Source organism: Streptomyces sp. NPDC059895 (genome assembly GCF_042731035.1).
Classification (GTDB): domain Bacteria; phylum Actinomycetota; class Actinomycetes; order Streptomycetales; family Streptomycetaceae; genus Streptomyces.
The window spans coordinates 248032-447963 of record NZ_JBHWKO010000002.1 but is presented as its reverse complement, the minus strand read 5'-3'; the positions used below and the strand labels follow the sequence as shown (position 1 = coordinate 447963).

The window sequence follows — 199932 nt, the reverse complement described above, 5'->3', positions numbered from 1 at the left end:
GCCCCTGTAGGGGGGGGGGCGGCCCCCGCTTCGCCGCGGGGCCCAGGCCCGGCCGCCGGGCGCGGCCGCCGCCCGGGGGTGGGGGCCCGCGGGGGCGGCGGGGCGCCCCCACGGCTGGAGGTGACGTCTGGGTGTCGACGGTGCGTACTCCGATCGGATTCGACGGATGCGACGTCTTCGGCGGATTCGACGGATACGACGGATACGACGGATACGACGGATACGACGGATACAACGGATCGGACTCCGCGGGCCCCTGCGTCGCGGGCCCGGGGTCGGCGGCTCAGGCCTCGACGGCGGGCACCAGCTGGGTGACCGGGGCGGCGAGGTCGGTGATCTGGTGCAGCTCGTTCAGCTTGTCGAGCTCCTGCACCTTGTTCAGTTCGCCGAGCTGCCGGGAGAGCGGCGGGAGTTCGGCCCGGTGCTCGGCGGGGATGTCGCTCGCGGCGAGCGAGTCCAGCACGGTCATCGGGTTCAGCCGGCCGGTGTCCGGGGCTTCGGCCGCGTTCGCCAGGGGGGCGGCGAGGCCGGTGATCCCGGCGGCGAGAGCGGCGGCGGCGACGATGCGTCGAGTGGAGATCATGCCTTCAGCAACGCGGCAGGCGCCCCGCGGACACGGGGGCTCGGGCCCGCTCACCCGACAGGCGCACCCGGTCCGCCGCGCTTGCCGCGCCCGGCGGGGCGGAGGAGTCTCGAAGGTGAGGGCCCGGCGGCCCGTCTCCCCGGGGCCGCGGTCCCGCGAGGAGGTCACCATGGGCACTGCGGCAGGCTCCGCCTTCGACACCGAGACGCTGCGCAGGGGCATAGAGGGAGACACGGCGGCGACGCTGCTGTCGCTCTACGCCGACGACGCGCAACTGCGGATCGTCGACCACCAGACCCAGCCGAGCCGTCCCAAGGTCCTGCGCGGGCGGGACGAGATCGCCGAGATGCTCGACGACGTCTACAGCCGTGACATGACGCACCGGCTGGAGGACTGCGTCGTGCAGGGCGATCGCGCCGCCTATAGCGAGTCGTGCCGGTACTCGGACGGGGTGCGCGTACTGGCCGAGTCGATGGTCTCGCTGCGCGACGGCAAGATCGTCGATCAGACGATGATCCAGGCCTGGGACGAGTAGGGAGGAACGTCTCGCCACGGCCCGGCGGAGGCGGCCGGGCGTGGCGTCCCGGCCCGGCGGAGGCGGCCGGGCGTGGCGTCCCGGCCCGGCGGAGGCGGCCGGGCGTGGCGTCCCGGCCCGGCGGAGGCGGTCCGCGGGGTCCGGCCGACGGGCCGGGCCCCCTACCCCAGCTTCTGCGCCGCCCACGCCGACAGTTCCGAGCGGGCGGCGGCCAGCAGGGACGCGGACGGCGCGGTCGCCCCGTTGGTCACCAGGGCGTAGTGCACGGTGCCCGAGTCGGGTGCGGTGAGCAGCAGGCGGCGGCTGCCCGTGCCGCCCGGTTCGGGGGCTACGGCGATCCCGGTGGCGCCCGTGTGGGCAGGCGGGGCGTGGACCGTGCCGAGGTCGGAGACGACGGTGGTGGACGCGGTCGGGAAGGACGCGGGCAGATGCAGTTCGGTGGGGGCCGCGGTGCCGTTGGAACGCCACACCAGCACGCCGTACTGGCCGGAGCCGACGAGCTGGGCCGCGTTCGGCAGCGAGCCGGGGACCGGGTTCCAGGTCAGGGTGGTGGAGCCGTCGCGGGAGCGGTCCTCGTAGGTGAAGGCGAGGGCGGTGCCGGCGGTGGCGCTCGGGTAGAGGCGGTCGAGCAGCCGGGCGTCCTGACGCAGTGTCACCTGGCCGCTGTCGTCCAGGCGTACGGCGGAGAGGTCCTCGTCGTTCCAGGCGTCGGCGTCGGTGAGCACCTTGTCGGGGTTGCCGTTCATCGGCTCGTGGTGACGGCCGTGGTAGATGTCCCACTGCCACTGCTGGCCGGACAGGACGGGCCCGGAGGCGGCCGGTGTCGTCCACCAGTCGGTGCCCTTCACCCGGGAGTCGAGGGACTGGTACATGGCCTTGAGGACGGTCGGGGCCTTGTCCGCGACCGTGCCCGCGAGGGGGTGGCCGAACTCGCTGACCACGGCCGTCGTCCCGGCCGCCGCCGCCCGGTCGCGGACCGTGCCGAAGTCGGTGACGTACTGGCCGTCGGCCGCCTTGCCCCACATCAGGATCGCGGAGATGGCCTTCTGGTCGTAGAAGTGGGTGTTGAGGACGTAGCGGGAACCGAGGGTGCCCGCGTCGAGGAGGCCGCCCTCCTGCCGCTGGGAGGTGATGTTGGCGTTCCAGAAGAGGTTCGGTTCGACGAAGGCGGGCTTGTCCTGCCAGCCCGCCGCGTCCATCCGGGCCCGGAACCGCACGTAGAACGGCCACAGCAGGTCGCGCTCCCAGGCGCGGCTGGTCTGGCCGGAGTCGTAGGTGCCGGCGTACGGCTCGTTGTAGGGGTCGAAGCCGAGGACGCCCGCGAACTGGTCGGCGGTCAGGTGCTGCCGGACGTACGTCATGGTCCGCTCGGCCATGGTGAGGAAGGAGTCCTGGAGGCCGTACGCGTTGTGCCAGAAGTCGTACTGGGCGGCCTTCACCGCGCCGTTCTGGGTGATGTTCTGGCCCCAGAAGAGGCAGATGCCGCAGGATTCGTCGGGGTAGTCGCCGAGGTCCACCGCCCACTGGGGGGCGCCGTCGCCGGTGTACCAGCTGTCCGGGTCGAAGAGGTAGCGGGAGTAGAGGTCCTGGTGGAAGTCCGGGTAGACGCGGATGCCCGCGTCGAGGAAGGCGCCCATCTGGGCCGTGGCGGCGGCCAGGTAGGCGGTGTCGACCTGGCCGCGGACGGGTTCGGCGTAGGCCCAGGAGAGCAGGAAGCGGACGGAGTTGCCGCCGCCGAGGGCGCGCAGGGCGGTCGCCGACTTCCGGGCGTCGGCGACCGAGGCGAAGGGCAGGCCGCCGTTCTCGGCGAGTTTGGTCTCGCCGGAGACGTTGTAGCCGCGCAGGACGACCTCACGGCCGGTGGCGTCGACGAAGCGTCCGCCCGACACGGTCAGGGGGGTGCCGTCGAAGGGGAGGGCGTCGGGGACGGTGGCGAGGGCGGAGCCGGCGGTGGCGGTCGGGGGTCCCGTCACCGTGAGCACTCCGCACAGGACGACCAGAACGGCGAGCAGACGCGCCCGGATAGTCGGCATGTCCACTACAGTCCGGCCTTTCCCCGGCACCGTCAATACCTCCTGACCCACGGGTAAGGCGGTTGTCAGCTCCCCCCGTCCGGGCTGTTGCGGGCCACGAACGCCTCGTGCACACGATCCTGGAGCCGGGCGTGACGGAACTGGAAGACAGGTCCCACGGTCCGCAGGACGTGACGCTCACGGGCGTCCGAGAGGAACCGGACCAGGCGGACCGGGGCCTCGTTGCGCAGGCGCAGCTGAAGGCTCGTGAGGAACGTGCGCCACGTCACCGACCCCACCAGGCTGAGTGCCAGGGCGAGCAGCAGGCCTCCCACCGTCACCAGCGCGATCCCGGAGAGGAATCCGTCGATGAGCCCGAAGATGCGCTGGTCGGCCAGTTCGGCGAGCAGCCCCAGGCACGCTCCTCCGATGAGACTGCCGGCGAGGCCGCCGACGATCCCCGCGGTGAGCGTGTACCGGCGGTCCTGCCTCCAGCAGGAGACGGGACCGATGGGAGTGCGGCTGTCGGCGCTGCGGTTGCTCAGGCCTGTGACGAATCCGCCCACCACACCGGCGAGGACGCCGATCACCGTACCGCCGAGGAGCATGACGACGCGGCCGTACACGAGGAACAGGGCGACGCCCATCGCCACTCCCAGCGCCGCACCGCCGACGATCCCGAACTGGAAGTTCTCACGGACGACGAAATCCCTCCACTGCAGACGGCCCAGCAACTGGGGCGAGTCCCCGGCACGTCCGTACATCAGGGACATCGTCACGGCGAAGCCGACGACGAGAGCGGCTCCCAGGCCGACGGCCGGCCCCGCCCAGAAGAGGCCCACGGTCCCGGCGACAGACCCCAGCAGGAGGCAACTGACCACCGTTCTCGGCCAGGCCGGCCGCCACCGGGGGACCTGCCACCAGGCGAGGTCGCGGCTTCCCTCGCTGCCCATCTGGTGCGCGATGGCGCCCAGCCAGCGCTCGGCCTGGCCGAGGGTGTAACGACCGCGCGGCCGTCCCGGCCGGTCGTCCTCGTAGGCGGAGGGCAGGACCCGGTCGAGGAGATGGTCCTCCACGGCCGCCCGGTCCACGAAGCGCTCGGGGACGAAGCGCTGGTCCGCGCGGTAGGTGTCGCGCATCAGCGTGAGCATCAGCGGGGTGTCCAGCGCCTGGGCGACCGCACCCGAGGGGTTCGCGCGGATGTGCCGCACCAGTGGGCGCCAGGTTTCCGGGAGCGGCTGCACCTGGCAACGCGTCAGGTACTCCGCCGCGTCCTCGGCACTCACCGGGAGCAGTTCGAGCCCGGCGGAGCCGGACAGGGGGCCCGCCCCGTCGACGGCCGACACCAGTTCCCCGACCCGGCTCAGCAGGACCAGCCGGAAGTGCGCCTGCTCGCCGAGCGCCCGCAGGGCCACGGGACGCACGGCTTCGGGCATCTCGTCCAGTCCGTCCAGGAGAACGGCGACCCGGCCCGCACCGATGAGTCGGGAGAGGACACCGCCCGCGTACTCCTCGGACCTCCTGAACATGTAGTCCGCGGCCAGTCGGGCGGCGAGCCAGTCGCGCAGCCGCTGGTTCAGCGGGTCCCATCCGCTCAGGCTCAGCAGTACGGGGACGGGGACCCTCGCACGCACGCCGTCCTCGAGCGCCTCTCGGTGCGCGAGGGCGTCGAGCAGCAGTCGGATGGCGGCGCCGCTCTTGCCCGCGCCGCCGGCCCCGACGATCACCATCCGTCCGGAGTCCAGGGCGCCGTAGAGGCGGAACAGGTCGCCGACGGCGCCCGAAGCCAGGTCCGCCGTCGTGACCGGAGCCAGTCCGGGCAGGGGCCGGAACCGGGGCGAGCCGGTGGGCGTGCCCACCGCGTCGGTCGCCGGGCCCGACACGGGAAGATCCGACCACCTCCAGCGCACCGGGACGGGGCTCGGGTGAATCAGCCGCCGTTCGCCCGCCGCGGCGGTCCACTGCGCCTTCACCCGCTCGGCCAGCTCGTCCGCGAAGCCACGCAGCGCCGGTTCGCCGTGTTCCGTGCGGGGCCTCCGGCTCGTCAACCACAACGCCACGCTGGCGGCCGGAACGACGACCGCCGCGATCCCCTGGACGAGCGTGGCGGCCGAGTCCCGGTCCTGGGACCGGAAGACGAACGCCAGGGCAGCGAGAACGGCCACCACGACGATCAGCAAACCGACGAGAACCATTGCGTGTCCCCCCTCGAACCCCCGTGTTCCGGAGTGTGTCAGAGGGTCAGGGGCCGTGTCCTTCGATCGCCCGCCCGCCGCGTCCCGGGGGGTCGTGGCCGGTGCGCCGCGGCGGTCTCAGCGCGGTGGCAGCCGGTGCAGGACGACGTCCGTCAGACGGCCGTCGTCCACCGCCGCCGTCAGGTAGGTGCAGTGCGGCTGGCGGCGGCGGTCGGTCGGGGACCCCGGGTTGAGCAGCCGCAGTCCGCCGGGGGCGGTGGTGTCCCAGGGGATGTGGCTGTGCCCGAAGACGAGGACGTCCAGGTCGGGGAAGCGGGCGGCGCAGCGCGCCTCGCGGCCCTGGGCGGGACCGGTCTCGTGGACGACGCCGAAGCGCAGCCCGCCCAGGTCGGCGTAGGCCACCTCGGGGAGCCGGGCCCGCAGGTCCGCACCGTCGTTGTTGCCGTGGACGGCGAGGAGCCGGCTGCTGCGGCCCTCCAGGAGGTCGAGGGTGGCCGTGTCCACCCAGTCCCCGGCGTGGATCACCACGTCGGCGCGCGGGATCTCGTCGAGCAGCGGCGCGGGCAGGGCCTTGGCGCGCTTCGGGAGGTGGGTGTCGGACATCAGCAGCAGGCGCACGCCCTCAGCGTACGGCCGCGGCGGGCGGCGGCCGGGAACCTCACGGCCTGCGCGCTCCCCGCTTCAGGGGCTCCCACCGGTCGCGGTGGTCCCGGTTACCGGGCGACGGTGGCGGCGAGGCCTTCCGCGAAGTCGTGGCGGGGCCGGTGGCCGAGCTCGGTGCGGGCCTTGGTCCAGTCGAGGCTGTAGCGCAGGTCGCGGCCCTTGCGGTCCGCGACGTGGCTGACGTGGTCCCAGTCCGCCCCGCACGCCTGGAGGAGGAGGGCGGTCAGCTCCCGGGCGGTCAGTTCCGTACCGCCGCCGAGGTGGTAGATCTCGCCGGGGCGGCCCTTCGCGCGGACCAGGCCGACGCCGTGGCAGTGGTCCTCGACGTGTACCGTGCCCGGCCCGCCGAGGGCGGGCCGTGTCACCTTCTCCGTGTCAGTGTCAGTGTCAGTGTCAGGGTCAGTGTCAGTGTCAGCGGGCACCGGGGCCGCCGCTGCCGAAGGAGCCGCTGGAGCCGGCGTCCCAGCGCGGGCGGCTCTGGTCGTCGCTGTCGCGGCCGCCGGTGGGACGCAGTTCGTGCGGGGTGAGGCGCTCGCCGTCCGCCGAGCGCGGCATCTCGTTGGGTTCGCGGACCCGACGGCTCTCGCGGACCGGGCCGGAGGCCGGCATCCGCGGCTGCTCCTCGGGCCGGGGCGGTGCGGGTTCGCTCCTGCGGACCCGGGAGCCGAGCCGGAAGGCCCAGATCAGGCCGCCCACGAGAGCGACGCCGACCACGATGAACGCGACGGTGGCCAGCACGGACCGGCCGGTGGCCGCCAGGTAGGCGGTGGCAATGGTGTTCATGGACGGCGGGTACCCTGCCCGCGCCCGTGGACACGCGCGCGCCCTCGGCTCACTCCCCCAGCGGAAGGTCGCTCCACACCTGCTTGCCGCCGCTGACCGGCACCGTTCCCCAGGTGTCGGACACGGCCTCCACCAGGAGGATGCCGCGGCCGCCGGTCGCCTCCCAGCCGGGGTCGGTCGGCTGGACGGGGGTGCGCGGCGAGGCGTCGGTGACGGCGACGCGCAGCCGGTGGTCGATCAGGGTGAGGTCGAGGCGGACCCGGCCGTCGGTGTGCACGAGCGCGTTGGTGACGAGTTCGGAGACGACGAGCAGGGCGGCGTCCATGGCGTAGTCGGAGACGCCCCAGGCGCGCAGGGTGCGCCGGGTGAAGCGGCGGGCGTGCCGGGCCGCCTCGGGCACCCGCCACACCGTCCAGCCCTCGCGCAGCGGCAGTACGGCCATGCCGTCGTAGCGCAGCAGGAGCAGGGCCACGTCGTCGCCGCGGTGGGCGTCGCCGAGGAGGGCGTCGGCGACGAGGTCCAGGTGCGCGGGGTCGGACACGGACAGTCCGTGGGCCAGTTGCTCCATGCCCGTGTCGATGTCGGACGCGGCGGACTCCACCAGTCCGTCGGTGGTCAGGGCGAGGACGGTGCCGGGCAGCAGCCGCAGCGGGGTCATCGGGAAGTCCGCCTGGTCGACCACGCCGAGCGGGGGGCCGCCGTCGGTCTCGGCGATGTCGGTGGAGCCGTCCGGGTACCGCAGCACGGGCGGCGGATGCCCGGCACGCACGCACCAGGCGGTGCCGGCCTCCATGTCGAGGTCGACGTAGCAGCAGGTGGCGAAGAGGTCGGTCTCCAGCTCCAGCAGGAGCCGGTTGGCGTGCGAGACCACCACGTCCGGGGGGTGCCCCTCGGCGGCGTAGGCGCGCAGGGCGGTGCGCATCTGGCCCATGAGGTTGGCGGCGCCGGTGCTGTGGCCCTGGACGTCGCCGATGACGAGGGCGACGTGGTTGTCGGACAGCGGGATGACGTCGTACCAGTCGCCGCCGACCTCCAGGCCGGCGGTGGCGGGCAGGTAGCGGGCGACGGCGACCGCGCCGGGGAGTTTCGGCAGGCGGCGCGGGAGCAGCTGGCGCTGGAGCATGCCGACGAGTTCGTGCTCGGCGTCGAAGGCGTGGGCGCGCACCAGGGCCTGTCCGGCGAGGCCGGCGGAGGCGGTGAGCAGGGCGCGTTCGTCGGGGCCGAAGTCGTGCGGGGTGTCCCAGCCGATGAGGCAGGCGCCGGCCATACGGCCCGCGGCGGGCAGCGGCAGGACGGCGAGGCCGCCGGGGCCGACCTCGGCGAGGGCGGGCTCCAGCGGGGTGCCGGCGGGCCAGATCCGGGCGCGGCCCTCACGCAGGGCGGCGCCGAGGGTGGGCATGGCGCGCACCGGCGCGTCGGGCCACTCGGTGCGCCACTCCTGACGCCACAGCTCGGGCCAGGCCTCGGGTTCCGGAGGGTCGAGGACGGTCACGACGAGGCGGTCGTTCTCCAGCTCGGCGAGGGCGATCCGGTCCGCCCGCAGGGGGACGCGCAGGGAGGAGACGACCGCCCGGCCGACGTCGCGGACGGTGCTCGCGGTGGCGAGCGCGGCGGCCAGGCGCTGCACACGGGCCACGTCGGTGACGTCGGAGCGCAGGGTGGAGGCGTCGGCGACGGTGCCGACGAGGCGGGCGGCGTGGCCGTCGCCGCCGGGCACGGACCGGCCGCGCAGCCGCAGCCACCTGGGCGGACCGTCGGGCCGCAGCACGCGGAACTCCAGCTCGCGTTCGCCGACCGACAGATGGTCCGCCTCGACCACGGACATCAGGGAGGGGAGGTCCTCCGGGACGGTCCGGCCGAGCAGCGTCTCCACCCGGCCGTCGAACGCGTCCCGGCCGAGGGCGAACAGCTCCAGGATCTCGTCGCCGACCTCGACGCGTCCGGTGTCGATGGCGAGACTGAAGGCGTCGGCGGGCAGTTCGCCGCCCTCGGCGGGCGCGGTGGGCATCGGCGGGACGACGGCCTCGGCGACGAGCGTCAGGCAGGCCCGGTCGTCGCCGCCGAAGCCGCCGGGCCGCTCGCTCACGGCCAGCAGGCAGCCGCCGGCGCCGTCGTGGACGGGCAGCGCCGCCAGGTGGACGTCCCGGGTGGTGCCGCGGCGCGGCTCGACGCCGCCGGCGGGGTCGTCGGGCCCCCGCCACACCGGCCGTCCGCCCCGGTGGGCGTCGGCGACCGGGGAGTGCCCGTCGGCCGGGTAGCTCTCGCGCAACCCGTACAGGGTCCTCGGGACGCCGGCCGACTCCTCGAGGCACAGCAGTGTGCCGCCGTCGCCGGGTGTGTAGACGGCGGCGAGGGTCGCGCCCGCGAAGACGAGCGCCTGTTCGAGGACGCGCCGCACCCGTTCGGGCGAGGCGGGGTCCGCCGCGATCGTCCTCAGGGCGACCTCGGCACGCGGCGCCGCCGTTCCGCGCTCCGCAGCACCCTGACCGACCACGTCCGTATTACAGCGCTTGTGGGCGGGTCGCGCAGCTCCTGCGACCGTCCGGCGGAGATCGGGGAGGGGCGGCGCGGACCGCGGACGGCATCCCGGGGGACGGGACATCCAGGGGGCATGGCCATCCGCCGACGGGGCCGTCCGCCGACGGGGCCATCCGCCCACGGGGCCATCCGCCGACGGGGCCATCCGCCGACGGGGTGGACGTCGGCGCCGGCCGTGTGCCCGCTCGCCGTGCGCCCGCTTGCCGTGCGCCCGCTCGCCGTGCGCGCCGGGCCGTCCGGGGGCAGATTTGGTTCCTGGTACCGCGCGTCCGGGCGAGGAGGTGGTCGCCGTGTCCGACGGACAGCGGTCCGGGCGTCCGGCGGCGCCCGTCGGGGCCCCCGCCGGCCGGCCCCTGATGTCGTCGGCGCTGACGGCGATGCTGGACGCCGTCGGGGCCCACTCGGGCGCCGTCTACCTCTGCCGCGGTGACGAACCGGTGCTGGAGATGGCGGTGATGGCGGGGCTGGCCCGCTCGTTCGCGGCGCCCTGGGAGCGCGTCGGGCTGAGCGCGCCGATCCCGGTCACCGATGCGGTGCGCGAACGGCGGCTGGTCTGGGTGGGCGGCGAGGAGGAGATGGCCCGCCGCTATCCGCGGATCGCCGTCGTCCTGCCGTACCCGTTCGCGCTGGCCGCGCTGCCGGTGGCGACCGACGCGAAGGTGTACGGCGCGGTCTTCGTCACCTGGCCCGGCTCCCACCCCCCGGAGCTGTCCGACCGGGAGCGGCGGCAGCTGGAGGTGGCCTGCGACCGGCTCGCGCTGCGGCTGGAGCGGGCCGCGGCGCAGAACCGGCCGGTGCGCGCCGAGACCCGGCCGCTGGACACGGGACCGGTCGGCGGCGTCGCCGACTCCCTGGGCTCGGTGGAGGCGGCGCGGATGGTGGCGCGGCTGCCGTACGGGCTGGTCTCGCTGGATCTCCACGGGCGGGTGGGGTTCGCCAACACCGCCGCGGCCGACCTGCTGGGCGTGCCGGTGAGCGACCTGCTGGGCGTGCACCTGTGGGCGTCCGTGCCGTGGCTCAACGATCCCACGTACGAGGAGCGGTACCGGGCGGCGCTGCTCAGTCAGGGCGTCACGTCGTTCGTGGCGCTGCGCCCGCCCTCCGACTGGCTGTCGTTCCGGCTGTACCCGTCGACGACCGGGCTCAGCGTGCGGGTCAGCCGGGCGCGCGGGGTGTCGCAGACGCGCCCGGCCGGACGCGGGCCGGGGAACGCGCCGGCCCGGCTGGTGTCGATGTCGCAGGCGCTGAGCCTGGCCGGGGCGCTCACCGAGACGGTGAGCGTGCAGGACGTGGTGCGCCTGGTGGCGGACGAGATCGCCCCGGCCGTGGGCTGCCGGGCGCTGGCGCTGCTCGGTGTGCGGGCGGGGCGTCTGCAGGTGCTGGGGCACCACGGCTACCGCGATGCGCGGGTGGTGGAGCGGTTCGACGGGATGCCGCTGTCCGCCCCGGTGCCGAGCGCGCACGCCGTGTCGCACGGGCTGCCGGCGTTCTTCGACTCGCGGCAGCAGCTGGAGCGCCTGTATCCGGCGCGGTACGCCACCCCCGACGGCTTCGCCGCCTGGGCCTATCTGCCGTTGATCGCCTCCGGCCGGCCGGTGGGGGCCTGTGTGCTGGCCTACGCCGAGCCGCGCACCTTCCCCACGCACGAGCGCGCGGTGCTGACCAGCATGGCCGGGCTGATCGCGCAGGCCCTGGACCGGGCGCTGCTCTACGACGCCAAGCACCGGCTGGCCCACGGGCTCCAGGCGGCGCTGCTGCCGCACTCGCTGCCCGCGCTGCCCGGTATCGAGGCGGCCGCCCGCTATCTGCCCGCCACGCGCGGCATGGAGATCGGCGGCGACTTCTACGACCTGGTGCCCTCGCGGCCGCTCCCGGCGGCCGTGATCGGGGACGTCCAGGGCCACAACGTGACGGCGGCGGGACTGATGGGCCAGCTACGGACCGCCGTGCGCGCGTACACGACGGTGGGTCAGGCGCCGGCGGAGGTCATGAGCAGCACCAACCGGCTGCTGATCGACCTGGGCGCCGACCTGTTCGCCAGTTGCCTGTACCTGCGGCTGGACCCCGGGCGCGGGCGGGCGGTGATGGCCAGGGCCGGGCATCCGCCTCCGTTGCTGCGGCGGCGGGACGGGCGGGTGCGCGTCCTCGACCTGGCGGGCGGCCCCCTGCTCGGCATCGACGGCGGGGCGACGTACACGACCACGGAGGTCGATTTCTCCCCCGGCTGTGTGCTCGCCCTCTACACGGACGGGCTGATCGAGTCGCCGGGGGTGGACATCGGGGACGCGGTCGCCGGGCTGGGCCGGCGGCTCGGCGACGCCGGCGACCTGCCGCTGGAGGAGCTGGCCGGCAGGCTCGTGGGGCACTACGCGGCGGCGGAGGAGCGGATCGACGACGTGGCACTGCTGTTGCTGCGGGCGAGGGGGACGACTGACGGCGGAGGGGCCTGCCGCCCTGACGAGTGACGGAGGGGGCCTGCCGCCCTGACGAGCGGCGCGAGCGGCGCGAGCGGCGGAGGGGCCTGCCGCCCTTGCGAGCGGCGGAGTGTCAGGCGCCCGGGAACGCGCCGGTCCGGCCCTCCCGCCGGAGGGCCGGACCATGCCACCGATCGGCCGGAACCGCTGGTGAGGCCGATCGGCGGGTCTTCACCGGGAGCCCGGTGCCGTGAGTCTCCGCCGGGAGCCCGGTACCGCGAACCTTCACCGGGAGCCCGGTGCCGCGAACCGTCGCCGGGGGCCCGGTACCGCGGGTCCGCACCGGCGGCCCGGTGCCGAGTCGACAGCCGGTCCCTCCGGTCCGGTCCGGCTGCCGGACCCGCCCGGCCCGCCCGGCCCGCCCGGCCCGCCCGGCCCGCCGCGAACGGTACGGCGTGCAGCGAACCGTGCGGCCGCCGTGACTTCCGGACTCAGCGGTTCCCGCTCGGCTGCCGGAGTCAGTGGGTCTCGGTCAGCCCGGAGTCCTCGGCGCCGGCGCCGGCTTCCTCACCGCCGGCCTCGTGCCCGGTCTCCTGGCCGGCGTCCTGACCGGCCTCCTCGCCCGTCTCCCCGCCGACGTCCTCGCCGCCGGCCTCCTCACCCGCTCCGGCTTCCTCACCGACACCGGCCTCCTCCTCACCGGCGCCCGCGTCGTCGCCGGCGCCGGCCCCTGCGTCGCCGAGGGTGGCGCCGACCGCCGCCAGGGCGGTGGTCACCGGCTGGAAGAAGGTCTCGCCGCCGACCGTGCAGTCACCGCTGCCGCCCGAGGTGAGGCCTATCGCGAGGCCGTCCTGGGTGAAGAGCGAGCCGCCGCTGTCGCCGGGCTCGGCGCAGACGTCGGTCTGGATCAGTCCGGTGACGGTCCCCTCGGGGTAGTTGACGGTGGCGTCGAGTCCGAGCACCTGGCCGTTGGCGAGCCCGGTCGTGCTGCCCATGCGGAAGACCTCGGCACCGACCGTCGCCTCGGCGGCCTCGGTGATCTGCACGGTCTGCTCACCGAGGTCGACCTCGCTGGGGGCGACCGTGGCGGGGTCGTCGTACTTCACGAGGGCGAAGTCGCCGTCACCGGGGAAGACCGCCTGGTCGACGGTGGCGATGGGCTCGCCGGCCTCGTCGTCGGACCACTGCTCGGCGGCCACCCCGCAGTGACCCGCCGTCAGGAAGGCCGGGGTGCCGTCGCCCGCCGTGACGTTGAAGCCGAGGGAGCAGCGCGCTCCGCCGCCGAAGATGGCGTCGCCGCCGGAGGCGTACGTCTTGAAGGTGCCGGCCGACTTCTTGATGGTGGCCGTGTCCGCGCCGAGGGCCCGGACGGTGTTCTCCAACTGGTCCCAGTTGCTGCCGGTGACCGTGGAGTCGGCGGTGACGAGGATCCGGTTCGTCCGCGGATCGACCGCCCACGAGGTGCCCGGGATGGTCGCCTCGGCCTTCAGGGTCTGCGCCGCCGCCTCGAGTTCGGCGGTGCTGTTCTCCACCTCGCGGACCTCGGCGCCGGCCTTCTCGGCCTGGATGATCACGTTGTTGTCGTCGCCGGAGACGTTGACGACGTTGACGACGAGCCGCTGCCGGCCGGAGTCGTAGTACGAGCCGGCGAAGGCGTCGCCGAGCAGGTTCGCCAACTGCGAGGCGAGGTCGGGAGCGTCGGCCGCCTTCAGGGTGGTGGGCGCCGCGGCGGCGCCGGAGTCCCCGTCCTGGGAGGCGTTGGCGTAGGGGATCAGGAGCGCCGCCGCTCCGAGCGCCGCGACACCGCCCACCGCGAACGCGGCCTTGCGCTTCGGAATTCGCTTGTGACTCAAACTACTCGACCTCCTGGGGGACGGGGTCTGGCTGCCGGGGGTCGGCAGCTCCGTACAGCGGCGCCTGGTTGCCGGTTGGTACGCAGGGGGCGCGCGGCGCGTTCAACTCCGTGCGCCGGCTTCCGCTCGGCGACCGTGAATCGGCCACGACCGGCCTCCGGAAGCGAAGTCCTGCGAACAGTCGCCCATATGACGACGACGACCGCCGAAGCCGACAAGATCCTTTCCAGTGGCTTCGCACCCCGGCGGGCCCGCGTCGGACGGACCGTCAGGAACCCCGGCCGGCGACCGGGCGGCTCCGCGTCCGCCCTGGTCACGGTGATCGGCTCAGGAGGGCGGAGGGCCGGCGAGGCCGGCGCGGACGGCGGCCGGGGATCCCGCCGCCGTGACCTCCGGGCCGGCCGCCCGAGCCCCTCCGTGACGATGACGACGGTGGTGACGACGGTGGTGACGACGGTGCGGCGGTCCGCGCCGTTCCGGCGGGCGGTGCCGGCGCGGATGGCTGGATCGGTGCGGTCCTGACGGCACCGGGCCGCCGGACGGCGTGCGCGCGGTCAGGACGTCGGCGGCCGGGTGGCCGGACCGGGCCCACGGCGCGGGCGGGCGCGGTCCGCACGGCGGCGGGCGCTCACCGCCACGCGATCGGCACCGTGAGTGACCGGCCGACCGCGTTCCATGGCGCTCAGTAGCGGAATCCTCGCTTCAGCAAATCTGCACATCGAATGCCCAAGCGGGCCACGCGGCGCGAGGGTTCTGCACAACCGCGCGGTGCCGCGCACGTCAGCGCACGCCATTGGGGCGAGTTGCCCGATTCGCCTCGCCGGCCCCCGCCGCTCGTCCGAGCGGATGCCGCCCGTGGTGTGAAGAAGTCGCCGACAAGGCGTGCCGGAGCCTGCACGCTTTCCCGCGCCTGTGACGCAAGGTGCCTGGTGAGGCGGGTGAGTGACTGGATGCGTCGGCGCCGTACCTGCTTTGATCCATCGCACCGCAGGGCCGCGAAGGACCGCCGGAAACGGCGCCCCGCAACCCGGTACCCGCGGTCGCGGCCGTCATCTGTCCCCAGAGGGGGCCGCTCCCCCCTTGTGAGATATCCATATGAAGGGAAGTTCCACCATGAACTCCACCCCCCAGGTTGAGACCGTCGAGATCTCGGACGCGGACCTCGACAACGTCTCCGGCGGCCTGTCCGTGAACGCCCTGGGCACCGTCACCGGCCTGGTGGACGGCATCGCCCCGGTCACCGGTCTGGTCGACACGGCCGTCGGCACCGTCGAGGGTGTCACCGGCCTGAACACCGCCCCGGTCACCAACCTGGTCGCCGGTCTCTGATCGCGCCCTTGTGATCCCCTTGAGTCCCGGAGCCGTCACCCGGCTCCGGGACTCTCGGACGTTGAGGGAAGTCCCTTGCAGTTCCGCCAACAGGCCCTCGCCAAGCTCCAGTCGCCGGAGGAACTCGACCTGCCGGTGCGTTTCGCCCGCCCCCAGGGCTGGCTGGTGCTGTCCGTGACCGTGGCCGCCCTCACGGCGGCGTCCGTGTGGGCCGTGACCGGCTCGGTGGCGTCCACGGTGAGCGCGCCGGCCGTCCTCACCCACGGCGAGGGCAGCTACATCCTGCAGAGCCCCGCGGCCGGCCAGGTCACCGCGGTCCTCGCCGAGGAGGGCGAGCGGCTGCCCGCCGGCTCCCCCGTGCTGAAGGTCCGCACCGCCGACGGCGACACCGTGGTGCGCACGGTCGCCGCGGGCCGGATCACCGCGCTCGCCGCCACCATCGGGCAGATCATCTCCACCGGCGCGAACGTCGCCGCCGTGGAGAAGGTCGCCCACGCCGACGACCCGCTGTACGCGACGGTGTACGTCCCGGCGCAGAACGCCGCCTCGATCCCGGAGGGCGCGGCCGTCGACCTGACGGTGCAGACCGTGCCGTCGCAGCAGTACGGCGTGTTGCGCGGCCATGTGGAGTCGGTGGACCGCACCGCCCAGTCGGCGCAGCAGATCGCCGCGTTCCTCGGCGACAGCCAGCTCGGCGAGCAGTTCACCGAGGACGGCCGCCCGGTGGCCGTCCTGGTCCGCCTCGACACCTCGGCGGCGACGGAGAGCGGCTACCGCTGGTCCTCGGCGGACGGGCCGCCGTACGCCCTCACCTCCATGACCATGGCCACGGGTTCGATCCGCCTGGCCGATCAGCGTCCCGTCGATTGGCTGCTTCCGTGACCACCGCCCAGGACACCCCGAGCCGCGGCAGGCGCCGGGCCGCGCCGCCCCGGCGTACCGCCCCCGTCCCCAAGGGGCGGGCGAAGACCGTCCGCACGCCCACCGTGCTCCAGATGGAGGCCGTGGAGTGCGGGGCCGCCTCCCTCTCCATGGTCCTCGCCCACTACGGCCGGCACGTCCCGCTGGAGGAGCTGCGGATCGCCTGCGGGGTCTCCCGGGACGGCTCGCGCGCGAGCAACCTGCTGAAGGCGGCGCGCGGTTACGGCCTGACGGCCAAGGGCATGCAGATGGATCTGGCCGCCCTCGCCGGGGTGAGGGCGCCCGCCATCCTGTTCTGGGAGTTCAACCACTACGTCGTCTACGACGGCGTGGGCCGCCGCTTCGGCCGCCGGGGCGTCTTCGTCAACGACCCCGGCAAGGGCCGCCGGTTCGTGTCCGTGGAGGACTTCGACGGCAGCTTCACCGGTGTGGTGCTGGTGCTGGAGCCGGGCGAGGGCTTCGAGCGGGGCGGACGCCGGCCGGGCGTGCTGGGCGCGATGCCGGCCCGGCTGCGCGGCACCGCGGGCACCCTGCCGGCCGCCGTCCTGGCGAGTCTGCTGCTCGTCCTGGTGGGCGCGGCCGTCCCGGCGCTGAGCCGCACCTACATCGACATGTTCCTGATCGGCGGTCAGACCTCGCTGCTGGACGTGCTGTTCGCGTCGATGGGCGCGTGCGTGCTGTTCACGGTCGCCCTGACCTGGCTCCAGCAGGCCAACCTCCACCACGGCCGCATCATCTCCTCGACGCTGTCCAGCGCCCGCTTCCTGCGCCACCTGCTGCGGCTGCCGGTGACCTTCTTCTCCCAGCGCAGCCCGGCCGACCTGGTACAGCGCCTCCAGTCGAACGACGCCGTCGCCGAGACCCTGGCCCGCGACCTGGCGTCGGCGGGCGTGGACGCGGTGGTCGTCGTGCTGTACGCCGTGCTGCTCTACACCTACGACCCGGACCTGACGTTCGTCGGCATCGGCGTGGCGCTGCTCAACATCGTCGCCATGCGGATCGTGATCCGGCTGCGCGCGACCCGTACCGCCAAGCTGCGCGCGGACAACGCGCGGCTGACGAACACGGCGTACACCGGGCTCCAGCTGATCGAGACGATGAAGGCCACCGGCGGTGAGGACGGCTACTTCCGCAAGTGGGCCGGGCAGCACGCGACCACGCTGGAGGAGCAGCAGCGGCTCGGGGTGCCGAGCGCCTGGCTCGGCGTGGTCGCGCCGACGCTCGCCACGCTGAACAGCGCGCTGATCCTGTGGATCGGCGGGGTCCGGGCGATCGAGGGGCACATCTCGGTGGGCCTGCTGGTCGCCTTCCAGGCCCTGGTCACCCGGTTCACCGCTCCGCTGACCCGCCTCAACGGCGTCGCGGGCCGCATCCAGGACTTCGCGGCGGACGTGGCCCGGCTGAAGGACGTGGAGAACTTCCGCACCGACCCGCTCTACGACCGGCGGGCCGGCACCGACTCCACGCGCCGGCTGCACGGCCACATCGAGCTCCAGGGCGTCACCTTCGGCTACAGCCCCCTCGACAAGCCCCTGCTGAACGGCTTCGACCTGACCGTCGGGCCCGGGCGGCAGGTGGCACTGGTCGGCGGCTCGGGCAGCGGCAAGTCGACGGTCTCCCGCCTGATCTCCGGGCTGTACACGCCGTGGGAAGGCGTGATCCGCATCGACGGGCAGCGGCTGGAGGACATTCCCCGCGGGGCCCTGGCGGCCTCCGTCTCCTTCGTCGACCAGGAAGTGTTCCTCTTCGAGGGCAGCGTCCGCGACAACGTGGCGCTGTGGGACCCGTCCGTCCCGGACGACGCCGTCGTCGACGCGCTGCGGGACGCGGCCCTCTACGACGTCGTCATGCGCCGGCCGGGCGGCATCCACAGCAGGGTCGAGCAGGACGGCCGCAACTTCTCCGGAGGGCAGCGCCAGCGCCTGGAGATCGCGCGGGCGCTGGTGCGCCGGCCCAGCATCCTCGTCCTCGACGAGGTCACCAGCGCGCTCGACGCGGAGACCGAGCTGGTGGTCATGGACAACCTGCGCCGGCGCGGCTGCGCCTGCGTGGTGATCGCCCACCGGCTCAGCACGGTGCGCGACAGCGACGAGATCGTCGTCCTGCAGCACGGCACGGTCGTGGAGCGCGGACGGCACCAGGAACTGGTCGCACGGGGCGGCGCGTACGCGGCGCTGGTCAGGGAGCGGTGAGATGACGTCCGTCCACGAAGGCGACCTGGTGGTCGCCGCGCTGGGTCAGCTGGGCACGCGGCTGGACCTGGCCGGCTCCGGCCGCCTGGACCTGGAGGGCCCGCAGGTGCTGTGGCTGGTCGCGGCCGGGGCGCTGGACCTGTTCGCGGTGGACGCCGGGCAGCAGGGCCACTGGCACCACCTCGGCCGGCTGGAGGCGGGCGCGCTGCTGCTCGGCCCGGTGACGGGAGCGCAGCACACGCTGGTGGCGCGCCCGGTCCGGGACTGCGTGGTGCACCGCATCGGGCTGCGCGAGCTGTACCAGCCGGCGCACACCCAGACCTGGTCGTACGACGAGTACGGCACCCCGCAGTACGTGCCGCCGGCCACCAGCCCGCTGGAGTACGCGCTCGCCCTGGGCGTCGGCCGCGGGCTGTCGGTCCTCTTCCAGGCGCCGACGGCCGGCTCCGGCGAGCGGGCCGCGGAGATGACGGACGACGACGTGTTCTGGATGCAGGTGCCGCCCGGCAGCGTCCAGTACGGCTCGCTGTACGGCGCGGAGGCGGCCGCCGACCTGCTGATGGACCCGGCGGTGTGGCAGTCCATGGTCGACCAGCAGTACCGCCTGCTGACCACGCTGGACCGCTGGATCGAGCAGTTGGAGCGCACCCACGAGACCCGGACGGCCGCCGGGATCAAGGCCGGTGAGGCGGTCCGCGCCCAGGCCGACCGGACCCTGCTGGCGTCGATCGGCCGCAAGGGGGGTCCGCGGGCGACGGCCGCGGACGTGGACGCCACCTTCGCCGCGTGCCGCCTGGTCGCCCGGGCCGCCGGGATCGCCCTGGTGGAGCCCACCCGGTCCGGCGCCGGCAACGACCGACTCGACCCGGTCGAGCAGGTCGCCCTCGCCTCCCGGGTGCGCACCCGCGCCGTCCGGCTGGACGGCCGCTGGTGGCGGGACGACGTCGGCCCGCTGGTGGGTCACCGGGCGCTGTCGGGGGCGCCGGTCGCGCTGCTGTGGCGGCGCGGCGGCTATGTCGCCGTCCATCCCGCGACCGGGCGGGAGACGCCCGTCGAGAAGGCCGACGCGGAGGAGTTCGAGCCGCGGGCCGTCATGTTCTACCGGCCGCTGCCCGAGCGGAGCCTCGGGCCGCTCGGGCTGCTGCGGTTCAGCATGCGCGGCACCGGCGGCGACCTGGCGCAGTTGCTGCTCAGCGGGCTCGTCACGGTGGTGATCGGGGCGCTGGTGCCGATCGCCACCGGCAAGGTGCTCGGCGAGTACGTGCCGAAGGCCCAGGAGGGCCCGATCGTGCAGGTCTGTCTGGCCGTCATGGTCAGCGGCGTGGTGGCGGCGGCGTTCCTGCTGTTGCAGAACCTGACCATCCTGCGTCTCGAGGGGCGCATCGAGGCGACGTTGCAGCCGGCCGTGTGGGACCGGCTGCTCAGGCTGCCGACGAAGTTCTTCACCGAGCGCTCCACCGGTGAGCTGGCCGGCGCGGCCATGGGCATCAGCGCGATCCGCCGCCTGCTGGCGGGCCTCGGTCCGTCGGTGGCGCAGTCGGTGACCATCGGGGCCGTGAACCTGGGGCTGCTGCTGTGGTACAGCGTGCCGATGGCGCTGGCGGCGATCGGGATGCTGGTGGTGGTCGCCACGGTGTTCCTGGGGCTGGGGCTGTGGCAGGTGCGCTGGCAGCGGCGGCTGGTGGTGCTCTCCAACAAGCTGAACAACCAGGCGTTCCAGACTCTGCGGGGGCTGCCCAAGCTGCGGGTGGCGGCCGCCGAGAACTACGCCTACGCGGCCTGGGCCGAACGGTTCGCCCGCAGCCGTGAGCTCCAGCAGCGGCTCGGCCGGATCAAGAACCTCAACAGTGTGCTGGGCTCGGTCTACCTGCCGCTGTGCTCGCTGCTGATGTTCATGCTGCTGGCCGGCCCGGCGCGCGGCGCGCTGTCGGCGGCGGAGTTCCTCACCTTCAACACCTCGGTGACGATGCTCCTCACCTCGGTCACCTCGCTGACCGGCGCGTTCGTGTCGGCGGTGGCCGCGCTGCCGTTGTTCGAGGAGATCCGTCCCGTGCTGGAGGCGACGCCCGAGGTGCGCGCGGCGAGCACCCGGCCGGGCCCGCTGTCCGGCGCGGTCGAGGCCCGCCGCCTGTCGTTCCGCTACTCCGACGACGGCCCCCTGGTCCTGGACGACGTGTCCTTCGAGGTGCGCCCGGGCGAGTTCGTGGCGATCGTCGGCCCGAGCGGCTGCGGCAAGTCGACCCTGCTGCGGCTCCTCATCGGCTTCGACCGGCCGGTCTCGGGGAGCGTGCTGTACGACGGGCAGGACCTGGCGGCCCTCGACCAGTCGGCCGTACGCCGCCAGTGCGGGGTCGTCCTCCAGCACGCGCAGCCGTTCACGGGTTCGATCCTGGACGTCATCTGCGGCACGGGGGCGTACACGCCGGAGGAGGCGATGGCGGCGGCCGAGATGGCGGGGCTCGCGGAGGACATCAAGCGGATGCCGATGGGGCTGCACACGATCGTCTCGGGCAGCGGATCGGTCTCGGGCGGCCAGCGCCAGCGGCTGATGATCGCCCAGGCGCTGATCCGCCGGCCGCGCATCCTCTTCTTCGACGAGGCGACCAGCGCCCTGGACAACGAGACCCAGCGCACGGTCATCGAGAGCACCCGCAAGCTGCACGCCACCCGGATCGTGATCGCCCACCGGCTGTCGACGGTCATGGACGCCGACCGGGTCGTCGTCATGGAGAACGGCAAGGTCGCCGAGCAGGGCCCGCCCGCGCAGCTGCTCGCCGACGCGGGCGGCCGGCTGCACGAGCTGGTGCGGCGGCAGCTGACCTGAGGCCGGCTCCGGCGGCATCCGCGCGTTGCGTCGGGGCCGGCTCCGGCGGCCTCCGCGCGCGTCGGACCGGGCCCGTGCGCCCACCGCGGGACCGCTCTCGGGACCACTCCCCCGCGGCGGTGTGCGCCCCCGGCGCGGCGTGCGCCCCCCGCGCGCGTGGGAAGGAAGGCGCCCCCCTGGGTACTCGCCCATCCATGAGAATCAGCGTGCTGGACGTGGGATCCAACACTGTGCGGCTGGTCGTGGCCGACTCCGAGGACGGCGTGCCGTTGCCGGTGCACACGGCCAAGTGGCGGCTGCGCCTGTCCGAGCAGGTCAAGCCGGGCGAGCCGATCCCCGAGGGGGCCGTCGAACAGCTCGTGGGGGCGGTCGCCGCCGCGAGCCGCACCGCGACCCGGTGGGGGGCGACGAGCCCGCTGGCGTTCGCGACCGCCATGGTGCGCAACGCGCCGAACCGGCGGGAGGTGCTGCGCGCCGTCCGCGCGGGCACCGGTGTGCCGCTGTGCACCCTGCCGGGCGAGGTGGAGGCCGAGCTGAGCTTCCTCGGCGCCCGGCGCTGGATGGGCTGGCGTTCGGGGCCGCTCGCGCTCATGGACATCGGGGGCGGCTCGTTCGAGGTGGCGTTCGGCAGGGGCCGGCTGCCGGACTTCGTGGCCTCGCTGCCGCTCGGGGCGGCCCGGCTGACCCACGAGTTCTTCGGGGAGCAGGACCCGCCGGCTCCCGAGCAGGTGCGCGCGCTGCGCCGCAAGGTGCGCCACCAGCTGCGGGACGTGGCCGCCCGGATCCGCTGGGAGGGGCCGCGCACCGCGGTGGTCACCTCGCGTACGTTCCAGCAGCTGGGGCGGCTGTGCGGGGCCCCGCCCGGACGCCACGGCCCGTTCGTCGCCCGCACGCTGGACAGCCGCGACCTGGGCCGGGCGGTCGAACGGCTCGCCGTGCTGCCCGCCGCGGAGCGGGCGGCACTGCCCGGCATCTCCGCTCCGCGCGCCGCGCAGAGCCTGGCGGGCGCGCTGGTCGGGCACACGGCGATGAAGCTGATCGGCCTGCGGACGGTCACCGTCTGCCCGTGGGCGATCCGCGAGGGCGTGATGCTGCGCCACATCGAGGACGGCGCGTCCTGGTGGGCGGAGGTCGCCCGGCTCGCCGAGGAGGTCGCTCCGCCGGATCCGGTGCCCCTGCGCGTCGCCGCGGCCCACTGATCCGCCGCTGCGGCCGTAAGACGCCCCCTCACCCGCACCGGTGTACCGGCCGCCGCCGACCCGTACCGCCGTACCGGCCCCTCACCCGGGCGGCGGGCCGGCGGCCGGACGGCGCGGGAGCGGCGGTACGGCCGGGGATGGCGCCCTCACCTCGGGGTACCCGGCGCGCATGGCACACGAAGGACCACGACTGCCGGCCGCCCGGGGCCCCCTTTCGGGGGCCGTCCGGGCCCACCTGCTGGGCACCGGCCCGCTGCCGCCCGCCGAGGCGGCCACGGACGCGCACCCGTACGGCGACGACCTCCAGCTGGCCCTGTACCTCTGCTACGAGCTGCACTACCGCGGGTTCGCCGGGGTGAGCGCCGACCTGGAGTGGGACCCGGGGCTGCTGGGCGTCCGGGCGGCGCTGGAACGGCGCTTCCTGGCCGCCCTGCGCGCCGACACCCCGGTGCACGACAGCGTCGACGACGCGCTCGCGGAGCTCCTCGTCGAGCCCGTGGAGGCCGACGGCGTATCGCACTTCCTGCGCGACGAGGGCGAGTTGTGGCAGGTGCGCGAGTACGCGGCACAGCGCTCCCTCTACCACCTCAAGGAGGCCGACCCGCACGCGTGGGTGCTGCCCCGGCTGTGGGGCCGGGCGAAGGCCGCCATGGCGGCGGTGGAGTTCGACGAGTACGGCGGCGGCCGCCCCGACCGGGTCCACGCACGCCTGTTCGCGAACCTGATGACGGACCTGGGCCTGGACACCGCCTACGGCCGCTATCTCGACGCCGCGTGCGCCGAGACGCTGGCCACGGTCAACCTCATGTCCCTGCTCGGTCTGCACCGCTCCCTGCGGGGCGCTCTCGTGGGGCACTTCGCGGCGGTCGAGATCACCTCCTCCCCCGGCTCCCGGCGGCTCGCCGAGGCGATGCGCCGCACGGGCGCCGGTCCCGCCGCGGCGTACTTCTACGACGAGCACGTCGAGGCCGACGCGGTGCACGAACAGGTCGTCCGGCACGAGGTGATCGCGGGTCTGCTGGAAGAGGAGCCGCACCTGGCTCCCGACATCGCCTTCGGCATCGACGTCACCGGGCTGCTGGAGGACCGCCTCGCCGCACGTCTGCTCGCGGCCTGGCGCGCGGGACGCTCCTCACTGCGCACCCCCCTCAACGCGGAAATGGCTCATATTTCCTGATTGTCCGGGTACTTGGTCGTCGTGAATCCGCTGGTACTTCCGGGCGTGTACGCCCCTCAGGAGGACACCGACCTGCTGGCCGGGGCGCTGTCCGAAGAACCGCTCGTGTCGGGCGCGGACGTCCTCGACGTGGGGACCGGATCCGGCGCGCTCGCCCTGGAGGCGGCCCGGCGCGGGGGCCGCGTGACCGCCGTCGACGTGTCGTGGCGGGCGGTGTGCGCGACGCGCTGCAACGCGTGGCGGGCCCGGCTGCCGGTGCGCGTGCGGCACGGCAGCCTCTTCGAGCCCGTCCGCGGGCTCTCCTTCGACCTGATCCTGACGAACCCGCCGTACGTGCCGGCTCCGTCCGGCGGCCGTGCGCCGCGGGGCCCGGCCCGGGCCTGGGACGCGGGCGGGGACGGCCGGCTGGTGGTGGACCGGATCTGCCACCAGGCACCCGCGCTGCTGCGGCCCGGCGGGGTGCTGCTGATGGTGCACTCCGCGCTGAGCGACCCCGACCGCACCCTGGCGCATCTGCGCGCGACGGGCCTCAAGGCCGCGGTGACCCGGCGTCGCCGCATCCCCTTCGGGCCGGTCCTGCGCTCACGCGCGGACTGGCTGCGCGAGCGCGGACTGCTGTCCGCCGGCGAGAACGACGAGGAACTGGTGGTGGTCCGTGCAGAACTCCCCTGCTGAGCAGGGCCCGACGGCCCCGCCCGGCTCCCCCGCCGAGCCGCGCCCGACGGCCCCGCCCGGCTCCCCCGCCGAGCCGCGCCCGACGGCCGGGCAGCGCCGGCTCACCGAACCGCACGCCCGGACCGGGCCACACCCGCTCACCGCGCCCCGCCCACCGGCCGGACCGCCTTCCGCGGACGAGCGGCGGCTCCTCGCCGACTCGCGCCCACCGGCTGGGCCACCTTCGGGTGACGCCCCCTCCCCGGCAGCCGGCATGCCGGTTCCGGCGGACGAGCCGCCGTCCGTCGGCGAGCGGCGCTCCCCCGCCGCCCCGCCCCGCCGGATCACCATGCGACGCCGGGGTCCCCTGCTCGTGGAGGGGCCGGTGGAGGTGGAGCTGGAGGACGGTTCCACGGTCACCTCCGACCGGTTCCGGGTGGCGCTGTGCACCTGCCGGCGCAGCCGCCGGTATCCGTGGTGCGACACCAGCCATCGCGACCGGGCCTGACGCCGCGCCCCCGGCGGCACCTGCCCCGCCACCGCGCCCGTGCGGACCCCGCGCCCGCGGCGGTGCGCGGGCGCGGGGCGATGCCAGGGACCGGCGGGCGGCCCCACTCCGCCCGGCCGGCCCCTGGCGCGGGATCGCGGTGGTCCCGTGTCAGTGGCCCGTGCTCCCCATCTCACGGACCTGTCGCGGCGTCCACGGGGGCCACGCGATCCCGGTCTCAGAACGCGAGGAGAACGCTCCCGGAGGAGTTCTTCACGCACTCGTTGGGGAACAGGCGCTCGTAGGAGACGCGCCTGCCGTCCCAGACCCCGTCGACGGTCACGACGACGGGGTCGTAGCGCTTGGTGCACAACGCGTCGCCCGGGACCGTCAGGGTCTCCAGGTCACCGCCGGCGGCGCGCAGTTCGGCGCAGGCCTCGACCGGCGCCGGGTGGCTGCCGGAGGGCGTCGGCGCACAGGTGAGGGTGACGGCACGGGACGGGCTGACGGCGGCGGCTCTCTCTCCGTGTCCCAGCGTGAGCACCAGGGCCGACGGGGCGTAGAGCGAGGCCGGGGCGGCCGGGGCGGCGAGCGCGGGCCCGGTGACGGGTCCGCAGACGGCGGCGGCCGTGAGGCCGAGGGTCGCTGCCCAGCGCGCGGTGTTCCGCATTGTGTGCATCCTTCCGCTCGATTCGGGGTGGGCCGCTCCGGCGCGATCGGAGCCGGACGCGGCGACGGCGAGTCTGCCGACTCCGCGCCCGGAACTCACATCGACCCCACGGGTTTCAGTAACCTTGCGTATTGAATCAGTGGCGCGAAGTCACGGAGTTCGAACGTTCCAACGCCGTAGGCAAGCGCTTCATGATCCGCCGCTCCGCCGGAGTGACCGATTCTCATAGGCTCGGCAATCGTCCGGAAACATTCCGCTTCCGCGTCGCGTCCCACTCCGCGGGCCGGCGCCATTCACCCGACGGCCGCCTCCCGCCGGCGGATGTGTCCCCCGTCCGGGGCACGCAGGCTGCCGAGCCGCCGTTGTCACACCCCCCGGCTACGGTGCGGGCATGACTCATTTCGTGTTGGTGGCGGGGGCCTGGCTCGGTGCGTGGGCGTGGGACGAGGTGGCGGCCGAACTGCGTGCCGCCGGCGACGACGCCCATCCGCTGACGCTGTCCGGGCTCGCCGACCGGCAGGGCACCGCGGCGGGCCTGGAGACGCATGTCGGCGATGTCGTCGACGAGGTCGGCCGGCTGGGCCTGACGGACGTGGTGCTGGTCGGGCACAGCTACTCCGGGATACCGGTCGGACTGGCGGCCGAGCGCATCGGCGAGCGGCTGCGGCGGGTGGTGTTCGTCGACGCGAACGTGCCCGTCGCCGGGGAGTCGTTCCTGTCGGGCTGGCCGAGCGACCCGGTACGGGCGTCGATCGCGGCCCACGCCGGCTTCTGGCCCCCGCTCACCGCCGACGAGTACGCGGGCCAGGGCCTGACGGACGAGCAGATCCGCCGGATCGTCGACGGCTCGACCCCGCACCCGGGCGCCACGCTCACCGAAGCGGCGGCCCCGCGGCGCTCGCCCGCCGAGCTGCCGGCGACGTACGTCAAGTGCCTGCTGGACGGGGAGGAACCCCTGCCCGCCGTCGCGGAGCTGCTCCGGAGCGACCGGTGGGAGCTGGTGGAGCTGGACACCGGCCACTGGCCGATGTTCTCGCGGCCGCGCGACCTGACCCGCGTCCTGCGCGCGTCGGCCGCTCCCCGCTGACCGACCCTACCGGCTGGTACGGGACGGGCCGATCGTCCTGGAGGGCGTCCTGCACCCGGACGACGCCCGGCAGGCCGCGGACGCCGGGATGGACGGCGTGGTGGTGTCCCACCACGGCGGCCGCCAGGTCGCCGGATCGGTCGCGGCCGCCGACGCGCTGCGCCGGTGCCCTTGCGCCCGAACCACCCCGCCGGGAAGGCGGGGTGACCGTCCGTCGGGGCGGGCGGGCCGTCAGGCCGTGCGGTCGGACCGGCCCGCGGGGCGCGCCGGCAGGATCTCCTGGCCGGCGATCTCCCGGGGACCGGTGCCGGACGTGGCGGCGTCGGTCAGCCACCGCTGGCCGGCGGAGCGGTCCCGGACCCTGACGACGACGTCGGCGCCCGGGTCCGCGCCGGCGGAGGCGAGGGCGAGCGTGCCGTCCCAGCGGGGCAGCAACTCACCCTGCACGGTGAGGTCGTAGCGGACGTCGTCGGCACGGGAGCCGGCCGGCGCGGCGCACGGGCCGAGGATGACGATCCCGGCGTCCGCGTGCGAGTCCACGCACAGTCCGGGGGAGGCGACGCTGCGCAGCTGGCCGTCGTCCGCGTACGACCACAGCTGGGCCGGCTCGGCGGAGCACTCCGCCAGCTGGACGGCGGCACCCGGCCGCACCTCGCCCCGGATGTCCAGGCACAGGCCGGCGGCGGCGTTGCGCAGCCGGGTCCGGGACGGCACGGCCGGCAGTCGGGCGGTGTCCGGGGCCGAGGGCGTCGCGGTGGGTCCGGCCTGCGAACCGGTGCGGGAGGCGGCGTCGCCCGCGGCCCCGGTGGAGGCGGCCGGGTCGGCGCCGTCGTCCGACCACACTCCGGCGGCGAGCAGGGTGGTGAGCAGTCCGGCCGAGGCGAGGCCGACGCCCGTCATCAACGACCGCGGCGAGCGCGGCGGGTGGCCGGCCGGGCGGCGGCGCGGGGAGGGGACGAGGTCGAACAGGGTGGTGCGGAGCGTGCCGCCGGAGCCCCTGCCGCGGCGCCGACGCGCCCTCCTGAGCCGTGCGCCCTGCCGGACCGCGCGGCCGGGGCGGGAGTCGACGTAGCGGCGGGCGCCCCAGCCGAGTACCGCCTCGGCCAGCAGCGTCCCCAGATCGCCCTCGAAGTGGCCGAGCTGCTCGGCCGCCGACCGGCAGTAGCGGCAGGCGTCCAGATGCCGGCGGACGTCCGGCAGGAGGTCGCCCCCACGGCGCATGGGCACGTCGAGGAGCCGGTTGTGGAAGCGGCAGTCCTTGCTGGGCGCGAGGTCCCGGTGGGCGCGCACGCAGCCCTCGCGCAGCTTGTCGCGGGCGTGTTCGTGCAGGGCCGTGACCACGTCGGCGTCCATGCCCAGCAGGCCGGCGACGACGTCAACCGGTTCCGCCTCGACCTCGAGGTGCCACAGGACGCAGCGGGCGGCTTCGGGCAGGCCCTGGAAGGCGCGCTCGGTGAGCACCCGGTTCTCGGGGGTCATGGACTGGGCGGCGCGCATCCCGCGGGCGCCCGCGGGCTTGCGCAGCTCCGGCACGCCCCGGGCCAGTGCCGGATCGGCGGCCCACAGCCGGATCGTGTCCCGCACGGTGACCAGCAGACGGGGGCGCAGCGCGGCGCCCGGCTCGCCCAGCTTCAGCCGGTCGAAGACCTGGTGGAACGCGGCCGTGGCGACCATGGACGCGACGTGCGCGGGGGAGGCGAGACAGATGACCGCGTATTCGTGCACCGGCTGCCAGTGCCGCGCGATCAGCAGCGCGGTGGACCGGCCGACCTCGCTGTCCGTGCCACCGCGCACCCCCGCGGCGAGCAGCTCGTCGGATTCCCGGGGTCCCGCGCCGGGCGGGGGGTGGGGAGGGCGAGGAGGGGTGAGCACTGAGCGGCTTCCTTCGGTGCGTACGTGTTCGGCGCGTCGGGGGGCGCGTTCGCCTCCGCCGGCGATCCGCGGGGCACACCGGTCCGGGCCTCGGCCCCCCGCACGAGTGGCTCACCTTCGCACAACCGAGTCGTGCGCAACAAGTTGCCGGGGACATTGGGCCGTTGTTGAGGGAATGTCGATGACGCGGGCCCGGTTCAGCGCGTGATGTCCCGTTCCGCGCAAGCGTGTCGACCATCCGGCGCGTGCTTCCCGCGCCTGGGTGCGCGACCCGCGCCGGCGGCCCGCCAGTCCGCGGCGGGATCCCGGGCCGGTGCCGTCAGATCTGCCAGGACCGCAGGCGGTCCGCGGCACCGTACACGTCGGCCTTGCCGTCGATCAGGTCCCGGGCCAGGTCGACGAGGGCGCCGTAGAGCGGGTCGATGCCGACGCCGCTGACGAACATGTACGCCACCGCCGTGGCGCAGGCGAAGCGCGCGTTGGCCGACGGCAGGGGTTTGAGCAGCGCGAGGGTGTGCAGCAGCGCGGCGGCCCGCCAGGCCGGGTCGGAGTCCACGCCGAGGCGGGGCGGGTCGACCCGGTGCCGGGCGACGGCGGCGACCAGCGCGGAGAAGTCGTTGACGGTCGGCTGGTCGGGCAGGACCTCTTCGTGGCGCTGGAGCAGCCAGGGCACGTCGATGTGGATGACGGGTGTCATCGGTCAGGCGACCCGCCCCTCGCTCCTGAGGGGTGGTTCGTCGTCGGGGAAGGCGGCCGCGAACTCGTCGGCGTGGGACGCGAAGAACTGCCGGAACGCCTCCGCTCCCTCCTGGAGCGCCCGGTGGCGCGCGATGTCGGCCGCGGCGGCCTCCCGGACGAGCGCCTTCATCGACGTACCGCGTTCCTTGGCGATCTGCCGCAGGTCCTCCAGCTCGCGATCGCTGAACTCCACATTGAGGGCTGGCATGCCCTTCACGGTACCGCTAGGGTACTGAGGCGTAAATAGCCGCAGGTCACAGCGTCGGCGTGGCGGTACCGCGAAGGGGCTGGCCCTATCCCTGGTCGGCGGCGAAGGACGCCATCCGCGCCAGTGCCGCGTTCCAGTTGATCGTGGTCTCGTTCGTCGACCAGGACTGGATGTCGTCGATGTAGCAGAACTGTCCGACGCAGCCCTTGAGCACGGACTGGGCGAGGGGGTCCTGGATGCTCGAGTTGGGGCCGCCCGCGAGGGTGCCGGCCGGGGGTGCGGGGAGGGCCGGGTCGAGCTGCTGGGCGTACCAGCGGCTGTGCTGCCGGTGGGCGTGGACGTCGCCGTAGCCGGTGACGTAGGAGATGTTGAGCGCGTTGCGGCCGAGGACGTAGTCCATGCTCTGGAGGGCGCCGTCGCGGTACTTCGGGGCGCCGGTGAGGTCGTGGGCGGTGGCGACGACGACGGCGTTGTTGAGGACCTGGTGGGCGGAGCCCCAGTCGTAGCGGTTGCCGTCGGGGGCGTAGGGCATGCCGTAGGGGTGGGCCCGCAGGGTGGCGAGGTAGGTGTCGGCGCCGGCGACCACGGAGCGGCGGACCGCGTCGCGGCCGGGCAGCCCGCTGGGGACGGTCGCGAGGTCGAGGCGTCCGGCGGCGGCGGTCCTGGACCAGTCGAAGCCGTAGGGGACGAAGATGTCGGCCGTGTGGACGGGCGAGGCGAGGACGTGGTCGGCGAACCGCTTCTCGCCGGTGGTGAGGTAGAGCTCGGCGGCGGCCCAGTAGAACTCGTCGGTGACGTCGTCGTCGTTGTAGGCGCCGCCGCCGGTGCCGTCGGCCGGGTCGGCGTACACGGCGGGGTGGGCGAGGGCCGCCGTCCAGGCCTTGCGGGCGGCCGTGCGGGCCCGGGCGGCGAAGGCCTTGTCGTAGGGCTGGTAGAGGCGGGCCGCCTGGGCGGCGGCCGCCGCCAGGTTGAGGGTCGCCGCGGTGGTCGGCGGGTGCAGTTCGCGCTTCTGCGGGTCGTCGGCGGGCAGCAGCGGCAGGCCGGTCCACTGCTCGTCGTGGATCTTGTGATGGGCCATGCCCGCGAGGGGCTGTCCGTCCGGGACCTGCATCCTCAGCAGGAACTCCAGCTCCCAGCGGGCCTCGTCGAGGACGTCCGGGACGCCGTTGCCGCTCTCGGGCAGGGCGAGCGTGCCGTCGCCGAGCCTCGCCGGCCGGCCGGTGCGGGCGTGCAGGGAGCGTTCGTAGGTGCTGAGGAGTTCCCAGGTGGCGATGCCGCCGTTGACGACGTACTTGCCGTGGTCGCCGGCGTCGTACCAGCCGCCGCTGACGTCGAGGGTGTAGTCGCACACCCCGGGCTGACAGGGGACGGACGTGTCGCCCTGGTTGGGGGCGACGCCGAGGTGGCCGGCGGCCCTCGCGTAGCCGGGCCGCAGGTCGTCGCGGATCGCGGTGCCGCTGCGCTGGGTGTAGTAGTACCTGACCGCGTCCAGCCCGAGGCGCTCGTAGGCGGCGGTACCGATGTCGAAGGGGTGGCTGGTCTCGCCGTCCGCGACGAGCGTGAGGCCGGTGCCTCGGGTGCGGTACGCGCCGAAGTCGATGGAGTGCACGTTCTGGCCGGAGGAGGCGTCGACGCCGCGCGGCACGCTCCGGCCCCGCGCGACGGCGTCCCCCGCGGCGTTCCGCAGCTCCCAGGGCAGCCCGGTGGTGGCGTCGGTGACGAGGGTGGCGTTCTTCGGCCCGGCGGGCAGGTAGCCGACCTGGTTGACGCGGACCCGCGGCCCGGTGTCCGGCTCGTACACCTGCGGTGGCACCCCGCCCAGCAGGGACACGTCGTCGAGGCAGAACCGCCAGGGTTCCGCGGCGCCGCCGACCTGGAAGGCGACCTGGCCCTCGGCGGAGTCGACCGGCGAGGTGAAGGTGTAGGAGTACGAGCCGGCCGACCCGGTGAGCACGGGGCTCGCCTCGTACCAGGTCTCGTACGGCGTGACCGACCGACCCACGATCGCCCGGACCACGTGCCCCTCGGGGACGCCGGACGCCGTGAAGGCGAACCGGTAGGTCTCCCCCTTCACCAGGGTGATGCCGTCCTGGCCTACGGCGGAGTCCCAGCGGTCGGTGGTGCCGCCCGGTACGTCCGCGCACAGCCGGCCGTCGGAGGGGGCGGCGCCCGCGTTGCTGTTCCACCAGCCGTCGAGGGCGGTGTCGAAGGTGCCGTTCCTGACCTGCTCGACCTCCTCGGCCGCGGCGGGACCCGCGGGCAGCGCGGTGAGCGCCGAGCCCAGCAGGACCGCCAGGGTCAGCAGGGTGGTTCTGCGTCGTGTCACGTCCGGTCTCCTGGGCGACTCGGGGAAGCGCCTGCGATGGGAGCGCTCCCAAAGGACGGTCGCGGACATGTTTGTCGGCTTCATGACACCCCGTCAACGGTTCGGACGGAACGGCCTGCGGGGAGCCGCCGACGGGGCTTCGGGCCGTCCGGCGCACGGAGCGCTCACGGAGGGTGGCCGCCGGGTGCGCGCCGGCCGGCGGGCGCCCCGCCGCACGCTTCCGCTCCCGCGCGCTTCAACGCGCCTCCCGCCGCCCGGTTCGCTCCCGTTCGTCATCCGATGGGAGGGCCGGAACGGTTCCGCTCCGCGCCGGGCCCACAAGCACTAAGGTGGAACGCACGTGACGTGTCTGTTCACTGTGAGTGTCCGCGATGGAGTGGAACGATGAGCCCGGACTACCCGTTCGACGACGCCTCGACGGCGCGGGCGGTCATCCACGAGGACGGCACGCTGACCCGGTGGAGCGAGGGAGCGCGCCGCCTGCTGGGCTACGAGCCCGCCGAGGTCGTCGGCCGGCCCGCCGCCGCGCTCCTGGCCGACGACGGCGCCCCGCCGCCCGGCCCCGGTGACCAGCGCTGGAGCGGCACCGTGGCGCTGCGGCACCGCGAGGGGCACACCGTGTCCGTCTGGCTGCTCGCCCGCCGCAGACCCCCGGCGGACGGCGGCCCCGTCACCTGGCTCGCCGTGAGCCCGCTGGCCGCCGAATACCCGGCGCCGGAGGACGACGAGCTGCTGCGGGCGGCCCTCACCCAGTCGCCCTGCGCCACGGTGGTCTTCGACGACCGGCTGCACCTGCGCGCCGTCAACGACGCCATGGCCGAACTGATCGAGCTGCCTGCCGGCCGCATCCGCGGTCTGCGCGCCGGCGACGTCGGTCCCGCCCCGCAGGGCGAGGAGGTCGAGGCGTACATGCGCCGGGTCCTGGCCACCGGCGAGCGCTACGAGATGCAGACCTTCATGAAGGCGACGGGCGAGGAGCGGCCGCACGCCTGGCTCATGCGCATAGCGCCGCTCACCGACGCCTCGGGACAGGTGCGGGGCGTCTGTGTGACCGCGCACGACTTCACCGGGCACTTCCTCGCCCGGGAGCGGCTCCAGCTGGTCAACGAGGCGAGCGTGCGCATCGGCAGCACCCTCGACGTCACCCGGACCGCCCAGGAACTGGCCGAGGTGTGCGTGCCGGCCCTGGCCGACTTCGTCAGCGTCGACCTGCTCGACCCGCCGGAGCCCGGCGAGGAGACGACCGGCCCGCTGACCGCTCCGGTGCACCTGCGGCGGGCGGCGCACCACTCCATCACCCCGGGCTCCCCGGAGGCCGTGGCCAAGCCCGGCCAGATCGACTTCTACCCCGAGGCGTCCCCGCAGGCCACCTCCCTGCTCGCCGGCCGCAGCGTCGTGTCCCCGGTGCCCTCCGGCGACCTCGACGCCTGGCGCGCCTGGGACGATCGGCGGGTGGACCGGGTGACGGAGTACGGCATCCACTCCACGATGTCCGTGCCGATCCAGGCCCGGGGCACCACCCTCGGCGTCGTCGTCTTCACCCGCTACCGGCGCCAGGACCCCTTCTCGCCCGACGACGTCCTGCTGGCCGAGGAGGTCACGGCCCGCGCCGCCGTCTGCATCGACAACGCCCGCCGCTACTCCCGGGAACGCGAGACCGCCCTGGCCCTCCAGCGCAGTCTGCTCCCGCGCTCCCTGCCCCGCACCGCCGCCGTCGACGCCGCCTCCCGTTATCTGCCGGCCGCCCGGGCGGGGGTGGGCGGCGACTGGTTCGACGTGATCCCGCTGTCCGGGCTGCGGGTCGCGATGGTGGTGGGCGACGTCGTGGGGCACGGCATCCAGGCCTCGGCCACCATGGGCCGGCTGCGCACCGCCGTGCGCACCCTCGCCGACATCGACCTCGCCCCCGACGAGCTCCTCACCCACCTCGACGACCTGGTCGTCCGGCTCTCGGAGGAGGCGGGCGGCGACGGCAGCACCGGCGAGGTCGGCGCGACGTGCCTGTACGCGGTGTACGACCCCGTCTCACGGCGCTGCAGCATGGCCCGGGCCGGGCACCCGACGCCCCTGCTGCTGCCGCCGGACGGCGCAGCGCGTCAGGTGGAGCTGCCCGCGGGTCCCCCGCTGGGCCTGGGCGGGCTGCCGTTCGAGTCGGCCGAGCTGGAGCTCGCCGAGGGCTCGGTGCTCGCCTTCTACACCGACGGCCTGATCGAATCCCGGGAGCGGGACGTGGACGCCGGTCACGAGGTGCTGCGCGACGCGCTGGCCGCGTACTCGGCCTCCCTGGACGACACCTGCGACCGCGTCCTGCACTCGCTGCTTCCCCAGGGCGGTGCCTCCGACGACGTGGCCCTGCTGCTCGCCCGCACCCGGGGGCTGCCCAGTTCCCAGGTCGCGACCTGGGACATCCCCCCGGATCCCGCGCTCGTCGCGCCGATCCGCAAGCAGGTCGTCGATCAGCTGGAGCGCTGGCACATGATCGAGGCGTCCTTCACGGCCGAGCTGGTGGTGAGCGAGCTGGTCACCAACGCCATCCGGTACGGCGCCCGCCCCATCCGGCTCCGGCTGATCCACGACGCCTCCACGCTGATCTGCGAGGTCTCCGACACCAACCACACCGCCCCGCACCTGCGCCGCGCGAAGACCTTCGACGAGGGCGGCCGGGGACTGCTGCTGGTCGCCCAGCTCACCCAGCGGTGGGGCAGCCGGCACACCGCCGAGGGGAAGACCATCTGGGCGGAACTCGGGCTGTTCGACGAGGAGTAGAGGGGCGAAGGGGCGAGGAAGGGGCACGGAGGAGCGGCGACGCCTGGCCGTCCCGGGGTCCCTCGGCCCAGGAGCCGTCCTGGGGTCCCCGGGTCCCGTCCTGGGGTCCTGTCCTGGGGTCCCCGGGTCCCGTCCTGGGGTCCTGTCCTGGGGTCCCCGGGCCCCGTCCTGGGGTCCCGTCCTGGGGTCCCGTCCTGGGGTTCCGTCCCGGCATCCGGACGGTCGGATCCGCGTCCGCCGGGACCGAGTCCGTCCGGGACCGAGTCCGTCCGGGACTGAGTCCGTCCGGGATCGCGTCCATCTGGGATCGCGGGGGCCCGGATCGTGGGCGGCCCGGATCGCGTCCTTGGGATCGCGGGCGGCCCGGATCGCGGGCGGCCCAGACCCGGGCGGCCCGGGTCAGCGGCGCCCGCCGCCGGAGCCCGCGCCACCGGCGTCCCCTCGTCCGCCGTCGCCGTCACCCGATCCGCCGGGGGAATCCGGTTCGCCGTCCCGCGCGCAGGGGGACGAGGAGCCGGGCGCGCAGGAGGCCGTGCCGGTGCCGGACGCGGAGCCCGTGGCCGACGGGCTCGGAGCCGCCGTCGGGGTGGCGGACGGCTCGGGGGCGGGCGTGGCGGTGGCCGGCTGCGGGGTCCGGGACACAGGGGCGGGGGTTGACTCCGCGGTGGCGTCGCCGCCCCAGTTGACGAACTGGAGCTGGGGATCGGGCTGCGAGGTGTCGATCACCCAGCGCTGGGCCGCACCCTCGTCACGGTTCTTCAGGACGACGGCGCCCGAGCCGTCGGTGGCGGCGGGGGCGAGCGCCAGGTTCTGGCTCCCGCGCGGGACCAGCGTGCCCTGGAGCGTGAAGTCGTAGCGGACGTACGTGCCGCCCTCCGTGCAGGGCGCGAGCCGCACCGAGTAGCCGAGCCGCGAGTCGACGCAGAGATCGGGCTCCTCGGCGCTGCGCAGCAGCCCGTCCGTCTCGTACGACCACTGCTGCCCGGCGGCGGAGGAGCAGGTGGCGAGCTGGGTCTCGGCGCCCTGGACGGCCTTCCCGCCGGCGATGCCGACGCACAGCCCGGAGGCGACGTTGTGCAGACGGCCGCGCAGGGTGCCCTGGGTCTCCGAGCCCGCGCCCGTCCAGGACGGGCCGGAGGTGTCCGTGGCCGGGCCCGGCGTCAGGCGGGCCTCGTCGCCGCCGGCCGGGTCCGCGCCGTCGCCGGAGCCGAGGACGGACCACAGCACGAGCGGGGCGACGATCAGCCCGCTGACGGTGAGGACGGCGGCGGCCACAGTGCGGCGACGTGCGCGGCGGGCGGCCTTCTGGGCGGCACGGCGCGACACGGGACGGGCGTCGGCGTCGGCGCCCGAGGTGCCGGGGCGCGGTTCCGCGGCGTCGAGGTTCGGCTCCGCCGCGGCGGAGCTCGGTTCCGCCGCGGCGGGGCCGGCGTGCGGTGCGGTGGCGGGGGCGGTGTGCGGTGCGGTGGCGGGGGTGCCGCGCCGTGCGGTGCCGGAGGTCTTGCGCGGGGCGGTCCGGGGGCGGGTGCCCCGGCGGGTGCGAGGTCCGGCGGCGGGGAGGGGGTCCGGGGCTGCGGGAAGGGGGCCGGCCGGTACGGAGGCGTCGGGGACGGGCGTGTCGTCGGTGAACGCCTCGCCCGGTACCGCGCCGCCTCCGTCGGCGGGGGCGTCCGCCGAGGCGTCGGCGGGGGCGTCGGTGCCGGCCGCCCGGACCGCCATGTACGCCGCGGCGTTCCAGCCCAGCACGCCCTCGGCGAGCGCGACGCCGAAGTGGGCGTCGAACTGGTTCAGCTGGTCGGCGGTGTGCGCGCAGTGCCGGCACTGGTCGAGGTGGGCGCGCAGGTCGGGGTCGACGTCCGCGCCGCCCCGGCGGCAGGTGGCGTCGAGGAGCCGGTGGTACCGGTGGCACTCCTCTTCGACGGCGAGCTCGCGGTGGAGCTGGAGGCACTCCTCGCGCAGCCGTTCGCGGGCCCTGCGCAGTTCGATCCGGGCGCCCTCGTCCTCCATGCCGAGCAGGCCGGCGGGGACGGCGAGGGGTTCGGTCTCGACCTCGATGTGCCACAGCAGGCAGCGGGCCGTCTGGGGCAGCCGCTGGAACGCCCGGGACAGCAGGCGCCGGTTCACCGGCGGGAGCAGGCGGGCGGCCAGGCGGTCGGCGTCGCCCCCGGCGGCGCGCAGGTCGGGGTGGATCAGGTCGCGGCGGCCGTCGGAGTCCCACTCCGCGGCGATGCGGCGCACGGTGACCAGCAGCTGGGGGCGCCAGGCGGCGGTCGGGCCGTTCTGCCGCAGGGTCTCCCCGAAGAGCCGGGTGAACGCCGCCGTGGTGAGCATGCCGGCCGCGCGCTCCCCGTGGGCGCACAGGCGCGCGTAGGCGAGGACCGCTTCCCAGTGCCGGTCGAGGAGTTCACCGACGGGATGCAGCGCGGGCGACGCTCCGGTCCAGTTCTTCAGCTCGGTGCCCAGCTGTTCGTCCGTCACCTCGGAGCGGCGCGCCGAAGGGGAATTCGACAGGCCTGCGTCTTTCACGGCTGCATTCCTTCCGGGGACTGCGGCTTGAAGTCCATACCTACCGGTATGCGGACCCCTCGGCGCACGGCCGACGGGATCCCCTCGCACAGTGTTCGACACCTCGAACGTCCGGTGAGCAGCTCTTTTGAAGCGTGGGGGATGTGAACGTGAGGCGCCTCGTGCGCACGGTGGGGGAATTGATGTCCGTGCGCCGACAAGGCCCACCCTCGCACAGGCGTACCAGGCGGAACAAGGGATGCCGCGCTTTCGCGCCTGGCACTGTCCGCGCGAACTATTGACGAGTCGTCGATCGACGTGCTCAGTGGCCGGAGATCGGGTGCGGGGCGTAGGGCTGCCGGAGTTCCTCCAGCTCCTTGTCGCTGAGCCTCAGTTCCACGGCCGCGGCGGCGTCCTCGATGTGGTGCGGCTTCGACGCGCCGATGACGGGCGCCGTCACCGTGTCCTGGTGCAGCAGCCAGGCCAGGGCCACCCGGGCGCGGGGGACGCCCCGGTCGTTCGCGATACGGGTGACGGCCTCGACGATCGAGCGGTCGCCGTCCAGGTAGAGGCGGCTGCCGAAGTCGTCCTGGGTGCTGCGCTCGGTGACGGTGCCCCAGTCGCGGGTGAGGCGGCCCCGGGCCAGCGGGCTCCAGGGCAGGACACCGACGCCCTGGTCGGCGCAGAGCGGGAGCATCTCGCGCTCCTCCTCGCGGTAGAGGAGGTTGTAGTGGTTCTGCATGGACACGAACCTCGTCCAGCCGTGCAGCTCGGCGGTGTACTGCATCTTGGAGAACTGCCAGGCGTACATCGAACTCGCCCCGAGGTAACGCACCTTGCCCGCCTTGACCAGGTCGTGCAGCGCCTCCATCGTCTCCTCGACCGGGGTGTGCGGGTCGAAGCGGTGGATCTGGTAGAGGTCGACGTAGTCGGTGCCGAGGCGGGTGAGGCTGTGGTCGATCTCGGTGAGGATCGCCTTGCGGGACAGGCCGCCGCCGTTGGGGCCGGGACGCATCCGGCCGTGCACCTTCGTGGCGAGCACGATCTCGTCGCGCCGGGCGAAGTCGCGCAGCGCCCTGCCGACGATCTCCTCGCTGGTGCCGTCGGAGTAGACGTTGGCGGTGTCGAAGAAGGTGATGCCGGCGTCCAGCGCCTGCCGGATGAGCGGACGGGACGCCTCCTCGTCGAGGGTCCACTCGTGCGTGCCCCGGTCGGGAAGTCCGTAGGTCATGCACCCCAGACAGATCCGTGACACGTCCAGACCCGTCGAACCGAGCTTCACGTACTGCATCGTCGCCGCTCCTGACGTCGTGTGGGCTACCGACGGGAGCCTACGTCGTGGTCCCCGCGCCCGGGGCCGGACGCCGGCTCCGCCGCGGCCACGGCCGGCGCGGTCCGGCTCACTCGACCAGGTCCAGCGCCCGTTCCCACCCGAACTCCTCCCCCGGCGCGCCCGAGTAGGGGTATCCGAACCGCACGCCCGTCCCGCGCAGCCGGATCAGGCTCTCCTGGTAGGCGGGGTGGGCGGCCAGCGCGTCGGCCACGCAGGGCAGGACGCCGACGGGGACGCCCAGGCCGGACACCTCGCACAGGGTGGCCAGGGCGAGGGTGTCGGCGATGCCGGCCGCCCATTTGTTGATGGTGTTGAAGGTGGCCGGCGCGACCACGACCGCGTCGGGCTCGGGGAAGGGCCGCGGGTCGCCCGGACGCCGCCAGGCGGAGCGGATCGGGCGGCCGGTCTGCGCCTCGACGGCGGCGGTGTCGAAGAAGCCGTTCATGGCGGGAGGAGTGGCGATGACACCGACGTGCCAGTGCCGCTCCTGCGCGGCGGTGATCAGCCGGCCGACGTCGGCGGCGATGCCCGCGGCGCAGACGACGACGTAGAGGAAGGGCGGCTTCTCGTCCTGTTCGGTCACGTGTGAACCCTACTGAACGAGGGCGGGTGGCCCCTCTCGAAGGGGTGGGGCGGTCCGCGTCTCGAAGGGGTGGGCGGTCCGCGCCGGCGGGCGGCCGGTGACGGCACTCGTGTCGAGCGGGGTGAGGAGGGGGGCGGCGGTGAGGATGGTGGTGCGGGCGTCGGTGCCGGGCGCCGTGTGGATGATACCCGCGCACGACGGTGTTGACGCTGCGTGCGGCGGGGACGGCGACGCGCCGACGCCAGGACGGTGACATGACGATGAAGGGGATGGATGCCATGCCTCTCGAGGGCGAGTACGAACCCAGCCCGACCCGGTGGGTGCGCGAGCAGGTGGAGCTCTACGAGAGCTCCGGCGGCACACAGGGGACGACGCTGCGGGACACGGGGCTGCCCGTGGTCCTGCTGACGACCCGGGGAGCGAAGAGCGGGAAGATCCGCAAGACGCCGTTGATGCGGGTCGAGGCCGACGGGCGGTACGCCGTGGTCGCCTCCCAGGGCGGGGCGCCCACGCACCCCGTCTGGTACCACAACCTCAAGGCCGACCCCCGGGTGGAGCTCCAGGACGGGCCGGTGCGGCAGGACATGACGGCCCGTGAGGTCACCGGCGAGGAGAAGGCCGCGTGGTGGAAGCGCGCGGTCGCCGCGTACCCGCCGTACGCGGACTACCAGGAGAAGACCGACCGGGAGATCCCCGTCTTCGTCCTGGAGCCGGTCGACCGCCACTGATCCGCGCGGGCTCCGGGACTGCGAACCTCGTGGGGAACGCGTAGAAAAAACGCGTAGAAAAATCTGCCCGCCCGGTGCATGGCCGCCTCAGGGCCGGGCACGTGAAGGTCAGGCCCCGCCGCGTTCCCCCGTCGCGGCGGGGCTTTCCCGTGCCTCCTGGGCCGGGCGGTCGGTCACGTCGAGGAAGATCCGGTGCGCCTCGGGGACGATGCCGGCGATCGAACGCTTGATCCGGACGGCGACCTCCTCGACCCGCTCGCTGTCCATGCCGGGCATGAGGTCGACCCGGGCCGCCACGAGGACGGAGTCGATGCCCGTCTTCATCGTGAACAGCGCCTCCACGCTGTCGATCTCCGGCTGGGCCGCCAGCAGCGCCTGGATGCGCCGGTCGATCTCGGGGTCGGCGGCCTCCCCGATCAACTGGTCGCGGGCCTCCCGGCCGAGGCGGTAGGCCACGAAGACGAGCAGCGCTCCGATCGCGAGCGAGGCACACGCCTCCCACACCACCTGTCCCGTGACCATGTGCAGGACCATGCCGGCCGCGGCGAGCGTGACGCCGAGCACGGCCGTGCCGTCCTCGGCGACGACCGTGCGCAGGGCGGGGTCGCGCAGGCCGGCCGTGCCGCCCTGGCGGTGCACCTGGTGCAGGGCCCGGGCGAGGGAGGCCCCTTCGGCGAGGAAGGCGACGCCGAGCACGGCCAGGCCGGCCACGTAACCGCCGAACGACTCCTCGCCTCCGGTCCGCAGGGCCTCGACGCCCTGGAAGAAGGAGAAGCAGCCGCCCATGACGAAGATGCCGACGGCCGCGAGGAGCGACCAGAAGAAGCGTTCCTTGCCGTAGCCGAAGGGGTGGCGCCGGTCGGCCGGGCGGCGGCTGCGGCGCAGCGCGGCCAGCAGGAACACCTCGTTGAGGCTGTCGGCCACGGAGTGCGCCGCCTCCGACAGCAGGGCGGGGGAACCCGTCAGCAGGCCCCCCACCGCCTTGGCCACGGCGATGACCAGGTTGGCCGCGAGCGCCACCAACACGGTGACGCGTGTCCTGCGGTCCGCCGCGCTCCTGGCGTGCCCGCCCCCGTCCGTCGCCGCTCGCTCTCCGGTGCTTCGTCGCGTGGTGCGTTCCGAGGATGTCCCAGTCACCCTCCGGCGAATGCCCCGGCCGGTCGCCCTCACACCGTGCCGTCGGCGGAAAACGGGGAACGCGTTGTGTGCGGGACACCCATGCACCACCAGCGGGAGGAACGAACCATGAGCGGCGGGAGCGACGGCAACCGTGACTACGGCCACACGGCGTTCAAACGCTCGAAGAGCCACTTCGCCGACCGGATCACCGCGGACGGCCGGGACGGCTGGCCGGTGGAGGCCGGCCGCTACCGCCTGGTGGTCAGCCGTGCCTGCCCGTGGGCGAGCCGGGCGGTGATCTCCCGGCGGCTGCTCGGTCTGGAGAACGCCCTGTCGATGGCGATCGCCGATCCGGTCCAGGACGACCGCAGCTGGCGCTTCACCCTCGACCCCGGCGGCCGCGACCCGGTCCTCGGCATCCGGTACCTCGCCGAGGCGTACGACGCGCGGGAGACCGGCTACCCGGGCGGGGTGAGCGTGCCGGCCGTCGTGGACGTGCCCAGCGGCAAGCTGGTCACCAACGACTACGGGTGGATCACCCTCGACCTCGCCACCGAGTGGACCGGCCTGCACCGCCCCGGCGCGCCCGACCTGTACCCGAGCCGGCGGCGCGACGAGATCGACGCGGTCATGGCCGAGATGTACGAGGACGTCAACAACGGCGTGTACCGGGCGGGTTTCGCCCATGAGCAGGGCGCGTACGAGGAGGCCTGCGCGGGTGTCTTCCGGCGCCTGGAGCGGTTGTCGTCCCGGCTGGCCGGACGGCGCTACCTCGTCGGCGACACCCTCACCGAGGCGGACATCCGGCTGTTCACCACACTGGTGCGCTTCGACGCCGTGTACCACGGCCACTTCAAGTGCAACCGCTGGAAGCTGACGGAGGACCGGGTCCTGTGGGCGTACGCCCGGGATCTGTTCCAGACGCCCGGCTTCGGTGACACGGTCGACTTCGACCACATCAAGCGGCACTACTACCAGGTGCACACCGGGATCAACCCGACCCGGATCGTCCCCCTCGGGCCCGACCTGTCGGGCTGGCTGAGCCCGCACCACCGGGAGGAACTCGGCGGGCGCCCGTTCGGCGAGGGGACACCGCCGGGCCCGGTGCGCGCCGGTGAGGAGGTCCCCTCCCGGGGCCGGCCCTGACGTCCCGCCGTCCTCCCTCCCGTCTTCCCGTCCTCCCTCCCCTCCGTCCCTTCTCCCCCTCCCCTACGCACAAGGAGGCCCACATGGGCAAGAAACAGAAGCTCCCCCTCGTCTACCAGCCCGTCGGATTCGTGTTCGGCTGGGCGAGCGGAGCGCTGGCCGGAATGGCCTTCCGCAAGGTCTGGAAGGCCGTACGGCACGAGGACGACGCGCCCGACGCGCTGGACAAGGACCGCGGCTGGGGGGAGGTCCTGCTGGCCGCGGCGATCCAGGGCGCGATCTTCGCCGCGGTGCGCAGCGCGGCGGACCGCACGGGGGCGAAGGCGATCGAACGGTCCACGGGGGTGTGGCCGACCAAGGAGAAGGGGGGCCGGGACTGAAAGGGCCCCCGCCCGGGCTCCGGCCCGGGCGGGGCGGCTCCGGCCTGGGCGGGCTCCGTCGGTGAGCGGATCCGGGGTCCCGGTTGCTCACCCCTGCTTCGGTGCCGTGGACGGCAGCCGCCGCAGGGTGAAGGAGTGCCCGGCCGGGTCGGCGTAGCCGCGCTCCTCGTACGGTCCGTCGGCGCCCCTGGTCTCCAGCGGGCGGCCGCCGAGGCTGACGATCAGCCGTTCCACCTCGTCCAGGTCGTCGACGAGGAAGTCCAGGTGGGCCTGGAGGGAGTTCTCGGGGCGGGGCCAGCTGGGCGGGGTCGCGTTGACGTCGCGCCGGAAGGCAAGCCGGGTTCCGCCGGCCCCCTGGATCTCCACCCGGTTGGCGGTGACGTCGGTCTCCCGGCCGTCCAGCAGCCCCTTGTAGAACTCGGCGAGCCTCTCGGGCTCGGCGCAGTCGAGCACCACGACGCCCGCGTTCACCAGTGCCATGTCTCCTCCGCAGATCGGTCCGCCGGGGACGGTCCGGCACCGCCGCCCCCGGACCTTGCGGATACCCCGGTTTCAGTCGCGCACCAGCCACCGCCCGTCGCGCATCAGCTCGCGTCCCTCGATCTCGCCCGCCGCACGCCAGGCCTGGATCCGGCGGGGCAGGATGCGGAAGTACAGATAGGGCGCGGTCAGCCGGCGCGGGTCGAAGCCGGTCTTCCCGGCGAAGATCTCCGCGTCCTCCTCGGGCAGTTCGGCGGGCGGCACGGCCACCGCGGTGCCCTCGACCATGACGACGTCGTCCGTCGGACCGATCCCCAGACGGGTGACGCCGGTGCTGCTCAGGTTGCGGCCGGTGGGGCTGGTGGCCGGGGTCGCGACGAGGAGGGTGGCGCCGTCCCAGACGAAGGAGAGCGGGACCAGCCAGGGGGCGGCGCCGCCCTCGGCGGCCGTGGCGACCCAGGCGTCGACGTCGTGTTCCAACCGGTGCAGGGTGTCCTGCTTGCGCTGCTGCGGGGAGCGTGCGGGTGCTGAGGTCATGTCTCCAGTGTGGGTGTGCGTGCGTCGGGACGCAGGCGGCGGCGTCGTCCCCGGGCCGGCGTCCCCCCGGGCGGGTGCCGCGCCGGGGCCCGGTGGGTGCCGCGCCGGGGCCCGGCGGGTGCCGCGCCGGGGCCCGGCGGGCCTACAGCCTGCGCGGGGTGAGCGGGCGGGGGCCGCGGACGGGCCACTGTTCGGGTGTTCGCGCTGAGCGCCGCCGGGTGACAAGGCGGGTCACATGCAGGCGAAGGTGCTCTTGGCCAGCGGCCAGACCTCCACGCCGTCGGGCGTGCGCACGTACACCGCCGACGGATCGTCCCGCAGCCACAACTCCCTTTCCCGGTGGCGGTATCCGGTGTCGTGGGCGTCCCCGGGCATCCGGGCGTCCCCGTCGTAGGGCGCGCCGAGCAGGCCGGGGTCGAGCACCCCCTCGGGGTCGCGGACGTACTGGCGGCCGTCCTCGCCGCGGCCCAGCACCAGGAAGTGCGCCGACCGCCAGTCGCAGTGGTCCGAGCCGGCATGGCTGCTCAGGGTGGTGACCGGCACCCGCCCGCCGTCCGCGTCGGTCCAGATCTCGTACTCCTTGGAGTCGGTGAACTCCGCCGGGAGTTCTGCCGGGTCGCAGGAGGCGCTGGTCTCCGGTCCCCAGCCGGGCCGGCCCTTGCGGTCCTCGGCGACCACGACGGCGACCTTGGTCCGGCCGGCGACATCGAAGGAGTACAGGACGCGGTCGGTCTCCGTCCGCTCGGCGCGGTAGCCGGAGCGGGGGACGTCCGGCTGCTCGATGGCGAAGTACAGCCGCAGGCCGTCCTCCGGGGTCGCGCCGGCGTCGCTCGCGGTCCAGGTCTCGCCGTGTCCGCCCGAATAGGCCTCGCCGTCGCACTCCAGCGCCCGCCCGGCGGCGCCCGACGCGGCGAGCACGGCCCGCTCGCCGTCCTCGTCCACGTCCTTCACCGGGACGTACAGCGGTCCGCCGTACGGCGTGGCCGGTGCGGTGCCCGCCACGACCACGTCCGCGTCCTCCTCCCCCGCGCCGCAGCCCACGGCGGCCGTCGCCACCGACGCCGTCACCGCCACGAGCACTCCGAGCCCTCTCAGCCCTCCGAGCCGCCTCGATGCCGCGCCCATCCCCGCCCCCTGTTTCCGTCACGACCGTCTCCCCCGCGATTCTGCGACGCGGCAGCGGCCCGGAACGTTCGGCGGGCGGGGCGGGGCGGCGGGGCGGAGAGGTCCGCCCGCGGGTTCAGGAGGCCGCCTGGAAGGTCCTGCGGTACGCCTGGGGCGAGACGCCGATCGCGGCGTACAGATGCTGGCGCAGTGAGGCGCCGGTGGCGAAGCCGACCCGGCCCGCGATCTGGTCCACCGTCAGGTCCGTGGACTCCAGCAGGTGCCGGGCGTGCGCCACGCGCTGCTGGACGATCCAGCGGCCGGGGCTGAGGCCGACCTCGTCGTGGAAGCGGCGGGCGAAGGTGCGCAGGCTCATCCGGGCGTGCGCGGCGAGGTCGGCCAGGGCGAGGGGTTCGTCGAGGCGTTCGAGTGCCCAGGCGCGGGTGGCGGCCGTGCTCGCGGCGCCGGTCTCGGGCACCGGCTGTTCGATGTACTGGGCCTGGCCGCCGTCCCGGAAGGGCGGGACGACGCAGCGGCGGGCCACCTTGTTGGCGAGGTCGCTGCCGTGGTCCTTGCGCAGCAGGTGCAGGCAGGCGTCGACACCGGAGGCGGCTCCGGCCGAGGTCAGCACCCGGCCGTCGTCGACGAACAGCACGTCCGGATCGAGGTCCACGTGCGGGAACATGCGGCGGAAGTACTCGGCGAGCTGCCAGTGCGTGGTGGCCCGGCGGCCGTCGAGGAGGCCGGCGGCGGCCAGGACGAAGGCGCCGGTGCAGATGGAGACGATGCGCGCGTCGGGGCGGATCCGGGCGAGCGCGGCCGCGACGGCGGCGGGGAGCTCGGCGGTGACCCGGGTGGGCGAGACGGGGGCGATGACCACGGTGCCGGCCGTCTCCAAAATCTCGGGGCCGTGCTCGACACCGATCGTGAAGTCGGCATCCGTGGAGACCGGCCGGCCGTCCACCGTGCAGGTCAGGACCTCGTAGCGGCCGTCGGCCGCGCCGAGGATGCGGCTCGGGATGCCCAGTTCGAAGGGGTAGACGCCGTCGAGGGCCAGGACGACGACGCGTTCGGTGCGCTGCTGACCACCATGCATGGCACGATCTTATCGAAGAGTGGCATTCATGCCACTTACCGCGGCTGTCCGCCGCTGGCAGGGTGTGGTGGCATGAGCACTGAGCGCACCATGCGCGTCATCACACAAGACGTCCTCGGCGGTCCCGAGGTCCTGCGAGTGGCCGAGGCGGAACGGCCCCGGCCGCGCCCCAACGAGGTGCTGGTCCGGGTCCGCGCCGCCGGCGTCAACCCGACCGACTGGAAGCACCGCGCGAACGGCGGCTTCCTCGGCCGGCCCCCGTTCGTCCTGGGCTGGGACGTCTCCGGCACGGTCGAGGAGGTGGGCGTCGGGGTCGCCGCCTTCCGGCCCGGGGACGACGTCTTCGGCATGCTGCCCTACCCGTACGGCCACGGCTCGCACGCCGAGTACGTCGTCGCGCCCGTCCGCGCCCTCTGGCACAAGCCGGCCGGGGTCGACCACGTCCAGGCGGCCGCGCTGCCGCTGGTCTCGCTGACCGCGCTCCAGGCGCTGGACGAGGTCGCCGGCCTCCGGGCGGGGCAGCGGGTCCTCGTCCACGCGGCGGCCGGCGGCGTCGGGCACGTGGCCGTGCAGATCGCCAAGGAGCGCGGCGCGTACGTGATCGGCACGGCGAGCGCGGGCAAGCACGGCTTCCTGCGGGAGCTCGGCGCCGACGAGGTGGTCGACTACCGGGAGACGGACTTCACCGAGGCCGTGAAGGACGTCGACGTGGTGCTGGACACCCTCGGGGGGAGTACGTCCACGGACTCCCTGCGCGTCCTGCGGCCGGGCGGTGTCGTGGTGTCGATCCTGCCGGTCGGATCGCGGGAGTTCTTCGACCGGGCCGAGGCGCTCGGCGTCCGCGCGGTGCGCATGCTCGTCGACGCCGACCGGACCGGGATGCGCACGATCGCCGAGATGGTCGAGGCGGGCACGCTGCGCGCCACGATCGCCGGGACGTTCCCGCTGGCCGACGCCGCCGAGGCCCACCGGCTCGGGGACACCGGCCGGACCACCGGGAAGCTGGTCCTGACCGTCGGCTGAGGGCCCGCCGACGCCCCATCGGCCCCCACTGGCATCCCGCCGAGGCCCGCCGCCGCCCCGCCGCCTCCCGGGCGGGGCGGGCTGCCGCGACTGGTCGGGGCGGGCTGCCGCCGCTGGTCGGGGCGAGCCCGCGCCCCCTTCGCTCACGATGCGAAAAAACTCGATCGAGACACGACTTCAATTCAAAGACATATGTCAATCGAACATGCTGGAATTCACTCCATCGGGGGTAACTTGCTGGGGCGGGAACTGGCTTGCGCCGCCCCGCCGTTGAAGGCTCCCGACCGGTGGAGCGGGTTGGAGGCGATGTCGTCGTGCCGCAGGAAGCCGCCGCGGACACCCCGTACCTGCGCGTCCACGAGGAGCGCGGGTACACGGTGCTGGAGTTCCACGGCGAGATCGACATCGTCGCGGCGGCGGAGATCGCCCCGCACCTCGACCACGCCACGGCGGGCCCCTCCCCGCGGATCGTGCTCGACCTCGGCGCCATCGACTTCTTCGACTGCTCCGGACTGCGCCTGCTCTACCGGGCCCGCGGCCGGGTCCTGGCGCACGGCGGCCACCTCCACCTCGTCTGCACCCACCCGCTGGCGCTGCGCGTCCTGCGCGCCACCGGACTGTCCCGCCTGCTGCCGCCCGCCCCGACGCTGGACGCGGCCCTGGCGCAGCCCGAGGCCGCCTCCGGCTCGTTGTGACCGCGCTCCGACAGCCCCCGAGCGCGGCTCCGACAGCCCCCGTGCGCGCGGCGCGGCGGCCGCGTGGGCGGGCAGCACCGGCGCGGAGCGCGCGGCCGGCCCGGCGCGCAGTGTCACAGGTCGTCAACAAGGCGGTCTGTCACCGAGTTCGGCGGGAATCCGGTCAGCAGGAAGGAGGACCGTCGACATGACGACTTCCATCAAGCGCCGCCCCCGGCGCCTGCCCGGGTGGGCCAAGGTGCTCACCGCCGTCGTGCTGGTGCTCGCCGTGCTGTTCGCGGGGATCCGGCTGAGCCTGCTGCCGGGCCTGCGCGACGTCTTCGGCACCGAGACCCGTGACCGTTCGGGCCCGGCGCTGCTCGAGTCCATCCAGGACATGAGCCGCTACGACGCCGCCTCCGGCAACTTCCAGGTCGTCGTGGACCTGGAGAAGGACGCCAAGTACCTTCCCGACGCGCTGCGCGGCACCCGCACCCTGTACGTGGGGGCGGGCACCGTCGACGCCTACGTCGACCTCGGTCAGGTCGACGAGAAGGACGTGACGGTCGACGAGGACCGCACGTCGGCCACCCTCAGGCTGCCGCACGCCCGGCTCGGCACCCCGGCCCTGGATCCCGACCGCTCCTACGCGGTCTCCAAGCAGCGCGGCCTCCTCGACCGCCTCGGCGACATCTTCTCGGACAATCCCAACGGAGAGCAGGCGGTGCAGAAGCTCGCCGTCCGGCACATCGGCGACGCGGCGAAGGACAGCGGACTGACCGCGCGCGCCGAGTCCAACACCACCGACATGCTCCAGGGGCTGCTGCGCTCCCTCGGCTTCGAGGAGGTGCGCGTGACCTACGGCACCTGACCGGGCGCCGCCCGCCCGGCCGCATCCTCCGATCGTTCGCGGGTAACCGGCCTACTACTCGGGGAAGTTGAGAACTGGAGGACAGCATGGCCCGTGCAGACCTGCGTCCGCGTACCGCCGCGCTGCGCGCACGCGTGTTCCGCCCGCGCACGGCCGGACCGGAGGAGCCCGCGTCCGCCGCGCCCCCGGCACCGCCGGAGAAGGACGCCCGCCGGCCGCGGACCGAGCGCCGGCCGCTGCCGTTCCCGCTGCGGGCGCTGGCGATGCTGGTGGCCTTCGCGTTCATGGTGGGATTCGCCGTCGTACTGGCCCGGCTGACCCTGGAGCCGTCCCCCGCCTCCGAGGCGCTGGTCCACTCCAACCTGCGGCCGGGCCGCTCGCTCCAGGCCTACCTGGACCAGCCCGAACTGCGGGACGCCGTCAAGCAGATCGGCGGCAACATCCTGCTGGGCGTGCCGTTCGGCGTCCTGGTGCCGGTGGTGGCGCCGAGGGCCCGCGGGGTGCTGGGCGTCCTGCTGCTGACGGCGTCCGTGATGCTGCTGGTGGAGTTCGCCCAGGGGGCGCTGGTGACCGGGCGCGCCTTCGACATCGACGACGTCATCCTCAACACGGCGGGCGCGCTGATCGGCTACCTGATCGTGGGCCGCCGGATGAGCCGCGCGGTCCACGCACGCACACGGCGGGCGTGACGACGCGGGCGGCCGCGGGCGTGACGACGCGAAGCGGCCGCGGGCGGAACGTCGGTGCGGGCCCTCCCGCGCCTGCGCGGCCGAGCGCGAAGCCGGACCGGCCCGTCACCTCCCAGGCTCTGTCGGCACCTCCAGGCCCTGTCGGCACCTTCAGGCCCTGTCGGCCTAGCGCGGGCGCCAGGTGTACCGGCCACCGCCCACCCAACGCACCACGTCCGGGTCGTCGAGGTCGTGGACCGTGATGCCGAAGGAGGCGGCTGCCTGGAGGACGTCGGTGACGTCCCGCGCCTCGCCGACCACTTCGCCGTCGATTTCCACGATGCGGAAAGGCGACACGCCCGGCTGCACCCCGAGCACCGTGATCCGCGGGTGGGAGATGTAAGGGCTCGCGATTTCGGTCATGTCATAGAGCGTAGAACGCAACCGGTGGTTACGAATCTCCCGGTTCGTACCCTTATCTCATCGTTGCTCGCCGTCGAGCAGCGGATCCCGCGGCCGCAGCGGACGCGGGAGAAGCCGGGCCGGTCGCAGGAGCTCGTCCGCAGCCTTGTCACCGGGCTCAAGGACGGCGCCAGTCGTCGTCGGTGAGGTGCGAGCCGGCCTGCGGGCCCATCCGCAGCATGCCGCCGTCGACGCTCCAGGAGGCGCCGGTGACGTACGAGGCGTCCGGCCCGGCCAGGAAGGCGATCACCGCGGCGACCTCGCGGGCGTCGCCGGGCCGGCCCAGCGGGATGCCGGGGCGGTCGACGGTCCGTACGTCGGTGTCCTCCTGCCCGGTCATCGGCGTGGCGATCTCGCCGGGCGCCACGGCGTTGACGGTGATCCCGTACTCGGCGAGCTCCAGCGCCATGACCTGGGTGAGCAGGCCGAGACCGCCCTTGGCCGCGCAGTACGGCGCGGCGCCGACGCGCGGCTGGTGCTCGTGCACGGAGGTGACGTTGACGATCCGGCCCCCGTCGCCCTGCCGGATCATGTGCCGCGCCGCCTTCTGCCCGCACAGGAACGGGCCGAACAGGTCCACGTCCAGCACCCGGCGCACATCGTCGGGCTCCAGGTCGAGGAACGGCGTCATGGTGCCCGTACCCGCGTTGTTGACCAGCACGTCGAGACGGCCCAGCCGGTCGCACAGCTCGTCGACGACGTCCGCGGCGGCAGGCAGCCGGGTCAGGTCCAGGTGCGCGACGGCGGCCCGCCGGCCGTGCGCGCGGACCTCCTCGGCGGTCTCCTCGGCGCCCTTCTCGTCGGTGTGCCAGGTGATGCCGATGTCCATCCCGGCCTCGGCGAGGCGTACGGCGGTGGCGCGGCCGATGCCGGAGTCGGCACCCGTGACCAGGGCCACCCGGGGGCGGCGGACGGTGGCGGCGGACATCGTGGGGCCTCCTCGTGACCGGCGAGGGTGGTGGGACGTCGCAGTACCCCGGTGTGTGGCCGACAAACCGTCCGACGAGATGGGCCGCAGGGCGGACGCCGGGCGGGATCGTGGGCGGGATCGTGGGGCGGACCGCCGGGAGATCCGCCGGCCGTCGGAGGGCTGGACGGATCGCCGCCCCGCCGTGCGGGTCGCGCCGCGCTGGGGAACCCTGGAGCGAGGCGAGGAGGTGGCGATGGATCCCGTCGAGGCCCTGGAACGGATCGCCTTCCTGCTGGAGCGGTCGCTGGCGCCGACGTACCGGGTGCGCGCCTTCCGTACCGCGGCCCGGGTGCTGCGGCGGCTGCCGGCGGCGGAGGTCCGGGAGCGGGCGGCCGCGGGCACGCTGGAGTCGCTCAAGGGGGTCGGCCCGAAGACGGCCCAGGTGGCGCGCGAGGCGCTCGCCGGGCGCGTCCCGGCCTACCTGGAGAAGCTGGAGGGCGAGGCCCAGCCGCCCGCGGACGGCGGCGGGCGGCTGCGGGCGCTGCTGCGCGGCGACTGCCATGTGCACTCCGACTGGTCGGACGGCGGCAGCCCGATCGAGGAGATGGGCCGCACGGCGGCCGCGCTCGGGCACGAGTGGGCGGCGCTCACCGACCACTCGCCGCGTCTGACGGTGGCCCGGGGGCTGTCCCCGGACCGGCTGCGCCGCCAGCTGGAGGTGGTCGAGGAGCTGAACGCGGCCTGGGCGCCGTTCCGGTTGCTGACCGGCATCGAGTGCGACGTCCTCGACGACGGCTCCCTCGACCAGGAGCCGGAACTGCTGGAGCGGCTCGACGTCGTGGTGGTGTCCGTCCACTCCAAGCTCCGCATGGACGCGCGGGCGATGACCCGCCGCATGGTGCGGGCCGTCCGCGATCCGCACGCCGATGTGCTCGGTCACTGCACCGGGCGGCTGGTTTCCGGGCGGGGGCGGCCGGAGTCGCGGTTCGACGCCGACGAGGTGTTCGCGGCGTGCGCCGAGTCGGGCACGGCCGTGGAGATCAACAGCCGGCCCGAGCGGCTCGACCCGCCCCGGCGGCTGCTGCGCCGGGCCGTCGGGGCCGGAGTCCTCTTCGCCGTCGACACCGACGCGCACGCCCCCGGCCAGCTGGACTGGCAGATCCTCGGCTGTGAACGCGCCGAGGAGTGCGCCGTGCCCGCCGAGCGGGTGGTCACCACCTGGCCGGTGACGGACCTGCTGGCCTGGACGCGGGAGGGCCGGATACCGGCGGGCGTGGCCGGCGCCTGACGTGGTACCCGGGCAACGGCCCCCGTCAGGTGCGGGGAGCATCCGGGCGCACGGGCGTTCCCGGGCGACCGGGGATCCGGGACGTGCCCGGGTGCCGGGCATCCCGGGCGTACCCGGTGACCGGGTACGGGGACGGCAGGCCCCGGACGTACGCCACGGTGCCGGACGCCGCAGCCGCAGCCGCACCCGCTGCCACTGCCGCTGCCGCTGCCGCTGACCGGCGGGTTTCCCGTGTGTCCGGGGCTCCGTACACGTCCGGACCCGGGTGCCCGCGAGAGAAAGGACCACGGATGGAACGCGCCGCCGTCTTCGACGTCGACGGCACCCTCGTCGACACCAACCACCTGCACGTCGTGACCTGGTGGGAGGCGCTGCGCCAAGCGGGCCACCGGGTGCCGATGCACGCCGTGCACCGGGCGATCGGGCTGCGGTCCACCGACCTGATCGCCCATCTGCTGGGCGAGGACCGCGACCGCGACGAGGACGCCGTGCTGAGCGCCGCCCACAAGGCCCTCTACGGCCAGTACTTCGACCGCCTGCCCGCCCTGCGCGACGCCGGACCGCTGCTGGAGCGGCTGCACGGCGACGGCTGGACGGTCGTGCTCGCCACCTCGGCGAGCGGCGCGGAACTCTCGGCGCTGCGGCGCGCCGTCGACGCCGACGAGGCGATCACGGCCACGGCGGGCGCGGACGACGTGGAGCAGGGCAAACCGGCGCCGGAACCCGTCGAACGCGCCCTGGAGCTGGCCGGGGTGCCCGCCGAACGGGCGGTGCTGGTCGGCGACACCGTGTGGGACATGCGGGCCGGCCGCCGGGCCGGCGTGCGCTGCGTGGGCGTCCTGTGCGGTGGCATCGCGCGCGCCGACCTGGAGGAGGCGGGCGCACAGGCGGTCTACGCCGACCCGGCCGACCTGCTGGCGTCCCTGGAGGACAGCCCACTGGCATGAGCGATTCGGCCGAGACGCACAGGACGGAAGGAATCGGGGCCCGCTGGGCCGGAACGCTGCGACGGGAGGCGGGTGCCGTCGGCCGCGCGGCGCGGGCGGCCCGGGACGGCCCCGGACGCGAGCGCGACCTGGTCGTGCAGTCCCTCAAGGCGACGCTGGCCGCGGTGCTCGCCTGGTTCGTGGCGAGCGACTGGCTGAGCGATCCGATGGCCCTGATGGCGCCCTGGGTGGCCCTGGTGCTGGTGCGGACCACGGTGTACGGCTCCCTGCGGCAGGCCGCCCAGCAGTGGACGGCGATCTGCGCGGGCACGCTGCTCGCGTCGGCGGCGCAGGCGCTGACCGGGGACACCCTGGGCGCGCTCGCCCTGTGCGTCCCGCCGCTGACGCTGCTGGCGCACTGGCCCCGCTTCGGCGACCAGGGCGTCTACGCGGCGACCACGGCGGTGTTCACCCTGGCCTCGGGCACGGTCACGATGCCGGCGGTGGGGCACCGGGTGGGACAGGCGGCGCTCGGCGCGGTGATCGGCGTGGCCGTGAACGCGCTCGTGCTGCCGCCGGTGCATCTGCGGGACGTACGGGAGAACCTCGCGGCGCTGGCCCGGGAGGCGGGCGGGACGTTGCACGCGGTCGCCGCCGGGCTGGCGGACGGCGACTGGGACGCGGCGACGGCCGCCGACTGGTCACGCGCCGCCGACCGGCTGGAGCGGCGGCACGAGGGGCTGCGGTCGGCACGGGGCTGGAGCCGGGAGAGCCTGCGGCTGACCACCGGGCCGCTGCGCGCGCTGCACCGGGTGCCGCTCGACGTGCCGCCGGAGTCGGAGGACGCCCGCTGGGGCCGGGTGGCGGGCCATGTCGCGGCCCTGACCCGCACCCTCGCGGTCGCCGCCGACGACGACCGTACGCCCGCCCCGCCGGAGGCGGCGGCCCTGCGGATCTACGCGCGGCTGCTGCACCTGATCGGCGACGCGTCCGAGGCGGAGGCCGGGAGGTTCCTGCGGGTGGACATCGGCGGACGTCCGGCCGACGGCACCCGGGCGGAACCGGAACGGGAGATGGAGGAGCTGCGGGCCCGGCTTCAGGACAGTCTGCGCGACCACGCCGGGCAGGGAGCGGCGCACACGGCCGTCCTCGGGACGCTGCTGCTCCAGGCGGAGAACCTCTGGGTCGAGGTCCTGCCGGGCGCCCGCCGGGGAACCCGGGCGGGGTGACGCGTGCCGCGCGGCGTGGGGCTTGACTTCGAGAGCGCTCCACTTCGTAGCGTTCCGGTCATGAACACCGCACAGCACGCGATCGGTTCGGGATTCGGCGCCCGGAGCACCGCCGACGACGTCCTCGCCGGCCTCGACCTGACCGGACGGCTCGCCCTCGTCACCGGCGGCTACTCGGGCCTCGGCCTGGAGACCACCCGGGCGCTGACGAAGGCCGGCGCCCGGGTCGTGGTCCCCGCCCGCCGCCCGGCCACCGCCGAGGAGAACCTGGCCGGCGTCGACGGCGTCGAGGTGGACGAACTGGACCTGGGCGACCTGGACAGCGTCCGCGCCTTCACCGACCGCTTTCTCGCCTCGGGCCGCGGTCTCGACCTCGTCATCGACAACGCGGGCGTCATGGCCTGCCCGGAGACCCGGGTCGGACCGGGCTGGGAGGCCCAGTTCGCCACGAACCACCTCGGTCACTTCGCCCTCGTCAACCGGCTCTGGCCGGCGATCGAGCCCGGCGGCGCCCGCGTGGTCTCCGTCTCCTCCCGCGGCCACCACTTCTCCGGGATGCGCTGGGACGACGTCCACTGGCGGCAGGGCTACGACAAGTGGCAGGCGTACGGCCAGGCGAAGACGGCGAACGTCCTGTTCGCCGTCCACCTCGACCGGCTGGCCCGGGACCGGGGCGTGCGCGCCTTCGCCCTCCACCCCGGCGGCATCCTCACCCCTCTCCAGCGGCACCTGCCGAAGGAGGAGATGGTGGCGAACGGCTGGATCGACGAGGCCGGCAACCCGCTGAACCCCGAGGGCTTCAAGTCGCCGCAGCAGGGCGCCGCCACCCAGGTGTGGGCGGCGACCTCGCCCCGGCTGGACGGACTGGGCGGGGTCTACCTGGAGGACTGCGACATCGCCGAGCCCGCCCGCCCGGAGGACGGCGCGCGCTCCGGTGTCAAGGACTGGGCGCGGGACCCGGAGCAGGCCGCCCGGCTGTGGGCGCTGTCCGCCGAGCTGACCGGGGTGGACGCCTTCGCCCGGTCCTGAACACCGTCCCGTGTGCGTCCCTCTCCTCCTCGGTCCTCCCTCCCGCGTGCGTCCCCCGGCACCGGGGTACTCGGGGCGCTCGACGCGGACCCGGTGAGAGGAGCGGACGGTGAGCAACGGGCCGGGCAGGAAGGTCGTGGTCACGGGCGCGACCGGCAATGTCGGCACCAGCGTGGTGCGGCTGCTGGCGGAGGATCCCGAGGTCGGGTCGGTCGTGGGGCTGGCCCGGCGGATCCCGGACTGGTCGCCGCCGAAGACGCGGTGGTCGTCGGTCGACCTGGCGTCGGAGGAGGCCGATCCGGTCGGCCTGTTCGAGGGCGCGGACGCGGTGGTGCACCTGGCGTGGGCGTTCCAGCCGACGCACGATCCGGCGGTGACCTGGCGGACGAACGTGCTGGGGAGCATCCGGGTCTTCGAGGCGGTGGCCGCCGCGGGGGTGCCCGCGCTCGTGCACGCCTCGTCCGTGGGCGCGTACTCGCCGGGGCCGAAGGACCACGCGGTGGACGAGTCCTGGCCGACCCACGGGTGGCCGGACGCCGCGTACTGCCGGGAGAAGGCCTACCTGGAACGGACCCTGGACACCTTCGAGCGGGACCATCCGGGCACCCGGGTGGTGCGGATGCGTCCGGGCTTCCTGTTCCAGCGGGCGTCCGCCAGCGAGCAGCGCCGCATCTTCGGCGGCCGGTTCCTGCCCGGGCCGGCGGTCCGCCCCGGGCTGCTGCCCTTCCTGCCGGACGTCAGGGGGCTGCGGGTGCAGGTGCTGCACACCGACGACGCGGCCGAGGCGTACCGGCTCGCCGTGCGCACCGACGTGCGCGGCGCGTTCAACCTGGCCGCCGACCCGCCGGTCGACGCCGGGGTCCTGGGCGAGATGTTCGACGCCCGCCCGGTGCGCCTCCCCCGTACGGCCGCCCGTTCGGCGATCGCCGCCGCCTGGAACCTCCACCTGCTCCCTGCGTCCCCCCACCTCTTCGACGCGGTCCTGCGCCTGCCCCTGATGGACTGCACCCGCGCCCGCGTCGAACTCGGCTGGCGCCCCGAGCGGGCGGCGACGGAGGTCCTGGAGGAGTTCCTGCGCGGGATGCGGGCCGGAGCGGGCGCGCCCACCGAGCCGATGCGCGGGCGGAAGGTGGGCTGACGGACCGGGGCCGGAGCTCGGTGAGCCGCCGACAGGCTCGGGGGGAGCCGCCGACAGCACTGATCCGGCGCCCGGCGTACACCGTGGAGGACGTGTACGCCGGGCGCCGGATCTGCGGCGAGGGGCGAGGGGCGACGGACGGCCCGGCTCAGCCGGACGGCTCGTCCGGGACCGGGTGTTCGGGGTGGACGGTGGCCGCCCGGGGGGCGCCCTGGCGGCCCGTGCCCGCTTCGTCCGTGTCGGGGACGTCGGCGGCGGATTCCTCGTCCGTCCCCTCGTCCCCGCCGGACCGGCCGGGGGCGACCTCCCAGGGATCCTCGGCCTCGGAGGCCTGCTGGTCGGGCAGGTCGCGCGGGACCGGTGGGCCGTTCTCGCCGGGTCCTTCGAGACGGTGGTCGGTCACGGGAGCTCCCTTCGGGTCGTACGGCGGGGCTCACGCGAGTACCTCCGGCCCCGGGGGCGAAACGTCAGTGCGGGGCGCGTTCCGCCAGGGCCGTGCGGCCAGGCGGGCGGCGGGCCGGCGGAAAGCGGCTCGGGCCGGCGGCCGCCCCGCGCGAAGAAGTCGGCGAGCGGCAGGATCGCGGCTCCCACGGTGACCGCGTCGGGGCCGAGCCGGCCCAGCTCGACGGTGACCCTCTCCGCCGGGTGGCGCAGCGCGTACGCGGTGGCGTGGTGGCGTACGGCGGGCAGGAAGCGGGTGCCGAGCTGGAGACCGGCCCAGCCGCCGATGAGGATGCGCTCCGGCTGGAAGAGGTTGATCAGGTCCGAGAGCCCGGCGCCCAGGTACTCGGCGGCCTCCTCCAGGACGGCGAGGGCGACGAGGTCGGGGGCGGCGCCGTCGGCCGGGTGGGCGGCGGCGAGCATCGCGGTCAGCGCGGTCTCCTCGTCGGTGCCCTCGGGCGGCCGGCCGCCCTCCTCGCGCCAGCGTGCCAGCAGTGCCTCGGCGCCCGCGTAGGCCTCCAGGCAGCCGAGCGCCCCGCAACGGCAGCGGCGCCCCCGCACCCGGACGGTCAGGTGCCCCCACTCGACGGCCCGGCCGTGCTCGACGTCGGGGGTGACGAGGCAGGCGCCGACGCCGGAGCCGAAGAGGACGACGCAGGCGTTGCGGGCGCCGCGCCCGCCGCCGAACCACATCTCGGCCTGGCCGAGGGTCCGGGCGCCGTTGTCGATGAGGTACGGCACGGTGGCGGGCAGCGGGGAGCCCTCGCGCAGCAGTTACAACATACCGCCGGGGAGGGTTTGGCGCGCCATTCACCCAGCCTTTAGTTCACGCTGTGAGCTAAGAGATCGATGCCCTCCGCGGCACCTGGAAACCGTTGGCCCCTCTGCAACGAGCCGATTAATGTAGGCATCTGCCTAGCATCCCTAGGTTCGCCCGAGAGACCACACCCCAGGAGGGATCCCGATGAGACCACTCACCGAGAAGGACATCCGCGACTCGTTCGTGAACTGCTCCAAGGGCGAGGCCAAGCGGCTGGCCGTGCCGCGCGACCTCGACGAGCGGCCCTGGGACGACCTGGACTTCCTCGGCTGGCGAGATCCGGGCGCTCCCGACCGCAGTTATCTCGTCACCGAGCGGAACGGCGGACTCGTGGGCGTGACGCTGCGCTTCCCTTCCTCGCGGCGCGGCTTCCTGCACCGCAGCATGTGCTCGCTGTGCCTGACCACGCACCCCGGTGGCGGGGTCTCGCTGATGACGGCGCGCAAGGCGGGCACGGCGGGCCGCGAGGGCAACTCGGTGGGGCTGTACATGTGCACCGACCTGGCCTGTCCGCTGTACGTCCGGGGCAGGAAGAAGCCGGAGGCGGGAGGCCGCTTCGAGGAGAGCCTCACCCTGGCGGAGCAGATCGCCCGGACCACGGGCAACCTGTCCGCCTTCCTCGACAAGCTCGACGCCTGACCCGCCAGACCCGCCTGACCCGCCAGACCCGCCAGGCCCGCCCGACAGTCCCCGCCCGGTACGGCTGGTGCTCCCCGGAGTGGTGCGGCAACCTGGCGAGGGTGGCCGGAAAACGTTCAGGCGGCCGTGCCACTTCCTGCCGATGAGCCCTCACCCGGCGACGAATGAGACGTTCGAGGCACCTGAGGAACGGGAACTGGCCAAAGAATGGCAGATGTACGAGAACGTGCCGCGCCGCTCGTGCGGCTGGTCAAGCGGCACCGGGAACCCGTGGTCGTGCAGGCGCTTCGATCCGCCGCGGCGGCGACGATCGCCTACGTCATCGCGCTGCGTCTGAGTCCCGAGGCCGCCCCGCTCACCGCGCCGCTGACCGCGCTGCTCGTCGTCCAGGTCACCCTGTACGCGACGCTCACCAACAGTGTGCGGCGGGTCAACGCGGTGGTCGCGGGGGTGCTCGTCGCCATCGCGTTCAGCCTGCTGGTGGGCCTGACGTGGTGGAGTCTCGCGCTGGTGATCGTGGCCGCGCTGGCCGTCGGTCATCTGGTGCGCGTCGACGAGTACGTGCAGGAGGTGGCGATCAGCGCCATGCTGGTGCTGGGCGTCACCACGGTCGGGGACACGGCCTGGGCGCGCGTGCTGGAGACGGTGATCGGGGCCGTGGTCGGGCTCGGCATCAACCTGCTGCTGCCGCCCCCGGTGTGGGTGGAGGAGGCCGGCGAGTCCATCGAGGGGCTGGCCCGCCGGGTGCGGCAGATGATGCTGCGGATCGGCGACCAGGCCTCCGGGCACACGCCGTTCGTGGAGGCGGCCGCCCGGCTGCACGAGGCGCGCCGCCTGGACCACGACATCGTCGAGGTGGACGCGGCCCTGCGGCAGGCCGAGGACAGTCTGCGGCTCAATCCCCGGGTGCGCGAGGGTGTGCTGCACCGGGTGGTGCTGCGCACCGGTCTCGACACGCTGGAGATCTGCACCGTGGTGCTGCGGGTGCTCGCCCGCACCCTCACCGACCTCGCCAAGGAACGCGAGCCGAAGGCGCTGTTCCCGGAGGAGACGGGCAACACCCTGGAGCGGCTGCTGTCGGAGATCGCCGACGCCGTGGTCAGCTTCGCGGTGCTGGTCACGACCCACGTCAGCCACGACGCGGACGCCGCTGAGGAGCGGCTCTCCGCGGAGCTGCGGCAGGCCGCCGCCACCCGGGACAAGCTGGCGCAGCTGCTGCTGGAGGGGCTCCAGCACGACGCCCGCCAGTGGCAACTGCACGGCGCGGTGCTCACCGAGGTCAACCGCATGATCGACGAGCTCGACACCGAGCACCGCACCCGCCGTCTCCTGGAGGAACTGGACAACGCGACCCGCGAGCAGCGCGGCCGCCTGCCGTGGCTGGCCCGGCTGCGGGAGCGGATCCACTCGTACCTGCGCGTTCCCGACCGGCTGCGGCGGAAGCGGTCGGGAGCCTCCCGTCGCCCCGGCTGACGACGCGCCCTACTTTGCGCTCGGCGCTCCCGGCACGCCAGGGTGGTGCTCACCGGGCGGGACGACGGTGGCCTACGACGACCTGAGGTGCGGAACATGGGCAGGGGGACGGGAGTGACGCGCGGCGGCCTGGACAGGCGCCGCTTCTTCGGAGCGCTCGCGGCGCTCGGAGCGGCCACCGCGGGCCCGGCCGCCCTGGCCGCCCTGACCGGCTGTGCCCGCGACGCCTCCGACGCCTCCGACATCCCACGGGGCGAGGGGGAGACCCCGGGCGCCGCACCGCCCGGGTCGTCCCCCTCGCCCCGTTCCCCGGAGTCCGCGCTCGCGGACTCCGGGGCCTCGCAGCGGTCCATCGGCCCCCGCCCGCTGTACCTCGGCACCTACACGTCCGCCGAGGGCGGCGGCCGGGGCATCGGGGTCGCCGCGTACGACCCCGCGTCGGGCCGGATCACCGGCCGGGGCACGGTCACGGGCGTCCAGGACCCGTCGTACCTCGCGGTGCACCCCGACGGCCGGACGCTGTACGCGGTCCAGGAGCGCGAGCGCGGCGCCGTGACCGCCGTACGCCTGTCGGACCGGCAGGTGCTGGGCAGCCGGCCGACGGGCGGGGCGCATCCCTGCCATCTGTCCGTGCATCCGGGCGGGCGCTGGCTGCTGAGCGCCGACTACGGCTCGGGCAGCGTCGCCGTGCACCCGATCGACGCCACGGGGGCGCTCGGCGCGCGCACGGACCGGGTCGTCCACAGCCGTCCGGCGCCCGGCCCCGGCCAGGACGGGCCGCACGCGCACCAGATCCTCACCGCGCCGGACGGCGGTCACGTCCTCGCCGTCGACCTCGGCACCGACACGGTCCACACCTACCGTCTCGACGACCGGTCCGGCACGCTGAGCGAGGTCGCGCGGGCGCACACCCGGCCGGGCGCCGGTCCGCGCCACCTCGCCTTCCACCCCGGGGGCCGGTACGCCTACCTGGCCAACGAGACGGACGACACGGTCGCGGTCTGCGCCTACGAGCCGTCCACCGGCCGGCTGACGATCGGCGGGCCGCAGTCCACCGGGGCGGGCGCGGACACCAACTACCCGGCGCAGTTCGCCGTGGCGCCGGACGGCGCGTACGCCTACCTCGCCAACCGGGGCGACAACACGCTGGCGCGGTACGCCGTGGAGGCGGCCGGGGCCCGGCTGCGGCTGCTCGGCACGGTGCCGGTGGCCGGGGACTTCCCCCGGCAGATCGCCCTCTCGCCGGACGGGAGCCAGCTGTTCGCCGCGAACCAGCGCTCCGGCACGGTCAGCGTCTTCCGTGTGGACGCAGCCACCGGGGAGCTCCGGCCGGCGGGCGAGCCGTTCGCCTCACCCGTCGCCGTCTGTGCGCTGCCGCTGTAGGGCGCGCGGGCAGGAGGCCGAGCTCGCCTGGGAGAGCAGCACGTGCATGCGCTCGGTGAGCTGGCCGACGTCGTCGGCGGGCGCGTGGAAGGGCAGGCGTACGTCGCCGTGGGCACGGGCCCGTTCGATGCGCAGCGTGAGGCCGTGCCGGTCGACGGCGAGCGGCTGGACGCGGACGGCACCGTGCAGGCTGTCGGGCCGGACGAGCCGGGTGAGCCGCGCCACGGCGTCGGGGTGGGCGTCCGCGAGGTGCGTGAGCAGGTGTGCCTCGGCGGTGGCCAGCGGGTCGGGTGCGGCGGCGGCGAACTCGTCGAGGCCGACGACGACCGCTCCCGAGGGTTGTTTCAGGACGACCCGGGTGGCGTGGAAGGCGAGGGAGCCGTCCTCCGGGGCGAACCAGCCCGCGAGCCAGAGCCGGGCGCGGATGCGGCTGCGGACCGGGACGGGCGCGACGTCCGCGAACTCCAGTACCGCGGACGGCTCGCCGCGCGGGGCGCAGATCGCCGCCGTGAGCAGGGCGCTGTCCTCGGGCACGTCCAGGTGGACCCGCCCGTCCTCGCCGACGGTGTGCGCGCCGACGAACTCCTCGCGGCCGCCGTCCGCGGTCACCGCGCACGACCACGAGGCGGCGAGCACCGATCGGGCTCGCTCGGCCGCGGCGGGCATGGCGGTCCAGCTGTGGCTGTCACCCATCCCAGAACCTCCTTAGGTAAGCCTTGCCTAACCTATCGAAGATCCGCGGAGACGCCAACCACGAGGGCGACACCCGTCCCGTCCGTACGTCGTCGCCGCCCTCCGCCGGGCCTCATCCGGCCGGCGACACGACCCCCAGCAGCGCCCGCGCGCACAGCTCCCGCACCTGCTCCCGCGACAGCGCCGCGTCCGTCCCCCGGAGCCACTCCAGGCACACCGCCGTGATGAACGCCAGCCAGCCGCGCACCGCCAGTCGTACGTCGGCCCGCTCCCCGAGCAGCGGGCCGAACTCGGGGTCGGCGGCCAGGGCCGCGAGGATCTGGCGCTCCTGGGCCGCGAGGGCGCGCCGGTACACGCGGCGCACCGCCCGGTCGCCGGCCGCGTCGGCCCGGTGGAAGGCCCGGTAGCCGTGGGCGTGCGTGTGGACGTACTCGAGGTAGGCGTCCAGCCCGGCGGTGAGCTGCTCGCGGACGGGGACGCCCGGGACCGCCGCCGTCATGCGCAGCATCCGCTCGCTCTCCCGCTCGACGACCGCCGCGAAGAAGTCCCGCTTGGTCGGGAAGTAGTGGTACAGCAGCCCCCGGGACACCCCGGCGATCTCGGCGACCTGCTCGATCCACACCTCGTCGTACGGGCTGTCCGAGAACAGGCGCGCCCCGACCGAGAGGAGCTGTTCCCTGCGCTCTGCGGTGCTGAGGCGGCGCCGTGCGCGCTCCCCCTGGTTCGCGGCCATGCCCGCACCTTAGTTGACGTCGGTTCGGCGACGGGACGAGACTGGGCCACGTTGTTGAACCCACGTACAACACGCTCAACCTGCCGCTGAAGCAAGGGAGATCGCGTCATGGCGGAGACGACGGCCGGCACCAGGACCGGGACGACGGCCGGGAGGGAGGGGGCCGGGGACGGACTGCCCAGGGGGTTCCGCAGCGCCGAGACCGGGTGGCCCGGACTGCACCGCATCCCGCACCCGCCGTACCGGCTCCCGCTCCTCGGTGACGTGCTGGGCGCGAGCCCGCGGACGCCCTTGCAGGACTCCCTGAGGCACGCCCGGCGGCTGGGGCCGGTCTTCCGGCGCCGCGCCCTCGGGCGGGAGGTCGTGTTCGTGTGGGGTGCGCGGTTCGCCGCCGACCTGGCGGACGAGACACGGTTCGCCAAGCACGTGGGACTGGGCGTGGCCAACCTGCGGCCGGTGGTCGGGGACGCCCTGTTCACGGCGTACAACCACGAACCCAACTGGCAGTTGGCGCACGACGTGCTCGCTCCCGGGTTCAGCCGGGAGGCGATGCGGGCGTACCACCCGATGATGCTGGACGTGGCGGAGCGGCTGACCGCGCACTGGGACGGCGCGGCGCTCGCGGGGCGGGCGGTGGACGTGCCCGGGGACATGACCAAGCTGACCCTGGAGACCATCGCGCGCACCGGTTTCGGGCACGACTTCGGCTCCTTCGAACGCTCCCGGCCGCACCCCTTCGTGACCGCCATGGTGGGCACGCTCGGCTACGCGCAGCGGCTGAACACCGTTCCCTCGCCCGCTCTGTTGTGGCGGGCCGCGCGGCGCAACGAGGCCGACCGGGCCTGCCTCGACCGGACCGTGGACGACCTGGTGCGGGCCCGCCGCGCGGGCGGGCGCGGCGAGGGCGACCTGCTCGACCGGATGCTGGAGACCGCCCACCCCGACACCGGCGAGCGGCTGTCGGCCGAGAACGTGCGGCGCCAGGTCATCACGTTCCTGGTCGCGGGCCACGAGACCACCTCGGGCGCGCTCTCGTTCGCCCTCCACTACCTCTCCCGGCACCCGGACGTCGCCGCCCGCGCCCGCGCCGAGGTGGACCGGGTGTGGGGGGACACGGCGGCACCGGGATACGACCAGGTCGCCCGGTTGCGGTACGTCCGCCGGGTGCTGGACGAGTCGCTGCGGCTGTGGCCGACGGCGCCCGCGTTCGCGCGGGAGGCCCGCGAGGACACTGTGCTGGCCGGGGAGCATCCGATGCTCCGCGGGGCGTGGGCCCTGGTGCTGACGCCGATGCTGCACCGCGATCCCGAGGTGTGGGGCGACGACGCCGAGCGGTTCGACCCGGACCGCTTCGAGGCGGGGGCGGTCCGCGCCCGTCCCCCGCACACCTACAAGCCGTTCGGAACGGGGGCGCGGGCGTGCATCGGGCGCCAGTTCGCGCTGCACGAGGCCACGCTCGTGCTCGGCCTGCTGCTGCGCCGCTACGACCTGCGCCCCGACCCGGACTACCGGCTGCGGGTGACCGAGCGGCTCACTCTGATGCCCGACGGTCTGCGGCTGCGCCCGGAGCGTCGCACGGCTCCCGCCGCTCCGGCCGAGGCGGAGGAGGCGGAGGAGGGGTCAGTGCTGCCCCGCTGTCCAGTGCGCGGGGCGGGTGAGTGACCGCGGCAGCCGGGTCCCTGCGCTTCCCCGGGCCGCGGTGAGCTGCGGCTGGGTCAGGAAGATCGCGCCGGTGAGGTCGGCGTCCGTGAGGTCGGTGTCGCGCAGGTCGGCGCCGATGAGGTCCGCGCCGCGCAGATCGGCGCCGGTGAGGTCGGCGGCGGTCAGCCAGGCCCCCCGCAGGTTCGCCCCGCGCAGGTCGGCGCCCTTCAGGCGGGCGCCCATGAGGTCGGCGTTGCGGCGTTCCTTCCTCCGGCCGGGTAGGCCGGCGCGGGCCAGTTCGCTGGTCCTCAGCAGCAGGGCGTTGACGTCCTGGCGGTGGGCCGGCACGTCCAGGGCGACGAGTTCCGCGGCGGTGCGCCGGGTGAGCCGTTCGGTGTCGTCGAGCGCGCGGCGCAGCCGGGCGTGGAGGGGGCGGGCGGCGGGCAGGGCGAGTGCCTCGGTGAGGTAGTACAGCAGTTCGTGGAGGTGGCGGACCACCGGGAACACCTCGGCCATGAGGCGGGCCTGCTCCCGGTCGGCGGTGCGCCGGTCCCTGCCGCCGAAGGTGACCTGCGAGACCTTCTGCCCCGCGCCGAAGCAGTCGTAGACCGTGCAGCCGGTGAAGCCCTCCTGGCGCAGCCGGGCGTGGATGCCGCAGCGGTGGTCCTGCCCGAGGTGGGGGCACGGTGTGCCCGCGTCCTTGTCGATGGCGAAGTCCGCCGAGCGGGCGAACGGCAGCGCCACGCAGCACAGCCCGAAGCAGTTCCCGCAGTCGCCGCGCAGGTCGCGGAGGTCCCCCGTTGGTTCTCGCATTCGGCACACCCTACTGAGCCGCGACCCGCCGACGCCGCCATGGGGGGGTGAGCCGCCGTCCCGGCGGTGACCGCGCTCAGCGGGTGAACAGCTCGAACGCCACGGCGGGCCTGCCGCCGAAGCTCTCCCCCGCGGCCTGTGCGCCCTCGGTCAGGAAAGTGCGCGCGTACGTCTCCGGCTCCTGGTCGGTCAGCGCCTCGAGGTAGGTGCGGTGTTCGAGCAGGGAGGCCACGGCGCGCTCCAGGCCGGCCGTGGCGTCCACGGCGTGGGTGGGGGTCGCTGATCCGGCGACGGCGACCCAGCGGACGCCGGTCCACGGTTCCAGTCCCTCGGCGGCCAGCTCGGGGAAGATCCACCGGTTGCCGGCGTCCGCGACCGCGTCGAGGGCGGCGCGGCCGACGGCCACGTGGTCGGGGGTGTTCCAGGCGACGCCGTCCCAGGTGTCGCGGTGGTTGAGGGTGATCACCAGTTCCGGGCGGTGCCGGCGGACGGCGGCGGCGATGTCCCGGCGCAGGGCCGGCCCGTACTCGATCACGCCGTCCCGGTGGTCGAGGAACTCCACCGTGGAGACGCCGACGGCGGCCGCGCTCGCCCGCTGCTCCCGCTCCCGCACCGGGCCGCACTCGGCGGGCGGCAGCATGTCTATGCCGGCCTCACCGCGGGTCGCCAGCACGTAGGCGACCTCACGGCCGGCGTCGGTCCAGGCGGCGACCGCCGCCGAGCACCCGTACTCCAGGTCGTCCGGGTGCGCCACCACGGCGAGGGCGCGGGTCCAGTCCTCGGGCAGGGGCTGGAGCTCAGGGGACTTCGGCACGCTCATGTCCGCAGACTAACCAGAGTCGGCGGAACCCACATCCGCACATACCGGGCGCCGGTCAGACCTCGTCGCGGGTGAGGGCCAGCAGCCGGTCCAGGACGCGGGGCCCGCCGGCCCGGACGCCGTCGTGCTCGAACTCGTCGGTGACCCAGGTGCGCAGGCCCCGGATCGCCCGGGCGGTGCGCAGGGAGTGGGCGGTGTCGACGTACAGGTCGTCGTGGTAGACCGCCGCCGCGACCGGGACCTCGTTGGCGGCGAGGCGGGCGGAGTCGTACAGCGGCGTCCAGTCGGTGCGGGCGGCGAGGAGTTCGGCGGTCTCGCGCAGCGGGCGCAGCGCCGGGTCGCAGTCGAACAGCCAGGGGTGGATCGTCTCGCCGGTCAGCGGCAGCGGCCCGTCGCCCGCGAGCGCCTTCGCGGCGTCGAACCGGGGGAACTCCGCGCGCACCCGTTCGGCCGACCAGGCGGTGGGGCGGGCGTCCTGGCCGTAGATCGCCTCGTGGACGAGGGCGTAGAGGGGGTGGCCCGCGTAGGAGAGGAGGGCCCGGATCTCCTCCTGGAAGGCGTCCGACAGTGCGGGGCCGTGCGGGGTGGGGACGAAGGCGTCCTCCAGGAGGAAGTGCAGACGGTGGCTGCCCTCGCTGCCGCCGAGGAGGATGCCGAGGCTCTGGAAGGCCTCGACGGTGAGGCGGTAGCCGCCCGGCAGGGTCACCTCGTGCGTCAGCAGGTGGTCGGCGATCCGGCGGACCCGCTCGACGTCCTGCGGATAGCGGGCGTAGTGCGCGGCGGTCTTGCGCTCCATGCGCGGGTAGGCGGCGCGGTAGACGTCGTCGGCGTGGGCGTCCAGGGAGGGCAGACCGCCGGTGATCACTGCCGCGGTGAGGCCCTCGGGGGCGAGGGAGAGGTAGGTGACGGTGCAGAAGCCGCCGAAGCTCTGGCCGAGGACCGTCCAGGGGGCGCCGCCGGTGACCTCGCGGCGGACGAGCTCGCAGTCGCGGACGATGGAGTCGGCGCGGAAGCGGGTGAGGTAGTCGGCCTGCTCGGCGGGGCCGCCGCGCAGCGGGAGCGTCTGGCGGTTGGCGGGCGTGGAGTGCCCGGTGCCGCGCTGGTCGAGCAGGAGGACGCGGTACTCCTTCAGGGCGCGGCCGAGCCAGGCCGGTTTGCCGACGAACCGGTTGGCGCCGAAGCCGGGGCCGCCCTGGAGGTAGAGCAGCCACGGCAGGTCCTGGCCCGCCTTGTCGCTCGCGACGACCTCCCGGGCGTACAGCTCGATCGTCTCCCCGGCCGGGTCGGCGTGGTCGAGGGGCACGGTGAAGCGGCGGTCGGTGAGGACGACGCCGGGCTGGCGGTAGGTGACGGACAACAGGGGCTCCCGGGACGATCGGTGTACGGGTGTCGGCCCAGTTCAGCACATGCGGGGGGCGGCGGCGGAGGCCGGGGATCACGAACCGCTGCCGAACGGCGGTTCAGCGCGCCGAGAGGCTGGAGCGGCGCACCACCAGTTCGGGCTGGAGCACCACCCGGCGGTGTTCGTGCCGGCCTCCGCCCGGCTCGGTCTCCTCCAGCAGCATCTCGGCGGCCAGCGCGCCCATGGTGACGGCCGGCTGGCGGACCGAGGTGAGCGGGACCGCCGCGGCGGCCGCGAACTCGATGTCGTCGTAGCCGACGATCGCGAGGTCGTCGGGGACGGTGACACCGGCCGCGTACATCGCCTGGAGGACGCCGAGGGCGAGCAGGTCGTTGGCGCAGAACACGGCGGTCGGGCGGTCCGCGAGGCCGAGCAGGCGGGCGCCCGCGTCCCGGCCGGCGCCGACGTCGAGCCGCTCGGTGGGCAGTTCGCGCAGGTGCTCCGGGCCCAGGCCCGCCTCGGCGAGCGCGGTGAGGGCGCCGGTGCGGCGGTCGCGGACCTGGTTGAAACCGGGCGGGCCGCTGACGTAGGCGATCGAGCGGTGGCCGGCGTCGATCAGATGGCGTACGGCGAGGGCGCCGCCGGCCACGTCGTCGACGGAGACCGAGCACTCGGCGGCGCCCTCGGCGACCCGGTCGACCAGCACGAACGGTATTCCGTGCCGGCGGAGGGAGTCGATGTTGCGGCCCGTGGCGTCCGCCGGGGTGAGCAGGACGCCCCGCACCCGCTGTTCGGCGAAGAGCGACAGGTACTCGGCCTCCTCGCCGACGCTCTCGCCGCTGTTGCAGACCATCACGCCGAGCCCGGCCTGACGGGCCGCCCGCTCGGCGCCGCGGGCGACGTCCACGAAGAAGGGGTTGCCCATGTCGAGGACGAGCAGTCCCATGATCCGGCTGCGGCCCGCGCGCAACTGGCGCGCGGACTCGCTGCGGACGTAGCCGAGCCGGTCGATCGCGGACAGGACCCGGGCGCGGGTCTCCGTGGCGACGGTGTCCGGGCGGTTGATGACGTTGGACACCGTACCGACGGAGACTCCGGCGGCACGGGCGACGTCCTTGATACCCACCGACTGGGCCATCAGGCAGGAACCTCCAGGGGGAACGAGGGGCGGCGGGCGGGGGGCCTTCACATTACCGTCAAGCCGCCGCGCTCCAGACCGGTCAGGCGGGCAGCCTGAAGTCGACGACGTGGAGTGCCGAGGGGGTCGTCCCGCTCGACTTCTCCTGGTACATCACGGACAGGACGCCGTCCTGCCCGACGCGGGTCTCGTCGACGACGACCTCGCCGAAGGCGTTGAGGCCGCCGCCGTCGAACAGCAGCTTCCAGTCGGTGTGACCGGAGGCCTTCGACGCGCCGGCGATCCGGCCGAAGGGGAGGATCGCGTAGGCGTTGTCGTAGGTGTCCAGGACCAGCTTGGTGCGCTGGCTGGAGTTGAGCGGGATGGGGATCTCGGTCTTCTGCCAGGCGCCCGAGGAGTTCTTCCGGACGTGGAAGGCGCGGCCGTTGGCCGTGCGGTCGGCGACGTAGTCCGTCGTGCACTGGCCGAAGCGGCCGGGGACGTAGCTGATGATCGCGTGCGGGAGTCCGGCCGAGTCGGTGGACTGGCTCTCCTGGTTCATCAGGGAGTGGTCCGGGTTGAGCGGATCGACCACCAGGCCGCCGTCCGTGACGGACACCTTGTCCGAGCCGCCGGTGGTGCCGACGACGGTCCCCGCGTCGTTGCGCCAGGTGCGGCCGCGGTCGTCGGAGTAGACGTAGCCGGTGTCGTGGTTGGTGATCCCGCCGCCGCTGCACATCACGGCGCCGTTCTGCTCGCGCCAGGTGAAGAAGGCGTGCAGCCGGCCGTCGCGGTCGTAGTCGATGCCGTGCAGGTACATGTTGCGGGCCGTGCTGGAGCCGTGCTCGCTGGTGTAGGTGCCGGTGGAGGCGGTCCACTCGCCGAGACTCCTCCACGCCGTGCCGTCGTACTCGGCGAGCGCGTTGCGGCCGTTGCCGGAGACGGCGACCCGGTAGCTCAGCTGGAGCCTGCCGTCGGGGGTGGAGACGAACTGCGGGTAGGTGAACTGCGAGGTGAGCGCCAGTCCGTCGAGGGTGGACTGCGGTGCGCCGAAGCGGCTCGCGGTCCAGCTCAGGCCGGCGGGGTCGTCCATCAGGCCGGCCACCGACTTGACGTAGGTGAAGCCGTCGCTGTGCGAGTCCATGTTCAGGTGGAGACGGCCGTCGGTCTTGGAGACGCCCATGGAGATGACGTTGTGGGAGTCGTCGTAGCGGAGCGTGTGGCCGACCTTCACGGTGGACCAGGTGCTCGCGTCGAGCGCCCGCCGGCCGACGACGGCGTTGCGGTCGGCGGTGTACCAGACGGCGTACTGGTGGCCCTTGTAGGTGAGCAGGCCGTTCTTCTGGAAGGAGTTGTTGTTGACCAGGCCGTCGTAGGAGACGAAGAAGACGGCCTGGCTGTCGAGCGTGGTGGTGCCGGTCCGGGTGACGGACGGACCGGGGGCGGCGGCGCGGGCGGTACCGGAGGCGAGGGCCGGGGCGGCCACGGCACCGGTGAGGGCCGCGCCCAGCAACGTGCGTCGTTTCATCTCGGGCAGCTCCGTCGTCGGTGGGGGGAGGGCGGGGACGGGGAGGGGGGGGCAGGGGGTCAGGGGGTCAGGCCAGGTGGAACACCTCGGTGAGCGGTTTCATGGCCTCGTCGGGTCTGGCGCCGTCCAGTGACTCGAAGAACGGCGCCATCTCCGCCTGCCAGCGGGCGTTGACGTCGGTGGCTTCCATGCCTGCCTGGGCGGCCGCGAAGTCCTCGGTCTCCAGGTAACCGACCAGCAGACCGTCCTCGCGCAGGAAGAGCGAGTAGTTCTGCCAGCCGGTCGCCGAGAGCGCTTCGAGCATCTCGGGCCAGACCGCGGCGTGCCGCTCGCGGTACTCGTCGAGACGGTCCGCACGGACCTTCAGCAGGAAGCACACGCGCTGCATCAACAGCCCTCCGGGGTATGGGACTTCACGAGACTAGAAGTTGTACTGGTCGATGTTCTCGGCGTTGAAGACGGTCGGCTTGCCGAGGCTGATCACGCCGTCCTTGCCGATGGTGTACTCGGTGCCGCCGGCCGTGAAGGTCTCGCCCTCCTTGCCGGTGATCTGGCCCGAGACCAGCGCCACGGCCGTCTGCGCGGCCAGCTCGCCGAGCTTCGCCGGGTCCCACAGCTCGAACGCCTCGACGGTGCCGTTCTTGACGTACTTGCGCATGTCGTTCGGGGTGCCGAGGCCGGTCAGCTTGACCTTGCCCTTGTACTTGGAGCCCGACAGGTACTGGGCGGCCGCCTTGATGCCGACGGTGGTCGGGGAGATGATCCCCTTCAGGTTCGGGTACTCCTGGAGCAGGCCCTGGGTCTGCTGGAAGGACTTCTGGGCGTCGTCGTCGCCGTAGGCGACCTTGACGAGCTTGATGTCCTTGTACTTGGCGTCCTTGAGTTCGTCCTTCATGAACTCGATCCAGGCGTTCTGGTTGGTCGCGGTCTGCGCGGCGGACAGGATCGCGATCTCGCCCTTGTAGCCGATCTGCTCGGCGAGCAGCTGCACCTCCGTGCGGCCCAGGTCCTCACCGCTGGCCTGCGAGACGAAGGCGTTGCGGCAGTCGGCGTTGGTGTCCGAGTCGTAGGTGACGACCTTGATGTCGTTGCTCATGGCCTGCTTGAGCGCGGTGCACAGGGCGCCCGGGTCCTGCGCGGAGACGGCCATCGCGTCGACCTGCTGCTGGGTCAGCGTGTTGACGTAGGACACCTGGCCGGAGGTGTCGGTGCCGCTGCTGGTGCCGACCTCCTTGTAGGTGGAGCCCAGCTCCTTCAGGGCAGCCTCGCCGCCCTTGTCGGCGGTGGTGAAGTACGGGTTGTTCACCTGCTTGGGCAGGAAGCCGACGGTCAGGCCCTTCTTGGTGGCCGCGTTCGGGTCGGCCTTGCCGCCGGCGGCGGCCGCGCCCGAGCTCTCGTTCTTCACGTCCTCCTTGGTGGTGCCGCCGCAGGCGGTGGCGGCCAGGGCGAGGGAGGTGACGGCGGCGAGGGCCGCACAGGCACGGCGGAGTGACGACTTGCGCATGACGGGTCCTTTACGAGGGTGAGAGCGGGGTGTCAGACCGTCGAGGTCGAGGCGGCGGCTCTGCGGCCCGCTCTCGCGACGGAGATCTGGCGTGCGACCCGGGGGCCGAGCACGGAGACGACGAGCAGGACGCCGGTGACGACGATCTGCGACTGGGCGGAGACGTCCTGGAGGCTCATGACGTTCTGGAGCGCGCCGAGCAGGAAGACTCCCGCGAGGGCGCCGCCGAGCGTGCCCTTGCCGCCGTCGAAGTCGATGCCGCCGAGCAGTACCGCGGCGATGACGGAGAGTTCGAGGCCGGTGGCGTTGTCGTACCGGGCGCTGGCGTAGTGCAGGGCCCAGAAGATCCCGGTGAGGGACGCCATCAGGCCCGTCAGGACGAACAGCAGGAGCTTCTGGCGCTTGACGCGGATGCCGGCGAACCGGGCCGCCTCCTCGCTGGCGCCGATCGCGAACAGCGCCCGCCCGAACGGCGTGGCGTGCAGGGCCACGACGGCGATCGCGAGCAGCACCAGGAACGGCAGGAGGGCCTGCGGGACGAAGGTGTCGCCGATGCGTCCGGCCGCGAAGTCCAGGTACTGGGTGGGGAAGTCGGTCACCGAGTCCGAGCCGAGCACGATCTGCGCGATGCCCCGGTAGGCGGCCATGGTGCCGATGGTGACGGCGAGGGAGGGCAGGCCGAGCCGGGTGACGAGCAGTCCGTTGACCAGCCCGCAGACCACGCCGAGGACGAGGCAGATCGGGATGATCGTCTCGATGGTCAGGCCCTGGTTCCACAGGGCGCCCATCACCGCGCCGGACAGGCCGGCGGTGGAGGCGACCGAGAGGTCGATCTCGCCGGAGACCACCAGCAGCGTCATCGGCAGGGCGATCAGCGCGATGGGCAGGGTGTTGCCGATCAGGAACGACAGGTTGAGCGCGTTGCCGAAGCCGTCCACGAAGGAGAACGAGAACAGCAGCAGGACGATCAGGAGGGCGCCGACGACCGTGTCCCAGCGGATGGCGCGGTTCACCAGGGATCCGGACTCAGGCATGGCGGGCGTTCCTCTTCTTCAGAGCCGACGCCACCCGCAGCGCGACCACGCGGTCCACGGCGATGGCGAGGAGGAGCAGGATGCCGTTGATGGCGAGCACCCAGACGGAGCTGACGCCGAGGGCCGGCAGCACGCTGTTGATGGAGGTGAGCAGCAGCGCGCCGAGCGCGGCGCCGTAGACGCTGCCGGAGCCGCCGGTGAAGACCACGCCGCCGACGACGACGGCGCTGACGACGGTGAGTTCGTAGCCGTTGCCGGTGCCGGAGTCGACGTTGCCGAAGCGGGCCAGGTACATGGCGCCCGCGAGGCCCGCGAGGGCGCCGCAGAAGGTGTAGGCGACGAGGATCCGCTTGCGGACGGGGATGCCGGCGAGGCGGGCGGCCTCCGGGTTGGAGCCGAGGGCGTAGAGCTCGCGGCCGCTGCCGAAGTGCTTGAGGTAGTAGGCGGTGCCGACCAGGACGACCAGCGCGATCAGCGCCAGGTACGGCACGGCGGAGATGCCGCCGGCGCCGAAGTCGACGAAGGAGCCGGGCAGATCGGCCGCGGTGATCTGGCGCGAGCCGACCCAGATGGAGTCGATGCCCCGGATGATGTACAGCGTGCCCAGGGTCACCACCAGGGCGGGCACCTGGCCGAGGCTGACCAGGAGGCCGTTGAGCAGGCCGAAGCCGATGCCGAGCAGGACGGCGAGGACCACGGCGACGACGGGGTTGCCGCCGCCCTGGAGGTAGGTGCCGGCGGCGAAGGCGGTGATGCCGAGGGTGGAGCCGACGGACAGGTCGACGTTCCTCGTGATCACCACCAGCGACTGGCCGGTGGCCACCAGGACCAGGATGGTCGCGTTCAGCAGCAGGTCCTTGATGCCCTGCTCGGACAGGAACTCGCTGTTGCCGGCCTGGGTGACGGCGATCATCACCAGGAAGACCACCAGGATGGCCAGTTCACGCATCTTGAAGACGCGGTCGACCAGCCGGGTGCCGCTGGACTTGGAGATCTCGGCGGCGGGGGCTCGGTCGGGAGTGGTCACCGTCATGCGGCGGCCCTCCCCGTGGCTGCGGCCATCACGGTTTCCTCGGTGGCGTCGGAGCGGGGGATCTCGGCGGTGAGCCGGCCCTCGTGCATCACGAGCACGCGGTCGGCCATGCCGAGGATCTCGGGCAGGTCGGAGGAGATCATCAGGACGGCCACCCCGTCGGCGGCCAGCTGCGACAGCAGCCGGTGCACCTCGGCCTTGGTGCCGACGTCGATGCCGCGGGTGGGCTCGTCGACGATGAGCACCTTGGGGCCGGTGGCCAGCCACTTGGCGAGGACGACCTTCTGCTGGTTGCCGCCGGACAGGGTCGACACGGTGTCGGCGATCCGGGCGTACTTGACCTGGAGCTTGACCGCCCAGTCGAGGGAGCGGCTGCGCTCCGCGCCGCGGTCCACCAGGCCGGCCTTGACCGTGGTGCGCAGGCCCGTGAGGCCGATGTTGCGCTCGATGGACATGTCCATCACCAGGCCCTGGGCGCGCCGGTCCTCCGGGACCAGCGCGAGACCGGCGGACATCGCGGTGGAGGGCGCGCCGTTGACCAGCCCGCGCCCGTCGACCTCTACCTCTCCGGCGTCCCAGCGGTCGATGCCGAAGACGGCTCGGGCCACCTCGGTGCGGCCGGCGCCGACGAGACCGGCGAGGCCGACGATCTCGCCGCGCCGCACCTCGAAGGAGACGTCGGTGAAGACGCCCTCACGGGTCAGCCGGCGCACGCTCAGGGCGACCTCGCCGGGCTCGACGTCCTGCTTGGGGTAGAGCTCCTCGAGGTCGCGGCCGACCATGCGGCGGACCAGGTCGTCCTCGGTCATCCCGGCGAGCGGCTCGCTGGCGATCCAGCCGCCGTCGCGCAGGGTGGTCACCCGCTGGCAGATCTCGAAGATCTCCTCCAGCCGGTGGGAGATGAACAGCACGGCGGCGCCCTGCTCGCGCAGGGTGCGGACGACGTTGAAGAGCCGGGCGACCTCGCTGCCGGTGAGGGCCGCGGTCGGCTCGTCCATGATCAGGACGCGGGCGTCGAAGGAGAGCGCCTTGGCGATCTCCACGATCTGCTGGTCGGCGATGGACAGGCCGCGCGCCGGGCGGTCGGGGTCGAGGTCGACGCCCAGGCGGGCCATCAGGGCGGCGGTCGCCGCGTGGGTCGCCTTGTGGTCGATGCGGCCGAGGGCGCGCCGTGGCCGGCGGCCCATGAAGATGTTCTCCGCGATCGAAAGGTCGGGGAAGAGCGTCGGCTCCTGGTAGATCACGGCGATGCCGGCGTCGCGGGCGTCGCCGGGGCCGTGGAAGACCACGGGGCTGCCGTCGAGCAGCACCTGACCGGTGTCCGGTCGGTGCACTCCGGCGAGCGTCTTGATGAGGGTCGACTTGCCCGCGCCGTTCTCCCCGGCGAGGGCGTGGACCTCACCGGGAAACAGCTCCAGGGAGACGCCCCGCAGGGCGCGGACGGCGCCGAAGGACTTGGCGACGTCCTTGAGCGCCAGCACCGGGGTGGGTCCCGTGTCGGACGGGTCTGTCATGGATGGCTCCTCGACGACGCCGCTGACAGGTCCGTCACAACGTCGTGAAAGGTTTCAACTGGATTGCCGGGACGTTAGGCAGGAGAGGCTTGTCACGTCAATGGGCCCGGTCCGAAAAGTTTTCGATAGCCGAAGGTCACGCGGCGGTCACGGAAAGCGGGCCTGGACGCAGGGCTTGACACGTCCTTCGCGGGCTCATAGCTTCCCCTCTTGAATCGTTTCATCCGGAACAGCCGGAGCCTTCTCCGGAAGTCCTTCCGGACCGATGTGGCAGGGAGCCCTACGTGACCGACCTCGCCGCGGTGAAAGCCGCGCTGAAGACCCAGGCCGTCGAGACGCCGTCGTGGGCGTACGGGAACTCGGGGACCCGCTTCAAGGTCTTCGCCCAGCAGGGCGTTCCGCGCACACCGCAGGAGAAGCTGGACGACGCGGCGCAGGTCCACGCGTTCACCGGGGTGGCGCCGACCGTGTCCCTGCACATCCCGTGGGACAAGGTGGAGGACTACTCCGCGCTCGCCAAGCACGCCGAGGACCGCGGGGTCCGGCTGGGCGCGATCAACTCCAACACCTTCCAGGACGACGACTACAAGCTGGGCAGCATCTGCGCCCCGGACGCGGCGGTGCGGCGCAAGGCCGTCGACCACCTGCTGGAGTGCGTCGACATCATGGACGCGACCGGCTCCACCGATCTGAAGCTGTGGTTCGCGGACGGGACGAACTACCCCGGCCAGGACGACATCCGGGGCCGGCAGGACCGGCTCGCCGAGGGCCTGGCCGAGGTGTACGAGCGGCTCGGCGAGGGCCAGCGGATCCTGCTGGAGTACAAGTTCTTCGAGCCCGCCTTCTACACCACGGACGTCCCGGACTGGGGCACGGCGTACGCGCACTGCCTCAAGCTCGGCCCGCAGGCGCAGGTCGTGGTGGACACCGGCCACCACGCGCCGGGCACCAACATCGAGTTCATCGTCGCCACCCTGCTGCGGGAGGGCAAGCTCGGCGGGTTCGACTTCAACTCGCGGTTCTACGCCGACGACGACCTGATGGTCGGCGCGGCGGACCCGTTCCAGCTGTTCCGGATCATGTACGAGGTGGTGCGGGGCGGCGGGTTCACCTCCGACGTCGCGTTCATGCTCGACCAGTGCCACAACATCGAGACCAAGATCCCGGCGATCATCCGGTCCGTGATGAACGTGCAGGAGGCCACGGCCAAGGCGCTGCTGGTCGACCGCTCGGCGCTGTCCGCCGCCCAGGCCTCGGGCGACGTGCTGGAGGCGAACGCCGTGCTGATGGACGCCTACAACACGGACGTGCGGCCGCTGCTGCGCGAGGTGCGGGAGGAGATGGGGCTGGACCCCGAGCCCCTGAAGGCGTACAAGGCGTCCGGCTGGGCGGAGAAGATCGTCGCCGAGCGGGTGGGCGGTGAGCAGGCGGGGTGGGGTGCGTAGGCCTCTGCCCGAATCCGCTCGTCGCGGGCCGCGGGCCGCACACGGCCGGTCGCGCCCCCACGCGGCGGAGCCGCACGCCGGCTCAGCCCCGCGCCCCTTTCCCCACTCCCCCGCGTATCAGAACTGAGGAATCCGCATGACCACCCATCCCGAAGCCGCCGCGCTCCTCGCCCGTTCCCGCCGGCTCGGCGCCGACCCCCGCAACACCAACTACGCCGGCGGCAACACCTCCGCCAAGGGCACCGACACCGACCCCGTCACCGGCGGCGACGTCGACCTGATGTGGGTGAAGGGCTCCGGCGGCGACCTGGGCACGCTGACCGAGGCCGGACTGGCCGTGCTCCGCCTCGACCGGCTGCGGGCGCTCGTCGACGTCTACCCCGGCGTCGACCGCGAGGACGAGATGGTCGCCGCGTTCGACTACTGCCTGCACGGCAAGGGCGGGGCGGCCCCGTCCATCGACACCGCCATGCACGGCCTCGTCGACGCCGCCCACGTCGACCACCTGCACCCCGACTCGGGCATCGCGCTCGCGTGTGCCGCCGACGGGGAGAAGCTGACCGCCGAGTGCTTCGGGGACAGCGTGGTGTGGGTGCCGTGGCGCCGGCCCGGCTTCCAGCTCGGCCTGGACATCGCCGCCGTCAAGGAGGCCAACCCGCAGGCCATCGGCTGCGTCCTCGGCGGGCACGGCATCACCGCCTGGGGCGACACCGCCGAGGAGTGCGAGCGCAACTCGCTGCACATCATCCGCACCGCCGAGACCTTCCTGGCCGAGAAGGGCAAGGCCGAGCCCTTCGGTCCCGTCCTCGACGGGTACGCCGCGCTGCCCGAGGCGGACCGCCGCAAGCGCGCCGCCGCGCTCGCGCCGTACGTGCGCGCCGCCGCCTCCCAGGACAAGCCGCAGGTCGGCCACTTCGACGACTCCGACGTCGTGCTGGACTTCCTCCAGCGGGCCGAGCACCCGAGGCTGGCCGAACTGGGCACCTCCTGCCCCGACCACTTCCTGCGCACCAAGGTGCGGCCGCTCGTCCTCGACCTGCCGCCGACCGCCCCGCTGGAGGAGGCCGTCGCCCGCCTGAAGGAGCTGCACGCCTCCTACCGCGAGGAGTACGCCGCCTACTACCAGCGGCACGCCGAGGCCGACTCCCCCGCCATGCGCGGCGCCGACCCCGCGATCGTCCTGATCCCGGGCGTGGGCATGTTCTCCTTCGGCAAGGACAAGCAGACCGCGCGCGTGGCCGGCGAGTTCTACATCAACGCGATCAACGTGATGCGCGGCGCCGAGGCGGTGTCCACGTACGCGCCGATCGAGGAGTCGGAGAAGTTCCGGATCGAGTACTGGGCGCTGGAGGAGGCCAAGCTCCAGCGGATGCCGAAGCCCAAGGCGCTGGCCACCCGGGTGGCGCTGGTGACGGGCGCCGGCAGCGGGATCGGCAAGGCGATCGCGCACCGGCTGGTCGCCGAGGGCGCCTGCGTGGTGATCGCCGACCTCAACGCGGACAACGCCGCCGCCGTCGCCGAGGAGCTCGGCGGGCCCGACAAGGCCGTCGCGGTGAGCGTCGACGTGACCTCCGAGGAGCAGATCGCCGCCGCCTTCGACGAGGCCGTGCTCGCCTTCGGCGGGGTGGACCTCGTCGTCAACAACGCCGGCATCTCCATCTCCAAGCCGCTGCTGGAGACGTCGACGAAGGACTGGGACCTCCAGCACGACATCATGGCCCGCGGGTCCTTCCTGGTCTCGCGCGAGGCGGCCCGGGTGATGATCGCGCAGCAGCTGGGCGGCGACATCGTCTACATCGCCTCGAAGAACGCCGTCTTCGCCGGCCCCAACAACATCGCCTACTCCGCCACCAAGGCCGACCAGGCCCACCAGGTGCGGCTGCTGGCCGCCGAGCTCGGTGAGCACGGGATCCGCGTCAACGGCGTCAACCCCGACGGCGTCGTCCGCGGCTCGGGCATCTTCGCCGCCGGCTGGGGCGCCCAGCGCGCCGCGACGTACGGCATCGAGGAGGAGAAGCTGGGCGAGTTCTACGCGCAGCGCACCATCCTCAAGCGGGAGGTGCTGCCGGACCACGTCGCCAACGCGGTGTTCGCGCTCACCGGCGGTGACCTCACCCACACCACCGGCCTGCACATCCCGGTCGACGCCGGCGTCGCGGCCGCGTTCCTCCGGTGACGGCCGTGCACACGTACGCGGCGGTCGACCTCGGCGCCTCCAGCGGGCGCGTGATGGTCGGCCGCGTCACCCCGGACTCGCTGGAGCTGGCGGAGGCGCACCGCTTCCCCAACCGGCCCGTCCGGGTCGCGGAGGGGCTGCGCTGGGACGTGCTCGGGCTCTACGCGGGTGTGCTGGACGGGCTGCGGGCGGCCGCGGCCGCGTCCGGCGGCCGGCTCGACTCCGTCGGCATCGACAGCTGGGCCGTGGACTACGGCCTGCTGGACGCCGACGGGGCGCTGCTCGGCAACCCGGTGCACTACCGCGACGCCCGCACCGAGGGCGTCGCGGAGAAGGTGTGGGCCACCGTGCCCGCCACCGAGCTGTACGCGGCGACAGGCCTGCAGTACGCGCCGTTCAACACGCTGTACCAGCTGACGGCGGCCGCGTCCTCGGCCCAGTTCGCCCACGCCCGGCGCCTGCTGCTCGTCCCCGACCTGCTGGCGTACTGGCTGACCGGCGAGCAGGGCACGGAGCTGACCAACGCCTCCACCACCCAGCTCGTCGACCCGCGGACCCGGGACTGGTCCTACGACGTGGCGGCCCGGCTGGGCATCGACCTCAGCCTGTTCGCCCCGCTGCGGCAGCCGGGCGATCCGGCGGGTGTGCTGCGGGCGGAGGTGCTGGAGGAGACGGGACTCACCGGTCCCGTGCCGGTGACGGCGGTCGGCTCGCACGACACCGCCTCCGCGGTGGCCGCCGTGCCGGCGACGGGCGAGCGGTTCGCCTACATCTGCACCGGCACCTGGTCGCTGGCCGGCCTGGAGCTCGACGCCCCGGTGCTCACCGAGGAGAGCCGCGCCGCCAACTTCACCAACGAGCTGGGCCTGGACGGCACGGTCCGCTACCTGCGCAACATCATGGGTCTGTGGCTGCTCCAGGAGTGCGTACGGGCCTGGGGCAACCCGGACCTGGGCGAGCTGCTGCGGGACGCGGCCGCGGTGCCGGCGCTGCGGTCGGTCGTGGACGCGGGCGACGCCGCGTTCCTCGCGCCGGGCCGGATGCCGGAGCGCATCGCCGAGGCGTGCCGCGCGTCGGGGCAGCCCGTGCCCGAGACGCCGGGCGAGATCACCCGCTGCATCCTGGACTCCCTCGCCCTGGCCCACCGCCGGGCGATCGAGGACGCCCAGCGGCTCGCCGGCCACCCGGTCGACGTCGTGCACATCGTCGGCGGCGGCACCCGCAACGCGCTGCTGTGCCAGCTCACCGCGGACGCCTGCGGGCTGCCCGTGGTGGCCGGCCCGACGGAGGCCGCCGCCCTCGGCAACGTCCTCGTCCAGGCCCGGGCGCACGGGCTGGTCGGCGACCGGCACGCCATGCGGCAGTTGCTGGCCCGCACCCAGCCCCTGACGCGCTACGAGCCGCAGGGCGACCCCGGTCACTGGCGCGAGGCCGAGGCCCGGCTCGCCACGCGGTGACCGCCGGCCCCGGCTCGCCGCCTGGTGAGCCGGGGCCTCCCCAGCATTCCTGTGCCGAGGGGCCTCCCCCACTACGCTGACGCGGGTGGGGTGCCCCCGGCACTCATCCGATGATCAACCCCGAGGAGCCGCGATGCGTGTCGCACTGTTCCTGACCTGTGTCAACGACACGCTCTATCCGGACACCGGCCGTGCCGTGGTGAAGCTGCTGACCAGACTGGGCGTCGAGGTCGACTTCCCGATGGCCCAGACCTGCTGCGGGCAGGCCCACTACAACACCGGATACCGCCACGAGGCCGAGCCGCTGGCCCGGCACTTCTCCGAGGTCTTCGCGGAGTACGAGGCGATCGTGACGCCGTCCGGCTCGTGCGGGGCGATGGTGCGGGAGCTGTACCCCCGGATGGGCGAGCGGGCCCGGGCGGAGGGGCGCGGCGACGGCCTCGCGACGACGCTGGCGCCGGTGGTGCCGAAGACGTACGAGCTCACGGAGTTCCTGGTGGACGTGCTGGGGGTGACGGACGTGGGCGCCTACTACCCGCACAAGGTGACCTATCACCCGACCTGTCACGGGCTGCGCGGCCTCGGGCTCGGGGAGCGGCCCCGGCGGCTGCTCCAGGCGGTCGAGGGGCTGGAGCTGGTGGAGCTGCCGGGGGCCGATGAGTGCTGCGGTTTCGGCGGCACCTTCGCGCTGAAGAACTCCGACGTCTCCGCGGCGATGGGCGCGGACAAGGTGCGCAACGCGCAGTCGACGGGCGCCGAGGTGCTGTGCGCGGCCGACAACTCCTGCCTGATGCACATCGGCGGGACCATGACCCGGCTCCGCGCGGGCCTGCGCCCGGTGCACATCGCGGAGATCCTGGCGAGCACGGAAGAGGAGCCGGCCGTATGAGTGGGACGTTCGTCGGTATGCCGGCGTTTCCGAAAGCGGCGCACGACGCGGTCCGCGACGAGACCCTGCGCGGCAACCTGCGCCACGCCACGCACACCATCCGCGCCAAACGGGCGGCCGCCGTGACGGAGGTGTCCGACTGGGCCGAGCTGCGCGAGGCGGGCAAGCGGATCAAGGACCACACGCTCCGTCACCTCGACCGCTATCTGGTGCAGCTGGAGGAGTCGGTCACCGCCGCGGGCGGCACCGTCCACTGGGCGGCGGACGCCGAGGAGGCCAACCGGATCGTCGCCGACCTGGTCAAGGCGACGGGCGAGTCGGAGGTCGTCAAGGTCAAGTCCATGGCCACGCAGGAGATCGGCCTGAACGAGGCGCTGGAGGCCGAGGGCATCAGCGCCTACGAGACCGACCTCGCCGAGCTGATCGTGCAGCTGGGCAAGGACCGCCCCTCGCACATCCTCGTCCCGGCGATCCACCGCAACCGCGGTGAGATCCGGGACATCTTCCTGGGCGAGATGAGCGAGTGGGGCCGGCCCGCCCCCGAGGGCCTGACCGACTCGCCCGCCGAGCTCGCCGAGGCGGCCCGGCTGCACCTGCGCGAGAAGTTCCTGCGCGCCAAGGTCGGCGTCTCCGGCGCGAACTTCATGGTCGCCGAGACCGGCACCCTGGTCGTCGTGGAGTCCGAGGGCAACGGCCGGATGTGCCTGACCCTGCCCGAGACGCTGATCTCGGTCGTCGGCATCGAGAAGATCGTGCCCACCTGGCAGGACCTGGAGGTCTTCCTCCAGACGCTCCCCCGCTCCTCCACCGCCGAGCGCATGAACCCGTACACGTCCATGTGGACCGGTACGACCGACGGGGACGGCCCGCGGGCCTTCCACCTGGTCCTGCTGGACAACGGCCGCACCGACACCCTCGCCGACGAGGTCGGCCGCCAGGCCCTGCGCTGCATCCGCTGCTCGGCCTGCCTGAACGTGTGCCCGGTGTACGAACGGGCCGGCGGCCACGCCTACGGCTCGGTCTACCCGGGCCCGATCGGCGCCATCCTCACCCCCCAGCTGCGGGGCACCGGCAGCGACATCGACGCCTCCCTGCCGTACGCCTCCTCGCTGTGCGGCGCCTGCTACGAGGTGTGCCCGGTCGCCATCGACATCCCGGAGGTGCTGGTGCACCTGCGGGAGAGGGTCGTCCAGGGCGGGCCGGTGACGCGGGAGGGCAACAAGGTGGTGCTGAAGCCCGCCAAGGGGCACGCCGCCGAGCGGGCGGCGATGCGGGCGGCGCGCTGGGCGTTCGCCCGGCCCGGCGTCCTGCGGACCGGGCAGCGGATGGCGTCCCGTACCCGCCGGCTGCATCCGCGCACCCTGCCGGGGCCCGGCAAGGCGTGGAGCGACACGCGGGACCTGCCGGCGGTGCCCGCCGAGCCGTTCCGCGACTGGTGGCAGCGTACGGACGGCGGGAAGGGAGCGGCGAAGTGAGCAGCAGGGAACGGATCCTGGGCCGGGTGCGGCGCGCCCTCGCGGACGTACCGGGCGACGACACGCCGTACGAGCAGGCGATCACGCGTGACTACGTGCGCGAGCACGGGCGGCGGAGTGTGGCGGAGACGGTGGATCTGCTGGCGGAGAACCTGGCGGACTACCGGGCGATCGTGCACCGCTGCACGGACGAGGAGCTGCCGCTCCTGCTCACCCGGCTGCTGGCCGAGCACGGCTCCGAGAGCGTGCTCGTGCCGCCGGAGCTGCCGGCGCACTGGCTGAAGGCCGTCGACGCGACGCGCGTCCACGACCGCGCGGCCAGTACGCCGGAGGAACTGGACCGCGTCGACAGCGTGGTCACGGCGTGCGCGGTGGCCGTCGCGGAGACGGGGACGATCGTGCTGGACGGCTCCCCCGACCAGGGCCGGCGCCGCATCACCCTCGTCCCCGACCACCACATCTGCGTCGTGCGCGTCCCCGACCAGGTGGTCTCCTCCGTCCCCCAGGCCCTCGAACGGATCGACCCCACCAGCCCGTCGACCTGGATCTCCGGCCCGTCGGCGACCAGCGACATCGAGCTGGACCGGGTCGAGGGCGTGCACGGCCCGCGCACGCTGGAGGTCGTCCTGGTCGGCTGAGCCGGCCGCCGCCGGCCTGTGTCGGCGCGGGACCGCGCGGGCGGCGTCACAGGTCGCGGTGTTACAGGTCGCGGTGTTCCAGTGGCTCCTGGGCGGGGCCCTGGATCACCCGGCCGTCCACGCCGAAGCGGGAGCCGTGGCACGGGCACTCCCAGGTCCGCTCCGCGCGGTTGAACGCCACCAGGCAGCCCAGGTGGGTGCAGCGCGCGGAGAGGGCGTGGAGCTGTCCCGCCTCGTCGCGGTGGACCGCGCGGCGCTCCCCGGCGACCTTGACCACCGCGCCGTCGCCGGGGGCGATCTCGTCCACGGAGGGGCCGGCCGTCGCCGGCAGCCGGTCCCCGACGAAATGGCGGGCGACGTCGGCCTGGTGCTTGAGGAAGGCCGCGCCCTCCCGGACGACGGACGTGACGCGACGCGGGTCGTACAGGTCGCTCCACGGGCAGTCGCGGCCGGTGATCCGCTCGCTGAGCAGGCGGCCCGCCATGATGCCGGTGCTCATTCCCCAGCCGCCGAAGCCGGTGGCCACGTACACGTTCCGGCTGCCGGGGTGGAAGGGGCCGACGAGCGGCACGGAGTCGGTGGAGTCGTTGTCCTGGGTGGCCCAGCGGTGGGTGAAGTCCAGGGCGCCGAAGCGTTCGGTGGCCCAGCCGGCGAGCCGCTCGAAGCGCTCCTCGACGTCGGCGCCGGTGCCCGGGGTGAAGTGCTCGCCGGTCACGATCAGCAGACGCCGGCCGTCCGGAAGGGGGGCCGTGCGCACCGAGCGCGTGTTCTGCTCCTGGGTGATGTACATGTCGCGCGGGGCCCTCGCGGCGTCGAGGGGGGCGGTCAGTACGACTTCCCGGCGCGGGGAGAGCCGGGTGAAGAGCAGGGCGCGGTCGAAGACCGGGTAGTGGGTGGCGATGACGACGGAGCGGGCGGTCACCGTCGTCGCGGACGCGGGGGACTCGACCGTCAGCTCGCAGGGGTGGCCCTCGTGGAGGGCGGTGACCCGGGTGTGCTCGTGGAGGGTGCCGCCGAGCCGGCGGATGTCGTCGGCGAGGGCCAGCAGGTATTTGCGGGGGTGGAACTGGGCCTGCCCGTCGACCCGGACCGCGCCCGCGACGGGGAACGGCAGGTCCGTCCCGGTCACGTACTCGGCGGGCAGCCCCGCCTGCCGCGCGGCCTCCGCCTCGGCCTTCAGCCCGGCGGTGCGGGCCGGGTCCTCGGCGTAGGTGTGGGCGGCGGCGTCCTCCCATTCGCAGTCGATCCCCAGTTCCTCGACGGTCTGCGCCGCGTGCCGGATGGCGTCCGTCTGGGAGCGGGCGTACAGCCGGGCGGCCTCCGGGCCGCGGGTGCGCCGCAGGCGGTCGTAGACGAGGGTGTGCTGCGCGCTCAGTTTGGCGGTGGTGTGGCCGGTGACGCCGGCCGCGATCCGGTGTGCCTCCAGCACCGCGACCGACCGGCCGCGCCGGGCCAGCTCCCACGCCGTGCTGAGCCCGGCGACGCCCGCGCCGACGACGGCGACGTCGACGGTGAGCGGTCCCTCCGGCGGGGGCGCCGGATCACCGGGGGGCGCGGTGTGCAGCCAGTACGACCCGTGGATGTCCGCCTGCTTGTCCATGGGGGCCGGGTTCCCGGGGCCGGACCGGCCACACGAGGGACCGGCCCGGCCCGGCGCTCTACTGATTGGGCCGGGCGACGCTGATGTCGCCGAGGGCCGAGTCCGGGTCGCGTTCCATCGCCAGGTCGCCGAGGGAGACGATGCCGACCGGCCGGCCGTCCTCGACGACCGGGACACGGCGCACCGCGTGCTCGCGCATCAGCTCGACGGCGTGGTCCAGGTCCTCGTCGGGGCTCACGGTGACCAGGTCCTCGCTGCACGCGGTGACCACGGTCATCTGCTCGAGGTCCCCGCCCTCGGCGAGGGCCCGCACCACCAGGTCGCGGTCGCTGACCAGGCCGCGCAGCTCGTCGTCGTCCGTCACCAGAACGACGCCGATGTTCTCGTCCCGCATGATCCTGGCCACGGACGACACCGACGCCTGCGGCTCCACCGTCACGGGCTCGGCGGTCATGATGTCCCGTACGTGCTGGGTCACGGCGTCCTCCTTCCGGTTGTGGCGGTACCCGTCACCGCCGCTCGGCGACCGGGTACCCGACGCGCGCGGGCGCACCCGGGAAGGTCGTCCCCGAAACCCCGACGACCCATTTCGAAAAGCGAGTTGCATCTGATCGGGGCGCCGGGGCGACCGGAGCGCCTCGGACGCGATCCTGCCCCCTTCAGCCCTCCTCGGACTGCGCGTACTCGTTGGCCATCTGGCCCGCGAAGTCGTACACCACCGTCTGCTCGTCGCCCACGACCCAGGCGTCATGGCCGGGCGCGCACACGAACACGTCGCCGGGGCCCAGTTCGCGCTCGGCGCCGTCGTCCATGCGGAGGTGCATACGGCCCTGGACGACGTAGCCGTTGTGGTGCACCTGGCAGCTGTCGGTGCCCGCGAGCGGTGCCACGGACTCCGACCAGCGCCACCCGGGCTCGAAGGTCGCCACGGCGAAGTCCAGCCCCGACAGGTGCACGGCTTCGAGGTGCCCGCGCGGGAAATCGCGCCGCTCGTCCGGTTTGTCGAGCGTCTTCACTTCCAGCATGACGCGCCTCCCTTCCACTGCTCATCGTCCGCCCGCACCTCGGGGGCCGCCATTCGGGTGACGCGCGCCGTCGCCGCGGGCTCGGGAACTCAGGCGTCCTCGCCGGAGCTCCGTGCGTCAGGCGCCGCCGCAGAGCCGCGCGAACCGGTCCGCGTCGATGTTGCCGCCGGAGACGATCACGCCGACACGGTCCGGCAACGGGCCGGCCCGGCCGGAGAGCAGGGCGGCCAGTCCGGTGGCGCCGCTCGGCTCGACGACGATCTTCAGGCGCTCGAACGCGAACCGCATGGCCGCGCGGATCTCGTCGTCCGAGACGAGGGCGATCATGTCGACGAGCCGCCGGTTCACGGAGAAGCTCAGTTCACCGGGCGTGTGCAGGGCCTGGCCGTCGGCGATCGTGTGCGGCACCGGGATGCTCACGCGTCGGCCCGCCTCCAGCGACCGCTTGGTGTCGTCGCCGGCCTCGGGCTCGACGCCGATCATCCGGATCCGCGGGTCCCTGTCCTTCGCGATCGTCGCGCTGCCGGCGATCAGCCCGCCCCCGCCGACCGGCACGAGCAGGGCGCCCACCTGGCCGGCCTCCTCCAGGAGTTCGAGCGCGGCGGTGCCCTGGCCCGCCATGACGTGCGGGTGCTCGTAGGGCGGGATCAGGGTCAGGCCCCGCTCGGCGGCCAGGGCCTCGGCGATCGCGCCCCGGTCGCCGGTGTAGCGGTCGTACGTCACGATCTCGGCACCGTACGCCTCGGTCGCCTCCCGTTTGGAGCGCGGAGCGTCCTCGGGCATGACGATCACCGCGGTGGTGCCGAGTTCCCGTGCGGCGAGGGCGACGGCCTGGGCGTGGTTGCCGGAGGAGTAGGCGGCGATGCCCCGGGCGAGCTGTTCGGGGGTCAGCCGGGAGGCCGCGTTGTAGGCGCCGCGGAACTTGAAGGCGCCGACGCGCTGGAAGTTCTCGCACTTGAGCACCACCTCCGCGCCGACGCGTCCGTCGAGGGTGCGGGAGCGCAGCACGGGGGTGCGGTGGGCGACGCCCCGGAGACGGGCGGCGGCGTCGTGGACGTCGGCCGGGGTGATCGGCGCGGATACGGTCGTCACGGGTGTGCTCCCTCGAAGGTGTCGGACTCGAAGATGCCGGACTCGAAGATGCCGGGCCGCCCCTGAAGAGGCCTGGTCGGTCGGACCACCGGACCAGACCACCGGCACCCGTCTGCGGACCTGCCGTGCGGACCTGCCGTGCGGACCTGCCGTGCGGACCTGCCGTGCGAAGACCTATCATGCCGCCGTCCGGGCGCCGGCGGCGAACCGGCCGCGTTCCGCCTCCGGGGAGCTTCGATCAAGGGGTGGCATCGCCAATTGCCGTATCCCTAGGATGGGTTGCCGACCGCGTCGGCCCATGGCGCGCCTCGGAACTGGGGGAAGAGATGCAGCCCGGCAAGCCGCTGACCACGAGGATCGACGCCACGGTTCCGACCGCCGCGCGCATGTACGACCACTATCTGGGCGGCAAGGACAACTACGCCGCCGACCGGGCGGCGTGCGAGGAACTCGACAAGGTCGTCCCGAGCACCCGCGCCCTCGCCCTGAACAACCGGCGCTTCCTCCAGCGGGTCGTCAGGACGCTCACCCAGGAGTACGGCGTCCGCCAGTTCCTCGACCACGGGTCCGGTCTGCCCACGCAGGACAACGTGCACCAGGTCGCCCAGCGCGTCGACCCGACCGCGCACGTGGTCTACGTGGACAACGACCCGATGGTCCTCGTGCACGGCCGGGCCCTGCTGGAGCAGGACGAGCGCACCACCGTCATCCACGCCGACATGCGCGAGACCGAGGCGATCTTCACCCATCCCGACACCCGGCGGCTCATAGACTTCTCGCAGCCGGTCGCGGTGCTGTTCAACTCGGTCTTCCACTGCATCCCGGACAGCGGGACCGACGGCCCCGAGGCGGTGGTCCGCCGTGTCGTCGAGCGCCTGGCACCCGGCAGCTACCTGGTGATGTGCCAGCTGGTCAGCGAGGACCCCGAGGTCCGGGCCTTCGTCACCGAATTCATGGACCAGGCCACACAGGGCCACTGGGGCCGGGTGCGTCAGGAGAAGGACGTCGCCGCGCTGTTCGAGGGCCTGGACGTCCTGGAGCCGGGGCTGGTGGAGGTGTCCACCTGGCGGCCCGACAACGAGGTGGCGCCACGTCAACTGACTCAAGAATGGATCGAGTTCGGCGGAGTGGGCCGCCTGCCCTGACCGGCGGGCCGGTCAGGTGGCCGGGTAGCGGCGCTCCATCGTCTCCCTCAGCAGCGCGAGGGACTCCCGCGGGTCGAGGGCCTCGTCGGCCAGCCGGTCCAGGCTGACCCGGTACTCCTCCGTCTCGTCCCGGTCCTCCAGGAAGGTCGCGCTGCGTATCTGCTCCAGATAGACCACGTCGGGCAGGTCGGATCCGCCGAACCGCAGATAGGTCACCGGTATGGCCGGCGCGGACGCGTGCGTCACGTCCAGCGGCACGACCTGGACGGTGACGTTCGGCCGCCGGGCCATCTCCACGAGGTGGGCGAGCTGCTCGCGCATCACCTCACGGCTGCCCAGGACGCGCAGCAGCACCGACTCGTCGACGACGGCCCACACCTGCGGCGCGTCGGGCCGGTCGAGGAGCTCGCAGCGTCGCGTCCGCAGCTCCACCCGCCGCTCGACCTCCCGCGCCGACGCCGTCGGCAGCCCGCGCTGCACGACGGCACGCGTGTACTCCGGGATCTGCAACAGGCCCGGCACGTACTGGATCTCGAAGGTACGGATCGCGGTGGCCGCCTCCTGAAGTCCGACCAGGCGGTCGAACCACTCGGGCATCAGGCGCTTGTCGTACCGCTGCCACCAGCCCGGCTCGCCCGCCCGGCGCAGCAACTGGAGCAGCACGGACGCCTCGTACTCGCCGGCCCCGTACAGCTCCAGCAGGGCGCGGACGTCCGCCTCGGCGGGCGGACGGCGGCCCTTGCCCGCCTCGATCCGCGACAGCTTCGCCGGGCTGAAGCCGAGGGCCCGCGCGGCCTGCTCCTGGGCGAGGCCGGCGTCCTCCCGCATACCCGCCAACTGCACACCGACCAGCATTTTCAGCAAGGTCGGGGCGGGCTCGGCCCGGTTCAGATACGGTTCGAGGCGGGAGAGACGAGGCGACTCGGCTGACATCCTGACTCCCCGTTGACCGGCAGACGACAGACCGCATTATCGCACCCGAAGGCCTCCGTCCTACAACAGGTGGTCGAACTCCCCGCCCTTCGCCCCGGCGACGAACGCGGCCACCTCGGCCGGTGTGTAGACCAGGGCCGGGCCCTCGGGGTCACGGGAGTTGCGCACCGCGACACCTCCCCCCTCCAGCACGGCCAGCTCGACACAGTTGCCCTCGGCGTTGCTGTGACTGCTCTTGATCCAGCGGACGTCCAGCTCGCTCGCCCGCACTCCGTTCGGCACTGACGACACAGCACTCTCCTCGCTAGTACGCGCAATTTCCCGTGAAATTGCACGAGGACATCGTCAGCGTGGATAATAACGGTGTCGTCAACCGCACCCCCGCCGACCCGTCCTGACCTCGCCTCAGGGAGATGCCGTGTCATCACCTGCGCAGTTCCGGAGCCCCGAGTCCGTCCGCGACCCGGCCAGAACCGCCACACTGCACCTCACGGGCAGCCGCCAGGGCTTCAGCGAGGCACGGGACTTCACCCACCGCACCCTCGACGGCTGGCGCCTGGACCACTGCACCGACGACGCGCTCACCGTCGTCACCGAACTGGCCTCCAACGCCGTGCTGCACGGCCTGCCGGACGCCCTGCCGGACGCGCCCGCCGACGACACGGACGTACGGCTCAGGCTCACGCTGCGCCGTTCCCACCTGGTGTGCGCGGTGACCGACCCGAGCGACGAGCCGCCCGTCTACCCGCACATCGTCAACCCGCACACCGTCGACCCGCTGCTGGAGCACGGCCGCGGACTGCGCATCGTCGACGCCCTCGCGGAGCACTGGGGCTGGACCCGCCGCTTCCCCGAGGGCAAGACCGTCTGGGCCATGCTGCCGACCCGTTCCCACACCTGACCATGACTCCTCCCCCAAGACACGCACCGCTCGACCGCCTGGCCCACGTGCCGTGGCCCGAGATCAAGGACTCGACCGGCTGCGCCGCGGCCATCCCGTTCCTGCTCGCCGCCGTCGCCCGCGGCGACGCCGACACCGCCGGCTCCGCACTCGGCCAACTGCGCGGACGCATCTGCCAGTACGGATTCGTCGTCGGCCAGGCCACGGCGGCGACGGTGCCCTTCCTGTGGGAGCTCGTCCGGCTGCCGCAGGTCACCTGCCGGGTGGAGATCCTCCACCTGCTGAAGAGCATCGCCGCGGCCCGCCAGTGGGAGACCACGGCCGCCGCCTACCCGAAGCTCCTGCGCCGCCGCGACAACTACGTGGAGTGGGAGCGCGAGGCCCGGCACGCCGTCCACGCCGAGCGCGGCATCCTGCGCCACCTGCTCGACGAACCGGACCGGGAGATCGTCCGCGCCAGCAGGGAACTGGCCGCCACGCTGACCGACTGACACCCGCCGGCCCGCCGGACGCCGCACCACGTCGGGCGCGCTTCACCGTACGGCCCGGCCCGGCGAACGGGCCGAGCGCTCCGGGACGCCTGTGCGGTGCGGGACGCCTGTACGGTGCGGCGGCGACGCCCCGAGGAACACCGCTCCACGGGCCCCGGCCGCGTGCGCCAGCTAGGTTGTCCGCCATGAGCAACCTTGACCGCGCCCCCGTGCCCAGCGTGTGCGGCGGCCGCGGATTCGTCGTCGCCGAGCCCGTCCGCGAGCTGCTGAGCCCCCGGCACGTGAAGCTGGGAGAGGCGACCGAGGTGCGTCGGCTGCTGCCGAACCTCGGCCGGCGCATGATCGGCGCATGGGCCTTCGTCGACCACTACGGCCCCGACGACATCGCCGACGAGCCCGGCATGCAGGTCCCGCCGCACCCCCACATGGGACTGCAGACCGTCAGCTGGCTCCACGAGGGCGAGGTGCTGCACCGCGACTCCACCGGCAGCCTCCAGACCATCCGCCCGCGCGAGCTGGGGCTGATGACGTCGGGGCGGGCGATCAGCCACTCCGAGGAGAGCCCGAAGGCGCACGCCCGCTTCCTGCACGGCGCCCAGCTGTGGGTCGCGCTGCCGGACCCGCACCGGCACACCGCGCCCCGGTTCGAGCACCACCCGGTCCTGCCGACGGTCACGGCTCCCGGCCTCACCGCCACCGTGATCCTCGGCGACCTCGACGGCGCGACCTCCCCCGGCACGGCCTACACCCCGATCGTCGGAGCCGACCTCACGCTCCGACGCGGCGCCGACGTACGGCTGCCCCTGGTCCCCGACTTCGAGTACGGCGCCCTGGCCATGTCCGGCGAGGTCCACGTGGACGGCGTGCCCGTGCTCCCCGGCTCGATGCTCTACCTCGGCTGCGGCCGCACCGACCTCCCCCTGCGGGCCGAGTCGGACGCGGGGCTGATGCTGCTCGGCGGCGAACCCTTCGCCGAGGAACTGATCATGTGGTGGAACTTCGTCGGGCGGTCCCAGGACGAGATCGTACAGGCGCGCGAGGACTGGACGAAGGGCACCCGTTTCGGCGAGGTGCGGGGCTACGACGGGGATCCGCTGCCCGCGCCGGAGCTGCCGCCCACGCCCCTCAAAGCGCGGGGAAGGGTGCGCTGACCTGGGGTAATCGGGCTTCCGACCCACGGAGTTCCCAGGCCGCCCCGCCGCCGTTCCAGCCATAGGGATCTCTGGTGGCACGGGTCCCTCGGGCGCTGCCGCGGGGGCGCCTCCGAAGGGTCCGTGATTCCAAGGTGTGGGCATCTGTGAGCAGCTTTGGCCGGACGAATGCTGACCCAATGCTGACTTTACTGACGGGTCATCAAATGAGTAACGGCGGGGGGTGTTCACTCGCTGGGACACCGGCGTAGGAACAGAGCGGTAGCGACGTGCTGCCGGCTGACGCCGTCGTTCGAGTGGAATCAGGTTGTGGGGATGCGGTTGCAGGTGAACCACTCAGGCGTTTGTGGGCACCCAACAGGTTCCGACGACGGTGGGATGACTATCCGCTCCTCGGTCACGGCCGCCACGATGGCTGCTCGGCGCGCCGCCAGAAAGGACGCGCGTTCTGTTAGGGAGCGTCTCGTGCAGACAAGGAAACTGGGCAAGCCGGGACTGACCGTGTCAGCGATCGGCTACGGCGCGATGGGCACCGCCACCGGCTACGGACCCTCCGACAACACAGAGTCGATCACCGCGATCCGCCGCGCGTACGAACTCGGCGTCACCCACTTCGACACCGCCGAGATGTACGGCTGGGGCGAAGGCGAGAAGCTCCTCGGCCACGCCCTCGCGCCCATCCGCGACCAGGTGACGATCGCGAGGGTTCCGTGAGTATCTGACCGGGCTGCTGGCGCCGCGGTAGCGGAACAAGACGCTCACCTGCCTGGCAGGGGCGGAGCCGGTGGCTGGTGCGGGGATGCCGGGGGTGCAGGGGCTGCAGTTGTTCCTACGTGGTCGCGCTCAAGCCGCACCGCGGCACCTGGGCCCCGGCGGACCAGCCGCACACTCCCATCGAGGCCGCCCGCGCCCTGGCCTGGCGCGATGCCAAACGTCCCGGCGACTGGACGCCCGTGGAGCGTCACTTCCGCGACGGGCACACCGAGACCTGGTGGGCCGCTGATGCCCGCCTGGCCGGCTACGGACCCGACTCACCCTGCCGGCTGGTCGTGGCCACCACCGACCCGGCCGCCCTGCCGGAGAAGGCCACCTGGTACCTGGCCACCAGCCTGCCCCACCCCGACGCACCCCACGCCGCCACCAGCCCGCACCCGCCGGCCGACCTCGCCGAGATCGTCCGCCTCTACGGCCTGCGGCCGTGGATCGAGCAGAGCTACAAGCAGATCAAGGACGAACTCGGCCGGGCCGACTTCCAAGTCCGCTCCGACCGCGCCATCCGCCGCCACCAGACCCTGGTCAACTGCGCCTTCTCCTTCTGCTGGGACCAGTGGTTCGCCCCACCCGGACCCCTGGACGCCACCGCACCGGACCCGTGCCCCGACGAGGGGCCAGAGAGGGGGACCGGCCCCGTCCCTCCAGCCCCAACCGCCCTGCTGGCCCAAGGCCTTACGGGCCATCCGCTCCTGGCTCACCCCCGCCATCACCCTCACCCGGTGGTGGCGAGCCTGGACGGACACGGATCCACCCTCCGAACTCCAGGCCCTGATCGACGCGGTCACCAACGGACACGGCATTGACCTCTGCCGCCGGATCTAACGAACTACCAGTACCCAAGAGGACCGGGCAGCCGCCGAGCACCCACGCGGCGCTGGTGGTCGAGGTCTTGACGGCCCGCAAGTCCACCCGGCCGCTTCGTCCGCTCCGGGGTAGGCCATTACGGGCCTGCCGATCGGGTAACGCGGGTTCCGCTGCTCTGCGTTCACTGGACGGCTTCAAGGGCGGGTGGTCGTGGAAGATTTCGGTCGCCATGGCCAGCAGTGTCTCGCAGTCCTCGCCATCGATCGGGCAGACGACCATGGGAATAGTCATGCCGTCCTGCCCTTCGTCGCCCACGGCGCGAACGGCCTGAACCCTCTTTCACACGCAGCCGGCCACAGTGGTCGTCCCGCAGGGGTGGCGGGTGGCTTCGAATACCGGGCCGCGGGGCCAGGGCACGTCCGCACCGCGGTCTCCCCATGTGGCTTTCCACGTTCGGAGACCACGCGCGGTGCGTGGCATGAGGGCTGTGATCCTTCGTCTGTGACGGCGCCGATGAAGCGATCCGCGCAAGTCCTACGCCTTCCACGTCCCCGTCTCGCACTGGTCGAGCAGCGAGTCCACCACCCGCACCACGAACTCGGGCACGACGTCCGGGAAGTCGTGGCCGGTTCCTTCCGGGGTGTAGATCCTCCGTGCGCTGCTGGAGGTCGCAAGGAACCGTTCCCGCACGGTGAGGAAGAAGTGCCGTACCCGGGCTCTCTCCTGCGGATCGTCGACCGCGTCGAAGAGCGCGTCACCGCCCGTGAGGTCGCGTGGCGCCAGGAGCAGCAGGGGCAGGGCGCCGAGTTCGCCGTCATGGACGGCCGTGTGCCAGCCGTCTCTGGTGATGCCGCCCGGTGTCAGCTCTCGCAGGATCGACGCCGCCGCGCAGTTCGCCCTGGTCCGCAGTTCGATCGTCGCGAGGATCCGCGCGGGGTCGTCGGACGCCGGTGTCCCCTTCCGGCCGGCGAGGGGGTGGAGGCCGAAGAGGTGCCGCAGCGCGAGGACGGCCTGGTCCCTCGGGGCGCGGCGCATGCCCGGAAGCGCCGGGCCGAAGGCGACGGCGTCGGGCGGGGTGGGATCGAGGAGCACCAGACCGGCGACGAGGTCGGGGCGCCGCCGGGCGGCGTTGGCCATGAGCAGCCCCCCGAACGAGTGCCCTACGAAAACGTAGGGGGCCTTCTCGCCTGCCCGCTCGAGCGCCGTGAGCAGTTCGACGGCTTCTCCCGCCGTCGTGCGCGGGAAGGGGCCCAGGTCGCTCCATCCGGCTCCCGGACGGTCCACCAGGACCGAGCGCATCCGGGGCCGCGCCAGGGAGTGCAGCCGGTGCATGGCGTATCCGCCGGCGTGGCCGCCCGGCATCCAGACCACGGTGGGCCGCGGTCCGGACTCTCCCTCGGCCAGCACGTGTATGCGGTGGCCGCCTACGTCGACCATGCGCCCTGGGGGCGGATACCTGACCCGGACCCGCGCCACGTGCACCAGGTGGCGCAGCGATCCGAGACCGAGCGCGAGGGCCACGGCCCACAGCACACCGCCGAGGATCCGCCTGCCGGCCCCCAGGGTGACGCACCAGGTGCCCACGGCCGCCGGCAGGAGGGCGAGGGCCGACCCGGCCCCGTCGCGGCCGAGCAGCGCGAGCATCGTGTCGGTGACGCGTGTTCCCGGTCGCATGCCTGTCGCTCCGTCCCCGTCTTCGCGGCCGCGGTCGGCCGCCGCAGAGCTCAGCGACCGGTCGGACCATCGTCCCCCGGGAGTCCCGCGGGCGCCATGCGCAGTGCTGTTCGACCGGGGTGTCCGGCACGTGCGAGACGTGCCGCCACGTCTGCGACCACGTCGGCCTGCCGAGGCACGAGGTAGAAGTGGTCGCCGGGGAACGCGCGCAGGTCGAAGGAGTCCGGGGTGGTGAGGTCGGACCAGGCGCGGACGCCGTCGAGCGCGCAACTCGTGTCCTCCTGGCCGACGTAGGCGGTGAGGGGCGCCTTGACCGGGGTCGGCTGCGAGGGGTGGTAGCTCTCGATCAGCCGGTAGTCCGATCGGAGGGCGGGCAGCAGCAGCTCGCGCAACTCCGGGATGTCGTACGCCTCCGAGTGCATGTCTCCCAGGCGTCGGACGTGGGCGATCAGCGTGGCGTCGTCGGCCTCGTGCAGGGCGGCGCCTGCGGCCCGATGTGGCGCTTCGTGTGCGGACACCATGAGGTGCGCGGGGAGGATGCCGTGCGTCTCCAGACGCACGGCCACCTCGTAGGCGACGCAGGCGCCCATGCTGTGCCCGAAGAGCGCCAGCGGCCGATCGAGCCAGGGCCGCAGTGCCATGGCGATCGCGTCGGCCATGGCGGCCATGGACTCGATGCAGGGTTCCGCGAGCCGGTCCTGGCGGCCGGGGTAGCGCACGGCCAGCACCTCGACGTCCGCTGGGAGGAGTGCGGGCCAGGCGTGGAAGAGCTGGGCCGTGCCGCCGGCGTGCGGGAAGCACAGCAGCCGGAGCCTGGGCTCGGCCGCACGCCGGTGGACACGGAGCCACTTCTTCTCGTCGATGCCCCCCGTGGAAGTTCCGGTCACTGGCATCCGATCGGTCTCCCTGGAGGTGTCTCGGTGGGGCGTCTGTCCGTGGTGCGGGCTCAGCCTGCTTTGGCGGCGCTGCGGGGCTTGGCGGCGGGTTTGCTCCGTCCGCCGGTCTGTCCCGCGTTGGCCTGCGCGTGCGCCGGCCCGCCGGTCGCCGCTGCCTGCGGCGCGTGGAGGGCGCGCATCTCGGCGCTCACCTCGGCCGCGAGGCCGTGAATCTCCGCGCTGGCTTCGTGGACGGCCCGCTGCACTTCGAGCCCCAGGCCTACCGACGTTTTGACGATCCCCCGTACCAAGGGCTTGCCGACCCTCTTCACCAGGGACGCTGCAACCAGACCAATCAGGAAAGGAGGTACTACAGGCGGCATGGCGCGACATCCTTTTCTTCTGGCGGAGATAAGGAAAAAAGACGTGGAAAAGTACATGGTATTGGTCGTGAGGGAGACCGATAGGCATTCGCCGCGTTTTTCACCCGTTCGAGTGTGGCGTGGCATCTTGTCGATAATGGGAACGTCTGTCGGGCGGGCTCACTCGGACGGGGGACATCGTCCGGCGTGTCCCCGTTCGGCCACGGAAGGCCCCACCGCCGCCCTCGGCCGTGGTGGCACGATGACCGCCATGCACCGCCGACCCGTTTCATCCCCCAAGGCCCGGTCCCTCGCAGCCTCGGCCGTCGTGTCGGCTCTGCTGGCCGGCTGCGGCGGTGACGTGTCGTCGACGCGCACTCCGGTGGTCGTGGACGGCACCGTCACCATTGCCAGCGCCTCCGAGACGCCGAGTTTCCACCCGTACTCGCAGTTCGGCCTCTCCCTGGCTCCGTACGCGTACGACTCCTTGGTCTCGGTCGCGCCGGGCGGCCGGGTGGTGTCCGCCCTGGCCGAGAGGTGGCGGGCCGGGGCCACCTCGGCGCGTTTCACCCTCCGCGAGGGGGTGACCTGCTCCGACGGCACGGCCCTGACCGCCTCCGCGGTGGCACGGTCCCTGCGCTACGCCGGCGACCCCCGCAACCGTCTCGTCGGCGCCCGGACCGCCCTGCCCGGCGTGCCGTTCACGGTGTCGGCGGACGACGCGGCGCGGGAGGTGTCGGTGCGGACGGCGTCGTCGTACAGCTTCATCGTGCGGACGATCGGTCTGCTGCCCGTCGTCTGTCCCGCCGGGCTGGCGGATCCGGCGGCGCTGGACAGGAGCACCGCAGGCACCGGCCCGTATGTGCTGAGCGACTACGCCTCGGGAGGCCCGTACGTCTTCACTCGACGCGAGGGGTACGCCTGGGGGTCGCGGGGAGCGGGCAACGCGGCCCCGGGGCAGCCGGCGCGGATCGTGGTGAAGGTGGTCCCGCAGGAGGCCACGGCGGCGAACCTGCTGCTGACGGGCGGGGTGAACATCGCCATGGTGACCGGCCCGGACCGGGAGCGGCTGGCGGGCCACGGCCTGACGGCCGCCCAGGTGCCGACCGTGGTGGGGCTGACCTTCTTCAACGAGCGCTCCGGCCGGCCGCTGAGCGATCCCGCGCTGCGCCGGGCGCTGGTGGGCGCCCTGGACCGCAAGGGCCTGGCCAACGTGGCGATCGGCGGCGACGGGACGCCCGCGCGCCATCTCACCGCCCGCGACTCGCTCTGCCACGCCGACGTGGCCACCGGGAACGTGCCCTCGTCCGGCGCCGTGCGGGGGCTGCGCGCGGCGGGCTGGACGAAGAACGGACGGGGCCGATTGGTCAAGGGGGGCCGGCCACTGCGGCTACGGGTGCTCAGCAGCGGCGACTTCGGCTCCACCCTTCCGTCGGTCGCCGAGCTGATGGCCGTGACGTGGCGGGCACTGGGCGTGGACGTCGACCTCGTTGGCGAGAGCGGCAACGCGGTGGTCCACGCCATGTACGGGAGCGGCGACTTCGACGTCGTGGTCGGCAGCTCACCGGGGCCGCAGCTGCCCGCGCAGCTCGTCCCGTACTTCTCCGGCCCGCCGTCGTCGGGGAAGCTGAACTTCGCGCACGTCACCAACCCCGCGTACGACCGCCTCGTCGCCCGGGCCCTGCGCTCGCCCGGCGACACCGGCTGCGCGGAGTGGAACAGGGCCGCCGCGGCGCTCCTGCGCTCGGCCGACGTGCTGCCCGTCGCCGACGGCACCAGCACGGTGTACGGCCACCGGACGACGTTCCGCCTCGCGCCGGGGGGCCGGATCGTGCCGACCAGCATTCGCCTGCACCGGTAACCGTGGCGGACGCGCCGCCCGGGCTCCCGCCGGTCGAGGAGGTTCCCATGACGACCGTGTCCGCACGGCTCGGCGTCCGTCCCCGGGTCCCCCCGTGGGTCGTGTTCTGCGGCCGGCGCGCGGTCCGGCTGGTGGTGTCGCTCTTCGTGGTCGTCACCGCGTCCTTCGCGATGATCCGGCTGATCCCGGGGGACCCGGTGCGGGCCGCGCTGGGCGTGGACGCGCCGCCGGACCTGGTGGCGGCGAAGCGGCACGAACTGGGCCTGGACCGCAGCCTGCCGCAGCAGTACTGGGATCACCTTCCGCGCCTCGCCCGGGGCGACCTGGGGGTGTCGCTGGTGTCCGGCGAGCCGGTGGCCGACCTGGTCGGGGCGCGCCTGCCGGCCACGCTGCTGCTCGCGGTCCTGGCCTTCGTGTGCGTACTCGTCGTCGCCCTCCCCGGAGGGCTGATCGCCGCCGTGTGGACGCGCGAAGGGCGGCGCCCGCGGACGGAACTGGCGTTCACCGCGACCACCTCGGTCCTCGTGGGCGTGCCGGACTTCGTCCTCGCGACGGGTCTGACCGCGGGGCTGTCGGTGGCGCTGCCCCTGTTCCCCGTCGCCGGCGACCTCGGCCCCCGGTCCTGGGTGCTGCCCGTCATGGCGCTGGCGCTCGCTCCGACCGCGGTCCTGCTGCGGATCGTGCGGGTGGAGACGCTGAAGGTTCTCGCCGCGGACTACGTCCGCACCGCCCGCGCGAAACGGCTGTCCGCCGTCCGGCTCCACCTGTGCCATGTGGCGCCGAACGCGCTCACCGCCTCGCTGACGTACGCCGGCAACCTGTTGCCGGCCCTGATCGCGGGGACCGTGCTGGTCGAGAAGGTGTTCGCCTGGCCGGGCATCGGTTCGGCGATGGCGCAGTCCGTGGCCGCGCAGGACTACGCGGTCGTCGAGGCGTCGGTCCTGGTGCTGGGCTCGTCGGTCCTCGCGGTGAACTTCCTGGTCGATCTCGCGCTGGCGCTGCTCGACCCCCGATCGGTCATCCGGAAGACGTGATCCGATGGTGCTGTCCCCCGCTTCCCCGTCCCCCGTCCCCCCGTCCAGGCCGTCCGCCCCCCGCGGCCGGTCCCGCGCGTCCCGGTCGGGCTGGGCCACCCCCCTGGGCGTGACCACCCTGGCGATGCTCGTCTCGCTCGCCGTCCTGGCCATCGTCGGGGAAGTGCTGTGGGGGCAGCGGGCCGACCGGCCGGACCCGTCGGCGGTGCTGCGGGGACCCAGCGCGGAACACCTGCTCGGCACGGACCACCTCGGCCGCGACCAACTCGCCCGGCTGCTCTCGGCGACCTGGCCCTCCCTGCTGCCCGCCGTCACTGCCACGCTCCTCGGAGCGGTCGCGGGCATCACCCTCGGCGCGCTCACCGCCGTCGTGGGCCGGCGCGCCGCCCGCCTGCTGGGAGCCCTGATCAACCTCCTGCTGGCCTTCCCCGCGATCCTCGTCGCGATGTTCCTCGCGGCCCTCTTCGGGGCGGGCGCGGGAGGTGCGGTGATCGCGCTCGCTGTCGCCTCCGCACCCGGCTACGCCCGGATCGCGCAGACGCTCGCCGCCCAGGTGGCCGGGACCGACTTCATGGCCGCGGCACGCGTGCTCGGGCTGCGCCGTCACCGGCTCCTGCTGCGCCATGTGCTGCCCCACATCGCCGAACCGCTGCTGCTCAACACCACGGTCGCCGCTGGCTCGGCGCTCGTGGCGCTGTCGGGGCTGAGCTTCCTCGGACTGGGTGTGCGTCCCCCGGCGTACGACTGGGGTCTCCTGCTCAACCAGGGGCTGGACCGCATCTACACCGAACCGCTGCCGGCCGTGGCGCCGGGCATCGCGATCGTCTACGCCGCCGTCGCCTTCCAGTTGCTCGGCGAGATGCTGGCCGGAGCCGCCGCGCGACGAGCCCACCCGTGCCCGGAGGAAGAGCCCGCGGCCCGGCCGGCCCTCACCGGCCGCCCGGCGTCCGCGGACCACCTGCTGGAGGTGGACGACCTACGGGTCGACCTCCCCACCGCGAACGGGGTGGTCCGGCCCGTCCGCGGTGTGACCCTCGCCCTGCGGCGCGGGGAGATGGTCGGCCTGGTCGGCGAGTCCGGTTCCGGCAAGTCGATGACCGCGCTCGCGCTTGCCGACCTGCTGCCCGGCGGCGCCCGCGCGACCTGGAGCACCCACCGGTTCCTCGGCGCGGACGTCGGGTCGACAACCCGCAGGCAGCGGCGCGGGCAGCTGGCGACCGGCATGGCGTTGGTCTTCCAGAACCCGGCCTCCGCCTTCAACCCGTCGCTGCGCATCGGCACGCAGATGACGGAGGCCGTGCGCACGCACCGGGGCGTCCGCCGCGCGGAGGCCGTCGACCAGGCGCTGGACCGGCTGCACCGGGTCGCCCTGCCCGCCGGACGCCGGTTGCTCCGGTCCCGCCCCTTCCAGCTCTCCGGCGGTCAGCGCCAGCGCGTGGCGATCGCGACGGCGTCGATGATGCGTCCCGCCCTCCTCATCGCGGACGAACCGACGACGGCCCTGGACGTCACCGTGCAGCGGCAGATCATGGGGCTGCTCCACCGGGTCCGGGACGACGACGCCACGGCGGTCCTCCTCATCAGCCACGACATCGCCCTGGTCGCCGATGCCTGCGCCCGGGTGCTGGTCATGTACGGGGGCACGATCGTGGAGAACCTCCCCGCCGGCGAACTGGCGGCCGGGGCACGGCATCCGTACACGCGGATGCTCGTCGCCTCGATCCCCGACCTGGACGCGGCCCCCGGCCGCGCCCTGCGCGCCATCGAAGGGGGCCCGCCCGATCCGTACGGCACGGCCCCGGGCTGCGCGTTCCGCGAGCGCTGTCCCCACCGGCTGGAGCGGTGTGCGGTGGAGAACCCCGTGCTGTCCCCGCTGGGCCCGGGACACGAAGTGGCCTGCTGGCAACCGCTGCCCGCGCCGCCGTCCCGTGCGCGGCAGGGATCCGAGGAGGCGCAGAAGTGAGGACGGGGCCTGGACTGGAGTTGGACGAGGTCACCGTCCGCCACCACGGTCCGCTCGGGTCGGTCACGGCGGTGGACCGCGTGTCGCTGGACGTTCCCGCGGGCACGACGGTCGGCCTGGTGGGCGAGTCCGGGTCGGGGAAGTCCACGCTGGCACGAGCCGTCGTCGGGCTGGACCCGTTGTGCGGCGGACGGATCACCGTCGGAGGGCGGGAGTACGGCGGGCGCCGGGCGGCCGACCGGCGCGGGCTGGGGCGGCAGGTTCAACTGGTGTTCCAGGACCCGGACACGGCGTTGGACCCGCGCATGACGGTTCGGCAGTCGATCGCCGAAGCGGCCGGGGCGTTCGTCCGGCTGGATCGCCGCGACCGCGCACAGCGCGTGGCGGACCTGCTGGAACGGGTCGGTCTCGACGCCGGCTGCGCCGACCGGCTGCCGCGGCAGCTTTCGGGCGGCCAGCGCCAACGGGTCGCCGTCGCCCGCGCGCTCGCCGTGGACCCGGCGGTACTCATCGCCGACGAGATCACCTCGGCCCTCGACGTGTCGGTCCGGGCGGCGCTGCTCACGACGCTCCGGGACCTGCAGCGGCACATGGGCTTCGCCATGCTGTTCATCAGCCACGACCTCGCCGCCGTCCGCCACGTGTCGGATGCCGTCGCCGTGATGTACCTCGGCCGGATCGTCGAGACCGCCGCCACCGAGCACCTGCTGAGCGGCCCCAGGCATCCTTACACCCGGGTGCTGCTCTCCGCCGTGCCGCGTCTGCACGCAGGCGGACGCCCGGCAGTGGAACCCCTGCTCGCCGGGGAGCCGCCCGATCCCGCGTCGCCGCCGGCCGGGTGCCGCTTCCATCCGCGCTGCCCCGTCGGACCGGACCGGCGCCCCGGGCGGGACGTCTGCGTCCTGCAAGACCCGCAGGAGGACGCGACCGGCCGGCCGCATCGCGCCGCCTGCCACTTCCCGTACCTCGCCGACGTCCGCCTGCCCCAGGCGCGGAGCGTCCCCTGGGACGGGAACGGTACGGGGCCGGTGCCGTCCGGCGGTTGACGTGCCGGACGGCACCCGTGCCGCGACGAGCGGTCTACCGGCGGCCGCGGGCCGGCACCGAGCCGAGCTTGGCGCCAAGCACCGACAGGAAGGTCGGGAGCTTCGCCACCGCGGATTCGGGGACGGGGGTGACCTGGACGGTGTCCCGGACCACGTCTCTCACCACGAGTTTGTAGGTGCCGTCCTCGCGGACGAGTTCGGCTGCGTAGAGCAGTGTTTCCACCAGAGGTCCTTCAGTCGTGTCGTGCGACGGGGATCAGGCGCCGTCGAGCCAGGCGTTCCACGGCTCGGTGGCCGCCGCCTCGTCCGCGTCCTCGGCGAACAGGTGGTGGCCCAGCCAGATCGGCCAGTTCCAGGAACTGCCGTTGAAGAAGCGGTACAGCGCGTCAGGGGCCCGCAGGCCGAGGAAGTCGGCGTCCAGCCAGTCCACGACCACCTCCGTCGGGCCGCCGTCCGTGCCGGGCAGGGCGAGCGACAGCCGGTCGCCGACGGCCGAGTCGTCGGTGAGGCCGAGGCGTCGGCGCAGCGCGGCGAAGTCTGCCGGGTCGTCGGTACGCGCGGTGCGCGAGGCCCTGACGTAGACGGCGGGGCGGCCGGCGAAGTGGGTCAGGTACGCGGCGAGGGAGTGCTGGTAGAAGTCGACGTGCCGCTCGGCGGCGTCCGTCTTGGTGTCCCACTCCCAGGCGTCGTCGACGACCCCGGTGTGCACCCAGTGGATGCCCGTCCGCAGGCGGGTCGTGCCGCCGTCGGCGGGCTCGACGCGGTAGGTGAGCGTGTTCGAGAACCCTCCGTCCTGTTCCGACCGGACCGCGAAGTGGCGCGGCGGCTCCCACGCCACGACGGTGCTGTCGCCGCGCGTCACCTTCCCGCCGACGCGCGGTTCGACCTCCATGGGGTACAGCCAGCCGAGGTTGCCGGCGCCGGTGGCGACCGCGTCCCAGACCCGTTCGGGTGATGCGGACAGGTCCTGTTCCCGGCGGACCTCGAATTGTCGTGCCACGGGCACGTCTCCTTCGTCGTTCTTCATGGTCGGTGGGTGAGCGGAAGCGCGGTGAGCCGCCGCTGCAACGGGTTGGGCCGCCAGTCGAGGACCGCGCCGTCGGCCGGCCGCAGGTGCGGGAGCCGGCGGACCAGCGTGCCCACGGCGACCTCGGCCTGGAGCTTGGCCAGCGGTCCGCCGAGGCAGAAGTGGGGACCGTGGCCGAAGCTGAGGGGCCGGCTGCTGGAACGGGTCAAGTCGAGCCCGTCGGGGTCCTGGAAGCGCTCGGGGTCCCGGTTGGTCGCGGCGAGGAACAGGTACACCAGCTCGCCCTCGCGCAGTCTCCGCCCGCCGATCGTGAGGTCCTCGGCGACGACCCGGACGATCGCCTGGGTCGGCGTGTCGTAGCGGGCGAGTTCCTCGACGGCCGTGCGGATGAGCGCCGGGTCGGCGCGCAGCCGGGCCAGTTGGCCGGGGTGGCGCAGCAGGGCGAGCATGCCGTTGCCGATGAGGTGGGTGGTGGTCTCGTCGCCGGCGGTGATCAGGACGAAGCAGGTGGACAGCAGCTCGGAGTCGGTGAGCCGGTCGTCCTGGGCCTGGGTGGCGACCAGGGCGCTGATGAGGTCGTCACCGGGGTCGGCGCGGCGGCGGCGGACGAGCCCGGCGAGGTACCCCTCGTAACCGGCGATCGCCGCCTCGGACTTGTCGATGTCCTCGCTCAGCCGGCCGAAGCGCTGGAACCAGCTCTTGACCCGCGGGAGGTCCTCGGGCGGGATGCCGAAGAGTTCGCAGACGACGGCCAGCGGCAGCGGGGAGGCGACCGCCTCGATCAGGTCCATGGTCGGGCCGGCTGCGACCGCCTCGTCGATGAGCCGGTCCACGATCTCCTGCACCCGGCCGCGCAGGGCTTCGACCCGCCGGGCCGTGAAGGCCCGGTTGGCCAGCTTGCGCAGCCGGGCGTGGTCCGGCGGGTCGGTGTTGCTCATGACCCGGCCGAGCCGGTCGGTGAGCCGGCTGAACGCCTTCAGGTCGCCGCCGAGCGCGGTGCAGGCGCGAGTCATCCGGTCCCGGTCGCTGGAGAACCGGGGGTCGCCCAGTGCCGCCTCGACGTCGGCGTACCGGGTGAGGTACCAGATGCCCTGGGCGCTGCGGTGGACGGGGTCCTCGCGTCGCATGCGGGCGTAGAAGGGGTACGGGTCCCGGCGGGCCTCGGCCGTGAGCAGGGCCGCGGCGAGGTCGTCGGACCGGGCGAGGTCCGCGCCGTCGCGGTCCTCGTCGGTGGTTTCGGTCAAGTTCACCGCGGACCGCGCTACTGCTGGGCGTTCATGGCGTCGGCGAGGCTCTTGGGCCGCATGTCGGTCCACGAGCGCTCGACGTACTCCAGGCAGGCGGCGTGGGTGTCGGGGCCGTGGGCGACGGTCCACCCGGCGGGGACGTCGGCGAACTGGGGCCACAGCGAGTGCTGGTTCTCGTCGTTGACGAGCACGAGGAAGGTGCCGTCCTGGTCGTCGAACGGGTTGGTCATGGGTCAGTCCTTCTGGTCGGGGGTGGTGTCACCGGTGGCCTCGGCCAGGCGGGCGGCCAGGATCGGTCCGATCTGGGCCAGCGAGCCGGCTTCGGTCATCTTGTTGTGCCGGGTGGTGATGTCGTGGGACGTGATCCGGCCCGTGAGGTACGGGCGCCAGGTCGCGGGCCCGGCGTCGTTCCCGTCGCGATCGATGGTCGAGTTGAACAGCAGCAGGTCGCCGTCGAACACGGAGGGGACGAAGTCGACCGCCAGCTTCGCGTTGTTGATCATGATGTGGACGATGACTTCGATCTGCCGTTCCGTCAGGCCCTGCAGAGCGCTGCCCCGTCGGTTCAGGACCTCGGCGACTTCGGCGTAGGTCAGTTCCCGGTCGCCCAGCTCGTCGGGGTCGACGTCGAGCACGCCGACGAGCACGTCCCGCTCGGTGGGCACGGGCGTCTCCTCGAACTGCACGTCCTTCACCGGGTAGGCGTCGAGGACGGCCAGCAGCGCGGTCCGCTCGCCGCGCGCCTGCAACTCGCAGGCGAGGGCATGGGCGATCAGCCCGCCGGCGGACCAGCCGAGGAGCAGGTACGGGCCCTGGGGCTGGATCTTGCGGATCTGGTCGGCGTAGTCGGCCGCCATCTCCTCGATGGAGGTGGGCAGGGGTTCGGGGCGGCCGAGGCCGCGCGCCTGGATCGCGTAGACCGGGTGCTGGGGACCGATGTGGTTGAGCAGCCCGCTGTACGACCAGCTGATGCCGCCGCCGGGGTGGATGCAGAACAGCGGCGTGCCGGTCCCGCTCGACCGCAGCGGCAGGACGACGTCCAGCGCGTCCTCGGGGTCGTCCATGACCAGGCGCTCGCTGAGACCGGCCACGGTCGGCGCCTCGAACAGCATGCGCAGGCCCAGTTCCAGGCCGAGGGTCTCGCGGACGCGGGAGGCCAGGCGGGCGGCGAGCAGCGAGTGTCCGCCCAGATCGAAGAAGTTGTCGTCGATGCGCACCTGTTCCCGGCCGAGGACCTCGGCGAAGAGGTCGCACAGGAGCTGCTCCCGCGGCGTCCTCGGGCCGCGTCCGGCGCCGGTCGCCCCGTACTCGGGGGCGGGCAGGGCGGCCCGGTCGAGCTTGCCGTTGGCGGTCAGCGGCAGCGTGTCCAGGGTGACGAACGCCGCCGGCACCATGTAGTCGGGCAGGTCGCGGCGCAGGCGCCCGGCGAGCTCGGCCGTCTCGGGCGCGCCCTCGGGCGCGGGCACCAGGTACGCGACGAGCCGCTTGTCGCCGGGCCGGTCCTCGCGGGCGACGACGGCCGCCTGGGCGACGCCGGGGCAGCTCGCGAGGATCGCCTCGATCTCGCCGGGCTCGATGCGCAGTCCCCGGAGCTTGACCTGGTGGTCGGTGCGTCCGGCGAACTCAAGGATGCCCTCGGACGTCCACCGTGCCAGGTCGCCGGTGCGGTAGATCCGGCTGCCGGGCGGCCCGAACGGGTCGGCGGTGAAGCGCTCCGCCGTCAGGCCGGGCCGGCCGAGGTAGCCGCGGGCCACACCGGTGCCCGCGAGGTACAGCTCGCCGACCAGGCCCGCGGGCGCCGGGCGCAGACGCGCGTCGAGTACGTAGGCGCGCATGTTCGCCATGGGACGGCCGATCGGCACGGTCGCGGCGTGCTCGGGGAGGTCGCGCACCGGGTGGCAGGTGGCCAGGGTGGTCGCCTCGGTGGGCCCGTAGCCGTCGATCACCTCGATGCCGGGGCAGGCCCGGAGCACCCGGGCGACGGCTGCAGGGGAGACCACGTCACCGCCGGTCCACACCTCCCGCACCCCCGCGAGCAGGCCCGGCCGCTCCTCGGCGACCAGACGGAACAGGCCCGCCGTCAGCCACAGTCCGGTTACCCGGTGCCTGCTGATCGTGTGCTGCAGCAGGTCGAGATCGAGCCGCTCGGGCGGTGCGACCACGACCGTGCCGCCGCTCAGCAGCGGCACCCACAGCTCGTAGGTCGAGAGGTCGAAGGCGGTCGGGGAGTGCATGAGCACCCGCTCGTGTCCACCGTCCCGCCACTCGGGCGAGAGCGCGAGGCCCACGACGTCCCGGTGGGTGACGGCCACGCCCTTCGGCCGGCCGGTCGAGCCGGAGGTGTACATCACGTACGCCAACTGCTGCTGATCGCAGTGCACTTCGACGTCGGACGAGTCGTACTCACCGTCGATCAATGTGGTCAGCGCGTCCTCGGTGAGCACCAGCGCGGCCCCGCTCTCCTTGAGGATCAGCTCGGTCCGGGTCTGTGGGAAGCGCGAGTCGAGGGGCACATAGGCGCCGCCCGCCTTGGTGATCGCCAGGAGCGCCACGACCAGGTCCGCCGAGCGGTCCAGCAGCACCGCGACCGGTGTCTCCGGTCGTACGCCCTGGCGGATCAGTGCCCGCGCGAGACGGTTGGACCGCTGGTCGAGTTCCCGGTACGTCAACTCGGTGGCGCCCGCCACGACGGCCACCGCGTCCGGGGTGGCGCGCACCTGGCGGGCGAACAGCTCCGGCAGCGCGGCCCCGGGCAGCTCGGCCGGGACGCCGGTGGACGCGGACAGCAGCCGGGCGCGTTCCTCGTCCGACAGGATGTCGATCCGGCTGATCGGCCGGGCGGGGTCGTCGACCGCCGCGCGCAGCAGCCGTGCCCAGCGGGCGAACAGCAGCTCCACGGTGGCCGGTTCGAACAGGTCGGTGGCGAACTCCACCGCGCCGACCAGGCCGTCGGGTCCGCCGTCCGCACGGAACCACTCGGCGAGGCTGAACGTCAGGTCGACCCGCGAGGTCCCGGTCGACGCCTCCAGGTGGCCGGTCGACAGCCCCGGCAGTGCGAATTCGCCCACCGGCGCGTTCTGCAGGGCCAGCATGACCTGGAACAGCGGGTGGTGGGAGAGCGACCGGGCCGGGTTGACCACCTCGACCAGGTATTCGAAGGGCACGTCCTGGTGGTCGTAGGCGGCGAGCGCCTTGTGCCGCACCCGGTCGAGCAGTTCGGCGAAGCCGGGGTCGCCGCTCGTGTCGGTGCGCAGCACCAGCGTGTTGACGAAGAAGCCGACCAGGTCGTCCAGCGCCTCGTCGGTGCGGCCGGCGATGGGGCTGCCGATCGGGATGTCGCTGCCGGCGCCGAGGCGGGTGAGCAGCGCGGCGAGACCGGCCTGGAGCACCATGAACATGCTGGCGCCGCGCGCGGCGGCCAGGTCGCGCAGTGCCTGGTGCAGGTCCGGGTCGAGCGCGACCGCCACGCGGTCGCCCCGCTGGGTGGCGACCGGGGGACGGGGCCGGTCGGCGGGCAGCAGCACCTGCTGCGGGATGCCCGCCAGCTCGTCCTTCCAGTAGGCCAGTTGCCGGGCGAAGAGGCTGTCCGGGTCGGCGGTGTCGCCGAGCAGGTCGCGTTGCCAGCAGGTGTAGTCGGCGTACTGCACCGGCAGCGGGGACCAGTGCGGCTCCTCACCCCGGCAGCGCGCCGTGTAGGCGGCCGCGAGGTCGGCGGAGAGCGGTCCCATCGACCAGCCGTCGGCGGCGATGTGGTGCACCACGACCAGCAGGACGTGCCGGTCGGGCGCGAGCGCGTACAGCTCGGCCCGGAGCGGCGGCTCGGCCGCCAGGTCGAAGCCCCGCCGTGCCGTCGCGGCCAGCCGCTCGGCCAGCCGGTCCTCGGCGAGCGCGATCACCGGCAGCTCCGGGTACGCCTGCTCGGTGCTCAGTACGACCTGGTACGGCACGCCGTCCGTTTCGCGGAAGACCGTCCGCAGGCTCTCGTGCCGGGCGATCACGTCCACGAGCGCGGCGTGCAGGGCCGGGCGGTCGAGCGCGCCGGTCAGGCTCAGCGCGAGCGGCATGTTGTAGGTGGCGCTCGCCCCGTCCATCCGGTGCAGGAACCACAGGCGGCGCTGGGCGAAGGACAGCTCCACGCGGTCGGGGCGCGGCCGGGCGGTCACCGCGGGCCGCGCCGCGCCGGAGCCGTCGAGGCGGGCCGCCAGGCCGGCCACGGTCGGCGTCTCGAACAGCGTACGGACGTCCAGTTCGGCGCCGAGGGTCGCGCGGACGCGGGCGGCCAGGCGGGTGGCCAGCAGCGAGTGTCCGCCGAGGTCGAAGAAGCTGTCCTCGACGCCGACCTGGGCCAGGCCCAGCAGCTCGGCGAACAGCTCGGCGAGGAGCTGTTCCTGCGGGGTGCGCGGCGCCCGTGCGGTCCCGGCCGTCCCGAGGTCGGGCGCGGGCAGCGCGCGGCGGTCGAGCTTGCCGCTGCCCGTCAGCGGCAGTGCCCGGAGCGCCACGAAGGCCGACGGGACCAGGTAGTGGGGCAGTCGCCCGCGCAGCCATTCCCGGAGTTCGCCGATGAGGGCGCCGGTGCCCCGGCTGCCGGTCGGGCGGTTGGTCAGCGACGACAGGGGCCGGGAGGCGGTGACGGCCGGCCGGTAGGGCTCGACGGGGGCGCCGTGACCCGCCCGCGGGTCGGCGAGGACGATGTCCACGGCGTCGTCCTGCGCGGCCGACCAGGTGACGCCCACCCAGAGGCCGAACTCCTGCCCGAGGGCCGCGAAGTCTTCCGGGTCGGGCAGTGCGCTGTCCTCCGGGCCGTGCAGCCGTTCCAGCAGCCCGGCGAGCGAGTCGTCGCCGTCCTGTACGGCCCGGGCCAGCGCGGCCTCGCGCGCCACGCGGCGGTTCGGCACCCCGGTGATCCGCAGCAGGTCCGCGTGCGGCCGGGCGAGCAGCTCGCGCAGCTCGTCCGTCCCGGTGACCTGCCGCCCCCACTCCAGCTCGGCCGTCCGGCGGGGGGCGGCCGGGGCGACCGGCGGCTTGTGCAGCGTCACGTCGTACCGGTAACGGGTCAGCTCGTTGTGATGGCGGCCCCGCTTGACCTCGACGCTCACCGCGCCGATGTCCGTGCCGCGCTCGCGCAGGACGGTGAAGAAGTCCGGGTCGACCAGGAGTTCCTTCTCGACCCTGACGGCCTGCTCCACCGCCCGGCGCACCGCCGAGAGGTCACCGTCGGCGCCGGTCCGGTGCAGTTGGACCGCGGTGGCCAGCGGGCGCAGCAGCCGCAGGTTGCGCACGTCGCCGACGAAGAGCGTGCCGCCGGGCGCGAGCAGCTCCATCAGCTTCCCGATCACGTCCGCGAGGTAGTCGGCGGACGGGAAGTACTGCACCACCGAGTTGATCACGATGGTGTCGAAGTGCCCGGCCGGCAGGCCGTCGGTGTCGTGCGCCGGGCGGACCTGGAGCACGGTCCGCCCGGCCAGATCGTCCCGGCGGGCGACCTGGGCGGTCAGCGCGTCGATCGCCGTGGCGGAGAAGTCCGTCGCCCAGTAGGTCTCGCAGTGCGGGGCGATCCCCGAGAGCAGCAGTCCGGTGCCGACGCCGATCTCCAGGACCCGACGGGGGCGCAGGGCCAGGATGCGGGTCACGGTGGCGTCCCGCCATTCCCGCATCTGCTCGACCGGGATCGGGCTCGTGTCATAGCTGCTGTTCCAGCCGACGAAGTTCTGGCCGAAGCCTGCTTCCTCCGGCGTGATGGGCAGGGCGTCGTAGATGTCCCGCCACTCGCTCACGTGGTCCGTCTCCAGGCCGCTGTCTCGGCCCTCTTCCTGGTGCGGGACGACGTAGCCTACGAGCCGGTTTTCCTGGGCGAGGACGGCGGCCCGGGCGACGGCGGGGTGTTCGGCCAGCACCGCCTCGATCTCGCCGGGCTCGATCCGGAAGCCGCGCACCTTCACCTGGTCGTCCGCACGGCCGACGTACTCCAGCTCGCCGCCGGCACGCCAGCGCACCAGGTCTCCGGTGCGGTACATGCGCTCCCCCGCGCCGAACGGGCAGGCGACGAACCGCCCGGCCGTCAGGCCCGGCCGGTTCAGGTACCCGCGCGCCAGGCCCGCGCCCGCGACGTACAGCTCCCCCGCCACGCCCGGCGGCACCGGTCGCAGCCGCTCGTCCAGCACGTACACCCGGGCGTTGGCGATCGGACGGCCGATCGGCGGCACGCCCGTGCCGGGTGCCAGCGGGTCGCTCATGGTCGCGCACACCGTGGTCTCGGTCGGTCCGTAGGCGTTGACCATGCGGCACCCGGACGCCCAGCGGTCCACCAGCTCCGGCGGACACGCCTCGCCGGCCACCACCAGTGTCGACAGCCGCACCGAGTCCTCCGGCACGGCGGCGAGGACGGACGGGGGCACGGTCGCGTGGGTGAGCGCCAGGTTCCGGTCGGCCAGCGCGGCGACCGGGTCCGCCGTCGGCGGCAGCACCAGGGCGGCGCCGCGCAGCAGCGCGGTGCAGATCTCCGACACCGAGGCGTCGAAGCTGGGCGAGGCGAACTGCAGCACGCGGCTGCCGGGTTCGATCGCGAAGCGCTCGATCTGCGTCGCGACCAGGCTCGCGATGCCGCCGTGGCCGACGACGACGCCCTTGGGGCGGCCGGTCGACCCCGAGGTGTAGATCACGTAGGCCGGGTGCCGGACGTCGAGCGCGACCGCGGGGTCGGTCCCGGGCCACGCGGACACCTCGGTCACCAGCGCCGGGTCGTCGACCACCAGGGCCGGCCGGGCGTCGTCCAGCATGTACGCGATCCGCGCCGCCGGGTACGCCGGGTCCACCGGCAGGTACGCGGCCCCGGCCTTCAGCACGCCCAGGACGGCCACCACGGACTCCACCGAGCGCGGCAGGGCCACGGCCACGATCTGCTCCGGCCCGACGCCCCGGTCGATCAGCGCGTGCGCGAACCGGTTGGCGCGGGCGTTGAGCTGCCGGTACGTCACCTCGGTGTCGCCGCACGCCAGCGCCACCGCGTCGGGTGTCGCGGCCACTTGCGCCGCGAACGCCTGCGGCACCGGGACGGCCGCCACCTCCCGCTCGGTGTCGTTGACCCACTCCAGCAGGCGGTGCCGCTCGTCGGCGCCGAGCAGTTCGATCGCGCCGATCGGCCGGTCCGGGTCGGCGGTGACGGCTTCCAGGAGGCGCGTCCAGCGCGCGGCGAGGGCCGTGACCGTGGAGCGGTCGAACAGGTCGGTGGCGTACTCCACCGCGCCGACGATCCCCGCCGGGCCGCCGTCCGGGCCGGACCTCTCGACGAGGCTCACGCCGATGTCGAACTTGGCGGTCCTGGTGTCCACCGCGTAGGTGGTGACGTCCAGGCCCGGCAGGGAGAAGCGGCCCATGGGAGCGTTCTGCACGGCCAGGATGGTCTGGAACAGCGGGTGGTGGGAGAGGGACCGGGACGGGTTCAGGACCTCCACGAGGTGCTCGAACGGCACGTCCTGGTGCGCGTACGCCGACAGCGCCGTCTCCCGCACCCGGGCCAGCAGCTCGGTGAAGCTCGGGTCCCCGCTCGTGTCGGTGCGCAGCACCAGCGTGTTGACGAAGAACCCGACCAGGTCGTCCAGCGCCTCGTCGGTCCGTCCCGCGATGGGGCTGCCGATCGGGATGTCCGTGCCGGCCCCCAGCCGCGTGTACAGCGCTGCCAGCGCCGCCTGGAGCACCATGAACAGGCTGGCGCCCGAGCGGCGCGCCACCTCCAACAGGGACGCGTGCAGTTCGGGGCTCAGCTCCAGAGCGACATGGTCCCCGTGCCACCCGGCCACGGCCGGCCGGGGCCGGTCGGTGGGCAGCCGGAGCAGCTCCGGCAGGTCGGCGAGCTGGTGCTTCCAGTGGTCGAGCTGCTCGGCGAACCGGCTGCGGCGGTCGGCTGCGTCGCCGAGCAGGTCCCGTTGCCACAGCGTGTAGTCCGCGTACTGCACCGGCAGGGCGCGCCAGTGCGGCGTGCGGCCCTCGCACCGGGCGGTGTACGCCTCGGCCAGGTCGCGGGCCAACGGGCCGGTCGACCAGCCGTCACCGGCGATGTGGTGCATCACCAGCAGCAGGACGTGCCTGTCCGGCGCAAGGGCGAACAGCTCCGCCCGCAGGGGCGTCTGGTCCTCCAGGTCGAACGGCAGCCGGGCGAACTCGGTCATTCGCTCGGGGAGGTCCGCCTCCGAGATCTGGATCAGCCGCGTCCGGGGCCGGGCCACGGCCGGGTCGAGGACGAGCTGGCGGGGTACGCCGTCGACCTCCGGGAAGACCGTCCGCAGGCTCTCGTGCCGGGCCACCACGTCGGCCAGCGCCGCGTCCAGCGCGGCCCGGTCGAGCGTCCCCGTCAGCCGGAGCGCGAGCGGGATGTGGTAGGTCGCGGCGGCGCCGTCCATGCGGTGCAGGAACCACAGGCGGCGCTGGGCGAAGGACAGCGGCACCGCCTCCGGCCGCTCGCGCCGGGTCAGTGCCGGGCGGGTGCGGCCGGCCTCGGTCAGCGTCTCGGCCAGGCCGGCCACGGTGGGCGCCTGGAAGAGGGCGCGCAGTCCCATCTCCACGCCGAGCACCGAACGCACCCGTGCGGCCAGCCTGGTGGCGAGCAGGGAGTGCCCGCCCAGCTCGAAGAAGTCCTCGTCGACACCGACCCGAGGCACGCCCAGCACCTCGGCGAACAGCTCGCACAGGATCTGCTCGCGCGGTGTGCGCGGCGCCCGGCCGCCGGCGGCCGTGTCCGCCGCGGGCGCGGGCAGCGCCGCCCGGTCCAGCTTCCCGTTCGGCGTCAGCGGCAGCGCGTCCAGCAGCACGAACACGGACGGCACCAGGTAGTCGGGGAGCCGGTCGCGCAGGTGCGCCGCCAGCTCCGCGGGGCGGACGGCGACGCCGGGACGGGCCGCGGCGTAGCCGACGAGCCGGTCGTCCCGGGCGAGCACGGCGGCCTGGGCGACGTCCGGGTGCTCGGCCAGCGCCGCCTCGACCTCTGCGAGCTCGATTCGGAAGCCGCGCACCTTCACCTGGTCGTCGGCACGGCCGACGTACTCCAGCTCGCCGTCGGTGCGGCGGCGCACCACGTCCCCGGTGCGGTACATCCGCACACCCGCAGGGCCGAACGGGCAGGCGACGAACCGCCCGGCCGTCAGGCCCGGCCGGTTCAGGTACCCGCGCGCCAGACCGGACCCGGCGACGTACAACTCCCCCGCGACACCGGGCGGCACGACACGCAGCCGCTCGTCCAGGACGTACACCCGGAAGCCCGCGACCGGCCGGCCGATCGGCGGCGCGCCGGAGCCCGGGGACAGCGGGTCGCTCATGGTCGCGCACACGGTGGTCTCGGTCGGACCGTAGGCGTTGATCATGCGCCTGCCCGGCGCCCAGCGGGCGACCAGCTCTGGCGCGCACGCCTCACCCGCGACGACCAGGGTGGTGGCCGTGAGGTCGGCGCCGTCCACCGCGGCCAGGGCCGACGGCGGAAGGGTCACGTGGGTGACGCCGAGCCGGCGGTCCGTCAGGGCCTCCAGCGGGCTGTCGAACGGGGCCAGGACGAGCGCGGCTCCGGTGAGGACGGCGCCGCACAGGTCCCAGAAGGACGCGTCGAAGCTGGGCGAGGCGAACTGGAGCACCCGGCTGCCCGGCGCCACGCCGAGCCGGTCGGCCTGCGTCGCCACCAGGCCGGACACGCCGGCGTGGCTCACCACCACGCCCTTGGGGCGGCCCGTCGAACCCGAGGTGTAGATCACGTAGGCCGGGTGCCGGGCGTCCACCGCGACACCCGGATCGGTCTCCGGCAGGCCGGCGGCGCCGGCCACCAGGGCCGGGTCGTCGACGACCACCGTCGGCCGCGCGTCGTCCAGCATGAACGCGATCCGTGCCGCCGGGTACGCCGGGTCCACCGGCAGGTACGCGGCCCCGGCCTTCAGCGCGCCCAGGACCGCGACCACCGACTCCACCGACCGCGGCAGCGCCACCGCCACGACGTGTTCCGGGCCCACGCCCCGCGCCCTGAGCGCGTGCGCGAACCGGTTCGCCCGGGCGTCGAGCTGCCGGTACGTCAGCTCGGCGTCCCCGCACACCAGCGCGACCGCGTCCGGCGTCTGTGCCGCCCGGGCCGCGAACAGCGCCGGCAGGCTCAGCCCTGCGGCCGCGTCCCCGGCGGCGGGCAGCAGCTCGCGGCGCTCCTCGGCGGACAGCAGGTCGATCCCGCCGATCGGCCGGTCCGGCGCGGCGACGACGGCGGTCAGCAGCCTGGTCCAGCGGGCGGCCAGTGCCTCGACCGTCGCGCGGTCGAACAGGTCGGTGCTGTACTCGACCGCGCCGCTGAGCCCGGCCGGCGCGCCGTCCGGCCCGTGCTCCTCCGCGAACCCGAAGGTCAGGTCGAGCCGTGCGGTCCCGGTGAGCACGGGGATGCCGGTGACCCTGAGACCCGGCAGGTCGAAGTCGCCACCCGGTGCGTTCTGCACGACCAGGCCGGTCTGGAACAGCGGGTGGTGGGAGAGGGACCGGGACGGGTTCAGCACCTCCACCAGGTGCTCGAACGGCACGTCCTGGTGCGCGTACGCCGACAGCGCCGTCTCCCGCACCCGGCCCAGCAGTTCGGTGAAGCTCGGATCGCCACTCGTGTCGGTGCGCAGCACCAGCGTGTTGATGAAGAACCCGACCAGGTCGTCCAGCGCCTCGTCGGTCCGCCCGGCGACCGGGCTGCCGATGGCGATGTCCGTGCCGGCGCCCAGGCGCGTGTACAGCGCGGCGAGCGCGGCCTGCAGCACCATGAACAGGGTCGCGCCCGAGCGGCGCGCCACCTCCAGCAGGGACGCGTGCAGTGCGGCGTCGATCCGCAGTTCCAGCAGGTCGCCGCCGTACGACATGGTGGCCGGGCGCGGCCGGTCAGTGGGTAGCGGCACCTGCTCGGGCAGCCCGGCCAGCGCCTCCTTCCAGTAGGCGACCTGGCGGGCGAAGAGGCTGTCTTCGTCGTGCTCGTCACCGAGGACCTCGTGCTGCCACAGGGTGTAGTCGCCGTACGTCACCGGCAGCGGCGGCCAGGCGGGCGCCCCGCCGCCGCGCCGGCTGGTGTAGGCGGTGGCCAGGTCGCGGGCGAGCGGGCCCATGGACCAGCCGTCGCCGACGATGTGGTGCATGACCAGCAGCAGCACGTGCTCGTCGGGGGCGAGGGCGAACAGCTCGGCGCGCAGCGGCACTTCCCGGGTCAGGTCGAACGCCCGCACCGCAGCGGCGCGCAGCAGGGCGGGCATCTCCGCCTCGCCGGCCGCGCGCACGGTCAGCGGGACGGGGACCTCGGCGGTGTCCACGACCCGCTGGCGCGGGATCCCGGCGGTGTGCGGGAAGACCGTGCGCAGGGTCTCGTGCCGGGCCACCACGTCGGCCAGCGCGGCGCTCAGCGCGGCCCGGTCGAGGTCGCCGGAGAGCCGCAGGGCGAGGGGCATGTGGTATGTGGCGCTCGGGGCCCCGAACTGCTGGAGGAACCACAGGCGGCGCTGGGCGAAGGACAGCGGCATGGCCTCGGGACGTGGCCGGGGCACCAGGGCCTTGCGTGCGGCGCCTGTGTCGTGCAGCCCAGCGGCCAGTCCGGCGGGGGTCGGGTGCCGGAACAGGGAGCGCAGCTCCAGTTCGACGCCGAGCGTCGCGCGGACCCGCGAGACCAGCCGGGTGGCGAGCAGGGAGTGCCCGCCGAGGTCGAAGAAGCCGTCGTCGACACCGACCCGCGGCACGCCCAGCACCTCGGCGAACAGCTCGCACAGGATCTGCTCCTGCGGTGTGCGCGGCGCCCGGCCGCCGGCGGCCGTGTCCGCCGCGGGCACGGGCGCGGGCAGCGCCGCCCGGTCCAGCTTCCCGTTCGGCGTCAGCGGCAGCGCGTCCAGCAGCACGAACGCGGACGGCACCAGGTGGTCCGGGACCCGCTCGCGCAGGTGCGCCGCCAGCTCCGCGGCGCTCGCCACGGTCGCGGCCGGCGGGACGACGTAGGCGACGAGCCGGTCCTCCCGGGCCAGCACCGCGACCTGGGCGACCGACGGGTGTGCGGCCAGCTCGGCCTCGATCTCGCCGGGCTCGACCCGGAACCCGCGGATCTTCACCTGGTGGTCCGCCCGGCCGGCGAACTCCAGCTCGCCGTCGGCCCGCCAGCGGACCAGGTCGCCGGTGCGGTACATCAGGGCGCCGCCCGGACCGTAGGGGTCGGCGACGAACCGCGTGGCGGTGAGCCCGGGCCGGTTGAGATAGCCGCGGGCGAGACCCGCCCCGGCGAGGTACAGCTCACCCAGCACGCCGGGGGCGACCGGCCGCAGCGCCGCGTCCAGCACGTACGCCCGGCAGTTGGCGATCGGGCGGCCGATCGGTACCGGCAGCGGGCAGTCGGCGGGGTCGGCCGGGAGCGGGTAGGCGGTGATCACATGGGTCTCGGCGGGGCCGTAGTGGTTGTGCAGTGCCCGGCCCGGCCTCCGGGCCGCGAAGCGGCGTACGCCACCACCGAGCCGCATCGCCTCGCCGGCCTGCGCGATCAGCCGCAGCCTCGGCAGCGCGAGACCAGCCTCCTCGGCGGCCTCGGCCAGCGCCTCGATCACCAGGTTGGGCGCGAACAGCTCCTCGACCTCGTGGCGGTCCAGCCAGCGGGCGAAGAGCTGGGCGCTGCGGCGCTGCTCCTCGGTCGGCACCACCAGGGTCTTGCCGTATAGCAGCGCGGAGAGCGTCTCCTGCACCGAGACGTCGAAGCTGAGGGCGGTGAACTGCGCGGTGCGCGTGCCGGGTGCGCCGCCGACGGACCCGTGGTGCCAGGCCAGCAGGTTCAGCAGGCCGGCGGCGGGCATCACGACGGCCTTGGGCCTGCCGGTGGAGCCCGAGGTGTAGATGACGTACGCGGGGTGGCGCGGGTCCGCGGCGACGGCCGGATCGTGCTCCGGCCAGGACTCGTCCGGTACGACGGCCCCGAGGTCGTCGAGCACCACGGCCGGGCGTGCGTCCCGCAGCATGTAGGCGATCCGGGTGGCCGGGTAGTCCGGGTCGACCGGCAGGTACGCCGCGCCCGTCTTGAGTACGGCGAGGACGGCGACGACCAACTCGGCGGAGCGCGGCAGTCGCAGGGCCACGACCTGCTCCGGCCCGGCCCCGCGCGCGATCAGTGCGTGCGCCAGGCGGTTGGCCCTGCGGTTCAGCTCCCGGTAGGTCAGCACGGTGTCCTCGAACACCAGCGCCGGCGCCTCGGGAACCGCCCGGACCTGCGCCTCGAACAGGGCGGGCAGGGTGGCGGCGGGCACCGGGCGCGCGGTGTCGTTGCGCGCGACCAGCAGGTCGTGCCGTTCCTCGGCGGTGAGGACGTCGATCCGGCTCAGCGGCCGGCCCGGGTCGGCGGTCACCGACGCCAGCAGACGCAGCCACCGCGTGAGCAGTGCCTCGACCGTGGCGGCGTCGAAGAGGTCGGTGCTGTACTCGACCCGCCCGACGATGCCGTCGGCCGGTCCGCCGGTGCCGCCGCGCTCCAGCAGGTGGAAGCCGAGGTCGAACATGGCCGTCGGCGTCCGCACCGGGACGATCTCGACGGCCAGGCCGCTCAGGGCGAACTCGGTACCGGGCACGTTCTGCAGCGCGAGCAGCACCTGGAACAGCGGCTGGCGGGCGAGGGACCGGGACGGATTGCACGCCTCGACGACGTGTTCGAAGGGCAGGTCCTGGTGCGCGTAGGCGCCCAGCGCGCCCTCCCGGACCCGGCCGAGCAGCTCGGCGAAGGTCGGGTCGCCGCTGGTGTCGGTGCGCAGGACCTGGGTGTTGACGAAGAAGCCGACGAGGTCGTCCAGGGCCTGGTCGGTCCGCCCGGCGATCAGGCCGCCGATCGGGATGTCCTGCCCGGCGCCGAGTTTGTCCAGCAGGGCCGCCAGCGTGGCCTGGAGCACCATGTACACGCTGGCGCCGTGCTCCCGGCCCAGACGGACCAGGCCGGCGTGCAGGTCGGCGTCCAAGCTGATCGGAAGCCGGCCCCCGGACCAGGAGGGGGTCGCGGGGCGGGGGCGGTCGGCGGGGAGCCGGATCTGCTCCGGCAGGTCCGCCAGCCGCTCCGTCCAGTAGGTCCGCTGGCGGGCGAACAGGCTGTCCGGGTCGGCCGGGTCGCCGAGCAGCTCGCCCTGCCACAGGGTGTAGTCGGCGTACTGCACGGGCAGCGGTGCCCACCGCGGCTCCTCGCCCTCGCGGCGTGCCGCGTACGCGGTGGCCAGGTCGGCGGCGAGCGGGCCCAGCGACCAGCCGTCGCCGGCGATGTGGTGGATCACCAGGAGCAGCACATGGTCGTCCGCCGCGACCCGGAACACCTCGGCTCGGAGCGGCGGTTCGGCCGCGAGGTCGAATCCCCGGGTCGCGGCCCGCGCCAGCAGGTCCGGCAGGTCCGTCTCGCCGGCCGGGACGACCGACAGCGCCGGGCGCGCCTCCGCGGGGGGCAGTACCCGCTGGCGGGGCACGCCGTCCACGGCGGGGAAGAGCGTGCGCAGGGTTTCGTGCCGGTCGACGACGTCACCCAGCGCCGTCTCCAGGGCGGGCGCGTCCAGCGGCCCCGTGAGCCGCCAGGCCAGCGGCATGTTGTAGACGGAGTCCGCGCCTTCCATCTGACGCAGGAACCAGAGCCTTCGCTGCGCGGACGACAGCGGCACCAGCGCGGGCCGCTCGACCCGCCGCAGGGCGAGCCGGGCCCGGTCCGCGTCGTCCAGCGCGGCGGCCAGTCCGGCCACCGTCGGGCTCTGGAACAGGGTGCGCAGGGCGAGTTCCACGCCGAGGGCCGCACGGACCCGGGCCGCCAGCCGCGTGGCCAGCAGGGAGTGCCCGCCCAGGTCGAAGAAGTCGTCGTCGACGCCGACCTCGGACACGCCCAGCACCTCGGCGAACAGCCCCGCCAGCACCTGTTCCTGGGGCGTGCGCGGGGCCCGGCCGGACCGGGTCGCGTCGGTGTCCGGCTCGGGGAGCGCGCTCCGGTCCAGCTTGCCGCTGGCGTTCACCGGCAGGGCGTCGAGGGGGACGAAGACGGCGGGCACCATGTAGTCGGGCAGCCGCTCGCGCAGGTGCGCCCGCAGCTCCTCGGGCCGGAGTGCGGCCCCGGCGGCGGGTACCGGGTAGGCGACCAGCCGGGGGTCCTCCGCCCGGTCCTGCCGGACGATCACGGCGGCCCGCGCGACCTGCGGGTGCGCCGCCAGGGCCGCCTCGATCTCGCCCAGCTCGATCCGGAAGCCCCGGACCTTGACCTGGTCGTCGCTGCGGCCGAGGAACTCCAGGTTGCCGTCCGTGCCCCAGCGCGCCAGGTCGCCGGTGCGGTACATCCTCGTGCCGGCCGGGCCGGACGGGTCCGCCACGAACCGCGCCGCGGTCGGCCCTGGCCGGTCGAGGTAGCCGCGCGCCAGGCCCGCACCGGCGAGGTACAGCTCACCGGGCACCCCGGCGGGCACCGGCTGCATGGCGGCGTCGAGCAGGTGCAGCCGTACGCCGTCGAGCGGCCGGCCGATCACCGGGCGCGAGTGCGGCCCAAGCGGCGCGCACACCGAGTCCACCGTGCACTCGGCCGGCCCGTAATAGTTGAGGGAGGACACCCCCTCGGCCGCCCGCAACCGCTCCCAGAGCCGCTCCGGTACGGCTTCCCCGCCCAGGCCGACGAACGAGGGCCGCCACCGCGGGTGGTCCAGCAGGCCGTGGTCGACGAGGACTTGCAGGTAGGACGGGGTACCGCCGACGGTGTGCAGCCCGACCCGCGAGGCGTACTGGAGGTAGGCATCCGGATCGGTCCAGGTCGCTTCGTCCAGCACGTGCAGCTCGTGGCCGGCGTAGAGGGCGAACAGCTGGTCGCAGGAGGCGTCGAACGACACGGACGTGGTCAGCCCGATCCGCATCCGCTCCCCCGTCCGGAAGACCAGCGGGTGCTGAGCGTGGAACAGGTTGGCCAGGCCGCCGTGCGTCGCCACCACGCCCTTGGGCCGTCCGGTGGAACCGGAGGTGTAGACGACGTAGACCGGGTGGTCAGGATGGACGGTGACGCCCGGATCGGTCGACGGGCATGCGGCCACCGTCGCGGCCGCTCCCGGGTCGTCGGTCACCAGCCACTCGGCGGGACCGGCCTGCGGCAGCCGGCCGCGGGTGCGGGCGTCGGTCACCCCCAGGACCGGCCGGGCGTCGTCGAGCATGTACGTGATCCGCGCGGCCGGGTACCCCGGGTCGACCGGGAGGTACGCGGCGCCGGTCTTCTGCACCGCGAGGACGGCCACCACCAGCTCGGCCGACCGGGGCAGGGCCACCGCCACCAGCCGCTCCGGGCCCGCGCCGCGCGCGAGGAGCGCGTGCGCCAGCCGGTTCGCCCGCGCGTCCAGCTCCGCGTACGTCAGCGAGGTGTCCGGTCCCACCACCGCGAGGGCGCCCGGAGTCGCGCGCACCTGTGCCCGGAACAGTTCGGGCAGGCTGTCGGTGAACGGCCGGGCCGCCGGGCCGGCGCCCAGCGCCGTCAGTCGGGCGCGCTCCTCGGCGCCGAGCAGGCCGAACCGGCTGAGCCGGGACCGCGGGTCGGCGACCACGGCGCGCAGCAGCCGGACCCACCGCTCGCACATCGTCCGGACGGTGGCCGGATCGTACAGGTCGCAGGCGTACTCGACGGAAGCGTCGATCCCCGCCGGGGAGCCGTCCTCGGCGTGCCGCTCGGCCAGGGTGAAGAGCAGGTCGAGCTTGGCGGTGGTCGAGGCGGGCGGCATGTCGGCGACGCGCAGGCCGGGCGGCGCGAAGTCGGCGCGGGGGGCGTTCTGCAGCACCAGCATGACCTGGAACAGCGGGTGGTGCGCCAGCGACCGGGCCGGGTTGAGGGCCTCGACCAGGTACTCGAAGGGCAGGTCCTGGTGGGCGTACCCGGCCAGTGCGGTCTCCCGGACCCGGCCCAGCAGTTCGGCGAACGTCGGATCGCCCGAGGTGTCGGTGCGGAAGACCAGGGTGTTGACGAAGTAGCCGACCAGTTCGTCCTGGGCCTGGTCGGTCCGGCCGGCGACGGGGCTGCCGACCGGGATGTCGTCGCCCGCGCCGAGCTTGCTCAGCAGGACCGCCAGCCCGGCCTGGAGCACCATGAACAGACTGGTGCCGTGGGCGCGGGCGAGTTCGCGCAGCCCGTGGTGCAGGTCGGCGTCCAGCTCGGCCCGGACGGACCCGCCCCGGTGCGAGGCGAGGGCCGGGCGGGGCCGGTCGCCGGGCAGCGGAAGTTGTTCGGGCAGGTCCGCCAACTGCCTCGTCCAGTAGGCCGTCTGGCGGGCGAGCGGGCTGTCCTCGTCGGCGGCGTCGCCGAGCAGTTCGTGCTGCCACAGCGTGTGGTCGACGTACTGGACCGGCAGCTCGGCCCACTGCGGCGCCTCGCCGCGGCGGCGCGCCGCGTAGGCGGTGGTCAGTCCGTGTGCGAGCGGGCCCAGCGACCAGCCGTCGCCCGCGATGTGGTGGAGCACCACCTGGAAGACGTGCTCGTCCGCCGCCAGCTCGAACAGCTCGGCGCGCAGCGGTGCGTCGACGGCCAGGTCGAACGGCCGGGCCTGCGCCCGCGCCATGGCGTCCGCCAGCTCCGCCTCGGTCGTCCGGCTCACGAGCAGCCGCGGGCGGGCCGCCTCGACGTCCAGCACCCGCTGGCGGGGGACGCCGTCGACCGCCGGGAAGACGGTGAGCAGGCTCTCGTGCCGGGCCACCACGTCCGCCACGGCGGCTTCCAGGGCCCGCCGGTCCAGCTCCCCGGACAGGCGCCAGGCCAGGGAGATGTGGTAGCTGGCGCCGGCGTCCTCCAGTTGGTGCAGGAACCACAGGCGTCGCTGGGCGAAGGAGAGCGGGATCGCCTCGGGGCGTTCGCGCCGGGTCAGGGCGGGCTGCGCCGGTCCGGCCGCCACCAGGGCGGCGGCCAGGCCGGCCGGGGTCGGCGCCTCGAAGAGGGTGCGCAGCGGCATCTCCGCGCCGAGCGTCGCGCGGATCCGGGCGGCGAGGCGGGTGGCCAGCAGCGAGTGCCCGCCCAGGTCGAAGAAGCCGTCGTCGACGCCGGCCGACGCGACGCCCAGGACCTCGGCGAACAGCTCGCACAGGATCCGCTCCTGCGCGGTGCGCGGCGCGCGGGCGGGGGCCGCCGGGGCGAGGTCGGGGGCGGGCAGGGCCCGGTGGTCCAGCTTGCCGTTGGCCGTCAGCGGCAGCGCGTCCAGCACGACGAACGCCGACGGCACCATGTACTGCGGGAGGCGTTCCGCCAAGTGCGCGCGCAGCTCGTCCGGCCGGGGCCCGGCCCCGGCGGCGGGCGCCACGTAGGCGACCAGCCGGGTGTCGTCGGCCCGGTCCTGCCGGGCGAGGACGGCGACTCGGGCGACGCCGGGGTGCGCGGCCAGCACCGCCTCGATCTCGCCCGGCTCGATCCGGAAGCCGCGCACCTTCACCTGCTGGTCGGCGCGGCCGACGTAGCGCAGGCCGCCGTCGGCCGCGCGGCGCACGACGTCGCCGCTGCGGTACATCCGCGACCCGGGCGTGCCGAACGGGTCGGCCACGAACCGCCCGGCGGTCAGGCCGGGCCGGTCGAGGTAGCCGCGCGCCAGGCCGGCGCCCGCGACGTACAGCTCGCCGGGTACGCCGGGGGCGACCGGGCGAAGGTGGGCGTCCAGCACGTACGTCCGCAGGTCCGCGAGGGCCGTGCCGATGTGGCCGGTGGCGGCGCCGGTCCGGTCGAGCGCCGCGTGGGTGACGTGCACCGTGGTCTCGGTGATGCCGTACATGTTGACCAGCCGCGGCGCGTCGTCCGGGTGCCGGTCGTACCAGCTCGCCAGCCGGGCGTGCTCCAGTGCCTCGCCGCCGAACACGACCGTGCGCAGCGCGAGGCGGCGGCCGGTCTCCGGGGCCTCCGCGTCGGCCTGCATGAGCTGGTAGAACGCGGACGGCGTCTGGTTGAGCACGGTCACCCGCTCGCGGGCGAGGAGGGCCAGGAAGCGGTCGGGCGAGCGGCTGGTTTCGTGGTCGACGACCACCAGACGGCCGCCGTGCAGCAGCGGGCCCCACAGCTCCCACACCGAGAAGTCGAAGGCGTAGGAGTGGAAGAGCGTCCAGACGTCCTGGGCGCGGAAGCCGAACAGTTCCCTGGTCGCGTCGAACAGCCGCACCACGTTCCGGTGCGGGACCACCACGCCCTTGGGGGCGCCGGTGGAGCCGGAGGTGTAGATGACGTAGGCCGCGTGCCGCGGGTCGAGGGGGACCGCCGGGTCCGTGTCCGGCAGGCCGTCGAGGTCCGTGGCGTCCAGCAGCAGCCGGTCCACTTGGCCCGCGCCGGGCAGGTCGCCGGTCCGGCTGGTGGTCACCAGGAGCGCGGGCCCGGCGTCCCGGAGGAGGTGGCTGATCCGCGCGGCGGGGTACGCCGGGTCCACCGGGAGGTAGGCGCCGCCCGCCTTGAGCACGGCGAGCACCGCCACGACCTGCTCCGCCGAGCGCGGCAGCGCCAGTGCCACCCGCCGCTCCGGGCCCACTCCCCGGGCGATCAGGGCGTGCGCGAGCCGGTTCGCGCGGGCGTTCAGCTCGGCATAGGTCAGGGAGCCGTCGCCGTCGGTGACGGCGACGGCGGCCGGCTTCTGCCGTACCCGCCGCTCGAACAGGGCGGTCAGGCTGTCCGCCGGCGGCTCCTCGCGCCGGCCGGCGGGCGCCGGGAGCAGCGCGCGCAGCTCCTCCTCGGACAGGACGTCCACCTGGCCGAGCCTGCGGGCCGGGTCGGCTACGACGGCGCGGAGCAGCCGCAGCCACCGCTCGACGATGCCGGTCACGGTGGGCTCGTCGAACAGGTCGGTGCTGTACTCCACCACGCCGGACAGGCCGTCCCCACCGGGCTGTTCGGCGAGGACGAAGGTCAGGTCGCACTTCGCCGTCCCGGTGGGCGCCAGGTCGGTCGTCACCCGCAGCCGGGGCAGGGCGAAGGCGCCGAGCGGCGCGTTCTGCAACGCGAGCATGGTCTGGAACAGCGGGTGGTGCGCCAGCGACCGGGCCGGGTTCAACGCCTCCACCAGGTGCTCGAACGGCACGTCCTGGTGCGCGTACGCGGCGAGCGCGTCGGTGCGCACCCTGCCCAGCAGTTCGGTGAACGACGGGTTCCCGGAGAGGTCGGTGCGCAAGACCAGGGTGTTGACGAAGAAGCCAACCAGGTCGTCGGCGGCCTCGTCGGTGCGTCCGGCGACGGGTGTGCCGATCGGGACGTCGGTGCCCGCGCCCAGCTTGCCCAGCAGGGCGGCCAGTCCGGCCTGGAGCACCATGAAAAGGCTGGCTCCGCCGCTGCGGGCGAGCGTCCGCAGGCCCTGGTGCAGTTCGGCGTCGATCCGCACCGGCAGCCGGTCGCCCCGGTAGGACATCGCGGCCGGCCGGTGCCGGTCGAACGGCAGCTCCACCTGATCGGGCAGGTCCGCCAACCGGCGCCGCCAGTAGGCGAGCTGACGGTTCAGGAGACTGTCCGGGTCCGTGCCGTCGCCGAGCAGCTCCCGCTGCCAGAGGGCGTAGTCGGCGTACTGGACCGGCAGCGGCGACCACGTGGGTTTCGCGCCCTCGGCGCGGGCGGCGTAGGCGGCCGTGAGGTCCCGCGAGAGCGGGCCCGTCGACCAGCCGTCGCCGGCGATGTGGTGCACGACCAGCAGCAGTACGTGCTCCTCGGCCGTCAGCCGGAAGAGTTCGGCGCGCAGCGGCGGCTCCTCGGCGAGGTCGAAGCCGTGCCTGGCGGCCAGGGCGAGCCGTTCGGGCAGTTCGTGCGCGCCGGTCTCGGTCGTCCGCAGCCGGGGGCGGGCCTCCTCCGCGGCCCGTACCCGCTGGCACGGCACGCCGTCGATCACGGGGAAGACGGTGCGCAGGCTCTCGTGCCGTTCGACCAGGTCCGCGAGGGCGGCTTCGAGTGCCCGCTCGTCCAGGCTCCCGGACAGCCGCAGGGTCAGCGGGATGTTGTAGGTGGCGCTCGGGCCCTCCATGCGGTGCAGGAACCACAGGCGGCGCTGCGCGAAGGACAGGGGGACGACGTCGGGCCGCTCTTGGGGCACGAGCGCCGGACGGGCCCGGCCCGCGCGGTCCACGGCCGCCGCCAGTTCCGCCGCCGTCGGCGCGTCGAACAGGTCGCCCAGCCGCAGCTCCACGCCGAGGACCGAGCGGATTCGGGCGACCAGCCGGGTGGCGAGCAGGGAGTGCCCGCCGAGGTCGAAGAAGTTGTCGTCCGGTCCGGCATCGGGCACGGCGAGCACCTCGGCGAACAGCCCGACGAGCAGGTGTTCGGTCGCGGTGCGAGGGACGCGGCCCGGTGCGGCGGGCCCTTCCGGCCCGGGCGCGGGGAGGGCCCGCCGGTCGAGCTTGCCGTTCGGGGTCAGGGGCAGCGCGTCCAGCAGCACGTACGCGTCCGGCACCATGGGCCGGGGCAGCCGGTCGCGCAGGTGGTCGCGGAGGGCGGCGCCGGTCACGGTGGCGCCGCGCTCGGGCACCGCGTAGGCGACGAGCCGTGCCTCCCCTCCCGGTTCGGCGCGCGCCGTCACGGCGGCCCGGGCGACCTGGGGGTGCTCGGCGAGCACGGCCTCGATCTCGCCCGGTTCGACCCGGAAGCCGCGGACCTTGACCTGGTCGTCGGTGCGGCCGAGGAACTCAAGGTTCCCGGCCGCGTCCCAGCGCACCAGGTCGCCGGTGCGGTACATGCGCGACCCGCTCGGTCCGAACGGGTCCGCGACGAACCGCCCGGCGGTCAGCCCGGGCCGGTTCAGGTAGCCGCGCGCCAGCCCCGCGCCCGCGATGTACAGCTCGCCCCGCGCACCGGTCGGCAGCGGCCGCAGGGCGCCGTCGAGCACGTACAGCCGAGTGTTGGTCACCGGCTTGCCGATCACCGGGCGCGGGCTCGACCCCATGGGCGCGACGACCGAGTTGACGGTGCATTCGGACGGCCCGTACAGGTTCAGGCAGGTCACGCCCTCGGCCGACCGCAGCCGGTCCCACAGCGCCTGCGGGACGGCCTCGCCGCCCGCCGCGACCAGCGCCGGACGCCACTGCGGGTCGCTCAGCAGCCCCTGGGCGACCAGCTCCTGCAAGTAGGAGGGGGTGGCTTCGAGGTAGTCCAGTCCGCGGCGCGCCGCGTAACCGACGAGGGCATCGGGGTCGGACCAGGTCGCGTGGTCCAGGACGTGCAGCTCGTGGCCCCCGAACAGGGCGAGCAACTGGTTCCAGGAGGCGTCGAAGGAGACCGAGGTGGTCAGCGCCACCCGCAGCCGCCGGCGCGTCTTCAGCGCCGGCGCGAAGTGCTGCTCCCGGAGGTCGGTGAGCAGGTCGAGCAGGCCGCCGTGGGTGGGCAGCAGGCCCTTGGGACGTCCGGTGGAGCCCGAGGTGTGGATGACGTACGCGGGGAGGTCCGGGGCGATGGCCACCGTCGGGTCATCCGCCGGACAGGCGGCCACCGAAGCGGCCGTCTCCGGGTCGTCGAGGACCAGCCGGTCGACGGTGCCGGCCTGCGGCAGCCGCTCCGCACCGCGGGAGTCCGTGACGAGCAGGGCCGGCCGGGCGTCGTCGAGCAGAAGGCCCGTCCGGGCGGCGGGGTACTCGGGGTCGACGGGCACGAACGCCGCCCCCGTCTTCAGTACCGCGAGGACTGCCATCACCAGCTCGGCCGAGCGCGGCAGAGCCACCGCCACCAGCCGCTCCGGGCCCGCTCCCCGAGCGATCAAGGCGTGCGCCAGCCGATTGGCCCGCGCGTCCAGTTCCGCGTACGTCAGGGAGACGTCGCCGCACACCAGGGCGACGAGGCCCGGGGTCGCCCGGACGTGCTCCCGGAACAGCTCCGGCAGGCTCGCGGCGGGGGCCGGGGCGACCGGGCCGGTGCCGAGCGCCGCCGGCTCGCGCTGCTCCTCGGCGGTGAGCAGTTCCATCCGGCCCACCGGCTCGTCCTCGTCCCAGTCCGCGAGGGTGTCCAGGAGCGCGAGCAGCCGCCGCTGGTGGTCGGCGAGGTCGCCGGGGCCGTACGCCTGGGGGGAGCCGTGCAGCCGGAGCAGCGGCGGGTTGCCGTCCCGGTAGTCGAAGACCCAGACGGCGAGGTCGGTGGTCGACCCGGATACGAAGTGGTGCACGGAGGCCGGGTGTCCGGCGAAGCTCGGCCGGGAGTTGAAGGCCATGATGTTGACGATCAGCGGGAACGCGGTCCCGATGCCGCCAGCGACGCCGAGGTCCCGCAGCAGGTCCTCGCTGCGGTAACGCTCGTGCGCGACGGCCGTCTCGACCTCTCGCGCCGCCTGGGCGACGAGCTCGCGCCACGGCATGTCCGGCCGCACCGCCAGCCGCAGCGGTACCACGTTGGAGGTCGTGCCCGGCACCGCCGTCAAGTCTCGTCCGGCGCCCCGGCGGGCGGTGACGGGCAGGGCCAGTACCACGTCACGGTCGCCGGTCAGCCGGTGGGCGTAGAGGGCGGTCGCGGCGACCAGCAGCCGGGACCAGCGGACCCCGGACCGGTCAGCCGCCGCCCGCAAAGCGTCCGGGCGGCGCAGTTCCCGCTCCTCGGCAAGCCGGAGGGGGCGGTGCGGGTCGGTCGTGGAGGCGTCGGTGAGCCGGGTCGGGGCGGGCCGGTCGGCGAACCGCTCAGTCCAATAGGCGCGGTCGGCGGCGAAGTCGGTGGAGGCGCGGTAGGCGGCGTCGCTGTCGACCAGGTCCCGCAGCGGGCCGAACGGGCAGGGGGGCACGGCGGCGCCTTCGGTCAGGGCCGAGTACACCTCGCCGACCCGCTGGCGGAGCATGGAGCTGCTGATCGCGTCGAGTACCAGGTGGTGGTAGTTCAGGTACCAGAGGTACTTCGTCGGCGACGCCTTGATCAGCGCGTGGCCGAACAGCGGGTCGCGGGCGAGGTCCAGCGGGCGCAGCAGGTCCCGCTCCATCCAGCGCAGGGCCGCCGCCCGGGGGTCGGGCTCGGCACTGAGGTCGAGGTGGGCCGGGGCCCAGTCCCAGCTCTCCCGGAGAATCTGGCGCGGGCCGTCGCCGTCGTCGGCGAAGGTCACGTGCAGGGCGTCGACCTCGTCGACCACCCGGCGCAGTGCCGTCTCGAACAACCCCCGGTCCACCGGGCCGTGGATCTCCAGGCACTCGCCGACGCGGTAGCCCGGGACAGGCGTGCGGGCGCTCTGCTCGGCGAGCCAGATCTCGCGCTGGGCCGCGGTCAGCGGAAGGGTGTCACCATCGCGACGGGACATGCGGGTACCTCCGAAAGTTGGGCAGGCGTGGTGACAGGGCACGCCGGAGCGCGCCGACCGCGGTGTCGTCACGCGGTCGGCCGGGCGGGGACGGGGGTCAGGCCGCGGGTTCGCCGGCCTGGAGTTGCCAGAGCGACGCGTAGAGTCCGTGCTGCGCCAGGAGTTCGTCGTGAGTGCCCTGCTCGGCCACGACGCCGCCGGCGTCCATGACGTAGATGCGGTTGGCGTGGCGGACCGTGGAGAGCCGGTGGGCGATGACCAGCATGGTCCGGTCGGCCGCGAAGCCACGGAGCGTGCGCTGGATGGCGGCCTCGGTCTCGTTGTCCACGGCGGAGGTGGCTTCGTCGAGGATGACGACCGGCGCGTTTTTGAGGATGGCGCGCGCCAGCGCGATCCGCTGGCGCTGTCCGCCGGAGAGCGCCGCACCGCGCTCTCCGATCACCGTCTCGTAGCCGTCGGGCAGCGCCGCGACGAAGGGGTGGGCCTCGGCCTTGCTGGCAGCTTCGACCACTGCCTCGTCCGAGGCGTCGAAGGTGCCGTAGCGGATGTTGTCGGCGATGGTGCCGTCGAAGAGGAAGGGGTCCTGGGCGACGAACCCGATGGCGTGGCGCAGCTCGTGCCGCGACAGCTCGCGCACGTCCCGTCCGTCGAGCAGGACGCTGCCGCGGTCCGCGTCCTGGAAGCGCAGCAGGAGTCTGGCAATCGTGGTCTTGCCCGAGCCGGTGGCGCCGACCAGGGCGGTGACCTGCCCGGCCGGGATGGTCATCGAGAGGTCTTCCAACGCCGGGGGGCGACCGGGGTAGGCGAAAACCACGCGGTCCAGGACGATCTCGCCGCGCACCTGGTCGGCGTCGACCGCTCCGCCGGTGCCGTCGGCCTCGACAGGCAGGGCCCGCAGCCGCTGGACCCGGTCGTAGGAGGCGACGGTGCGCTGGTACTGGTCGACGATGCCGCCGAGCCGGCTCATCCGCATCAACAGCATCTGGGGCAGCCCGATCAGCGGGCTGAACACCTCGAAGCGCAGGGTGCCGTTGAGCACCGAACGGCCGCCGATCAGCAGGGTGCCGGCCATCGACGCGGTGGTGCAGGCCCGGACGGTCTCGGCGTGCCGGATGGTGCTGCGGTCGGTCCGCCGGCTGCTCTCCTGGGCGGCCTCGCTCAACTCGTCGACGCGCTCAGCCTCGTGGTTCTCGGTGCAGAAGCTCTTGACGGTGGCGCCGGCCTCCAGCGAGTTGATCACTTGGCTGCCCAGCCGGGCCCGCCGCTCGCCGGTGACGGCGTAGTCGGCCGCGGCCTTGTCCTGGTGACGCAGCGACAGCCAGGCGACGACCGGGATCGGCAGGAACGCGATCCAGGCGATCTGCGGGGCCAGCAGCAGGAACGCCGGGACCAGGAGGGCCAGGCTGGTGCCCAGTTGCAGCACCTCGTTGGCCGGTCCGGCGAAGAAGGCGCCCAGTTGGCCGACGTCGTCGGTGAGCACGCCGGCCACCCGAGTGGTCCGCTCGCCTTCCAGGTGCCGCAGTTCAAGGTGCTGGACGTGTTGGTACGTGCGGCTGCGCCAGTGGTGCTCGACGTCCTGGCCGAGTCGACGCCACTGGAGGTTCGAGGCGTACGAGAGGCCCGCCACGGCAGCGCACGCGCCGGCAACCAGCCCGGCGAGGCCCAGGAGTTGCGCCGACGCGGTGGTCAGGCCGAGGCGGGCCAGCGGGGCTGCCCGGCCCTTGATGAGGACGAGTCCGGTCCAGCCGAGGAAGGTGCCGAGCGCTACCTCCGAGACCTGACAGGCGACGGACAGGGCGGCGGCTCGGGAGAGGCGGCGGCGGTGGGGTCCGACGATCTCCAGCAAGGGGTGCCGTCCGGCGCCCCGCCCGGCCGCGTCCGGGGTGCTGCCGGACGTTGCGCGCCCGCCCGGCTCTGGGGGCGCGTCGGCCGTTCCGTGCCATGCCTTGCGCAGGACGGCCCCGGTCGCGACGGCCACCCCGCCCAGCGCCACCAGTTGCCTGGTCAGCGCGGATCCCTTGACCAGCGCGACTGCCGCCGCGGTTCCTGTGCCGACCGCGAGCACCGGTCGCACGACCGGGCCGAGGTCCGGGCGGGGTGCCGGCGCGTCGGCGGCTCGGGCCGACGCCGGACGTCCGCCGGCGCCGGCCGGATCACCGGCGATCACGGTGACCGCTCCGCGGACCATCCGGCCGACGTCCGCGGCGCGCACCCGGGCGTCGTGCCGGACGAGCAGTCCGCCGGTGACGGGGTTGGCCCGGGCCTCGGTGATCCCGGGGATGCGACGGAGTGCGGCGGCGAGGAGTTCGGCCGTCCATGGTCGTCCGAGCACCAGTCTCACGTCCCAGCGCTGGCGGCCCGGAGTGACCGAGCGCGGGCGCGCGTCCCCTTCCACGGTGCGGAGTCCTGTTGCGGCGCCCACTAGCGATGACATGCGTACGACCACCTGTTCGCGGAGGTCACGGGTAATCCGTCGACGGGCGCGGCGGAGTGCGGCGCGCGGCGGATCACTGTGAGGGAACGGAAACCCCGAAAGGGGCGGGGGTGCGGCCGACGGGAGGACGGGCCTGGGCGGCCGGCCGGACCGGACATCAGAGGGTCACTGTCCTTTTCCGGTGCCGGTGGTCGCGCGGGTCCTCGGGCTCTTGTCCTCCCCTTCGCCCCGGTCCCCGGCCTTGGCCGCCTCGCCCGCCGGAGCCGCGCCCTCGGCGGACGCGATGTGCGTCGCCATCACGTCGGCGGCCACCTCGGCCGCGAGGTCGTTGATGTTCTCCCCTGCCTCGTGGGCCGCCTTCTTGACTTCCATGACGACACCGACGGACGTCGTGATGAGGCCCCGCACGAGCGGCTTGAAGATGCGCTTGGCCAGCGGGGCCGCGATGAGACCGATCAGGAACGGGGGGACGACGGGGGGCATGGCGCTCCAACCTCTTCACGCGAATTCGGGACGGGGGCCCAGGGCGCGGCTGATTCCGGACGCACGACGAGAAGGACGGAAGAAATCCGTCTTCGCCGTTGGCGGGAATGCCGTGCCGGACAGCTTCCTTCGCCGAAGTGGTGAAACCGTCCGCTCCTAGATCACCGTAGTCCAGCCACGCCCGATGAGACCAAATGGACCTGGACCATTTCACTCATGCGAGTACCCTTCTCCACACTCTCCCGATAATCCTATTGATAAGAGCTTCCGATACTTTCCCCGCACGGACGGGTGAACTCCCAGGCGGCCGGTGGCACACCGGCTTCCGCCGACACGAGCATGGCCGGCATGACCATCACGCATCCCCGGACTGAAAGGGCCGCCCAGGCCCGGGCAGCCGAAGCCCGACTCGAAGCCGACGGACTCGACGGGGTGGTGTTCGGATGGGTCGACAACGCCGGCCTCACCCGGGTGAAGTCCGTCCCGCGCGCCCGGCTGGCGCACGCCGCCGAGTACGGTGTGGGCGCGGTGCCGTGCTTCGACCTCGCCCTGGTGGACGACTCCTTCACCGTCACGCCCTCGAGCACCGGCCCTGTGGGTGACCTGCGGCTCGTCCCCGACCTCGATCGGCTCGTCCCGCTCGCCGCCCAGCCCGGCTGGGCCTGGGCGCCGGCCGACCGCTACGCGCAGGACGGCACCCCGCATCCCGGCTGCCAGCGCGGCTTCGCGCGCCGGGCCGCCGAGGCGGTCGAACAGCGGGGATTCTCGGTGAGGGCCGGCATCGAGGTCGAATGGGTGGTGGCCGACGCCGCCGGGGCGCCCGCGACGTTCGGACCCGCGTACGGGATGACCCGCTTCATCGAGCACTCCGACTACCTGCGGGACCTGCTGCGCATCCTCACCGACCAGGGGCTGACCGTGCTCCAGCTCCATCCCGAGTACGCCGCCGGGCAGTTCGAGGTCTCGGTCGCCGCCGAAGGGCCGGTCGAGGCGGCGGACACCACCATGCTGGTGCGCCACACCGTCCGGGCCGTCTCCGCCCGCCACGGCCTGCGGGTCTCGTACGCGCCGGTCTTCGCCGAGGGCTCGCTCGGCAACGGCAGTCATCTACATCTCAGCCTCTGGCGAGAGGGCCGCAACCTCGCGCACGGCGGCCCCGGGCGCCACGGGATGCATCCCGACGCCGAGAAGTTCCTCGCGGGCGTACTGGCGGAGCTGCCCGCCCTCCTCGCCCTCGGCGCGCCCAGCGTCGCCTCCTACCTGCGGCTGGTGCCCTCGCGTTTCGCGGGGGCCTACCGCTGCTGGGGCCTGGAGAACCGTGAAGCGGCGCTGCGCCTGATCACCGGCTCGCACGCCGGGCAGGCCAACGCCGAGGTGAAGTGCTTCGACGCCGCCGCCAACCCGTACCTGACGGTCGGCGGCGTGCTGGCCGCCGGGCTCGCCGGCCTGGAGTCCGGACTGCCGCTCCCGCCCGAGACGCCGAGCGACCCCACCGCCCTCGGCTCCGCCGAGCGCCTCCCGGCGAGCCTGCCGGAAGCCATCGACGCGTTCGAGAAGTCGGCGCCGCTGCGGGAGGCGCTCGGCACCGAGCTGTACGAGGCCGTGCTGGCCGTCCGGCAGGCGGAGGCGGAACTGTTCTCCCGGTGCACGGACGCGGAGGTCGTCGAGGCCGTCCGCTGGCGCTACTGACGAGGGCGCTCCCGGCCGGCGCGGCCGGTCGGGAGCGTCGTTCAGGGGGCGGGGTGTCCGGGTGAGACGGACGCGCTCGCGGTCCTGTCGCGGGTATGCGGGTGTCGGGTGGGCGCGCAGGCGTCCGCGGCCGACGCGACATGCCTCGGTGAGCGGTAGGGAGCGGTGTGGGCCGTCGGGCGTGCGGGCATCGGCATCAGCTCGTTCCGCGGGCGGACCCGGGCGGCGCGTCGGCGGCGGGCTCCAGCGACTTCGTCATGTAGACCGCCTCGGCGCCATAGCTCGCGGGCAGCGCGACCTCGGGCCGGGTGCGGTAGCCAAGCCGCGACCACAGCGAGCGGGAGCCGCGCACGGCGACCAGCGAGAGGGACCGGTGGCGGGCCTGCCGGCCGGTCTCCTCGAGGTGCCGCGCCATCCGACGGGCCATGCCCCGGCCGCGGACGCGCTCGGCGAGCGCCAGGTCGTGGAGGTGCAGGTTGCTCCCCCGTTGACCTTCGCGCCCGACGCCTCGCTCGGCCAGGCTCAGGTCCGGGCAGCGGAACAGTGGGTACGGCAGGGCCAGCAGGTAGCCGCCGAAGGCGCCCGCGTGCTCCAGCACGAAGCAGGTCGACGGTGAGGCACGGTGCCGCGAGCGCAGCGCCTCGCGGCCCTCGGTCAGACCGCTCGCGCCGTAGGCGACCGCCTCCAGCGCGACCACATCGTCCCAATCCTCGTCATGGAGCAGCCGGATCCTGGTGTCGGTCATGCGTCTTCTCCGCCCCGGGCCCGGCCGCCGACGCAGGTGCACTGCAGCGGCTCGAAGCCGTTGAAGCCGCGGGTGGCGTAGGCGGCGGCGTACGCGCCGCAGGAGTGCACCCACACCGGGTCGCCGGAGGTGAGCGCGCGCGGGACCCGTACCGGACCGCCCTCCTGGGCGAACGCGTCGTCGCTGTCGCAGGTCGGTCCGGCCACCACGGCGTCGACGAACTGTCCGTCGGGGTGCGTGGGGAACTCCAGGCGGTACTGCAACTGGTCCATCTCGTACAGGCCGTTGAACTTGCCGCAGCTCAGGTAGAGCCAGCGCTCGCGGGTGCCGTCGAGCCGGTGCCGGGAGGTGAGCCGTGCGACGTGGGCGCGGATCGCACCGTGGTCGGCGACCAGATGCCGGCCAGGCTCCAGCAGGAAGTGGAGCGGGACGGCGTGGGCGGCGCGCAGCCGTTCCATGCCCTCGCGGATGGCCGTGAACATGCTGCTCAACGGCGGCACCAGCGGCCGCCCGCACCGGTCGAGGACACCGAGGGCGGGCAGTCCGCCGCCGAGGTTGATCCGGTCCGGGGTGATGCCGCGTCGGCCGAGCGCCCGGAGCACGGCGGCCAGCGAGTCGATCGCCGTGACCCACGCTTCGGCGGTCATCTGCTGGGAGCCGACGTGCAGGGACAGGCCGGACGGGACCAGTCCGAGGGTGCGGGCGGCGCCGAGCACGCGCGGCACGTCCTCGGGCGAGCAGCCGAACTTGCGGCTGAGGCCCCACAGCGCTCCTTCACCGGTGGTCGCGATCCGGCAGAACACCCGCGACCCGGGAGCGTGTTCGGCGATCGCCACGACGTCCTCCGGGCTGTCGGTGGCGAAGTCGCGCACGCCCAGCCGGTAGGCCGCGGCGATGTTGCGGTCGGACTTGACGGTGTTGCCGTAGTGGATCAGCCCGGGAGCGACCCCGGAACGCAGCGCCTGGGCGATCTCCTGCGGGCTCGCGGCGTCGAAACCGGCGCCGAGCCGGGCGAGGTGACCGAGCACCTCGTCCACCGGGCACGCCTTCATCGCGAAACGCATCGCGACGCCGGGGAGTTCGGCGCAGAGGGTGGCGTACTGGCGGCCGATGCCGTCCAGGTCGTAGATGATGGCGTCCTCGGTCGCGACGGCGAGCGCGGCACGCAGGGTGGAGTGGTCCTGCTGGACGGGAAGGGACCCATCGGTCCCATGCGAGTGAGCGAGTGCGGTCGCGGCGCGGTGGTGGGCTCTGCCGAGATCAACGGCCTGGCGCGGTACGGTGATCTGGTGCATGTCGGTGATCTGTGGCCTCACGTGTGAACTTTCGTTCCGACTGGAAAAAGGGCGCCAGGAGCTGGCTGGCACGCGGAATGTCGAGCGAGGGAGCGCAAAGGTTGGCCGTGACGCGCGACTGGGGCTCCCTCTCCGCTTCGCACTCTATGCGGCCCCGCAGGTCTTCGAACGGGCCGAAGGCCACGGCACCCGGCGACAAGGTGTCGACCGCGTAAGGAATTTCCGTCCCCGATCCACTCGAACGGCGTCGCCGCGAGGCATTACAGGATTGACGCACGAACTGCCGCAGTTACCTATCACTTCGACGGCCATGTCAAGCGGTTGAGCATTTCATCACGCAGACGAAGGAAAGCCGACGTCCGCGATCAGTGCTCCATGAAACGATGCCGAAGCGGTGGAGATGAATTCCGGCGAACCGCCGAGGAAAGGAACGGACATGCGCTTCTCCCGAAGTGAACCGATCGCGCGGGAACGGAGCACCCTGACGTGACCGTCACCGAGGACCGGACCCTGTTCCATCAGACCGGCGCCGGTCTGCCCGTGCCCTTCGCCGTCGCAGCGACCGGGATGCACCTGCCACCGACGGTCGTCACCAACCAGGAGCTCACCCGCACCCTGGACACCAGCGACGAGTGGATCACCAGCCGCACCGGCATCCGGGAGCGCCGCCGCCTGGCCCCGTCCCTGGCGACCTCCGACATGTGCGTCGCCGCCGCCGCGCCGGCCCTGGACTCGGCCGACGTCGCGCCCCACCGCCTGGACGCGGTCATCGTCGCCACTTACACCGGGGACCAGCCCCTCCCGTCGACCGCGCTGATCGTCAAAACCGCCCTCGGCGCCCACACCGCCCTGGCCCTGGACGTCACCCAGGCCGCCTGTGCCAACGGCGTCCAAGCCATGCTGATCGCCGCCCACCTGTTGCAGAACCCCTCCCTCACCACCGTCCTGCTCATCGCGGCCGACTGCGCCTCCCGGGTCACGGACCCCGCCGACCGCACCACCGGTGTCTTCTTCGGGGATGCCGCGGCGGCCGTCGTCCTGACTCGCACCGACGCTCCCGGAGCGGGCCTGCTCTCCTACGACCTCGGCTCCCAACTGTCCTACGGCGTCCAGATCGCCGCCGGCGGCTCCCGTCTGCCGAGCAGCACCGCGACTGTCACCGCCGGCGACCACTACCTGCGCATGGACGGCCGCGCCGTCTGGAACACGGCGACGGCCCACCTGCCCGAGAGCATCACGAATGCCGTCCGACGCGCGGGCGTGCCGATCGACCGCGTGCGGCACTTCTTCCTACACCAGGCGAACCTGAACATCCTCACCGCGACCATGGCCGCCCTGGGCATCCCCCCGGAACGCGCTCCCGTCACCGTCGACCAACTGGGCAACACCGGATCAGCCGGCATGTTCACCGCGCTCCACTCCGCCCTCACCGAGGGAACCCTGCTCCCGGGAGACACCTACGTACTCTCCGGGATCGGCGCGGGCTTCCAGTGGGGCTCCCTCTGCCTGCGCCACGCCTGACGCTCACGGCATCCGTGACGAGGGCACCTGCGTGCGGGCGTCGCACCACCGGACGCCCCGCCAGCCGAGCCGACGGGGCTTCCCCGTCCTGAAAGCGGTCAGGTCCGCACCTGTTCCACCGCCAAGCAGTCAGTGCAGACGCCCTACACGATCCGGAGAATCCCCGATTCCGCTAACCGGGGATCGTCTGCTGTGAACCTCCCTGCACCGCAGGGGCGTGTCCGTTGCCCTCGGCTCGGGCGCCGGTCACGACGCCAGTCGGTAGGACCGCAGCGCAGGAGTCGCTCCGTCAGCGACAAGCACCAACAGTCCGTCATCCGTGGGGCGGCCGAGGTCTCGGGCGACGACGAGCTCGGGGGCGGCTGCTACGCGTCCGCGGATCGCAGCGTGTCGACGATCAGGGCGGCGTGACGCCGGTGCACGGTGGGGTCGGTGACGCCGTCGAGGACGAGCTGCTGGGCGACGCCCCCGATCATGACCCGCAGTTCCTGCGCCGTTATGTCGGCCCGTACTCGCCCGGTGCGCTGTGCGGCGGTCAGGAGACCGCCGAGCTGGTCGAGCCTTGCCGTCATGGAGGCGTCGGCGGCCGGCAGCCGCCCGATGCGCATCAGGTGGGTGGCGGCCAGATGGGCACCGGAGGGGACGAGCGTTTCCCGGATCACCTGCCACAGCCCGGACGCCGGGTCGGCACTGGCCGCGGCACGGGCGGCGCGTTCCCGCAGACCCGTCGGCCATCGCAGCGCGACCTCGACGACCAGGTCGTCCTTGGCGGGAGAGCCCCGTGTTCCGAGCGTACGGCGTCGCCTGTGTCAATATCATGGGCAGGTAGGGCGGTGCCACGAAATGGGCTGATGCCGATGAGCGAATCCGAAGTCGCCGGAGGTCTCGGCGCAGGAGCGGAAAACCAGCTGCGGGGATCGCACACGGCCACGGCGGTGGTGGACGGCACCGGCAGGATCTCCCTGTGGAGCCCGCGGGCGGAGGCGCTGCTCGGATATCCGGCGGGAGAGGTCTGCGGCACGCCCGCGGTGGATCTGCTGGCCATCCGGAAGAGCCGGGACGCGGCAGTGGCCTGCGGCGGCGAGCAGCAGGGAGCCGCCCGTGGCTGGGACGGCGTGCTGGCCTTGAGGCATCGGGACGGGCACGAGCTGCGGGTCGCGCTGTACGCGCGCCCGCTGCTGGGCCGGGAGGGTCAGGCCGGCTGGTCGATCAGCGCCGCCGACGCCCGGCAGGTGGAGCGGGAGGAAGTCGACCGGGCCGTCCTCCAGGCGCTGTTCACACAGTCCCCGATCCCGATCACCGTCATGGACAGTGAGCTACGGTATCGATGGGTGAACGCCGCGACAGCGCGATTGGCCGCCGTTCCCGCCGAGCGGCTCATCGGCCGACGCATCGGCGAGGACCAACCGGAGGTCGACTTCGAGACCATCGAGCGAGTTCTGCGCCATGTGCGGGACACCGGCGAGCCGGTGCTCGACTTCCAGGTGCGCGGCCGCCTTCCGTCGGACCCGGACCGCGAGCGCGTGGCCTCCGGCTCCTCCTTCCGGCTGACCGACCAGGCCGGCCGTCTCCTGGGCATGTGCCAGACGTACGTCGACATCACCGACGGCTGGCGGGCCCAGCAGCGTCTGGAACTGCTGACCGAGGCCGGTGGGCGCATCGGCACCACGCTGGACGTGGAGCGCACCGCGCAGGACCTGGTGGATATCCTCGTGCCCGCCTTCGGGGACGTGGCATGGGTGGAGCTCGCCGAGGCCGTGCTTGAGGGAGACGAACCTCCCAAGGCGCTCGGCGGCGGGAGACAGCACTGGCGCCGGGCCGCCGTGGCTTCGGCCACCGGCACCTGGCCCGCAGGTCTTCTCCGGCACGGCGCACCAGTCCCTCTGCTGCCGGACACGTCCACCCTGCGCGGTCTTCAGCACGGCAAGGCCAAGGTGATTGACCGCGAACAGTTCATCACCCAGCTCCGCGACCCGCGGCTGGTCGAGCTGTTCGTCCCCCACAGCGGGCGTTGGATCGCACTGGCACCATTGTTCGCGCGCGGCCTGGTGCTCGGTGTAGTGGCGGTCTGGCGCGCCGAGCGGCCCGATCCCTTCGACCAAGAGGATGCCGAGCTGCTGACCGAGATCGCTTCCAGGGCCGCACTGAGCGTGGACAACGCCCGCCGCTACACCCGTGAGCACCGTGCGGCCGTCGCCCTGCAACAACGCCTGCTCCCCGCGGCCACCACCGGCACCGCTGCGGCGCAGACCGTCGGCTTCTACCGGCCCGCCGGCGGCGGCGCCGAAATCAGTGGCGACTGGTTCGACGTCATCGCCCTTCCCTCCCTGCGGGTCGCCCTCGTCGTCGGGGACGTCGCCGGCCACGGCCTGCATGCCACCGCCACCATGGGCCGGCTGCGCACCGCGATCCAAACCCTGGCCGACCTCGAGCTCGATCCGACCGAGCTCCTCACCCACCTCGACGACATGGTCCAGCGCCTCGCGGCCGAGGCGCCCCACGGGGACGCCATCGGCGCCACCTGCCTGTACGCCGTCTACGACCCGGTCACCCGCCACTGCGCCATGGCCACCGCCGGACACCCACCGCCCGTCGTGGTCCGGCCCGACCGCACGGTCCAGGTCGTCGACGTCTCCCCCGGCCCGCCGCTGGGCGTGGGCGGCATGCCGTTCGAGACCGTCACCATCGACCTGGACCCCGGCAGCACCCTCGCCCTCTACACCGACGGCCTCCTCCATCGCGACACCCGCGACCTTGGCGCCGGGCTGCGGTGGCTGACCGACAGCCTCGCCACACTCTCCGGCCCCGAGCGCGACCTGAGCGACATCGGCCGCACTCTTCTCACCGGTCTCGAAGAACACCCGCGGCACGACGACATCGCCCTGCTCCTGGCCCGCACCCGCGCGCTCCCCGTGGACACCACCGCGAGCTGGGAGTTCCCCGCCGACCCGGCGGTCGTCGCCGACGCCCGGGAGGCCGTCGCCCGCCGGCTGACCGCCTGGGGGCTCGACGAGCTGGCGTTCACCACCGAGCTGATCGTCAGCGAACTGGTCACCAACGCCGTCCGCTACGCCGGCGGCCCGGTCGGCCTGCGGCTGATCCGCGAAAACGTGCTGGTCTGCGAGGTCACCGACCCCAGCAACACCCAGCCCCGCCTGCGCCGGGCCCGCTGGAGCGACGAAGGAGGGCGCGGCCTGTTCCTCGTCGCCCAGCTCACCACCCGCTGGGGCAGCCGCTACGGCCAGAACGGAAAGACCATCTGGGCCGAACAACCCCTCACCGCATATCCCGGTCAGCTCGCATCACCGCTGCAGACGACACCCTGAGGCGGCGTCGCGGTCCTGGAGCGTGCCCGCGCCGAGGAGCGCTACGAGTTCTCGCTGTTCAAGCGGCTCAACGAGCCCGATGTCGATGCGGGGGCGGGCGCGATGCCACGACGCTGTTGCGGTCACCCCACCGTCACCGCTCCCGGCTGACCGCAGCCACGACTCCGTCCGCGGCGGCACCACCCCACTGTTCGCCGCTCTGGCAGGTCGGTTCAACGCGCTCGGGGGCCGACGGGGGTGAGGCGACCGGTGCGGATGGCAGCGATGACTCCGCCGTCCACGAGTAGGTCGTTGCCGGTGATGAAGGTGGCGTCGGGACCGAGGAGGAAGGCGGCGGCCGCGGCGATGTCGTCGGGGGTGCCCAGGCGGCCCGTCCCCGACGCGGCGACCATGGCGCGCATGACCTGCCCGCTTTCGCTGTCGAGCTCCTGTTGTCCCATGGGTGTGGCGATGACACCAGGGCTGATGGAGTTGATCCTTGCTCCCCGCTCCCCCCACTGGGCGCTGGCGGCCTGCACCCGCAGACGATTTCCGTACTTGGCCAGCGGGTAGGCGCCCTTCCCGAGCTCTTCCGGGTTGGTGAAGGGCAGGTCCAGCAGTTCGTCGGCCGGAGTGTGGGCGAGAGCCTGCTGCTGTTCCGCGCTCAGGCGGACGGTCGGCATGTGACCGGCCATGCTGGAGATGGCAACGCCGGCTCCGCCGGGGGTGATGACCCGTGCGAATTCCTCTAGCACCAGTGCTGTGCCGAGCAGGTCCACTGCCAGGACCGCGGCGGCGGAAGCCTGGGCCGGGGAGAGACCGGCGGTGTGCACGACCTGAGTGACAGCGCCGAGGCGTGCTGCCTCGTCGGCGAGTGCGGCGACAGAGGCGCGCTGGGAGACGTCCACCGTCTGCTCGGTGACGTCGTGCCCCTGCCTGCGCAGCTCGTTCGCGGCGGAGCTGAGCGTCAGCTCGTTGAAGTCGGCGAGCAGAACCTTGTTGCCGACGCCCTGACGGCGGGCGATGGCCAGTCCCATACCGCCCACTCCGATGACGACCACCACTCCCGCGCTCATGAGGATCTCCATATTCGTTACGAGCCGTTTCGTTAATTAAGTGTACGCCCTTCGTAGGATGGCCTGCATGGACGATGTGCGGCGGCGAGGGCGACCACGGGACGCGGGGGCGGACGAGGCCATCTTGGAAGCCGCCCGGGAGCTTCTCCTGCGTGACGGGTATGCCGGGTTGTCGATGGAGAAGGTTGCCGCCGTGGCCGGGGTGGGCAAGCCCACGCTCTACCGACGCTGGTCCTCCCGGGCCGCTCTTGCCGGCGATGTGGTTCAGCATGTCTTCCGCAAAGCGGTGCCCGATGCCGCCGTGGACGAGGGTCGCTACGCGAGTGCGGCCGAGCAACTGACCGCCCTGTACAACGGCTTTGCCTCGATGGCCGGCGATCCCCACAGCGCGGCCCTGGTCCTCGCCCTCACGGCTGCCGCCGCCGAGAATCCAGACGACGCGGAGAGCCTCTACCGCCACCACACCAAAGTCCTGCACGAGGCCATCGCGAACTGTGTGCGTCGTGGAATGCGCGGTGGCGAGTTCGGCGCCGACGGCGAACCTGACTCCGTGGCCGACGCCCTCATCGGCTCCGTGCTCTATGGACTGCTCACCGGCCCCGGCACCTTTTCGCCCGAGAGGGGCGAGGGCCTGCTCGCCATCTTGCTGGCGGGGCTGCGCACAGGCCGGTTCGGCTCGAATCCCTGAGTTGCCGCCGGGGAGCCATTCCCGGGCTGGGTCGGCGGCGCTTCCAGAGCGGTGGAAACCTGGCACGGCGGTGTTCCGGTGGCTGCCGTGCGGGCTTCTGCGGGGCCGGCGTCAGGCTGTCAGCGTGCTGCGGTGGTGCCGTCCGATGTGGGGCCGTGCAGCAGCGCCTGTGCTCCGGCTATGAAGACTTCGACGCTGTAGTCGAACTGGACTTGGTCGTAGGTGGACGGGGAGGGCCGCGATCCGTGTGAGCATCTCGTACCGGGACGCGGAACTCGGCCATGCACGCCCCGATGTGGCTCGGGGACACCGAGACCGCGCGCCGGATGGCCCGGCACCTGCGGAACATCCACACCAAGGTCGCGGGCGACGTCATCGACGTCGGCCAGCCCGAACTGGGCGGATACGCGGCCTCCGGGCCCCGGGACGCCATGTGGGCGGCGCCGACCGAGATGCACTCGATGCTGTGGCTGTACGAATCGCTCGCCTTCCGCAGCGGCCGGCTCCCTCACCGCCTGTCCCCGGAGAAGCGCGACCGCTACATCGCCGAGACCGCCGCGTACTGTCGGCTGGTCGGCGCGGACGAGGACGAGATCCCGACCACGATGGCCGAGCTGGCCGCTTTGTACGAGAAGTACGACGACCTCTTCGGGCTGGGCAGGTCGATGACCGTCTATCCCGACACCGGCGAGGACTTCGCGAAGGCGATGGCCGCCGGCATCAAGAAGAACTTCCACCGCTCGCAGCTGAAGGCCCTGTTCCTCACCGTCGTCCTCGACCACGGCCTCTTCCGGCAGATCGCGATCGGCGCCTCGTCCGGCCGGACCAGGCGCTCCATGGGATACGGCCCCCTCCGCGCCCGGCTCAGCGTCCTGGGTGCGAAGCTCTCCCTTCCGCTGGTCTGGCTCCTCCAGCGAGGCCCCTTCGAGCGCTACTACATGCGGCTGATGTGGGGTCCCGACGGTGTCGCGCTGATCCAGTCGGCCCGCGTACTGCAGGCGAAGGTCCGCGCCGAGCGCGCCACCGGGCGGAACGCCCCCTGAGCAGCGCCGGCACGTCGGCTGTCCAGGCCGCGCGGGTACGGTTCGAGTGCCGCGCCACGCGGTCACTCGCCTGGCGCCGGGACCAGCTCGCCGGCCTGCGGCGCATGCTCGTCGACAACGCGGGCGCCATCGAGGACACCCTGTGGCAAGACCTCCACAAGAGCCCGACCGAGACCCGGCTCACCGAGACCGGTCCCTGCTGTCGCACTTGACCCACGCGCTCCGGCATCTGCGGTTCTGGCCCCGTCCCCGGCGTGTCGCGCCGCCACTCGCCCTCTTCCCGCCTCCGCCACCCTGGTCACCGAACCACTCGGCGTCGTGCTGGTCATCGCTGCCCTTCGCTCAGCCGCCCCAGACACCAGCCGAGCTCCAAACCGCGGCACGCGCCGCCGGACTCCAGGAGTAGCCGCCCGCTCCGCGACCATGCGGGCGCACCGCGCCTTCCGCTGTAAGCCCCTTCCAGGGCAGGGGGAGGGAGGAACGACGTCCGGGTACGGGAAGAGGATCCCGGCCGGGGCGTCGTTCGCGTCCCCTCGCCGTAGCCGCGGACGCCGCCGAAGCCAGCATGTCGGACGCCTGTTCGTTCCCGTCGTGTGTCGCCGGATCCGGCTGCGGTTTCTCCTCCGTTACGAATTTAGCTACCGTTAGTTTCTCTATTGACTGGCGGGGGTGGAGCTGGCCAGGATGAGCGGGCCGCGCAGCCCTTGGCGGGCTGACCACCCAGGCCGCACCGGCATTCCCCGCAGACCCCGCGTCCGCCGGCATGCCCTGGGGAGCGGCACCCGCGAGACAAGGAGAGACCCATGGACGCCGTGCTCAAGCACTGGACCGACGAACGCGCCGAACGGCTCGGAGAGCTGTACCGCGACCTGCACCGCAACCCCGAACTCTCCTTCCAGGAGCACCGGACCGCCGGGAAGGCGGCGGCCTCCCTGTCGGCGCTCGGCTGGAACGTGCAGACCGGGATCGGCGGCACGGGGGTGACCGGTGTGCTGGAGAACGGTCCGGGCCCGGTGGTGATGCTGCGCGCGGACATGGACGCGCTGCCGGTGGCGGAGGAGACGGGACTGCCGTATGCCTCGACCGCTCGCGCGGTGGACGGGGCCGGTCAGGAGGTGCCGGTCATGCACGCCTGCGGGCACGATATGCACACCGCATGCCTGCTCGGCGTCGTCGAGCTGCTCACCTCCGCCCGAGAGGAGTGGTCGGGCACGGTGGTGGCGGTGTTCCAGCCGGCCGAGGAGACCGTCAGCGGAGCTGCCGCCATGGTCCGCGACGGACTTTTCGACCATGTGCCCGCCCCCGCGGTGGTGCTGGCACAGCACGTCACACCGCTGCCCGTCGGCATGATCGGGTACGCGTCCGGACCGCTGATGGCGGCGAGCGACTCCCTTCAGGTCATATTGCACGGCAAGGGCGGCCACGGCTCCTCACCCGAGAACGCCCTCGACCCCGTCCTGATGGCCGCCGCCGTGGTGATGCGGTTGCAGGGCATCGTCTCCCGCGAGATCGGCATGCAGGAGAAGGCCGTGGTCACCGTCGGTCGCCTCCAGGCCGGAACCAAGGACAACGTCATCCCCGACACCGCCGAACTCGGCATCAACCTGCGCTCCTACGACGCGGCGATCCGCGAACGCCTCAAGACGGCCGTGGAGCGTGTGATCCGCGCCGAGGCCGCGGCTTCCGGAGCGCCGAAGGACCCGGAACTGAACTGGACCCACGGCACACCGGTCCTGGTCAGTGACCCGGACGCCACCGCGACGACCATCGGCGTTCTCCGCTCCCACCTGGGCGAGGACAAGCTGATGGCCTTCGGACCGGTCCCGTCCAGCGAGGACGTCGGCGTCCTCGGCGACTCCGTCGGCGCTCCCACCGTGTACTGGTTCTGGGGCGGCTCCGATCCTGAGGTGTTCAACGCCGACCTCGCCGCCGGACGCCTGGTCACCAACCACCACCCCGCCTACGCCCCCGTCGCGGAACCGACGTTGACCAACGGCGTGGCACTGATGACCGTGGCGGCCCTGGCATGGCTCGACCGGACCTGACCGTATCCTGGTCCGGCCACCAGGGCACGGGACCAGGGACGGAGGACGGCGGCCATGACCGAGGAGCGGCAGCCCGCGCGCCGTGGCCGTCCGCCGGACCTGGAAGCCAGACGCCGCGCCCTCGACCTGGCCGGCGAGATCCTGCGCGAGTCCGGCTACACGGGCCTCACCATGGACCTGCTCGTGCGCCGCGCGGGCGTCTCGAAGAAGTCGCTCTACCGCTGGTGGCCCAACAAGGCGGCCGTCGTCGCCGAGGCCGTGGCCCAGCAGGCGGACCTGCTTCCGGTCACGGACTGCGGGGATTCCCGCGCCGAACTGCTCGTTCTGGCACGCAACGCCCGCCACTACGCTCTCACGGACGAGCTCCCCCTCGGAGTCGTCGCCCAACAGTCCGCCTCCGATCAGCAGGCCCTCAGCCGCAGCTACATCGACCACATCGTCCGCCCCCGGCGCGCCCTGTCACGTGAGGCCGTGGAACGGGTGATCGCCCGCGGCGATCTGCCGGAAGACACCGACATCGACGCCCTGATCGATCTGTGGAGCGGCTTCGCCGTCTACCGCCAGAGCGTGCGCGGCATCGAGGTCACCGACCACCTCGTCGAACAACTCGTCGACATGGCCCTTGCCGGGAGCGTCCCCCGCCTGCCCTGACCGTGCGTCAGGCCGCTACGCCGCTCCCCAGCCCGGCACACCTTTTCGGGGCCCTCCCCGCTTTCTCCGCCCGCGGTCCGTGCGGACCGCCCATTCTGGAGTTCCCCATGCCCGAAACCACCACCGGGCCGTCCCCGGCTGCCCGTTCCGCCCTCGCCGTCGTCAGCTTCCTCGTCTTCGTCGAACTGTGCAGCGGCATCCTCCAGGGGTCGGTTCCCACCCTGGTCCCGCTCATCGGCCAGCAGATGCACATCAGCTCCGGCGACCTCAGCTGGGTCAACACCCTGCCGCTGCTGGTATCCGGCATCTCGGTGCCCCTCGCCTCCAAGCTCGGCGACATGTACGGCCACCGGCGCATGATCCTGATCACCATGGCCGCCGTCGCCGTCGGCTCCATTCTCGCCGCCACCACCGACTCCTTCGCCGTCCTCCTCGTCGGCCGCGCCCTCCAGGGCCTCTACGCCGCCTGGCTGCCCCTGGACTTCGCCATCGTCCGCGACCGCGTGCAGGGCAAGCAGGCCGGCGCCGCCATCGGCCTCCTTGTCGGCGCCGTCACCCTCGGCGGTACCCTCGGCGCCCTCGGCACCGGCTTGTTGTCCGAACACGTCGCGACCGCCAAGGCCATGCTGTGGTTCCCCGCCGGAGCCATCCTCCTGTGTCTGCCCGTCGTCCTCTTCCTCATCCCCGAGTCCGTCACCCGCCACCGCAGCCGCATCGACTGGACCGGCGCCGTGCTGCTCAGCACCGGCCTGGGCACCGGGCTGCTCGCTCTGGGCCGCGGCGGCACCTGGGGCTGGACCAGTGGCACCGTCATCATGCTCGCCCTGGTCGCCGTCGTCTCCCTGGCCGTGTTCGTCCTCGCCGAACTCCGCGTCGCACAGCCGCTGATCGACGTCCGCCTCCTCGGCGGACGCCGCCTCGCCCCGCTGTACGCGCTCAGCTTCCTCATCGGCATCGCCATGTACGGCTCCCAGACCGCCACCAGCACCTTCATGGCCACCCCCAAGCAGTTCGGCCTCGGATTCGGCTACGACACCCTCGCCCTGTCCCTCATGGCCCTGCCCACCACCCTCGCCGCCTTCGCCTCGGCCGGACTCGCAGACCGGATCAGCCGTGCCGTCGGCGCCCGCACCGCCCTGGCCCTCGGCTTCGCCTCCTTCACCGCCTCCTACACCCTGATCGCCCTCGTCCACGACGCCCCCTGGCAGTTCGTGGTCTCCGGCATCCTCGGCGGCCTGGGCCTCGGCCTCGTCGTCGGCGCCCTCCCCGTCCAGATCATGGGCCACCTGCCCCCCGATCAGACCGGCATCGGCACCGGCATCTACAACACCCTCAAGGCGCTGGCCGGCTCCGTATCCGGTGCCGTCTTCGCCGCCGTCCTCAACCAGCACCTGCTCAAGCTGCCCATCCCCGGCGTCGAACTCTCCGACATCCACGGCTACACCACCGTCTGGACCAGCTGCGCGGTGATCTGTCTCGTCGGCCTCGCCCTGTCCCTCACCGTCGGCCGAAAGCCCGCCCCCGCGGCCCCCGAGGCGGGCGAGCCCGCGCCCGCCGGGGCCCTCGCCGACTGACCGCCGCACTCACCCCCAGGGGGGCGGGGCCCGGGGGGCCCGGGCCCGCCCCCCGGCCCCCCCGGCCACGGCCCGCGCGCCGGGGGCGGCCCCCGCCCTGCGCCCCCCCAACCCCCCCCGGGGGGGGGGGCCGGGGTCCCCCGGGCCCCGCCCCCCTGCCCGCGCGTCACACGCCCTCCTCGCCGGCTCCGAGCCGCGCGCCAGAAGCCGCCCCTCCTCGAACGGCCTCCACCGTGCCCTTAGCGTCTTTGACCTCTTCACCGTCGGCATCGGACCCTCCTCCTCCCACACCGTCGGGCCGATGCGCGCCGCCCGGGGCTTCGCTCAACTCCTCGCCTCAGATGGCCTGCTTGATCACACCGCTTCCCTGCGGGCCGACCTGTTCGGTTCTCTCGCGGCCACCGGCCCGGGCCACGGCACCGACAAGGCGATCCTCCTCGGCCCTGGAAGGCGCCTCACCGGAGACGGTCGACGTCGACAACGCATACCTTGCCGTGAGCCGCATCCGCCAGGATCGCTCGCTCCGACTGCTGGGATCCCGCGAGACCGACTTCGTCCCCGAGACCCCCCTCGTCCTCAACCGCCGCAGCCTGCACCCCGGCACCCCAACGGCATGCGTCTCACCGCCTTCGACCGCTCGGGCTCGCCGCTGCGGGAGAACACCTACTACTCCATCGGCGGCGGCTTCGTCATCGACGAGAAAACCGCCGCCGCCGACCTCGTCCCCGACGACACGGCGCCGCCGCACTCGTTCCGTTCCGGCGCTGACCTGCTGCGCCTGACCGCCGAAACCGACCTTTCCCTCTCCGCGCTGATGCTGGAAAGGGAGACCGCATGGCGCCCGCAACCACAGACACACCAGGGGCCGCTGAGGATCTGGACGGTGTGCGCGACTGCATCGACCGGGGACTCTCCCGCGACGGAATCCTCCCCGGCGGCCTGGCAGTCCGCCGCCGCGCCGCAGCCTCCGCACACGCCTTGCGCACTCAGGACCCGCAGCGGCAACGGGCGCTGGAGTGGGCCACCGTGTACGCGATGGCGGTGAACGAGGAGAATGCGGCCGGCGGCCGGGTAGTCACCGCCCCCACCAACGGCGCGGCCGGCATCGTCCCGGCCGTCCTCCGCTACTACCTGGACTTCGTCCCCGGCGCCGACGGGGCCGGCATCGTCCGCTTCCTCCTCGCTGCAGGCGCCATCGGCATCCTCTTCAAGGAGAACACGTCCATCTCCGGCGCCGAGGTCGGCTGCCAGGGCGAAATCGGCGCCGCCTGCTCGATGGCGGCCGACGCCCTCGCCGAGGTGCTGGGCGGCACCCCCGAACAGGTTGAGGACGCGGCCGAGATCGGCATGGAGCACAACCTCGGCCTCACCTGCGACCCGGTGGGCGGCCTGGTCCGGATCCCATGCGTCGAACGCAACGGCATGGCCGCCGTGAAGGCCGTCACCGCCGCCCGCATGGCCCTGCGCGGCGACGGCCGCCAGCACGTGTCCCTCGACACCGTCATCAAGACCATGAAGGAGACCGGAGCCGACATGAGCGACGCGTACAAGGAAACCTCACGAGGCGGACTCGCCGCCAACGTGATCGAGTGTTGAGCGAGAGGCACAGGTGGCGACCGTCTGCTTGACGTGGCCGCGGTGCGCCCTTGACGGGGATGACGAAGCGCCCGTCGTCGGAGCCCGGTGCGCTGCCGTCGGTGGCCGGCCAAAGATCGTCGAGGTCGTCGAGGTCGTCGAGGTCGTCGAGGTCGCCGAAGGCGATGTTGTCGCGGCGGGAGATCCGGCTGGCCTGTGTCTTGTCGAGGCCCGCGACGTACAGGGAGGGGTCGGCGGTCGCGTCAGCGCTGGTCAAGGAAGGCATCCCGCTCGCGTCCTTTGCCGTGGACGACGTCAGCGCGGAGTTCGAGCGGCTGCGTGCCCTCGGCGTGCGCTTCACCCAGGAACCGTTGGCGACGGGCCGGCACCACCGCGGTCCTGGACGGCACCTGCGGCAACCTGATCCAGATCGCCACGGCGAGTGACAGCGGCCACGCATGCTGAACCCGTCAGGAACCCCCCGCGGTTTTCGCCGCCATCTTCCGCTTCGACGTTGTGAACGGTGGCTGGACGAAGCGAAGGACGTCGAGGAGGAAGCCCTTGCGTACGACGGGTTTGACGTGGCTGAACGCGGTGACGGAGTGCTTGCCGTGGTAGGCACCCATGCCGCTGGCGCCGACGCCGCCGAAGGGCAGGCTGGGGGCTCCGGCCTGGAGGAACGGGGTGTCCAGGCCGACGCCGCCCGAGGACGTCCCGTCGACGAAGAGGGAGCGGGTCGCCGCCGAGGCGGAGAAGACGTACAGGGCGAGGGGCTTCTCACGGGCCGTGATGTAGTCGACTGCGGCTTGAGGGGAGTCGACCGGGACGATGGGAAGAATCGGTCCGAAGATCTCCTCCTCCATGACGGCCGGGCCCTCGCCACCGGGACGGGCTCCGTCCACGTGCAGGATCGTGGGGGAGAGGTAGCGGGTCGCCGTGTCGTGGTCGCCGCCGAAGGCGACCGTGCCGTGGTCGAGGTAGCTCACGAGGCGGGCGTGGTGGCGTGCGTTGACGATCCGGCCGTAGTCGGGGCTGAGGGACGCGTCCTCGCCCCACATCTCGGTGATCGCAGCGGCGAGCGCCCGCGTGAGCGGGGCGACGCGGTCGGGGGTGGTGAGGACGTAGTCGGGGGCGATGCAGGTCTGGCCCGCGTTGGTGAACTTGCCCCAGGCCAGGCGCCGGGCGACGTCGGCGAGGTGGTCGTCATCGTCGAACCAGACCGGGCTCTTGCCGCCCAGTTCGAGGGTGGCCGGGGTGAGATGCTCCGCCGCCGCCCGCAAGACGATCTTCGCGACCTGGCCGTTGCCGGTGTAGAAGATGTGGTCGAAGCGTTCGGCCAGCAGCTTCGTCGTCTCGGGCACGCCGCCCTGCACGACCCGCACTGCCCGCGGGTCCAGATACCGCGGCACGAGCTCGGCGAAGGCCGTGGAGACGTGCGGCGCCAGTTCGCTGGGCTTGAGGACGGCCGCGTTGCCGGCCGCGAGCGCCCCGACCAGCGGCGACAGCAGCAGCTGCACCGGATAGTTCCACGGGGAGATGATCAGGACGGTGCCGAGCGGCTCAGTCACCAGCCGGGCGCTCGCCGGTGCCAGGCCGAGGGGGAGCCTGGCACGCCGTGGCCGGGTCCAGCGGCTGAGCCGCCGCTGGGTGTGGGCGATGTCGGCCAGGACCCCGCCGAGCTCGGTGATCTGGGCCTCCGTGGCGCTCTTGTGCAGGTCCAGCCAGAGTGCCTCTTCGAGGGTGGCGCGGTTATCGCGCAGCAGGGCGGCGAGCGCGGTGAGCTGCCGGGAACGCCAGGCCAGGTCGCGGGTGGCGCCGGTCCGGAAGTATGCGCGCACCTCGGCGACGGACGCGGCGATGTCGGGTTCACTGTGCAGGTCGGTGCTTGTCATGTCTTTGCCTCCGCGGGCTAGTTGCCGCCGCCGGTGGCGGAAGCGCCGGGGGTGGAGTCGACGGGGATCGGCGGGTGCCCGGCGGGCAGGCCGCCGTGCTTCTCCGGGCCCAGGCTGTGGATGTTCCAGCCGTGCGGGTACACCTTGCGGGCGAGCTTCTCCATGGGGTCCGGGTCGCCCGGCTTCGGGTCCGGCATCGGCCTGGAGCCGAGCAGCCGCATCGTGGCGTCGGACAGGGACTTGCGGAGCTTGCCGGGGAGCTTGATGCCGCAGGCCCGCAGCTGGCGCGGGTCGACCTGCGCGACCATCAGCCAGACGATCACCCTCCCGATCCCCTTGGGCATGATGCTCGGCATCCACGCGATGAATTTCTTCGCGACCTGCTCGTTGTACGGGTAGTACGAGACCTTCTCGTCCATGTACTTCTCGTAGAACTCTTCGACCTCGGCGAGCGTGTCCGGCAGCGGATGGTGCGAGCCGAACAGACGCGCTTCCTTGCTCTGCTGGATGCGCAGTGCCTCCCACTCCTTGGGCGTGACCCGGCGCCAGCCGAACTTGTCGGCGAGACGGGTCGGGGTGAGCGTGTTGTCCGCCGCGACCGCGAGGTAGTCCTCCTGCTTGATGTCGTAGTGGCGGTGCATCGCGTTCACCTTCTTCGCCGCGTCCCGCGAGGGTCCGGGCCCGAAGCCGTGCTTGTGGACGATGCCGTGCAGCAGGGCGGTGTCGATGCTGCGCTTCTCGGTGTCGAGCTCCACCTCGCGGGCGACCTCGTGGACCTTCGACATGGTCGGGGCCGCAAAGGTGATCATGTTGCCGGTGAGCATCTGGATCGCGATCAGGGCACCGAAGTCCTGCCGGAACAGGTCCACGATGCGCTGGTGGTCGGTCTCCGGGTCGAGCGTCTCGATCTCCCGGACCCGGCGATAGCGGTCCTCACGGCTGCGGTCCGCGTCGGTGTGGGTGCGTCGTCCCATCTCTGACCTCTCGATCTGTCTGCGGGGGCGTTCTGCGCGGCACGCGGGGTGCTCGTCGTCGCGAATACAGTACGGCGTTCTATTTTCAGGAGCAAGGGTCTGCCGGTGACGGTTAGGCTGGGCGGCATGGCGCCTGGTCGGAAGTACGCGAAGGGGGCGGCGAAGCAGGAAGAAGCCTTCGACGCCGCACTGGAACTCATCACGGAGCGCGGCTGGGACGCCGTGACCATCCGCGAGCTCGCCTCCCGCGTCGGACTCAGCCCGACGGCGCTGGTGCACCACATCGGCAGCAAGGACGAACTCCTGCTGGAACTGCTGCGCCGCCGCGACCGGCAGGGCGGCCGGCCCGTCGACGAGCTCGACTCCGACGAGAGCCTGCGCCTGATGCTCTCCGGCCTGCGCGGGAACCGGCGAGCCTCCGGCCTGCGCGAGCTCTTCATCCGGCTGTCCGCCGAGGCTACGGCCCCCGACCACCTCGCGCACGACTTCTTCGGCGACCGCTACCGCCGCCTGGAGGCGATCGGCATCCGCGTCTTCACCGAGGCCAAGGCCGCCGGCCGGCTCCCCGACGGCATCGATCCGGCGACCGTGACCCGCATACTCAACGGCATGATCGACGGCCTGGAGCTCCAGTCCTTCTTCAACCCCGAGATCGACGTCGCCGCCGAGGTCGAGAAGTTCCTGCGGATGCTCGGCGTCGACGTGGAGGACCTGCTTGAGGCTGAGGCGGACGACGCCGCAGCCGGCTAGCGGCGGCCGCCCAGGGGGCGGGGGTGCATGTCAGTGCGGCGACGAGGTGTTGCCGAGCGAGGAGGCCGGGGTCTCGTCGCACCCGTCGTGGGACTGCGCCCTGGGTGGCTCGTCGTCCGGCTGCCCCTGCGGACGGTAGCAGATGGCGAGCAGGGCCGCCGCGCTCGCCGTACCGATGCCTGCGGCGAGCAGAGCCGCTGTCACGCCTGAGAGCTGCCGACGCAGCAGGCCGTCGAGGGAGAACCGGCCGTTGCCCAGGGCCGCCAGCGCGACGGCGGCGCCGCTGACAACGCCGACATACTCCCAGCCGCCCTTCAAGACGAAGAAGCCCTTGCCGCGGTGGTCGGTGCGGGCGGCCACCACCATCAGGCCGACCGCCGCCGCAGCCGGGAGCGGGTTGGCCGCGCCGAGGGCGATGCCCACGCCCGCCGCGATCTCGGTCCCGGCCGCCGCCCGCGCGTGCAGCCCGGCGGGCTTCAGCCCGAGCGCTTCGAACCAGCCCGTCGTGCCCTTGAGCCCGCCGGGTCCGGCGACCTTGTTCCAGCCGTGCGTGACCAGCATCGGGCCGAGCGTGGCGCGTAGCAGGAGTGCGGCGGTGTCGTGTTCCCGCGCACTCCTGGCCGTCCTGCGGTGGTCGGTCACGGACGCGAGCCTGCTGCCGAGGATTCCCATGGTGTTCCCTTCTGTCGATTGCTTCCCAGGCCGGTCGGTTGTCGTGAAGCACGCCTGGAGGGTGAGCGCGGTGTCGATGATGGCTGCCACGTGGTGGCAAGTGAAGTCCGCCGACACGACGGAGGGCCGCGCGACCTTCCTGGACAGCGGGAAGCTCGCACGCTGAACAGTGCTCTCTCGGCGGGGAGTTGGGGGTTTTTCCTCGCTCCGCATCTGTCCTCGAAGGCAGAACGTGGTTACAGTCGCAGAGGTTTCTGAAGCTAGAACCCAGTTCTGTTATTGCCTGGCCGTGACGAGGGTTCCCGACCTTGCCCCGTGCGGGGGCCAGCGGACCAGAGGGAGAGCGCAGGCTCATGAGTGACACCCTGATCGACCGATTCGACGGCGTCGTGCAAGTCACCTTCAACCGGCCCGGGAAGAAGAACGCCCTCACCGCCGGCAACTGGACCACCCTCGACCGCGTACTGGACGAGGTGGCCAGGAACCCGCAGGACCGGGCGGTGATCCTCACCGGAGCCGGCGGCTGCTTCTCCGCCGGCGCAGACCTCTCCGGCGGCCTGGACGCCTCCGACGGCAGCCAGAAGTCGGACGCACAACAGCAAGGCAACGGCAAGCGCGGGCTCACCGGCAGCCCGCTGCAGTCGACGCTGCACGAGATGCGGACCGTCAACGTCATCATCGACAAGCTGAAGAAGCTGCCAAAGCCGACGCTCGCGGTCGTGGACGGCGTCGCCGTCGGCGTGGCACTCGGGCTCGTCCTCGCCTGCGACCTCGTCCTCGCCAGCGACCGCGCCCGCTTCTCGGAGGTCTTCGTCAAGCGCGGACTCGCCCTCGACGGCGGCACCTCCTGGACCCTGCCCCGGGCCGTCGGCGTGCGCCGGGCGAAGCAGATGGCGTTCTTCGGCGACACGATCGGCGCGGAACAGGCACTGGGCTGGGGGCTGGTCAACGAGATCGTGCCCGCGGACAGCCTCCAGAAGGAAGGCGCGCAGTGGGGCCGCCGCCTTGCCGCCTCGCCCACCACCGCCCTCAGCCTGATCAAGAGCCTCCTCGACAACAGCTCCCAGATCAGCTTCGCGCAGGCCCTGGAGGACGAGGCCCGCTCCCAGCACATCGCCTTCACCACCAAGGACATGCACGAGGGCGTCGCCGCGTTCCTGGAGCGCAGGGAACCCCGCTTCACCGGCGAGTAGGTCCAGTCGCCCGGTCCCGCCCTCGGTCCCTCACCCCTGGAGATCAGGAGCCGCAGAGCCATGAGTCTCGACCTGTTGCCGCAACCCACCGATGAGCAGAGGATGATGATCGACGCCCTCGCCAGGATCCTCGACGCGGAGAGTCCTTTGGAGGCCGTGCGCGAGGCCGCCGAACGGTCGGAGCCCGGTCGGCCCGAACTCCGTCGCAAGCTGGGCGATATCGGCTGCTTCGGCCTCCTGGTCGACGAGAGCCGTGGAGGCGGCAGCGCCTCGGAGAACGGTGTCCTGGACGCTGTCCTCGTCGCCGCCGAACGGGGGGCGCGGCTCCAGCCCGGACCGTACGTGGGCACGCACGTCACCGCCCACACCCTCTCCCGACACGCCAGCACGGCGACGTCGTCGTCCGTGCACCAGCCGACGCTGGCCTCCCTGGTCTGCGGAGAGACGGCAGCGACCTGGGCGACGGACGGGCTCCTCGGCGGTGAGCCGGTCCTGTCGGTGCGTGCCGACGGGGACCGCCTCGTGGTGAACGGTGTCCTGGCAGCCGTCCAGGATGCCGACGACAGCGAGCATCTGCTGCTCAGCGCCCCGCTGAAGTCGCCGGAACCAGGTGTGGCGCATGCGCTGATCCCGCTCCGCGATCCCCGCGTCCGCCTGGCGGAGCGCGGCGCGTTCGACATCACGCGGCGCTTCCAGGACGTCCACCTCGACCAGCTCGTCCTCGCTCCCGACACCGTGCTCGCCGCGGGGGAAGCCGGGCGGGCGTTGTTGGACCGGCAGATCGCCGTCGCCTCCGTGCTCGCCGCGGCGGAGTCCATCGGGACGATGGACAGCGATCTCCGCCTCGCCGTCGAGTACGCGAAGACGCGCATCGCCTTCGGCAGGCCGATCGGCTCGTTCCAGGCCGTGAAACACCTCCTCGCCGATACCGGGCTCGCGTTGGAAATGGCGAAGAGTCTTGTCGTCGAAGCGGCGACGGCGGTCGGGAAGGAGGCTGGGGATTCCCTCGTGCTCGCCTCCGCGGCGAAGTCTTTCGTCGGTGAGAAGGCCGTACAGCTCGCGCACAACTGTTTCCAGGTGTTCGGCGGCATCGGCTACACCTGGGAACACGACAACCACCTCTTTCTGCGCCGCCTTGCGTCCGACGCCCAGCTCTTCGGCACGCCCGTCTGGCATCAGCGCCTCATCTGGGAGAAGGCGTCCCACACGACGCGTACGAAAGGAAGGCATCATGTCTGAACAGCAGCAGCCGATCGACATGGCCGAGTACCGGCACCGGGCCCGTGCCTGGCTCGAAGCGAATCTCGCGCGCAGGGCCGGGCCCGCCCGGCGCGCCCAGCTCACCGGGCACGGCGACATGACCGGGGAGAAACTGGCGGAACAGCGCGCCCTGCAGCGCAAGCTGTACGAGGCGGGGTATGCCGGAATCTCCTGGCCTGCGGAGTACGGCGGTCAAGGGCTCCCGGCATCGTACGAGCGGGCCTTCGACGAGGAAGCCCGGGAGTTCGTTCTGCCGGATTTCGGAATCGCCGGCGGTACGACATTCGGTGTCTGCGCGCGGACGATGCTCGTGCACGGTTCGCCGGAATTCCTGAAGCGTCACATTCCGGGAATCATTTCCGGGGAGCGGCTCTTCGTCCAGTTCTTCTCAGATCCCGAAGCCGGATCCGACCTCGCGGGGGTGCGCACCCGAGCCGACCGGGACGGTGACGGCTGGGTCCTGAACGGGTCGAAGATCTGGACCAGCGGTGCCTACTACGCCGACTACGGAATGTGCCTGGCCCGCACCGATTGGGACGTGCCCAAGCACCGCGGGCTCACCTGGTTCGCCGTCCCGATCAGGGCGGACGGCGTGACCGTCCATCGCATCCGGCAGATCAACGGCGACGCCGAGTTCTGCCAGGAATTCTTCGACGACGTCCGGCTCACCGAGGACGACGTCATCGGCACCGTGGACGACGGCTGGACCGTCACCCAGACCATGCTGCTCTACGAGCGCGGAAGCCAGGCGAGCGCGGCCCCTGCGGAGTCCGGCACCGGGGCAGACGCGCGTGTGCTCGCCCCTGACCTCGTAGCGCTCGCCGCGCAGGTGGGACGACTGGCTGATCCACTGGTGCAGCAGTCTGTCGTCCGCACCCACATCGACGACCTCGCGCGGCGTCACCTCGACCGACGTATCGGGCGAATGATGGGCGTCGACCCGATGCGCGCGAGCTCCTTCGCCTCCTACAGCAAGCTCGCCTCCGGAACCTACGACCCGATCCGCGCCAACGCCGCCCTGGACATCGCGGGTGCGGACGCCACGACATGGCTGGAGCCGGGCGAGGGGTCCGCGTCGCAGGTCGCGCTCTCCCTGCTGAACAGCCGCTTCCTCTCCATCGCCGGCGGGACGAACGAGGTGCAGCGCAACACCATCGGCGAGCGGGTGCTGGGGCTGCCCCGGGAGCCGTCGTTCGACAGCCGGCGGCCGTTCAGGGAAGTGATCCGGGCCGCGAAGAACTGGTCGGGCAAGGTCGGCTGACACCCATGGCACCAACTGTTCCGGACGAGGCGAGAGATCGGTGGAGGGAAGAGAGGAGAGAGAGGATCGATGGCTGCTCAACAGGAGGAAAGCCTCGCCGCCGCACTGACCGGCCCCGGCGGGCGGTTCGAGACAGCACAGGAGGAGGTGCGCGGCGTCCGGATGACGGTGTTCAGGAACCGGCTGCGTTGCCTGCGTGAACTCGTCGAGGCGAGCAGGCGGTTCGGGGACCGGACATTCGTGATCGAGGACGAGCGGCGGATCTCGTTCGCGGACCACCTGGAACAGGTGGACGCCTGCGCGGTGGCCCTGCAGAAGGAGTACGGGGTCCGGACCGGCGACCGGGTGGGCATCTTCGCCGCCAACCGGTGGGAATGGATTGTCGCCTTCTGGGCCGCGGCCGGTATCGGCGCCATTCCCTGCGGGATGAATGGCTGGTGGACGTCGGAGGAGTTCGCGCACGCCGCACGGCTTATCGAACCCGTCCTCGTCCTCGGCGACGGACCGCGCCTCGCGCGGCTCGCAGGACAGGGTGGACAGGGCCGCCGGAGCTGGCCGTTTCCGCTCGTGGACCTGGGCACGGACGTCGGCTCCGCCGTCAGCCGCCACCGGGGTGCCGCCCCCACCGTCCCGCAGGTCGCCGAGGACGACGTGGCGCTGATTCTCTTCACCAGCGGCACCACCGGGCGGCCCAAGGCGGTCGCCCTCTCGCACCGCTCGGTCCTCGGATTCGCCCACGTCAACATGTATGCGGAGGCGGCCGGCCTGGCCGCTCACGGCGCACCGGTGCCGGGCCCGGACGAGGAGCCGCCGCCGTCCGACGCGGTCACCCTGATCACCTCGCCGCTCTTCCATGTGTCGATGCTCCAGGGCGTCATGCTGCTGGCCTTCGCCAGAGGCGGCTCCGTCGTCCTGCTGCCGGGCCGCTTCGACCCCGAACGCGTGCTGCGGGCCATCGAGCGCGAGAAGATCACCCACTGGTCCGCCCTGGGGAGTGCAGCCCCCAGGACGGCTCTCTCGCCTGCCCTCGACCGCTACGACACCAGCAGCATCCGCGTCCTCGGCCTGGGCGGCGCTCCGGTCAGCCCGACTGTGCAGCAGTCCTTTCTCAGTGCTTTCCCCAGCGCGCTCACCCTCGGCATGGGCTACAGCAGCACCGAGGGCGGCAGCGTCATCGCGGCCATCGACGGAGCCGATTTCGCGGCCCGGCCCGCATCTACCGGCCGGGCCAGCAAAACCGTGGAGATCGAACTCCGTGACCCCGACGGCTACCGTGTACCGGACGGCGACTACGGCGAGGTCCACATCCGCAGCCCCTACCTCATGACGGGCTACTGGAACGACCCCGAGGCGACGACGGCCGTCCTCAAGGACGGCGGCTGGCTGGCCCTCGGCGACGTGGCGCGCATGGAGGACGGCTTCCTCTACCTCAACGCACGGACCCGCGACCGCATCCTCGTCAACGCCGAGAACGTCTCACCCACCGAGGTCGAGTACGTCCTCGACTCCCACCCGCAGGTCGCCGAGGTGGCGGTGATCGCCGTCGACGACGAGACAACCGGTGACGCGGTCTGTGCCGTTGTCGTCGTGCAGAACGGCGCGGGGGTGACGGAGCAGGAGCTCGAAGCCTGGTGCCGCAAGAGCCTCGCGCACTACAAGGTGCCGACGCGGTGGCACCTGGTGACGGACCCGCTGCCGCGGACCCCGACCGGCAAGGTGATCAAAGACCGGCTCCGTGTGCGGATCGCGCCCCTTCGATCGTGAGGGAGACGGCGTCGTCGATGTATTCCAGCGAGCGCCGCAGCGGCAGACTGCCCGTCGACCACTTCCGCAGCAGTCCCCCGAGCAGTGACGTGAACAGCAGGACGAACACCTCGCGTTCCCGCTCGGCGGTGTCGGTGAGCGACTCGGCGAGGATGCGCTCGAAGCTCTCGGTGTAGCCCCGGAACACCTCGCGGGCCGCGGGGTCCGCCGTGACCTCCAGCAGCATCGTGAGCCGGTAGAAGTTCGGGTACCGGCCGTAGGCACGGACGGTGCGGCGCAGCACCGCCCGCAACCGTGCCGCGTCGCCGACCGGTTTCCGGTTCTGCCCGCGCACCCTGGCCTCGAAGGTCTCACCCCAAGTGACCAGCGCCTCCGCGTACAGCAACTCCTTGGACGGGAAGTAGCGGTACACCGTCGCCAGCGCGACGCCCGCGTTCTCCGCCACCTCACGGATCTGGATCTGCTCGTACTCACGCTCTTCGAGCAGCCGGATCGCGGCCCTGAGGATGCTGTCGCGGCGGGCGCGCTGGGACGGCGTACGGGCCTTGGCCGGCGCCGCCGCTGTCACCGGTGCTGTGGCGGCGGCCGTCGCCGCGCGACTTCTCCCGCTGAACAGCGCGCCCTCCCCGAAGACCTGAACCCGAAGCCGGTACCCCGTTACCGCGAAGCTCGGAACCCGGCCTGCGCCCGGCATTTTCCAGAACGCCACTCTAACAGGGGACGGTTCAGAGCGGTTGACGTCCGGACGCCATCAGCCGAGCAGCCAGACGTCGATTCCCGTGGCCGACTGGTGCGGGAGGATCCTCAGGTCGCGGGCGCGGCGGGGCAGCTCCGCGACGGGGAGGTCGGACATGTCGGGCGGTCCGAAGAGGAGGAAGGAGACGCCGGGATCCGTGGATCCGCCCCACAGGGCCGGGAGGATCGGGGCGGCCGAGGCGTCGCGGACGAGCAGGGAGCGCCCGCTGCCCCAGGTGGCGAAGAACCAGCCAGGGCCCGCCTCCAGGACGTCGCCGAGGAGACCGGGGCCGAGCAGGTCGTGGGCGCGGCGCAGATCCGGGGTCGTGACGCCGACCAGGGCGACCTCGGGGCCGGCCGCCGAGTCCGCGGGCTCGGGGAAGCCGGCCGGAGGAGTGGTCCCGGCGCTACCCCGCCGGATCGCCTCCTCGTCCGCCTCCACCACTTGGACGAGGGTGCCGAGCGCCGTGTTCCTGGGGTGAATGAAGGACTCCCGCCAGACCGCGTGGACGGATCTGCGGCCGAAGGTGTCGAATTGCAGGCGGGAGAGGTCGCTCGTCGTCTCGTCGAGGGAGGGGACCTTGAAAGTGATGTGGTGGGGTGCAGGGCCGTGCCTGTCGAGGAAACGCCCCATGAAACCGTCGGGCGCGTCCGGGGCGATGAACTCCAGGCGCAGGCTTTTGCCGAAGGACATCTGCAGGGGCGCGTATTCGCCTGCCGGGCCGGATATCTCCCAGCGGCCCCCGAGCTCACCCGCGAACCGCGGATAGGCGTCCTCCCAGCGCTGCACGCCGATGGCCAGGTGATCGAACGTGGGGCTTGCCATCTTCTCGGATCACTCCCTTTTCATGTTCTTCATGCTTCAGGACGGACTGCCGGCGGTCAGGACAGGCCGTCGATCGCGTAGCGCTGGACGAACAGGCGGACGTGCTCCGGGGTGTCGTTGCCGCGCGGGACGGACGCCTGGAAGACGGTGAAGGACAGGAAGACGCGGGCCAGCCACTCGCTCGCGTCGGGGATGTCGAGGTTGGCGCGGACCTCACCCCGCTCGCGCGCCGACTCCAGATACGGCTGGAGGAACTTGGCCGTCCTGACCAGGGCGGTACCGCTCTGGGTGGCGAGCATGTGCAGCATCGAGATGTGGTTGTTCGCCGAGAAGGCGTCGTCGGCGGGCCGGGTCGAGAGGATGATCCGCTCCGAGAACTCGCCGAGCTGATCGGTGAGGTGCTCGTGATTCTTCATGGCGCGGGCCAGGTCGTCGAAGAAGAGGTCGGCGTTGCGCTTGGCGAGCGCGTCCAGGAGGACTTCCCGGGAATCGAAGTAGCGATAGAGCGTGCCGCGTGCGACGCCGGCGGCGCGCGCGACGTCCGACATGCTCATCTTGTTCCCGCCGAGCCGGGTCAGCAGTCCGCCGGCGGCGGCGAGGATGCGCTCCTCCGTCTCGTCGAAGCCGCCGTTCCCGGCCTTGGCCCCGGTCTTGCGGTGCGGTGCTGGTCGCAGCGGGTCAGCCGCGTGGCGCAGCCCCTCGATCCCCTCGAACCCTTCGCTCATGTCCCGGGCCTTTCGCTTTTTCGTCGCAACGAAGCTAGACAGTGAAGCAGATTGTGTCCTACTGTCACATCGCAGTGCAACCCCAACTCCCTTCGCTCCGGCGGCGGTGACCGCCGAGGACCAGCAAAGATCAGCCAGATCTGAGGCATTGATCGGAGAGCACGCGCATGACAGAGGTGACCAGGGCGATCGACTGCCTGGTGAACGTGTCCATGGTGTACGGAGACGATCCGCCGGACTGGCTCGTACGGGTCAAAGAGGACTACTTCAAGGGCGGGGAATCCTTCCTCGCCGACGCCGACTTCGACCAGCTCGTCGACGAGATGGACCGGCTCGGCGTCCACCGCGCCATCCTCATGAACGACCTGCGCACCGGCGCGCGATCCAAGGCCCGCGAGTTCGTCGAGAAGGCGCCGGAACGCTTCTCCCTCGGCGTCGGCGGCCTCGACCTGCTGCGCCCCATGCGCAGCCTGCGCATCCTGACCGAAACAGTGGCCAACGCCCCGGTCTCCTACGTCTCGGTCGGCCCCAGTTTCTGGGGTGACGGCAACTACCCGCCGAGCGACGCCGTCTACTACCCGCTCTACACCAAGGCGTGCGAGCTCGAACTGCCCGTCAGCCTCAACACAGGACTACCCGGGCCGCCCCTGCCGGGAGAGGTGCAGAACCCGATCCACCTCGACCGCGTCTGCCAGCGCTTCCCCGAACTGAAGCTCGTCATGATGCACGGCGCGGACCCCTGGTGGGACCTGGCGATCCGGCTCATGGGCAAGTACCCCAACCTGCACATGATGACGTCCGCCTGGTCGCCCAAGTACCTGCCCGCGTCCCTTCTGCACTTCATGCGGACCCGCGGCAAGAAGAAGATCATGTTCGCCTCGGACTCCCCCGTGCTCTCCATCACCCGCACCGTCACCGAGGCGGCGCGGCTAGATCTGGACACCGAAGTGCTCGACGGCTACCTGTACGGCAACGCCGAGCGCTTCTTCTTCGACGGAGGTGAAGACAAGTGACCGTCACCGCTTCGCAGACGCGACACATCGAGGGCAAGGCCCAGGCCCAGAAAGAAGGGAAGTACGCCCTTCCCTTCGACAGCGACAACCACTACTACGAGAAGATCGACGCCTTCACCCGGCACCTCGACCCGGCCTTCAAGCACCGCGGCATCCAGGTCGTCCAGAAGGGCAAACACACCCAACTGCTCGCCGGCGGGCGGCTCCTGGAATTCGTGCCGAACCCGACCTTCGACCCCGTCATCGTCCCCGGCTGCCAGGACCTGCTGTTCCGCGGCCAGATACCCGAGGGCGTCGACCCGCGCAGCCTGATGAAGGTGGAGCCGCTCAACCCCGCCTACCAGAACCGCGACCTGCGGATGGAGATGATAGACGAGCAGAGGCTCTCCGGCGTCCTGCTCTTCCCGACCCTCGCCTGCGGCGTCGAAGAGGCGCTGCGCGATGACATCGGCGCCACGATGGCCAGCGTCACCGCCTTCAACAAGTGGCTCGACGAGGACTGGGGCTACTCCTACCAGGACCGCATCATGGCCGCGCCGATGCTGTCGTTCGCCGACCCCGACGAAGCGGTGAAGGAGATCGACCGCCTCGTCGCACGCGGGGTGCGCATCGTCTCCGTCCGCCCCGCCCCCGTGCCGACCTGCCACGGCCGCTCCCGGTCCTTCGGGCATCAGGACTACGACAAGGTGTGGGCCAAGCTTGCCGAACACGACATCCCCGTCGGCTTCCACCTCAGCGACAGCGGCTACAACATGATCGGCGCCGCATGGGGCGGCCCTGAGCGGTTCGTGCCGTTCCGCAACCCCAGCCCGCTGAACATGGTGCTGACCTCCGACCGGGCCATTCACGACACCGTGGCGAGCCTCGTCATCGACGGCGTCTTCACCCGCCACCCCACCCTGCGCATCGCAAGCATCGAGAACGGCTCCGACTGGATCCAACTCCTGGTCAAGCGCCTTCGCAAGCAGGCCAACCAGTCGCCGCAGGCGTTCGCCGAGGACCCGGCCGACACCATCCACAAGCACCTGTGGGTCACCCCCTACTACGAGGAGGACATCCGCAAGCTCGCCGACACCGTCGGCTCCGACCGCATCCTCTTCGGCTCCGACTGGCCGCACGGCGAGGGCCTGGCCGAGCCGACCGACTTCAAGAACGAGCTCAAGGGATTCACCGAGTCCGAGACCGACCAGATCATGCGCACCAATGTGCTGGACCTGCTCGGAATCGAGTACTGAGGGTGCATCTACGGAGGGGCGAGGGCTCGGCACTCGCCCCTCCGAACAGGGCCTCAACGCGCCGGCGGTTCCGCCCGCCCCGTACCGCCCGGGCCTGTGGGCGATCACGACTCGTGATCGCCCACAGGCCCGCGAATTCCTCAAGAGCACGGCCGCGATCCCGCGGAGGCCACCGTCCGCTTCCCCACCACTGGCCATCTCCTCGCTTTTCTTGACAGCGATCAATACCCCCGCCCGCTACACGATCACCGAGCGACTGTCTCATCCCGTGCTGTCGGGCGGGAGTGTCTGATCAACGGCCCTGTCTCACATTCGGTGGTGACGGAGCGTGCTGTTATCCGAGCAGGATGCGGTGCCGGAGCAGGGTGAAGCCTGCTCGTCCGTGCATCTGGCGCGCGATCCGTTTGGTCTTGGTGTTGACGCCCTCGGTGGGGCCGTTGCTGTACGGAAGCGTGAGTCCGGCGATCACGGCGTCGATGTCCCGGTCCAGGCCCCGGGTGAAGGCGTGTAGGTGGGGCAGGTCGGCTGTTCGGACTTGGGCGATCCAGTGCGTGAGCGCATCGGCGTTGTCGGTGTGTGGCGTAAGGAGCGGGGCGAAGTCTCTCATATCTGCCGCCAGTTGGGTCATCTCGGGGCAGGCGGCGGTGAGCTTGGCCAGGAGTTCGTGCTGCTCGGGCTTGAGGTTGTCGGGTCTGGTCAGCAGCATCCGGGCGAGCCGGCGTGGCGGGATATGGCTGCGGTCGGCGTCCGCGCGGCCTTGGTTGATGTACTTGTGCCCGCGCCGCCTACGCGTCGGCGAAGGCCGGACTGATGGGCCTGTCGCGGGTCTGGGCCCTGGAGCTCGGCCCGTTCGGCGTGACGTCGAACGTCGTCGCCCCCGGCCCCATCGCCACCGACCTGTTCGCGGGGGCCAACCGGGATGACGACGCCCGGACGCGGCGGCTCGTCGAAGACATCCCGGTGGGCCGGATGGGCAGCCCGGAGGACGTCGCCTCGGCCGTGACGTACTTCCTGGCCGACCGGGCCGGCTTCGTGACGGGCCAGACGCTGTTCGTCTGCGGGGGCGTCAGCGTCGCCCAGGCTGCGCTCTGACAGAGCCGGCGCCGGCACGGAGCTGGTGGTGACGGCGCCTTCCGGATGGCGCCGAGCGGGGGCGGTCCTGACCCGCCGTTTCCGGTGCCCCGCATGCGTGCGGAGCACCGGAAACGGCGGGTCGAGCTGGTCATCAGCGCGAGTGCCTTCCCTCCCCCGGTGGACACCTCAGAAGGGCAGGTCGCGGATGATGCCGTCGTAGGGCAGGTACTGGCCTTCGGCGGCCTCGGCGGGCAGGTCGAGGATCACGATGACGCCGGCGGTGCCGGCCTTCTTGTGTCTGTCGAGTTCCTTGACGAGGCTGCTGCCGGCGAACCAGGTCCGGTCGCAGGTGGCCAACGGGTCGTAGCCGGAAGGATGTCCGGGCTGGCAGGGGGCGTCCCAGTCGATGAGGTCGATGAGCCCGTAGGGCAGGGACGGCGGTCTGACGGTGACGAGGCCGATCGCGCCCTCGGTGGGCTGCAGGGACAGCGGGACGCTGACGCCTCGGGGGCCGGTGCTGCCCGAGTACGGCACGTACCGTCGTGGGCTTGCACACCGAGGTCGACGGCACTGTTCCGACCTGCGCGATCCGCTCCTACGACCGCGGTGTGCTGTCCGAGCGCCACGAGGTGAGACGAGGGTGCCCCGGCAGTTCGGCGCGGCCGGTGGCCCACAGCAGGGTGAGCCAGGGATCCGCGCCGCCCGGAGCCTCGGGAAACAGACGGGCGAGCACCCGCGAGCAGAGAGCGGAGGGCGGGGTCCAGGCAAGCCCGAAGCCTTCCGCCAGATCGTGCATGTGTACCAGCGTCTCCTGCAACGCCAACGCCGCGAAGCCTTCGGGGTCCGACACCCCGGCGGCGTGGTGGGCGCGGACCCGGGGCGGCGTCGTACGCACCATGGCGACCAGCAGCGCGCCGCACGCCTCCAGCACCTGCACCAGGCCGGCCGGACCCGCATCACGGTCCGCGAAGAGGAAGACCGCGGGTCCGTCCGGCCTCTTCCGGCTCAACGCGAAAGGCACATGGGTGTCCAGCGGCGGGCTCTGCGGCCCCAGCTGCACGGCGTAGTAGAACAGGTCGTTGGCGAGGTGCTCGGCGGTCTCCCAGCAGTCCCACTCCAGCGAACCGGCCTTACCGCCCCACCCCTCCGCGGGTGCGTCCCGAAGGATGCCCACGGCGAGCCGCACGGCAAGGTCGACGTCGTCCGCGGTGACCGGAGACAAGACTGATCCGGTTTCGCTTGATCGAGACATGGCAGCACCGTATCCCGAGGGAAGAGGGCAGTGTCTTCCGGCGCCGAGCGGATGCACCGAATCGGCACCGCCGCTCCTCCCCGGGCGAAGGGCGGTGTACGACGTCGTGGACTCAAGAGGAACGGTGTCGGGTGAGGATGCTGGTGGGCCCGCCCACGCAGCTTTCCGGGTCCCGCATCAAGTCCGGGCGGTCAGGAGTGGCAGGTCGAGGCGGCGCGCGAGGTCGTCGGCAGAGGTGCCAAAGGTCTCCCGCGCCACCACGCCGTCCGGGGTGATGTCGAAGACCGCGAGGTCGGTGTAGATGCGGTCGACGCAGCCCAGACCGGTCAGCGGGTAGGTGCACTGGGGCACCAGCTTGGGTTCGCCGGTCTTGGTGAACAGCGTCATCATGACGAAGACCTTCCTCGCCCCGATCGCCAGGTCCATGGCTCCGCCGACGGCGGGGATGGCGTCGGGTGCGCCGGTGTGCCAGTTGGCGAGGTCGCCTGCCGCGGAGACCTGGAAAGCTCCCAGGACGCAGATGTCCAGGTGCCCGCCGCGCATCATGGCGAAGGAGTCGGCGTGATGAAAGTAGGCGGCACCGGGCAGTTCGGTCACCGGGACTTTGCCGGCGTTGGTGAGGTCGGCGTCGATCTCCTCGCCCCGCGCGGCGGGCCCCATGTTGAGCATGCCGTTCTCGGTATGGAGCACAACACCGGATTCGGCCGGCAGATGGTCGGCGACGAGGGTCGGCCGGCCGATGCCGAGGTTGACGAAGGAGCCGCGAGGGATGTCGCGGGCCACCAGCGCGGCGATGTCGTGCTTGGCGAGGGGCGCGCGTGCCGTGTCTGTGACGGGTGGGTTCAGGCTCATTCGGTGGCCTCCCGCACCACACGGTCGACGTAGATGCCAGGCGTGATCACGGTTTCGGGGTCGAGCGTCCCGGTTTCGACGATCTCGCGGACCTGTGCGATCACGGTGGTCGCGGCGGTGGCCATCACCGGCCCGAAGTTGCGGGCGGTCTTGCGATAGACGAGGTTGCCCATGCCGTCGGCCCGGTGAGCGCCGATCAGCGCCACATCGCCCTTGATCGGGTACTCCAGCAGGTAGGTGCGGCCGTCGATGACGCGGGTTTCCTTCCCCTCGGCCAGCGGAGTGCCGACCGCGGTGGGGCAGAAGAACGCGCCGATCCCGGCCCCGGCGGCCCGGAGCCGCTCGGCGAGGTTGCCCTGCGCCACCACCTCCAGCTCCACCTGCCCCGCCCGGTACAGGCCGTCGAAGACGTAGGAGTCGGCCTGTCGGGGGAAGGAGCAGACGACCTTACGGACCCGTCCCTTCGCCAGCAGCGCGGCAAGTCCGGTGTCGCCGTTACCCGCGTTGTTGGACACCACGGTCAGGTCTTTGGCCCCCTGACGGATGAGGGCGTCGATCAGGGAGACCGGCATGCCGGCCATCCCGAACCCGCCGACCAGGACCGTGGAGCCGTCGCGGACGTCGGCAACCGCTTCGTCGGCGTGCGCGTACACCTGCGCGGTCACCGCTTGGCCTGCACGTTCTCCAGGACAGCGGCGAGGGCCTGGCCCACACCGATACAGATCGCCGCGACCCCCCATCGCTCGCCGGACGCTGTGAGCCGGTGGGCCAGCGTGCTCAGCAGACGACCACCGGAGGCGCCCAGCGGGCGGCCGAGCGCGATCGAGCCACCCTTGGTGTTGACGATCCCGGGGTCGATCTTCCAGGCGTCCACGCAGGCCAGCGCTTGCACGGCGAATGCCTCGTTGACTTCGACGGCCGAGACGTCGGGCCAGGTGACGCCCGCAGCCTTCAGGGCCCGGTTCGCCGCCTCCACCGGGGCGAACCCGAAGTCCTGAGGATCCAGCGCGTGCACTCCGCGTCCGGCGATCCGGGCCAGCGGATCGGCGCCTATACGCCCTGCGGCGGCTGCCGAACCGATCAGCACGGCCGAGGCGCCGTCGCTCAGCGGCGAGGCGTTACCCGCGGTGATCAGGCCGTCGGGCCGGAACGCCGGCTTGAGCTCGGCGAGCTTCTCTGCCGTGGATCCGGGCCTCACGCCCTCGTCGCGGGTGAGGTCGGCGTCGTTGCCGTACGCCTCGACCGCTATCACCAGGTCGTCGTAGAACCCCTCCGCCCAGGCGATCTCCGCGAGCTGGTGGGACCGCGCGGCGAACTCGTCCTGACGCGTGCGCGAGATGGCGAACCGCTCGCCCAGTTGCTCGTTGGCCTCCCCCAGGGAGACCGTCCACTCCTTCGGCATGCGCTCGTTGACCAGGCGCCATCCCAAAGTGGTGGACACGGCGGTCACGTCGCCTGCCGGGAAAGCGCGCGAGGGCTTGGGCAGCACCCAAGGTGCCCGGGTCATCGACTCCACACCTCCGGTGAGCACGATGTCCGCGTCGCCGGTCTCGACGGTGCGGGAGGCGATCAGCGCCGCGTCCAGGGAGGAGCCGCACAACCTGTTGACGGTCGTGGCGGGCACCGAGGTGGGAAGCCCGGCGAGGAGGACGGCCATCCGGCCGACATTGCGGTTGTCCTCGCCGGCGCCATTGGCGTTGCCCCAGACGACATCGCCGATCTCGCTCGGATCCAGGCTGGGCACCTTGGCCAGGAGCCCCGTCACGGCGAGTGCCGCGAGGTCGTCGGGCCGTCTCCCGGCCAGAGCGCCGGAGAACCGCCCGAAGGGTGTTCTCACCGCTGCATAAACGTAACTGTGGGTCACGTCCTCACCGTAGAACTGCCCCCTTCATCATGTCCAAGACCTAGTCACTGGTCATTGATAAGCGCTGCTTATAAAATGGGCGGCATGGAGCTGCGTCAGATCCGCTTATTTCCTCGCCCTTGCCGAGGAGTGCCACTTCGGGCGCGCGGCGGTTCGGCTGCACGTCGCGCAGCCCGCTCTCTCCCAGCAGATCAAGCAGCTGGAGCGGGAACTGGGCACCGCTCTTTTCCACCGTTCGACGCGGCACGTCGAGCTGACCGAGGCCGGTCTCCACCTCACCGAATACGCGCGCACCCTGGTGGCCGAGGCCGACCGGGCCCGCGCTCACATGACGGAGCTGGCCACTGGCCGCGCCGGCCGGGTCTCCGTCGGCTTCATCGGCACCGCGACCTACGACGTTCTGCCCCGCGTCGCTCGCACCGTGCGAGCCCGCCTTCCTCACATCACCCTCGACCTGCGCGGCGAGCTGCTCACGCCCCAGCTCGTGAACGGGCTGCGCGCCGGCGCCTACGACCTCGCCGTGTCCCGCATCGGCGAGGACGGCGCCGACGGGGTGAGCATCACGCCTCTGCGCACCGAACCCCTCGTGGCGGTGCTGCCGGCCGGCCACCCGCTGGCGTCCGGCCCACGCATCTCACTGAAGGCACTGGCCGGCGAGCCCTTCGTCGTCCATCCCTCTCAACCGCGGTCCGCCATGTACGACCGTGTGCTGTCCGCCTGCGGCCGGGCGGGCTTCCAGCCCGACTCCCTCGTGGAGGTCGGCGAGACCGCGACCCTCGTCGTCCTTGTCGCCGCGGGACACGGCGTCGCACTGGTGCCCCAGTCGGTCCGGAGCCTGCGCCTGGACGGTGTGATCTATCTGCCGCTCGTCGAGACGGAGACCATCGATCTCGTCCTGGCCCGCCGGGCCGGACGCAACTCGCCGGCGGCGGAGCAGGTGGCTTCGGTCATCGAACAGTGCGCGCACCCCTGAAAGCGACGGCGCCGATTCATTCCGAATCAGCGGATCGATGACCTGGTGCGCCGTCGGATGACGCGGGTTGGGGCGCTGTGGCCGGAGGACCGGACACCGAGGGCGGGCGATGGCGTGCGAGGGCACGGGTCGGGCGGAAGTGACACAGGCCCTCGGGAATCCTGAGCGCCGCGCCACGAGGAATCCCGACCGGCTCACGGACGGCCTGCCGGCGGTCGCCTCGGACGGCGCGCCCGAGCCCTGCGCTCGTATCTGCTTGCCCTCGCCGACAGGGCGCCCACGCAGACGTCGGGTTCGTGATGCGGCGCGCACCATGGTCCACGATTGCCGATCGGCCGAACCGGCGATCATCACGACCATTGAGGGGTTCGCGGCGGCTGCGCTTGGCGGTGGAGCTGCTGCGGCCGCTTCGATGAACTCCCCCAGGGGCTTGGCCAGGTACAGGCGGACGTTGTCCCACCCCTTGCGCCGGGCCGCACAACGTCGACCCTGCGGCGGGCCAGGAAGCGGCGGGTTTCGCTCCGCTCGGTCGGGTGGCTCGAGCGAGCGCGGTGCGAGGTGGCGCGGGGCCGTCAGGTGTGCGCGGCGGCGCTCATGGCCCGGATGCCGCCGGCGAGGAACGTCATGGCCGTGCTGATGGCTTGGTCGCGGTCGGTGCCCTTGAGGTGTTCGCAGATCTCGGTGACCACCGCCGCGGCGGCGACAGCAGCGAGACGGGGCCCGATCCCGCCCGGGGCGATGATACGGGCGCCCTCTCTGCTGGACCGTGCGCCGGGCCATGACGGAAGTCGCTTCAACCGGTCACAGACCGGTGACGTCCCCGGCCTTCTTCAGCACGGAGTCGAGCGCGTCCACCACGGCGTTGTGCCGCCTCTCGCGCGCCGCCCGGTCCGCCGGCACCAGCCGCTCGGCGGCCTGAACGGCGTAGCCGTCCGGGTCACCAAAGGCAGTCTGCGGGTGCTCTCCCGTCTCCGCGCAGTGCGCCGTGACGTCCTTGACCGCCTGGAGCACGACCGCCCGGTCCACGCCCGGCTGCATGGCCAGCCGTACCTGGAAACGCGCCATCCACTTTTCGCGGTCCTTCTCCCTCGCCGCGTCCGTCGTCCGGTCCTTCTTCGCCATGTGCTCTCCCAGGTGATCGGCAGTCGTCCGTCATGGAGTTGGACGCCGGAACATCGAAGTGAGTTGCGGGAGCGAGGCTCTGATGTGTTTCGGGTGACCGCCTGGGAGCCGCACTGGCTCTGCCGACCGGTCCACTGGCACAGAACGTCGCAGGCTACACGCGCCGGTGATGAGCCTTCAGGAGGCCGGCCAGGTGTGGCGCCGTGCGGACGTCCGGATTCGGGTGAGACCGCGTACGCTCCGCCGCCCGGCGGACAAATGTGACGCTCCATCAGGTCTGTGACCGTACCCGCCGGAGTTGGCCGTGGCCGGTGACGCTGGGCCGTTCGATCCAGGCGTGAGTGCTCAGCTGGCCGGGCCGCCGACGAGGACCGACCAGCCGCCGTCGACCCGCAGAGTCGTGCCGGTGGCCGCACTGAGCGCGGGGTCGGCGGCCAGTGCCACCACGGCGGCGACATCTTCGGGCTCAAGCACCCGGCCCAGCACGGACTCGCGGGCCAGGACGGCGCCGCGCCCGCTGGTCAGGACTTCCGCGGTGGCCGGCGTCCGGACGGCCCCGGGGGCGACGACGAGCACACTGACGCCGTCGCGCGCACTCTCCGCAGCGACATGGCGGGCGAAGGTGGCCAGCGCGGATTTCGCCGTGCCATGCGCGAGCCGGCCTTCGCCGACGTAGTCCGCAGCGGTGCTGCCGATGCAGATGATCCGACCCGCGCCCTGCGCCCGCATCGGCGCGAGGACGCGCTTGGTGATGTGGAAGGCACCGGCAAGCTCACCGGTGACCTTGGCCGCGAAGGCCGCCCACGACAGGTCGGTCAGCGCAGCGAACGGCGGCGGAGCGGTATTGGCGTTGACGACGACTGAGTCGATCCGCCCATGGGCGGCGAGGATCCCGGTCACCAGCTCATCGACGGCGGACGGGTCGGTGACGTCGGCCCTGGCGCTCGACGCGCTGCCGCCAGCGGCCTCGATGTCACGCACGATTGCGGCCGCGTCGGCGGCACCGGTGCGGTAGTTGACGATCACGTGGTGGCCGCGCGTTCCGAGTTGCCGCGCGATGGCCGCCCCCAGGCCACGGGCGGCGCCGGTGATGAGTGTGGTCGGTGGCATGCTTCCTCCTTGGTCGTGACCAGGTCGCTAACCTAAGGAGAGCGCAGGTGCGACGGAAGGCGCTCACCACGTGGTGCGGTGCTCACCTGGCGGTGAGCGCGCAGTCCAGGAGCCCGGGAGAGGTGTGATGGGTGACGTGTTCCACAAGGACTGCCCGGCGCGCGAGGTGTTGGGGCACCTCGCCGGCCGGTGGACGATCTTGATCCTCACGGCGCTGCTGGCCGAACCGCTCCGCTATCACGAGCTACGCACGGTGGTCGCGGGAATCAGCGACAAGAGCCTCGCAGCCACGCTCCGCTCACTCCAGCAGGACGGCCTGGTGCACCGCCAGGTCGGCACGGGACAGCCGCCGTCCGTGACGTATTCGGTCACCGACCTGGGCCGCGGCGCGGCGGCGGCGTTGCACCCGCTGCTGCAATGGATCCGTGCCAACGCGGCGGAGATCACGGCACGCCGCGAGAGGTGACCGAGCCGTCGAACGCCGTCGAGGAGGAAGACGTACGCAGTCTCACGCGCATCCGGACGTCCACGATCGAACACTGCGGTGACTCTCCGCAGCCACTCCCCAAGATCTGTGCTAGTGGCTCGACCCCTTTGGTTGGCCGGGCAATCGGCGTGCTGCCTCCTCGTCAGCAGACTGAGGCCACTTCGTCCTGGATGGTGGCGGCGCCCTGGGGGAAAGGTGGAGTTCGGCCAGTTGACCGCCTGGTCGGGCGCGCTGTTTCGGGCACCCGACCAGGTCCTGCCTCGGTTACAGATACGGGCGGGTGATCAGCTCAATCGCGTGACCGGCGGGGTCCTTGAAGTACACGCCTCGACCGCCGTGCTCGTTGTTGATCTCGCCTGGGCGGCGCATCTGCGGGTCGGCCCAGTGCTCGATGTCGCGATCACACAGCCGCCGATACGCGCGATCGAACAGCTCGTCGTCGAGCAAGAACGCGTAGTGCTGCATCTGGATCTCCACCGGCAGCTCGGCGAACTGCAGTAGCACGCCGTCGGTGAGCTGGATGTTGGTGAACGGGCCCCAGGACGGCGCTTCTGAGAGCTCCAACAACTCCCGGAAGAACCGAGCTGACTCGTTTCGGTCCTTGGCAGCGATGATGGTGTGGTTGAACGTGGCTGTCATTCGGCTGACCTCGTTGTTGTTCGACACGGAAAACGGACTCGCGGTGCGCGAGTGCCGGGAGGTCCGCGTGCCGAACTGAGGGGGTGCGTTCTTTGCACCCGCCGTGCGATCAGCCCTCCACCGGGTGGCCAATCTGTGCGTGGCGTAGCGCCGGTCCGGTGTTCACGTTGGGTGACCCTACTTGATCGGACTGACTGCCACAACAGGGAAGCGATCAACTGCGATTGGCTCGTCAGGCGGCCTTGGCCGGGTAGTCGATCCATGATCGGATCGGTGAGTCGGGGGCAAAGTTCGTCTTCGGTTCGGCGCGGGTATTCCGCCAGCGGACGTAGGCGGCTATGGCCGCGTTCTGCTCGGCGTGGCTGCGATGGTCGGTGCCGTTGAGGGCGAAGTAGCGCAGGGCCGCGAACTCGGCCTCGATCCAGTTCAGCCAGGAGCCGTAGGTCGGCAGGAATACCAGCTCGATGTCGTTGTCGGCCACCCAGGCGCGGACATTGGCGTGATTGTGCGGGGAGAAGTTGTCCAGCACCACGTCCAGCTTCTGCCCGGGCCAGCGGGCGCGCAGGGCCTTGAGGAGGCCGAGGAACTCCCGCCACCGCTTGCGCGAGCGGATGCGGTAGTACAGCTTACCGGTGGCCAGATCGAGGGCGGCGAGCATGTGCCGCACGCCGCCGTAGCGGTTGTAGGTGGCCCGCAGTCTGCGCGGACGCCGTACCGGCCCCCACGCCTTGCCCTTGCGGGGCATCAGGTTCAGCGAGTCGTTCGCGCTGGGCAGCACGCTGATCACGCGGGTCCTCTACGAGGCCGCGGGAGCCCCCACCATGGCTGGCCCGTATGCGACCGCAGCGCTCAACGCGGGCGCCGCCGTCGGCCCCGTCATCGCTGCGGCCACCTTCAACACCGAAGCCGGGGGCCTCGGGCCGCTCTGGGCAAGCGGACTCCTCGTCGCGGTCGCGCTGCTCATCGCGTTCCCCCTCCTCACCACCATCACGGCCGGCCGGAACACTGAGGTGCTCCGGTGACACATGCGAACGCCCCCTTGAACATCGAGGGACACCGAAGGCTCGTGGAGCGCTGCCGCACTCGTCCGATCGCGCACGTCGCCGCCGAGGCCGGTGTCTCTCGCGCCTGCCTGTCCAAGTGGAAGAACCGGTACGACACGCACGCGCACGTGGGCCTCCCGCCACCAGCGGATCAAGCCCTACCCGCCCCGGCACAACGGCAAGGTCGAGCGCTACCAGCGCATCCTCGCCGAAGAACTCCTCTACGCCAGGCAGTGGACCTCTGAAGCAGAACGAGCTCGGGCAATCGCGGTCTGGAACGTCCACTACAACTACCACCGGCCTCACACCGCCGCCGGAAACCGTCCTCCAGCCTCACGCCTCCACGCGAGCGTCACCGACGTCATGGCCAGCAACAGCTAGAGCCCAAAACGGCTCTGGCCAACGTGTGTGGTGCAGCAACTCCCGGTGACATCTGAGACTGCGTCACGGGCTTGGCAAGGGTTTGTTGAAACTGCTTCTGGCCATGTGCCTCTTGGCCCAGAGCTTGGCCCACGGTGTTACAGGGCAATCAGGCCGGCTGCCGTCTCCTTGAAGCCACAGGAATCGAAGTAGAACGAACGCAGGTGCTCCTCGAAGTCAACGTGGAGCCATTCGCACTTCGCGGCACGAGCTTCGTGAGCCGCAGCCGCGACCAACGCGCCGCCAACACCTTCCCCCTGGCGATGCTGGGCGACCACTGTGTCCAGGATGAAGGCGTGAACTCCGCCGTCCCATACCACGTTGACGAAGCCGATCAGCGAGCCGTCTTCCCAGGCGCAGACCCAGCCGAGACTGTGGCGCTCAAGCCGTTCTCGCCAGTCAGTCTGAGCGACCGGGTGGCCGAAGCCATCAGCATGCAGCGCATTGAGGGCGGCGTTGTCGAAGTCGCCGCGCCACTCGTACTCGATCGTCACTCCTCGATCGTAGGGTCCGGGCCAAGTCCAGCATCGAATTACGCCGAAGTAGTGGTCTTCGTCGAGGTCGGCGAGCAGGCCCGGGTGCTCCGGTCGCCATTTCAGGAGCCGGCGGGTCAGCGAACTGGACGTCGGATCGCCCGCTGTCACCGCGAAGGAGAGCCGGCCGAAGTGGTCCGCCTCCTTCGGGTGGAACGCTGACGACCGGCAGACCCAGGCGGTGGCCGATGACCTCGGCGATGGCCCGGAAGGGCACGCCCTCGTCGGCGGCTCCGTGCCGGCGTGCACCGGCCGACGATCTCGTGCCCCGCTGCGCGGAGTTCCGGGACGAGGGCGGCGCCGATGTGGCCGCTCGCGCCGGTGACGAACGCACGCATGGATCGTTTCCTCTCCTTCTCCCGCAGGCCGTCAGAGCTGGGAGCCGCCGCCGTCCACGGCGAGTTCGGCGCCGGTGGTGTAGGTGGCGTCGAAGGCGAGGAACACCACCGCCCTGGCGACCTCGGCCGGCGTCCCCAGGCGCAGCATGGGGTTGTCGGCAGCCATCTGCGCCTTGGCCTGCTCGGCCGCCTCCGCGGGCATCGACTTCTCCAGGATCCCGGAGTCGATCGGGCCGGGGCTGACCGCGTTGACGCGGATCCCGCGGGGGAGCAGCTCCCGGGCCAGGCTGCGGGTCATCGAGCGCACCGCCGCCTTGCCGGCCGCGTACGCGCTGAGCATCGGAAGCCCCAGCACGTTCGCCACGGATGTCGTGAACACCACGCCGCTGCCCTCTGTCAGCAGCGGAGCGAGCTTCTGCACCGTGAAGTAGGGGCCCTTGGCGTTGATGGCCAGCAGTTGGTCGAAGAGTTCCTCGCTGGTCGCCTCGAACGGCGCGAAGCCGTTGACGCCCGCGTTGGCGAACAGGGCGTCGACCGTGCCGAACTCGGCCTTCACCCGGTGGGCCAGCGCCTCGATGTCGGGCAGCGAACCGGCGTCGCTGCGGACCGCGATCGCGCTCTCGCCGAGCCGGTCGCGTGCGGAGTCCAGGGCAGCCTGGTTGCGCCCGGTGATGAGCACACGCGCCCCTTCGTCCACGAGCACCTGAACTTCGCCCGTGCGGCCGCTGCCCTGCACGTCGCCCAGCCCTCCCTGAGCCGCCAGATCCAGCGGCTGGAGGACGCCCTCGGCGTGCGTCTGCTGGAGCGCACCACCCAGGGCAGCCACCTCACCGCAGCCGGCGCGGCCTTCCTCCCGCAGGCACAGACACTCCTGCACACGGCTCACCAGGCGGTGCTCACGGCACACGCCGCCGCACCGCCTCGCACGATCACCGTCGGGTACGTCGAGGACCTCGTCATCACCGCCGCCGTACAGGACCTGCGCCGCCGTCACCCCGACGCCCACGTCCGCACCCGCCACCTGGACTGGGACGAGGTCCGCGCCCTGCCCGACCGCCGGATCGACGCGCTCGTCGTCCGCACACCGCTCCCCATCCCCGACGACGGCCTGGACGTGACCGTCCTCTACGACGAACCCCGGGCGCTCCTCGTGCCCGCGTTCCACCGCCTCGCCGGCAAGGAGTCGGTGACCTTGGACGACTTCACCGACGAACCGCTCGTGGCCTGTGCCGGTATGGCAGCACGGTGGACCGGTTTCTGGCGGCTCGATCCCCGCCCGGACGGCAGCCCGGCTCCGCTCGGTCCCCTGCTCGTCGACACCTTCGAGGACAAACTCGAAGTCGTCGCCGACGGCCGGGCCATCGCCCTCGTGCCGGCCGACGACCGGCGCTGCACACTCCGCGACGACCTCGTCACCGTCCCCGTCGAGGGAGTCGAACCCTGCCAGGTGGTGGTCGCCACTCGCTTCGCCGACGCCAACCCGCTCGTCGCCCACTTCCGTGAATCCGCCAAGAACCTCCTCGCCCGCGAAGCCTGACCCGCCCGGTCCACCAGTGCGGTTCACTGCGGCACCGCCACCGGCCGTCACGGCAACCGCGGAACCGAACGTCACGCAGCGCTGCACGCTGGACGCCACCTGGCCGTAGCCACGACGAGGGCGCCGGGCTCCCGGCCTCAGCCCCCAGCCCCAGCCCCCAGCCCCCACCCAGCCCGCAGCCCTCAACCATCGGCCCCAGCTCTCAGCCCCCAGCCCGCAGCCCTCAGCCCTCAGCCCTTGCCGAAGTGCACCGCAGGGAAGGCGCCCGCTGCTCTCAACGTTCCGGAGAAGCCACCGGCCAGTTCGGTGAGGCGTGCGGTGGCGGCCGGGCCGAGGTGGTCGTACGGGGCGGCGTCGAGGCGGTCGGTGAGCACCTCGGCCTCGCCGCGCAGGGTCGCGCCCGCCCGTGTGAGGTCCCCTGCCTCGTCCAGCAGGCCGCGTTCGCGCAACTGCTCCCGGGCGGCGTCCCACTGCTGCGCGGACCACCCGCGGGTGCGCTTGAACAGTGCCGATGTCGGTGCCGTGCCGGTGGCGTTGTGCAGGACCAGCGCCTCGATTCCGGACAGGCCGGCGATCGCCAGGGCGGCGAGGTGACCGTCACCCCGGTGCTCGCGCAGCAGCGTCGCGGCGTGCCACAGGGCCAGGTGGGGCTCCTCGGGCACCCGGAGGTCGGCGTGCGCGGCGTACAGCGGGCGCGCCTCGCGGTGGCACGCCTCGGTGGCGCGCAGTGCCAGCCCGGCTGCCTCGGCCATCTCCTTCGACGCGAGGACCTCCTGTCCGAGCAGTCGCCGCAGCATCCCGTCCGCGCCGCGCAGTAGCGCCGCGAGCACCGCCTCCGGTGTGGTGACCGTCCACGCGGCGGGGATGTACCGCCGCACATGCTCGTGGTTGAAGTTGTAGAACGTCGCTGTGACCGTGCCGGCGCCGACCGTACCGAGCGGGGCGGCGCGGCCCGCGTAGTAGGACATGGCCCCTCGCTCCAGCCCGAGCGCCGCGAGTTCGTCCTGCCGCTCCGGTGTGAAGTACACGGCGGTGTGCAGGAGGCTGACGGCGTGGTGGCAGCGGCGGCCTGTGCTCGCCTCGAAGGAAGTCATGCTGCGGCTCCGGTGTCGGGGATCAGGTGTGGTCGTGCGGCCGGGCGGGCGGGACGCATCAGACTTCCTTCGTGGGCTCGCGGTGGGGGCAGTCGGTCAGTCCGGCCGCGGTCTGGGTGAGGTGCTGGGTCAGGATCTCGGCCGCGGCGTCGGCGTCGCGGGCGAGCGCGGCCTCTTCCAGCCGGCGATGTTCCAGGGCGCCGTCCCGGCCGGGGTTGCGGTGCGCCGACCAGCGGCGGGCCAGCTCGCTCGCGGTCCACATCCGGTCGAAGGTCTCCAGCAGGACGAGGTTGCCGCACCCCTCCAGCAGGGTGCGGTGGAAGACCCGGTGGGCTTCGGCCCATGCGCTGCTGTAGTGCTCGCCCTCCCCCGGTACGTACGCCGGGGTACGGCTCAGACGGTGGTGGGCGGCACGTACGCGGGCTTCCCAGTCGACGTCGCCGCGTTCGACGGACATGCGCAGCATGGCCGGTTCGACGGTCCGGCGCGCCTCCGCGATCTCCTGCCAGCGGCGGTCGGAGAAGGCCGGGACGGCGAAGCCCCGGTTGGGCAGCCGGTCGGCGAGGCCCTCGCCGACCACCCGCACGAGCGCCTCGCGCACGACGGCCAGGCTCACGCCCTGCTCTCTGGCGAGGTCCTGGGGTTTGAGGGCGTCACCGGGAGCGTGGTCCCCGCGCATGATCGCGTCCCGCAGGTGTGTGTAGACCCGCTCGGAGAGCATCTGCTTCCCCGACGAGGCGGAGGTGTGGGTCGTCGTCTGGTTCATGGCTACACGATAGACGATCGGATGGATAATCGATTATTGATGTTAGGGTCGATCTCAGTGATGAGCGAACGCGACGGCGGTGCCTCCTGGCGCCGTCGGGGCGGGATCTCCGTCGGCCGCATCACCGCCACCCCCTCAGCACGGCCTGAAAGGAACGACGCCATGAGCGCCAACGACCCCTTCGCCCGCCTCCCCGAGGCGGCCTCTTTCACCGTTGCCAGCACCACCGTCACCGACGGCGCCGCCTGGTCGATCGAGCAGTACTCCGGCCTCTCCGGTGTTCCCGGCGGCAAGGACGTCTCCCCGCAGCTGTCCTGGAGCGGCGCCCCGGAGGGCACCAGGAGCTACGCCGTCACCGTCTACGACCCCGACGCCCCCACCGGGTCCGGGTTCTGGCACTGGGCGGTCGCCGACATCCCCGCCACCGTCACGGAGTTGCCCGAAGGCGCCGGTGACGACACCGGCTCGGGCCTTCCCGAAGGCGCCTTCCAGTTGCCCAACGACGCCCGCGCGGCCCGCTTCATCGGTGCCGCCCCGCCGGCCGGTCACGGCCCGCACCGCTACTTCACCGTGGTGCACGCCCTCGACGTCGACACCATCGGCGTCCCCGCCGACGCCACCCCGGCCGTCCTCGGCTTCACCATGGCAGGCCACATCCTCGGCCGCGCGGTCCTGACCGCCACCGCCGAGACCCCCGCTTGAGGAACGGCCACGAGGCCCGCCGAGCACAAGAAGTCCCCAGCCGTCGGCCCTCGCGCCGGGCACTCCCGCCGCCGGCATCCACGTGGATGGGGTCGGTGGCGGCGGGCGATGAGCGCTCCGGCGTCATGGCTACGGGGTGCGGCTGCGAGGGCCGTCGTACTGCTGGTCGGTGACGGGCTCGGCCCACACGGTCTCGGGTGTGTCGTCGCCGGTTCCCTCCCACATGGCGATGTGTTCCATGAAGCGGTCGGGGACGGCGCCGTGCCAGTGTTCCTCGCCCGGCGGGCAGCTGACGGTCTCGCCGGGGCGGGCTTCGAAGACGGTGCCGTCGCGGGTGCCGATCAGGGCGGTGCCGGAGACCACGTGCAGGGTCTGGCCCACGGCGTGGGAGTGCCAGTGGGTGCGGGCGCCCGGGGAGAAGCGGACGAGGTTGGCCCGCATTCGGGAGGGTTCCCGGCCGGCGACGATGACGTCCCACCACATGTCTCCGGTGAACCAGTCGGCCGGTGCCTTGCTGGTGGGCTGCTGCTCGATGAATTCCATGAGGATCCTCGTAGTGCTGTTCGTACGGTCAGGGGATTGCCGGGGCGAGGTGGCGCCGATCAGGGCGGGTCCGGTCAGGCCGAGAGAGGAGTCCAGAGTCCAGTGCCTGGCCGGCGAGGGCGGAGCCCGCCGCGACGGCGGCCACAGCCCGCCCTGGCGCAGCGCGCGGATCTCGGCACCGACCGGCAGGTCAGGGCTTGAGGAGGCTCTTGATGGCGCGACGCTCGTCCATGGCCTTGTAGCCCTCGGCGACCTGGTCCAGAGGGAGGGTGAGGTCGAAGACCTTGCCGGGGTCGATCCGGCCGGTCAGGACGCGGTCGATCAGGTCGGGCAGGTAGCGGCGCACCGGGGCGGGGCCGCCGCGCAGGCCGACGTGGGAGAAGAAGAGTTCCTGCCCGTCGACGGCGACCCCGTGGGGGACGCCGACGAAGCCGACGTTGCCACCGGGGCGCGCGGAGCGCAGGGCCTGCTGCATGGACTGGGCGGTGCCCACGCATTCCAGGACCGCGTCGGCGCCGATCCCGTCGGTGAGATCCTTGACGCGGGCGACGCCCTCGTCGCCGCGCTCCGTGACGATGTCGGTGGCGCCGAACTCACGGGCGAGCCTCTGCCGCGGCTCATGGCGGCTCATCGCGATGATCCGCTCCGCGCCCATCTCCTTGGCCGCGATCACCGCGCACAGGCCGACGGCGCCGTCGCCGACCACCACGGCGGTCGAGCCGGGCCCGACCTCCGCGGCGTCGGCGGCCCACCAGCCGGTGCCCATGACGTCGGAGACGGCCAGCAGGCCGGGCCACAGCTCCTCGCCGGGCGTCCCGTCGGTGGCGACCAGGGTGCCCTGGGCGTTGGGTATGCGAACGTGCTCGGCCTGGCAGGTGCTCATGAACTGGCGGTCCAGGCAGTTGGACTGGAAGCCATTGCGGCAGTTCGCGCAGGTGTTGTCGGAGGTGGCGAACGACCCGACGACGAACTGGCCCGGCTTCACGGCGGTGACCGCGCTGCCGACCTCTTCCACGACGCCGACGTACTCGTGCCCCATGGGATGGGCGTCGCCGATCGGCTCCAGGCCGCGGTAGGGCCACAGGTCGGAGCCGCACACACAGGTGACGGCCGTGCGGATGATCGCGTCGGTGGGCTGGAGGATCTTCGGGTCGTCCAGGGTTTCGAAGCGGACATCGCCGGGGGCGTGGATCACTGCTCCGCGCATGGGGGGTTCCTTACGTACCGAGGCGTGCGATGCCGGTCATGTACCGGCGGCACGCCGAGTGCGGGTGCGGGCCCGGCACGGACGGCGAACCGCCGCCCGCGGGCCGGGGTCGGGCTCCCCGCGGGGCCGCGTTCACGGCCGGGCGGGGGGCCGGGGTCGGGCTCCCCGCGGGGCCGCGTTCACGGCCGGACGGAGAGCGCCACGCCATCCAGGAAACCCGCTCGCCGCGCGCGCAGCGAGTCACCGTCGAAGGGTGTACCGGCAGTACATCCCTCGGGCCGCGTGTGGGACGTACGGTCGAGGGGTGGACAACAGTGAAGAGGTCCGCGAGTTCCTGACCTCGCGGCGCGCGAAGATCACCCCGGAGCAGGCGGGGCTGCCGTCCGGCAGCCGGCGGCGCGTCCCCGGCCTGCGCAGGAGCGAGGTCGCCACGCTCGCCGACATGAGCGTGGAGTATTACGCCAAGCTCGAACGCGGCAACCTCGCCGGCGTCTCCCCGGCCGTCCTCGAAGCCGTCGCCCGCGCGCTCCGGCTCGACGACGCCGAGCGCGCCCACCTTCTCCATCTGGCGCAGGCCGCGGACGGCTCCGACGTCCTCACCCGGCCCCGCCGCCGCACCAGGGGGCAGTGGACGCCGCACCGCAGCCTGCAATGGACCCTGGACGCGATCACCGCCGGGCCCGCGTTCGTCCGCAACGGCCGCATGGACCTGCTCGCCGCCAACCAGCTGGCGCGGGCCTTCTACAGCGACGTCTACGCCACACCCCACAACCAGGCGAACCTCGCCCGGTTCAACTTCCTCGACCCCGTCTCCCGCCGCTTCTACCCCGACTGGGACCTCGCCGCCGACATCGCCGTCGCCATCCTGCGCACCGAGGCCGGCCGCAACCCCCACGACAAGGACCTGCACGACCTGGTCGGGGAGCTGTCCACCCGCAGCGACGCCTTCCGCACCCGCTGGGGCGCCCACAACGTCCGCCGGCACGGCACCGGTACCAAACGCTTCCACCACCAGGCCGTCGGCGATGTCACCCTCGCCTACGAAGGGCTGGAGATGACGGCCGAACCCGGCCTCACCCTGACCGTCTACACCGCGGAGCCCGGCTCCCCCTCCGAGGAGGCCCTGCGCCTCCTCGCGTCCTGGGCCGCCACCCGGGAAGCCGGCTCCGCCCGGCAGGCGGCCGGCTGACCGCCTGCTCACGCGGTCCCGCACGGCTCCGTACGGAGCGACGAGGCTGCGGTGGGCAGCGCCCGGATCGGTAGCATCCTGCGATGACCACCGAGCCGAACACGCCGCCGGTGCCCCCGGCCGTCCGCCGTCCCACGATCCGCGAGGTCGCCCGGCTCGCCGGCGTGTCGCACCAGACCGTGTCGCGTTACCTGCGGATGGACGACCGCATCAACCCCGCGGCACGCGAGAGGATCGGACAGGCCATCGCCCAGCTCGACTACCGGCCCAACCTGGTGGCGCGTGCCATGCGCGACCGCAGGACCGGCCGCCTGGCCGTGGTGCTTCCCAACGCTGTCGCCATCAGTTCCCTGGAGATGCTCGCCGGCGCCCGGGAAGCGTCCGCGGCCGCCGGTCACATGGTCGAAGTCGTGACCCTGGGCGGAGAGCCGCACGCGCACACCGCCCGCGTCCTCGAACTCGCCGACTCCGGCTTCTTCGACGGCATCGTCTCCCTCATGCCGCTGCCCGCGTACGCGCCACGGCACCCGCGCACGCCCGTCGTCGTGACGCCCGAGTACGACGAGAACATGCGCGGCATCGGAGAGCTGGCGGACGCCTCGATCCTCACCGAGATCATGGAACGCCTGGCCGGCCAGGGGCATCGCCGGTTCCTGCACCTGGCCGGTTCGTACTCGCACACCTCCGCGCGCGAGCGCCGCCGGGTCTTCGAGGAGACCGCGGCCCGCCTCGGAGCGGAGTCGTACGCCGTGGTCGACTGCGCATGGGAAGCCGATCGCGCCGACGAGGCGATACGCCGCCTGCCCGCCGACGGCGCGACCGCGGTGATCGCCGCCAACGACGTCATGGCCGCCGCCGCCGTACGAGCGGCATGGGAGCGCGGCTGGCGGGTGCCACGCGACCTGAGCGTCACCGGCTGGGACGACAACCCCGTCGCCGCCGCGATCCTGCCGAGCATGACCACCGTCCACGTCGACCACGCGTTGCTCGGACGTCACGTGATCGCCGTCCTGCTGGCGGTGATGCGCGACGAGCCCGCGCCCCCTGGGCACGGTCCCCTCACCCGTGTCATGTGGCGCGAATCCACCGGCCGCGCGCCGGACGCCCGGCCCACCGCATGACCACGCTCACCGGCTGCCGCCGCGACGGGCGAGGGGCCCGCGACGCTGTCGGGGATGGTTGGGTGAAGGGGTGAATGACGTCAATCGGAGGCCGCGGGCTGTCGGATCACCCCGCAGCTCTCCCGCACGATGAGCTGTCCGCCCAGGACGGTACGCAGCGGCACATCCGTCGGCCGGTCCGCGGTGGCGATGCGCACAGCCTCCCGGCCGGCGCTGCCGAACGGGAAAGCGATGGTGGTCAGGGCGGGAGTGAGGTCCTGCGCGAGGGGGATACCGTCGACGCCGCTCAGCGCCACGTCGTCGGGAACGCGCAGCCCCGCGTCCTCCAGCGCGTGCAGAGCACCGGTGGCGATGCGGTCGTTGACGGCGAGCACCGCGTCCGGCACATGCCCGGAGAGGACGTCCGCGAGAGCCTCGGCGGCCGCGGCGCGCGCGGCGCGGCAGTGCTCCACCCGGATGCCGGTCACGTCGGCTTCGGCGAGTCCCTGCCGCAGGCCGGCGATGCGATCCCGGTAGGCGTGGTGGTGCCGGGGGCCGCCCAGGACGACGACGGAGCGCAGGGGCAGCCGCGTCATGTGCTGTGCCATCTCGAGGCCGGCTCCGTAGTCGTCGAAGCCGATGCTCGGGAACGGCGAGCGTGGCCGCCCGATCACGACGATGCGGGTGCCACCGTCCTGCGTGTGGTCGTCGAGGGCCTTCCGCAGCTCCGTCTGGATCTCCGGGGCGGCCGGCCACGTGCCGGTCAGGATCAGGGCTCGGGGGCGCAGGGTGCGGACGGTGTCGAGCAGGGCGAGCTGCTGCCCGGGGTCGCCTCCGGCAGCGGAGACGGTGGCCACCAGTCCGAGGTGGTGCGCGGCTCGCTCTCGGCTCACTGCTGACGGGGCGTGGTTATCGCCGCCCGGTCCTGCTGTCGGGGCTGCCGTCCTGGCCGTCGGCGGCACGGCGGGAGCGTGGCGTGCGGACGGCCCTGGCCGAAGCGGATGTCGTCCCGGTGCGGGTGGTGGACACCGACCTGTCCCGGGACGCGGGCCACCGCGCGGTCATGGAACTGCCGGGTCCCGTGCTGCGACGGTGCGACGTCGTGATCTGCGCGAGCGACCCATTGGCCTTCGGCGCGTCGACAGCACTGCGCCTGCGGGGCGTGCGCGTCGGTGCCGAGGTCGGTGTGTGCGGCTTCGGGGACGTGCCGGGCGCTTCGGACGTGCGCCCCGGGCTGACCACGGTCCATCTGCCCTTGATCGAAGCCGGAGCGCGTGCGTTCCGGCCGGCGTTCGAAAAGGTCTCGGACCAGCACGTTGTGCTGCGGACCCGCGTGGTGGTGCGGGACAGTACACCGCCCCGCACGCCGACAGCCGTCCGTACGAGACGGTCACCCCCCTCCTCAGGTGCGCGGCGAGAACGCGGCACCGGTGAGGACACCACATGAGCTCGGCGATCCGTCGTTGCGCGGGCAGGAGTCGGCGGACGGCGTGGCACACTGCTGCCGCGTCGATCGGCGGGCGGGCCGGTCGGCGCTGACAGCCGATGCCGAGAGGACGAGGTGGGGCACGTGCGCCCACGGAACAACGTCGGGAAACCGCCGGGAACCGCGGTGGTGGCCCAGGCCCGCGCAGGAGATCGGGAGGCGCTGGAGACACTGGTGTCCGGCTACCTGCCCCTGGTCTACAACGTCGTGGGACGAGCGATGGACGGCCATCGCGATGTCGACGACGTCGTCCGGGAAACCATGCTGCGGGCCGTGAACAACCTGTCGGCGCTCCAGGACGCGAGCCGCTTCCGCTCGTGGCTGATGGCCATCGCCGTACGGCAGGTGCGCACGTGGTGGCAGAGCAGCCGCACCAGGCCGCAGTTGGGCCTCCCCGACGAAAGCGTGCGACAAGCCGGTCCCCGGGCCGACTTCGCCGATCTGACGGTCTTGCGGCTGAAGCTCTCGGGCCAACGGCTCCAAGCCGTCGAGGCCACCCGCTGGCTGGAGAGCGAGGACCGCGAGACGCTCTCGCTGTGGTGGATGGAGGCGGCCGGCGAGCTGAGCCGACCCGAGCTGGCCGAAGCCTGCGGTCTGTTGCCGCATCACGCGAATGTGCGAGTGCGACGGGTCAAGGAGCGGCTGGAGGCCGCACGTGGCATCCTGCGCGCCCTGGCCGCCGCACCGCGCTGCCCGGACCTGACCGCTCTCCTGGCCACTTGGGACGGACGTCCCAGCCCCTCGTGGCGCGAGCGCCTACAGCTTCATGTCCACGACTGTCCGCGGTGCGGGCCGGCCGCTTCAGGGATCGTTCCGGCCGAGCGGCTGCTCGGCGGCTTCGCCCTGGTGCCGCTTCCCGTCGGTCTGGTCGCTCACGTACTGTCCGCACTCGGCCCGGCCTCGGCGACGGCCGCCGGGGGTGGCGGAGCACTGAGGGGATCCTTCGCGAAGAACACCGGCGACGCGGCGCGCCGGGGCATCCGCGCGCTGTCCCACGGACCGGTGGCCGTCGCCACGGCCACCGCCGTCGCGCTGACCGCGCTCGTCGGCTGGTACGCCTTCGGCCGCACCGGCGCCCCCGCCCCCGCACCGGCGGCTGCCGCACCACCCGTCTCGCCCTCGGCCCCTCCCCCAGCCGGCGCGACCGCTTCGCGGACCGTTCCGACCCCCTCGCCCGGCACGAGCACGACTACGACCACGACTACGACCACGAGCACGAGCACGACGCGGGCAGGCGCATCGGCATCCGCACCCGCAAAGGACCCAGCCGTGTCGGACCCCGGATGCGGGTCTCGGCTCGCGGGAACCCGGGCCGACCGGCCGATGCCCGGCGCGACGGCGAACGGCATCGGGAACACCGCCGGCTACACGGACCTCGGCAACGGGACGGTGCGGGACGACGTGACATGTCTGATCTGGCAGAGGATCCCGGCACCCGGCACGTACACCTACGCCGCGGCCGCGGACTACTGCGCCGGTCTCGACCTGGCCGGTGGCGACTGGCACCTGCCCAGCCGTATCGAACTGACCTCCGTCATCGACACCACGCGCTCGGCACCGGCGATCGACACGGGCGCGTTCCCGGGCACCCCCTCGGAGTTCTTCTGGACGTCGTCCGCCTGGGCGGTGCCCAGGGCCCCCGCACGGGCCTGGATCGTGAACTTCCACGAGGGCCTGACCAGCAACGGCGCCTTCCGGTCGCAGGACCACCACGTCCGCTGCGTGCAGTCGACGACCGGCGACGGCCGCCCCGCCTACCAGGTGACCGCGGACGCGGTGACCGATCCCGCGACGGGCCTGACCTGGCAGCGTGGTGCCTCACCCGCCCCCGTCACCGCCGCGGGCGCCACGGCGTACTGCCGCGGTCTGCGCCTCGGCGGTCACTCCTGGCGGCTGCCCAGCGTCAAGGAACTGGCCACCACCGTCGACGAATCCCGTGTCGCGCCGGCCGTCGATCCGGCCGCCTTCCCGGACACCGCGCGCGACGCCTGGTACTGGACCGCCAGCACCGCCGCGCCTGAACCTGCGCGGCGGTGGGGACTCAACTACGAGGGCGGCTACACCGACTACCGGAACCTGTCGACCGGTTACGCCCGGTGCGTCCACTGATGCGCGGCATGCCTGTCCGGCGGGACGAGCCGTTCATACCGGCGGAGGGTGCAGAGCCCGGCCGGGTCGCTCGGGGGCGTCACAGCAGTCGCTCCGCGAGGTAGCGCTGGAACTGCCACAACGGGCGCTCCAGATGGGAGAAACGGCCGTTGGAGGGAGCCGGGTGGGAGGCCAGGCCCCGTTGCACGCCGCGGACGGCCACCAGATCCTCTTCCTGGATCCGGCCGATCTGAGCGCGTATGCCGGCCAGTTGCTCGGCGAAACCGGGTGTCCGCGGCACTCCGGGCGGGACCAGGGCGGTGATCCGGGTGTCGTGGGTGGCGGGCCCGGTGGGCAGCCAGCGGATGCTGACCGCACTGTCGGGCAGGACCGCCAGGACGAACTGCGGGAAGATCCCGGCGATGAGCATCCCCGGCCGCGATCCCCGGCCGGACCGTGTCTGCCGTCCCAGGCCGGTGCCCTCGCGCTCGGGGTCCGACAGCGGCGTGAACATGGTGAACCAGCGGCCGTCGCACTCGTCCACCTCCGTGTCCCGGCCCGGCAGCGCCGGATCCAGGGTCGCCGCGTGCGTACCCATGTGGTGGTAGTTCTCGGAACCGTTCTCCACCGCCACCTTCCAGTTGGCGGGCACGCCCTTCCAGTCCTGGGTGTGGACACTCACCCAGTCCGCGATGCCGTGGCTGCCCAGCCGCAGGTCGAGCCCGCGCAGTCCGGGCGCCGCCGGCGCCGCGCCGGGGTCGAGGTTGAGCAGGACGAAGCCGTTCCAGACCTCGACGCGGTACGCCGGGAGCCGGCATCCGGCCCGGTCGAACTCGACCCGCTGCATCAGGGGAGCACCGGCGAGCTGCCCCGCGTACTGGCCGTTCAGCCGGTAGGTCCAGGTGTGATACGGGCAGGTCAGCCGCTTCAGACAGCCCTGCTCGGGCGCGGTCTCCGGCGGCAGGAGGTCCATGAACCGGTGGCGGCACACCCGGGACAGGGCATGCAGCTCGCCCTGCTCGTCCCGGGTGATCACCAGTGGGGTGCCGAGGACGTCCAGCCGCAGATAGCTCCCCGGCTCCGGGATCTCCTCGGCCCGTGCCACGCACAGCCACTCCCGCCGGAAGATCCGTTCGGTCTCCCATGCGTACAGCTCGGGCGAGGTGTAGGCGTGGGGCGGCAGCGTCTGGCCGTGTTCGAGGGGGAGCGCGGCCAGCCGCCGCAGCTCGGCGAGCGTCTCGCGCAGCATCTCGGGGGCCGCGGACACGGGGGCCGCGGACACGGGGGCCGCGGACACGTCGGCCTCGGTCCGGTGGCCAGTGTGGTGGAGCGCCATGGTGATCAGCCTTCCTTTCCGGTGTTCAGGGGTGGCGAACCGAAGAGGGACAGTGCGTGCCGCCGCCCGTAGCGGCGGCTGTAGAAGACGGTGACGAGGGCGACAGCGCACAGCAGCGCCAGTCCCTTCACGCGGTTGAGTGCCGGAACCGACTCCACCGGAAGCAGCAGGGCGACGAGCACTCCGGCACCGCAGTCCAGCAGTTGGGCACAGCCCCACAGGACCGTCAGCCGGGTCAGTCCGCTGCGCAGCGCCGGCGAGACGCTCCAGGCCGCTTCCCGGGTGCGTGCGGCGGTGGGCCTGTGCCAGGTCTGGACGGCCTGGAAGGCGAAGGGCTTCGCCACCAGGAGCGAGCCCAGGATCCACAGCCCGGCAGCCGCCGCGAGTCCGGCGTCCTTGACGAGGATGACCCGTGGGCTGCCGGTGAGCAGCGACGTCACGATGCGCACCGCCAGCATGACGATCATGAACGCCTCGAAGCTGTCCACCCGACGCCGTGTGGCGGCCTCGACGGCCATGCGCACCGCGGGGACCGCCCCGCTGAGCGTCAGTGCCAGCCACTGGCTGGTCCCCTGCGACCGCAGAACGTAGAACACGGCCAGGGGAAGAACCACGGCGAACAGGAGCGGAGCGGCCGCTGTCCACCACGTGGGCATGTCTTGTGTTCTGGTTGGACCGTTCGGTGATGCCATACGAAAACCGTAGGAACTGACGGAGATCACCGAATCGACGTGAGGCACGATATGCCGGATACATCATTCGATGTACCTATTTCATCCACAAGGATCTGTGCCGTACCGGCACAGACACCGGCACGGACCGCGACGGCCCGGCGGGTGCGCCGCCGGGGTGTGGTCGAGCGCGGTGCCGGTCAGGGGGCGGCGATGTCGCCGGACCTGCTCCTCGATCCGGCGGCGACCAGGGCTGTCAGATGCGTGACGGTCGGTCAGTCGCCGTACGGGAGGGGGCGGTAGGCCTTGTACTCGCTGCCGGCGGGCGGCCCGTAGGTCAGCGAGCGGTGGCTGGTGCCGGGGCCACTGCGCTGCTCGCAGGCCGTACAGGAGCGGTGGGCGGAGTCGTTCCACTCATCGGAGATGACGGTGTGCCGGGTGTTGCCGCTGCGGGGGCCGGGGCCTCGGTCAGACGGTGGCGGCCGGCCGGCCGACCTGCTCCGACATGTGTCCGCCGTCGCTCATGAGGCCGGCTCGGTGCGGGAGCGGTCCCCGGACAGGGCAGCCGAGTTCGCGTCGGGAAGACGCGCGATCATCCGCAGAGCGCGGACGACGGTTTCCGCGTACGACGGCCCCGTCGACGCGTCGGACCGCAGAGCCCAGTCCTCCACTCCGATGCGCAGTGCCGTGTTCAGCACGCCCGCTTCCAAGCGGACGGCGAGGTCGTCAGCGGTCCGGCCGGTACGGTCGGCGATCATGGCGGCGAAGGCCGCTTCGGCGTCGTGGTGCGCCTGTAGCCAGACGGCGCGCAGTCCCGGCTCGACACGGCACAACCGTATGAGGTCGCGCAGCACTTCCAGGCGCTGTCCGGCATCCTCGCGCCGGTGGACGTCGATGATCGCTTCGGCGAGCGGGCGGTCTCCCCTCCAGTCCCGCAGGCGGTCCGCCAGCGTCTCCAGACCTTCGGTGAGCAGAGGCCGTACGCACTCCTCCTTGGAGCGGAAGTAGCGCCACAACGTGCGGGTGGAGATCCCCGCGGCCGAGGCGATGTCCTCGGCGGTGGTCGCCGCCACCCCGTGGGCGCCGAAGAGCCGGACCGCCTCCTCGGCGATCTCCGTACGGGTCTCGGCGCGCCGCCGCTCCGTCAAGGGCGGCCGCCCGGTCGAACCCCCGGCCCGTCCGGCCATCGTCCCTCCTCCGACTTCCTGTGCTCGCACGACCTTATGCCGCCCGACGCCGACTGACTCCCCCGACAGCTGACGCATCATGTCTCGATGTCACTCCCCGCCTTTATGTCGCAGCGCGCCAAAAAGTACTACGCTGACGCCACGCCCACCAGAAGAGACCAGCAGAGAAGAGGAACCCGCATGGATGCCACCGGCCTGTCCGGCAGGAGCGTCATCGTCACCGGAGCCGCCTCCGGCATAGGCCGCGCCACGGCGCTGCGATTCGCCGCGGAGGCGGCGAACGTCGTCGTCGCCGACCTGGACGCCGACGGAGTGAAGAGTGTCGTCGAGGCGATCGAGGCGGCAGGGGGAACGGCCGTGGGCGTCACCGGCGACCTGAGTGACAGCGCGGTCGTCGACCAGGTCACGGCGGCCGCGGTCGACACCTTCGGCGGGGTCGACGTCCTGGTCAACAACGCGGGCGTCATGGACAGCATGTCGGCCACGGCGGACGTCACCGACGCCGAATGGGAGCGGGTCCTGCGCGTCAACCTCACCGCGCCGTTCCTGCTGACGAGGTCCGTGCTGCCGCACATGCTCGCGGCGGGACGCGGAGCCATCGTCACCACCGCGTCGGAGGCGTCGCTGCGCGGCAGCGCGGCGGGGACCGCCTACACCGTCTCCAAGCACGGCATCCTCGGACTCACCCGCTCCCTCGCGGTGATGTACCGGGACAAGGGCATCCGCGCCAACGCCATCGCCCCGGGCGGCACGATCACGAACATCACGAGTGGCCTCGGCGTGGACGGGGAGGCCCACGGGCCGGCCGTCATCGGCAGGCACATGGCCAACATGGGCCGCGTGTCCGAACCGGAGGAACAGGCCGCCGCCATCGTCTACCTCGCCTCCGACGCGGCGAGCAGCGTCAACGGCGTCGTCCTGCCGGTGGACAACGGCTGGGCAGCGGTCTGACCCGCACACCCGCCGGCACCCGGACCCCGCCGCAGCCCTGATCCCGGCCGCCACACAGACACACGCCCACCAGCCCAGCCCGATCCGCGGAGCAAGCGGAGGACACCCCGACGGCGGTGAGGCCGAGGTCGTTGCCGAGGACGTGGACGACCCGGTCGCGGTCCGCTGCGGCAGGGGCGGCGTCCCGCACGTGCTGCCACGGGCCCCGAGGAGCTTCGTCACCCGCATCGACCTCCACGGCACCGGATCCCGGTCGCTCGTCACCAGCGGGCGGTGGGGCGGGACAACGCGACGTTCGACGCACAGTAAGCGCTTTCTGGAGAAAGCGCTTACTGCACTTTAGAGTGGGGCCCGGACGACGCACTCCCCTACGCCGAAGGACCAGCCGATGACCACGCACAGGCCCTGGCCGCTCGACACCCCGGGCATCGCCTACGGCGGTGACTACAACCCCGAGCAATGGCCCGTGGACGTCCAGGTGGAGGACGTCGAGCTGATGCGCCGGGCCGGCGTGAACCTGGTCAGTGTCGGCATCTTCTCCTGGGCCCGGCTCGAGCCCCGGGAGGGCGTGTACGACTTCGGCTGGCTCGACACCGTGCTGGACCGCCTGCACGCCGCGGGCATCCGGGTCGCGCTCGCCACCGCCACCGCCTCCCCACCGCCCTGGCTGACGCGCGCGCACCCGGAGATCCTGCCCCGCACCGCCGACGGCACCGTCCTGCACCAGGGCAGCCGGCAGTCCTACGCCGTCTCCTCCCCCGTGTACCGGGAGTACGCGGTCCGGATGACCCGCAAGGTCGCCGAACGCTACGGGGACCACCCCGCGCTCGCGCTGTGGCACGTGGACAACGAGCTCGGCTGCCACGTCCCCCACGACTACTCGGACGCCGCGGCCGCCGCCTTCCGCGGCTGGCTCGCCCGGCGGCACGGCACCGTCGACGCCCTCAACGCCGCCTGGGGGACGGCCTTCTGGTCACAGCGCTACGACTCCTTCGACGAGGTCCTGCCCCCGCTCGCCGCTCCGACCACCGTCAACCCCACCCAGCAGCTCGACTTCGCCCGGTTCTGCTCCGACGAGCACCTCGCCCACTACCGGGCGCTGCGCGACGTGCTGCGCGAGGTCACCCCGCACGTGCCCACCACCACGAACTTCATGATGACCACCCGGACCAAGTGGGTCGACTACTTCTCCTGGACGGCCGACATGGACGTGGTCGCCAACGACCACTACACCGTCGCGGCCGACCCCGAGGCCCACATCGAGCTCGCGTTCTGCGCCGACCTCAGCCGCGGTGTCGCCGGGGGCGAACCGTGGATGCTCATGGAGCACTCCACCTCGGCCGTCAACTGGCAGCCCCGCAACCGCCCCAAGGGTCCCGGCGAGATGCTGCGCAACTCCCTCGCCCATGTGGCACGCGGCGCCGACGCCGTGATGTTCTTCCAGTGGCGGCAGTCCGCGGCGGGCTCCGAGAAGTACCACTCGGCGATGGTGCCCCACGCCGGACCGGACAGCGACGTCTTCCGCGACACCGTCGAACTCGGCCGCCGGCTGCGCGCCCTCGCCCCCGTCCGGGGCAGCAGGGTCCGCGCCCGGGCGGCGCTCGTCCTCGACTACCCGTCCTGGTGGGGCAGCGAGCTCGACAGCCACCCCACCGGGGCCCTGCGCTACCCCGACGAGGTCATGCGCTGGTACCGCGCCCTGTGGCTGCGCGGGATCACCGTCGACGTCGTCAGCGCGCAGAGCGACCTCACCGGCTACCGGCTGGTCGTGGTCCCCACCCTCTACACCGTCACCGACGAGGACGCCGCCCGGATCGCCGAAGCGGCGCACTCCGGGGCCTCGGTGCTCATCACCTTCTTCAGCGGCATCACCGACGAGCACGACCACGTCCGGCTCGGCGGCTACCCCGGGGCCTTCCGCGAACTGCTCGGCGTCCGCACGGAGGAGTTCTGGCCGCTGCTGGAGAACGAGACCCCGCTGCTCGACGACGGCGGCCGAGCGGACCTGTGGAGCGAGAAGACCCGGCTCGACGGCGCCCGGGCCGTGCGCACCTGGGCGGAGGGACCGCTGGCCGGACGCCCCGCCGTCACCCGCAACAGGGCCGGCCGGGGCGCCGCCTGGTACGTGGCGACCCGTTTGGACGAGGCCGGCACGGCCGCCGTCCTCGACGCGCTGCTCACCGAGGCGGGCGTCTCGGCGGAGGTGCCGGGGCTGCCTGCCGGGGTGGAGGCCGTCCGGCGCCACGCCGACGACGGCTCCCGCTTCCTGTTCCTCGTCAACCACACCGACACCGACGTCCGGGCGGCCGTCACCGGCGAGGACCTGGTGAGCGGCGCGACCACCGAGGAGGGCGGGCTCACGCTGCCGCCCGGCGCGGTGGCGGTGATCCGCGAATCCTGAGGCGCGTCCCGCGTCCCGCATCCCGCGGCCCGCATCCCGCGGCCGCGGTGAACGCGGGCGGGCAGCGGGGACTCGCCCGGTGCCCGAGGGGCCCCGATCCCGCACGCGCCGTCCGCCCGCGTCGCCCCGGCGAGGGGTGACGCGGGCGAACCGTCACCGGGCTCAGGCCAGCCGTGCGGACACGATCGTCACCGGCTCGACCGGTACGTCGCCGTGACCGCCGCGGGACGTGGTGCGCACGCCCTCGATCGCGTCGACCACGTCGTTGCCCGCGACGACCTTGCCGAACACCGCGTACCCCCAGCCGTCCTGGCCGGGGTGGTTCAGGAAGTCGTTGCCGCTGGTGTTGATGAAGAACTGGGCGCTCGCCGAATGCGGGTCCGCCGTCCGTGCCATCGCCACCGTGTACTTGTCGTTGCGCAGGCCGTTGCCCGCCTCGTTCTCCACCCGCCGGGGCGCCGCCTTCTGTTGCATGTCCGCGGTCAGGCCGCCGCCCTGGATCATGAAACCGCGGATCACCCGGTGGAAGATGGTGCCGTCGTAGTGGCCGGACTTGACGTAGTCGACGAAGTTCGCGACCGTCTTCGGCGCCTTGGACTCGTCGAGCTCCAGGGTGATGTCCCCGGCGGAGGTGTTCAGCAGCACAGTGGTCATTCGGCCATCGTATGTCTCCGGCCCTGAGCGGGCACGGGACGGGGCCGGGACGGGGCCGGGACGGGGCCGGGGCATAACCCGGTGGCGCACCGGGGCCGTCACCGACCACCATGCACCGCATGAGTGACCGACCCGCGCGATGGACCCGGGCGACCGTCTACCCCGACATGTGGGCCGATCCGGACGACGACCCCCGCAACAGCGAAGGTCCGAGTCCGGACGGCGAGCTCGCGACCCTCCTGGACTTCCTGACGAACTACCGCATGACCCTGCGGATGAAGTGCGAGGGCCTGGACCCGGAGCAACTGGCCCGCCGTTCGGTGCCGCCGTCGACGATGTCACTGCTCGGACTGGTCCGGCACCTCGCCGAGGTGGAACGGGACTGGCGCAACTGGATCAGCGACGGTGATCCGCTGCCGAAGCTGTACGGCGGGCGTGACGCGGACTTCGACGGAGCCGTCGCCGATCAGGCCGTGGTCGACGCCGCGCTGCGCGATCTGGAGCGTGAGCAGGCCGCGACGGACGCCGCGCTGGCCGGGCATCCGGACCTGGGCCGGCGGGTGGGGCGGGAGGGGATCGCGGTCCGGGAGCTGATGGTGCACAGGATCGAGGAGTACGCCCGTCACTGCGGGCACGCCGACCTGCTGCGCGAGTGCGTCGACGGACGGGTGGGCCAGTGACGAGGGCGGGCACGGGCCGGCACGGGCGACCGCGGCTCACCCCCGTGCCCCGGGTCCTGCGGGGCACGGGGGCGCCGGCCCCGGCCGCCCTCGCTGATCAGCGTCCGCGGTCCTCGGCGTGCAGCGCGCGCAGGAGGCCGGTGAGGCGGTCGGCGACGGTCTCCGCCGCGCCGCGCGCGTAGCGGGAGTTCATGGCTTCGTAGGTGACGCGGTCGTAGCCGGCGGAGTTGAGCTCCCGCAGTCGCGGTGGCAGCGCCGACTCCGCCAGGCACGCGGTGCTGAGCCGCTCCAGCGGGTCGCCCAGCGCGGGGCTTGTCAGCAGGACCTGGAAGGGGCCGTGGACGCCGCCCCGCTGTCGCTGGATACGTGCCCGCAGACGCGCTTGCTCAGCGCTCTCGTCCCGCCGGGGTGTCAGCCGCATGGTGTCTCCTCGCCTCGCCGAGGACCGCCACGGGTGTGAAACGGCCCGTTGGAAACCTGGCCGAGATCAACCGGTGAAGTCCCTGCCGTGAACGCGGTGCAACGGAGAGCCTTACGTTGCTCGTCGCGAGGTCACAGCGGCGCGTTCCTCCGGGAAGCGGGAGATAAGGTGTCGCCGCCGCGGCGGCTCAGACGCCGAGGAGGGCCGCCATCCGTTCCTGTGACACGGCGTGATGCCAGGCGGCCTCGCGCACCTGGACGTACCGCAGCACCTCGGCGGGGCTCGTGACGATCTCGACGCCGTCCCTGTCGTCCGTGTCGTCCGTGTCGTCGTCGAAGCGGAAGAGGGCGACGGTGCGCGCGTCGAAGATCCAGAAGTCCTCGCGGGGCAGTTCCAGCGCGTCCGCCCGGCCACGGGTGAGGAACCGCACGTCCTCTCCCGATGCGGCGTTGCGCGGGGTGTTCTGGAGCAGAAGGTACAACTGGCACTCGGTGTACGGCTCGTCGATGACACGTACGCGCTGGAACGTCTTGCCGAGGGCGGTCTGCTCGCGACGGTTGCGGCACCACGCGCTCTGGAGGTCCCAGTGCACGTGCCGTCCGGTGGCGAACGCCGTGTACTCCGGGCGGCGTTCGTGCCAGGCGTAGCGGCTCCTGCTCTCGAGGCGCCACGCGCTGTGCAGCAGCGTGCTGAACATCCGCTCGAGTGCCGCGGGCGAGGTGCCGCGGCCCTGGCGCGTTCTGCGGGCGGCGGGCGGGCCGGCGGGGAGCGCGGGGCGTGCCGGAGCCTGCCGGGGCCCGGCGGCGTCCGCGACGGGGTGGCGCTCCGCGAGCTTCGCCAACAGGCGCCCGTAGGCCTCCCGCTCGGGCTGCCGGGGCTCCGCCTTGCCCGCCTCCCAGGCGCTGACGGTCGCCCGCCGGACGTTCATCGCGTTCGCCAACTGCTCCTGGGTGAGGCCGTGCGCCTCGCGCAGACGCTTCCGTTCCGTCGGCACCGGCAGCGGCGACGCGGACTCCAGGAGGGCGTCGACGGCGGACAGCAGCCGCGACCGCTTCGCGCCCTCGGCCATGGGTCACCTCTCCCGGCGGAAACGTGTGCGAGCGTACGGTACAGCCGACCGGAAGCGTACGTGAACCGTACGCGCTTGCGCCTCGGGCTGGGCCTGTCGGGCATCTCCGAAAAACAATAGCCATGAACATAGTAGCCATGTACCGTATCTGCCATGAGCAAGGGTTCCGAAGGGGCCACGCCCGGTTACCTGGTGTGGCGCCTGTCCACGAAATGGCGGGTGGCGGTCGACCGGGCGGTGGCCCCGCTCGGTCTGACCCACGCCCAGTACGCGCTGGTCGCCTCCCTGTACGGCATGCGGCGCTCGGGGGAACGCCCCAGCCAGCGGCGCCTGGCCGACCACACCGGCCTGGAGCCGCTCTACGTGTCCAAGCTGGCGCGGGCCCTGGAGTCCGCGGGTCTGGTCGAGCGCAACCGTGACCCGCACGACCCGCGCGCGGTCCAGCTGTCCCTCACGGATCGGGGCGTGGACGTCGCACGACGGGCCGTCGTGGTGGTGCGGGGGCTGCTGGAGCGGCTGCTGGAGCCGCTCGGCGGGCTGGACAGCGACCGGACGCGCACGTTCACCGAGGAACTGTCGACCCTGCTCGCCGTACCGCTCGATCCCGTCGACGGGAGCACGACCCGGAATCCGAAGGGGACGTCATGACCATCACCGCACCTCCCGCCGACAGCCGCGCCATCGGCCTCGCCCACTACGCCGCCCGCGCCGTCCTGGAGCGGGCCCTCACCCGGCACGCGATCACCTTCCCGCAGCAGATCACCCTCCGCTACGCGGTCTTCGCCGACGGCCCCCTGGCACCGGACGCCCTCGTCGCCCAGGTGACCGGGGCGCTCAAGACCGATCCCGGCGACGTGCGCGCCACGATCGGCGAACTGCGCGGCAGGGGGCTGCTGTCGGCCGACGGTCCGCTGATCGGGCCCACGGAGGCGGGACGGGAGCTGATCGCCACCGTCACCGCCGAGACGAGCGAGGCCACCGCCCGCATCTGGGCCGGCATCCCCGCCGAGGACCTGGCCGCCGCCGGCCGGGTGCTCGCCCTGGTCACCGAGCGGGCCGACGCGGAACTGGCCGCGCCCACCTCCCCCAGGTAGTGGAATATTCAACGACAGGGGTGGGTTGTCGGCCTCGAAGGAGGCACAGAGTGGACACGACCTACGAGGCGGCGTTCGACACCGCCTACTACGCCCACGGAACGCCGGCCGAGCGCTGGGAGCGCGCGCGGCTGTTCTTCGACGCGCGGGACTACGCCGCCGCGGCACGGGTGCTGACGGGGCTGGTCGAGGAGGCGCCGGAGCAGACCGGACCGCGGCTGCTGCTGGCCCGCTCCTACTACCACTCCGCCCAACTGCGCCGCGCCGAGGACGAGTTGCGGATCATCGTGGAGCGCGACCCGGTGGAGCACTACGCCCGGCTGATGCTGGGCCGCACCCTGGAGCGGCAGGGCCGGCACGAGGAGGCCGGAACGCACCTGCGCATCGCCTCGGCGCTGGCCGGGGACTTCCCGGAGAGCTGACCCGAACGGGACGCGGCCCGGCGGTGGACACACCGCCGGGCCGCCGCCGCGCGGGCCGCAGGCGCGCGGGCCGCAGGCGCACGAACCGCCGCCACGCGAACCGCAGGCACGCGAACCGCCGGCGCTCAGGCCGGCGCCCGGCGTCCCCTGCGGTGCGCGATCTCCCCGAGGACGACGTCCACGGCGAGGAACGCGGCGAGCGGGATGCCGAGGAGCGGCACGAAGTAGCCGACGACGGCGATCACCGCCATCAGCGGGACGAGGACGTACGGCGGCACCTGCGCCCACGCGCCGCGCGGGATCGGCCGCCCGAAGGCGGAGCCGCGGCCGCGCTGCCACCACATGCGGTAGCCCCACAGGATCAGCAGCACCAGCGCGAGCGCCAGCAGCATCAGCGCGAGCTGGTTGACCAGGCCGAACAGCACGCCGGTGTGCAGGTCGATGCCCCAGCGGGTCAGCTTGGCGAGGACCGGGAAGTCGGCGAACCGCACTACGTCGGTGACCTCGCCGGAGGCCGGGTCGACCGCGACCGCGTCCTGCTTCGTGGGCCAGGCGCGCTGCACCTGCTTGACGACGTACGCCGACTCGGCGTCCGCGGGCGGCACGATCTCCACCGGGTCGCCCAGGCCCTCGGCGCGGGCGGCGGCCAGGACCTTGTCGAGCCCGACGCCGTGCTCGCCGTTCCCGCCGGCGCCGGAGGCCGTGTCGTGACCGGCGTGCTCGCCACCGCCCGCCGCCGCCGAGACCGACGGCGTGGCACCGCCGAGCGAGGTGCGCAGCTCGTCGATGCTCGCGCCCGCGTACTGCGACCAGGTCAGGCCGGTCGCGGACAGGAAGAAGAAGCCTGCCGCCGCCCACACGCCGACCGTGCCGTGCAGTCCGAGGGTGCGGCGCCGCCCGGTGGTGCCGCGCACCTTGCGCAGGGCGCGGCGGCGGGAGAACCACAGGATCACACCGCCGCCCGCGATGACCCACAGCCAGCTCGCGGCGAACTCGCTGTAGAGCCGGCCGTTCTCACCGAGGTGCAGGTCGCGGTGGAACTCGTCGATCCAGGTGCGCAGCGGCAGCGCGCCCGTCGAGCCGTACTGCTCCAGGCCGCCGCGCACCTCGCCGGTGTACGGGTCGACGAACACGGCGAAGGTGTGGGTGGCGTCCACGCCCGCGACACCGGACAGCATGACGCGGGTCGTGGCGCCGTCCGCCGGGGAGGGCCGTACGGCCGCGACGGTGCCCTCGGGGTACGCCTCGCGGGCCGCGGCCACCTGCTCCGACACCGGCAGCTCGGTGTCGCCGACCGGCACGGTCAGCTCGTGCGCGTAGACGATCCGCTCGGCCTGGAAGGCCGCCGCGTACAGGAAGCCGGTGAGGGCGGCGACGAGCAGGAACGGTGCGACGAACACGCCCGCGTAGAAGTGCAGGCGCAGCACCAGGGGGCGCAGCGGGGCCCACGGGCCGCGGGACGTCGGCGCGGGTGCCCTGGGTGGCGGGGCCTCGTCCGATGGGTGTCCCCCCGCTGGAGCGGAGCCGGAGGAGGGAGAGGTCGAGGGAGCGGTGGACATCGGCGGGCTTCTCCCGGGTCGGTGGGGACGGCGCGTCGGCTCTTCAGCCGTGACGGTCCAGTAGTCGGAGCGGGATCCCGCCGAGTTCCCGCCCTTTCGAGTGACCTGCGTCACAAGTGCGTGGGTCGTGGGATGCTGGCCCGATGTCATCCCCCCGTTCCCACGCCCCCCTTGCCGAGCGGATCGAGGAACTCCTCGCCCCCGGCGGCCCGTTGCCGATCGTCGCGGCGGGCGACCCGGTCCTGCGCGGCGGCGCCGAACGCTACGACGGTCAGCTCGATCCCGCGCTGCTGGCCCGCTTCGTCGAGGCCCTGCGCGTCACCATGCACGCGGCGCCCGGGGTGGGCCTTGCCGCGCCGCAGGTCGGCGTGGGTCTGCGGATCGCGGTGATCGAGGACCCGGCGCCGGTGCCCGAGGAGGTGCGGGTGGCCCGGGGCCGGGTGCCGCAGCCGTTCCGGGTCCTGGTCAATCCGTCGTACCGGCCGGTGGGCGACGCCCGGGCCGCGTTCTTCGAGGGGTGCCTGAGCGTGCCGGGCTGGCAGGCGGTGGTGGCCCGGCACGCGGAGGTGCGGCTGACGGGCGAGGACGAGCGGGGCCGCCCGCTCGACGAGGTGTTCACGGGCTGGCCCGCCCGGATCGTCCAGCACGAGACGGACCACCTCGACGGCGTGCTCTACCTGGACCGGGCCGAACCGCGCTCGCTGTCCGCCAACGCCACCGTGCTGGAGCGGTGGGCGCAGCCGACGCCGAAGGAGGCCGCGCGGGCGCTGGGCTTCGAGCTGCCGTGAACGCGGCCTCCGCGCCGGAGCGGGCCGGACCGGCGGGTCAGTTGTCCCGGTACGCCTCCAGCAGCCGCAGCCACACCTCGCTGATCGTCGGGTAGGACGGGACGGCGTGCCACAGACGGACGAGCGGTACCCGGCCCGCGACGGCGACGGTCGCCGAGTGGAGGAGCTCGCCGACGCCCGGTCCGACGAAGGTGACGCCGCGCAGGGTCTCGTCGTCCAGGTCGACGACCATCCGGGCGCGGCCCTTGTAGCCCTCGCCGTACAGGCCCGCCCCGGCCACGGAGGAGAGGTCGACGTCGACGGCGCGGACGCGGTGTCCGGCCTGTTCCGCCTCAGCCAGGGAGAGGCCGACGGCGGCCGCCTCGGGGTCGGTGAAGACGACCTGCGGGACCGCGTGGTGGTCCGCGGTGGCCGCGTGGGCGCCCCATGGGCCGGAGTCCGGGTGTGCCGTGTCCGCGGCGCGGGCCGCGATGGCGGCGCCCGCGATCCGGGCCTGGTACTTGCCCTGGTGGGTGAGGAGGGCGCGGTGGTTGACGTCGCCGACGGCGTAGAGCCAGTCGCTGCCGGTGACGCGCAGGCTGTCGTCGACGGTGAGCCAGGAGCCCGGTTCCAGGCCGACGGTGTCGAGGCCGATGTCGTCGGTGCGCGGGGCACGGCCGGTGGCGAAGAGGATCTCGTCGGCCTCGATGCGGTCGCCCGCGCCGGTGACGGCGACGACGGTGCCGTCCGCGCGGGTCACCGACTCCACGGAGGTGCCCGTGCGCACGTCGACGCCGGCCTCGGCGAGCGCCTCGGCGACCAGTTCCCCGGCGAACGGCTCCATGCGGTTGAGCAGGCCCTTGCCCCGCACCAGCAGGGTCACCCGGGCGCCGAGCGCCTGCCAGGCGGTGGCCATCTCGGTGGCGACCACTCCCCCGCCGACCACGACGAGCCGGCCCGGCACGGACCGGGCGCTGGTCGCCTCCCGGCTCGTCCACGGCTGGACCTCGGCGAGGCCCGGCAGATCGGGCAGGACGGCGCGGCTGCCGGTGCAGACGGCGACGGCGTGCCGGGCGGTCAGGACCGTGCCGCCCACGGTCACGGTGCGGGGGCCGGTGAGGCGGCCGTGGCCGCGGTACAGGTCGGCGCCGATGCCCTCCAGCCAGCCGACCTGTCCGTCGTCGTGCCAGTGCGAGGTGTAGTAGTCGCGGTGGGCGAGGACCGCGGCGGCGTCGAGGGGGCCCTGCACCGCCTGGCGCAGGCCGGGCAGGCGGCGGGCCTCGGCCCGGGCGATGACCGGGCGCAGCAGGGCCTTGCTGGGCATGCAGGCCCAGTACGAGCACTCGCCGCCGACCAGCTCGCTCTCCACGACCGCGGTGGTGAGGCCGGCCGCGCGGGTGCGGTCGGCCACGTTCTCCCCCACGGGCCCGGCACCGAGCACCACGACGTCGTAAGCGATGGATTCCGTTTCCGTCATGGGGTCAGTCTGGTGGGTGGTGTGCGGGGTGGCCACACGGGTAGGGGCGCGGAATACGCGACCGGCCGGCCGTGTTGTGCGGACGGCTTCACCCCATGTCAGGACGCGCCTGGCAGGAAGCACCGGGAGGCAGGTTCACGCCATGAGCAGCACCGTGGAGCTCACCAAGGAGAACTTCGACCAGACGGTCACCGACAACGACTTCGTCCTGATCGACTTCTGGGCGTCCTGGTGCGGGCCGTGCCGTCAGTTCGCCCCGGTCTACGACAAGGCCGCCGAGGAGAACCCGGACCTGGTGTTCGGCAAGGTGGACACCGAGGCGCAGCCGGAGCTGGCCGCGGCCTTCG

The 199932-nt window shown here is 73.0% G+C and carries 163 protein-coding genes and 10 pseudogenes (1 of these 173 only partly in view); 85 read left to right on the top strand and 88 right to left on the bottom strand.

What is annotated here, in order from left to right; all coding sequences use genetic code 11:
* Positions 1-283: 283 nt before the first annotated feature.
* Positions 284-583: a hypothetical protein gene (locus ACFV9M_RS03955; protein ID WP_385063918.1), complete on the bottom strand. Its 300-nt coding sequence runs from the start codon at positions 581-583 to the stop codon at positions 284-286.
* A gap of 169 nt (positions 584-752) precedes the next feature.
* Here ACFV9M_RS03955 and ACFV9M_RS03950 point away from each other — a divergent pair, with 169 nt between their 5' ends.
* Positions 753-1118 carry a nuclear transport factor 2 family protein gene (locus ACFV9M_RS03950; RefSeq protein WP_385063917.1) on the top strand — a complete coding sequence of 122 codons (366 nt, stop codon included), beginning with the start codon at positions 753-755 and terminating at the stop codon, positions 1116-1118.
* A gap of 161 nt (positions 1119-1279) precedes the next feature.
* Here the strand turns inward: ACFV9M_RS03950 and ACFV9M_RS03945 are convergent, their stop codons facing one another.
* From ACFV9M_RS03945 to ACFV9M_RS03920, 6 genes and pseudogenes are all read right to left on the bottom strand, one after another.
* Positions 1280-3151 carry an endoglycosylceramidase gene (locus tag ACFV9M_RS03945; protein ID WP_385063916.1) on the bottom strand — a complete coding sequence of 624 codons (1872 nt, stop codon included), beginning with the start codon at positions 3149-3151 and terminating at the stop codon, positions 1280-1282.
* 65 nt (positions 3152-3216) lie between these two features.
* A complete protein-coding gene (locus ACFV9M_RS03940; protein ID WP_385063914.1) occupies positions 3217-5325 on the bottom strand; it encodes a hypothetical protein in 2109 nt (702 codons plus the stop codon).
* 117 nt (positions 5326-5442) lie between these two features.
* Positions 5443-5943: a metallophosphoesterase family protein gene (locus tag ACFV9M_RS03935; RefSeq protein ID WP_385063912.1), complete on the bottom strand. Its 501-nt coding sequence runs from the start codon at positions 5941-5943 to the stop codon at positions 5443-5445.
* A 40-nt stretch (positions 5944-5983) separates the two neighbouring features.
* Positions 5984-6320 (bottom strand): annotated as a pseudogene (locus ACFV9M_RS03930) (dTDP-glucose 4,6-dehydratase); the annotation flags it as partial.
* A gap of 79 nt (positions 6321-6399) precedes the next feature.
* Entirely contained in the window at positions 6400-6771 is a 372-nt protein-coding gene (locus ACFV9M_RS03925) for a DUF6479 family protein (RefSeq protein ID WP_385063911.1), read from the bottom strand.
* Between the two features lie 49 nt (positions 6772-6820).
* Entirely contained in the window at positions 6821-9265 is a 2445-nt protein-coding gene (locus tag ACFV9M_RS03920; RefSeq protein ID WP_385063909.1) for a SpoIIE family protein phosphatase, read from the bottom strand.
* Positions 9266-9590: 325 nt separating this feature from the next.
* On the opposite strand from ACFV9M_RS03920, the gene ACFV9M_RS03915 reads away from it, so the two are divergent.
* On the top strand, positions 9591-11774 hold the full coding sequence (locus tag ACFV9M_RS03915; RefSeq protein WP_385063907.1) for a SpoIIE family protein phosphatase: 2184 nt from the start codon (positions 9591-9593) through the stop codon (positions 11772-11774).
* A 467-nt stretch (positions 11775-12241) separates the two neighbouring features.
* Here the strand turns inward: ACFV9M_RS03915 and ACFV9M_RS03910 are convergent, their stop codons facing one another.
* Positions 12242-13576, bottom strand: coding sequence for a S1 family peptidase (locus tag ACFV9M_RS03910; RefSeq protein WP_385063906.1), 1335 nt, complete (start codon positions 13574-13576; stop codon positions 12242-12244).
* A gap of 189 nt (positions 13577-13765) precedes the next feature.
* On the opposite strand from ACFV9M_RS03910, the gene ACFV9M_RS03905 reads away from it, so the two are divergent.
* From ACFV9M_RS03905 to ACFV9M_RS03865, 9 genes are all read left to right on the top strand, one after another.
* On the top strand, positions 13766-14098 hold the full coding sequence (locus ACFV9M_RS03905) for a hypothetical protein (RefSeq protein ID WP_385063905.1): 333 nt from the start codon (positions 13766-13768) through the stop codon (positions 14096-14098).
* 591 nt (positions 14099-14689) lie between these two features.
* Positions 14690-14905, top strand: a complete 216-nt coding sequence (locus tag ACFV9M_RS03900; protein ID WP_385063904.1) for a type A2 lantipeptide — start codon at positions 14690-14692, stop codon at positions 14903-14905.
* A gap of 75 nt (positions 14906-14980) precedes the next feature.
* Entirely contained in the window at positions 14981-15787 is an 807-nt protein-coding gene (locus tag ACFV9M_RS03895; protein ID WP_385063902.1) for an HlyD family efflux transporter periplasmic adaptor subunit, read from the top strand.
* Positions 15784-18018, top strand: coding sequence for an NHLP family bacteriocin export ABC transporter peptidase/permease/ATPase subunit (locus ACFV9M_RS03890; protein ID WP_385063900.1), 2235 nt, complete (start codon positions 15784-15786; stop codon positions 18016-18018). The genes ACFV9M_RS03895 and ACFV9M_RS03890 overlap by 4 nt, the downstream gene beginning before the upstream one ends.
* 1 nt (position 18019) lies before the next feature.
* Positions 18020-20842, top strand: a complete 2823-nt coding sequence (locus ACFV9M_RS03885; protein ID WP_385063898.1) for an NHLP bacteriocin export ABC transporter permease/ATPase subunit — start codon at positions 18020-18022, stop codon at positions 20840-20842.
* Positions 20843-21036: 194 nt separating this feature from the next.
* Positions 21037-22041, top strand: a complete 1005-nt coding sequence (locus tag ACFV9M_RS03880; protein WP_385063896.1) for a Ppx/GppA family phosphatase — start codon at positions 21037-21039, stop codon at positions 22039-22041.
* Positions 22042-22210: 169 nt separating this feature from the next.
* Positions 22211-23218, top strand: coding sequence for an iron-containing redox enzyme family protein (locus ACFV9M_RS03875; protein WP_385063894.1), 1008 nt, complete (start codon positions 22211-22213; stop codon positions 23216-23218).
* Positions 23219-23893, top strand: a complete 675-nt coding sequence (locus tag ACFV9M_RS03870; protein ID WP_385063892.1) for a HemK2/MTQ2 family protein methyltransferase — start codon at positions 23219-23221, stop codon at positions 23891-23893.
* A gap of 328 nt (positions 23894-24221) precedes the next feature.
* The gene (locus tag ACFV9M_RS03865; RefSeq protein ID WP_385063930.1) at positions 24222-24380 is read left to right on the top strand and encodes a CDGSH iron-sulfur domain-containing protein; all 159 of its coding nucleotides are present in this window, start codon (positions 24222-24224) and stop codon (positions 24378-24380) included.
* A gap of 217 nt (positions 24381-24597) precedes the next feature.
* Here the strand turns inward: ACFV9M_RS03865 and ACFV9M_RS03860 are convergent, their stop codons facing one another.
* Positions 24598-25029 (bottom strand): subtilase-type protease inhibitor, encoded by a 432-nt coding sequence (locus ACFV9M_RS03860; protein WP_385063890.1) that lies wholly within the window; start codon positions 25027-25029, stop codon positions 24598-24600.
* Between the two features lie 391 nt (positions 25030-25420).
* Here ACFV9M_RS03860 and ACFV9M_RS03855 point away from each other — a divergent pair, with 391 nt between their 5' ends.
* Both ACFV9M_RS03855 and ACFV9M_RS03850 read left to right on the top strand, forming a co-directional pair.
* Positions 25421-26116: an alpha/beta fold hydrolase gene (locus ACFV9M_RS03855; RefSeq protein WP_385063888.1), complete on the top strand. Its 696-nt coding sequence runs from the start codon at positions 25421-25423 to the stop codon at positions 26114-26116.
* A gap of 22 nt (positions 26117-26138) precedes the next feature.
* Positions 26139-26282: pseudogene (locus tag ACFV9M_RS03850) on the top strand (alpha-hydroxy-acid oxidizing protein); the annotation flags it as partial.
* 65 nt (positions 26283-26347) lie between these two features.
* Here the strand turns inward: ACFV9M_RS03850 and ACFV9M_RS03845 are convergent.
* The 4 genes from ACFV9M_RS03845 to ACFV9M_RS03830 all read right to left on the bottom strand — a co-directional run bounded on the left by ACFV9M_RS03845 (position 26348) and on the right by ACFV9M_RS03830 (position 31260).
* Entirely contained in the window at positions 26348-27988 is a 1641-nt protein-coding gene (locus ACFV9M_RS03845) for a ricin-type beta-trefoil lectin domain protein (protein ID WP_385063886.1), read from the bottom strand.
* 319 nt (positions 27989-28307) lie between these two features.
* The gene (locus tag ACFV9M_RS03840; protein WP_385063885.1) at positions 28308-28685 is read right to left on the bottom strand and encodes a toxin Doc; all 378 of its coding nucleotides are present in this window, start codon (positions 28683-28685) and stop codon (positions 28308-28310) included.
* A 3-nt stretch (positions 28686-28688) separates the two neighbouring features.
* Positions 28689-28934 carry a hypothetical protein gene (locus tag ACFV9M_RS03835; RefSeq protein ID WP_385063883.1) on the bottom strand — a complete coding sequence of 82 codons (246 nt, stop codon included), beginning with the start codon at positions 28932-28934 and terminating at the stop codon, positions 28689-28691.
* 85 nt (positions 28935-29019) lie between these two features.
* Positions 29020-31260, bottom strand: a complete 2241-nt coding sequence (locus ACFV9M_RS03830) for a glycoside hydrolase family 9 protein (protein WP_385063881.1) — start codon at positions 31258-31260, stop codon at positions 29020-29022.
* A gap of 384 nt (positions 31261-31644) precedes the next feature.
* Here ACFV9M_RS03830 and ACFV9M_RS03825 point away from each other — a divergent pair, with 384 nt between their 5' ends.
* Positions 31645-34026, top strand: coding sequence for a SpoIIE family protein phosphatase (locus tag ACFV9M_RS03825; RefSeq protein WP_385063879.1), 2382 nt, complete (start codon positions 31645-31647; stop codon positions 34024-34026).
* A 399-nt stretch (positions 34027-34425) separates the two neighbouring features.
* Here the strand turns inward: ACFV9M_RS03825 and ACFV9M_RS03820 are convergent, their stop codons facing one another.
* The 3 genes from ACFV9M_RS03820 to ACFV9M_RS03810 form a co-directional block, all read right to left on the bottom strand.
* Positions 34426-36552, bottom strand: coding sequence for a ricin-type beta-trefoil lectin domain protein (locus ACFV9M_RS03820; protein ID WP_385063877.1), 2127 nt, complete (start codon positions 36550-36552; stop codon positions 34426-34428).
* A 301-nt stretch (positions 36553-36853) separates the two neighbouring features.
* A complete protein-coding gene (locus ACFV9M_RS03815; RefSeq protein WP_385063875.1) occupies positions 36854-37822 on the bottom strand; it encodes an aldo/keto reductase in 969 nt (322 codons plus the stop codon).
* Positions 37823-37931: 109 nt separating this feature from the next.
* On the bottom strand, positions 37932-38447 hold the full coding sequence (locus ACFV9M_RS03810) for a flavoprotein (RefSeq protein WP_385063874.1): 516 nt from the start codon (positions 38445-38447) through the stop codon (positions 37932-37934).
* Between the two features lie 278 nt (positions 38448-38725).
* Between ACFV9M_RS03810 and ACFV9M_RS03805 the strand changes: the two genes are divergently transcribed.
* The gene (locus ACFV9M_RS03805; RefSeq protein ID WP_385063928.1) at positions 38726-39175 is read left to right on the top strand and encodes a nitroreductase family deazaflavin-dependent oxidoreductase; all 450 of its coding nucleotides are present in this window, start codon (positions 38726-38728) and stop codon (positions 39173-39175) included.
* A 108-nt stretch (positions 39176-39283) separates the two neighbouring features.
* Here ACFV9M_RS03805 and ACFV9M_RS03800 read toward each other — a convergent pair whose 3' ends face one another.
* Positions 39284-40345: a cation diffusion facilitator family transporter gene (locus ACFV9M_RS03800; protein WP_385063872.1), complete on the bottom strand. Its 1062-nt coding sequence runs from the start codon at positions 40343-40345 to the stop codon at positions 39284-39286.
* A 75-nt stretch (positions 40346-40420) separates the two neighbouring features.
* On the opposite strand from ACFV9M_RS03800, the gene ACFV9M_RS03795 reads away from it, so the two are divergent.
* Both ACFV9M_RS03795 and ACFV9M_RS03790 read left to right on the top strand, forming a co-directional pair.
* On the top strand, positions 40421-41440 hold the full coding sequence (locus ACFV9M_RS03795; protein ID WP_385063870.1) for a glutathione S-transferase family protein: 1020 nt from the start codon (positions 40421-40423) through the stop codon (positions 41438-41440).
* A gap of 83 nt (positions 41441-41523) precedes the next feature.
* Positions 41524-41820, top strand: a complete 297-nt coding sequence (locus ACFV9M_RS03790; RefSeq protein ID WP_385063868.1) for a DUF4235 domain-containing protein — start codon at positions 41524-41526, stop codon at positions 41818-41820.
* An 87-nt stretch (positions 41821-41907) separates the two neighbouring features.
* Here ACFV9M_RS03790 and ACFV9M_RS03785 read toward each other — a convergent pair whose 3' ends face one another.
* From ACFV9M_RS03785 to ACFV9M_RS03770, 4 genes are all read right to left on the bottom strand, one after another.
* A complete protein-coding gene (locus ACFV9M_RS03785; protein WP_385063866.1) occupies positions 41908-42300 on the bottom strand; it encodes a VOC family protein in 393 nt (130 codons plus the stop codon).
* A 72-nt stretch (positions 42301-42372) separates the two neighbouring features.
* On the bottom strand, positions 42373-42837 hold the full coding sequence (locus ACFV9M_RS03780; RefSeq protein ID WP_385063864.1) for a pyridoxamine 5'-phosphate oxidase family protein: 465 nt from the start codon (positions 42835-42837) through the stop codon (positions 42373-42375).
* A 231-nt stretch (positions 42838-43068) separates the two neighbouring features.
* The gene (locus ACFV9M_RS03775; protein WP_385063862.1) at positions 43069-43962 is read right to left on the bottom strand and encodes a hypothetical protein; all 894 of its coding nucleotides are present in this window, start codon (positions 43960-43962) and stop codon (positions 43069-43071) included.
* 115 nt (positions 43963-44077) lie between these two features.
* Positions 44078-45037, bottom strand: a complete 960-nt coding sequence (locus ACFV9M_RS03770; protein ID WP_385063860.1) for a GlxA family transcriptional regulator — start codon at positions 45035-45037, stop codon at positions 44078-44080.
* 72 nt (positions 45038-45109) lie between these two features.
* On the opposite strand from ACFV9M_RS03770, the gene ACFV9M_RS03765 reads away from it, so the two are divergent.
* The 4 genes from ACFV9M_RS03765 to ACFV9M_RS03750 all read left to right on the top strand — a co-directional run bounded on the left by ACFV9M_RS03765 (position 45110) and on the right by ACFV9M_RS03750 (position 48294).
* Positions 45110-46060, top strand: a complete 951-nt coding sequence (locus ACFV9M_RS03765; protein WP_385063858.1) for an NADP-dependent oxidoreductase — start codon at positions 45110-45112, stop codon at positions 46058-46060.
* 314 nt (positions 46061-46374) lie between these two features.
* A complete protein-coding gene (locus ACFV9M_RS03760) occupies positions 46375-46755 on the top strand; it encodes an anti-sigma factor antagonist (RefSeq protein ID WP_385063856.1) in 381 nt (126 codons plus the stop codon).
* A gap of 187 nt (positions 46756-46942) precedes the next feature.
* Entirely contained in the window at positions 46943-47605 is a 663-nt protein-coding gene (locus tag ACFV9M_RS03755) for a DUF4230 domain-containing protein (protein WP_385063854.1), read from the top strand.
* Positions 47606-47691: 86 nt separating this feature from the next.
* On the top strand, positions 47692-48294 hold the full coding sequence (locus tag ACFV9M_RS03750) for a VanZ family protein (RefSeq protein WP_385063853.1): 603 nt from the start codon (positions 47692-47694) through the stop codon (positions 48292-48294).
* Positions 48295-48459: 165 nt separating this feature from the next.
* Here the strand turns inward: ACFV9M_RS03750 and ACFV9M_RS03745 are convergent, their stop codons facing one another.
* Both ACFV9M_RS03745 and ACFV9M_RS03740 read right to left on the bottom strand, forming a co-directional pair.
* The gene (locus ACFV9M_RS03745) at positions 48460-48696 is read right to left on the bottom strand and encodes a hypothetical protein (protein WP_385063851.1); all 237 of its coding nucleotides are present in this window, start codon (positions 48694-48696) and stop codon (positions 48460-48462) included.
* Between the two features lie 157 nt (positions 48697-48853).
* Positions 48854-49663 (bottom strand): SDR family oxidoreductase, encoded by an 810-nt coding sequence (locus ACFV9M_RS03740; protein WP_385063849.1) that lies wholly within the window; start codon positions 49661-49663, stop codon positions 48854-48856.
* A gap of 235 nt (positions 49664-49898) precedes the next feature.
* Between ACFV9M_RS03740 and ACFV9M_RS03735 the strand changes: the two genes are divergently transcribed.
* The 5 genes from ACFV9M_RS03735 (at position 49899) to ACFV9M_RS03715 (ending at position 55255) form a co-directional block, all read left to right on the top strand.
* Positions 49899-50933 carry a PHP domain-containing protein gene (locus ACFV9M_RS03735; RefSeq protein WP_385063847.1) on the top strand — a complete coding sequence of 345 codons (1035 nt, stop codon included), beginning with the start codon at positions 49899-49901 and terminating at the stop codon, positions 50931-50933.
* Positions 50934-51223: 290 nt separating this feature from the next.
* The gene (locus tag ACFV9M_RS03730; protein ID WP_385063845.1) at positions 51224-51880 is read left to right on the top strand and encodes an HAD family hydrolase; all 657 of its coding nucleotides are present in this window, start codon (positions 51224-51226) and stop codon (positions 51878-51880) included.
* On the top strand, positions 51877-53088 hold the full coding sequence (locus tag ACFV9M_RS03725) for an aromatic acid exporter family protein (RefSeq protein WP_385063844.1): 1212 nt from the start codon (positions 51877-51879) through the stop codon (positions 53086-53088). Before ACFV9M_RS03730 ends, ACFV9M_RS03725 begins: the two co-directional genes overlap by 4 nt.
* A 60-nt stretch (positions 53089-53148) precedes the next feature.
* Positions 53149-54117: an SDR family NAD(P)-dependent oxidoreductase gene (locus tag ACFV9M_RS03720; protein WP_385063842.1), complete on the top strand. Its 969-nt coding sequence runs from the start codon at positions 53149-53151 to the stop codon at positions 54115-54117.
* 109 nt (positions 54118-54226) lie between these two features.
* Positions 54227-55255 (top strand): SDR family oxidoreductase, encoded by a 1029-nt coding sequence (locus ACFV9M_RS03715; protein ID WP_385063840.1) that lies wholly within the window; start codon positions 54227-54229, stop codon positions 55253-55255.
* Positions 55256-55403: 148 nt separating this feature from the next.
* On the opposite strand, the gene ACFV9M_RS03710 is transcribed toward ACFV9M_RS03715, so the two are convergent.
* Both ACFV9M_RS03710 and ACFV9M_RS03705 read right to left on the bottom strand, forming a co-directional pair.
* Positions 55404-55658 (bottom strand): hypothetical protein, encoded by a 255-nt coding sequence (locus ACFV9M_RS03710; RefSeq protein ID WP_385063838.1) that lies wholly within the window; start codon positions 55656-55658, stop codon positions 55404-55406.
* Positions 55659-55722: 64 nt separating this feature from the next.
* Positions 55723-56470, bottom strand: a pseudogene (locus ACFV9M_RS03705) (ROK family protein); the annotation flags it as partial.
* A 190-nt stretch (positions 56471-56660) separates the two neighbouring features.
* Here ACFV9M_RS03705 and ACFV9M_RS03700 point away from each other — a divergent pair.
* The 3 genes from ACFV9M_RS03700 to ACFV9M_RS03690 all read left to right on the top strand — a co-directional run bounded on the left by ACFV9M_RS03700 (position 56661) and on the right by ACFV9M_RS03690 (position 60011).
* Positions 56661-57155 carry an FBP domain-containing protein gene (locus tag ACFV9M_RS03700; protein ID WP_385063836.1) on the top strand — a complete coding sequence of 165 codons (495 nt, stop codon included), beginning with the start codon at positions 56661-56663 and terminating at the stop codon, positions 57153-57155.
* A 207-nt stretch (positions 57156-57362) separates the two neighbouring features.
* Positions 57363-58628: an FUSC family protein gene (locus tag ACFV9M_RS03695; RefSeq protein WP_385063834.1), complete on the top strand. Its 1266-nt coding sequence runs from the start codon at positions 57363-57365 to the stop codon at positions 58626-58628.
* A gap of 96 nt (positions 58629-58724) precedes the next feature.
* Entirely contained in the window at positions 58725-60011 is a 1287-nt protein-coding gene (locus ACFV9M_RS03690; RefSeq protein WP_385063832.1) for a lactonase family protein, read from the top strand.
* Here the strand turns inward: ACFV9M_RS03690 and ACFV9M_RS03685 are convergent.
* Positions 59979-60704, bottom strand: coding sequence for a DUF2470 domain-containing protein (locus ACFV9M_RS03685; RefSeq protein WP_385063830.1), 726 nt, complete (start codon positions 60702-60704; stop codon positions 59979-59981). The two genes, ACFV9M_RS03690 and ACFV9M_RS03685, sit on opposite strands and share 33 nt — an antisense overlap.
* A 112-nt stretch (positions 60705-60816) precedes the next feature.
* Positions 60817-61437, bottom strand: coding sequence for a TetR/AcrR family transcriptional regulator (locus tag ACFV9M_RS03680; protein WP_385063828.1), 621 nt, complete (start codon positions 61435-61437; stop codon positions 60817-60819).
* A gap of 108 nt (positions 61438-61545) precedes the next feature.
* Here ACFV9M_RS03680 and ACFV9M_RS03675 point away from each other — a divergent pair, with 108 nt between their 5' ends.
* A complete protein-coding gene (locus ACFV9M_RS03675; RefSeq protein WP_385063826.1) occupies positions 61546-63099 on the top strand; it encodes a cytochrome P450 in 1554 nt (517 codons plus the stop codon).
* Here ACFV9M_RS03675 and ACFV9M_RS03670 read toward each other — a convergent pair.
* The 10 genes from ACFV9M_RS03670 to ACFV9M_RS03625 all read right to left on the bottom strand — a co-directional run bounded on the left by ACFV9M_RS03670 (position 63058) and on the right by ACFV9M_RS03625 (position 73783).
* Complete coding sequence (locus ACFV9M_RS03670) at positions 63058-63891, bottom strand: pentapeptide repeat-containing protein (protein ID WP_385063824.1); 834 nt, start codon at positions 63889-63891, stop codon at positions 63058-63060. The two genes, ACFV9M_RS03675 and ACFV9M_RS03670, sit on opposite strands and share 42 nt — an antisense overlap.
* A 76-nt stretch (positions 63892-63967) precedes the next feature.
* Positions 63968-64711, bottom strand: a complete 744-nt coding sequence (locus tag ACFV9M_RS03665; RefSeq protein ID WP_385063822.1) for a PIG-L deacetylase family protein — start codon at positions 64709-64711, stop codon at positions 63968-63970.
* 55 nt (positions 64712-64766) lie between these two features.
* Positions 64767-66068: an alpha/beta fold hydrolase gene (locus ACFV9M_RS03660; protein ID WP_385063820.1), complete on the bottom strand. Its 1302-nt coding sequence runs from the start codon at positions 66066-66068 to the stop codon at positions 64767-64769.
* 103 nt (positions 66069-66171) lie between these two features.
* The gene (locus tag ACFV9M_RS03655; RefSeq protein ID WP_385063819.1) at positions 66172-67191 is read right to left on the bottom strand and encodes a LacI family DNA-binding transcriptional regulator; all 1020 of its coding nucleotides are present in this window, start codon (positions 67189-67191) and stop codon (positions 66172-66174) included.
* Positions 67192-67273: 82 nt separating this feature from the next.
* Entirely contained in the window at positions 67274-68698 is a 1425-nt protein-coding gene (locus ACFV9M_RS03650) for a BNR repeat-containing protein (RefSeq protein WP_385063817.1), read from the bottom strand.
* A 67-nt stretch (positions 68699-68765) separates the two neighbouring features.
* On the bottom strand, positions 68766-69086 hold the full coding sequence (locus tag ACFV9M_RS03645; protein ID WP_385063815.1) for an L-rhamnose mutarotase: 321 nt from the start codon (positions 69084-69086) through the stop codon (positions 68766-68768).
* 33 nt (positions 69087-69119) lie between these two features.
* Positions 69120-70202 (bottom strand): rhamnose ABC transporter substrate-binding protein, encoded by a 1083-nt coding sequence (gene rhaS / locus ACFV9M_RS03640; RefSeq protein ID WP_385063813.1) that lies wholly within the window; start codon positions 70200-70202, stop codon positions 69120-69122.
* Between the two features lie 32 nt (positions 70203-70234).
* The gene (locus ACFV9M_RS03635) at positions 70235-71236 is read right to left on the bottom strand and encodes an ABC transporter permease (RefSeq protein WP_385063811.1); all 1002 of its coding nucleotides are present in this window, start codon (positions 71234-71236) and stop codon (positions 70235-70237) included.
* The gene (locus ACFV9M_RS03630; protein ID WP_385063809.1) at positions 71229-72269 is read right to left on the bottom strand and encodes an ABC transporter permease; all 1041 of its coding nucleotides are present in this window, start codon (positions 72267-72269) and stop codon (positions 71229-71231) included. Before ACFV9M_RS03630 ends, ACFV9M_RS03635 begins: the two co-directional genes overlap by 8 nt.
* A complete protein-coding gene (locus ACFV9M_RS03625) occupies positions 72266-73783 on the bottom strand; it encodes a sugar ABC transporter ATP-binding protein (protein ID WP_385063807.1) in 1518 nt (505 codons plus the stop codon). The genes ACFV9M_RS03630 and ACFV9M_RS03625 overlap by 4 nt, the downstream gene beginning before the upstream one ends.
* A 284-nt stretch (positions 73784-74067) precedes the next feature.
* Here ACFV9M_RS03625 and rhaI point away from each other — a divergent pair, with 284 nt between their 5' ends.
* From rhaI to ACFV9M_RS03595, 6 genes are all read left to right on the top strand, one after another.
* On the top strand, positions 74068-75228 hold the full coding sequence (gene rhaI, locus ACFV9M_RS03620; RefSeq protein WP_385063805.1) for an L-rhamnose isomerase: 1161 nt from the start codon (positions 74068-74070) through the stop codon (positions 75226-75228).
* Between the two features lie 136 nt (positions 75229-75364).
* Positions 75365-77404, top strand: a complete 2040-nt coding sequence (locus ACFV9M_RS03615) for a bifunctional aldolase/short-chain dehydrogenase (protein WP_385063804.1) — start codon at positions 75365-75367, stop codon at positions 77402-77404.
* Between the two features lie 5 nt (positions 77405-77409).
* Complete coding sequence (locus ACFV9M_RS03610) at positions 77410-78861, top strand: rhamnulokinase family protein (protein WP_385063802.1); 1452 nt, start codon at positions 77410-77412, stop codon at positions 78859-78861.
* 133 nt (positions 78862-78994) lie between these two features.
* On the top strand, positions 78995-79750 hold the full coding sequence (locus tag ACFV9M_RS03605; protein WP_385063800.1) for a (Fe-S)-binding protein: 756 nt from the start codon (positions 78995-78997) through the stop codon (positions 79748-79750).
* Complete coding sequence (locus ACFV9M_RS03600) at positions 79747-81225, top strand: LutB/LldF family L-lactate oxidation iron-sulfur protein (RefSeq protein WP_385063798.1); 1479 nt, start codon at positions 79747-79749, stop codon at positions 81223-81225. The genes ACFV9M_RS03605 and ACFV9M_RS03600 overlap by 4 nt, the downstream gene beginning before the upstream one ends.
* A complete protein-coding gene (locus ACFV9M_RS03595) occupies positions 81222-81863 on the top strand; it encodes a lactate utilization protein C (protein ID WP_385063796.1) in 642 nt (213 codons plus the stop codon). Before ACFV9M_RS03600 ends, ACFV9M_RS03595 begins: the two co-directional genes overlap by 4 nt.
* A gap of 61 nt (positions 81864-81924) precedes the next feature.
* On the opposite strand, the gene ACFV9M_RS03590 is transcribed toward ACFV9M_RS03595, so the two are convergent.
* The 4 genes from ACFV9M_RS03590 to ACFV9M_RS03575 all read right to left on the bottom strand — a co-directional run bounded on the left by ACFV9M_RS03590 (position 81925) and on the right by ACFV9M_RS03575 (position 85580).
* A complete protein-coding gene (locus ACFV9M_RS03590; RefSeq protein WP_385063794.1) occupies positions 81925-83463 on the bottom strand; it encodes an FAD-dependent oxidoreductase in 1539 nt (512 codons plus the stop codon).
* A gap of 58 nt (positions 83464-83521) precedes the next feature.
* Positions 83522-83941 (bottom strand): CBS domain-containing protein, encoded by a 420-nt coding sequence (locus ACFV9M_RS03585; protein ID WP_385063792.1) that lies wholly within the window; start codon positions 83939-83941, stop codon positions 83522-83524.
* A gap of 181 nt (positions 83942-84122) precedes the next feature.
* Positions 84123-84488, bottom strand: coding sequence for a cupin domain-containing protein (locus tag ACFV9M_RS03580; RefSeq protein WP_385063790.1), 366 nt, complete (start codon positions 84486-84488; stop codon positions 84123-84125).
* Positions 84489-84605: 117 nt separating this feature from the next.
* Positions 84606-85580 (bottom strand): pyridoxal-phosphate dependent enzyme, encoded by a 975-nt coding sequence (locus ACFV9M_RS03575; RefSeq protein ID WP_385063788.1) that lies wholly within the window; start codon positions 85578-85580, stop codon positions 84606-84608.
* 326 nt (positions 85581-85906) lie between these two features.
* Between ACFV9M_RS03575 and ACFV9M_RS03570 the strand changes: the two genes are divergently transcribed.
* Positions 85907-86725, top strand: coding sequence for an SAM-dependent methyltransferase (locus ACFV9M_RS03570; RefSeq protein ID WP_385063786.1), 819 nt, complete (start codon positions 85907-85909; stop codon positions 86723-86725).
* A 12-nt stretch (positions 86726-86737) separates the two neighbouring features.
* On the opposite strand, the gene ACFV9M_RS03565 is transcribed toward ACFV9M_RS03570, so the two are convergent.
* A complete protein-coding gene (locus tag ACFV9M_RS03565; RefSeq protein WP_385063784.1) occupies positions 86738-87658 on the bottom strand; it encodes a helix-turn-helix domain-containing protein in 921 nt (306 codons plus the stop codon).
* Between the two features lie 60 nt (positions 87659-87718).
* The gene (locus ACFV9M_RS03560; RefSeq protein ID WP_385063782.1) at positions 87719-87949 is read right to left on the bottom strand and encodes a DUF397 domain-containing protein; all 231 of its coding nucleotides are present in this window, start codon (positions 87947-87949) and stop codon (positions 87719-87721) included.
* A gap of 127 nt (positions 87950-88076) precedes the next feature.
* Here ACFV9M_RS03560 and ACFV9M_RS03555 point away from each other — a divergent pair, with 127 nt between their 5' ends.
* The 5 genes from ACFV9M_RS03555 to ACFV9M_RS03535 all read left to right on the top strand — a co-directional run bounded on the left by ACFV9M_RS03555 (position 88077) and on the right by ACFV9M_RS03535 (position 91778).
* Positions 88077-88559 carry an ATP-binding protein gene (locus ACFV9M_RS03555; RefSeq protein ID WP_385063781.1) on the top strand — a complete coding sequence of 161 codons (483 nt, stop codon included), beginning with the start codon at positions 88077-88079 and terminating at the stop codon, positions 88557-88559.
* A 2-nt stretch (positions 88560-88561) separates the two neighbouring features.
* Positions 88562-89050, top strand: a complete 489-nt coding sequence (locus ACFV9M_RS03550) for a hypothetical protein (RefSeq protein ID WP_385063780.1) — start codon at positions 88562-88564, stop codon at positions 89048-89050.
* A 185-nt stretch (positions 89051-89235) separates the two neighbouring features.
* Positions 89236-90201, top strand: coding sequence for a pirin family protein (locus tag ACFV9M_RS03545; RefSeq protein WP_385063778.1), 966 nt, complete (start codon positions 89236-89238; stop codon positions 90199-90201).
* A gap of 465 nt (positions 90202-90666) precedes the next feature.
* Positions 90667-90915: an aldo/keto reductase gene (locus ACFV9M_RS03540; protein WP_385063776.1), complete on the top strand. Its 249-nt coding sequence runs from the start codon at positions 90667-90669 to the stop codon at positions 90913-90915.
* A gap of 119 nt (positions 90916-91034) precedes the next feature.
* Positions 91035-91778: a hypothetical protein gene (locus tag ACFV9M_RS03535; RefSeq protein WP_385063774.1), complete on the top strand. Its 744-nt coding sequence runs from the start codon at positions 91035-91037 to the stop codon at positions 91776-91778.
* Positions 91779-92313: 535 nt separating this feature from the next.
* Here the strand turns inward: ACFV9M_RS03535 and ACFV9M_RS03530 are convergent.
* Genes ACFV9M_RS03530 through ACFV9M_RS03520 form a run of 3 tightly spaced genes read right to left on the bottom strand, consistent with a single transcriptional unit; the run spans position 92314 to position 94837 of the window.
* A complete protein-coding gene (locus ACFV9M_RS03530) occupies positions 92314-93453 on the bottom strand; it encodes an alpha/beta fold hydrolase (protein WP_385063772.1) in 1140 nt (379 codons plus the stop codon).
* A gap of 50 nt (positions 93454-93503) precedes the next feature.
* Positions 93504-94346, bottom strand: coding sequence for a thioesterase II family protein (locus ACFV9M_RS03525; protein WP_385063770.1), 843 nt, complete (start codon positions 94344-94346; stop codon positions 93504-93506).
* Positions 94347-94399: 53 nt separating this feature from the next.
* Positions 94400-94837, bottom strand: a complete 438-nt coding sequence (locus ACFV9M_RS03520) for a DUF5132 domain-containing protein (RefSeq protein ID WP_385063768.1) — start codon at positions 94835-94837, stop codon at positions 94400-94402.
* A gap of 124 nt (positions 94838-94961) precedes the next feature.
* Here ACFV9M_RS03520 and ACFV9M_RS03515 point away from each other — a divergent pair, with 124 nt between their 5' ends.
* The 4 genes from ACFV9M_RS03515 to ACFV9M_RS03500 all read left to right on the top strand — a co-directional run bounded on the left by ACFV9M_RS03515 (position 94962) and on the right by ACFV9M_RS03500 (position 100594).
* Positions 94962-96551: an ABC transporter substrate-binding protein gene (locus ACFV9M_RS03515; protein ID WP_385063766.1), complete on the top strand. Its 1590-nt coding sequence runs from the start codon at positions 94962-94964 to the stop codon at positions 96549-96551.
* A gap of 47 nt (positions 96552-96598) precedes the next feature.
* Positions 96599-97585: an ABC transporter permease gene (locus ACFV9M_RS03510; protein WP_385063764.1), complete on the top strand. Its 987-nt coding sequence runs from the start codon at positions 96599-96601 to the stop codon at positions 97583-97585.
* A 109-nt stretch (positions 97586-97694) separates the two neighbouring features.
* Complete coding sequence (locus tag ACFV9M_RS03505) at positions 97695-99548, top strand: dipeptide/oligopeptide/nickel ABC transporter permease/ATP-binding protein (RefSeq protein ID WP_385063762.1); 1854 nt, start codon at positions 97695-97697, stop codon at positions 99546-99548.
* A complete protein-coding gene (locus ACFV9M_RS03500; protein ID WP_385063760.1) occupies positions 99545-100594 on the top strand; it encodes an ABC transporter ATP-binding protein in 1050 nt (349 codons plus the stop codon). The genes ACFV9M_RS03505 and ACFV9M_RS03500 overlap by 4 nt, the downstream gene beginning before the upstream one ends.
* Before the next feature lie 34 nt (positions 100595-100628).
* Here ACFV9M_RS03500 and ACFV9M_RS03495 read toward each other — a convergent pair whose 3' ends face one another.
* From ACFV9M_RS03495 to ACFV9M_RS03465, 7 genes are all read right to left on the bottom strand, one after another.
* On the bottom strand, positions 100629-100817 hold the full coding sequence (locus ACFV9M_RS03495) for a hypothetical protein (protein WP_385063758.1): 189 nt from the start codon (positions 100815-100817) through the stop codon (positions 100629-100631).
* A 33-nt stretch (positions 100818-100850) separates the two neighbouring features.
* Entirely contained in the window at positions 100851-101594 is a 744-nt protein-coding gene (locus tag ACFV9M_RS03490; protein WP_385063756.1) for an SRPBCC family protein, read from the bottom strand.
* Positions 101595-101617: 23 nt separating this feature from the next.
* Complete coding sequence (locus ACFV9M_RS03485) at positions 101618-102871, bottom strand: cytochrome P450 (protein WP_385063754.1); 1254 nt, start codon at positions 102869-102871, stop codon at positions 101618-101620.
* Positions 102872-102882: 11 nt separating this feature from the next.
* The gene (locus ACFV9M_RS03480; protein WP_385063752.1) at positions 102883-103098 is read right to left on the bottom strand and encodes an MbtH family protein; all 216 of its coding nucleotides are present in this window, start codon (positions 103096-103098) and stop codon (positions 102883-102885) included.
* A gap of 3 nt (positions 103099-103101) precedes the next feature.
* Positions 103102-127053, bottom strand: coding sequence for a non-ribosomal peptide synthase/polyketide synthase (locus ACFV9M_RS03475; protein ID WP_385063750.1), 23952 nt, complete (start codon positions 127051-127053; stop codon positions 103102-103104).
* A gap of 97 nt (positions 127054-127150) precedes the next feature.
* On the bottom strand, positions 127151-129448 hold the full coding sequence (locus ACFV9M_RS03470; RefSeq protein ID WP_385063749.1) for an ATP-binding cassette domain-containing protein: 2298 nt from the start codon (positions 129446-129448) through the stop codon (positions 127151-127153).
* Positions 129449-129652: 204 nt separating this feature from the next.
* The gene (locus tag ACFV9M_RS03465; protein ID WP_385063747.1) at positions 129653-129970 is read right to left on the bottom strand and encodes a DUF5132 domain-containing protein; all 318 of its coding nucleotides are present in this window, start codon (positions 129968-129970) and stop codon (positions 129653-129655) included.
* Positions 129971-130318: 348 nt separating this feature from the next.
* On the opposite strand from ACFV9M_RS03465, the gene ACFV9M_RS03460 reads away from it, so the two are divergent.
* On the top strand, positions 130319-131659 hold the full coding sequence (locus tag ACFV9M_RS03460) for a glutamine synthetase (RefSeq protein WP_385063745.1): 1341 nt from the start codon (positions 130319-130321) through the stop codon (positions 131657-131659).
* 196 nt (positions 131660-131855) lie between these two features.
* On the opposite strand, the gene ACFV9M_RS03455 is transcribed toward ACFV9M_RS03460, so the two are convergent.
* Entirely contained in the window at positions 131856-132404 is a 549-nt protein-coding gene (locus tag ACFV9M_RS03455; RefSeq protein WP_385063744.1) for a GNAT family N-acetyltransferase, read from the bottom strand.
* Positions 132401-133720, bottom strand: coding sequence for a type III PLP-dependent enzyme (locus ACFV9M_RS03450; RefSeq protein ID WP_385063742.1), 1320 nt, complete (start codon positions 133718-133720; stop codon positions 132401-132403). The genes ACFV9M_RS03455 and ACFV9M_RS03450 overlap by 4 nt, the downstream gene beginning before the upstream one ends.
* Before the next feature lie 465 nt (positions 133721-134185).
* Between ACFV9M_RS03450 and ACFV9M_RS03445 the strand changes: the two genes are divergently transcribed.
* Positions 134186-135220, top strand: coding sequence for a 3-oxoacyl-ACP synthase III family protein (locus tag ACFV9M_RS03445; protein ID WP_385063740.1), 1035 nt, complete (start codon positions 134186-134188; stop codon positions 135218-135220).
* Positions 135221-135585: 365 nt separating this feature from the next.
* Here ACFV9M_RS03445 and ACFV9M_RS03440 read toward each other — a convergent pair whose 3' ends face one another.
* Complete coding sequence (locus ACFV9M_RS03440) at positions 135586-135882, bottom strand: hypothetical protein (protein ID WP_385063738.1); 297 nt, start codon at positions 135880-135882, stop codon at positions 135586-135588.
* Between the two features lie 195 nt (positions 135883-136077).
* Here ACFV9M_RS03440 and ACFV9M_RS03435 point away from each other — a divergent pair, with 195 nt between their 5' ends.
* Positions 136078-138546: a SpoIIE family protein phosphatase gene (locus ACFV9M_RS03435; protein ID WP_385063736.1), complete on the top strand. Its 2469-nt coding sequence runs from the start codon at positions 136078-136080 to the stop codon at positions 138544-138546.
* Positions 138547-138758: 212 nt separating this feature from the next.
* Here the strand turns inward: ACFV9M_RS03435 and ACFV9M_RS03430 are convergent, their stop codons facing one another.
* Positions 138759-139601, bottom strand: coding sequence for an SDR family oxidoreductase (locus ACFV9M_RS03430; protein WP_385063734.1), 843 nt, complete (start codon positions 139599-139601; stop codon positions 138759-138761).
* Between the two features lie 67 nt (positions 139602-139668).
* On the opposite strand from ACFV9M_RS03430, the gene ACFV9M_RS03425 reads away from it, so the two are divergent.
* The 8 genes and pseudogenes from ACFV9M_RS03425 to ACFV9M_RS03390 all read left to right on the top strand — a co-directional run.
* A complete protein-coding gene (locus tag ACFV9M_RS03425) occupies positions 139669-140289 on the top strand; it encodes a TetR/AcrR family transcriptional regulator (protein ID WP_385063732.1) in 621 nt (206 codons plus the stop codon).
* A gap of 281 nt (positions 140290-140570) precedes the next feature.
* Positions 140571-141332 carry an oxygenase MpaB family protein gene (locus ACFV9M_RS03420; RefSeq protein WP_385063730.1) on the top strand — a complete coding sequence of 254 codons (762 nt, stop codon included), beginning with the start codon at positions 140571-140573 and terminating at the stop codon, positions 141330-141332.
* A gap of 803 nt (positions 141333-142135) precedes the next feature.
* Positions 142136-143377 (top strand): amidohydrolase, encoded by a 1242-nt coding sequence (locus ACFV9M_RS03415; RefSeq protein ID WP_385063728.1) that lies wholly within the window; start codon positions 142136-142138, stop codon positions 143375-143377.
* 54 nt (positions 143378-143431) lie between these two features.
* Entirely contained in the window at positions 143432-144028 is a 597-nt protein-coding gene (locus ACFV9M_RS03410) for a TetR/AcrR family transcriptional regulator (protein ID WP_385063726.1), read from the top strand.
* Between the two features lie 107 nt (positions 144029-144135).
* A complete protein-coding gene (locus ACFV9M_RS03405) occupies positions 144136-145602 on the top strand; it encodes an MFS transporter (protein ID WP_385063724.1) in 1467 nt (488 codons plus the stop codon).
* 301 nt (positions 145603-145903) lie between these two features.
* Positions 145904-146647, top strand: coding sequence for a serine dehydratase beta chain (locus ACFV9M_RS03400; protein WP_385063722.1), 744 nt, complete (start codon positions 145904-145906; stop codon positions 146645-146647).
* The gene (locus ACFV9M_RS03395; protein ID WP_385063927.1) at positions 146542-147198 is read left to right on the top strand and encodes an L-serine ammonia-lyase; all 657 of its coding nucleotides are present in this window, start codon (positions 146542-146544) and stop codon (positions 147196-147198) included. The genes ACFV9M_RS03400 and ACFV9M_RS03395 overlap by 106 nt, the downstream gene beginning before the upstream one ends.
* A 242-nt stretch (positions 147199-147440) precedes the next feature.
* Positions 147441-147642 (top strand): annotated as a pseudogene (locus tag ACFV9M_RS03390) (VOC family protein); the annotation flags it as partial.
* A gap of 5 nt (positions 147643-147647) precedes the next feature.
* Here ACFV9M_RS03390 and ACFV9M_RS03385 read toward each other — a convergent pair.
* Both ACFV9M_RS03385 and ACFV9M_RS03380 read right to left on the bottom strand, forming a co-directional pair.
* Entirely contained in the window at positions 147648-149069 is a 1422-nt protein-coding gene (locus ACFV9M_RS03385; protein WP_385063720.1) for an aldehyde dehydrogenase family protein, read from the bottom strand.
* Positions 149070-149086: 17 nt separating this feature from the next.
* A complete protein-coding gene (locus tag ACFV9M_RS03380; protein ID WP_385063718.1) occupies positions 149087-150043 on the bottom strand; it encodes an oxygenase MpaB family protein in 957 nt (318 codons plus the stop codon).
* A gap of 126 nt (positions 150044-150169) precedes the next feature.
* On the opposite strand from ACFV9M_RS03380, the gene ACFV9M_RS03375 reads away from it, so the two are divergent.
* Positions 150170-150793: a TetR/AcrR family transcriptional regulator gene (locus tag ACFV9M_RS03375; protein WP_385063716.1), complete on the top strand. Its 624-nt coding sequence runs from the start codon at positions 150170-150172 to the stop codon at positions 150791-150793.
* A 30-nt stretch (positions 150794-150823) separates the two neighbouring features.
* On the opposite strand, the gene ACFV9M_RS03370 is transcribed toward ACFV9M_RS03375, so the two are convergent.
* A complete protein-coding gene (locus ACFV9M_RS03370) occupies positions 150824-151465 on the bottom strand; it encodes a DoxX family protein (protein WP_385063714.1) in 642 nt (213 codons plus the stop codon).
* 353 nt (positions 151466-151818) lie between these two features.
* On the opposite strand from ACFV9M_RS03370, the gene ACFV9M_RS03365 reads away from it, so the two are divergent.
* The 4 genes from ACFV9M_RS03365 (at position 151819) to ACFV9M_RS03350 (ending at position 156943) form a co-directional block, all read left to right on the top strand.
* Positions 151819-152658: an enoyl-CoA hydratase/isomerase family protein gene (locus ACFV9M_RS03365; protein WP_385063712.1), complete on the top strand. Its 840-nt coding sequence runs from the start codon at positions 151819-151821 to the stop codon at positions 152656-152658.
* 60 nt (positions 152659-152718) lie between these two features.
* On the top strand, positions 152719-153897 hold the full coding sequence (locus tag ACFV9M_RS03360; RefSeq protein ID WP_385063710.1) for an acyl-CoA dehydrogenase family protein: 1179 nt from the start codon (positions 152719-152721) through the stop codon (positions 153895-153897).
* On the top strand, positions 153890-155179 hold the full coding sequence (locus tag ACFV9M_RS03355; protein ID WP_385063708.1) for an acyl-CoA dehydrogenase family protein: 1290 nt from the start codon (positions 153890-153892) through the stop codon (positions 155177-155179). Before ACFV9M_RS03360 ends, ACFV9M_RS03355 begins: the two co-directional genes overlap by 8 nt.
* 69 nt (positions 155180-155248) lie before the next feature.
* A complete protein-coding gene (locus tag ACFV9M_RS03350; RefSeq protein WP_385063706.1) occupies positions 155249-156943 on the top strand; it encodes a class I adenylate-forming enzyme family protein in 1695 nt (564 codons plus the stop codon).
* Here the strand turns inward: ACFV9M_RS03350 and ACFV9M_RS03345 are convergent.
* From ACFV9M_RS03345 to ACFV9M_RS03335, 3 genes are all read right to left on the bottom strand, one after another.
* On the bottom strand, positions 156900-157511 hold the full coding sequence (locus ACFV9M_RS03345) for a TetR/AcrR family transcriptional regulator (RefSeq protein ID WP_385063704.1): 612 nt from the start codon (positions 157509-157511) through the stop codon (positions 156900-156902). The two genes, ACFV9M_RS03350 and ACFV9M_RS03345, sit on opposite strands and share 44 nt — an antisense overlap.
* A gap of 183 nt (positions 157512-157694) precedes the next feature.
* A complete protein-coding gene (locus ACFV9M_RS03340) occupies positions 157695-158504 on the bottom strand; it encodes a VOC family protein (protein WP_385063702.1) in 810 nt (269 codons plus the stop codon).
* Between the two features lie 56 nt (positions 158505-158560).
* Entirely contained in the window at positions 158561-159229 is a 669-nt protein-coding gene (locus tag ACFV9M_RS03335; RefSeq protein ID WP_385063700.1) for a TetR/AcrR family transcriptional regulator, read from the bottom strand.
* 167 nt (positions 159230-159396) lie between these two features.
* Between ACFV9M_RS03335 and ACFV9M_RS03330 the strand changes: the two genes are divergently transcribed.
* Positions 159397-160242, top strand: coding sequence for an amidohydrolase family protein (locus ACFV9M_RS03330; protein ID WP_385063698.1), 846 nt, complete (start codon positions 159397-159399; stop codon positions 160240-160242).
* On the top strand, positions 160239-161477 hold the full coding sequence (locus ACFV9M_RS03325) for an amidohydrolase family protein (protein ID WP_385063697.1): 1239 nt from the start codon (positions 160239-160241) through the stop codon (positions 161475-161477). Before ACFV9M_RS03330 ends, ACFV9M_RS03325 begins: the two co-directional genes overlap by 4 nt.
* A 334-nt stretch (positions 161478-161811) precedes the next feature.
* On the opposite strand, the pseudogene ACFV9M_RS03320 reads toward ACFV9M_RS03325, so the two are convergent.
* Positions 161812-162252, bottom strand: a pseudogene (locus ACFV9M_RS03320) (transposase); the annotation flags it as partial.
* 11 nt (positions 162253-162263) lie between these two features.
* On the opposite strand from ACFV9M_RS03320, the pseudogene ACFV9M_RS03315 reads away from it, so the two are divergent.
* Positions 162264-162569, top strand: a pseudogene (locus ACFV9M_RS03315) (SDR family NAD(P)-dependent oxidoreductase); the annotation flags it as partial.
* Positions 162570-162737: 168 nt separating this feature from the next.
* Here ACFV9M_RS03315 and ACFV9M_RS03310 read toward each other — a convergent pair.
* The 5 genes from ACFV9M_RS03310 to ACFV9M_RS03290 all read right to left on the bottom strand — a co-directional run bounded on the left by ACFV9M_RS03310 (position 162738) and on the right by ACFV9M_RS03290 (position 166519).
* A complete protein-coding gene (locus ACFV9M_RS03310; RefSeq protein WP_385074626.1) occupies positions 162738-163085 on the bottom strand; it encodes a hypothetical protein in 348 nt (115 codons plus the stop codon).
* Between the two features lie 61 nt (positions 163086-163146).
* On the bottom strand, positions 163147-163803 hold the full coding sequence (locus ACFV9M_RS03305; protein WP_385074624.1) for a hypothetical protein: 657 nt from the start codon (positions 163801-163803) through the stop codon (positions 163147-163149).
* Between the two features lie 177 nt (positions 163804-163980).
* Positions 163981-164655: a 3-oxoacid CoA-transferase subunit B gene (locus ACFV9M_RS03300; RefSeq protein WP_385074621.1), complete on the bottom strand. Its 675-nt coding sequence runs from the start codon at positions 164653-164655 to the stop codon at positions 163981-163983.
* Positions 164652-165320, bottom strand: coding sequence for a 3-oxoacid CoA-transferase subunit A (locus tag ACFV9M_RS03295; protein WP_385074619.1), 669 nt, complete (start codon positions 165318-165320; stop codon positions 164652-164654). Before ACFV9M_RS03295 ends, ACFV9M_RS03300 begins: the two co-directional genes overlap by 4 nt.
* Positions 165317-166519 carry a thiolase family protein gene (locus ACFV9M_RS03290; RefSeq protein WP_385074617.1) on the bottom strand — a complete coding sequence of 401 codons (1203 nt, stop codon included), beginning with the start codon at positions 166517-166519 and terminating at the stop codon, positions 165317-165319. Before ACFV9M_RS03290 ends, ACFV9M_RS03295 begins: the two co-directional genes overlap by 4 nt.
* A gap of 64 nt (positions 166520-166583) precedes the next feature.
* Here ACFV9M_RS03290 and ACFV9M_RS03285 point away from each other — a divergent pair.
* A pseudogene (locus ACFV9M_RS03285) lies at positions 166584-166727 on the top strand (LysR family transcriptional regulator); the annotation flags it as partial.
* Positions 166728-166847: 120 nt separating this feature from the next.
* On the top strand, positions 166848-167492 hold the full coding sequence (locus tag ACFV9M_RS03280; protein ID WP_385074615.1) for a LysR family substrate-binding domain-containing protein: 645 nt from the start codon (positions 166848-166850) through the stop codon (positions 167490-167492).
* An 801-nt stretch (positions 167493-168293) separates the two neighbouring features.
* Here the strand turns inward: ACFV9M_RS03280 and ACFV9M_RS03275 are convergent.
* Both ACFV9M_RS03275 and ACFV9M_RS03270 read right to left on the bottom strand, forming a co-directional pair.
* Complete coding sequence (locus ACFV9M_RS03275; RefSeq protein WP_385074612.1) at positions 168294-168614, bottom strand: hypothetical protein; 321 nt, start codon at positions 168612-168614, stop codon at positions 168294-168296.
* A 345-nt stretch (positions 168615-168959) separates the two neighbouring features.
* Positions 168960-169724: an SDR family oxidoreductase gene (locus tag ACFV9M_RS03270; protein WP_385074608.1), complete on the bottom strand. Its 765-nt coding sequence runs from the start codon at positions 169722-169724 to the stop codon at positions 168960-168962.
* A 127-nt stretch (positions 169725-169851) separates the two neighbouring features.
* Between ACFV9M_RS03270 and ACFV9M_RS03265 the strand changes: the two genes are divergently transcribed.
* Entirely contained in the window at positions 169852-170190 is a 339-nt protein-coding gene (locus ACFV9M_RS03265; protein ID WP_385074605.1) for a winged helix-turn-helix transcriptional regulator, read from the top strand.
* A gap of 285 nt (positions 170191-170475) precedes the next feature.
* On the opposite strand, the gene ACFV9M_RS03260 is transcribed toward ACFV9M_RS03265, so the two are convergent.
* Both ACFV9M_RS03260 and ACFV9M_RS03255 read right to left on the bottom strand, forming a co-directional pair.
* Positions 170476-170850, bottom strand: coding sequence for a VOC family protein (locus ACFV9M_RS03260; RefSeq protein ID WP_385074637.1), 375 nt, complete (start codon positions 170848-170850; stop codon positions 170476-170478).
* 232 nt (positions 170851-171082) lie between these two features.
* Positions 171083-171637, bottom strand: a complete 555-nt coding sequence (locus tag ACFV9M_RS03255; RefSeq protein WP_385074602.1) for a transposase — start codon at positions 171635-171637, stop codon at positions 171083-171085.
* Here ACFV9M_RS03255 and ACFV9M_RS03250 point away from each other — a divergent pair.
* A pseudogene (locus ACFV9M_RS03250) lies at positions 171609-171872 on the top strand (Cmx/CmrA family chloramphenicol efflux MFS transporter); the annotation flags it as partial. The gene ACFV9M_RS03255 and the pseudogene ACFV9M_RS03250 sit on opposite strands and share 29 nt — an antisense overlap.
* A gap of 153 nt (positions 171873-172025) precedes the next feature.
* Positions 172026-172274: pseudogene (locus ACFV9M_RS03245) on the top strand (integrase core domain-containing protein); the annotation flags it as partial.
* 137 nt (positions 172275-172411) lie between these two features.
* Here ACFV9M_RS03245 and ACFV9M_RS03240 read toward each other — a convergent pair.
* Positions 172412-172807, bottom strand: a complete 396-nt coding sequence (locus tag ACFV9M_RS03240; protein ID WP_385074600.1) for a GNAT family N-acetyltransferase — start codon at positions 172805-172807, stop codon at positions 172412-172414.
* Positions 172808-173215: 408 nt separating this feature from the next.
* The gene (locus ACFV9M_RS03235; protein ID WP_385074635.1) at positions 173216-173929 is read right to left on the bottom strand and encodes an SDR family oxidoreductase; all 714 of its coding nucleotides are present in this window, start codon (positions 173927-173929) and stop codon (positions 173216-173218) included.
* Between ACFV9M_RS03235 and ACFV9M_RS03230 the strand changes: the two genes are divergently transcribed.
* Positions 173840-174721 carry a LysR family transcriptional regulator gene (locus ACFV9M_RS03230; protein ID WP_385074631.1) on the top strand — a complete coding sequence of 294 codons (882 nt, stop codon included), beginning with the start codon at positions 173840-173842 and terminating at the stop codon, positions 174719-174721. The two genes, ACFV9M_RS03235 and ACFV9M_RS03230, sit on opposite strands and share 90 nt — an antisense overlap.
* Before the next feature lie 230 nt (positions 174722-174951).
* Here the strand turns inward: ACFV9M_RS03230 and ACFV9M_RS03225 are convergent, their stop codons facing one another.
* Both ACFV9M_RS03225 and ACFV9M_RS03220 read right to left on the bottom strand, forming a co-directional pair.
* Positions 174952-175815, bottom strand: a complete 864-nt coding sequence (locus tag ACFV9M_RS03225) for a hypothetical protein (protein ID WP_385074597.1) — start codon at positions 175813-175815, stop codon at positions 174952-174954.
* A gap of 58 nt (positions 175816-175873) precedes the next feature.
* Positions 175874-176581 (bottom strand): GntR family transcriptional regulator, encoded by a 708-nt coding sequence (locus ACFV9M_RS03220; RefSeq protein ID WP_385074594.1) that lies wholly within the window; start codon positions 176579-176581, stop codon positions 175874-175876.
* Between the two features lie 162 nt (positions 176582-176743).
* On the opposite strand from ACFV9M_RS03220, the gene ACFV9M_RS03215 reads away from it, so the two are divergent.
* A complete protein-coding gene (locus ACFV9M_RS03215; RefSeq protein WP_385074591.1) occupies positions 176744-177283 on the top strand; it encodes a YbhB/YbcL family Raf kinase inhibitor-like protein in 540 nt (179 codons plus the stop codon).
* A gap of 129 nt (positions 177284-177412) precedes the next feature.
* Here ACFV9M_RS03215 and ACFV9M_RS03210 read toward each other — a convergent pair whose 3' ends face one another.
* Positions 177413-177826: a cupin domain-containing protein gene (locus ACFV9M_RS03210; RefSeq protein ID WP_385074588.1), complete on the bottom strand. Its 414-nt coding sequence runs from the start codon at positions 177824-177826 to the stop codon at positions 177413-177415.
* Between the two features lie 190 nt (positions 177827-178016).
* Positions 178017-179033, bottom strand: coding sequence for a zinc-dependent alcohol dehydrogenase family protein (locus ACFV9M_RS03205; RefSeq protein WP_385074585.1), 1017 nt, complete (start codon positions 179031-179033; stop codon positions 178017-178019).
* Positions 179034-179337: 304 nt separating this feature from the next.
* Here ACFV9M_RS03205 and ACFV9M_RS03200 point away from each other — a divergent pair, with 304 nt between their 5' ends.
* Both ACFV9M_RS03200 and ACFV9M_RS03195 read left to right on the top strand, forming a co-directional pair.
* A complete protein-coding gene (locus tag ACFV9M_RS03200; RefSeq protein ID WP_385074584.1) occupies positions 179338-180222 on the top strand; it encodes a helix-turn-helix transcriptional regulator in 885 nt (294 codons plus the stop codon).
* An 83-nt stretch (positions 180223-180305) separates the two neighbouring features.
* The gene (locus ACFV9M_RS03195) at positions 180306-181343 is read left to right on the top strand and encodes a LacI family DNA-binding transcriptional regulator (protein ID WP_385074581.1); all 1038 of its coding nucleotides are present in this window, start codon (positions 180306-180308) and stop codon (positions 181341-181343) included.
* 80 nt (positions 181344-181423) lie between these two features.
* Here the strand turns inward: ACFV9M_RS03195 and ACFV9M_RS03190 are convergent, their stop codons facing one another.
* Positions 181424-182215 (bottom strand): LacI family DNA-binding transcriptional regulator, encoded by a 792-nt coding sequence (locus ACFV9M_RS03190; protein WP_385074579.1) that lies wholly within the window; start codon positions 182213-182215, stop codon positions 181424-181426.
* Here ACFV9M_RS03190 and ACFV9M_RS03185 point away from each other — a divergent pair.
* Positions 182215-182769 (top strand): substrate-binding domain-containing protein, encoded by a 555-nt coding sequence (locus tag ACFV9M_RS03185; protein WP_385074628.1) that lies wholly within the window; start codon positions 182215-182217, stop codon positions 182767-182769. The two genes, ACFV9M_RS03190 and ACFV9M_RS03185, sit on opposite strands and share 1 nt — an antisense overlap.
* Before the next feature lie 123 nt (positions 182770-182892).
* Complete coding sequence (locus ACFV9M_RS03180) at positions 182893-184917, top strand: sigma-70 family RNA polymerase sigma factor (RefSeq protein WP_385074576.1); 2025 nt, start codon at positions 182893-182895, stop codon at positions 184915-184917.
* Between the two features lie 79 nt (positions 184918-184996).
* Here ACFV9M_RS03180 and ACFV9M_RS03175 read toward each other — a convergent pair whose 3' ends face one another.
* From ACFV9M_RS03175 to ACFV9M_RS03165, 3 genes are all read right to left on the bottom strand, one after another.
* Positions 184997-186232 (bottom strand): aromatic ring-hydroxylating dioxygenase subunit alpha, encoded by a 1236-nt coding sequence (locus ACFV9M_RS03175; RefSeq protein WP_385074573.1) that lies wholly within the window; start codon positions 186230-186232, stop codon positions 184997-184999.
* Between the two features lie 5 nt (positions 186233-186237).
* Complete coding sequence (locus ACFV9M_RS03170; RefSeq protein ID WP_385074570.1) at positions 186238-186888, bottom strand: VC0807 family protein; 651 nt, start codon at positions 186886-186888, stop codon at positions 186238-186240.
* A gap of 536 nt (positions 186889-187424) precedes the next feature.
* On the bottom strand, positions 187425-188090 hold the full coding sequence (locus tag ACFV9M_RS03165; protein WP_385074567.1) for a TetR/AcrR family transcriptional regulator: 666 nt from the start codon (positions 188088-188090) through the stop codon (positions 187425-187427).
* Positions 188091-188270: 180 nt separating this feature from the next.
* Between ACFV9M_RS03165 and ACFV9M_RS03160 the strand changes: the two genes are divergently transcribed.
* The 3 genes and pseudogenes from ACFV9M_RS03160 (at position 188271) to ACFV9M_RS03150 (ending at position 191442) form a co-directional block, all read left to right on the top strand.
* The gene (locus ACFV9M_RS03160) at positions 188271-189041 is read left to right on the top strand and encodes an SDR family NAD(P)-dependent oxidoreductase (RefSeq protein ID WP_385074565.1); all 771 of its coding nucleotides are present in this window, start codon (positions 188271-188273) and stop codon (positions 189039-189041) included.
* A 106-nt stretch (positions 189042-189147) separates the two neighbouring features.
* Positions 189148-189347 (top strand): annotated as a pseudogene (locus ACFV9M_RS03155) (hypothetical protein); the annotation flags it as partial.
* A gap of 82 nt (positions 189348-189429) precedes the next feature.
* Positions 189430-191442, top strand: coding sequence for a beta-galactosidase (locus ACFV9M_RS03150; protein WP_385074562.1), 2013 nt, complete (start codon positions 189430-189432; stop codon positions 191440-191442).
* Positions 191443-191604: 162 nt separating this feature from the next.
* Here the strand turns inward: ACFV9M_RS03150 and ACFV9M_RS03145 are convergent, their stop codons facing one another.
* Complete coding sequence (locus tag ACFV9M_RS03145) at positions 191605-192096, bottom strand: peptidylprolyl isomerase (protein ID WP_385074559.1); 492 nt, start codon at positions 192094-192096, stop codon at positions 191605-191607.
* A gap of 110 nt (positions 192097-192206) precedes the next feature.
* Here ACFV9M_RS03145 and ACFV9M_RS03140 point away from each other — a divergent pair, with 110 nt between their 5' ends.
* The gene (locus ACFV9M_RS03140; protein ID WP_385074556.1) at positions 192207-192776 is read left to right on the top strand and encodes a DinB family protein; all 570 of its coding nucleotides are present in this window, start codon (positions 192207-192209) and stop codon (positions 192774-192776) included.
* Positions 192777-192873: 97 nt separating this feature from the next.
* On the opposite strand, the gene ACFV9M_RS03135 is transcribed toward ACFV9M_RS03140, so the two are convergent.
* Positions 192874-193197, bottom strand: coding sequence for a hypothetical protein (locus ACFV9M_RS03135; RefSeq protein WP_385074554.1), 324 nt, complete (start codon positions 193195-193197; stop codon positions 192874-192876).
* Positions 193198-193384: 187 nt separating this feature from the next.
* Positions 193385-194266 (bottom strand): helix-turn-helix transcriptional regulator, encoded by an 882-nt coding sequence (locus ACFV9M_RS03130; protein ID WP_385074551.1) that lies wholly within the window; start codon positions 194264-194266, stop codon positions 193385-193387.
* A 153-nt stretch (positions 194267-194419) separates the two neighbouring features.
* Between ACFV9M_RS03130 and ACFV9M_RS03125 the strand changes: the two genes are divergently transcribed.
* Genes ACFV9M_RS03125 through ACFV9M_RS03115 form a run of 3 tightly spaced genes read left to right on the top strand, consistent with a single transcriptional unit; the run spans position 194420 to position 195782 of the window.
* Entirely contained in the window at positions 194420-194914 is a 495-nt protein-coding gene (locus ACFV9M_RS03125; protein WP_385074548.1) for a MarR family winged helix-turn-helix transcriptional regulator, read from the top strand.
* Positions 194911-195360, top strand: a complete 450-nt coding sequence (locus tag ACFV9M_RS03120) for a MarR family transcriptional regulator (protein WP_385074545.1) — start codon at positions 194911-194913, stop codon at positions 195358-195360. The genes ACFV9M_RS03125 and ACFV9M_RS03120 overlap by 4 nt, the downstream gene beginning before the upstream one ends.
* Before the next feature lie 50 nt (positions 195361-195410).
* On the top strand, positions 195411-195782 hold the full coding sequence (locus ACFV9M_RS03115; RefSeq protein WP_385074542.1) for a tetratricopeptide repeat protein: 372 nt from the start codon (positions 195411-195413) through the stop codon (positions 195780-195782).
* Between the two features lie 125 nt (positions 195783-195907).
* Here the strand turns inward: ACFV9M_RS03115 and ACFV9M_RS03110 are convergent, their stop codons facing one another.
* On the bottom strand, positions 195908-197341 hold the full coding sequence (locus tag ACFV9M_RS03110; protein ID WP_385074539.1) for a PepSY-associated TM helix domain-containing protein: 1434 nt from the start codon (positions 197339-197341) through the stop codon (positions 195908-195910).
* 143 nt (positions 197342-197484) lie between these two features.
* Here ACFV9M_RS03110 and ACFV9M_RS03105 point away from each other — a divergent pair, with 143 nt between their 5' ends.
* Positions 197485-198129, top strand: a complete 645-nt coding sequence (locus ACFV9M_RS03105) for a peptide deformylase (RefSeq protein ID WP_385074537.1) — start codon at positions 197485-197487, stop codon at positions 198127-198129.
* 37 nt (positions 198130-198166) lie between these two features.
* On the opposite strand, the gene ACFV9M_RS03100 is transcribed toward ACFV9M_RS03105, so the two are convergent.
* Positions 198167-199585: a dihydrolipoyl dehydrogenase family protein gene (locus ACFV9M_RS03100; RefSeq protein WP_385074534.1), complete on the bottom strand. Its 1419-nt coding sequence runs from the start codon at positions 199583-199585 to the stop codon at positions 198167-198169.
* A gap of 142 nt (positions 199586-199727) precedes the next feature.
* Between ACFV9M_RS03100 and trxA the strand changes: the two genes are divergently transcribed.
* On the top strand, positions 199728-199932 hold the 5' portion of the coding sequence (gene trxA / locus ACFV9M_RS03095) for a thioredoxin (protein ID WP_385074531.1). The gene runs 197 nt beyond the window's last position; the window shows 205 of its 402 coding nt (coding positions 1-205); it begins with the start codon at positions 199728-199730; its stop codon lies beyond the right edge, outside the window.

What these genes read in the sequence shown, in the direction of transcription:
- ACFV9M_RS03955 (WP_385063918.1), bottom strand. Translation starts at nt 583, where the DNA reads ATGATCTCCACTCGACGCATCGTCGCCGCCGCCGCTCTCGCCGCCGGG.
- ACFV9M_RS03950 (WP_385063917.1), top strand. Translation starts at nt 753, where the DNA reads ATGGGCACTGCGGCAGGCTCCGCCTTCGACACCGAGACGCTGCGCAGG.
- ACFV9M_RS03945 (WP_385063916.1), bottom strand. Translation starts at nt 3,151, where the DNA reads ATGCCGACTATCCGGGCGCGTCTGCTCGCCGTTCTGGTCGTCCTGTGC.
- ACFV9M_RS03940 (WP_385063914.1), bottom strand. Translation starts at nt 5,325, where the DNA reads ATGGTTCTCGTCGGTTTGCTGATCGTCGTGGTGGCCGTTCTCGCTGCC.
- ACFV9M_RS03925 (WP_385063911.1), bottom strand. Translation starts at nt 6,771, where the DNA reads ATGAACACCATTGCCACCGCCTACCTGGCGGCCACCGGCCGGTCCGTG.
- ACFV9M_RS03905 (WP_385063905.1), top strand. Translation starts at nt 13,766, where the DNA reads ATGACGACGACGACCGCCGAAGCCGACAAGATCCTTTCCAGTGGCTTC.
- ACFV9M_RS03900 (WP_385063904.1), top strand. Translation starts at nt 14,690, where the DNA reads ATGAACTCCACCCCCCAGGTTGAGACCGTCGAGATCTCGGACGCGGAC.
- ACFV9M_RS03885 (WP_385063898.1), top strand. Translation starts at nt 18,020, where the DNA reads ATGACGTCCGTCCACGAAGGCGACCTGGTGGTCGCCGCGCTGGGTCAG.
- ACFV9M_RS03880 (WP_385063896.1), top strand. Translation starts at nt 21,037, where the DNA reads ATGAGAATCAGCGTGCTGGACGTGGGATCCAACACTGTGCGGCTGGTC.
- ACFV9M_RS03875 (WP_385063894.1), top strand. Translation starts at nt 22,211, where the DNA reads ATGGCACACGAAGGACCACGACTGCCGGCCGCCCGGGGCCCCCTTTCG.
- ACFV9M_RS03865 (WP_385063930.1), top strand. Translation starts at nt 24,222, where the DNA reads ATGCGACGCCGGGGTCCCCTGCTCGTGGAGGGGCCGGTGGAGGTGGAG.
- ACFV9M_RS03860 (WP_385063890.1), bottom strand. Translation starts at nt 25,029, where the DNA reads ATGCGGAACACCGCGCGCTGGGCAGCGACCCTCGGCCTCACGGCCGCC.
- ACFV9M_RS03855 (WP_385063888.1), top strand. Translation starts at nt 25,421, where the DNA reads ATGACTCATTTCGTGTTGGTGGCGGGGGCCTGGCTCGGTGCGTGGGCG.
- ACFV9M_RS03840 (WP_385063885.1), bottom strand. Translation starts at nt 28,685, where the DNA reads ATGACACCCGTCATCCACATCGACGTGCCCTGGCTGCTCCAGCGCCAC.
- ACFV9M_RS03835 (WP_385063883.1), bottom strand. Translation starts at nt 28,934, where the DNA reads ATGCCAGCCCTCAATGTGGAGTTCAGCGATCGCGAGCTGGAGGACCTG.
- ACFV9M_RS03825 (WP_385063879.1), top strand. Translation starts at nt 31,645, where the DNA reads ATGAGCCCGGACTACCCGTTCGACGACGCCTCGACGGCGCGGGCGGTC.
- ACFV9M_RS03815 (WP_385063875.1), bottom strand. Translation starts at nt 37,822, where the DNA reads ATGCAGTACGTGAAGCTCGGTTCGACGGGTCTGGACGTGTCACGGATC.
- ACFV9M_RS03805 (WP_385063928.1), top strand. Translation starts at nt 38,726, where the DNA reads ATGCCTCTCGAGGGCGAGTACGAACCCAGCCCGACCCGGTGGGTGCGC.
- ACFV9M_RS03795 (WP_385063870.1), top strand. Translation starts at nt 40,421, where the DNA reads ATGAGCGGCGGGAGCGACGGCAACCGTGACTACGGCCACACGGCGTTC.
- ACFV9M_RS03790 (WP_385063868.1), top strand. Translation starts at nt 41,524, where the DNA reads ATGGGCAAGAAACAGAAGCTCCCCCTCGTCTACCAGCCCGTCGGATTC.
- ACFV9M_RS03785 (WP_385063866.1), bottom strand. Translation starts at nt 42,300, where the DNA reads ATGGCACTGGTGAACGCGGGCGTCGTGGTGCTCGACTGCGCCGAGCCC.
- ACFV9M_RS03780 (WP_385063864.1), bottom strand. Translation starts at nt 42,837, where the DNA reads ATGACCTCAGCACCCGCACGCTCCCCGCAGCAGCGCAAGCAGGACACC.
- ACFV9M_RS03775 (WP_385063862.1), bottom strand. Translation starts at nt 43,962, where the DNA reads ATGGGCGCGGCATCGAGGCGGCTCGGAGGGCTGAGAGGGCTCGGAGTG.
- ACFV9M_RS03770 (WP_385063860.1), bottom strand. Translation starts at nt 45,037, where the DNA reads ATGCATGGTGGTCAGCAGCGCACCGAACGCGTCGTCGTCCTGGCCCTC.
- ACFV9M_RS03765 (WP_385063858.1), top strand. Translation starts at nt 45,110, where the DNA reads ATGAGCACTGAGCGCACCATGCGCGTCATCACACAAGACGTCCTCGGC.
- ACFV9M_RS03755 (WP_385063854.1), top strand. Translation starts at nt 46,943, where the DNA reads ATGACGACTTCCATCAAGCGCCGCCCCCGGCGCCTGCCCGGGTGGGCC.
- ACFV9M_RS03750 (WP_385063853.1), top strand. Translation starts at nt 47,692, where the DNA reads ATGGCCCGTGCAGACCTGCGTCCGCGTACCGCCGCGCTGCGCGCACGC.
- ACFV9M_RS03745 (WP_385063851.1), bottom strand. Translation starts at nt 48,696, where the DNA reads ATGACCGAAATCGCGAGCCCTTACATCTCCCACCCGCGGATCACGGTG.
- ACFV9M_RS03740 (WP_385063849.1), bottom strand. Translation starts at nt 49,663, where the DNA reads ATGTCCGCCGCCACCGTCCGCCGCCCCCGGGTGGCCCTGGTCACGGGT.
- ACFV9M_RS03735 (WP_385063847.1), top strand. Translation starts at nt 49,899, where the DNA reads ATGGATCCCGTCGAGGCCCTGGAACGGATCGCCTTCCTGCTGGAGCGG.
- ACFV9M_RS03730 (WP_385063845.1), top strand. Translation starts at nt 51,224, where the DNA reads ATGGAACGCGCCGCCGTCTTCGACGTCGACGGCACCCTCGTCGACACC.
- ACFV9M_RS03725 (WP_385063844.1), top strand. Translation starts at nt 51,877, where the DNA reads ATGAGCGATTCGGCCGAGACGCACAGGACGGAAGGAATCGGGGCCCGC.
- ACFV9M_RS03720 (WP_385063842.1), top strand. Translation starts at nt 53,149, where the DNA reads ATGAACACCGCACAGCACGCGATCGGTTCGGGATTCGGCGCCCGGAGC.
- ACFV9M_RS03700 (WP_385063836.1), top strand. Translation starts at nt 56,661, where the DNA reads ATGAGACCACTCACCGAGAAGGACATCCGCGACTCGTTCGTGAACTGC.
- ACFV9M_RS03695 (WP_385063834.1), top strand. Translation starts at nt 57,363, where the DNA reads ATGGCAGATGTACGAGAACGTGCCGCGCCGCTCGTGCGGCTGGTCAAG.
- ACFV9M_RS03690 (WP_385063832.1), top strand. Translation starts at nt 58,725, where the DNA reads ATGGGCAGGGGGACGGGAGTGACGCGCGGCGGCCTGGACAGGCGCCGC.
- ACFV9M_RS03685 (WP_385063830.1), bottom strand. Translation starts at nt 60,704, where the DNA reads ATGGGTGACAGCCACAGCTGGACCGCCATGCCCGCCGCGGCCGAGCGA.
- ACFV9M_RS03680 (WP_385063828.1), bottom strand. Translation starts at nt 61,437, where the DNA reads ATGGCCGCGAACCAGGGGGAGCGCGCACGGCGCCGCCTCAGCACCGCA.
- ACFV9M_RS03675 (WP_385063826.1), top strand. Translation starts at nt 61,546, where the DNA reads ATGGCGGAGACGACGGCCGGCACCAGGACCGGGACGACGGCCGGGAGG.
- ACFV9M_RS03670 (WP_385063824.1), bottom strand. Translation starts at nt 63,891, where the DNA reads ATGCGAGAACCAACGGGGGACCTCCGCGACCTGCGCGGCGACTGCGGG.
- ACFV9M_RS03665 (WP_385063822.1), bottom strand. Translation starts at nt 64,711, where the DNA reads ATGAGCGTGCCGAAGTCCCCTGAGCTCCAGCCCCTGCCCGAGGACTGG.
- ACFV9M_RS03655 (WP_385063819.1), bottom strand. Translation starts at nt 67,191, where the DNA reads ATGGCCCAGTCGGTGGGTATCAAGGACGTCGCCCGTGCCGCCGGAGTC.
- ACFV9M_RS03650 (WP_385063817.1), bottom strand. Translation starts at nt 68,698, where the DNA reads ATGAAACGACGCACGTTGCTGGGCGCGGCCCTCACCGGTGCCGTGGCC.
- ACFV9M_RS03645 (WP_385063815.1), bottom strand. Translation starts at nt 69,086, where the DNA reads ATGCAGCGCGTGTGCTTCCTGCTGAAGGTCCGTGCGGACCGTCTCGAC.
- rhaS (WP_385063813.1), bottom strand. Translation starts at nt 70,202, where the DNA reads ATGCGCAAGTCGTCACTCCGCCGTGCCTGTGCGGCCCTCGCCGCCGTC.
- ACFV9M_RS03635 (WP_385063811.1), bottom strand. Translation starts at nt 71,236, where the DNA reads ATGCCTGAGTCCGGATCCCTGGTGAACCGCGCCATCCGCTGGGACACG.
- ACFV9M_RS03630 (WP_385063809.1), bottom strand. Translation starts at nt 72,269, where the DNA reads ATGACGGTGACCACTCCCGACCGAGCCCCCGCCGCCGAGATCTCCAAG.
- ACFV9M_RS03625 (WP_385063807.1), bottom strand. Translation starts at nt 73,783, where the DNA reads ATGACAGACCCGTCCGACACGGGACCCACCCCGGTGCTGGCGCTCAAG.
- ACFV9M_RS03615 (WP_385063804.1), top strand. Translation starts at nt 75,365, where the DNA reads ATGACCACCCATCCCGAAGCCGCCGCGCTCCTCGCCCGTTCCCGCCGG.
- ACFV9M_RS03605 (WP_385063800.1), top strand. Translation starts at nt 78,995, where the DNA reads ATGCGTGTCGCACTGTTCCTGACCTGTGTCAACGACACGCTCTATCCG.
- ACFV9M_RS03600 (WP_385063798.1), top strand. Translation starts at nt 79,747, where the DNA reads ATGAGTGGGACGTTCGTCGGTATGCCGGCGTTTCCGAAAGCGGCGCAC.
- ACFV9M_RS03590 (WP_385063794.1), bottom strand. Translation starts at nt 83,463, where the DNA reads ATGGACAAGCAGGCGGACATCCACGGGTCGTACTGGCTGCACACCGCG.
- ACFV9M_RS03580 (WP_385063790.1), bottom strand. Translation starts at nt 84,488, where the DNA reads ATGCTGGAAGTGAAGACGCTCGACAAACCGGACGAGCGGCGCGATTTC.
- ACFV9M_RS03570 (WP_385063786.1), top strand. Translation starts at nt 85,907, where the DNA reads ATGCAGCCCGGCAAGCCGCTGACCACGAGGATCGACGCCACGGTTCCG.
- ACFV9M_RS03565 (WP_385063784.1), bottom strand. Translation starts at nt 87,658, where the DNA reads ATGTCAGCCGAGTCGCCTCGTCTCTCCCGCCTCGAACCGTATCTGAAC.
- ACFV9M_RS03550 (WP_385063780.1), top strand. Translation starts at nt 88,562, where the DNA reads ATGACTCCTCCCCCAAGACACGCACCGCTCGACCGCCTGGCCCACGTG.
- ACFV9M_RS03545 (WP_385063778.1), top strand. Translation starts at nt 89,236, where the DNA reads ATGAGCAACCTTGACCGCGCCCCCGTGCCCAGCGTGTGCGGCGGCCGC.
- ACFV9M_RS03530 (WP_385063772.1), bottom strand. Translation starts at nt 93,453, where the DNA reads ATGCGACCGGGAACACGCGTCACCGACACGATGCTCGCGCTGCTCGGC.
- ACFV9M_RS03525 (WP_385063770.1), bottom strand. Translation starts at nt 94,346, where the DNA reads ATGCCAGTGACCGGAACTTCCACGGGGGGCATCGACGAGAAGAAGTGG.
- ACFV9M_RS03520 (WP_385063768.1), bottom strand. Translation starts at nt 94,837, where the DNA reads ATGCCACGCCACACTCGAACGGGTGAAAAACGCGGCGAATGCCTATCG.
- ACFV9M_RS03515 (WP_385063766.1), top strand. Translation starts at nt 94,962, where the DNA reads ATGCACCGCCGACCCGTTTCATCCCCCAAGGCCCGGTCCCTCGCAGCC.
- ACFV9M_RS03510 (WP_385063764.1), top strand. Translation starts at nt 96,599, where the DNA reads ATGACGACCGTGTCCGCACGGCTCGGCGTCCGTCCCCGGGTCCCCCCG.
- ACFV9M_RS03480 (WP_385063752.1), bottom strand. Translation starts at nt 103,098, where the DNA reads ATGACCAACCCGTTCGACGACCAGGACGGCACCTTCCTCGTGCTCGTC.
- ACFV9M_RS03475 (WP_385063750.1), bottom strand. Translation starts at nt 127,053, where the DNA reads ATGTCCCGTCGCGATGGTGACACCCTTCCGCTGACCGCGGCCCAGCGC.
- ACFV9M_RS03465 (WP_385063747.1), bottom strand. Translation starts at nt 129,970, where the DNA reads ATGCCCCCCGTCGTCCCCCCGTTCCTGATCGGTCTCATCGCGGCCCCG.
- ACFV9M_RS03460 (WP_385063745.1), top strand. Translation starts at nt 130,319, where the DNA reads ATGACCATCACGCATCCCCGGACTGAAAGGGCCGCCCAGGCCCGGGCA.
- ACFV9M_RS03455 (WP_385063744.1), bottom strand. Translation starts at nt 132,404, where the DNA reads ATGACCGACACCAGGATCCGGCTGCTCCATGACGAGGATTGGGACGAT.
- ACFV9M_RS03435 (WP_385063736.1), top strand. Translation starts at nt 136,078, where the DNA reads ATGAGCGAATCCGAAGTCGCCGGAGGTCTCGGCGCAGGAGCGGAAAAC.
- ACFV9M_RS03430 (WP_385063734.1), bottom strand. Translation starts at nt 139,601, where the DNA reads ATGAGCGCGGGAGTGGTGGTCGTCATCGGAGTGGGCGGTATGGGACTG.
- ACFV9M_RS03425 (WP_385063732.1), top strand. Translation starts at nt 139,669, where the DNA reads ATGGACGATGTGCGGCGGCGAGGGCGACCACGGGACGCGGGGGCGGAC.
- ACFV9M_RS03420 (WP_385063730.1), top strand. Translation starts at nt 140,571, where the DNA reads ATGCACGCCCCGATGTGGCTCGGGGACACCGAGACCGCGCGCCGGATG.
- ACFV9M_RS03415 (WP_385063728.1), top strand. Translation starts at nt 142,136, where the DNA reads ATGGACGCCGTGCTCAAGCACTGGACCGACGAACGCGCCGAACGGCTC.
- ACFV9M_RS03410 (WP_385063726.1), top strand. Translation starts at nt 143,432, where the DNA reads ATGACCGAGGAGCGGCAGCCCGCGCGCCGTGGCCGTCCGCCGGACCTG.
- ACFV9M_RS03405 (WP_385063724.1), top strand. Translation starts at nt 144,136, where the DNA reads ATGCCCGAAACCACCACCGGGCCGTCCCCGGCTGCCCGTTCCGCCCTC.
- ACFV9M_RS03400 (WP_385063722.1), top strand. Translation starts at nt 145,904, where the DNA reads ATGCGCGCCGCCCGGGGCTTCGCTCAACTCCTCGCCTCAGATGGCCTG.
- ACFV9M_RS03385 (WP_385063720.1), bottom strand. Translation starts at nt 149,069, where the DNA reads ATGACAAGCACCGACCTGCACAGTGAACCCGACATCGCCGCGTCCGTC.
- ACFV9M_RS03380 (WP_385063718.1), bottom strand. Translation starts at nt 150,043, where the DNA reads ATGGGACGACGCACCCACACCGACGCGGACCGCAGCCGTGAGGACCGC.
- ACFV9M_RS03375 (WP_385063716.1), top strand. Translation starts at nt 150,170, where the DNA reads ATGGCGCCTGGTCGGAAGTACGCGAAGGGGGCGGCGAAGCAGGAAGAA.
- ACFV9M_RS03370 (WP_385063714.1), bottom strand. Translation starts at nt 151,465, where the DNA reads ATGGGAATCCTCGGCAGCAGGCTCGCGTCCGTGACCGACCACCGCAGG.
- ACFV9M_RS03365 (WP_385063712.1), top strand. Translation starts at nt 151,819, where the DNA reads ATGAGTGACACCCTGATCGACCGATTCGACGGCGTCGTGCAAGTCACC.
- ACFV9M_RS03360 (WP_385063710.1), top strand. Translation starts at nt 152,719, where the DNA reads ATGAGTCTCGACCTGTTGCCGCAACCCACCGATGAGCAGAGGATGATG.
- ACFV9M_RS03355 (WP_385063708.1), top strand. Translation starts at nt 153,890, where the DNA reads ATGTCTGAACAGCAGCAGCCGATCGACATGGCCGAGTACCGGCACCGG.
- ACFV9M_RS03350 (WP_385063706.1), top strand. Translation starts at nt 155,249, where the DNA reads ATGGCTGCTCAACAGGAGGAAAGCCTCGCCGCCGCACTGACCGGCCCC.
- ACFV9M_RS03340 (WP_385063702.1), bottom strand. Translation starts at nt 158,504, where the DNA reads ATGGCAAGCCCCACGTTCGATCACCTGGCCATCGGCGTGCAGCGCTGG.
- ACFV9M_RS03335 (WP_385063700.1), bottom strand. Translation starts at nt 159,229, where the DNA reads ATGAGCGAAGGGTTCGAGGGGATCGAGGGGCTGCGCCACGCGGCTGAC.
- ACFV9M_RS03330 (WP_385063698.1), top strand. Translation starts at nt 159,397, where the DNA reads ATGACAGAGGTGACCAGGGCGATCGACTGCCTGGTGAACGTGTCCATG.
- ACFV9M_RS03305 (WP_385074624.1), bottom strand. Translation starts at nt 163,803, where the DNA reads ATGTCTCGATCAAGCGAAACCGGATCAGTCTTGTCTCCGGTCACCGCG.
- ACFV9M_RS03300 (WP_385074621.1), bottom strand. Translation starts at nt 164,655, where the DNA reads ATGAGCCTGAACCCACCCGTCACAGACACGGCACGCGCGCCCCTCGCC.
- ACFV9M_RS03280 (WP_385074615.1), top strand. Translation starts at nt 166,848, where the DNA reads ATGACGGAGCTGGCCACTGGCCGCGCCGGCCGGGTCTCCGTCGGCTTC.
- ACFV9M_RS03275 (WP_385074612.1), bottom strand. Translation starts at nt 168,614, where the DNA reads ATGGCGAAGAAGGACCGGACGACGGACGCGGCGAGGGAGAAGGACCGC.
- ACFV9M_RS03270 (WP_385074608.1), bottom strand. Translation starts at nt 169,724, where the DNA reads ATGCCACCGACCACACTCATCACCGGCGCCGCCCGTGGCCTGGGGGCG.
- ACFV9M_RS03265 (WP_385074605.1), top strand. Translation starts at nt 169,852, where the DNA reads ATGGGTGACGTGTTCCACAAGGACTGCCCGGCGCGCGAGGTGTTGGGG.
- ACFV9M_RS03260 (WP_385074637.1), bottom strand. Translation starts at nt 170,850, where the DNA reads ATGACAGCCACGTTCAACCACACCATCATCGCTGCCAAGGACCGAAAC.
- ACFV9M_RS03225 (WP_385074597.1), bottom strand. Translation starts at nt 175,815, where the DNA reads ATGACTTCCTTCGAGGCGAGCACAGGCCGCCGCTGCCACCACGCCGTC.
- ACFV9M_RS03220 (WP_385074594.1), bottom strand. Translation starts at nt 176,581, where the DNA reads ATGAACCAGACGACGACCCACACCTCCGCCTCGTCGGGGAAGCAGATG.
- ACFV9M_RS03215 (WP_385074591.1), top strand. Translation starts at nt 176,744, where the DNA reads ATGAGCGCCAACGACCCCTTCGCCCGCCTCCCCGAGGCGGCCTCTTTC.
- ACFV9M_RS03210 (WP_385074588.1), bottom strand. Translation starts at nt 177,826, where the DNA reads ATGGAATTCATCGAGCAGCAGCCCACCAGCAAGGCACCGGCCGACTGG.
- ACFV9M_RS03205 (WP_385074585.1), bottom strand. Translation starts at nt 179,033, where the DNA reads ATGCGCGGAGCAGTGATCCACGCCCCCGGCGATGTCCGCTTCGAAACC.
- ACFV9M_RS03195 (WP_385074581.1), top strand. Translation starts at nt 180,306, where the DNA reads ATGACCACCGAGCCGAACACGCCGCCGGTGCCCCCGGCCGTCCGCCGT.
- ACFV9M_RS03175 (WP_385074573.1), bottom strand. Translation starts at nt 186,232, where the DNA reads ATGGCGCTCCACCACACTGGCCACCGGACCGAGGCCGACGTGTCCGCG.
- ACFV9M_RS03170 (WP_385074570.1), bottom strand. Translation starts at nt 186,888, where the DNA reads ATGCCCACGTGGTGGACAGCGGCCGCTCCGCTCCTGTTCGCCGTGGTT.
- ACFV9M_RS03165 (WP_385074567.1), bottom strand. Translation starts at nt 188,090, where the DNA reads ATGGCCGGACGGGCCGGGGGTTCGACCGGGCGGCCGCCCTTGACGGAG.
- ACFV9M_RS03160 (WP_385074565.1), top strand. Translation starts at nt 188,271, where the DNA reads ATGGATGCCACCGGCCTGTCCGGCAGGAGCGTCATCGTCACCGGAGCC.
- ACFV9M_RS03150 (WP_385074562.1), top strand. Translation starts at nt 189,430, where the DNA reads ATGACCACGCACAGGCCCTGGCCGCTCGACACCCCGGGCATCGCCTAC.
- ACFV9M_RS03145 (WP_385074559.1), bottom strand. Translation starts at nt 192,096, where the DNA reads ATGACCACTGTGCTGCTGAACACCTCCGCCGGGGACATCACCCTGGAG.
- ACFV9M_RS03140 (WP_385074556.1), top strand. Translation starts at nt 192,207, where the DNA reads ATGCACCGCATGAGTGACCGACCCGCGCGATGGACCCGGGCGACCGTC.
- ACFV9M_RS03135 (WP_385074554.1), bottom strand. Translation starts at nt 193,197, where the DNA reads ATGCGGCTGACACCCCGGCGGGACGAGAGCGCTGAGCAAGCGCGTCTG.
- ACFV9M_RS03130 (WP_385074551.1), bottom strand. Translation starts at nt 194,266, where the DNA reads ATGGCCGAGGGCGCGAAGCGGTCGCGGCTGCTGTCCGCCGTCGACGCC.
- ACFV9M_RS03125 (WP_385074548.1), top strand. Translation starts at nt 194,420, where the DNA reads ATGAGCAAGGGTTCCGAAGGGGCCACGCCCGGTTACCTGGTGTGGCGC.
- ACFV9M_RS03120 (WP_385074545.1), top strand. Translation starts at nt 194,911, where the DNA reads ATGACCATCACCGCACCTCCCGCCGACAGCCGCGCCATCGGCCTCGCC.
- ACFV9M_RS03110 (WP_385074539.1), bottom strand. Translation starts at nt 197,341, where the DNA reads ATGTCCACCGCTCCCTCGACCTCTCCCTCCTCCGGCTCCGCTCCAGCG.
- ACFV9M_RS03105 (WP_385074537.1), top strand. Translation starts at nt 197,485, where the DNA reads ATGTCATCCCCCCGTTCCCACGCCCCCCTTGCCGAGCGGATCGAGGAA.
- ACFV9M_RS03100 (WP_385074534.1), bottom strand. Translation starts at nt 199,585, where the DNA reads ATGACGGAAACGGAATCCATCGCTTACGACGTCGTGGTGCTCGGTGCC.